The following is a 169,505-nucleotide window of genomic DNA, read 5'->3' on the forward strand; positions in this document are numbered from 1 at the left end:
GTTCGGGGTGGGGGCAAGGTGCCCACTCGACCCTGAAACGCGGTCGAGTGGGCACTTTCCCCCGGACTTACTGGGCGGGGATGACGTCGACGTCGGCGGCGCGCACGTAGGCGAACCGGTGGCCGAGCGAGATCTGGTAGTAGCGGTCCTGCCCGACCACGTCGACGTGGTCGTTCGGGGTGTCGGGTGAGAAGGTCGTCGCGCGGTAGTAGTCCGTCGGGATGGTGAGGTCGCCCACGGCATACCGCTGGCCCGCGGCGAAGGTGTACTGCAGCGGCACGACCGCCTGAGCCGGGATGCCCGCCGGGTAGGCGGACGCCTCCGGGTACGCGCGGCCGTAGACCGGGGCCTTCGCCAGGCCTGCCTTGGGCACGACGTAGGAGCCGCGGACCGGGACGGCCGTCGGGTCGGAGGCCGGGTTGAGGAACCACGCCTCGACGCCGTTGAACCAGATCGCCGTCCAGTCACCCTGGCGCTCGGCCACGGCGAAGGTCAGGCCTGCCTGGGCGCGGGCACCGATGTCGGACACGTTCGTCGTGGACGGCGCACCGTTGGCCTTGCGGCCGATGTCGTTGACCAGCGGAGCCGACTCGGCCGGGGCGGTGTGCAGGTAGACGAAGTTCGTGCCCTGCGGCTCACACGCCACGCCGGCCGTCGTGCACGAGGTCACCGGCTGCATGTTGTCCTCGAAGCCCGGCAGGATCCGCACGAGGTCCTTCGCGTCACCGGCCTGGTGCGAGTTGAGCGGGGCGCCGAGCAGCTGGAAGTAGTGCTCCCAGTTCCAGTAGGGGCCCGGGTCCCAGTGCATGCCGGCGACGTTGGCAGGCGCCACGCCCGGCACCTGGTCGTGACCGAAGACGTGCTGCATGTCGAGCGGGATGTCGTACGTCTTCGCGAGGTAGCGCACGAGCCGCGCCGACGAGCGGTACATCGGCTCACTGAACCACTCCGCGCCGGTGGCCGCGAAGCCCTCGTGCTCGAGGCCGATCGAGTGACCGTTGACGTACCAGTTGCCGGCGTGCCAGCCGACGTCCTTGGGGTCGAGGTGCTGGGCGATGTGACCGTCCGAGGAGCGCAGCGTGTAGTTCCACGCGAGGTACGTCGGGTCGCTCGCCAGCTTGAGGGTCGTGGCGTAGGTCGCCTCGGTGTTGTGGATGACGATGTTGGTGATCCGTGGCGCGATCGGGCGGTTGGCAAGGTCGTGGTTGCCGTAGTCGCCGGCACCCGGACCGGTCTTGGCGTACGGCGCGGGCACCCACTCGCAGTCGAGGCCGGGCGGGCAGTCCACCGGGCTGTTGCTCTGTTTCTTGAGCAGACCGAGGCGGCCGACCTGGCCCTGCTGCGGCGTCACGCGCGAGGGCAGCAGAGAGACCTGCTTGCCGTCGACCGTGCGGCGGGAGGCGCCGGACTCGATGACGGAGTAGGCGTCGTCGGCGAACGCGGCGGCGACGTCCTCCTGCGCCGATCCGGACGCGTCGGCCACGGAGGCGTACCACTGCCCGGCGTCGGAGCGCTCGCCCGTCGGCAGCCCCAGCTGCTTCTGGGTGGCGGCGAGCAGTGCGGCGCCGCCACGGATGTTGGCCAGCTCGTCGGTGCGCAGCGCGTCCTCGCTGAGGCCGGTCAGCGTCGCGGCCCGGCCGAGGGTGTCGGCGGCGGGCTCCGGCGCGGCGGCGGGTGCCTCACCGAGGCCCCTGCCCTGCTGCGCCGAGCCGAGGTCGGCGTCGACGAGGTGCATGGGACCGTAGCCGCCGGAGGTGCTGTGGCCGGGGTTGAAGTCCCACCGGGTCTGCGCGTACGACACGGCCTCGATCACCGTGCGGGGCACGCCGTACTCGGTGGCGGCGGCGGCGAAGGCTCGCTCGCGGCTCGCCGGGTCACTGCCTCCGCTCGCGGCCGACGGGTCGGCCGCCTGGGCCGGGGGGCCGCTCACGGCGATCCCGGCGGCGACGGCTGCGACGGCACCGAGCGCTGCCAGGGACTGCCGCATCCGGCGAGCTCCTGGCGTTCGATGTGGTGAGGCGTTGGGTATCACTCGATCGTCCCTTTCGTATCCCTGGACCGCAGCACGCCCTTGTCGCCGATACGGGTCCATCGGCTCGGCGTCGCTGCGGGTTCGGGTGCGTCCAGCCGAGAGCCGGGGACGCACCTCTGCCCCAGAGCATTCCCGCGCACCTCGAGGCCCGCCACTTGAAACCGTCCAGCAAGCGCTGCCGTCCGTCTTCCGCGTCATCCGTACATCGCCCGCCCACAGAGAGCACCATGGTTTCCATGGGGCGCATGGGCCTGGGGTTGGGGTTGGCCATCGCAGCATTCCTCGTCGGGGGGTGCGGTGCCGCCGATCCCGACGGCCCACCGAACGCCGGCTCGTTCGCCTCCGCGACCGCGCCGAAAGCCCCGAAAGCGCCGACGCCGACCCCGCTGCAGCGCTCGGGCTCGGGCACCGACGGCCAGACGGGGGCCGACGCCGCCTACGGGCCGCAGTTCCCGTTGACGCTGCGCCGCACGGGTGGCATCGCCGGCTTCGACGACCGCATCGTGCTCGAGGCGGACGGCCGGGTCCGGGTCGAGACGCGGTCGGTGCACGGCCGAGTCTGCACTCTCGGCGCGTCCCAGCAGCGCCTGATCGTCTCGCTGCTCGAGACCCTGCCGATGCAGCCGTTCGTGGCCGGCCCCCCGAGCGACCAGGCCACCACCGACCCGACCGTCGTCCCTGAGAGCGACCCGATCACGATCTCCGTCACCGATGACCGGGCTCGGCAGATCGACCTCAGCGACCCCTCGCTGGGCGAGATCTCCGGGCTCGTCAGCACCCTCGTCTCCGACGTGACGCTCTCGGTGCCCACCTCGGCGCGCTGCGCCAGCACGCCGACGCCGTCCGCCACCGCCCCTGCCACAGCCGACTCGGTGGCACCCACGCAGACGGCGGCCGCGGCGGCGTCGACCCCCTGAGAGGGGGCGACGCCCGCCCCGCACGCGAGGCCGGTATGCCGTGGGGCTGACCCCGCGGCATACCGACCTCTGTGCGTGTCCTGCGGGGCTGCTCACGCAGCCCGGAGGGCGGTCCTGCTCAGAAGTTCGTCGCGACGTCGTCCACGACGAAGCTCGTCTGCAGCGAGGAGTCCTCGGTGTCGGCGAACTTCAGGGTCACGTTCGTGCCCTTGTAGGCCGTGAGGTCGATCGTCTTCTGGACGTAGGAGGCCTTGGGCGTCGACAGGTTCGAGTAGCTCTGCTTGGTGACGCCGTTGATCTGCACCGTGGCGGTGTCGTAGGCGGAGCCCGTCGTGGTCTCCGCCGTGTCGATCCGGATCCAGTAGGTCAGGGTCGGCGAGGTGGCGGTGGACGGGACGGCGAAGGTCTGCGACTCGCTCTCGGAGCCCGAGACCCCATTGCCGCCGAGCCACAACTTGTAGGTACCGCTGTGGGCCGGGCGCCCCGTGTTGTTGGTGATCGGTCCCGCGGTGCCGGTCCAGCCGGTCTGGCCCGACTCGAACCCGCCGTTGACCAGTGACCCACCGGTGGGCGGCGGCGTCGTGCCACCGCACGTCTCGGTGCTGGCCGGTGCCGCGATGGCACCCATGGCCTTGTCGACCGCGGTGCACTCGGCGGAGCCGGCGCCGTAGAGGTCCTTGGCCGCCTTGATGACGCCCGTGCGCGCCGCCGCGTAGTTGCTCGAGGACGTGAGGTACGTCGACAGCGTGCGGTACCAGATCTTCTCGGCCTTGACGTGGCCGATGCCGGTCACCGTGGAGCCGTTGCAGGTGGGGCTGCTGTAGCTGACGCCGTTGACGGTCTTGGCGCCCGAGCCCTCCGAGGCCAGGTAGTACCAGTGGTTCAGCGGGCCGGAGGAGTAGTGCGGGTCGAGGCTGCCCAGGGTCGAGCTCCAGCAGTCCTTGGACGCGCCGTCCTTGCTCGGCTTGTCCATGTAGCGCAGCGGGGTGCCGTTGCCGTTGAGGTTGAGCTTCTCCCCGATGAGGTAGTCGGGCACGTCGTTGGCGTTGTTGGCGTACCACTCGACGGCCGTGCCGAAGATGTCGGAGGTCGACTCGTTCAGGCCGCCCGCGTCGCCGGTGTAGGCCAGACCAGCGGTGTTCTCGGTGACGCCGTGGCTCATCTCGTGGCCCGCGACGTCGATCTCGACGAGCGGGGAGGCGTTGTTGGCGCCGTCGCCGTACGTCATCTGCGTGCCGTCCCAGAAGGCGTTGGAGTAGCTCTGGCCGTAGTGCACGCGGCTGCGGGCGCCGGTGCCGTTGTTCCAGATGCCGGCGCGGCCGAGCTGGGTGTTGTAGTAGTCGTACGTCTTGCCCGCGCCGTAGTGGGCGTCGACCGCGGCCGACTGGCGGTTGCTCTGCGAGCCGGTGCCCCAGACGTCGTCGGCGTCGGTGAACGTGGTGCCGTTGCCGGACGTCGCCTGGTTGAGGTCGGTCGTGTAGTTCCCGTGCGTGTCCTTCATCGTGTAGGCGCCGGAGCTGCCGGACGTCGCGAGTGACACGCTGCCGACGAAGATGCCGTTGCCCGTGCCCTCCTTGATCTCGTCCCAGCTCGTCAGCGTCTTGCCGTTGGTGGCGTCGACGATGGTGTGCAGGCGGGTCGGGGTCTGGTCGGCCTTGATGCCCTCCGTGATGACCTCGTAGGCGAGCTTGGGCCCGGAGGCGGACTGGAAGACGACGAGCTCGCCGGCGGAGGCCTTCTCGTGGTTCGCCTTGGAGGCGGCGAGCCCGGCCTGCTGGGCCGTGCTCTTGGCGATGGTCGGCGTCATGGTCGACGGGGTCACGCCCTTGCGGACGTTCCACGTGACGCTCTTGACCGCGCCCGAGGAGTCCTTGTGGCTGATGAAGTCGCCGCCGATGACCCGGAGGCCGTCGAGCGTGCGCTCGTAGCGGACGTGCGTCGCGCCGTCAGGGTCGGCGATGACGGACTTGACGGTGAGCTTCTCGCCCGCGGCCAGTCCGAGGGCGCTCGCGGCAGAGGCCGCACGGGACTGCTCGGTGGCCTTGAGGCTCTGCGACTCGGGGGCAGGCGCCTTGTCGCGTCCCGCACCAGCCGCTGCGCCCGCCGGGATCGCCGGCGAGATGGCGAGGGCGAGGGCGAGCAGCCCTCCGGTCGCCAGCCCAGACTTCAGTCGATTCACTCGATACTCCTTGTCAGGATGCGGCGCGTGGGCCGCCTGGAGGGTGTCCGCGATCTCACCAACACCGAGATCTGGTCGGAACGAGCGCGACGCTCGCAGCAGCGGAGAACACCGGTCAACGGGGCTTACCAAGTCTTTGCCGAAAGCGCCCCAAGTCCTGAGTAACGGCTGCCCGCAGTGGGATTCGCCGCATGGCGCTGGGTGGGCGATCTCCCAGACTTCCCGTCGCCGGCCCTCAGCCGGCGGTCGGGTCGTCGTCCGTGGAGGGCCGTGAGGCGCCTTGGCGCGGGCCTGCCGCACGAGCGCGCGCCCGCTCGAGGTCGGCCGGGGTGTCGACGTCGAGCGTGACGCCTGCTGCGTCGTCGACCTCCGCCGTCACGACCCCGGCGCAGAGCTGGCGCATGCTGAGGCCGTATGCGTCGTCGACCTCACCGAGACGAGCGCGCAGGGCGGTCAGCCGCCAGGCGGCACACAACCAGTTCGCTCGGCCGTCCCGGCCGACCGTGACGGCCAGGTCCGCGGAGTCGAGGGCGTCGAGGAGCCGCTCGAGATGGGCGGAGGTGACGAAGGGCAGGTCCGCAGCGAGCACCGCGACGGCATACGGAAGCGGTCCGGGGTCGCTGGTCAGCACCTCGACGGCCGTGGCCAGGCCGGACACGGGACCGCCACCCGGGACGGGTTCCAGCACGACGCGCACCCCGTGCTGGACCCCCTGGCCCGGGCCGACGACGAGCACGCGCCGGTCACCGGCCGCGTCGATGACGCGAGAGACCAGCGATCGGCCGCCGACGTCGAGCAGGGGCTTGTGCGAGCCCATCCGCCGCGACGCGCCGCCGGTCAGGACGACGACGACAGGGTCCGCAGGGGACGAGCTCGGTGGCACCCTCGGAGTCTGGCACGGAGTCTGGCAGGCTGATCCCATGGGACGGGTCACCGTGCGGCGCAAGGTCACGACGATCGATCTGTCGGGACCTGCCACCACCACGCGCCCCGACACCCTCACCGTCGAGGAGCCGCTCGAGCTGAGGGTCAACGGCACCCCGCTCACCGTCACGATGCGGACGCCTGGGCACGACATCGAGCTCGTACACGGCTTCCTGATGTCCGAGGGGCTGATCCGCTCGGCCGAGGACATCGCGCTCGCGCGCTACTGCGAGGGCGCGGTCGTCTCTGGGGAGAGCGGCTTCGACGAGAACACCTACAACGTCATCGACGTGACGCTGGCCGCGGGGGTGGCTGCGCCGTCCGCTTCGGCGACGCGCGCGTTCTTCACGAACTCCTCCTGCGGCGTCTGCGGCAAGGCGAGCATCGAGCAGTTGCGTGCACAGTCTGCGTTCGACGTGCGGTCGGACGCGACTCGCTTCGACGCCGAGGTCGTGGCCGGGCTGCCCGACGCGTTGCGCGCCGAGCAGCGGTCGTTCGACAAGACGGGCGGCCTGCACGCCGCCGGGCTCTTCACCGCCGACGGACAGCTGCTCGTGGTGCGCGAGGACGTCGGCCGGCACAACGCCGTCGACAAGGTCGTCGGGTGGGCGCTGCAGAACGGGCGCGTGCCGGGCGTCGGGTGCGTCCTCGTGGTGTCGGGGCGCGCGTCGTTCGAGCTGACCCAGAAAGCCATCATGGCCGGGATCCCCTGTCTGGCAGCGGTTTCGGCACCATCTTCGCTAGCGGTCGAGTGTGCCGACGACGCGGGGATGAGCCTGCTCGGCTTCGTCCGCGGCACCCGGCTGAACGTGTATGCCGGAGCGCACCGGATCACGAGCAGCTGACCTTCGGCGGCCGCAGCGGCGCCGTACCGACCCGACACCGACGTCCACCCGAGCGACTGGAGGCCACCCGTGCCGATCTACGCGATCCACTACACCTATTCCGACGACACCACCGAGATGATGACGATCCGTCCCGAGCACCGTGAGTGGCTGAGCGGGCTGTCCGGCCTGCTCGTCGCCGGGATGTACCAGGACGGCATCGACGAGCTGAGTGAGGGCGAACCCACCGACCCGGAGCCGGTCAACGCCGCGCTCATCGTCTGTTCCGGCGACTCGGTGGACTCGGTGACGGCGACGTTCGACCAGGACCCGTACTGGCTCGGCGGCCACATCCTGCGCCGGGTCGTGCGCCGGTGGGACCCGCCGCTGGGGCCGTGGGTCGCGGACCCGACGAACTCTCCCGGCTGAGGTCGCGATTCCACCAGTTCGGCCGGGCAGCAATGGAACTCGGTGTGGACAACCTCTGGTGGGTTTGGCGCCTTTCGCGTAGAACGGAACACACGTTCGATGACGCGGCAGGGGCGACGACCGAGGGCCTGGAGGCTCTCGTGTCGGCGCCCTCGCGGGTCGGGACAGCCCTCTGGCTCTGACGCGGAGCGGGTCGACCAGCTCGCGCTGCTGGAGCGGGTCAAGACCGCTGCGGCGGCGGCGCAGGCCCGGGTGACGGCGGCGTTCGTGGCCTCCCAGCAGCAGGTCGCGCGGGCGCGGGAGTGCTCGGTCGCCGGGGACTTCGCGGGCTGGCGCGCCGGCGCGACCCGCGGGGCGGGACACGTGGCCTTGGCGGTGGCGTCGACCCGGGACCTGCCGCACACCCTGGCCGCGCCCGAGGCCCGCCCGACCCTGGAAGACTGAGCGCGCCGGCACCCCTGAAGAGAGCGGAGACGACCGTGACCGACTACCCGACCCTTCTCCACACCGTTCTCGACACCACCGATGTCCGCGGCCTGGCGGAGTTCTATCGGGAACTGTTGGGGCTCAGATACCGCCAGGGCGATGAGCCGCCTGCCGAAGGCGACCCGGACGATGCCGACTGGCTCGTCCTCGTCGACGCCGACGACAACCGCAAGCTGGCCTTCCAGCAGGTGGAGCGCCTGGAGCGGACCACCTGGCCCGAGCACGACGTCCCCATGCAGCTGCACCTCGACCTCACCGTGCCGAGCAGCACCGACCTGGAGCGACAGCGTGAGCGCGCCGAGGCGCTCGGGGCCACCCTGCTGCTGGACCGCACCGACGTACCCGACGAGCCGCTCTACGTGCTCGCCGACCCCTCGGGGCATCCCTTCTGCATCTTCGTGGGGTGAGGCCGCCGACGCGGGGTGCGGACCGCAGCGTCACCCACGTGGAGGTGGCGTCTCGAATCGGCCTGTGACGTCGACGATCACGTCGGTCGCGCCACGGTTGTTGTACACGTTGAACTGCTTCCGATCGCTCAACGGCACGTACGCCATCCCCGCAACCGTCTGACCGGCCGCCGGGTTGAGGTTGCTGCCGACCGGCCTCGACCTCCCCGTCGCCCACAGCGAGAGATAGGTGGCCATGGTCGGCCGCACCGCGGTGGTGTTGGTGACGAGGGCCTTCGTGCTGGTCGTCGCGATGGTGCTGGGGACGGTCACGGCGTTGGTATCCGCCTCACCCAGGGTCGTCATGCCGCGACCCGTGCGGGAGTCGACGATGCGCTTCGGGGTGCCGACGCTCCGGTAGACCAGACCGGGGTCGGCGCAGTCGTAGGTGCCGTTGACGTCGATGACCACGTCGGCGCTGCCGGTGCCGGTGAGGTCCGCGGTGATGACCGGGGCTCCGAGGTCGACTCGTACCCCCGGGCTCGGAATGACGGCAGCATTCGTCGTCGTCTGGCCGGCCCTGAAGTTGATGTTGGACGTCGTGGGCCGGTTGATGTCCTCCCAGAGCGTGAGGTAGCCGCTGCCGGTCGGCCGGACGACTGTGACCGTCACCGCGATGGCGCTCGCGCCGAGAAGGCGTTCGGGAAGCCGGATCGGGAAGAGCCGAGTGTTGCCGTACGTCTGCGGCGAGTCGCCAGCCTCGAGCGGCGTCGAGGTGCGTGTGTCGGCGACCCGCATCGAGCCGAGCGGGTTGAAGTCGCACCCGTTGATCCGCTCCGCACCGGTCGAGAAGCCGTTGAGGTAGTAGCCCTGCACGTCGACGATCGCGTGGACGCTCCCCGAGTTGTTGTTGTGAAGGCTCACCCATCCGTCCCCGCTCGCCGGAACCGTCGCGAGGTTCGCACGGGTGTCACCGCGGACGAAGTTGAGGCTGGACAGCCCGGCGGTTGCGGCTCCCTTCGGCACGGCCACGATGTTGCCGGCTGCGGTCGCTCCCGTCACGGTGAGGTTGGCGACCACGGCAGCCACTCCGCTCGGGGGCATCCCCAGACGACCAGTCACCTTCACGTTGACCGTCTCGCCGGGCCGCAGGGGACGCCCGAGCGAGCTGTAGCGGCTGTCGAAGAAGCGCGTCGACTCCACGAGGGGTGCGTACGTGCCAACCGTCCACGGATCGGGGTCGGCACTGGTCACCGACGGGGTCGCGGCTGCGGTGGGCGCCGCGATCGCGCCCGCTCCGGTCAGCGCAGCGGTCGTGGCGACAAGCGCCGCCGTGAAGAGCGTGGTCAGACTCCGTCGCACCGGCGAAGCACCCCTGTCATCCGTGGCCGACGTCGTCGCCGGCCAGCGGAAAGTACCACCCCGTGGCATCGGTCGTGTGGCGAAGTCGGCCATTCCCCGGGCAGCCGCGGCCCCGACCCCAGGCCCCGGCCCGAGTCCCCGACCGCCGGACTCTAGAGCTGGGTGACCTGCCCGTCCTCGACGTGCCAGCGCTCGTCGAGGCGGACGTTCTCGAGCAGGCGCCGGTCGTGCGAGACGAGCAGCAGCGCCCCGTCGTAGGACTCGAGCGCCTGCTCGAGCTGCTCGATGGCGGGCAGGTCGAGGTGGTTGGTCGGCTCGTCGAGGACCAGCAGGTTGACGCCACGGGCCTGCAGCAGCGCCATGGCCGCTCGGGTCCGCTCGCCCGGTGAGAGGCGTCCGACGGCGCTGCCCACCTGGTCGGCCTTGAGCCCGAACTTCGCGAGCAGGGTGCGGCGGTCGGCAGGGTTGAGGTCGGGCACGGCCTCACCGAAGGCGTCCCCGAGCGGGAGGTCGTCGCGCAGCCCGGTGCGCGCCTGGTCGATCTCGCCGACGGCGACGCTCGCGCCAAGGGAGGCACTCCCCGCGTCGGGCGACACCCGTCCGAGCAGCAGCGAGAGCAGCGTGCTCTTGCCGGCACCGTTGGGCCCGGTGACGCCGACGCGACGGCGGGCCTCGACGTGCAGCGACGCCGGCCCGAACGTCCAGTCACCCCGTCGAACCACGGCCTGGTTCAGCGTCGCGACGACCGAGCTCGACCGCGGCGCCGCGGCGATGCTGAACTGCAGCACCCACTCCTTGCGCGGCTCGGCGACCTCGTCGAGGCGTGCGATCCGCGACTCCATCTGCCGCACCTTGCGCGCCTGCTTCTCGGCCGAGTCCTGCTGGGCCGCACGGCGGATCTTGTCGTTGTCCGGGTTCTTCTTCATCGCGTTGCGCACGCCCTTGGCGGACCACTCCCGCTGCGTGCGCGCCCGCGCCTCGAGGTCGGCCTTCGTGCCGGCATACGCCTCGTACGCCTCGCGGACGTGCCGCCGGGCCACCTCGCGCTCCTCGAGGTAGGACTCGTAGCCGCCGTCGTGGACGGCGACGGAGCTCTGCGCGAGGTCGAGCTCGACGATGCGGGTCACGCAGCGGGCGAGGAACTCGCGGTCGTGCGAGACGAGCACGACGCCGCCGCGATGGCCGTGGACGAACGCCTCGAGACGTTCGAGCCCCGCGAGGTCGAGGTCGTTGGTCGGCTCGTCGAGCAGCACGAGGTCGAAGCGGCTCAGCAGCAGCGCCGCGAGGGCGGCCCGCGCCGCCTGCCCACCGGAGAGGGAGGTCATGAGCGCGTCGGCGCCGACGTCGAGCCCGAGCTCGGCGAGCATCGGCGGTATGCGGTCGTCGAGGTCGGCGGCCCCGCTCGCGAGCCAGTGGTCGAGCGCGACGGCATACGCCTCGTCGGCCTCGGGGTCGTCGCCACCCAGGGCGGCCGCGGCCTCCTCCATCGCGACCGTCGCGGCGCTGGCGCCGGTGCGTCGGCCGATGTGGCCCGCGACCGTCTCGCCGGGCAGCCGCTCGTGCTCCTGCGGCAGCCAGCCGATGAAGGCGTCGGAGGGAGCCGTCGTCACGGTGCCGGCGAGCGGCGCGTCTTCCCCAGCGAGGAGCCGCAGCAGCGTCGACTTGCCCGCGCCGTTGGCGCCGACGACCCCGACGACGTCGCCGGGCGCGACCGTGAGGTCGAGGTGCTCGAAGAGGGTCCGGTGGGCGTGGCCCCCGGCGAGGTCCTTGGCCACCAGGGTCGCGCTCACGCACCAAGCCTAGGGGCGCTGGAGCGGTGCCCCGTTCACACCGGGTGGACGAGGACGACGTCGCCGTCGATGAGCTGGTCCACGGCCTCGGGCACCTCGAGGAGGCAGTTCGCGGCAGCGAGCGCCGTGAGGTGCCGGGCGTCCGGAGCCGTCACGGTCCCGTCGTCGTGGAGCACGCTGGTGACGAACTGGACCCGCCCCGCGCGCGTGTGCCGCGTCTTGCCGCGGTATGCCGCGTGCCCGGGTCGCGTGGACGGTGCCCCGTGGCGTCGGTCGAGGGCCGGGCGCACCAGCACGTGAAAGGCGACGAAGGCCCCGACCGGCGTTCCCGGCAGGCACACGACCGGGGTGGAGCCGTAGCGGCCGAGGCCCTGCGGGCCGCCGGGCTGCATGGCGAGGTGGACGAAGTCGAAGGTGGCCAGCGGCGAGCACACCTGCCGGACCACCTCGTAGGCGCCGGCGCTGACGCCGCCGGTCGTGATGACGAGGTCGACGCCCGGGTCGGCGTCGAGCCCGTCGAGCAGGGCGCGCAGGTCGTCCGGCTCGTCGGAGCACACCTCGACGCAGCGCACGTCGCACCCCGCGGCGGCGGCGAGCGCGGCCACCATGTCGGAGTTGGACTCGTGGATGCCACCCGCACCGGGGTCCGCCTCGGGTGGGGCCAGCTCGGCGCCCGTCGCGACGACGGCCACCCGGGTCGGGAGGTGCACCTCGATCTCGGTGCAGCCGGCCGAGCGCCCGAGGGCGATGAGGGCCGGCGTCACGGCAGACCCGGCGGTCGCGAGGACTGTCCCCGCCGTCACGTCCTCGCCGCGGGGCCGAACGTGCTGTCCCGGCACCGGGTCCAGGTCGACGGTGACATGCGCGGGCGCCGGCCCGGTCGGGGCGGCGTCGGTGCGCTCGACCGGAACCACCGCGACCGTTCCCTCCGGCACCCGGGCCCCTGTCATGATCCGAGCCGCCTGACCCGGGGCAAGGACGAAACCGGGCGCAGTCCCCGCCGGCACGTCCCCGAGCACCGGATAGGTGCGCTGCTCGGGCGAACCCGGGCACACGGCATACCCGTCCATGGCGGACGCGTCGAAGCGCGGGAGGTCGTCGGCGGCGACCAGATCGGCACCCAGCCGTCGCCCCGCCGCGTGGCGGTCGAGCGTGACCCGCTCGAGCGACCCCTCGCCGAGGAGCCGCGCGACCGCGGCGCGGTGATCGTCGACGGAGAGGTGACCCACGCCCGCCAGTCTGTCGTATGCCGTGTGGCCCGGCCCGGCGGCATGCGGCCTCGCGGGCCTGGCGACGGCAGTAGCGTCGATGAGCGGGACCTTTTCGAGGAGGCTGTCATGGGTCTCGACCATCTCTGCGACGTGAGCTGGTCGAACCTGTGGCTCAACGACGTCATCGCGGTCGGCGAGGGCAGCATCGACGTCGAGCACGGACGCCTGGACCTGCGCTACTACGAGTACACGGTCGAGCTTCCGCTGCCTGACCTCGCGGAGCCTCTGGAGCGCCTCAGCACTCGATGACGTTGACGGCGAGCCCGCCGCGCGCAGTCTCCTTGTACTTCACCTTCATGTCGCGACCGGTCTCGCGCATCGTCTTGATGACCTTGTCGAGGCTGACGACGTGCGAGCCGTCGCCGCGCAATGCGGTGCGGGCGGCGGTGATGGCCTTGACCGACGCGATCGCGTTGCGCTCGATGCACGGGATCTGCACGAGCCCGCCGACCGGGTCGCAGGTGAGGCCGAGATTGTGCTCCATGCCGATCTCGGCGGCGTTCTCGACCTGCTCGGGCGTGCCACCCATGACGGCCGCCATGGCGCCGGCGGCCATCGAGCAGGCCGAGCCGACCTCGCCCTGGCAGCCGACCTCGGCGCCGGAGATCGAGGCGGTCTCCTTGTAGATCACGCCGATCGCACCGGCAGTGAGCAGGAAGCGGACGATGCCGTCGCGGTCGGCGCCGTTGACGAAGTTGGCGTAGTAGTGCAGGACCGCCGGGATGATGCCGGCCGCGCCGTTGGTCGGGGCGGTGACGACGCGCCCGCCGGACGCGTTCTCCTCGTTGACGGCCAGCGCGTAGAGGGTGATCCAGTCCATCCCGCGCAGCGGGTCGTCGGTCGTGCCCTCGAGGCGCAGGCGCCGAGCCAGCTCGGGCGCGCGACGGCGTACGCGCAGGCCTCCCGGAAGCACGCCCTCCGTGTCGATCCCGTTGCGGACGCACTCCTTCATGACGCGCCAGATGTCGAGCAGCCCGTCGCGGACCTCCTGCTCGGTGCGCCAGGACAGCTCGTTCTCGAGCATGATCCGGGCGATCGACTTGCCGGTCTCCCTGCAGTGCGCGAGCAGCTCGTCACCGGTGCGGAAGGGGTGTGCGACCGGCGTCGAGTCCTCGACGATCCGGGTCTCGCCGTCGGCGTCGCCACCGACGACGAAGCCGCCACCCACGGAGTAGTAGGTGCGCTCGAGCACCGTGGCGCCGCCGGCGTCCAGGGCGGTGAACGTCATGCCGTTCGGGTGTACGGGCAGCGTCTTGCGCCGGTGCAGGGTGAGGTCCTCGTCCTCGACGAAGTCGATCTCGTGCTCGCCCAGCAGCGCGAGCCGCTTCGTCGCCCGGATCTCGGCCAGGCGTCCCTCGACCGCTCGGGGGTCGCACAGCTCCGGCCGCTCACCGGTCAGGCCCAGCAGCACGGCCTTGTCGCTGCCGTGCCCATGACCCGTGGCGCCGAGTGAGCCGAAGAGCTGCGAGCGCACGCGGGCCACCTGGTCCATGACGCCCTCGTCCCGCAGCCGCTCCGCGAAGAGGGCCGCGGCACGCATGGGGCCCACGGTGTGCGAGCTCGACGGCCCGATGCCGATCGAGAAGAGATCGAAAACGCTGAGCGCCATGGTGTCCTGACTTCGTGTCGTCGTTGACGGCTGTCGCCCGGGGGTGTGGACGACCGCATGAGCGTACGTCCAGCCGTGTCCCCGGCGCACATGCTCGGCGCCCAGGAGGGCGTATGCCGTCCGCCGGGCCCTTTCGACGCAGGCGCGCTCGGGCGCCCTTGACCGATGCAAAGGCCGGGCCCAATCGGGACATTCGCGACCTATCGGATGAAATCGCTTGTGTGTCAGTTGAATTCGGATCAGACGCCGTCCCGCGAAGTGGTCTAACGCGGGGTTGGTCCGGGTATGTGCGCGCCACTCGGGGATCAAGGCGCCGGGGGAATCACGCGCCACCACGACAACAAGGGGAGCACCATGACGAAGAAGACCGTACGACTGCCACGCACCGCCGTGAGCCTGATCGCGGCCAGCGGGCTGGCTGTCACGGGAGCCGCAGCGCTCGCCACCGGATGGGTCGCCACGGCCACGCCCGGGGACCCGCACCAGGTGTGGGTGTGCAAGTACGTGCAGAAGCCGCACCAGAACGAGGTGCTGAAGGCCGGCAAGAACCCGATCCTGGTCGACTGGGCCTCACTGACCGGCAAGGAGCAGGCGCCGAAGATCGGTGCCACCTTCTCCGACGGACAGGACAAGTCGGTCGTCGTCCAGATCGGCGGCAGCAATCCCGGCGTGGGCGCGTGCGGCGTCTTCACACCGCCGACCAGCACGACCACCAGCGTCCCGGGCACCAGCACGGGCACGAGCACCAGCACCACCAGCGTCCCGGGCACGACCACCAGCACCACCAGTCTCCCGAGCTCGACCACCAGCACAACCAGCACGTCGACCGGCACAAGCACCGTGCCAAGCGGAGGCGGTGGAGGCACCGGCGGTGGAGGCACCGGAGGCGGTGTCGGCGGTGGTGTCGGAGGTGCCGGAGGTGTCGGCGGTGTCGGCGGTGTCGGCGGAGGCTCTGCTGGCGGTGGCACCTCTGGCACGGGCAACACCGGTTCGGTGCCGGGCGTCGGCGCGCCCCACACCGGTGGATCGGGCGACACCAACACCGTCAGCCCCTTGGTGGGGTCAAGCCTCGTTGCGGGCGGCCTCGCGTTGGCAACGAGCGAAGCGGTGCGCCGGCGACGCCAGGCCGCCGGACGCTGACAACGGAGGTGACCCGGTCACCGCGGCGACGCGGTGGCCGGGGCACCGGAAGGGAGTGCCTGAGCGATGGTCCGCTCTTGGCTCGTCAGACTCGCAGCCGCGATGCTGGTCGCCTCGGGTCTCTCGTTCCTGCCGCAGCAGACTCAGCCGCGGCTGTCAGGTGCTCCCACGCGCGTGAGCATGTTGCCCGCCACCCCGTCACCATCCGGCCAGTCGGCCACGTCGACGAGGCAGTCTCGAGATTCGTGCCGGGCCGGGGAGCCGAGACGGCTCGTGATCCCCTCCCTGGGGGTCGATGCGCCGTTCGAACGCATCGGACTGGACCATGCCGCCGAGCCGGACGCCACCGGACGGCTACCGCTCGGCAATCCGACCGACCGGACGAAGGCGGGGTGGTACGCCGCCGGTCCGCGGCCCGGTGCCGGGACGGGAACGGTGCTGACCAACGGACACACGTTCCGCAACGGCTCGGCGATCTTCCACGAGGACTTCGCTCGGCGCATCGCCCACGACCAGCTGATCGAGCTGCGGCAGGACAACGGGTCGGTGTGCTCATACCGCGTCACGCGGGCGTGGCGCGAGATCAGCGCCGACCGTGACTACCCACGGCTCGTCGCCTCGCAAAACCTCTACGACTTCTCCGGGCCGGAGCGGCTCCTGCTCGCCACCTGCGGCGGCAGCTGGAACGCCGTCACCGGCAACTTCGACGACATCAGCGTGGTTCTGGCCCTCCCTGTCAGCAGATCCTGACCGGACCAGGCGCCGGCCGAACGCCAGAGTGCGTCTCGTCGGTCGACTCCTGGGGCGGCCTTCGGTCACCGCCTGCGCAAATCAGACATTAGGCCCAAACATACCTAAAATTTACGGACACTTGGTAATTCTTTTAACTTTCTTCGCGGATAGGCTATTTCGCTTTACCAAAACCAGATACAAATGCGCTGTTCAGGTTTCAGGCGCGGGGGGACAACGATGCGCCGCCATGACTTCAAGGGGACAGCTACATCATGAACCAGAGGACTGTGCGACTTCCGCGTCGCGTCATCACCTTCGTCGCCGCCGGGGGGCTCGCAACGGCCGGAGCAGCAGCGCTCGCGACGGGGTGGACCGCTTCGGCCACCCCGGGCGACGCACACCAGGTCTGGGTGTGCGCCTACGTCGGCGCGGAGGCCGACAAGGTGCTCAAGCCGGGCAAGAACCCGCTTCTCGTGGATGAAGCCGTGCTCGAGAACGGCAAGTTCCGCGGCTCGCAGGACGACGCCGTCATCGTCGACAGCGGCGACGCGCTGTGCCCCGGTGGGACGCCGGAGCCGACGACCACGGCGGTGGCCACCACCACGGAGCCCACCACGACGGTCCCGACCACCACCGAGCCCACCACCACGGTGCCCACCACCACCGAGCCCACCACCACCGAGCCCACCACCACGGGCCCGACCACCACGGTCCCGACCACCACGGTCCCGACCACCACGGTCCCGACCACCACGGTCCCGACCACGACGGAGCCCACCACGACGGAGCCCACCACGACGGAGCCCACCACGACGGTGCCCGGGGGCGACGGTGGCGGCGATGGCGACGGTGACGGCACCCCGACGGTTCCGGTGACGACGACGCCGACCACCACGGTCCCGACCACCACGGTCCCGACCACCACGGTCCCGACCACCACGCCCACCACGACGGTGCCCACCACGACGGTGCCCACCACGACGGTGCCCACCACGACGGTGCCCACCACAACGGTCCCGACCACCACGGCGCCCGCGGTGCCGCCGACCACGACCACGTCTGACGGCGGCGGCAAGAGCAGCGATGCGGGTGGCGCGACCGGCGTGGTGCCCGGCGTCGGCGCCCCGCACACGGGCGGCGAAGGCGACCTGCCGTCCACGAACCGTCTCCTCGGATCTGGCCTGCTCGCCGGCGGACTCGTCCTGGCAGCCGCCGAAGCAGCGCGCCGTCGCCGCGAGAACACCAGTCGTTGAGAGCTGACGGAGCCCGGCCACCGCTCACGAGCGGAGGCCGGGTCCGGGCTCCCGGCAACCGGGAGGAAGGGCAGACCGATGTGGCGACGCTGGGTCGTGGCGACCATCGCTGGGGTGCTCGTCGGTGCCGGCCTCTGGTACCTCCTGCCGCATCCGGGCGCCCTCCCCTCATCAGGCGCGGCCGCCGTGCCGGCCTGGCCTGACCCGGCGCTCACGATTGCGGAGCCCAGGGGCGAGCCGAGCCCCTCGGCACCGAGCACACCGCAGTCCACCAAGCGCGAGCACGGCAGCTCCTGTCGGGTCGGCCAGCCCGAACGCCTGCTCATCCCGGCGCTGGGAGTCGACGCACCCTTCGAACGGATCGGGCTCGACCCTGCCGGACGCCGTGACGCCAGCGGCCAGCTGCCCCTCGGCACGCCGACCGACCGCACCCGCGCCGGGTGGTACGCCGCCGGTCCACGCCCGGGCTCCGGCACCGGAACGGTGCTGATCGACGGGCACACCTACCGCAACGGCTCGGCGATCTTCCACGAGGACTTCGCTCGGCGCATCGCGCCCAAGCAGCTGGTCCAGCTGCGGCAGGACAACGGCTCTGTCTGCAGCTACCGGATCACCACCGTCTGGCGGGAGATCAACTCGGCGCACGCATACCCCGAGCTCGTCGCCTCGCAGCACCTCTACGACTTCTCGGGCCCGGAGCGGCTGCTGCTGGCGACCTGCGGAGGCAGCTGGAACGCGAGCGCCGGCAACTACGACGACATCAGCGTGGTCCTCGCGGTTCCCGTCAGCTGAGGACCTCGTCGATGGCCTGGGCACCATCGTTGAACGGCAGGATGCGGCGGGCGGTCGACTCCGGGTGCGCGACCACGGCACGGATGACGTGGGCAACGTTGTCGCGCGACACCTGCCCACGCGGGATCTCGTCACCGGTCTCGATGTGGCCCGTCGCGGCGTCCAGAGTCAGTGCGCTCGGGCGCAGGATCGTCCAGGCCAGGCCGGTGCCCTGCAGGTGTGCGTCCGCCGCGGTCTTCGCCTCGGCGTACGGGTAGAAGGAGTGGTCCTCGGGCACGCCGTGGTCGGGCCCGGCGCCGAAGTAGGACACCATGACGTAGCGCCCGACGCCCGACTGCACGGCGGCGTCCATCGATCGGATCGCGGCGTCGCGGTCGACGGCATACGTCCGCTGGGGACTTCCGCCGCCGGCGCCGGCGGACCACACGACGACGTCGCTGCCGCGCACGAGCCCGGCGATCTCGTCGGTCGAGGCGTGCTCGACGTCCAAAACGGCTGCCGTTGCGCCGGTTGCCTCGACGTCGGCCACGTGGTCGGGGTTCCGCACGACGGAGGTGACGTCGTGGCCGTCGGCGACGAGCAGGGGGGCGGCGAGAAGCGCGACCTTGCCGTGGCCGCCGATGATCGTGACTCGGGACATGCCTCCACCCTCTCAGCCCGCGTCGAGAAGCGCACCTGGCGCAAGCCAATCGAAAGAGCAGTTCGTCGCCTCGGCGGACGAACTGCTCTTTCGATCTGGGTGGAATCAGTCGCCGCGGCCGCGGCCGAGGAGCCAGCCGATGACGACGCCGACGACGGCTGCTGCGGCGTAGCCGGCATACCGCTGCATCAGCACCGGCATGACGGCCGAGCCGAGGTCGAGGGCGGCGTCCTCCTCGATGTCGGCGGTGACGCGGCGCGGCGGTGGCACGGACTCCGGCATGTCGGCCGGGGTCGCGCCGACCGTCCCGGCCGCCACGGCAGCCGGACTCGGTACGCCGTCGACCGTCGCGGGGGCCTCGGCGGCCCCCCCCGCTTCCGTCTCCGCCCCCGTCTCCGTTTCCGGCTCGGCCGGCGGGCCGCCCAGCTGCTTCTCGATGCAGGCCACGAAGGCCTGGAGCAGCTTGTCGGAGACGTCCTGCATGACGCCCCGGCCGAACTGCGCCGGCTTGCCCGTGACGGCGAGGTCCGTGACGACGTCGGCCTTGGTGCCGCCGCCCTCGGCGCCGGTGAGCTGGATCGTCACCGTGGCGCCGGCCGTGCCGTTGCCCCGCTTGTCCTTGCCCTTGGCCTCGATGACGGCGTGGTGGGCGAGATCGTCCCGCTGCACGAAGGAGCCGGACCCGGAGTAGACGAGTGCGATCGGGCCGAGCTTGACCTTGACGGTGCCGGAGAAGCCGTCGTCGGTCACCTCGGTCACGGTCGCGCCCGGGAAGCAGCTGCCGACCCGGTCGAGGTCCATGAAGAGGTTCCACGCGTCGTCGACCGAGGTGGGCACGGTGAAGGAGTGCGTCAGCTCCATCCGGCGATCACGCCCCCGCCGCGGCGAGCACCGCGCGCCGGGTCAGCACCGTGGCGAGGTGCTTGCGGTAGTCGGAGTCACCGTTGAGGTCGGACGGCGGGTTGGTGCCGTCGGCCACGGAGGCGACGGCCGCACGGACCGCCTCGTCGGTGGCAGGCTTCCCGACGAGGGCCTCCTCCACCGAGCGTGCCCGCAGCGGGGTCGAGCCCATGTTGGTCAGGCCGACCCGGGCCTCCGCGATCGAGCCGCCCTCGCTGCGCACCGCGGCCGCGACCCCGACGATCGACCACTGGTGGCTGACTCGCACGAACTTCTCGTAGTGCGAGCCCCAGCCGGTGTGCTTCGGCACGCGGATCTGGGTCAGCAGCTCGCCCTCGCCGACGGCGGTGGTGAAGAGGTCCTCGAAGAAGTCCTCGGCCGCCACGGTGCGCGTCGAGCCACCCGGCCCGGCGATGACGAGCTCCGCCTCCAGTGCGAGCGCCGGTGCGCCGACGTCACCAGCGGGGTCGGCGTGCACGAGCGCTCCGCCGATGGTGCCGCGGTGGCGGATCTGCGGGTCGGCCACGGTCTGGATCGCCTTGGTCAGCAGGGCCGCATGGGCCCCGACGGCCTCGGAGGCCAGCACGGCGGCATACGTCGTCATGGCGCCGATGACGATGTGGTCGCCGTCCTCGGAGATGCCCTGGAGCTCCGGGATGCGTCCGAGGTCGATGACGACGCCGGGGGCGTTGAGCCGCATCCGCAGGATCGGCAGCAGCGACTGGCCGCCGGCGAGCACCTTGGCGTCGTCGCCGTGCTCGGCGAGCGCCGCGACGGCCTCGTCGACGGATGACGGCGCGAGGTAGTCGAACTGGGCGGGGATCACGACTGGCTCCCTTCGCTCGCGGCGCCGGGACTGGCAGCGCCAGGGTCCTGGTTGGGTGTGCCCTCGTCGAAGTGCGGCTGTGCGTCGCGCTCGCCCTCGTAGGACACGGGCCGGCCGGCCTGGATGGCGCGCCACACCCGCTCGGGGGTGCACGGCATGACGATGTCGTCGACGCCGAGCGGGCGCACCGCGTCGACGATGGCGTTGACGACGGCCGGCGTGGAGGCGATGGCTCCCGCCTCGCCGACGCCCTTGGTTCCCAACTTCGTGTAGGTCGACGGCGAGACCGTGTGGTCGGTGACGAAGCTGATCGTGTCGGCCGACGTCGGCAGCGTGTAGTCGACGAAGGAGCCGGTCACGAGGGTGCCCTGGTCGTCGTACTCCGCGCCCTCCCACAGTGCCTGGGCGATGCCCTGGACGAGCCCGCCGTGAACCTGGCCCTCGACGATGAGCGGGTTGATGATGGTCCCGATGTCGTCGACGCAGACGTACTTGCGCATCGTCGACGCGCCCGTCTCGGTGTCGACCTCCATCGCGCAGAGGTGCGTGCCGTGCGGGAAGGAGAAGTTCTCCGGGTCGAAGGTCGCCTCCCCGTCGATGTTCGGCTCGATCCCGTCGGGCAGGTTGTGGCCGGTCCACGCCGCGAGCGCGACCTCGGACATGCCAAGGCCCTTGTCCGTGCCCTTGACGGCGAAGCGCCCGGCCGTGAACTCGATGTCGTCGACGCTGGCCTCGAGCAGGTGGGCCGCGATCGGCTTCGCCTTCTCGATCACCTTGTCGGCGGCGCGCACGACGGCCTCGGCCCCGACGACGAGCGAGCGCGAGCCGTAGGTGTCCATGCCCTTGGACGAGATCTGCGTGTCGCCGTGCAGCACCTCGACGTCCTCGAACGGGACGCCCAGGCGGTCGGCGACGATCTGGCTCCACGACGTCACGTGGCCCTGGCCGTGCGGGGACGTGCCGGTGATGACCTCGACCTTGCCCGTGGCGAGCATCCGGATGGTCGCGCTGTCCCAGCCACCGGCGCCGTAGTTGAGCGCGCCGAGGATGCGTGACGGCGCGAGCCCGCACATCTCGGTGAACGTCGAGACGCCGATGCCGAGCTGGACGGGGTCGTTGCTCTCGCGACGGCGGCGCTGCTCGGCGCGCAGCTCGTCGTAGCCGAAGAGCTCCTTGGCCTTGACGGTCGCGGCCTCGTAGTTCCCGGAGTCGTAGGTCATGCCGGCGACGGACGTGAAGGGGAACTCGTCGTGGGTGATCCAGTTCTGTTCACGCACCTCGAGCGGGTCGCGGCCCAGCTCGGCGGCGAGCTCGTCCATCATGCGCTCGATGGCGAAGGTCGCCTCCGGCCGACCGGCCCCGCGGTAGGCGTCGACCCACGTCTTGTTGGTCAGCACCGTGCGGATCGTGAGGTGGTAGGCGGCGAACTTGTAGATGGAGTTGAACATCCACGCGCCGAGCACCGGGGTGCCGCCGCCGACGAGCCCGACGTAGGCGCCGAGGTCGGCGAGCAGCTCCACCTTGAGCCCGGTGACGGTGCCGTCCTTGCGGGCGGCGAGCGTCAGCTTCTGCCACTGGTCACGCCCGTGGTGGCCGGAGAGCAGCGACTCGGACCGGGTCTCTGTGTACTTGCACGGTTTCCCGAGCCGGCGGGCCACCGCGATCGTCGCGAACTCCTCGGGCGTCGTCTGGAGCTTGCCGCCGAAGCCACCGCCCACGTCGGGCGCGATGATGCGCACCTTGGACTCGGGTATGCCGGTGGTGGCCGCGACGAAGAAGCGCAGGATGTGCGGCACCTGGGTCGAGGTCCACACGGTCATCTGCTCGCCCGTCGGGTCGCAGACGGTCGAGCGCGGCTCCATGAAGGAGGGGATGAGCCGCTGCTGGCGGATCTCGCGCTCGAGGACGATGCCGTCCTCGCGGGCCTTGGCGATCTCGTCCTCGACGTCGGTGCCCGAGCCCTGGGCGGCGGAGTCGAGGGTCCACACCGCGGAGGTGTTGGTGCCGAGGTCGGGGTGTGCGAGCACCTCGTCCTTGACGGCTTCCCTCAGGTCGAGGACGGCCGGCAGGTCGTCGTAGTCGACGTCGACGAGCTCGGCGGCGTCCCGGGCCTGGGCGGCCGTACGGGCCGCGACGACGGCGACGATCTCGCCGGCGCAGGCGACGTGGTCGACGACGACGGGCAGGTGGTCCGGTGACTTCTGCTCGTTGTTGAGCGGCCAGGCCGTCATGACCAGGCCCTGGCCGTCCTTGATGTCCTGACCGGTCACGACGCCGACGACGCCCGGGGCCTGCCGCGCCTCGTCGGTGTTGATGGCAGTGATCCGCGCGTGGGCGAAGGGGCTGCGCACCATCGCGAGGTGCAGCATGCCGGGCAGCTGGATGTTGTCGGTCCAGCGGGTGCGGCCGGTGATGAGGCGCTGGTCCTCCTTGCGGGTGCGGGCCTTGCCGATCTCGAGCTCGGGAGCGCTGGTGTCGGCGCGGTCGTCGGTGACCGTCATGACGACACCGCCTGCGAGCTCATCCCGCTCATGGACCCGGCCGCCTGCTGCACGGCCTTGACGATGTTGTGGTAGCCGGTGCACCGGCACAGGTTGCCCTCGAGGCCCTCGCGGATCTCCTGCTCAGTGGGGTCGGGGTTGTCCTTCAGCACGTCGCAGGCCTGCATGATCATGCCGGGCGTGCAGTAGCCGCACTGCAGGGCATGGCACTCGTGGAAGGCCTTCTGAACCGGATGGAGCTCTCCGTCCGTGGCGAGCCCCTCGATCGTCGTCACGTCGTGACCGTCGGCCTGGACGGCCAGGACGTTGCACGACTTCACGCTCGTGCCGTCGAGGTGCACGGTGCAGGCACCGCAGTTGCTCGTGTCGCAGCCGATGACGGTTCCCGTCTTGCCGAGGCTCTCGCGAAGGTACTGGACCAGAAGGGTCCGAGGCTCGACCTCGTCGGAGTAGCTCACCCCGTCGACGGTCACACTGATACGGGTCATGCTGTCGTCCTCCTGCCACGCTGCAGTTGACATCGTTGACTTCCCCAGGGCTGAGTGTGTCTCGCCTTCAACTACTTCACAAGGGCAGCGGAGAACCGTCCACCCCCCGGTTCCACACGGCATACGGAAGAGACAAGACTGTCGGCATGACTCTTCACGCCGACGACTACCAGGCCGCACGCAGCCGTTACGACTCGATGACCTACCGCCGCACCGGCCGCTCAGGCCTCGACCTGCCGGCGGTCTCGCTCGGGCTGTGGCACAACTTCGGCGACGACGTGCCCCTCGACCGCCAGCGCGCGACCCTGCGCCGCGCGTTCGACCTCGGCGTCACGCACTTCGACCTGGCCAACAACTACGGCCCGCCCTACGGCTCGGCCGAGCGCAACTTCGGCACGATCTACGCTCAGGACTTCAAGCGCTACCGCGACGAGCTGATCCTCTCGACCAAGGCCGGCTACGACATGTGGCCGGGCCCCTACGGCCAGGGCGGCGGCAGCCGCAAGTACGTCCTGTCCTCGCTCGACCAGTCGCTGGCCCGGATGGGCGTCGACTACGTCGACATCTTCTACTCCCACCGTTTCGACGAGACGACGCCGCTCGAGGAGACCATGGGCGCGCTCGACACGGCCGTCCGTCAGGGCAAGGCGTTGTATGCCGGCATCTCGAGCTACTCGGGTCCGCGCAGCCAGGAGGCCGTCGAGATCCTGCGCTCCATGGGGACGCCGCTGCTCATCCACCAGCCCAGCTACTCGATGCTGAACCGCTGGGTCGAGGAGGACCTGCTCGACGTGCTCGGCAACGAGGGCGTCGGCTGCATCGCCTTCTCGCCGCTCGCCCAGGGCATGCTCACGGACAAGTACCTGAACGGCGTCCCGGAGGGCTCGCGCGCCTCGCAGGGCAAGTCGCTGTCGACCGACCTGCTGAGCGAGCAGAACCTCACGCACATCCGCGCCCTCAACGAGATGGCGAAGGAGCGCTGCCAGTCGCTCGCGCAGATGGCGCTCGCGTGGGTGCTGCGCGACGAGCGCGTCACGTCGGTGCTCATCGGTGCCTCGTCGACCGGCCAGCTCGAGGACAGCCTCGGCGCGCTCGACAACCTCGACTTCTCCGCAGACGAGCTGAAGACCATCGACCAGCACGCCGTCGAGGGCGGCATCAACCTCTGGAAGACCTCCAGCGCCCACTGACCGATGGCGTATGCCGTGTGCCCGGGACCGCGCGACGCCGCGGTCCCGGCGCACGGGGCCGCTTGTAGCGTGGGACGCATGCCGGACATCGCGCCCCACACCGCTGTCGCGGTCAGCATCCAGGAGCGGCTCTACCCCGACCTCCCGTGCTTCGGCTGCGGTCCGGGCAACGCGAAGGGCCTGCAGCTGCGGAGCTACCCGCTCGGTGACCGCACCGACGACGGCGTCACCGCCCGCTTCACGCCGTGGCCCGAGCACGACAACGGGCTCGGCTACCTCAACGGCGGCATCATCGGCACGGTCCTCGACTGCCACAGCGCGGCCGCCGTCATGCTCGAGGCCGAGCGGCAGGGATGGCCACCGCTGCCGGGCGCTGACCTCTCGTACGTGACGGCGGGGCTCGACGTCCGCTACCTGCGGCCCGCGCCGCTGCACGACGAGGTCGAGCTGCACGCCCTCGTCACCGAAGCCGACGAGCCGCAGATGACGGTCGCGGTGGAGCTGCGCTTCGACGGCAAGGTGCGGGCGCACGCCACCGCCGTGTGGAAGCGCTGGCGTCCGCGCACCTGACCCCCGCCGATGGAAAGAACGATTCGGTCGCGCACCCGCGGGGACGGCGGGCGAGTTGCTCTCTCGATCAGCTGGGCTGGCTGTCGTGCGCGGGGTGGTGGTGATGGATCGGCCCGTCGGTGGCGGCGAGCCGCTCGCCGGCGCCGCCCCACCGGAGGGCGATGATCTCGGCGGCGATGGACACTGCGGTCTCCTCGGGCGTGCGCGCACCGAGGTCGAGGCCGATCGGTGAGCTCATCCGGGCCAGCTCGTCGTCGGTGAGGCCGGCCTCGCGCAGCCGCTCGAGGCGGTCCTCGTGGGTGCGGCGCGATCCCATGGCGCCGATGTAGGCCACGTGCGGCAGCCGCAGGGCGACCTCGAGCAGCGGCACGTCGAACTTCGGGTCGTGGGTGAGCACGGCGATGACGGTGCGGCTGTCGACGCGGCCGGCGTCGACCTCGGCCTCGAGGTAGTCGTGCGGCCACTTGACGACGACCTCGTCGGCGCCCGGGAAGCGAGTCTTCGTCGCGAAGACGGGCCGGGCGTCGCACACGGTGACGTAGTAGCCGAGGAAGCTGCCCACGCGCGCCACCGCGGCGGCGAAGTCGATCGCGCCGAAGACGAGCATCCGCGGCTTGGGGGCGTGCGCTGCGACGAAGACCCGCATGCCCTCACCGCGGCGCTCGCCATCGGGACCGTAGGTGAGGATGGCCGAGCGTCCTTGCGCCAGAAGCCCTCTCGCGTCATCGCGTACGGCATCGTCAGCACGCCCGCTGCCGAGCGAGCCCAGCACGGAGGTGTCCTCGTCGTTCCCGTCGTCCTCCGGGTGCACGACGACACGCCGCCCCACCCAGTCCGGCTCGGCGTGCTCGATGACGGTGACGACCGCGACCGGCCGGCCGGCCGCGATGTCGGCGGCGACCTCGCCCAGCTCGGGGAAGGTGTCGCGCGAGACCTTCTCGACGAAGACGTCGAGGATGCCCCCGCAGGTGAGCCCGACGGCATACGCGTCGTCGTCGCTCACGCCGTAGCGCTGGAGCACGGGCGTGCCGGACCCCACGACCTCCTGGGCCAGCTCGTACACGGCGCCCTCGACGCAGCCGCCCGAGACGGAGCCGACGGCCTCGCCGTCGGGGCCGACGAGCATCGAGGCGCCGGGCTGGCGCGGCGCCGAGCGCCACGTGCCGACGACGGTGCCGACGCCGACGGTCTCGCCGGCCGACCACCACTGCATCAGCTCGTCCATCACCTCACGCACTGGCGACCACCTCGATCAGCTCCTCGAACGTCGCGAGCGAGTGCCCGGCGACGAAGTCGTCGATGTGCGGCAGGGCCGCGACGATGCCCTGCTGCACGGGCTCGTAGCCGACCTTCCCGCGGTGCGGGTTGGCCCACACGACGCGGTGCGAGAGGGCGGCGAGCCGGCGCATCTGCTCGCCGAGCAGCTCCGGGCCCTCGCGCTCCCAGCCGTCGGAGAAGACGACGACAACGGAGCCGCGGGCCATGCCGCGGCGGCCCCAGCGGTCGAGGAAGGCGCCGATCGCCTCACCGAGGCGGGTGCCGCCGGACCAGTCGGGGACGACGCGTCCGGCGGCGGCGAGCGCGCGGTCGGGGTCGCGCTCGGTGAGCGCGCGGGTCACGTGGGTCAGGCGGGTGCCCATGGTGAAGACCTCGACGTGGGGCACCGTGCGCACGAAGACGTGGGCGAGGCGAAGGAGGCTGTCGGCATACGGGCTCATGGAGCCGGAGACGTCGATGAGCAGGACGATCCGGCGCGGGCGGGTGTCGCGCCGGCGATGGTGGATGCGGCCCGGCTCGCCCATGCGGCGCAGCTGCTCGCGCAGGGTGGCGGGACCGTCGATCGAGCCGCTCCTCGAGCGGACGTGCCGGCGGGCACGGCGCAGCGGCGAACGCGGGTGGAGGGTCGCGAACATCCTTGCGGCAGCGGCACGGTCGGCTGTGCTGAGGGTGGCGACGTCGCGGTGGCGCAGCACCTCTTGCGCGCTTGCGCGGGCCTGGACGGTGTCGGCATCGCCATCGCCACCCTCGCCTTCGCCGCTGTCGAGGGGGGCCTGGCGCACGGGCGGGTGCACGGCTTCGGCGCGGCGGCCTTTCCGGATCGTCTCGCCGCCGAACCAGCGGTCGAAGATCTCGTCGTAGATGGGGAAGTCGGCGGGAACGCTTGTCAGCGTGGCTCGCCCGGCCCAGTAGACGCCGGCGCGCTCACCCATGCCGACGGTCGCAGCGGCGAGCAGGAAGGTGCGCTCGCGGTCGGCGGTGACACCGAGCCCGGCGGCGCGCAGGGCGCGGGCGAAGCCGAGGAGCAGCTCGTCGACGTCGGGCTCGGGGGGTGTCTCGGTCTGGAGGGTCATGCGGTGAGCAGCTTGTCGAGGGAGGCGCGGATCCTCTCGGAGTCCTCGCGGTACTTCAGGGCGGCGCCGAGGGTCGCGGCGGCGACCTCGGCGTCGAGGCGCGTGGCGCCGACGGTCTCGAGGGCGCGCGCCCAGTCGAGGGTCTCGGCGACGCCAGGGGGCTTGATGAGCTCGCCCGAGGCGCGGAGGCGCTGGACGAGCGTGACGACCTGCTCGGCGAGCGCGGCGCTGACCTCCGGGAGGCGGGTGCGCACGATCTCGAGCTCGCGCGCCAGGCCGGGGTGGTCGATCCAGTGGTAGAGGCAGCGGCGCTTGAGCGCGTCGTGCAGCTCGCGGGTGCGGTTGGAGGTCAGCACGACGATGGGCGGGGTCGCGGCGCTGACGGTGCCGAGCTCGGGGATCGTCACCTGCCACGTCGAGAGCACCTCGAGCAGGAAGGCCTCGAACTCGTCGTCGGCGCGGTCGATCTCGTCGATGAGCAGGACGCAGGGCGCTGCTCTGAGGGCTTCGAGCACGGGGCGGGCGAGCAGGAAGCGCTCGTCGAAGAGCTCGGCCTCGAGGGCCGTTGGGTCGTGGTGCTCGTCGCGGCTGATGGCCTCGACGGTGCGCAGGTGCAGGATCTGGCGCGGGAAGTCCCAGTCGTAGAGGGCCTGGGTCGCGTCGATGCCCTCGTAGCACTGGAGCCGGATGAGGCGGAGGTCCAAGGCCTGGGCGAGCCCCTCGGCGAGCGCGGTCTTGCCGGTGCCGGGCTCGCCCTCGAGCAGGATCGGCCGGTGCAGGCGCGTCGCGAGGAAGGTCACGGTCGCCAGTGCCTCGTCGGCGAGGTAGCCCGTGCCGCCGAGGGCGGTCGCGACGTCGGCGGGGCTGTCGAACACGTGGTCCATCCCCTGAGCATTGCTGATGATCGGGCCGTGCGGAAGCGAAGGCGCTCAGCGCGAGCTGGTCAGCTCGTCCGGGGTGTCGGCGTCACGGCCCGTCGCCAGGTCGCCGCACTCGACGAGCTCGTGCGGGGTCGCGCGGAAGTACTCGCGGGCGCCGTGGTCGCCCGTCGCTGAGGCGACGACTCGCTCCCAGTGGTCGCGCCCGATGAGGGCCGGGTGCCCGGGGACGTGGTTGTATGCGGCCCGTCGCAGGACCGGACGCAGGCTGGCTGCGTCGTTGTGGTGGGGGACGTCGAGGACGCGGCCGACGACCTCGGGCGTGAGGTCGGGCAGGTCGACGAGGGTCACGAGCACAGCGTCGACGCAGGCCTCCCCCTCGTGAGTCGATCGGGCAAGGGCGGTGAGGCCGGCGCGGAGGCTGGCACCCATGCCCTCGTGCCAGTCGGGGCAGGGGACGACGTCGACGTCCCGGCCGAGAACGGTGACGATCGCCGTGACCTCATCGGCGGCAGCGCCGACGACGATGGTGATGCCGGAGCAGCCGCCGGCGTGCAGCAGCGTCACGGCGCGTTCGACGAGCGTCGGCTCGTCCGGGTGACGACGGACGAGCGCCTTGGGCCCACCCATCCGTCGGCCGGCGCCGGCTGCGAGCACCAGGCCGCGGACGTGGGCCGTGCGGCCCTGGGTCGCCGCCGGGCTGGGTGCGCTCTGGCTGTCACTCACGCTCGGAACCTACCCGTCTCGATGCCCCGACGACGTGCGCAGGGTGGCGGTAGCCCGCTCCGGGGGACCTCGACCGTGCTGCCGGAGACGGCAGAAGCTCGACTCCGATCAGAGATCGAAGTCGAGCCCCCGTCGTGCCGACTGCGTCAGGGCTCCGTCAGCTCGCCGGTGTGGCCGTTACAGGCGTCCCCCGGCAGGAGTCCGATGGTGCGTAGGAAGTCCCGATCCGCCTTGGGGATCTGTCCCCACGACTGCGTGTGCCCCGGCTCGAAGTTGGGGTCGCTCGGGTCGAGGAAGCGCTCAGGGTTCTGCCCCGAGAAGGAGCAGATCGAGTTCGCACGGAACTCGGAGATCGGTGTCGTCTTCCCGCTTCCGGTCGACTCGCCGGCGAAAGCCGTGCTGGCGCCACCGATCGACAGACCCAGAGCTGTGAGAAGGGCAACGGCACATGACTTCTTGATCATTCTTTCCCTCCGTTCTGGGCCGCTCACTCGGCGACCCCGGACACAACGTATGACGTTCCTCGAACGACTCACGCACGTTTCGAATTGAGCGCGAAGTAAGGCTGCAATTAAGAGATAGACAACGAAAGTCGGTTAAGTCCGCTACCTCACAGTCGGCTCGCAGCCTTCAGCTCATCACGTGTCGGATGGGCATGCCATGGCTTGGGATCGGAGGACCGGCGCAGAACGTCCCTCCTGGCCGCTGCTTCATGGCGCCGAGTCGTCGCACCCAACCAGCACGATCTCGCTCCAGAGCGCCACCTCACGCTAGAGCGCAACACGACAGCACGAACCTTGCGGCCGATGTGCGCCGTCTACCCCGACGCTAGACCGGACATTCCCGCCGTGACGGTTTTGTCGAAACCTCACGAGGGGCGTGCTGAGGCGCGTCTACCCGCCGCCTATCGCCGCGCTGGAGCGGCCCACAGCCGTGAGACGGGTCGCGTCGGCACGAGTCGCCTTCATGCAGGTCAGTGGCACCTGGTGATACCTCCACGACCAGGTATGCCGCGAGCCGCTCGGCGCGGTCCGGGCGCCGACGCGGCATGCTTGGGTCGTGAGCAGTGGCGGTGCGTGGACGTGGGTCAGCTGCTGACATGCGTCGGTCAGCAGCCGCGGTCGTCAGTGTCGCGTGGTTCGGGATCACGGCCGGTGCCGGCGCGGTCTGGCTGCCGTGGAGGATCACGGGCTGGAAGGTCGGGTACCAGTCGGGGACCGGCCGCGCAGCCCAGGTCCTCGGTGTCGCGCTCATCGTCGCCGGCCTGGTTCCGGTGGTGTGGACGTTCGCCCAGTTCGTTCGTGCAAGAGGCACCCCGGTCCCCGGGGCCCTGACCGAACGCCTGGTGGTGGCCGGGTTCAACCGGTACGTCCGCAACCCGATCTACCTCGGGGTCCTCGTCATCATCCTCGGTGAGGCGCTGCTGCTGTGGCGGCTCAGCCTGATCGCCTACGCCGCGCTTGTGTGGTGGCTCACCGCGGTGTTCGTGCGGCGCTACGAGGAGCCAGCGCTGGCCAGGCGTTTCGGTGCCAGCTACGAGGCGTACCGCCATGCGGTGCCGGCGTGGCGGCCGCGCTGGCACGGCTGGAGCCCGGACGACCCCGACGGCCCCGTCACTGATGCGCCGAGGCGCGGGCGCCCTTCCCGATGAGTGAGCCGTCGATCCCGGCGATCGCGACGGCAACGGCCGCGTGCAGGACGCCGTACCACGGGTTGGTGTCAGCGCCGAGCCCCGCGAACAGCGGCTGCAGGACCCCGAGGACCACGAGCACGACCGCGCGGACCACGATGTCGCGTCCCTGTCGGGTGACGAGCGAGACGACGAGGACGGCGATGAGAGACAGGATCGTGAGGTAGCCGACCGCCTGGTGCGGCTCAAACCACCCGTCGTCCGCCTTGTGGTACTGCCGTTCGAAGATGCCGTAACCAGCGAGCACGAACTGTAGGGCGATCAAGACCATCGCGACACCCGCAACGATCGCGAGCGGACGCCCAGGTGCGGCCCTCGACGTGCGTAGCGGACCTGCTTCCTTTGACATCACACCTCCTCCTCGTCAGGGCAGGCATCCGGGCCACCCGTCCCGCGGTGAACGACTTCTGGCCCCCCGATCACATCGCAGCCCGTCCTGTGCGGCCGACGGCTGTGATCCGCGGCGCAAACCGATCCTAGGCGCGTCCCGTGCAATCCCACTAGCACGCGGCGCGCGCATGCGGACGTACCCGGACCAGACGGCACCCGGCAATCTCGCGGAAGGCAACCGTAGGCGCGGCCGCCATGACGGCGCGCGAGGAACGCCCGGGCCGTCAATGGCCCGCACGCCGACCAAACACCGCCAAATACCGAGCGAGCACTCGGCAAGCAAGGCGATCGCGTCAGCGCTATCCGCAGGTGTAATGCGTCCCATGAAGGCGGCGGGGACGTCGACGGCCGGGGGGTCATGTCGCCGTCAGCACCACGGCCTGTCCGGCCTGAACGTGGGCGCTACGGCTCCGGGCAGCGTCCGCAGCTCCGCGATCTGCTTGATCAAGCGAGGGTCGCGCGACGTGCGTCCAACCGCCGCGAGCCGGGCGACTCAGTCAACTGGTTCGAGAGACTTGCCGAGCCCCGCGATGTTCCCGGCGAATCACCGCGCCACAACCCACGCGACGCAAGATAGGTGAACAGCCGTGTCCCAGGAGGCCCAGCCTGACTCAGCTCACGCCTACACCGCTGGCCCGCGCTGCCCTGCGCTGGTTCCCGTGACGCTCAGCCCCTGACGCTGCACCGAAGTTCGACGAGGACTTCGAGCACGGCGCGATGCCGGTCGTGATCGAGACGGGCAAGCCGATCGCGCACGTGCCCCGGGCTCTGGGCGAACGCGGCCGCCGGGCCGCGGCGTCTCGGTACGCTTCACCGAGGAGGACTTGGCGCCTCGGAGGGGCGGCCGCAGCGTTCTTCGTGATTGCAACGGACTGGGAGTTGCCATGCGCCGGTTACTGTGTCTGATCACGGCTTTGGCCGCAGCACTCACCTTGACGGCGCTGCTTCCGCCCGGCGCAGCGAACGCGGCAGCCACGCCCGCCAACGTCGACGTTAGCCAGCGCCATCTCAACGAGTCAGAGGAAGCCGTCGCGGTCAATCCGACCAACCCCAACAACATTGTCATCGTGACCAATGTCGGTCATGGCGAGGCCGGGTTGACCGCTGGCATGTTCGAAGCGGTGAGCTTCGACGGGGGTCGGACGTGGACCACGAAGCTGATCGGGCTCGGCGCCGGCGATCCGCTGGGTGACAGCTGCTGCGACCCGAGCCTGTCCTTCGACCAGTACGGCAACCTGTTCATGACCTACCTCTACCAGGTGGAAGACACAGTCCCGATCGCGCTGAGCACGGACGGCGGCCGGTCGTTCACCGTGGTCGCCAATATCTCGAAGTCGGACCTGCCGCCCAAGAAGGGCGCCGGTGACAGCCGCGGACTGTTCCGGTTCGTCGACCAACCCACGATCACGTCGGGTGCCGGCCAGGTCTGGGTGGTGTTCAACGCCGGAGGTCCGATGGTCGCCACCGGTGCCCGGGTCAGCGGCCTTGGGCGGGTAGGGACGTTCGTTCCGGTCGAGGTCGTGCCAGGGACCAACAACTGCACCTACGGCGATGTCGCGATCGGTCCCAACGGGCAGGTGATGCAGGCATGCAGCTTGACCGAGAGCGGACAAGGCGGCGGAAAGGTCTTCGTGAACGTCGATCCGGACGGGGTCGGGCCTGCCGGATTCGGGGACCGGATCTACGCCACCGAGACTCACGTGGGCGGCTTCGACTTCATCCCGCCGCAGCCGGACCGCTCGGTCGACACCGAGGTCGGTCTGGCGTGGGACCGGAGCGGCGGCCCGCACGTCGGCCGCGTATCGATGGTCTACACCCGAGAGACCAAGAACGAAAGCGATGACACCGACGTCTACGTGCGGCACTCCGATGACGGCGGGGCGACCTGGAGTGCCCAGACGCGCGTCAACGACGACGCCACCCCGAACAGCCAGTTCCTACCCAAGATCGCGCTTGATCAGTGGACCGGAAGCCTCGCCGTGGTCTGGTACGACGCCCGCAACGACGGGGGAAGCGGCGGGCCCGGCGATACCGACGGACTGAGCAACGACGATGCGCAGTTCTGGGGAGCAGTCAGCACCGACGGCGGCAACAGCTTCGGGCCCAACCGTCAGATCAGCGCCGGCACCTCGAACTCGCGCGACTCGGGCAACGGGATCGATTACGGCGACTACTCCGGGCTCGCCTTCGACCACGGAATCGCCCACCCCGTCTGGTCGGACAACTCCAACAGCACGGGGAACAACCCGGACGGGACGCTGCACCAGCTGGACATCTACACAGCCATGTTGCCCGTGGCCCGGTAGCTCACCCGGCGCCGAAGACGTCGCTCACCCGTTGGCCACGGGCCCCGTCGAGCCCGCACGCGCGGCTGACGTTCTGCCGACTCGATGAGCTCAGCCTTGAGGTGACCGGCCAACGTCTGGAGCCGGATCGCGGGTGCTGGCCTGTCGTGTCGTCGAGCCCGACCCACAAAGTCATGCAGGACCGGCGCGTCCGTCCCCACCGACCCGGGGCCGCGGCCCCTCGAGGCGAACGCGGCGGTGACGAGCACCGCGCTGAGCTCACTCGCCTTAACGCCCGGGCGTGACGGTCTCCTGGGTCTGAACGGCCATCCGCTGACAGTCGTCGTGCTGGTCGGCCTCTTGTCGTGTCCTTTTTCGACTGCGCGCAGCGCTTCCGGTACATGCTCTTCGCGGTCTCAAGCTCGAGGCTCACCAGCGCGCGTCATCGACACCAGCGGGTACGCCCTGACCCGGTTCGTCCCAGCGGCGGCGACCGTCCTGCTGCGACAGGCGGTCTCGGCCGGAGAGCCCTTGGGCTTTCGCTTCGGCTACCCAGAGGTAACACTGGGGTATAGGAGGCGAGGCAATGAGCCGTGACGTCAGGGAGAACCCGTCCACCGAGCAGGCCGACCGCGCCCGTCGTGTCGACGCCACCGAGCGGGAGTCTCGCGCGATCGTCGAGGCGGCGCGCGAGAAGGGGTGGGAGCGACCGAGCTTCGCCAGGGGCCTCTATCTCGGCCGCTTCGACCTCGACCTTGTCCATCCCCATCCCCGGGCCGACCCTGCCGACGACGCCCGCGGTGACGAGTTCCTGACCCGGATGCGCGAGGTCTGCAACCACATCGACGGCGCCCGCATCGAGCGCGAGGCACAGATTCCCGACGAGGACGTCAAGGCACTGGCCGACGTGGGCGCCTTCGGCATGAAGATCCCCCGCGAGTACGGCGGGCTCGGTCTGACCACGTCGTCCTATGGCAAGGCGCTGATGCTTGCCAGCTCCGCCCACCCGAGCATCGGCGCGCTGCTGTCTGCTCACCAGTCGATCGGTGTCCCAGAGCCGGTCAAGCTCGTCGGCACCACGGAGCAGAAGGAGGCGTTCCTGCCCCGCTGCGCCGCGGGCGCCATCTCCGCCTTCCTGCTAACCGAGCCCGACGTGGGGTCCGACCCGGCCCGGCTGGCAACCACCGCCATCCCCACGGGGGACGGCACGGCATACCTCCTCGACGGGGTGAAGCTGTGGACCACCAACGGCGTCGTTGCCGACCTGCTCGTGGTCATCGCGCGGGTGCCAGCGCATGACGGTCGGAAGGGAGGCATCACCGCGTTCGTCGTCGAGGGCAGCTCCAAGGGGATCACCGTCGAGCGGCGCAACTCCTTCATGGGGCTCAAGGGGATCGAGAACGGTCTGACCAGGTTGCACCAGGTGCGGGTCCCCGTCGAGAACCGGCTGGGGAACGAGGGCGACGGCCTCAAGATCGCTCTCACCACCCTCAACGCCGGACGGCTGGCCATCCCCGCGATGTGCGCGGCGGCGGCCAAGTGGGCGCTGAAGATCGCGCGCGAGTGGTCCTCGGAGCGGGTGCAGTGGGGTCGGCCGATCGGCGAGCACGATGCCGTCGCCGAGAAGATCGCCTTCATGGCCGCCACGACGTACGGCCTGGAGTCGGTGCTGGAGCTGTCGGCACAGCTCGCCGACGCGGGTAGCAAGGACATCCGGATCGAGGCCGCAATCGCCAAGCTGTGGGCCAGCGAGATGGCGTGGAAGATCGCCGACGAGCTCGTACAGATCCGGGGAGGCCGAGGGTACGAGACCGCCGAGTCCCTGCGCGCCCGCGGCGAGCGAGCCGTGCCCGCCGAGCAGATCCTGCGCGACTCGCGGATCAACCGCATCTTCGAGGGCTCGAGCGAGATCATGCGTCTGCTCATCGCCCGGGAGGCCGTCGACGCGCACCTCAAGGCGGCCGGCGCGCTGGCGGACAAGCAGGCGACGTTCCAGGACAAGGCACGGGCCGCGGTGGGAGCCAGTGGGTTCTACGCGAAGTGGCTGCCGCATCTCGTGGCCGGCCGGGGCTCCGCCCCGATGTCGTATGCCGAGTTCGGACCTCTCGCCGAGCACCTGCGGTTCGTCGAGCGGTCCAGCCGCAAGCTGGCACGGCACACGTTCTACGGCATGTCCCGCTGGCAGGCGAAGCTGGAGTACCGGCAGGTGTTCCTCGGCCGGGTCGTGGACATCGGCGCCGAGCTGTTCGCCATGACGGCCGCATGCAGCCGGGCCGAGATGCTGCGGGTCAAGGACGACGTGCGTGGTCGGCACGCCTACCAGCTCGCTGACGCGTTCTGTGACCAGAGCCGGCTGCGCGTGGAGACGCTGTTCACCGCCCTGTGGACCAACACCGATGCCACCGACTCGCGGCTCGCGCGCAGTGTGCTGGCCGGCGACTACACCTGGCTCGAGGAGGGCGTGCTCGACCCGAGCGAGGGCACCGGACCGTGGATCGCCGCGTGGTCGCCGGGGCCCAGCGAAGCGGAGTCCGTCTGGCGCCCCCTCCGGTGACTCCGTGGAGCGAGTCGTCCTCGCTGCGCCTGCGCGAGGGCCGCCGCCGCTCAGGTGCGCTCCGGCTCCTCCCAGACCCACCTGTTCGATACGCGATGACGAAGGGCCTACCAACATGCGCATAGGGCCCATTCGGAGCCGCATGGCCGACCTGCTGGTGGGGTGACGAGAACATGAATCAGGGCCGCGAAGTTCGACACAACGGGGATCCGAGTGCCCCTGAGTGCGGGTGGCGAACAGAGTGGCGATGCGGTGCGGTACCGGGCGCGCGCGTCAATTCGCGGCGATCCGGGCTGGCACTTACAGCTTTCCGACGTGACTTCGCGCTTGCTCCACGACCGCATCCAAATCAAGGCCGTAGGCCCAGCGACCGGTCCCCGCAAATGCGCTCAACCGCTCCGCAGCACGGTCGAAAAGCCGATCAGCCCCAACCTGATTTCCGCGGGCCGCATGTGTCATGGCAACACAGACCTGCGCAAGCCCCTGCCACAGGTCCCGTTCCTCGATCGGCCCCGCCTTCCAACGCGCCTCCAGCACCTCATGAGCGGAGAACGGACGTCCCGCCCCCACAAGTTCTCGAGCTACGTCGAGAGTCTCTTTGGCAGGCAGGGGCTCCTCCGACACCGGCTCAACACCCTCAGCGCCATAGGGCAGCGGTCGGCCCAAAGCGTCGCGAGGCCTCGCCTGTCGAGCGCGGCCCTCGGTGTCCCGGTCACGATCAGCTCCCGTCATGGGACCAGTCTCCCAAGAGGCGGCACCAGACGGCGCGGCCACCTGGCGTCTTACCGCCGCGAGTTGGCCTCCCCTCACGCCGGCGTATCCAGAGTTGGCCCGGACAGGCAGAGTCGCTGCAGGGAGCCCTATCCGGAAAAGTCGGCTTCGGTCATGCCCTCGGCGTGACCTGCGGGCCATTGCACCATCTCTATGCGATGGCCATCGGGGTCCATGATCCAGGACGTCAAGAAGTCCTCCGAGCCATCCGGCGAACTGGGCGGTTCAGCAGTGACTCCCTGCGCGGCCAGATCAGCGATGGTTGCGGTCATGGACTCGACCTTGATGACGAGGTGGTTGAGGCCCTGAGGATCGATCCGGCCGATGTCGGGACTGTCGATGAGCTCGAGGGCCACGAAGTCGTCACCGGGAAGCTTGAGCATCGTCAAACTGCCGAACTCCGTCTCCGGGACGCTCCCAACCACTACGTAGCCCAGGGCGGTGTAGAACGCAAGCGAACGCTCCCGATCCACGACCCGGAGGCCGACATGCAGGGTTCTCATTGGCAGTCCTCTCCATCGGGCAACGCCACGCGGGATCGCGCGGGTGCTTCCTTTTGAAGCCGATGCGACAACCGTATGAGAAGGACAACGACTGCAGCTGCGTCGCTTCGCCGCTATCCAGCCAGCCGGCCAGTCGCCAGCCGGCCAGCCGGCCAGCTGACCAGGGCGAGTCTCACCCTCATCCTGCTGATGAGCGTGCGAGACGTTGGACACCCGCAGTGCCCGAGCGGCATGAACACTTCGTCAAACGTCGAGTCGCGGTAGGCACGGGCATCGCGCTCTACATCGCCTGGGTCGCACACCAACCCCGGTGGTGGTGGCCAGGCATAGCAGCTCGATCCCTGATCGCCAGGAGCAGCGGGACGTCCGCGTCGTTCGGTCCTACGGTGATCTTCATGACCGATGTGACCGTTCGCGCGCAGCAGCATACGCATCCCGCCTTCAACGAGATCCTCCAGCAGCGCGCCGAAGACTTCCAGTTGCGAACCGCCGACAAGATCACGGCCTTCGCAGGCTCAATGGGGTTCGTGTACTTACACGCCGCGCTGTTCGCGGTGTGGATGCTCGTCTTCGAGAGGAGCCCTTGGCCCACTCTGACGCTGGTCGTCTCGCTCGAGGCGATCTTCCTGTCGACCTTCGTCATGATCGGACAGAACCGTCAGGCCGCATTTGCGTCCGCCAAAGCGGCGCACGATTTCAACGAGTCCGAGCTTGAGCTCAAGACGAACACCGACCTGACGCGCCAAATACACGTGCTCACCACGGAACTCCATCGCCGCCTGCTAACGGCCGCAAGCGACGGAGACACCAGCCCGTGACCCCGAGCGCGGATTTAAGCCACTCAGGGCCCCAGAGCCCCAGATGTTTGGGCCACCCGACGTCGGAACACACCGCCTCAAGGGGACGCAATTCCGAAGGCGGGTTCACCAGCCAGCAGGGCAGACTGTCAGCGTGGTCATAGCGGTCAGGGCTGACTCGGGGCGCCAGACCTCCGAACGAACGACGGCGCTGCCGTGCACTTCTTCCATTCAAACCAGGCAGCGGCTCGCTGTAGTGCCTCCTACGGCCAGACAGAGGGACGACTTCAAAGTGGGCTTTGAACCGGACCTCATTCAGGGGCTCACGCCGGAGACGCGGAACCACCCTCACCTACGTCTATCCACCGCCTACGTCGCCGGTGTGTGACCGCCTCACTGGCCCTATCCGGGCACCTCTTCGGCGGCCTGCATGCGTATCGCCTCGTGTTGAGCCGCCGAGGCTAGCGGGCTGGATCGGATGACGGCACAGTGGTCCTTCCGGGGGCGCCCACGTTCGTGCCCGTCGTCAGGCGCAGGTATCCGTGGTTCGTGCCGCCCGGGCTCTATCGTTGACGGGAAGCTGCTTCCGGGCGGACCCGGGGGCTGGAGCGCTGAATGATGAAGCGAGAGACGCAATACGCGAAGAGCGACGGGGTCAGCGTCGCCTACCAGGTTGTGGGCGATGGACCCCACGACTTGATCCTGGTGCCGGGCTTCGTCTCTCATGTGGAGGTGGCCTGGGAGCAACCGCGCCTGGCCCATTTCCTAAGCCGGCTGGCCTCGTTCTCGCGGCTGATCGTGTTCGACAAGCGTGGCTCGGGCATGTCCGACCCCGTTGACAGCCCGCCGTCGATGGACCAGCGGATGGACGACATCCGGGCCGTCATGGATGCCGCCGGATCCAGCCGTGCCACCCTGTTGGGGGTGTCCGAAGGCGGCACACTCAGCCTGCTGTTCGCCTACGAGCACCCGGAGCGGACCCGGGCGCTGGTCCTGTACGGGTCGTGGGCACGTCGTCTTGCCGGACCGGACTACCCCTATGGCCCCTCGGCTGAGCAGCTTGAGGACACCATCGTCGGAATGGACCGGGCGTGGGCATCCGGCACGTGGTGGGATGGCGGCCGCCCGAGCCCGGCTGACGATGCGCAGCATCGCGCGTGGTGGGCTCGGTACCTGCGAATGGCGGCGAGCCCTGCCATGGCGCAGAACGCCATCCGCATGAACATGCGGATGGACGTCCGCGACCTGCTCCCGAAGGTCGAGCAGCCGACCCTGATCTTGCACCGGGCAGGTGACACGTGGATCGAGGTGGGACACGCGCGGTACCTCGCGGAGCACCTTCCGGGAGCCCGCTACGTCGAACTGCCGGGAACTGAGCACCGGCCTTGGCTGGGCGACGTCGACGCGATCGCTGACGAGGTCGAGATCTTCGTGACCGGTCGAAAGAGCCGTCCGAGGCGGCGGACCAGCCTCGGGGTGGATGCGCTGAGCCGACGCGAACGCGAGGTGGCCCTGCTCGCGTCACGAGGCGAGACGGCCAGCGTGATCGCCGGCCAGCTCGGTGTGAGCAAGCGCACCGTGGAGAGCCACCTCGTCAACGTCTACGAGAAGCTCGAGGTCGGCTCGAAGACGGAACTCGTGCGCCGGGCAGCCGAGCTCGGAATTTAGCGAAGTCCCGTATCTATACGGAGGTACCTCTCGCTGTCCGTGTCTAGTTTGATCGACAACCCGTAATCGAGGGAGGTCGAGATGAACGAGTCAGGGTCAACGTGGTCCACGCCGCGTGAACTGCTGTCGGTGGCCTTTTCGCCGCGGCAGCTCAAGCGGACGGTATCCGTCATGTTGGTTGTCGGGACCGCGTTTTTCGCGATGAACCAGCTCGGCGTCATCCTGGCCGGGCGCGCGACCGCCCTGGTCTGGGCGAAGGCTGTTCTGACGTATCTGACACCGTTTTGCGTCTCGAACTTTGGGCTGCTGTCGGCCACGCGCAGAAATGCAGACCGCTCGAGTCCGAGCACAACGGGTTGAGTGCGATGGGAATTTCACCCTGGGCAGCGTGCCGCGAACGGAAAGGAACAAAGACATGAACGAAACGGAAATGACCGAATTCGTCGAGAGAGCCATCGGCGATGTTGGAGCCCTACTCGGCGGTTCGATGGTTGTCATCGGCGACAAACTCTGCTTGTACAGGGCGATGGCCGGCGCCGGTTGGCTCAGCCCCGCAGACCTGGCCAGCCGCACCGGAACCGCCGAACGGTACGTGCGCGAGTGGTCGAGTGCGCAAGCGGCACGGGGCTACCTGCTGTACGACGGTGACGGCCGCTTCCTGCTCCCCGACGAACACGCCATCCCCCTCACCGATGAGACCAGCCCAGCCTGCGTCATCGGAGCCTTCGAGATCGCCGTCGGATCGGTTTACGCCACGGACACGATCGCAGCGCGATTCCGGACCGGGAAGGGCTTCGCCTGGGGCGACCAAGACGCTCACGTCCTCGGCGGCTGCGAACGGTTCTTCCGGCCCGGCTATCTCAACAACCTTGCCGGTGCCTGGATCCCGGCGCTCGACGGGGTGGAAGCCAAGCTCACCGCCGGCGCACACGTCGCCGACGTGGGCTGCGGACACGGTGCGTCCACGCTGCTCCTCGCACAGGAGTACCCGGCATCGAGCATCGTCGGTGTCGACGCGCACGAAGGGTCGATCGAGGAAGCGCGGAAGCGCGCCGCAGACGCGGGGCTGGCCGATCGGGTCCGCTTCGAGGTCGCCTCGGCCGCGACGTTCGAAGGGGCCTTCGATCTCGTCTGCTTCTTCGACTGCCTGCACGACATGGGCGACCCGGCCGGTGCATGTGCCCACGTACGCGATCGTCTGGCGCCGGGCGGGACCCTCATGCTCATCGAGCCGTTCGCCAATGATGACCTCAGCGACAACCTCAACCCGGTCGGTGCGGCCTACTACGGGTTCTCCACACTGCTCTGCACCCCGAGCTCGTTGTCCCAAGACGTGGGTGCCGCGCTGGGCGCTCAGGCGGGGGAGTCCAGACTGCGTGAAATCGTTGTCGGCGCGGGGTTCTCGACGTTCCGTCGGGTGGCCGAGACGCCGTTCAACGTCGTGCTGGAGGCGAGAGTGTCGTGAAGTTCGCGCAGATGATCGACTTCAGGTCGAGTCGGATCGCCGAGTTCGACCATTACCTCGATGCCTGGATGGCCAGGACCGAAGGTGATCGGATCCCGCATCGCGTCGTGTTGACAAAGGACCGGGACGACGACGACCAGTACACGCTGATGGTGGTGTTCGCATCGCACGAGCAGGCTATGGAGAACTCCAACCGCCCCCCGACCGCGGAGTTTGCCGCGTTCCTGGCAGGGATTTGCGAAGGTGCGCCAACCTTTCGCAACCTGGACGTGCTGAGCGAAGTACAGCTGTAGACCTGCTGACACCGGGCGCTGGCCCGCCCTCTGCGTGGCACCCGAAGTTCAGTCCTTGGCGAGCGGTCCGGTCCCCGGGGTAGATGCCCGCGACAAGGGATCGCGCTCGACTCGGAATGGTGCATCACACCGCCGCCAGTCGACCACTGTGACCGCGACGCATGAACAGCGTCTGTTGCTTCTACTCGCTGAAGTGATCCACCACGAGTTGCTCGCGTGAAATCGCGTCTAGGGGGTGCGCTACCTGTGCCTTTTGCCCGCAAGGCGCCATTGCCGTCGTGGGAGTTACGGCCTGAGTTGAAGGACAAGTACCAAAGTTCCCGTCCCGTCGCCGTTCTCGTCGAGCGTCCCATCGCCTCGGGCCGTCGCGAACTGGCCCGAGCCACCAGTGATGGCCAGCACCTTGTGCGGGGGCGGCGCGTTGACGAAGGAGAAGGTGATCGTCCCGCGGTTGGTCAGCTGCACCACGCCGCTGCAGTTGGACAAGCCCGTTTCGTCTAGCATGACGCAGCTTCCGACTTCATCGCCGACGGTTCGGGAGCCCTGCTGCAGCTGGTCGTGAAAGACGATCACGTCCGCGGCGGAGAACCCAGGCGGTCCCAGGTCGGTGTAGTTCGGAAGGCTGAAGAGCACGTGAAACGTCTGAGTGCTCTTGGCCCCGCTGCCGTGCGCGTCGGCGGATGCGCTTGGGGCTGACCCCTGCAGGAGCAAAGCAGCCATCGTTGCCGACCCGGCCAACGCCCCTGCTCGTATGAGCGATCCCATGAGATTCTCCTTGGTCGTCACTGGCGAACGTCGGCGTCGTGTCGACGTCCCGCGCCCGTTGCATGCGGCCGCAGTGCCAGATTCCTCCCCATGGCACCCCGAGACAACCCAGCCTGAAGGCAGAGTTCGCGACGTGCAGCCTTCGCGGCACTATGTCCCGTTCCGGTTCTGATGGAGGCTCTCATTCCACGGAAGCCGAGTCATGGCAGCACCGAGGAAGTACCCAGAGGAGCTTCGGGAGCGGGCGATCAGGATGGCCGTCGATCTGCGGCGTGACTCGACACCAAGACGGGTGCATTGACGGGGTGGGTGGCCAGCTCGAGATCAACCCGGAGACGTTGCGCAACTGGGTCAAGGCCGAGGTCGACGAGGGCCATTGACGTGACGTGACGAGACGAAAGAAGGCGAAGCGGATCGCCGAGCTCGAGCTTGAGGCCAAGGAGCTCCGGCGGGCCAACGAGATCCTGCTGCGGGACACCAGGCGCGACACGACGGGCGACGCGGACATGCGCGTCCGCGCCCGCGAGCCGCGTCCTTCCGCCGCGTGCTGGACGCGGGTCTGAGGCCTTGCCTACCGGACCGGCCGAGGATCGGACAGTAGGCGCTGGAGCCGCGTGGAACTGCGCGCTTGAAGGCTGAATCGAACGGCGCAACATTCCTAGAGGGGTACCTAGCGGGCGGTATCGGTTTCTGACTGAACTGGCATCAGTCGGGTCAAGTGCCCGTAGGTCCACCTGCTGACAGGGCCGCGGTCTCGCAACGTGTCGTGACAGGACTAGCACTTCGGCCACACATCCCTGCGTGCCGGGTGAGCAGTTGCGCTTCTGCAGCACTAGGGCCGATTCACCAGCTGAGGCATAGTGGTCAGAAGCGCCGTCGCGCGCGTGAGGAGCAGGGAACCATGGCCAACCACGTGTACTCGATCAGCGAAATTGTCGGAACGTCACCTGACGGAGTCGAGGCAGCCGTAGACAACGCCATCGCCAAGGCAAGCACCACCCTCCGCAACCTCGACTGGTTCGAGGTTCAGAACATCCGAGGCCAGCTGGATGGAGAGGGGGTCGCTCATTGGCAAGTGACCGTGAAGATCGGTTTCCGCCTCGAGGACTGAGGTGAGCTCGAGCACCCGAGGACTGGAGCCGGCGCCCTGGTCGGCCGCGCGGAGAATGGCCACGCTCGCCGGGTCTGCCCCTGGCGGCGCGTTCGGCGACGCCGCCCCGAGCCGCGTCACACCGCCGCTTGTCGACGATCGCGTGACGCAGGGCGTGGGCGGGGCCGTCGGGTCCCGCAGACCGCGACGGAACCGCGAGCGCACGGCCGGGAGCCGGGAGCCCACAGGCCTGGTCACGCCGGAACGGACGTCAAGACGCGGTTGACCCCGGGACGGCGGAGAGGGCGACTGCGACGAAAGCGAGCCGGATCGTGGCGGGGCTGAGGTCAGGAGTCGCCGCCCTCGTCTGCCGGCCCATCTGACCAACCCGGCAGCTCGTCGTGACTGATGCGGAAACGCCTCAGGTCGTCTTCGTGTTGCTCCGTGTCGACCGGGTCAGGGAGCTCAGCCTGAGCCTTCTGCGCTTGCTCTGGGTCGCCCCGGTTCTCGAGAATCTCAATTATCTGCTGCCTCTCGATCTCCATGCTTCCTCCTGGCCGTCGTGTCGGCGCCGTCGTGGCTTCGAGTCCCCTAGTCGGTACCCAGTCGGACGCACTCCAGTTGGTCTCAGCGGCGATTGCCGAGCACGTGGGAACTGGATCGAGCCAATCTCAGCCGCTCGCAGTCCCTTCAGTGCGTGGCACACCGTGAAGGCGAGTACTTGACCAGGTCCAGATGATGATCTCCAAGCCCCAGGCAATCGCGAGACGGGCCCAGGCGGCGACATAGCGCCGGGATAGCCATCCTGCCAACGCTGCCGTGGCGGTTGGACTTGTAGCTTCTGCGGTGAAGCGATGAATCACCGCTCACGTGCGTCACACCGCCGCTGGTCGACGATCCACTGGGCAGGACATCCGCGCTCAGAACATGAACACCGCGGACTAAGGGCTCGCGCTGCGGTTACACCACATGGAACTCGATCCTGTAGACCAATGTGCCGTCGTTGATCGGCCCTGAGTGAGCCGCCCGGTCACGCAGGGCCTCCCTGTCGATTTCCCCCGAGGCGCGTACATCGTCGTCAGTCACGGCGGAGAAAGGCAGGACTTCGAGGGAGTCGATCTCGATGACCACGCCGGCGGTCGGGTGGCGGCCGCCGACCTTGACTTGCGGCCGGCTCCACAGCCGGATCGAAACGGTGACCTCGCCGCGCGCCACTGCGTCGCGAAGGTCTTGACTGAACATCACTCTGACACGTTACGTCCGCGCCGCTGAGCCCCACACCCGGGTCGGGGGCGATTCGCACGTGCCCCCCGACGACGACAATCTGTCCGTAGATCGCCTCTGAGGTTGCGATCCGCCCATTCAGGGAATCCTCGCGAATGCGCATCACTTCGCCACGTGGCGTCCTGGTGCGCCACGCGCATGTCACGGCGTCGCGCCGGGCGCGATTGCGCGCGGCTTCTTGAGCCCTCGGGCCTCAGGCGTCCTACGCGTCGACGCGGTTCAATCCACCGAAGATGCGGCAGCGGTGGAGTGCCCAAGACGGCGGCGCGCAGCCATCGCGACTCTGGTCTTGGCGTTGAACCCGAACTTGAGCGCCTTGTCAGCTACCGACCCGTCCGGCGGCAACAGGCCCACTTGGCGTGCGAACCTCATCTGGTCGAAGACGACTGTGTTGGTCGCAACCTTGCCGTCACGCAGGACGAAGTGGTCGATTCCGTCGAGCTCGATCTCCTTGCCGGTACCGGTAATCCCGAGCTGCACGCCAATATGGCGTCCCGTCATCCGCCAGTGAACCAACGCGTCGTCACCCGACCCGGCGATAGCCAGCACTTCGAGATGGAAGTCTTCGATCGCGGTGAACTTGTCAGCGAAGTAGGCGGCCACTTCATCAGCGCCGCGGCATGTGGCGTCCGGGAAGTACTCGACGGTGGAGACGGTCCAGAACTGGCGCATGCTCGAGATGTCGTGCTCATTGAGGCGGTCGAACATCCAGCGGAGAAGGTCGGTGGTCGCGAGGTCTCCGGGAGGCGCAAGAGGGGGCATACGACGACCATGGCACCAGCGGGGTGATGCCGCAGGCGTTCGGGGTGGCAAGACGACTCACGTCCCGCGTAGCCGCCAGGGGCCCGACCAGCACCTCGTGCCCCTCCCAGGACCAGCCAGGTGGAAAGCCGCCCGCTTGGGCGCGTGCCACCCTCAGAGGAGGCGCGGCCACCGCCTGTCCACGCTTCCTATCGCCGCCTGACGGGCGGTCCACCGAATCAGGCCGACGACGTGGCGTCGGTAAGGGTCGTGAGTGCCTGCCGGCGTGGCTAGAGCCGCGTCCATGGCCCTGTATTCGACGACGCTGAGCGGTTCCCTGCAGAACCAGGTCTGCCTGCGGCCCACCAGCGCTCGTCACAGATCTCCCCAAGCGCAAATCTGGACGCGGTAGTAGCGGCGCCTCTCGGGACCGCGCGGTCACGATGACATGCGTCGCCAGCCGGACCGGGTGAATACTGTCCTGACGCTCGACCCCGCTCGGGAGGGCCCTCGGACAGGAGGAGATGTCATGGCATCGGTTCGAACGCACCTGTGGTTCGGGAACAACAAAGCCGTCGAGGCGGCAAACTTCTATGCCGAACACATTCCGGACTCGGCCATCACGCGAGTCTTCACAGCCCGCACCGAACCGGACAACCCCGTCGCTGAGGTCGTGGAGTTCACTGTTTCCGGACATGAGGTGATCGGGCTCAACGCGGGACCAGACTTCCACCTCGACGAAGCGTTCTCGTTCTATCTCCGCGTCGATGGGCAGGAGGAGGTCGACCGGTACTGGCAGATCCTCACCGCAGACGGCGGCGAGCCTGGCCCGTGTGGCTGGTGCAAGGACAAGTTCGGCGTCTCTTGGCAGGTCATCCCCCGCGAGCTCGAGGAACTGTCAGGCGACTACACCTCCGCGGCTAATCTGCGGGTCTGCCAGGCGATGCTCAAGATGGGCAAGATCGACATCGCCGCCCTTCAAGCCGCCTACAAAGGCGCCTGACCGTCCTCAACCCCCGCCTAAAGGTGAGCCGGGCGGTCGCGACATCCGCGCGGCGGGAGCACCATGACCGGGAGGCAGGCAGCCATAGCCCGTGGTGTCCTTGCCGAGGCAAGTAGAGCAGGCCTTCCACGGTCCCGGAACCACCGACCTGGGCGCGACCGCAGGGTCATGTTCGCGTAGGAACAGGGGTGCACGGCGATGGCCGGGATGGTCCGCGGCGCCAGGACCGTTGCCGCGTCGGGTCAGCCGCTCGAGGAGGTCGCACAAGGCATCCCTCTCCGAAGCGCCGAACCAGGGTGGGCCCGCGCCTGGGCTGACCGTTCGCCCCAGGGTGTCGGCCCAGCGGTTCGCCAGCTGATACCGCGTTGACCCCCATGCTGGGGACTAACGCGAGCCGCAGACGTGTTGTACGCCTAGACGGCCCCTCGAGGTATCGGACGTCGGCGACCACGGGGAAGGTGCTAGTCGAGAGGATCGTGCCATGGGTTCTGAGAGTCCTTTGAGTGACGCCACCCGAGCCGCCCTCAGCCGCAGTCAGGTCATCGACTTGACGACCACGGGCAGGCGGACCGGCCAGCTGCGGCGCATCGAGATCTTCCTGCACAACGATGACGGTCAGCTCTTCATCACCGGGATGCCGCGGGCGGACCGGACGCGAGACTGGATTCACAACATCGAAGCCGATCCGCACGTCGTCGTTCACCTGAAGCAGTCGCTGGCCGCGGATGTGCCCGCAACGGCGCGAGTCGTCACCGACCCCGACGAACGCCGGCCCCTGATCGAGGCCGCCGCCAGGCGTTGGGGTCGCACGGATGTGCCGGACATGCTGCGACACAGCCCGCTCATCGTGCTGACGATCGACGACGGCTCTTCTCACGAACAGCCTGCTCGCAGCGGCTGACGGCCAGCGAACCAAGAGGGAACTCCCGGGGCGAGGTGCGTGACGTGAGCGGCCGCCACCCAGGCCTCGACAGTTCTGGGTTCGGCAGGCGGCGCGACGGCCGGCATTCCGCAGACAGGGTCCCGGCCCGGGGATAACGTTGGTTGGTTCACTCAACGGTCGGGGCAGTCGGGCACGGAAGGGATCGGAAATGGGCACGACAGAAGATGTAGAGGTCATCCGGCGTGGGTACGCGGCCTTCAGCGCCGGTGACATGGGGACGCTCACCGAACTCTTCGCTGACGATGCTGTCTGGTACGTGCCGGGCAGGGGATCGCTCGCGGGGACGAAGCAGGGTCGGGACGAGATCCTGTCCCTCTTCGGCGAGTTGATGACGCGTTCGGGTGGGAGCTTGGTCGTCACCCTCGACGAGGTCGTCGGCGGGGACAACCACACCGTGGCGTTGAACACGAACCGAGCCACCCGTAACTCGAACACCCTGCAGCAGAACGCCGTCATCGTCTTCCAGGTGCGCGACGGGCGCGTCATCGAGGCCCGCCAGTTCTTCGACGACACAGCGAGCAACGACGAGTTCTGGGACTAGCCGAAGGACCGGCTATCGGCAGGGACATGCCGGGCGCGCGTTTGGCTCAATCCCACTCGCATCAGAAGACTCGCCGATGACGAACGGGCATACCGCATGATGTCGGGGAGGCAGCACAGCGCCCTGAACCTGTCACACGCCTAGTCGGCCAGGAGAGCCTTTTGGAGACTGGTGACGCGAACCACGAGCGAGCTGCTTCCCTGTCCGCGTCGTGATCGCAGCCGCCGATCCCGACCATGGTTCGAGCCGCGCCGCGGCGGTCTCCCACAGCGACACCGCGCGCTGCACCGTCTCCCGCGATAGTCGGGGGCGCACCGACACTCCCGGCTGCTTCTGTGCTCTTGTCGCCGACTTGTCATAGGGCCGGCTCTGTCCGCCTAGTCCAGGCCGTGGCTGCGAAGGCCAACCCCCATGCGATGACGACGATGCTCGGGAACGCTCCGACGCTTCCGACCAGGTGGGGGTAGAGGGCGCATACGGATCCGAACCAGATGGCCGAGAAGGAGGGCGCCAGCGCACTGACTCGAGAGCCTCTGGCCCCGACCATTCTGGCGACCACAGCCACGAACGCCGCTGCGGCGACAGCGAACCCGAACGCGGCCTGCATCGGGAGGTGCATCAGCTCCCACGTGTTGTCGTCTACGGCGTTCGACCGGATCGCGGTCACCACCGTGACCGCGTTGCCGACGCTCCCGATCGCGGCGATCGTCGCCAGGATGAGCGGTATCGCGGGAAAGGCCTGAAGCTTGGGCCGCGCGGCGGGCCACAGTGTGCGCATGGACGTGACGAGGGGTGCGGCGGCCGAGAGGACGATCAGGGCTCCCACAAGGGCCTGTCCCGGGATACGTCCGACCAGTCCGACGATGAGGATGGCGCAGCCAGACGCGCCAGCGATGTGGAGGAAGGTCCACCATTGGGGGCGCACCGCGAACATGATGAGAGGCCATGCCACGAGGGCGGTGTACAGGAGCCCCCACGACGTTTCCAGCACGTAGTACGCACTGAAGCGCTCATCGTGGAGGGGGACGACCAGGAGGTCGACGAGCCCGAAGAACGGGACGAGCCACAAGACCGCAGCGACCCCGGCGACTGTGCGGGCCGGCCACTGCGAAGCCGCTGCCTCAGGCGCGGCTTCCCTCGCGTGCGATGTCATCTCCGAACGCCTCCCCCCTCTGATCGAGTGTCCGCGTCCGAGCGCTGCACGTCTGCTATTGCTCAACATGAGGGTCGCCTTCTAGTCCGGCGCCTGTCTGCTGGATAGGCGTCGTTCCACGCGCGGGCGACCGCAGCAGCTGGACGCTGCCTGCGGCGACGAAGGCGAGAACAAAGCTTCGCCGGGCAGCAGGGCGATCAAGAGCGGGCCTTGAGGGTTCGCTGCAGAAAGGCCGGTGAGAACACTGGCAGCCCGGTCACCAGCGCGAACGCGGCGATCCAGCGCGGCGGTGTCATGAGTCGTCCAGCGGCTCGTCGACCATCGAGTCCGGTAGGGCGCCTCTCCCCCGCAGGCCCTCGCGCCCCGCGAGCGGGAGGTGCTGCGCGAGATGCCGGGGAACGGACCCACGCCGCCATCGGGGCCCGCCTGCACGTGTCCACGCTCGATCTCGGGACCGAGCAGGGGGTGAGCCGTCGGGTGGCAGCGGTGGTCGCATACGCAGGCCCGACTGAGCGCAGGTGCGGCTGACCCCACGGGCGGGGCGCCGTTCAGGCGCGGGTCGGGGTGGCGGCGGCCAGGCCGCTGGTGAGGGCGAAGAGACTGAGCCCGACGCGGTTCGACGTGCCGGTCTTTGCGAAGACGTGGTCGATGTGGTTGCGGACGGTCTTCTCCGTGATGCCCAGCCGGGTGGCGATCTCACGGGTCGGCGTGGCTGCCGCGACAAGCCTCAGCACGTCGACCTCCCGGTCGGTCAGGCCTGCCGGCCAGGCGCCTCGCGCCGACGTGCGACCGGCCGCGACGAGCACCGCGTCCACTGCGCCCGAGTGCAGGCGGCCGCCCCTCGCATCCTGCCGCAGCAGGTCAGTCGCCTGCCCCGGCGACAGTGCCGCCCGGTGCGGACGTGGCTCCACGAGCCCCTGAAAACGGTCCGCGGCAGCCAGGAGCTGGTCGGACAGGCTGAGGTCCGCACCGGACAGCCGGTTGGGGTAGCCCGAGCCGTCCAGTCGCTCGTGGTGGTGGACGACGAGTCTGGCCTCGGCTGCAAGTGCTGGCACCCGGGCGACGATGCGGCCGGAGAGGAACGGGTGCAGCTGCATCCGCTCGCGCTCGGTCGCGGTGAGGCGACCAGGCTTGTCCCACACGAGGTTGGAGACGCCGATCCGCCCGATGTCGTGCAGGTGCCCGGCCCGGCGGAGGGTCGCCTGCTCGTCCGGCGTCAGCCCCGCATGTCGGGCAGCCGCCCCGACGAGGGCGGCGACTGCACGTGAGTGCCCCAGCGTGTAGGGACTCTTGAGGTCCACGAAGTCTCCGAGGGCCATGACCAGGTCGTCCAGCTGCGCCTCGGTGACCGCCTCCTGCGCCCCCGGGGCCTCCGCCACGGCGAGCTGCCACACGTCATCCGGCAGGTCGAGCAGTGCCCCGGCGTTGTCGGCGAACGCCTCGGCTACCGCGGGGTCGAACCAGCCGCCCCGGCGCTCACGGACCGTCGCGACGCACGCGTCGAGCCCGTGGCGATGGTGGAGCACCTCGGCGATGTCGGCGACCTGCGTGATCCGAATGGCCAGTGGGAGCTGCTCGCCCGAGGCTCCTGCTGGGAGGCCCTTGCCGTCCCACCGCTCGAACCCAAAAGGAAGGGCACCGCACACGTCGTCCCCGAACCCGAGCCGGCTCGCGAAGAGGGCCGCGGAGGAGCAGTGGGAGGTGATCATCGCGGTGAGGTTGCCGCGCGGGTTGCCCAGCAGCTTGCCAGCCATCTTGATCCGCTGTGGCAGGGGACGCCCGTAGCCGAGGCTGCGCAGGAGGAACACGGCATACGGCATCCCCGTCCAGTCGACCTCGTAGGAGGCCGAGCGGACCGCGATGTCGTCACCGAACCACCGCGAGTACTCATGGGAGTCGGCCACGCAGCCGACCCACAGGAACATCGTCGTGTAGAACGCCGTCGCCTGGTCGGCCTCGTTCCCGCCGAGCTGCTCGGCGAGCGCCTTCGAGACGAGCGATGCTCGCAGGACGTGCTCCACCGGCAGCCCCAAGCCGAGGTCTATGGCGAGGGACAGCGCAGCGAGCAGCTCGGCGCGCGCCGGCGCAGTTGGGTTCGAGCCATCCGGGAGGCGATCCCGCATGGCCCGATCCTCCCACGCGCCCCGGTCAGTAGCTGAACGTCGTGGCTCCTTCGTCGCCGATCCACTCCCACATCGGGATCGTGCCGCCGAGCCTCGCGCCCTCGATGAGCCGCGCATCGTCCAGTCCCCTGGACGAGACACAGATCGGGCAGGTGAGGATCTCCCCACCGGCTGCCTGAAAGCGCTTGACGAGGCTCGGCAGGTCCGGGCACCCGGAGCAGGCGGTCCCGACGGCCACCCCTTCGACGGCCAGGCGCACAGCCTCCTTCGTGAGGAACATCAGGGTGCGGCGGCCCGTCTCGGCAGCCCCGACCGACACGAGGAAGGCGACGGTGACGCGCTCGGGGTCCTCCAGCCCGGTGGTGAGGGAGATGACAGCCTTGCTGGTCATGGGACCAGCTCCTTTCGTACGGGGATGTATCCGGTGCAGAGCAGGTCGATTCGGGCGATGCGGCCCGACTCGGCGCCGGTGACGTAGGTCTGCTGCTCGACGACACGCCAGCCGTCGCCGAGCCGGGGCGCCTGCAGCCGGACGCGCCAGCTGAGGTGCAGTCGTCCGGCGACCTCACCGATGGAGGCCTCCAGCAGCTCGAAGGCGTCGGTGTCGCCGAACCAGAACCTGAACTTGTCCGCCACATCGGCAGAGCCCTCCAGCTCGACCATGCCCCCGCTAACGAGGGCGCGTAGGTGGACGTCGTCCTCGAGAGCGTCGGCGAGCATGACGAAGTCCTGGTGTGCCAAGGCTTCGAGCAGACGACCGGCGTGGCCGTAGCCCGTGTGTTCCGCGGTAGTCAGTGATGTGGTCATGTCCGAAGCGTGGCCCGGTGCCGAGCCCGGCGCCTGAGGCACCTGCCCCAGGAACGGCACCCGAAAGGGTCGCCCACGACGTCACTCCGCAGGCGACGCTGCCCTCGGGACGAGGACCCTCAACACGCCATGATCGTGGCGAGGGCGCTTGACTGGGCGTCTGTCCGACGCGATCAACGCATGGTTCCGACTCACTCCCGTTACACGCCCTACTCGCTCTTGGGCCAGATGGGGCCCTGGTCGTTCCAGGTGACATCCTTGTTGCGGCAGAGGCAGAAGGGGTGGCCGACGGGGTCGGTGTAGACGCGCCAGCCGTGGCCGTCGGGGCCGATGGAGTTCAGCTGCAGGGCCGCGCCGAGGGTCAGGACACGGCTCTGTTCGGCCTCGATGTCATCAACTTCGAAGTCGAGATGGAACTGCTTGGGGTGCTCGCCGTCGGGCCACCGTGGAGGGCGGTAGTTCTCCACCCGGATGAAGGCCAGCTCGATCTCACCAAACTGGATACCGGCCCAGTGGCCGGAGCTGCCGCCCTTGACCGGGCGACCAGTCACCTCTGCGTAGAACGCTGCCAGCTCCATCGTGTCGGGGCAGTCGATGATGAAATCGGTGAGTCGCAGCATCCGGCGATATTGCCACCAGATCAGATGATCCCGGGTTGAGACAGTCCGCAGCGTCGCATCGGGACAGCGGATGAATGGCCAACCCGACTCTCCAGGCAGCGACGGACGTGGGTGCCGTCAAGCCTCTTCAGTCGCCAACGTCAGGGTGCGTCACACCGCCCGCGGCCGGGCGCACGACGTGATGAGGCGCTTGATGAGGGAGAATCTCTCGCGTGACCACGACCCGATCCCAGGCAGGTCTGCTCGTCGCAGAACGGGCGCTCCAAGCCGCTCAGCGTGCCGGCGACGTCGCAGCGTTGGACGTGTTGCTCGACGACCGCCTCGTTGCCATCGGACCTGATGGGGCGCGGCACACCAAGAGCGACGACCTGGCCGGCTACTGCTCGGGCTTCTCGGTCATCACTGAGCTCGTCGAAGAGGACGTGGAGGTCCTCTTGGCGGGCACTACCGGCGTCACGTTCGTCACGGCGACCGTCGCCGGCACGTTCGGCGGGGAACCCCTGTCGGCCCGGCTCCGCTACACGCGGACGTGGACGCACGACGGCGAGGCAGGGTGGCGAATCCTTGCAGCCCACATTGCCGTGCTGCCGCCGTCCGGCACTTAGCCACAGCCTGTCGCTTCGCCGCTTGACGCGCGTGTGCCCGGTACCGGACAGCCGAGATCAGTACGTCGGCCCCTGTCCGCTCGACGCATCGGATGGTGCGGTCTTCGCGGGCTCGTCGAGGCGCAGGATCGTTTCCTCGATCTCAGCATTGCGCCCATTGGCGAACGAGATCTCCGTGCCGACGATGACGAATCCCGCCCTCTGCAGCACCTTGAGCGATCCCACATTGTCACTCGCGGCGCGGGCGAACACGGGCCGCACGCGAACCGATTCCAGAAGCAGCGCGAGCGCTCGGCCGGCGATGCCCTGCCGCCAGAAGGACCTGTCGATCCAGTATGTGACCTCTGTATCGCCCGCAACGACGAAGCTGGCGATGCTGCCAACGAGCCGTCCATCGACCGTGACCGCACGGTTGGTCGACTCAGGTGCCGCCAGGACCTTTGCCATATGTGCATCGAATGCGGCGCGGTCGTCGGGATTCTCGACCGTGAAAGCGGCCACCCGGACCGACTCGGGATCCCGCATCTGTTCGAACAATGCATCGAGGTCGAAGTCCTCAACCGGCCGCAGCTCCACCTCAGCCACAATCACCCTCCAACCTGGTCCAGCGATGATCAGCGCGGCGAACGTAGCAGCATGGAGCCGCCCGGTGGACGGTATCGGCCGGCCGGCAGCGCGCCGGGGCTAGGGTCGAGCACATGCACGAACACAAGGGTTTCGATGACGCAGCAGCGTCGTGGGACGACGACGCCGGTCATGAGGAGCGGCAGGTGGCGGTGGCCCAGGCCATCGAGGAGGCCGTTACCCTCACCCCTCGGATGCGTGCACTCGACGTGGGTGCTGGCACTGGCCGGCTCAGCATCTTGCTCGCCGACCGGGTCGGCTCCGTTGTCGTCACCGATCCCTCCGCAGGAATGGTGCAGGTGGCCCGGGAGCGGATCGAGGCGGCCGGGCTCAGTGACCGACTGCGCGCTCTCCAGTTGGACCTCACCACCGACCCGCACGATGGCGCCTACGACGTGATGTGGAGCTCCATGGCGTTGCATCACGTTCAGGACCTGGATGGGCTGCTGCGGTCCGTGGCGGAGCTCCTGGTCAACGGTGGTCGACTGGCCATTGCGGACCTCGACGAGGACCGCGACGGCGCCTTCCATGCCGACAAGGTCGACTTCGACGGGCATCACGGATTCAACAGGCAACGTCTCGCCGAGCAGCTGGCAGACGCCGGATTCGCCGAGGTCAGATTCATCGACGCCACGACCATCCTCAAGGGGAACCGCGAGTTCGGCGTGTTTCTGTGCACGGCCACCAAGGGTCCATGAGCCCAGCGGAGGTCGCTGAGTGGGATACGAGGTTCCGTGCTCGAGCAGCCTCTCGACGCCCCCAGTCCTGACTCGACCTGGTACGCGCACCGCTACCCGCTGACTGAGGCAGTCACGGCGTTCAAACCCTTGCTGACCATGGGCGGTGAGCGTCTACTGGCAGGAAGAGCGTCCGCGCTCCGCGGCCCTCGCGAGCAAGAGGAGGCGAAATGTCGGAGGAAGAGTCGAGGGCGGCTGTACGCCGCTTCTTCGACGAGGTCTGGAACAAGGGGAACGTCAGCGAGACCGAGGCGTTCCTGGCGCCAGAGTTCGTCAGCCACAACACCCTCGGCGTGCGGATCGTCGGGCCCCGCGAGTACGGCGGGGCGGTCACCGACTACCGGGCGGCCTTCCCAGACCTACGCACGACACTCGAGGACGTGCTGGTCGACGGTGACCGCGTCGTGGTCCGCGGCACGGACCGGGGCACCCATCGCGGCGACTTCATGGGGTTGCCCCCCTCAGGACGCGTGGTCACGACCACCTGGATCGAGATCTTCCGCATGGAGAACGGCAAGGCCGCCGAGGGCTGGCTCGAATCGGACTCCGCGACCCTGCGCAACCAGCTCGTCCCCCAGACGGGCTGACAGCATGCCCGGCCCTCACGCCGGAGGTTCAGAACCGCTCTCGCACAATGAGATCCGAGCCTTCACGCCGAGTGAGGGTCCGGCAGCACGTCGCGCCACGAGTGCTGCGGTGAGTAGCCGAGCAGGTCGCGGGCCTTGTCGATGGAGTAGAAGGTCTCGTTGCGGCCCATCGGGCGCCGTAGCTCCACCCCGTCGTAGAAGCGCTCGCGCACCTCGTCGGTCGTCGCCGCGACCGACATGTCGGCGTTGGCGACGTTGAAGACCTCGTAGCCCAGCCCGTCGACCTCGAGGCAGCGCTGCACCATCTGGCCCAGGTCGCGAGTGTCGATGTAGGCGAAGACGTTGCGCCGCCGCAGCGCCGGGTCCTGCAGGAAGGGCGGGAACATCTCGTCGTACTCGTGCGGCTCGATCACGTTGTTGATCCGCAGGCCGTAGATGTCGGCGCCGGTGCGGGCCTGGAACGACCGGGCGGTCACCTCGTTGGCCACCTTGGACATCGCGTAGGAGTCCTCCGGGACCGTCGGGTGCTCCTCGTCCACCGGCAGGTACAGCGGTCGCCGCTCGCCCTGCGCGAAGCAGACGCCGTAGGTCGTCTCCGACGACGCGAAGATGATCTTGCGAACGCCGAGCCGCGTCGCGGCCTCGAGCACGTTGTACGTGCTGAGCACGTTCGTCGCGTACGTCTTGGCGTCCGACATGAGCAGGATCGCCGGCACTGCGGCGAAGTGCACGACGGCGTCGTATGCCGGCTTGGCCGCGAGCTCCAGCTCCTCGAACCGCGCCAGCCCCGCCAGGGCGGAGTACGTCTCGCCTGCGTCCGTGAGGTCGACCTTGAGGTCGGCGACGGCCGGGTCCCGCAGCGGGAGGAGGTCGGCGTTGGTGACCTGGTGACCCTGCTCGGCAAGGAACGTCGCGACGTGCTTGCCCGCCTTGCCGCTGCCGCCCGTGAAGAAGATGCGCATACGTCGATCCAATCACCCGTGCTGTCCGCCCCTGCACTGTCCGCCTTGGCAGGCATGCTGGGCCAGACGACGCGACGATGCGTCGGCCCGGCTGAGGAGGGACCGTTGACGGACTACGAGGTCAGGGCGCTGGCGCCGGACACCTGGGACGCGTACGCGGCGATGATGCAGCGGCACAACGGCGTCTTCGGTGGCTGCTGGTGCACCTACTTCCACACCATGAGCGCCGAGAAGGAGCGCACCTACGACGCCAACTGCGCGCTCAAGAAGCGCCTCGTCCACGAGGACCGGGCGCACGCGGCGCTCGTCTTCGACGGCGACGAGGCGGTGGCGTGGGCCCAGTTCGGGTCACCCGCTGAGTTGCCCAACATCTACCACCGCAAGCAGTACGAGGGGGAGCTCGACCTGCTCCCTGACTACCGGGTCACGTGCATCTTCGTCGACAAGCGCTACCGCCGGAAGCACCTGTCAGAGCTCGCCCTACAGGGCGTTCTCGCCCTCGTGGCGGCGGCCGGCGGCGGCATCGTCGAGGGCTACCCGCACGACAACGCGGGCAAGAAGAAGTCCGTCCTCTACGACGGGACCCGGGCTCTCTTCGAGCGGGCCGGCTTCGACTACGTCCGTAGCAAGGGTCAGGGCAACTGCGTCATGCGCCGCACGGTGCCCTGAGCCGCGGTCACCCAGGCACCTCGCCCCGAATCGGCAGCAACGGCAGCAGCATCTCGAGGAGCGCCTGCTCCGTCTGATCCGGCGAGAGATTGCCGTCGAACCGGAGAATCCGCCACGTCGTGGCGTCGCACACGGCGACGACCTGGGCCAGCCGTCGCTCCCGGGTCACCGGGTCCTCGATGGATCCCAGACGGTCGGCGAACGCCTCACGGCACCAGGTCACGTGATAGCTGCGTGCGCGGGCAGCGAGCTCCGGCACACCGGGCGCCTGACCTGCCTCGGCGTAGAGCTTGAGGATGAGCGGGCCGTGGGCCTCGTAGTAGCGCACGAGCGAGTGCAGCGTCGCCTCCGGGGTCCCCCCCGGGGCGGCCGCGCGTTCGGCGGCGAGCCGGACGAGCTCGCGCTCGACGGTGGCGGCGAGCAGGCCGTGCTTGGTGCCGAACCGCCGAATCACGGTCTGCACGGCGACGTCGGCGGCCGCAGCGACGTCGTCGAGCCGGATGCGGTCGTACGGGACGTCGGCAAATCGCCTCAGCATCGCGTCGATGATCCGCTCACCGGTTCGCTCGGCGGCCTCCGCCCGAGCGGTCATCCGATAGGACCGCATCGCCTCCTCTTTCATGCTAGTCATGCTAACGTCAATTATTCGTGTGAGTCGTACTCACATCAATTTCATGACAAGAGGAGCATTCATGGACCACCGACAACTCCCCAGAGAGAGCAGCGACGGGCCGCCGGCCGAGAGCGCCGTCCTCGTCCCGACGCGTCTGGGCCGGCTTCACGTGCGCGTCATCGGGGACGGCACGACGACCGTCCTGTGGCCGTCGATGTTCGTCGACAGCCACACGTTCGACCCGATGGTGGCGTTGCTCCCATCGGGCCGCCGGTACGTGCTCGTCGACCCTCCCGGGTTGGGGCTCAGCCAGGCACTGCGCGAGGTCAGCGACATCAATGGCGCCGCTGAGGCAGCCACCGACCTGCTCGCCGGTCTCGCCGAGGTCGACGGGATCGACGCCCACGGCCCGGTCGACTGGGTCGGCAACGCGTTCGGAGGGCACGTCGGGTTCAAGCTCGCTGCGCGGCCAGGGCTGCTCCGCAGCCTGGTGGCGGTCAGCTCGCCGACCCAACCGCTTCCGGCGTCGCTCCGCAGGCAGATCAACCTCCTCCTGCCGATCCTTCGGGCGGCCGGCCCAGTGGGGCCTGTGCGTTCAGCCGTCGTCAGCGCGATGCTCACCGACGCCGCCGCGGATCGTGAGCCCGTGCGCCGGGTCGTCGTGGACTCGCTGGCCCGTCCCACCGGCCGCAGCATGGCCCTGGCGGTCCGGTCGTTCATCCTCAACCGCGTCGACGTCACCGCGGAGCTCGCCGACCTCACCGTCCCGAGCCTCTTCGTCGCCTCCGACGACGGCGGCGACCTCAGCCCTCAGGATGCAGTGGAGGCAGCCTCGCTCGCGCCCGAGGCCGAGGCGGTGACGATCGAGGGCGCACGCACCTTGATTCCGTTGGAGCAGCCGGAGGCCCTCGCCCTGCAGATCCGCCGGTTCTGGGACCAGCTGCCCTAGGGATCGAGGCCGCACGACGCGGCACACCGGCATACTCGCTCGAGTCGTGAACGCGCCACCCTGTCCTCTCGACAGGACGGGGGGTTGTTCATTGCCCCGCCGGTGGGCAACACCGTGGCGCCGTGGCCGACACACTCGCCGACCGCTCGGACCAGCCGAGCGGCCACCCCCGGGCCATACTCGGGGACGTGCCGACACGCCCCGGTGACTTCGTGCTGACGATGGACGAGCTCCGCTCCATCACTGCGTATGCCGTGTCGTGCGCCGAGCCTGCCCTCCTCCTTTTCGAGAGGGCGCAGCCCAACGACCCGCGCCCGGCGGCGGCGCTCGAGGCCGCGCGAACCTTCGTCGAGGGCGCGCCCCGCTCGCGCCTCCAACGGACAGCCGCCACCGACGCCCACCGCGCCGCGAAGGAGGCGTCGACCGAGCCGGCCCGGCACGCAGCGACCGCTGCGGGCGATGCGGCCGCCGCGGCATACCTCCATCCGTTGGCCAAGGCGACGCAGGTCCGTCACATCCTCGGGTCGGCCGCCCACGCCGCCCGGGCCGCCGAGCTCGCCCGGGGCGATGACCCGGTGGTCGCGGAGTATGTCGTCACCGCCGCCGCCAAACGGGCGACGCCCGTCGTCCTCGACGTGCTGTCGCGCTATCCGCGGGCACCGCAGGGGCGCACCCGGGTCGCGGCCCTCATGACGCGGCTCGACAGCCTGCTCCGGGACCCGCCGCCCACGCCCCGCATCGTCGACGACCCCGGCCCGTTCTTCCACGGGACCCGGGCCGACGTGGGCGTCGGTGATCTCCTGACCCCGGGGTGGCGCTCCAACTACGGCTCGGGCCGTCAGTCGAACCACATCTACATCACGGCCAGCCGCGAAGGCGCACCGCTGGCCGCCGAGCTCGCCCGCGGCGACGGGCCGCCGCGGGTCTACCGAGTCGAGCCGGTCGGCACCATCGAGGACGACCCGAACGTCACCGACAAGCGCTTCCCCGGCAACCCGACCCGGTCCTACCGCACGAGGGAGCCGCTGCGTGTCGTCGAGGAGGTCGTGGGCTGGGAGCCCCCGCCGCAGGATTTGGTGGCGCACATCCGCGAGCGAATGGGGGAGCTCGCCGAGCTCGGGATCGAGGCCATGGACGACTAGCCGCGTCGCGACGATGATGCGCATCGCGGCGACGACGGGACCGATCAGGGAGACAGATGACGGACTACGAGGTCAGGGCGCTGGGGCCGGACACCTGGGACGCGTACGCGGCGATGATGGAACGGCACGGTGGCGTCTTCGGCGGGTGCTGGTGCACGTGGTTCCACACGATGAGCGCTGACAAGGAGCGCACCTACGACGCCAACTGCGCGCTCAAGAAACGCCTCATCCACGAGGACCGGGCGCACGCGGCGCTCGTCTTCGACGGCGAAGAAGCGGTGGCCTGGGCGCAGTTCGGGTCACCCGCTGAGCTGCCCAACATCCGTCACCGCAAGCAGTACGAGGAGGAGGCCGACGTCCTGCCCGACTACCGGGTGACGTGCATCTTCGTCGACAAGCGCCACCGGCGGCAGCACCTGTCGGACCTCGCCCTGCAGGGCGCCCTCCATCTCATCGCGACGGCAGGCGGCGGCATCGTCGAGGGCTACCCGCACGACAAGGGCGGCAAGCGGGAGGCCGTCCTCTACAGCGGCACCCGGACCCTCTTCGAGCGGGCCGGCTTCGAGCACATCCGGAGCAAGGGACAGTTCAACTGCGTCATGCGCCGCACCGTGCCGTGACGGTGGTCCGACCTGGTCCGACGTGGTCTCGGCTACTGCGACGCCACCCAGGCGTCGATGGCCTCAAGCACGGTGTCGGCGACGCCGTGCTTCGGCACGAAGCCCAGCAGGGTGCGGGCCTTGTCCATGGAGAACATCGGGGAGCGACCGATGTGGTCCAGCGTCACCTCCACCTGCTCCGGATCGAGCGTCTTCGCGAACTCCGCCCACGGCATGAAGTCCAGCTTCGGCTCGTGGCCGAAGTGGCGGGCGATGAGCTCGGCGTAGCCGCGGAGCGTCAGCGCCTGCGTGCAGACACTGTTGAAGCTCTCTCCCGCCGCGGCCTCCGGCTGCTCGAGGCAGGCCTGGTGGAGACCGGCCACGTCCTCGGCATGGACATGGTGGACGGTCTCCAGTCCGCGGTCGGGCAGCGTGCACGAGCCGTCGGTGCGCAGGGACTCGATGACGACGGGGTCGACGTTGCCGGCCGGGCCGATGGGCATCCATCCGGGGCCGCTGATGTGGCCGGGATGCACGACGCTGGCGCGCACCCGGTCCTGGGACATGAGGTACTCCTCGATGGCGAGCTTGGCGACGCCGTACTCGCCGTACGGGTGCTTCGGCGCGTCCTCCGTGGTGGGGACGAGAGTGCTGGGGCCGTAGGACCAGACGCTTCCGGTGTGGACCAGGTGCTGACCGTCGAGTGCCTCGACGAGCTGCTCGGCCTGCGCGGTGGTGAAGCACGTGAGATCGACGACGGCATCGGGTCGCAGACCGGCGACGAGCGTGCCGAACTCGCCGTCGCTCTCGGCGGCCTCCCGGTCGCACGTCACCATCTCGACATCGCCCCAGAGCGGGTCACCGCGATACGGCTGTCGCGCACCACGGCTGATGACGAGCGTCTCGTGCCCGGCCCTGACCAGGCTCGGAACCAGGTAGGTGCCGATGTGCCCTGTACCGCCGATGACCACTATGCGCATGTCGGCAACGTACCCAGCGCCGGCTCGGCCGCGGGCGCTGGGACCACGGTGGCAAGGTGAGCGGATGGAGATACAGCTCAGCATGCTGATCCTCGAGGTCCGCGACCTGGCGAGGTCGATCGCCTTCTATCGAGACCTCGGTCTCGACGTCCCGGATCCAGTGTCGGATCGCCCTGTCGTCATCCACCGGATGGGCAGCGGCGTCAGTCTGCTGCTGACGACGTCGTTCGCCGCCACCTACGACCGCGCCTGGACGCGTCCAGCCGGGGGCTATCAGCAGCTGCTCGAGTTCTACGTCGGCGAGAACGCCGTCGTCGACCAGCGTTGGGCTGACCTCGTCGCCGCCGGCCACCCGAGCCGCATGCCACCGACGCAGACCACGGGCCCGTACGCCGCCATGGTCGATGATCCCGATGGCAACGTCGTCCTCCTCACGTCCGACGAAGGGGCTCGGGTCGACAAGGACGACGCGCAGCCTTCGCCATGAGCCGGCTGCCTACTTCCACCGGAAGTGGACGAAGACGCGTCCGAAGTTGTCGGAGTCCTTCTCGACCCGGTGGTAGAGGGCCTTGATGTCCTTGCGGTCGAGGAAGCGCAGCACGCGCTTCTTGAGCTGCCCGGATCCCTTCCCCGGGATGATCTCCACGAGGGGCGCCTTCTTCTCGACCGCCTCGTCGATGATCGCCCGGAGCGCTCGCTCGATCTCGTCCCCGCGGTTGTAGATGTCGTGCAGGTCGAGCTTGAGCTTCACCACCGGATCCTCGCACGCGGGCGAGGTGGCGCGGGTCCTGGAACTCGCCTACCGCATACGTCCGTAAGGGACGGACGAGCAGGTCCCCGAGAACTAGCATCAACCGACTGCACAGCGGCAGTCACCGACCGAGGAGCGCGGATGTCACTCGCACGGATCCACAACCTGGCCATCTCGCTCGACGGCTTCGCCACCGGCGAGCCGCAGTCTCTGGAGGCACCCTTCGGCCATGCGGGCCAGCGACTGCACCAGTGGATGTTCGCCACCCGGTACTGGGACGCGAAGGGAACCACCGGAGTCGACAACGCCTTCGCGGAGCAGAACACGCCCGGCATCGGCGCTGAGATCATGGGGGCCAACAAGTTCGGGCCGCCCGGATGGCAGGACGACCCGGACTGGACGGGCTGGTGGGGCCCGAACCCGCCGTTCCACTCACCGACCTTCGTGCTCACCCACCACCCGAGGACCTCGATGGTCATGGAGGGTGGCACCACCTTCTACTTCCTCGCGGCCACCCCGGGAGAAGCCCTCGCGGCCGCCAGCGAGGCAGCCGATGGCCGGGATGTCCGCATCGGCGGCGGCCCCACCGTCGTACGCGACTTCCTGGCCGCTGGGCTCGTCGACCACATGCATGTCGTCCAGGTCCCGATCCTGCTCGGTCGCGGCGTCCGACTGTGGGACGGACTCGAGGCTCTCGAGGATGCCTACGACGTCGAGACGGTCTCGTCTCCCACCGGCGTCACCCACCTCACCTTCACACGCAAGGCCTCCTGAACGCCGACCAACAGCAAGCTCGCTGGGCAGGAGAGCGACCTCGTTCGTTGTAGGGATGATGGGCCGATCGAGCCGGGCGCTTCGCCTGCGTGAAGGAGTGCAGACATGAGCAGACCGTTTCGCTTCGGGGTCGTTGCCCCGGTGCTTACTGACCTGCCGACCTGGCGGGACACGGTGCGCCGCATCGCCGACGGCGGATATTCGACCCTGCTGATGCCCGACGTGCCGCAGTGGCAGCCTGCGCCCGCCCCGACGCTCGCGATGGCCGCGGCCCTGACGGACCTGCGCGTCGGCACCTGGGTCTACGCCTCCCCACTACGCCCCGCCTGGAGCACCGCATGGGAGGCGCACTCGATGTCGCTGCTCACTGAAGGTCGCTTCGAGATGGGCATCGGCACCGGACGGCCAGGCATCGAGGACGAGCTTCGGGAGCTGGGGATGCCTGTGGAGCCACCGAGGGAGAGACTGGCCCAGGTCCGCGAGACCGTGGCGACGCTGCGACACCTGGACGGCCCGGACGTCCATACGCCGGTCGTCATGGCCGTGCGCGGGCCGAACGCCCAGGCGCTGGCCGTCGACGTCGCCGACACAGTCACCTTTGCAGCACTTCCGGGCGACACTCGCGCCGACATCACCCGTCTCGCACGGAACTTCCGCGCCGTGCGGGACGTCGAGCTCGCGCTCCACGTCCCCGTCATCGGCGACGACATCGCCCCGTTCATGGCGTCCGTGCGAGACACCGACCCAGCTGCGCTCCGGGAGGCGGACTCGCTGGCCGTACTTCCGGGTGACCCGGCGGCCGCCGCCGAGGAGATCCAACGGCGGCGCGAGGAGATCGGCTGCTCCTACTTCGTCTTCGGCGCCGGCTCCACGGAGGTGCTGGCCCCGATGGTGGCGCTACTGGCCGGCCAGTAGCGCGCACCCTGCCGTGGTTCGCCTGCCGGATCAGCGGGTGAGCTCTGCTTCCTCGTCCAGCCGTGCCAGCTTGGAGGGGTTGCGCATCGCGTAGATGTGGGTGATCCGGCCGTGCTCGACGGCCACGCTCACGACTGTGGTGCCGAATCTGGGCATCTCGATCCGGGCTGCCGGCGCACCGTTGAGCCAGATGGTGCCGATCAGCGCCTCGGCGCCGACCCGGGGGAAGACCGACAGGAAGGCTGTCACCCGGTCAGCGCCCTCGACCGGACGCCGCACGGCCTGCGCGAGCCCACCGCCGTCAGCCACGAGGACGACGTCAGGGGCGAGCACCGCCATCAGGCCCTGTACGTCGCCGGTCGTCACCGCGGCCATGAACCGCTCGAGCACCTGCTCCTGCTCCGTCCGGTCGACCTGCATCCGAGGCCGCCGAGCCGCCACGTGCTCACGCGCGCGATGGGCCACCTGACGCACGGTTGCCGTTCCCTTGCCGACAGCCTCCGCGATCTCGTCGTACGGCACGTCGAAGACCTCGCGCAGCACGAACACCGCCCGCTCGGTCGGAGTCAGCGTCTCCAGCACCGTCAGCATCGCGATCGAGACACTCTCCGCGAGCTCGACGTCGTCGGCGACATCCGGGCTCGTCAGCAGCGGCTCCGGCAGCCACTCACCGACGTACTCCTCCCGCCGGCGGGCGAGGGTGCGCAGCCGGTTGAGCGCCTGCCGCGTGACGATCCGCAGCAGGTAGGCCCGCGGGCTCCGCACGCCGGCCTGCCCGTCGTCACCGAGGTCCGCCCACCGCAGCCACGTCTCCTGGACAACGTCCTCGGCATCGGCGGCCGAGCCGAGCATCTCGTAGGCGACGGTGAAGAGCAGGCTGCGGTGGACGAGGAACGGGTCCTGGCTCATGCCGTGGAGCGTACGGTGGCACGCTCCGCCATCGGCTTGAGGCCACAGGCGTTGGCGAAGCCCTCCGACTCGATGCCCAGGGCCACGTTCGAGCGCGTGGTCAGGTTGGCGAAGCCGATCACGCTCGTCAGCTCGATGAGCCCGGCCGCGCCGAGCTGCTCCGCCAGGCTGGCGACCATCTCGTCGCTCACGACAGGCGGCGTCTGGCTCATCGCCTCGGCATACTCCAGCACCTCTCGCTCGAGCGGAGTGAACACCTCCGACACGCGCCACCGCGGGATCTCGCGGGCCCGGTCCACGTCGAGTCCATGGTTGTTGGCCATGAAGTAGTTGAAGTCCAGACACCACGAGCAGCCGACGAGCGACGCCACGGCCATGTGGGCGAACGACTTCAGGCCCTCGTCGCACTGGTCCCACTTCTGCAGCTTCTGGCCGAAGCCCATGCTGGCCTTGAGCGCTGGGACGTGGTGCCACATCACGCCCAGCGACTCGGGCACCTGACCGAACATCTTGGCGCTGAACCTCTTCACCATCGCGCCGTACAGACCCGTGATCTCCTTCGGCGGGATCCTGGTGGTCATCATTCCTCCTGGTGGGAGCGTCGGACTTGTGACGACATGTAGACACCAGCCGCGCCCCGGATGTGACACACCACCGGGCTCAGGATCGGAACGACCTCCGGGCCCCAGGGCCACTACTCGCGCATCAGCATTCCCTGGGCCTCACGCTCGAGGTCCCTGTAGGGCTCACCGCTGACGTCCACAGCCACCCGCCGGATCGTGCCGCCGGTGAAGCGGTACGGATGCTCGCCCGGGTAGTCGGACGTGACGGGGTCGCCGACATCGCGGCCGACGGCCAGCCCCTCGCCGGCGATCATGTAGCCGCCGGGCTGGAGCTTGATCTGGCCCTCCCCGACCTTGGCGTCGCCGTGGAAGAGGGAGAGGCGGCCGGCGGCGACCGGGTTGTGGTCGTCGTCGTCCTTCTCGAACGACGCCGACAGGATGAGGTTCTTGCCCGTCGGCACGTCCACGGTCGAGACGACGTCCTGCTGGAACATGCCCACGAAGCTGTTGGTGTAGTGCAACCGGTTGTCCTTGACGTAGAGGGTGTGGCCACCGAATCGCGAACCCTGCGCGAAGAGCACGCCCTCCGCACCGAGCTCCGGGATGTCGACCAGTGCCCCGATGATGAACGACCGGCCGCGCACCATCACCGCCTGCGCCTCGGGCACCTCGGCGTGGTTCGGGAAGTAGACGTAGCGGTCGCGCGGTGCCGACAGCTGCGGTCGCTTGGCGATGAAGATCTCCAGGGCCGACCGGTCGTCGAGCGGGAAGCCCTCGTTGGCGCCGGCCTCGGCATACCAGAGGTTGACCATCTCCCGGAGCTTCTCCGGCTCCTCGGCCGCGAGGTTGTGCAGCTCGGCGCGGTCCACCTCGACGTGGTAGAGCTCCCACTCGTCGTCGTTGAAGTGCGACCAACCACTGATCGTGGGGTGGTTCGTGACGGCCTTCCAGCCCTCGTGCCAGATCCCGCGTGACCCGAGCATGGAGTAGAACTGGGTATGCCGCTCGCCCGCCGCTGTCGGGTCGTCGAAGCTGTAGCGCATGCTCACACCGTCGAAGTGGCTCTGGGTGTGGCCCTTGATGGTCTCCGGCGCCTCGATGCCGAGAACGTCGAGCACGGTGGGCACCAGGTCGACGGCGTGGTGGTACTGATGCCGGATCTCGCCCCTCGCCGCCATCCCGGCCGGCCAGGAGATCATGCAGGGGTCCGACGTGCCGCCGTTGAACTCGTAGCGCTTCCACATCTTGAAGGGCGTGTTGAAGGCCATCGCCCACCCGTTGGGGTAGTGGTTGTACGTCTTCGGCCCGCCGAGCTCGTCGAGCATCGCGAGGTTGGCCTTGATGTCGTCCGGTATGCCGTTCATGAAGAGCATCTCGTTGACCGAACCGTTCGGTCCGCCCTCACCGCTGGCCCCGTTGTCGGAGACGACGATGACCATCGTGTTCTCGCGCTGGCCCATCTCCTCGAGGTAGGCGAGCAGCCGGCCGATCTGCGCGTCGGCGTGGGAGAGGAACCCGGCATACACCTCGGCCATCCGTGCGAAGAGTCGCTTCTCGTCGGCCGACAGCGTGTCCCACGGTCGGGTGACGTCCAGGGGCGGGAACGGCTGCCCGGCAGGGCCGGTGCGGGTCTCCGAGGTGCCGATCGGGTTCATCGGGGGCAGCTCGGTGTCGGCCGGCACGATGCCCATCTCGATCTGGCGGGCCAAGGTGGTCTCACGCATGGCCTCGTAGCCGCCGTCGAAGCGGCCGGCATACCTCTCGATCCACTCCTTCGGGGCGTGGTGCGGCGCGTGGGCGGCGCCCGGCGCGTAGTAGAGGAAGAAGGGCTTGTCTGGCGCCACCGCCTTGGCATCCATGATGAACTCGATGGCCTTGTCGGTGATGTCCTCGCCGAAGTGGTAGCCGTCCTCGGGCGACTTCGGCTGGTGCACCGGGTGGTTGTCGTAGACGAGCTCCGGATACCACTGGCTGGTCTCGGCGCCGAGGAAGCCGTACCAGCGCTCGAAGCCGCGACCGGTGGGCCAGTTCCGCCGCGTCGAGGCGAGGTTCATCTCGACCGTGGGACACAGGTGCCACTTGCCGACCATGTAGGTGTTCCAGCCCCGCTCGCCGAGGATCTCGGGCAGCATGCCGTTCTCCGGCGGGATCGTGCCGCTGGCGTTCCGGAAACCGCTGGCCGCCTCGGTGATGCACGCCATGCTGTTGCGGGTGTGGTTCCGCCCGGTCAGCAGGCACGAGCGGGTCGGCGAGCACAGAGCCGTCGTGTGCCACTGGGTGTAGCGCACGCCGTCAGCTGCGATGGCGTCGATGTTCGGGGTGTCGATCGGCCCGCCGTAACAGCTCAGGGCGGAGTAGCCGACGTCGTCGAGCACGACGTAGACGACGTTGGGCGCTCCCTCAGGTGCCTGCGGAGGCGCGAACGGATCCCAGTCCTCGACCGAGTCCCGGATGTCGACACTGACCTTGCCCTTGAACGGAATGCCCACGACTCCTCGTTTCTGAACGTCGTCCGTCGTCACCACTCGGCCGCGGGTCCGGGCTCAGGTGGTCGGTCCTTCAGCGAAGCACGCGGCGATCGGGCCCGTCCTCACCCCCACCGGGTGAGGACGGACCCGCCTCCCACCCGGAGCTAGCTGGTTGCGGGCGCGGTCGACGCGCGTCGCTGCGCAGCTCCAGCGGCCCAATGGCTCACATCGAGCAGCGCAGCGATCCCGACCCAGAACCAGTCCCAGCCACTCAGGCCACCGGCGCGCCACAGGATGACGTACATCAGAGTCGCGAACGGCAGGAAGAGCAGACCGAGCAACGGCCAGAGCCACGTCGTGAAGGCGGCGTTGACCATGGCGGGTCGGGCGATCCAGACGATCAACAGGGCCAGACGCGGGAACACGCCGGCCAGCAACACGAACAGACACCCCATCGCGCGCTCCTCTGCCTGACGGTTCCCCCCAAGACGGTCATCCCAACTTCCCGAACAGGCCGGGGGGCGGCGTCACTCGAAGGGGCTGATGTTCAGGGTCGGCTCGGGTCCGGTTTCGGGGTCATCCCGGATGTGGCGCGGTGACGGTTGAGCGCATGCTGCCGAGCATGCACGAGTTGGAGCGCACGTCACCGCACCGAGCCGCCTTGGCGGACAGCAGCCTTCGTACAGCGCCGGGGCCAGAGCCGCCCCAGTACAGCCTGCGCCAGGTGCTGACGGTGTGGGCCCTGGCGGCGCTACCGATGGCAGCGCTGGCGTGGTTGGTCGCCCCGGCGCTGGCGTCGTGGCTGACGGGTCCCGCCGCGTGGCCGAAGGCGCTGATCGCGTGCATGGCCGTCGGAATGGTGTGGCAGGGCGGCGTGGTTCTGGTGCTGCTCCGACGCGAGATCGGGCAGCTTCGCTGGTATGCCGTGAAGGATGCGTTGTGGCTGCGGCCGCCACGCAGTCCGCGCACCGGCCGCACCGGCGGTCGGGTGTGGTGGGTGCTGGTGCCGGCGGTCCTCGTGGTCGGCGTCGAGCAGCTGCTCCCCTCACTGCCGGTACCGGCCGGCCGGGACCTGGGCCTGCTGCTCCGGTCCGCGGAGGGGCACGCCTTCCTGTCGGGCAACTGGCCGTGGCTCGCCGTGATCGTCGTGATGGCCGTCTTCAACACCGTCCTCGGGGAGGAGCTGCTCTTCCGCGGGCTCCTGCTCCCGAGGATGCGCGGCGTCTTCGGCCGCGGTGACTGGCTGGCCAACGGGGTGCTGTTCGCGGTCTACCACCTGCACATGCCGTGGGCCATCCCGAAGATCCTGCTGGACAGCCTGGCGCTGGCCTATCCCGCGCGGCGATACACCAGCACCTGGCTGTCGATTCTCGTGCACAGCCTGCAGTCGGTGCTCATCGTGGGCGCGTCGCTGGCCCTGGTCCTGCGGTGACGGCAGGTGCTGTTCCGCCTGGGATCAGTGGCCTGGGGTCACCGTGATGGCGACCTTGCCGCGGACCAGGCCGGACTCGAGGCGCCTCATCGCGGCGGCCGTCTCGCTCATCGGGACGGCATGGTCCAGGGCCGGGACGACCTGCCCCGATGCGAGAAGCTCGGCGAGTCGGGCGTAGTCGGAGCCGCGTTCCTTGGCGATGACACTCGTCAGCCGCTGACGGCTGAGCGCCGACACCAGCCGCGCCCACAGCTGCCGGCCCATCGTGCCGCCCGTCCAGTCGCCGCCGCCCTCGCCGCCGACGAGCACCAGGGTGCCGGTGGGCGTGAGGGCGCGCCGCAGACGGCCGAGGGCGGACAGGCCTGCGATGTCGATGATGAGGTCGTACTGCACTGACCCATCGGCGAAGTCGTCCCTGGCGTAGTCCAAGACGCGGTTCGCCCCGAGGGCACGGACCAGGTCCGCCTTGGCGGCGCTGGCCACCCCGGTGACCTCGGCGCCGACCGACGCCGCGAGCTGGACGGCATACGACCCCACGCCGCCGGAGGCCCCGATGACGAGCACCTTCTGTCCGGCAGACACCTTGCCGGCGTCCACGACGGCCTGCAGGGCCGTGCCCCCGGAGACGGGGACGGCGGCGGCCTGCTCCCACGTCACGTTGGCCGGGCGGCGGGCGAGCTTGTCGTCGCGGGCGACGGCATACTCCGCGACCGAGCCGGGCGCGACGCCGAACACCTCGTCACCGACGGCGAAGGCGGTCACCTCGGAGCCGACCTCGATCACGGTTCCTGCGACGTCACGGCCGATGACGGGCTGCTTCGGAGTCTTCAGGCCGAAGACGAGGCGCAGCAGCCGGGGCTTGCCCTGCATGAGGTGCCACGTGCCCCGGTCGAGCCCGGCGGCGTGGACGTGGACGAGCACCTCGTGGGGGCCGATTGCGGGGCGGGCGACCTCGGCGAGGCGGAGGACCTCACAGGTGCCGTAGCCGTCCTGGACGACGGCCTGCATCGTGCTCGGGGACGGGACTTCGCGACCGGACGCGCTGCCACCTAGGACGGCTGATTGGTCTGTCATGGCTGCTTCTCCATCGTCGTCGGCGCGTCGATCGCGTCGTACTTAGTACGATCACGGTAGCGTACTAAGTACGGCACTGGCTAGGGTCAGCGCCGACGGACGACGGAGGGCAGGACGTGACGACGAGCAACACGGGTGCACGGGCGGCGTCGACGCGCGCACCACTGAGCCGCGATCGCGTCCTCGACGCGGCCATGCGCGTCGCCGACGACGGCGGCCTGGCGGCGCTGACCATCCGCTCCATCGCCCAGGAGCTCGACGTGAAGCCGATGTCGATCTACCACTACGTCGATGGCAAGGAGCAGATCATCGACGGGATCGTGGACCGAGTCTTCGGCGAGATGGATCTGCCTGCGGCAGAGCGAGATTGGCGCTCGGAGATGCACAGCCGATGCGCATCGGCACGCGAGGTGCTGCGCCGCCACACCTGGGCGATCCCGCTGCTGCAGTCGCGTACGAGTCCGGGGCCGCACACCCTGCGCCACCTCGATGCCGTCATCGGCTGCCTCCGCGGCGCCGGCTTCTCCCTCGAGCTGACGGCACACGCCTACGCCCTGATCGACTCCTACGTCTACGGCTTCGCACTGTCCGAGGCCTCGCTGCCGATCAACGGCCCGGAGACCGTTGGCGAGGTGGCCGAGTCGATGATGCTGCAGTACATCGCGGCCGACTACCCGAACCTCCTGGAGTTCTCGACCGGGCACATCCTGCAGCCGGGCTACGACTTCGGCCTCGAGTTCGACTACGGCCTCGACCTGGTCCTCGACGCTCTCGAGGCCCGGGTGAAACGCCCCCGCCCCGCCCACCGAGCCACCCGAGCCGAGCCCCGCACGGCCGGCTGAGCCGCGGAACCCCACACCGACCCGTGCTCTACTGGCCTGACGATCGCCCTGCGGCGAGGAGGGAACGGCGATGCCGAGCCCGTTGGTACGAACCAAGCTCCACATCCCCCGGGTACGCCGGGGGCTGGTCCCGCGTCCCCGCCTGGTCGACGGGCCTGACCGGACGTCACCCCCGCGACTGACGCTCGTCTCGGCGCCGCCCGGCTTCGGCAAGACCACGCTCCTGACGTCCTGGGCCGACGCTGCGCTGGCCGCTGGGCGCGCCGTCGCGTGGGTGTCCCTGGAGGAGACCGAGCGGCAGCCCGAGTCGTTCTGGCGCTATGTCCTGACCGCGCTCGACGAGGCCGTATCCGGCGTCGGAGCGGGTGCGCTGGCCCTGCTCCAGAGCTCCAACCCGCCCATTCAAGCGGCAATCACCTTGGTGCTCAACGAGATCAGCGCCCGGCCCGAGGGGCTCGACCTCGTGCTCGACGACTACCACCTCGCGGACGGCCCGGCGATCGCCGACGACATGGCCTTCCTGCTGCGGCACCTGCCACCCCAGGTGCACCTGGTCATCAGCACCCGGGCGGACCCGGCCCTCCCGCTCGCCCGGTTGCGAGCGCGCGGGGAGCTGGTCGAGGTGCGCGCAGCGGGCCTGCGCTTCACAATCGAGGAGGTGGCGGCATACCTCAACGACGTCGTCGGCCTGAGCCTGACGGCCAGCGACATCGCCGCCCTCGAGGGTCGCACGGAGGGCTGGATCGCAGCCTTGCAGCTGGCGGCCCTGTCCCTCAAGGACCGCGAGGACGTGGCCGGCTTCATCGCCGGCTTCGCCGGTGACGACCGCTACGTCGTCGACTACCTCGTCGAGGAGGTCGTTTCCCGACAGCCGGCCGAGGTCCGGCGCTTCCTCCTGGAGACCTCGATCCTCGACCGGCTCAACGCCTCCCTCTGCGACGCCGTGACCCAGCAGGGCAGCGGCCGCGCGATGCTGGAGCGGCTCGACCGGTCGAACCTCTTCCTCGTGCCGCTCGACGACACCCGCCACTGGTACCGCTACCACCACCTCTTCGCCGAGGTGCTGCGCACCCACCTCGTGAACGAGTCGCCGGGCCACATCCAGGAGCTGCACCGGCGAGCCGCGCAGTGGTATGCCGTGAACGCTGAGCCGGACGCGGCGGTGCGGCACGCCCTCGCGGGCGGCGACGTCGAGCTCGCGGCTGACGTGGTGGAGCGGTGCGCGATCGGCATGCTGCGCGACCGGCAGGAAGCCACGGTGAGGCGGTGGGTCGACGACCTCCCCCACGACGTCGTGCACCGTCGCCCGGTGCTCGCCGTCGCCCTCGTCGGGGCGCTGATGTCGAGCAACCGGTTCGACGGTGTGGAGCAGCGGCTGGACGACCTGGAACAGGTGCTCGCAGACCCGCCTGCCGACACGGTGGTCCTCGAGCCCGCGGAGCTGCCTCGCGTTCCCGGGGCGATGGAGACCTACCGTGCGGCGCTGGCACTGGTGGCGGGTGACCTGGCCGTCACCGCCCGTCACGCCGAGCTGGCCGTCCAGCGGGCCGCTCCGGGCGACGACCTCACGGTGGCCGCGGGGTCTGCCCTGGCCGGCCTGGCGTTCTGGGCGCAGGGGGATCTCGTGGCTGCCCACCGTGGGTACTCCGCCGCCGTCGAGGGCCTGACGCGAGCCGGCAACTACTCGGACGTTCTCGGCTGCTCCATCACGCTGGCAGACCTCCGTATCGCCCAGGGTCGGCTCGCGGACGCCGTGCGCACCTACGAGGACGCCCTTCGCCTCGCGGCGGCCCACCAGGCCGGCGGGCCGTTGCGGGGGACGGCAGACATGGTGGTCGGGCTGAGCCAGATCGCCCTGGAGCGAGGAGACGTCGAAGGCGCCGCGGAGCACCTGAGGCGCGCCGAGCAGCTGGGCGAGGGCAACGGCCTGCCCCAGAATCCGTACCGGTGGCGCGTCGCTCGCGCGAACCTGCTGGAGGCGCAGGGGGATCCGGCCGCCGCCGTCGACCTGCTCGAGGAGGCCGAGCGGGTCTACGTCGGCGACTTCTCCCCCAACGTGCGACCGGTCCCGGCCCAGCGGACGCGGCTGCTGCTGAGACAGGGACGTCTGGGCGACGCCCTGCTCTGGGCGCAGGAGCACCAGGTGACCGCGGACGACGACCTGCACTATCTCCGGGAGTACGAGCACGTCACACTTGCGCGAGTCCTCTTGGGCCAGAATGCCGTCGAGGCGTGCGTGCCCCCGCTGCGGACGGCATACGACCTGCTCGAGCGCCTCCGAGCTGCGGCCGAGGAGGGTGGCCGCACCGGCACGCTCATCGAGGTCCTGGCGCTCCTGGCGCTCGCGAACCACGCCCGCCACGGCCGGCACGACGTGCCCGGCTCGCTCGCCCTGCTGGAACCGGCCCTGCGGCTGGCAGAGGGAGAGGGCTACGTGCGCCTCTTCGTCGCCGAGGGGGCGCCCATGGAGACGCTGCTCGAGGCGCTCGTCCGAAAGCACCCCGCCTGGCGCTACCCCGGCCGGCTGCTCGACGCCTTCGCGGCCCCGGCGGCCAGCGCGCCCGAGCACCCCGACGACCAAGGTCTGGTCGACCCGCTCAGCGCCCGAGAGCTCGAGGTGCTGCGCCTGCTCGCCACCGACCTCGACGGGCCGGCGATCGCTCGCGAGCTCGTCGTCTCGATCAACACGGTCCGCACCCACACCAAGAGCATCTACACCAAGCTCGGCGTCAACAGCCGACGCGGCGCCATCACCAGAGCCGGCGAGCTCGGGCTCCTCTCGCGCAGCCGTTGACGCCGCCGCTGATACCCCCGCTGGCACCGCCGCTGACACCGACCCAGACCACCATCGAGATCACCACATGATGTGAGGTGCGGTCACCACGCTCCCTCCTACCTTCGGGGCATGAACACCGCACCGACCAGCCGCCCGGACCACTCCGGCTGGTACACGATCCGCCTCCAGGGACGCCTCGAGCCCCGCTGGGCCGCCCTCTTCGAGGGCATGACCCTGACCACCGACGACGGCTTCACCGTGCTCGCCGGCCCCGTCGTCGACCAGAGCGCCCTGCACGGCCTGCTCCAGCAGCTGCGCGACCTCGGCCTCCCCCTCGACTCGGTCGTCAGGGCAGGGCCGGACGCCACGACACCACCACCCCGCACTCCCGACACCTCACCCACAGGAGCCTGACATGACCACCACCGCACCCACCGAGTCCATCCGCACCCCCAACGCCAGCCCGGACCCCACGCGGAAGTACGCCCGCGCAGCCGGCATCTTCTACCTGCTGACCTTCCTCTCCTCCATCCCGGCGCTCATCCTCATCGGGCCCGTGCTGAACGACGCCACCTACGTCACCGGTGCGGGCCACGACACCAGCGTGCTGTGGGGCTGCCTGCTCGACACCGTGAACGCCCTGACGGCGGTCGGCTCCGCCGTGGCGGTCTACTCCGTGGTCAAGCGCCAGAACGGGTCGATGGCCCTCGGCTTCGTGACTTCCCGCCTCGTCGAGGCGGCCGTGGTCATGATCGGCGTCGTGAGCCTGCTCGCCGTCGTCACGATGCGCCAGGACTTCGCCGCCTCGGCTGCCGACGCCACCTCGCTGACGGTGACGGCCAACGCGCTGGTCGACGTCCGGAACTGGACCTTCCTCTTCGGCCCCGGCCTGATGCCCGTCTTCAACGCCATCCTCTTCGGCACCCTGCTCTACCGCTCCCGCCTGGTGCCCCGGATCATCCCGACCATCGGCCTCGTCGGCGCGCCCCTGCTGTTCGCCGCGTTCATCGCGAACCTCTTCGGCGTCTTCTCCCAGGTCTCGACGGCCTCGTTCCTGCTCACCCTGCCGATCGCCGGCTGGGAGCTCGCCATCGGCCTCTGGATGACCTTCAAGGGTTTCAACCGCTCGGCGGTCGACGCCCTGCCCGCCCCGAGCGCCGCCTGAGCACCAGCCCCTGGCTGGGCCGGGCAAAACGCTCCACACCGAAGGCGACCCTGCGGCAGCAGGGTCGCCTTCGGCGGTCAGCCCCTCAGGACCTTCTCCATCGCCTTGCCCTTGGCGAGCTCGTCGACGAGCTTGTCGAGATAGCGGATCCTCTGCATCAGCGGGTCCTCGACGTCCTCGACCCGCACCCCACAGACCACGCCCTTGATCTCCGACACGTTCGGGTTGAGGTGAGCCTGGGCAAAGAAGTCCTCGAAGGTCGTGCCGGCGGCAAGCTGCGCATCGAGCGCCTTCTCGTCGAAGCCGGTCAGCCACTCGATCACCTCGTCGAGCTCGGCCTTCGTCCGCCCTTTGCGCTCGACTTTGGTGACGTAGAGCGGGTAGACCGACGCGAAAGAGGTGGTGAAGATGCGGTGCATCCCTCGAGGGTATCGATCGCCGACGATCGAACGGGGTCATCGCGGCATACGGCCGTCGGTTGTCGCTGGCTGCCTCTAGCGTCGGAGCATGGCCATCGCTCGCTATCCCAGCTTCGTCCTCGACTGCCCCGACGCCACCGAGCTCGCGACCTTCTACGGCACCCTGCTCGACTGGCCGGTCACGACGTCCGATGGGTGGGGCGAGATCCGCGACACCACCGGGCAGTGCATCTGCTTCCAGCAGGTCGAGGACTACACGCCGCCGCAGTGGCCCGGCCAGCAGGTGCCGCAGCAGATCCACCTCGACGTCATGGTCGAGGACCTCGACGCAGCCGAGCCGCAGGTGCTCGCGCTCGGCGCGACCAAGCACGAGCACCAGCCCGGCACGTCGTTCCGCGTCTTCCTCGACCCTGCTGGCCACCCGTTCTGCCTCTGCGTCGACTGACGCGTCGCGCCACTGCGACGGGCCTGCCGCCCGAGCGCCTCAGCCGATGAGGTGCTCCAGCGCGAGCTGGTTGAGGCGGACGAAGCCGTAGTCGCGCTCGGCTGCCTTCCCCGGGTCGAAGCCGTCGTCGGTCGCGAGGAAGTCCTCCAAGGACTCGCCGGCACCCAGGGTCGGCTCGGCGAGGTCCAGCACGCCGGCATACGCCCACGCCTCCGCGGTGCGCGGGTCCGCGCGGAAGGCCGCGGCCTTCTCGGCCAGCATCAGGTACGTCGCCATGTTGGCCTTCGCCGACTCCCACACGCCGTCCATGTACTCGGTACGCGACGGCTTGTAGTCGAAGTGCCGCGGGCCGGTGTAGCGCGGCCCGTCCGGCGAGCCGGGGAACCCGTTCTCGAGCAGGTCGACGGTGAAGAACGCCGAGGTGAGGTCGCCGTGGCCGAAGACGAGGTCCTGGTCGTACTTCATGCCGCGCTGGCCGTTGAGGTCGATGTGGAAGAGCTTGCCGCTCCACAGCGCCTGCCCGAGCGCGTGCGTGTAGTTGAGCCCCGCCATCTGCTCGTGGCCCGTCTCCGGGTTGAGGCCGACGATGTCGCCGTGCTCGAGCTCGGCGATGAGGGCGAGCGCGTGCCCGACGGTCGGCAGGAAGATGTCGCCGCGGGGCTCGTTGGGCTTGGGCTCCAGTCCGATCCGCAGGTCGTAGCCCTTCGACTTGATGTAGCCCGCGACCGTGTCGAGGCCCTCCTTGTAGCGCTCGAACGCTGCGTGCACGTCCTTCGACCCGTCGTACTCGCTGCCCTCGCGGCCACCCCACATGACGAAGGTCGACGCGCCCATCTCGGCGGCGAGGTCGACCGCCCGCAGCACCTTGCGCAGCCCGAAGCGGCGCACCCCGCGGTCGTTCGCGGTCAGGCCGCCGTCCTTGAACACCGGGTGGCTGAACGTGTTGGTCGTGACCATCTCGATGGTCAGCCCCGCGCGGTCGGTCGCATCCTTGAGCTGCCCGCAGATCCGCGCCCGGGTCGCGTCGTCGGCGTCGAAGGGGAAGACGTCGTTGTCGTGGAAGGTGATGCCCCACGCGCCGAGCTCGGCGAGCTTGTCGGAGTACTCCCACGGGTCCAGTGCCGGGCGGGTCGGGCCACCGAAGGGGTCCGTGCCGAGCCAGCCGACCGTCCACAGGCCGAAGGAGAACTTGTCGTCGAGGGTGGGCTGGCGCGTCATTGCGACTCCTTGTCGAACCATTAGTTTTGTCATGCAACTTAACGCTGTCACCGGCTAGGGTCAAGGCATGGCCAACCTGCGCCAGGCGAGCCTTCGCCACGCGAACCTCGCTCTCGTCGCACGCACCGTCCTCGCCGCCGAGACCCCGCCGTCGCGCGCCGACGTCGCCACCACGACCTCCCTGACGCGCTCGACCGTGTCGCGGCTCGTCGACGAGCTCGTCGCCGGCGACCTGCTCGCCGAGGTCGACTCGGTCGTCGGTGGGCCGGGACGACCCGGCCGCCCGGCGACACCGCTGACGGCCTCCCGCGGACGTTTCGCCGCCCTCGGCCTCCAGGTCGGCGTCGGCCACCTCGCCGCTCGCCTGCTGGACCTCTCCGGCGCGGTGGTCGCCGAGCGCTTCGTCACCGCCGACCTCGCCGGGTCGCGCCCCGGCCCGGCACTCCGCCGCCTGCGCACCGTCGCCGCCGACGTGCTGGAGGCGGCGCCCGACGGATGCCGCGTCGTCGGCGCCGGCCTCGCCCTCCCCGGCATCGTCGACGTCGGAGCCGGCCGCCTGCTCAGCGCCCCCAACCTCGGCTGGGAGGACGTCGCCCCCCAGGCACCCCTCGCCGACGCCCTCGGCGACCTGCAGCTCCGCGTCGGCAACGAGGCCGACCTCGCCGCCCACGCCTCCGCCCACCCGGCCCCCGGGCGACGCCGGGAGCCGCAGGACTTCGTCTACCTCAGCGGGGAGGTCGGCATCGGCGGCGCCGTCGTCGTCGACGGCGAGGTCATGACCGGCCGCCACGGCTGGGCCGGCGAGATCGGCCACGTGTGCGTCGACCCCGACGGGCCGGCGTGCCGCTGCGGCTCCACCGGCTGCGTCGAGCGGTATGCCGGCCGGCTCGCCATGCTCTCCGCCGCCGAGCTCGACGCCGCCACCCCGCCGGCCGAGCTGGCACGGAGAGCTCACGGGGGTGACGAGAAAGCCTGCACCGCCATCCGATCCGCGGCCCGGGCGCTCGGCATCGCCCTCGCCGGGGTCGTCAACGTGCTCGACATCCCGACCGTGGTCCTCGGCGGTCACCTCGCACAGGTCGGCGACCTCCTCGCCCCCGACATCGAGGCGATCCTCGGCCGGCGCGTGCTGTCGGCCCACTGGGTGACCCCTCGGGTGGTCGTCGCACCGGACGATCCCGCACCCGGGGCCACCGGCGCGGCCCTGCTCGCGCTCGAGCAGCTGGTCACCGACCCGGTGCGCTTCCTGGACTAGCCGCCGTCAGCGGATGCGGGCGAGGTCCAGCGTCCAGACCGGGTTGCCCGGTACCACCTTGACGCGGTCACCGCTCACGAAGCGGGTCGCCGGCTGGAGGAGGGGGACGAACGGGCTGCGCCGGTTCATCATGAGCTGCCACGCGGCATACGCCGCCGCCCGGCCCTCACCCACCGAGTCGCGCGCGGTCTGCGTCAGGTCGTCCATGACCGCGTCGGCGCCCCGCGGCCAGCCGGCCCTCGACCCCACCGGCTCGCCCGGCGCGAAGCCGAGGTAGTTCTCCGGATCCGGGTAGTCGGGGCTCCAGCTCCACAGGCCGAAGGCGGTGCGGCCCTCGCGGTAGGCGTCGAGCGCCGCCCGCGCCGGCGTCGGGTTGAGCTGCACCTTGATGCCGACCTCGGCGAGCTGAGAGCGCACGGCCGCGGCGAGCGCGCTCGGCGGCACCCCCTGGATCGGCAGGTCGGCGGCATAGGACAGCGGGATCGGCTGGCCGGCGTAGCCCGAGCGGCGCAGGGCGGCCCGTGCCGCCGCCAGGTCGCGGGCCGGAAGGACCGGACCCGTCACGACAGGCGTGGGTATGCCGTCCGCCCCCGTCGTCAGGATGCCGTCCGGGGCCGCCACGACGCCCGACGGCGTCGCCGTGGAGGAGGGCGCCGTCGGCGAGCCGGTCGCGCTCGGGGTGCCGGTCGTCGTGGGCGCGCCGGTGACGGGCGGGGTCGGCGTCGGCAGGGTCGGCAGGTCCTCCAGCGCCCCGGTGATCCCCGCGGGGATGAGCCCGGCAGCCGGTCCGGAGCCGGCTGCCACGAGCGCGAGCGCGTCACGGTCGAGCCCGCGGCGCACCGCCTCGGCGAAGTCCGGGTTGGCGGTCCACGCGTTGAGCGCCGGATCGAGGCTGAGCGCGAGGTAGACGAGGGTGCTCGACCGCATCGTCGTCACCGTCACCGCCGCCGTCTGCCGAGTGGGGCTCACGCCACCGGCCTGGGTCGGCGACAGGTCGAGCACCACGTCGGCCGCGCCGGACCGGATGTCGGCGAACTGCCGGCGGGGGTCCACGTTGCGCACCACGATCGACGGGAAAGCCGGCTGCCCGCCCCGCCAGTTCGGGTTCGCGACGAGACGGACCTCGGACGTCCCGAGCACGCTCTTGATGACGTAGGGGCCCGAGCCGGCCGAGTGCTCCGAGAGGTAGGCGCTCGCGTCGTCGCCGGGACCGATCGTGCCACCCTGCGCCTTGACGGCAGCGGCATTGAGGATCCCGAACGCCGGGTTGGCGAGGATGGCGGGCAGGGCGAAGTTCGACCCCGGCGAGCTCAGCGTGAAGGTGCGGTCGTCGACCTTGACCGCGGTCACCGCGCCGAGGACCGACGCCGCCGGCCCCGGCAGCCCCTTGGCGCGCTCGAGGCTGAAGATCACGTCGTCAGTCGTCATGGGAGTGCCGTCGGAGAACACCAGGCCCTTGCGCAGCCGCAGGGTGAGCCATCGGCCCTCGGGGGAGAGGGTGTACTCGGCAAGGCCCGGCACGACCTTCGTCGGGTCGTCGGGGTCGAGCGTGGTCAGCGTCTCGTAGAGGGCGTGCGTCAGCATCGCGCCGCTGCGGTCGAACTGCCGCGTCGGGTCGAGGGTCGTGTGGTCGAAGACGGTGTCCACCACGAGCGGTGGCGGCTCGCGGGTCGCGGTCGGCGTGGCCGTCGCCGCGGGCGTCGCGCCCCCGCTCGGCACGGGCGCCGCCGATCCCGTCGTGCACGCGGCCGCCGACACCAGGGCGAGCACGCCGAGAGTCGCCACCACGGCGGGGCGGACCAGACGTCGAGCCAAGGGACTTCCTTCGGGCGTGCCCGGCCGCGAGCCGGACCTGGACTGCAGCGGGCACAGGCAGCGTGCGGGCGAAGGACACCGAATCCAGCTCGGTGCGACGACCCGCGGCACCCCTGCCCGTGCTCGGAAGTCTAGCCGCCGCGGCGCGCGGCGGCGCCGGCCTGTGACGCCCCCGGCGCGAGCACGAGGTAGGCCTGCGCGGCCAGCACGACGGCGATCGCCACCCACTTGCCGGTGGGCAGCTCCACCCCGTAGCGCCAGCGGTCGACGAGGACGAGCCCCACCTGGAGCATGACGACCCAGCCCATCGTGACGAGGGCGAGCTCGGCGTACCTCAGCGACGACGCGTACACCCAGAAGAGGACGAGGAAGGCGCCGGCGCCGAGCACGAGCGCACGGACGCTGCCGTTCTGCGCCCACTCCTTCGCGAAGAGAGCGCCGGCGAGGTCGAGCCCTGCGAGGCACACCATCGCGATCGTCGCGACGACGGGCACCGGCCACGCCTCGGGCGCCTTGATGAGGGGGAAGACGTCGGTGACGCTCATGGTGGCTCGTCCTTCGGGGAACGGCCCGCCCCGAGCGGGCCTGACTCCTCAGAGGGGCCGGCGGACGCTCCTGATACGGCTCAGGCCTGACCGTTCTCGAACCACGCGACGGGCGCGCGGTCGAGCGCCATGACGCCGACGGGTCCTCCCCGCCCTGACCGGGAGCGTGGGCGGGCGGGGGCCGTCGGGGAGGTCGCGAAGGACATCGGTCATCGGGCCGGCACCCCGACGTAGCCGGCGAGGTGCTCGCCCGTGAGGGTGGAGCGGCTCGCGACGAGGTCGGACGGCGTGCCCTCGAAGACCACCGTGCCGCCGTCGTGCCCGGCGCCCGGGCCGAGGTCGATGATCCAGTCGGCGTGCGCCATGACGGCCTGGTGGTGCTCGATGACGAGCACCGACTTGCCCGAGTCGACGAGCCGGTCGAGCAGGCCGAGGAGGTTCTCGACGTCGGCGAGGTGCAGGCCCGTCGTCGGCTCGTCGAGGACGTAGACCTCGCCCTTCTCGGCCATCTGCGCGGCCAGCTTGAGCCGCTGGCGCTCGCCGCCGGACAGCGTCGTCAGCGGCTGGCCCAGCGTGAGGTAGCCGAGGCCGACGTCGGCGAGCCGCTCGAGGATCGTCTGGGCTGCCGGGGTGCGCGCGTCGCCCTCGGCGAAGAAGCCCAGCGCCTCGGTCACCGGCATCGCGAGCACCTCGGCGATGTTGCGCCCGCCGAGCTCGTACTCCAGCACGGCCGCCTGGAAGCGCCGGCCCTCGCACTCCTCGCACGCCGACTCGACGGTCGCCATGACGCCGAGCTCGGTGTAGATGATGCCGGCGCCGTTGCAGGCGGGGCAGGCGCCCTCGGAGTTGGAGCTGAAGAGGGCGGGCTTGACGCCGTTGGCCTTGGCGAACGCCTTGCGGATCGGCTCGAGCAGGCCGGTGTACGTCGCGGGGTTGCTGCGCCGGGAGCCGCGGATCGCGCCCTGGTCGACGACGACGACGCCCTCCCGGTCGGCGACCGACCCGTGGATCAGTGAGCTCTTGCCCGACCCCGCGACCCCCGTGATGACGCACAGGACGCCGAGCGGGATGTCGACGTCGACGTCCCGCAGGTTGTGGGTGGAGGCGCCGCGGACCTCCAGCGCTCCCGACGGCTGGCGCAGCGCCTCCTTGAGGCTCACCCGGTCGTCGAGGTGGTGGCCGGTGATCGTGTCGCTGCCGCGCAGGCCCTCGACCGTGCCCTCGAAGCACACGGTGCCGCCCGACGTGCCGGCGCCGGGACCGAGGTCGACGACGTGGTCGGCGATGGCGATGGTCTCGGGCTTGTGCTCGACGACGAGGACGGTGTTGCCCTTGTCGCGGAGCTGGAGCAGCAACGAGTTCATCCGCGCGATGTCGTGCGGGTGCAGCCCGATCGTCGGCTCGTCGAAGACGTACGTCACGTCGGTGAGCGACGAGCCGAGGTGGCGGATCATCTTGGTGCGCTGGGCTTCCCCACCGGAGAGCGTCCCCGCCGGCCGGTCGAGCGAGAGGTAGCCGAGCCCGATCTCGGCGAAGGAGTCGAGCAGGTGCTGAAGCCCGCGCAGCAGCGGCGCGACCGACGGCTCGTCGAGGCCACGCAGCCACTGCGCCAGGTCGCTGATCTGCATCGAGCAGAGCTGGGCGATGTTCTTGCCCCGAATCTTCGAGGAGAGCGCCTCCTGCGACAGGCGGGTGCCGTTGCAGTCGGGGCAGGTGGTGAACGTGACGGCTCGCTCGACGAAGCGGCGCACGTGCGGCTGCATCGCCTCGAGGTCCTTGGAGAGCATCGACTTCTGGATCTTGGTGAGCACGCCCTCGTAGGTGAGGTTGACGCCCTCGACCTTGATCTTCTCCGGCTGCCCGTAGAGCAGCTTCTGCAGCTGCTTCGGGGTGAACGAGCCGATCGGCTTGTCCATCGGCAGCCCGGCGCCGCTGAAGACGCGACCGTACCACCCGTCCATGCTGTAGCCCGGGACGAGCAGCGCCCCCGCGGACAGCGACTTCGACGCGTCGTAGATCGCCGTGAGGTCGAAGTCGTTGACCGCTCCCATCCCCTCGCACCGGGCGCACATGCCGCCCTGGTAGACCGCCTCTCGGACGATCGACGTCTCCTGCCGGTTGCCCTTGTCGGTCTTCATGACGCCGCTCGCGACCCGGGTGGGCACGTTGAAGGCGAACGCGGTCGGGGGGCCGATGTGGGGCGTGCCGATGCGGCTGAAGAGGATGCGGAGCATGGCGTTGGCATCGGTCGCCGTGCCGACGGTCGAGCGCGGGTTGGCGCCCATCCGCTCCTGGTCGACGATGATCGCGGTCGTCAGCCCCTCGAGGCGGTCGACGTCGGGCCGCGCCAGCGAGGGCATGAAGCCCTGGAGGAAGGCGCTGTAGGTCTCGTTGATCATCCGCTGCGACTCGGCCGCGATCGTCGCGAAGACGAGCGAGCTCTTGCCCGAGCCGGAGACGCCGGTGAAGACGGTGAGGCGGCGCTTCGGCAGTTCCAGGGTGACGTCCTTGAGGTTGTTCTCGCGGGCACCCTGCACGCGGATCGTGTCGTGGACGTCGGCGGGGTGGGAGCCGCGCGGCTGGGCCGACGCCGCTGCTGGTGCGGTGCTCATCGTGTCCATGCGGCGAAGATTACGTCTCCCGGCACAGGGCTCGCTCCACATTCCCGGCGACCCTCCCGCTCCCCCGATCCCCGACCGCTCATCCGAACTCGGCGACGAACCGGCGCAGCACGTCGTGCGCCGCCGAGGCGTCGGCCGCCCGCACGGCGTCGATGATGGCGTCCTGCTCGTCGGGGCGGAAGTAGCCGAGGTGCGCGTAGGCCCGGATGCGCTCGACGAAGGTCTCGACCTCCAGCTCGGGGTGGAACTGGGTCACCCACCCGCAGGTCCCGACGCGGTAGGCCTGGACCGGGCACGGGTCGCTGGTCGCGACGACGACGGCGCCGGGCGGCGGCTCGGTGGCCGCCTCCTTGTGGCCGACGAAGGCGGTGAAGGTGTCGGGCAGCGCGCCGAAGAGTCGGTCGTCCCGACCCGCGTCGGTGACGCGTACGGTCGTGGTGCCGACGGGCTCGCCGTACGTCCGGTCGACGACGCCGCCGAGCGCGAGGCTCGTCGCCCCGACGCCGTAGCAGAGCCCGAGGTAGGGCACCTCCCGCTCGAGCACCTCGCGCAGCAGCACGGTCAGCTCCTGCTCGACCCGCCGTTCGGTGTCGGACTTCGCCGAGTCCGGCTCGCTCACCGTGAAGGGGCTGCCGCCCAGCACGACCCCCGCGTATGCCGTCACGTCCACGGGCAGGAAGGTCCCCTGCTCCATGCGCACCTGCACGACGTCGTGCTCGGTGAGCCCGGTCAGGCGCAGGAAGGCCGCCCGCTCCTGGTCGGCCAGCAGGTCGTCGACGCGGGAGGTCAGCACCAGGAAGGGCCGGCCACTCACGGCAGCAGGTCGTCGAGGTAGAGCGGCAGCATCGCCCACCAGGTGGGCCAGTCGTGGTCGTAGGCGGTACCCCAGTCGTCGACGCGGTTCGGGATGCCCTTGGCGCCGAGCAGGTCAGCGACGGCGCGCGACTCGCCGACGTCCTCCCACCGGCCGCTGCCCGAGGCGAGCACGATCATCCGCGTCCGGAGCAGGTCGAGCGTCGGCCCCTCGAGCCCGGGCAGGAAGCGTAGCGGCGAGCTGAAGTAGAGGTCGTCGTTGACGTGTCCGCCGAGGAACTGCTCGATGGCATACGTCCCGCTCATGCACACCGCGGACTGGACGAGCTCTGGGTAGCGGCAGGTGATGGCCAGGGCGTTGAAGGCGCCGATCGAGGCCCCCGCGACGGTGACCGGCTGCTGCTGGCCGCCGAGGTCGGAGTGGATCGCCGGGATGACCTCGCGGGCGATCGCCTCGTGGAAGCCGTTGAAGAGGGCGAGACGGTGCTCCGGGGTGCCGCGGCCCTCCGCGAGGGCACGCCCGGCGATGCTGTCGACGGAGTAGACCTTCGCGCGGCCGGCCGAGATCAGCGGCTCGAGGTGGGCGATCATCCGGTGTCGCTCGACCTCCTCCGCGTCACCGCCCGCGGTGGGGAAGAGCAGCACCGGCGCGCCGAAGGTGCCCCACCTGGCGACGGTGAGGTCCTGTCCCAGACGGTCGGAGTACCACCGGTCGGTCACCTTCATACGGTCCTGCCCTTCACTCGTAGACGAACTTCTGGGGCCCGGGGAAGAGCCAGGAGAGGCCGTCGCCGAGGCGGTCGCGCCAGTTCTCCCAGTTGTGGCCGTCGCGTGCCTCCGTGTAGCGCACCTTCATGCCGGAGTGTCGGAAGACGGGGACCATCGACCGGTTCGGACTGATCAGCGGCTCGTAGACGCCGCACGACATGTAGATCCGGTCGACCACCGCGGACGGCTTCTCCCGGAAGCGGTTGACGAACTTCACGACCGGGTCGAACGCCGGGCCGCCGCCGTGGTCGAAGCCGATGTCGGTGAAGACGAGCGAGGCCGACTGCAGCAGCAGGGAGCCGAAGAAGCGGGGGTAGCGCACGGCCGTCGAGAGCGCGGCGATGCCGCCGAAGGAGCTGCCCATGAGGCAGCGGGCCTCCGGGGTGTCGATGAGGGGCAGCCGCCCGGTGAGCAGCGGCACGAGCTCGCGGGTGATGAACCGGGCGTGCGGCGCGTGGTTCGGATACTCCTTGAGCCGGTCGCGGGGCGGCACGAAGACGGCGACGAGCGGGTCGACGTCGAGGCGGTGGATGAGGTTGTCGAGCACGGTCTTCATCGCCGCGAACTCGAGGAAGTCGGTGCCGTCGTGCACGACGAGGAGCGGGTAGCGCTGAGCGCGGTTGAAGCGGGCCGGCAGGTAGATCTGAACCGGCTGGTCACGGCGCAGCGCCTTGCTGCGGATCTGCTCCTCCACGAGGGTGCCCTGGCGGGCCTCCGGGTCGAGGGCCACCCAGTCGGGCACGCGGTAGCCGACGGCCGCGCACACCGACGACGACCCCATCGGGCTGTGCGCGAGCCGCGGGTTGAGCGGGTCGTTGAAGCGCTCGTAGCTCTCGCCCTTGCGGATCTCGATCTGGTACTCGACGCGCGACCCCTCCGGCAGCACCGTCGTGACCGCCCACAGGTCGGAGTCGCCGATCCGCCTGAGTGGCAAGGGATCGGGGAGGCCGACGACGCGGTGGCGCACCCACACCTCGTCGACGTCACCACGGTAGAGGAAGGTCGCCCGCTCGCCCTCGATGATCGGGCAGCCGAAGCGCTCGAGGAAGCGGTCGATCGCCGGCCCGTCGAGGGGCAGCCGGTCGCGCAGGGTGTTGACGGCGAGCCGTTCCATGGCGCTCATGCGGCTCCCACCACGGTGACCTGGCCGGATCGGTCGAGGAAGCGGGCGCCCGCCGGCGGCTCGGTCCTGCCCTGGTGGAAGCGGACGACGGCACCGTCGTCGAGCAGGAGCAGCCGGTGGTCGCCGAACCGGCGGGCGAGCACTGCCATCCGGTCGCGGTCGTCGAGCCGCAGCCGGCGCTTGGCGTGCGGCAGCGCAATGACGCCCGGCAGCCGCCCGATCCCCGTGTCGTGCACCTCGGCCGCGTTGACCCCGTGCGGGGTGAAGTCGTGGAAGAGCACGATCTCGTCGGTCAGCGCCATCGCACCGGCCGACCAGGCGACCACCGACTGCTCGGGCCGCAGCGCCACGTCGAAGAGACGCAGCGTCCACATCAGCGTGCGCACGTTGCCCCCGGCGATTACGACCGCCCGGCACTCGTCGAGGACCGCTCCGATCTCGCCCTTGTGCCACCCGATGATGCCGCTCTCGTCCGGCGCCGCGCCGTCGCGGAGCGAGCGGTAGAGCTCGGCCAGCTGGGCGGCATACCACCGGTCGACGTCGCGCACGCCCTCGACGGCAGCCTCCTCCGCGACCGGTCCGAGGTCGTGCAGCGACGTGCGGTGGGCGACCGCCTGCACCGCGTCGATCGCGGCCTGCAGGCGGATGCCGTAGAAGGCGCGCAGCTCGTCGACCCGGTCGCGGAAGGCGAGCGCCGCGGCCGCGAGCGCCCGGTCCTTGGCGAGCACGTCGAGCATCCGGTGGTGCAGGCGCAGGTTGACGCCGCGCCCGTCGAGCAGGCCCGACAGCTCCGCGTCGTCGGACTCGCGCTCCTCCCAGCCGGAGTTGACCATGGCGACGCGGCCCTCGACCCCGAGGGAGCGCACGACGGAGCCGACCGTCGTCGTGAAGCGTTGGGGACCGAGCAGGATCGTCGTCGACATCGAGCGAGAACCCAGCCGCCGTCAGCCGGCGTGCACGTGGATCGTGCGCCCCGCGTCGTCGAGCATGGCCCGGGCCGTGTCGAAGTCGGGGTGACGCACCCGCAGCCACGCGTTGGCCATGTAGCCGGCCTCGACCGCCTGCGTGGCGTGGCCCACCGGCGGGAAGTGCCCGTCCATGACCCACTCGCCGTAGCGGGCCTGGATCTCGTCGATGCCGGAGTAGCCGGTGATCGACCCGTCACGGTCGGGGCGGAGCGCGACGATGCCCGCGGCATACGTGCGCCTCATCGCCTGCTCGGGCGCACGGTTGGTGATGACGTGCGCCCACTCCCGGTAGACGTCGACCTCGTTGGCGGCGGAGTACAGGTCCCAGGCGCCGACGCCGGGAGGTCGCGCGCCGATCTCGCTGAAGCGCAGCCCCTTCGGGCCGTAGAACCACTCCATGTGCGTCGCCGACGTGTCGATGCCGAGGACCTCGATGACCCGGCGGCCGAGGTCGCGCACCTCGGCGTAGAAGGCGTTGCCCGGCTCGTCGATGCGGTTCGTGGTGATGAACTGCGGGGAGATCCAGCGCTGGCGCATCGCCTCGAGGACGTTGGGGTAGTAGTGCGTGGCCCAGTCGTGCACGACCCGGCCCTGGAGGGTGATGGTGTCGTAGAAGCCCTCGTGCCCCTCGACGAACTCCTCGATGGCGATCGACGTCGCGCCCTCCCCGGCGTAGCCCTGCAGCGCCTGCTCGAGCTCGTGGTCGCTGTCGACCCGGACCGTGCCCTGGGCGCCGGCGCCTGCGCGCGGCTTGAGGATCAGCGGGTAGCCCTCGCGCTCGGCGAACGCGCGGGCCTCGGCCGCGGACTCGATCGCGGCGCTGGCCGCGGTGGGCACGCCGGCCTCCCGCAGCGCCTCCTTCATCGACGGCTTGTCGCGGCAGAGCCACGTGGTGCGCACGCTCGTGCCGGGGATGCCGCACGCCTCGCGGACCTGCGCGGCCGGCATCGTGTGCGCCTCGACCGTGGCCTCGAGGGCGTCGACCCACACCTTGTCCTGGAAGTAGCGGACCGCTTCGACCATCTGCTCCACGTTGGTCACCGACCCGACGCGGTAGTAGCCGCGCAGCGATCCCAGCACGTCGTCGCCCAGGTGCGACTCGTCGCTCTCCCCGATGCCGTAGACGTTCGCCCCCACCGAGGCGAGGGCGTGCACGAAGCGACGCTGGTTCGCCGGGAACGACGGCTCAACGAAGATGATGTTCACGCGCCCGACGCTATACGCCCCCCGGGGGGCTCGCCACGGCTGGCGCCCGTGCCGGCTTTGCCGGCGTATGCCGTCAGCCGGTTCGTGCGGGAAAACCGGACGCCGCGGGCGGTTGAGGACGAGACTGGTGCTGTCGCACCTCGGGCACCAGCTCACCCCTCAGGAGGAAGCAATGTCGAGTCCCGTCCCGAACGCAGCGTCACCCGACCCGACCGATCCCGCATCCCAGACGCCGAAGACGCGCCGGGAGGCCGTGAGCTCGTGGTCGTCCGCCACACCCCCGGCCGGATGGTCGGGCGCCCTCATCGCCGTGGGCATCATCTCGGTGGTCCTCGGGGTCATCGTCCTGGTCTGGCCCAAGGCGACGCTGCTGGTCGTGGCGATCATGTTCGGGCTGCAGCTCATCGTCGCCGGGGCGGTGCGCATCTCCGTGAGCCGCGCGCTGCCGAGCGAGCCGGGCTGGCTGAGGCCGGTCTCGATCGGGCTCGGCGCGCTCTCGATCGTCGCGGGCGTCATCTGCCTCTTCCGGCCGGGCACCTCGCTCCTCGTCCTCGCCATCTTCATCGCGATCGGCTGGATCGCCGAGGGCATCGCAGCGATCGCCCACGGCTTCGGCTCGGACCGCAGCACCGGCGCCCGCGTCTTCCTCATCGTCACGGGGGCCATCTCGATCCTCGGCGGGCTCGTCGTCGCGTTCTATCCGGGGCCCACGCTCCTGGTGCTGACGCGGCTCGCCGGCATCGTGCTGGTGATCATCGGCATCGCCGAGCTCGTGACGGCGCTCATGGCTCGCCGCGCCGCCGGCAGCGGAAGCACCGGCAGCACGGCGGCGCCGGCCACCGCCTGACGGGCCTGGATCAGCCAGCGGCGCCCGGGTCGGGAAGGTCCTCGAACTCGAAGACGCGGCGCACCTCGACCGAGACCTCGTCGAAGAGCGAGACGAACCGCTGCGCCAGCTCGAGGGCCTCCTCCTTGCTCTCGACGTTCACCAGGGCGAAGCCGCCGATGACCTCGCGGGCCTCGCTGAACGGCCCGTCGGTCACGGTGACGCCGGCCTTCTCGGTCTTGCGCACGATGGCGCCGTCCTTGGTCTGCGTGACGCCCTCGGCGGCGAGCAGCACGCCCGACTCGGCGTACTCGCTCATGAGCGAGCCCATCGCGTCCTGGAACTCCTGGCTCGGGTTCCAGGCCTCCGGTCGGGACTCGTCGATCTTGTGGATCATGAGGTAGCGCATGGATCTCTCCTTGGGTCGCGGGCCGGTCGGTCACAGCCTCCACCACCACGTCGGTCGGCGGCGGCCATCCTCGACACTTCGATTCCCGAAAGAGGAGACATGGAGACTGCCCCCTACCGACAGACTGGGCCCATGGCCCACTTCGAGGTTCGGCTCGACTCCCCCCTTCCCGCGCCCGAGGCGTGGCGGCGCGTCCTCGACCTGCGCGCCCACACGGCGGTCATCCCGCTCACGACCGTCACCGGTGAGGTGATGTCGGCGGGCGGGCTCGTCCCGGGCTCGCGCTTCGTCGCTCGCACCGGCATCGGCCCGCTCGGCTTCGACGACGTCATGGTCGTCGACTCGATCACTGCGCCGACCGAGGACACGGCAGGACAGGTACGGATCCACAAGGAGGGGAAGGTCGTCCGTGGCTCCATCGAGCTGGACGTGACACCCTCGCCGTCGGGGTCCAGCGTCGTGTGGACCCAGCAGATCGGCGTCACGGGGGTGCCCCGCGCCCTGGACCGGGTGGTCGCCCGGGTGGCCCGGACGGCATACGCCACCGCCCTGCGGCGGCTGCTGGAGCGCCGAGGTTAGGCTGGCGCCAGACCCGCGGAGCGGCGACGAGTGGAGGCCTTGGCGGTGGATCGCTACCAGTACCTGCTCCTCATGGCGGGCTGCCTGGCGGTCACCCTGCCGCTCGAGCTCGTCCTCGGCGCCCGCGTCTACCGGCGGCCGTCCCTGCTCGTGACCGCCCTGGTGCCGATCGTCGTCGTCTTCTCCGTGTGGGACCTCGTCGGCATCTGGCGGAATCACTGGAGCTACAACGCCGCCTACGTCACCGGCCTGCAGCTGCCCGGCGGCATGCCGATCGAGGAGCTCGTCTTCTTCATCGTGGTGCCCATCTGCGGGTTGCTCACCTACGAGGCGGTCGGGCGGGTGCTCGCCCGGCTGCGGGGACGTGACTCGCGCGGAGGGCCCGCAGATGCCTGAGTACACCGCGCTGGCGGTCCTGGCCGTCCTCGCCACGATCGTTCTCGAGCGGTGGTCCGGCACGCGCGTCTTCGCCAAGGCGCAGTTCTGGTGCGCCATGGCGATCGTCTTCGCCTTCCAGGTGCTCGTCGACGGCTGGCTCACCAAGCTCAGCGCACCCATCGTGCTGTATGCCCCCGAGCAGCACCTCGGCGTCCGCTGGCCGTGGGACGTGCCGGTCGAGGACTACCTCTTCGGCTTCGCCATGGTGGCCGGGGTCATCATCCTGTGGGAGCGTGCCAAGCAGCGGCGAGCGGTGCGCGCCCAGGACCAGACGGGGAGCACGACCGAGGCCCGGCGCCGGAGGGGCGAGGAGGACGCATGGCAGACCGAGGGATAGCCCGCGAGGACGTCCCCGGCGCCTTCGACGGCGTCGCCCGCCGCTACGACCTCCTGGTCGGCCTCAGCCCGGGCTACCACCGTCAGCTGCAGTCGTCCGCCAGCGTGCTCGTCGACGCGGTGCGGTCCTCCATGCCGGAAGACGCAGGGGCGTATGCCGTCCGGCCGCGTCACTACCTCGACCTCGGGTGCGGGTCGGGCGCGTCCACCGCCGCCTTGGTGCGGGCGACCGAGCCCGCGGACGACCCGGCCACTGCCCAGGGCTACGCGGCGCGGGCGCACGTCATCGGCATCGACGGCTCGACCGGCATGCTGGCTGCGGCTCGTCGCAAGGTGTGGCCGTCCCGAGTCTCCTTCGCGCACGGGCGCGCCGAGCACCTCGCGACCCAGCCGGAGCTCGACTCAGCCCGCTCCGCCGGCGGCCTCGACGGGGCGCTCGCCGCCTACCTCGTGCGCAACGTGCCGGACCGTGACGCCCTCCTGCGTGCCGTCCGGGCCGAGCTGCGCCCCGGCGGGGTCCTCGTCGTGCACGAGTACTCCGTGCGTGGGCGGCGGGTCGCGGCCGTCCTGTGGAGCCTCGTCTGCTGGGGCGCGATCATCCCCCTGGGCCGGCTCACCTCCGGCCGCACGGGCCTCTACCGCTACCTGTGGCGCAGCGTCCTGCAGATGGACTCCACGAGCGAGCTCGAGCAGCGGCTGCGCGCAGCCGGGTTCGAGCGGGTGAGGACCGTGCCGGTGCCGGGCTGGCAGCGCGGCACCGTGCACAGTGTCGTCGGCCATGCCGGAGACGTCGACAGACCGAGCAGCACCACCGCCGCCGGCACGACCTCCCGCACCGCGTCGAGCACGACGGCCGGTGCCCTGTGAGGGGTCTGCGGCGAGCCGGCTCCTGGCGGCCGGGGCTCGACCCTCGCGCCGAGCGGCATCCCCCGCCGAGCGCCCCTGCAGCGCAAAGGAGTCCGAGCGACGTGGCGCCCGGCCCCGTGCTCGTGGTCGGCGGTGGCATCGCCGGTCTGGCGGCGGCGACCGGCCTCGCCGAGCGCGGTGTCCACGTCATCCTCGTCGAGCGCGAGTCCACCCTCGGGGGTCGGGTGCGCTCCTGGCCCGTCACGACCGGGGAGCACGGGCCGGCCACGATGAGCCGGGGCTTCCACGCCTTCTTCCGGCAGTACTACAACCTGCGGTCGCTGCTCCGCCGCGCCGACCCGGGACTCGAGCGGCTGACGCCGGTCCCGGACTACCCGCTCACCCTGGCCGACGGCCCGACCGACTCCTTCGCCGGGATCCCGCGCACGCCGCCGCTGTCGATCGCGGCGTTCGTCGCCCGCAGCCCCAGCTTCCCGGTGTCGGCCCTGCGCAAGGTCGACGTCGGCGCCGCCCTCGGGCTGCTCGACGTCCGCTTTCCCGACACCTACTCGGAGCTCGACGGGGTCAGCGCCGCCGAGGTGCTCGACCGGCTGCGCTTCCCCGACCAGGCGCGGCACCTGGCCCTGGAGGTCTTCGCCCGCAGCTTCTTCGCCCACCCGTCGGACTTCTCCGGCGGCGAGCTCGTCGCGATGTTCCACACCTACTTCACCGGCTCGGCCGAGGGCCTGCTCTTCGACGTGCCCGACGACGACTACGACACTGCCCTGTGGCAGCCCCTCGCTCAGCACCTCATCGGGCTGGGCGCCGACCTCCGCACCGGCACGTCGGTCACGGGCCTCGAGAGGTCGGCGGACGGCATACGCGCCGGGCTCGACGACGGCAGCTCGCTGACGGTCACAGACGTCGTGCTCGCGACCGACCGCGCCGCGCTCCAGCGGCTCGTCGACGGCGCGACGTGGCTCGGCTGCCCCACCTGGCGGGACCGCCTCGCCGGCCAGCGCACCGCTCCACCGTTCGCGGTGTGGCGGCTCTGGCTCGACCGCAAGCCGGACGACGGCACGCCGCTCTTCCTCGGGACGAGCGGCTACGGCCCGCTCGACAACGTCACCTTCGTCGACCAGATGGAGGCGGGCGCCGCTGCGTGGGCGAAGGATTCGGGTGGCTGCATCGTCGAGCTGCACGCGTATGCCGTGTCGCCGGGCAGCGACGATGCGTCCCTGCGGGAGGAGCTGCGTCGCCAGCTGGACCGGATCCACCCCGAGCTGGGGGGCGCTGCGGTGCTGCACGAGGAGTGGCTGCTGTCGCAGGACTGCCCGCTCGCGGGCATCGACCCGTGGGCTGACCGTCCCGGGGTCGTGACGCCCGACCCGCACGTGGTGCTCGCCGGCGACGGGGTGCGGTGCGAGCTGCCGGTCGCCCTGATGGAGCGTGCCGCCACGACCGGCTGGCTTGCCGCGAACGCCCTTCTGGCCCAACGGGGTCTGCCCGGCCACGACCTGTGGACCGTCCCGATGCGCGGGCGCGGGCAGCCGGTCGCGCACGCGCTGCGACAGGCCCTCGGCACCGTCGGCCGAGCGCTCGGTGACCCCAGATAGTCAGTAGCCGAACGTCTCGCCGCGGTCGCGGAGAAGCCACCGTCGCTCGGCGTACGCCAGGTCGTCGACCCAGAGCCGCCGCGCCGTCGAGGCCACCGCGGGCCGCAGCAGCGGCGACAGGGCGCGGGCGACCCCGAAGCCCTTGCGCTCGGAGTGGGCGATCGTCGCCTCGGTGACGACGGTCGTCGGTCGGCCGGACCGGTCGTGGCCCAGCAGCGTCGCGTGGGTCTCGACGATGCTGCCCTCACCCTCGCCCTCGACGATGGTCATGACGATGGTGCGCGCGTCGGGGCAGGTGAACTCGGCCCGCACCGGCACGGCATACCTCCGCGTCACGCGGAAGGCCACGTCGACGACGAGCCGATCGTCCGACGAGGCGGCGTCGTCGACGCGCAGGTGGCTGAAGGCGTACGGGTGGTACCACGTGCCGTGCCACGGGTCGAGCCGGTTGGCGATGACGTCGGACGGCTCGCACGTCCCGCGAAGCGAGACCACGGTCGCGAACGACGCATCGCTCGGCGGCCGGGCGGTCAAGGTGGGGGCGTCGGTCGGCGGCTCGCTGTCGGTGGGCAGCCGCACCCAGAGGAGCACGCCATCATCGTGCGCGGGGTAGGTGAGCCAGTCGCGACGCACACCCGGCCCCAGGGCGAGGCCGTGCCAGCGGCAGTACACCTCGTCGTGCATGACCTCGCAGTCGTCGAGCAGCGCCCCGAGGTGCGGACAGGTGCCGGGACCGGCGAGCGGGCTCCCGTCGGTCGCCCTCCAGAGCACCACCTCGCGGTCACCGACCGTGCGGGCCACCGACCGGGTCGAGCCGAGCTCGGAGGAGGCGCCGACGACGTGCCAGCCACCCGGGTTGCGCCCCTGGGCGTCGAGGAACGACCGCTTGATCCGGCCCGGTCGCGCGTCGCGCCACGTGCCGGCGAGCCGGTCGCGCGGCTCCTCCGGCATCAGCCGCAAGGGGTTCGGGCTGCGTCGCTCGGTCCGGGCCGGCGCCTGCACGTCGCCGCCGACGCGGGCGGGTGTCTGGCGCAGGAAGCGCATGGTCATGGGGTGGCCTCCCGTGACTGGGCCGGACCGAGGACGAGGATGCGCGCCGACACCGCGGCCTTGTGCCAGGTGGGGACCCGGGCGCGGCTGCTGAAGACGTCGTAGTCACGGGCCTCGATGCGCTCGAGGATGCGCGCGTAGAGGGTGCGGGCCGTGGACACGCACCGGGCCGACGGTCCGGGCAGCAGGGGTATGCCGGCGTCGGACTCCCGGTAGAGCTCGCGGTTGCGCTCCAGCTCGAAACGCATCAGCTCCCGCCACCCCGGGGTCACGCGGCGGTCGGCGGGGTCGACGCCGAAGCGGCGCAGGTCCTCCTGGGGCACGTAGACCCGGCCGCGGTCGAGGTCCTCGCCGACGTCGCGCAGGAAGTTGGTCAGCTGGAACGCGAGACCGAGGGCGCGGGCCGGGGCGAGCGCCTCGGGCGAGCGCGGCTGCAGCACGGGCAGCATCATCTCGCCGATGACGGCCGCCGAGCCGTCCATGTAGCCGAGCAGGTCGTCCCACGTCTCGTAGGTCGTCTGGGTCAGGTCGAGCTCCATGGCGCCGAAGAAGCGGTCGAAGCACTCGTCGGGGATGCCGCAGGTGCGCACGCTGTGACCGATCGCGGCGACAACGGGGTCGTCGCTCGGCTCGCCCGCGGCCACCTTCCGGAAGGCGGCGGCGAAGTCCTGCAGGGCGGCCGACGTCGCGTCGACGCGCAATGGTCCGGTGGCGCCGAGGTCGTCGACGATGTCGTCCGCGAGACGGCACAGGGTGTACACGGCATACACGTGTCGGCGGCGCTCCGGCGGCAGCAGCAGCGCGGCCCAGTAGTACGTGGTGCCGAACTCGCGAGTGATGCGGGCGCAGCGCCGGTAGCCCTCGACGAGGAGCGGATCCAGCTGCCTCGCAGTGGTTTTCATCGCGGCCCCCGATCAGGCCGGGTCCCGGGGAGGTAGGCGTCGACGCGCTCGGCCGCGAGCTTCCCGCTGACGAGCACCATGGGGACCCCGACGCCCGGCACCGTGCCCGAGCCGGCGAAGACGAGGCCGGGCACGCGACGGTCGAGGTTGCCCGGCCGGAAGGGACCGGTCTGCATGAACGTGTGGGCGAGCGAGAACGGCGTGCCCTGGTGCATCCCGAGCTGCTGCCACTCGAGCGGCGTGACGAGCTCCTCGGTCAGCACCTCGTCGGGATAGCCGTTGGCGGTGAGGAAGCCGTGCAGCCGCTCGCGCATCGGGCCGCGCTCGCGCTCCCAGTCGATGCCCGCCGAGAGATTGGGCACCGGCTCGAGGACGTAGAGCACCGAGTCACCGGCGGGCGCCAGCCCCGGCTCGGTCAGGGTGGGCACCGTGACGAGGCGCGACGGGTCGGGCATCAGCCGGCGGTCGTCGATGAGCGCCCGGAAGGCGCCGTCCCAGTCGGCTCCGAAGTGGATGTTGTGGTGCGCGGTGCCCTCGGCAGGCAGCCCGCGGGCCCCGACGTGCCAGACGACCGCGGACGGGGAGTAGGAGCCGGAGCGCACAACGCGCGGCGCCGAGAGCTGGGGCAGCAGGTGCTCGTAGGCGGTCGGCAGGTCGAGCGTGCACACGACGGCGTCGGCGCGTATGCGTTCGCCGGACTCGAGCTCCACCCCGGCCACCGCGCCCCGCCGGTCGAGGACGAGCCGCGACACGGTGGCGCCGAAGCGCAGGTCGGCGCCGGCCTTGCTCGCCGCGGTAGCGAGTGCTGCTGGTACGGCGTCCATCCCGCCCTCGGGCCACCAGACGCCCTCGATGCTGTCCATGTAGGTGATGACCGCGTAGAGAGCCAGCGCGTTCTCCGGGGACAGGCCGGCATACAGGGCCTGGAAGGAGAAGAGCCGGTGCAGGCGCTCGTCACGGAACCAGTCGCGGATCACCGGGCCGAGGCGGCGGAAGCCACCGAGCCGGACGAGGCGGGCCGCGGCTCGCGGGTGGGCCATCAGGTCGAGCGGGCTGTCGAAGTTGGCGTCGATGAAGTTCGGCATCTCGACGCGGTAGAGCTTGCGCAGCCAGTCGACGAAGTCGACGAAGGACGCCGCGTCGACGCTGCCGCACGTGTCGGCGATCTCCTGGCGCATGGCCTCGACGCCGTGGCGCACCATGATCTGGCTGCCGTCGTCGAAGCGGGCTCGATAGGCGGGGTCGAGCAGGCGCATCGGCAGCGCATCGTGCAGGGACGAGCCTGCCGCGGCGAGCGCGTCGCCGACGAGGTCGGGCATCGTCATGACGGTGGGACCGGTGTCGAAGGTGAAGCCGTCCTGTCGGAGGCGCAGGCCCCGGCCGCCGGCGGCGTCGTGGCGCTCGACGAGGGTCACCTCGTGACCGCGCCCGATGAGGTGGCACGCGGCGGACAGGCCGGACAGGCCCGCCCCGATGACGACGACGCTCATGCGTCGCGCCAGGCGATCGTGTGGGCCAGACGGCGCAGCTCGACGACCGCGTCGGGGTCGAGGTCGGCGCCGTCGAGCGCCTCCGAGGCGAGCTCGACCTCGTGGGCGATGCGGCGCTCCGTGCGGTCGAGGACCCCGGCCTCGAGCATCAGCTGCTGCAGCAGGGGGACGGTCTCCGCGGTGACGGACCCGTGCTCGCCGAGGTGGCGCTCGGCCAGCTCCGGGGGCAGCACCTCCCGGGCTTCCGCCAGCAGGACGGTCGGCTTGCCCGAGAGCAGGTCGTCGCCGACGGGCTTGCCGGTGCGGTCGGGGTCGCCCCAGACGCCGAGGACGTCGTCGCGCAGGGCGAAGGCCTCGCCGAGGTGCCGGCCGTAGACGTCGAGCGCCTCGAGCAGGTCGGGGCCGGCGCCGGCGGCGAGCGCACCGAAGTGGAGCGGGCGCTGGACCGTGTAGGCCCCGGACTTCAGCCGGGCCACCCGGCGGGCTCGCTCGAGGTCACGCCTGCGGGCCGCCGCGCCGGTGATGTCGAGCAGCTGGCCCTGCACGAGCTCGCGCAGCATGTCGGACCAGGCGCGACGCAGCGACGGCGCGCAGCCGGCGGCGAGGTCCCACGCCTCGTTGAGGGCGAGGTCGCCGTAGAGGATCGCGACGCTGTCACCGAAGAGGGTGGGGTCGCCCAGACCGTCCGCCTCCACGTGGGCCCGGGCCGCCTCGACGTGGGTCGTCGTGCGGCCGCGCCGGGAGTCGGACCGGTCCATGACGTCGTCGTGGACGAGGGCGAAGAGGTGCACCAGCTCGAGCGCGGCACACATGGCGATGACGTCGTCGTGCTGGCGGCGGGCTGCGCCGCGGGCCGCCGCCCAGCCCCAGTGGCACATGACCGGACGCAGTCGCTTGCCCGTCGAGGGCAGCAGCCAGCCGTGGAGCAGCTGCGGGAAGTCGGCGGGAAGCAGGTCGGCGGCCTCCGGTGAGCGCGAGCGCCATTGGTCGGCAAGGCTTTCGCACACCTGCTCGAGGAGCTCGTCCGTGCGCGCGAGGGACTCGGCGAGGCTGTGCGCGCCGACCTGCGACTCGAGACCGTCGCTGGAGATCACCCGGAGCCTCGCCCGGGAGTGCGTGGACAACTGTGAGGTCATGCGGCCGGCCGTGGTGGCGCGGCTCTCTGGGTCTGCGTCACAGGACCCACCATGAGGCACGAACGAAGGTAGGGCAAGGGCGCTGTCCACACTTGCGTTGCGGTGTCCGCAGATGGGTTCTTTCGTCGCCCTCATCTCCCCCAGATCCGACCCCAGGCCATACCCGTTGTGTCCGGGGGACCCTCCCGGCACGGCCCGCCGGGCTCCCTGGGCTCAGTCGAGTCCGAGGCCTCGCCGGCCCGTCGCGTTGAGCCGGTCCGGACCGAAGCGGTCGGCCCAGGTGCGCTCGTAGTGCTCCTCCGGGAAGTCGCTCGGGCTGGAACCACTGAGGAACGCCTCGCGGACGTCGGCGGCATACCGCTCGTTGCGCTCGCACCACGGCGCCGCAGGGATGTACATGACGTTGCCCCAGCCCTGCTGGTCCGTGACGGGGGCCACGCTGTGGATCATGTCGCAGTGCCACCAGACGGAGTCGCCGGCCCGGACGTCGGGTATGCCGCTGAGTCCCTCGAGCAGGAGCGGGTGCCACTTCTCGGTGGCCGGGAAGACCTGGTTGGTCGTCACGCCGCACATGTCGTCATCGGCGACGTCGTCGAGGAGCGGGCGGAGCAGGAGGTAAGCCATCGCCTCGGGGATCGGGACCGTGTGCAGGACGCCCTGGTCGTGAGACATGTCGGACAGGGCGGTCCAGCCTTGGAAGGTGCGGAAGGCAGAGCACATCGTCGTACCGGGATACTGCGGGCCCGCTGTCCGGAAGGCGGCGTCCCACGGGTCGTAGGCCTCCACACTGCCGTCGAAGAGGTGCCGGAAGGCGCGCTGATAACCCTCGGTCATCCAGAGGTCGAGGGTGCCGGGGTCGCAGTGGGCGCCGAGGCCGTTCGAGTCGGCGCCCGGCGGGCGGCGCCGGATGCGGTCGGGGTAGAGCGAGTCGCGATCGGGGTCGAACCACGTGACGCCGTCGGACTCGTGCTTCCACTGCGCGTTGAGCAGCGACTGGACCGTCGCCATCCGCTCGCTCTGGCGCGCCTCCATCTGCGCCTCGGACCAGTAGATCGGGTAGATCTCGGGCTTGGAGCCGACGCTGCCGAAGAAGTCGTCGCCGGGGCCGCGGTAGTGCTCGAAGAAGGCGTTGCCCTCGACGTAGTCGACGATTCCGGCGTCCCAGGCGAGGGCCTGCTCGCGGGGGAAGTGGCCGCGGACGACGAGGCAGCCGCGTCGCCGCAGCTTGGCCAGCTGCTCGGGCGCCACGGTGCCGTTCTCGATGTCGGCGTAGTCGATGACGGGCCAGACACCTTCACCGCTCTCGCGGTCGGCGCGGATCTCGTCGACGCGCTCGGCGACGCGCTGCTCGACGACGGTGAAGACCTCGTCGACCGTGCGGCCCGAGGTCTCGATCCGGGCCCGGATCGCGCGCTTGACCTCGCGGATGGCGGCCGGCAGGTCGTCGGGTGTCGTCTCCCAGTGCGGCAAGGTGACGGTAGTCGAGCTGACGTGTGGAGTGGTCATGGGGGTCCTTTGGTGAGGAGTCCTTACGAAGGACGACCGTAGCGCGGCTCGCGGTCTTTGGGCAAGAGTCTTAACTAAGATGCGGGCATGCCGTCCACGAAGCCGAGCCTCGACCTGCTGCGGTCACTGACCGAGGAGCACGTGCTGAGGGCGCTGATGGAGCACCGACAGCTGACCCGGGCCGAGATCTCCGGCCGCACCGGCATCTCGAAGCCGACGATCTCCGAGGCGGTGCGCCGACTCGTCGCGGCCGGCCTCGTCGTCGACACCGGCGAGCGGAGCGTTGGGCGGGGCCGGTCCGGCTCGTACCACGCCCTGTCGCCCGACTGCGGCACCGCCCTCGTCGTCAGCATCACCTCGCGCGGCGTCGCCGCCCAGTCGGTCGACGCCTTCGGCGAGGTCGCGTGCTCGACCGACGTCCCCCTCGATCAGGATGCGGGGGCGGGCGCCGCCGCGCTCGCCCTCGCCCGGGCGCTCGCGGCGGTCGGCTCCGGCGGGTCGCAGCGACCGCGGGTGGCGGTGGTGAGTGTCGCCGACCCTGTCGACCGCGACACCGGTCGCCCCGTGCACCTCCCCGACGCGCCCTTCCTCGTCGGTGACCTCGATCCACGCGCCCTGCTCGGCCCGACCGTCGACGGTCCGGTGCTCGTCGACAACGACGTGAACTGGGCCGCACGGGCCGAGCAGGCGGCGGGCGCGACCGGAGGGGTGGGTGGTTCGGCCGACTTCGTCTACCTCTACCTCGACGAGGGGCTCGGGTGCGCCGTCGTCTCCGACGGCGAGGTGCGTCGTGGTCACTCCGGGCTCGCGGGCGAGATTGCCCACCTCGTGACCGAGGGCAGGGACGGTCGGGCCACGCGTCTCACCGAGGTCTTCGCACAGCTCGGCCTGCGCCGACCCGGCTCGACCGCCATCGACGTCGACCTGCTGCGCGCGAGGGTCGCCGACTCGCCGCAGGGCGACCCGACGCTCGGCGCGTTGGGGGCCGCGGTCGCCGGAGTACTGGACGCCGCCGTCGCGCTCGCCGACCCCGAGGCGGTCGTCGTCGGCGGCGCCTGGGGTCGCGACGGGCTCTTCGTCGACGAGCTGCGTCGCCGATCCGCGGACCTCCCGAGGCAGGTGCCGGTCGTTGCCGCGGTCGTCGGTGAACAGCCGCAGCTCTCCGGCGCCCGGGCCGCAGCCCTGGAGCAGCTCCGTGAGGTCATCGTCGCGGCGGTGCACACCAAGGTCGGGCCTCGGGGTTGATCCTTGCGCTACGTCAGGGCGCTGCGGCCGCGGCCGCGGGACAGCGCAAGCCTGGTGGGCGACCCTGCGGATCCACCGACTGAGTCGCTGAGTCGTCGCTGAGTCGTCGCTGAGTCGTCGCTGAGTCGTCGCTGAGTCGTCGCTGACTCATCGCTGGGTCACCGCAGAGCCATGGCCGACAATCCGTCACGCGGTGTCGCGACGAACCACCGCCCATGACACGCCTACGACTCGCCCTCAGCGGCATCCTCGCCGCGGTCGCCGGCATCGCGGCCGGCCACCTGGTGGCGGGCTTCCTCGCTCCAGCGTCGTCACCCGTGCTCGCCATCGGATCGACGGTGATCGACCTGACCCCGACGCCCGTCAAGGAGTGGGCGATCGCGACGTTCGGCACCGCTGACAAGGCGGTCCTGCAGGGGTCGGTGCTCGTCGTGACGCTGGTGCTGGCCGCGGGCGCCGGCCTGCTGGCCCGTAAGCACCTGCCTGTCGCGATCGGCGTCATCGTCGTGCTGACCGGACTCGCCGGCGCCGCAGCCCTGCTGCGGCCCGCCGCCCGTCCGCTCGACGCCCTCCCCTCCGTGGTGGCCATGGCAGCCGGCGTCGCAACCCTCGTGTGGCTCACCTCCCCGGCCCGCTCAACCGAAGGCGCCCCCGACGACGACCGGCCCACCGCACGCCTGCGCGACGACGTCGGCACGGGCCGTCGCGGCTTCGTCGCCGGCGCACTCGGGGTGACCGTCCTGTCCGTGCTCGCCGCCGTCGGCGGCCAGCTGCGCAGCGGGGCTCAGGCGGTCAAGAAGGTCGCGCTCCCGCGAGCCACCGACCCAGCCCGGGCACTGCCGCAGGGGCTCGAGGCGACGGTGCGTGGCATCTCGCCGCTGCGGACGCCGACGGACGCGTTCTACCGCGTGGACACCAACCTCGTCGTGCCGAAGGTGGACGTCGACTCGTGGGCCCTCGAGGTCGACGGGATGGTGGACAAGCCCTTCACTCTCACCTTCGCGGAGCTCACCGCGATGCCGCTCATCGAGCGCGACATCACCATGACGTGCGTGTCCAACGAGGTCGGTGGCGGCTACATCGGCTCCGCGCGCTGGCTGGGCGTCCGGCTCACCGACGTGCTCGAGCGGGCAGGCGCCACAGGCAAGCCCGACCAGCTGCTCAGCACCGCCATCGACGGCTTCACCATCAGCACGCCCCTCGCCGTCGTCCGGGACGGGCGCGACGCGATGATCGCCATCGGCATGAACGGGGCGCAGCTCAGCGACACGCACGGCTTCCCTGCCCGCCTCATCACACCCGGCCTCTACGGCTTCGTGGGCGCCACCAAGTGGCTGACGAAGCTCACCCTGACGACGTATGCCGCCGACCAGGCCTACTGGACGAAGCAGCAGTGGGCGACGGACGCCCCCATCAAGACGAGCGCCCGCATCGACACTCCCGCGCCGCTGTCCACCATCCCGGCCGGCACGACCGCCATCGGGGGCGTCGCCTGGGCCCAGCACCGCGGTGTCGGCACGGTGGAGGTCAGGATCGACGACGGCCCCTGGCAGGAGACCCGGCTCGGACCAGACGTCGGCAACGACTACTGGCGGCAGTGGTACCTCCCATGGAAGGCGACACCGGGCCTGCACCGGCTCTCGGTCCGGGCCACCGACCGCGCAGGCCGGACCCAGACCAGCGAGCGGGCCACGCCGTTCCCCAGCGGGTCGAGCGGCATCCAGGAGGTCGTCGTGACCGTCACGTGAACGCATACGACCCGAACTGACGGAAAAACTTGTGCCAGAAGCAATCCGGAGCCAGAGCAGCACCGAATCCCCGATGACCGTGCACACAACAGCCACAAGGAGTGACTGACATGAAGAGCATGAAGACCCGCACCGGACTCGTGGCCCTCGCCATCGCCCTGCCCCTTGGCCTCGCGGCCTGCAGCAGTGCCAGCGAGGCGGCGACGCCGGCGGCCGGCGCCAACACGCCCGCTGCCACGTCGTCCGACGCGATGACCAGCACGCCGTCCGAGACGATGACCTCGTCCGAGTCGATGGACGCCGCCTCGGCCGTCTTCGGTGAGGGCTGCCAGGCCGTGCCGAAGGACGGCAAGGGCTCGTTCAACGGCATGGCCACCGACCCGGTTGCGACGGCCGCGAGCAACAACCCGCTGCTCTCGACGCTCGTCACCGCCGTCAAGACGGCCGGCCTCGTCGACACCCTGAACTCGGCTCCGGAGATCACCGTCTTCGCGCCCGTCAACGACGCGTTCGCCAAGATCCCGGCCGCCGACCTCAAGAAGGTCCTCGCCGACAAGCCGACCCTCACCAAGATCCTCACGAACCACGTCGTGGCCGGCAAGCTCTCGCCGGACCAGCTCGCGGGCGACCACAAGACGCTCGCCGGCACCACGATCACGGTCAAGGGCTCGGGGGAGGACTTCACCGTGGGCAAGGCCGACGCGAAGGTCATCTGCGGCAACGTCCCGACCGCCAACGCCACGGTGTACATCATCGACGGCGTCCTGATGCCCTGATCGTCCGCCGACCAGGCCGACGCAGACCACGACGACGGGCGACACAATGGACCCCATGTCTCGGTTCTCGGTGGTCCCCCCCGGCGATGAGTCGCCGGAGGGGACCGCCCGCCCCGCCCAGCTGGAGGCGCTGCTCCGCAGAGCGGCGACCGGGGACGAGACGGCATTCGCCGAGCTCTACGACGCAGTCTCCTCCCGGCTCTTCGGCCTGGTCCGACGGGTCGTGCGCGACCCCGCCCAGTCCGAGGAGGTGACCCAGGAGGTCTTCCTCGAGATCTGGCGGCACAGCGCGCGCTTCGACCCGGGCAAGGGCGGAGCGCTCTCGTGGATGCTCACGATCGCCCACCGCAAGGCCGTCGACCGGGTCCGGTCGGCGGAGGCGTCCCGCCACCGCGACGAGGGCTACGGCGCGAGCAACCACGACGTCACGCACGACTCCACGGCGGAGGCCGTCGTCGAGCGGCTGGACGCGGAGCGCGTGCACCGCGCGCTCGAGACCCTGACACCGGTCCAACGGCAGGCCCTCGAGCTGGCCTACCTCTCGGGATACACCCACACGGAGGTGGCGACGATGCTCGACCTGCCGCTCGGGACTGCCAAGACACGCATACGCGATGGTTTGATCAGACTACGAGACACGCTGGGGGTGACACTGTGAGCGACGACATCCACGCGCTCTCGGGTGCCTATGCCGTGGACGCGCTCGACGACGTGGAGCGGGCCCGCTTCGAACGCCACCTCGCCGACTGCACCGCCTGCCAGGCGGAGGTCGACAGCCTCGTCGCCGCAGCCTCCGAGCTGTCGGTCCTGACCGAGGTCCCACCCCCGCCCTCGCTGCGGGCCAAGGTGCTCGCCGACATCTCCACCGTCCGTCCGCTCCCGCCGCACACAGCCCCGCGGCCTGAGGAGTCCGGTGACGGGCGCGCCTCGTCCAGGCCCGAGCCGGGCGTCTCGCAGGGCGAGCGGGCCGATGACCTCGCCGACCGGCGACGCTCGCGATCCGCCCGAGGGCTCACCCGCGGCTGGAGGGTCGTCGTCGCGGCCGCCACGGTGGCGGTGCTCGCCATCGGCGGCTTCACCGTGTGGCGCCAGGTCGACAGGGACCCGCAGCGGGCCATCGCCGACCAGGTGCTCGCGGCCCCCGACGCCACCCGTCACGGACAGCGACTCGCCGGGGGTGCGACCGCCACGGTGGTGCGCTCCAACTCCCTGCACAAGGCCGTCATCGTCACCTCGGGCATGTCGCAGCCGCCCTCGGGCAAGGTCTTCCAGCTCTGGCTGCAGGACGCCACGGGACACATGACGTCGGCGGGGCTGATGCCGGGCGGCGGCGACCAGATCGTCGTGCTGAGCGGCGACGCGAGCCACTCCAAGGGAGCCGGCATCACCGTCGAGCCAGCAGGCGGCTCCGACCAGCCCACCTCCGACCCGGTGGCGCTCATCGCCTTCGCCTGACGCCGGTGGCCGGCCCACGGACGGGCGGTCACGAGTCTCGTCCCGGCTTCCCCGCCTGGGACTCGTGACCGCCGCGGATCGCGGCAACCACCCGCGTCGTGTCGGGCAGACTCAGCGACATGAGCGTGCGATCGATGGCGGCCGCAGTGGAGGTGGCCGTGGACGCGGCTGTCGCCGGCACCCCCTGGGAACGTGATCCGACCGTGCGCGCACGGGGCGCGAACGGAGCTGATTCACTGCCTGCCGAGGCCGTCGGGCTCGTGTGGTGCGGTTCCTACGATGCTGTCCGCCGTCGCTATCCCTACCTGCCGCAGTCCCACGGGAACCAGCCCGGCGGGTGTGTCGACCTGTGGGTCCACCTCGACGTAGACGGCCTGCTCAGTGAGGTGGACTTCGAAGGGCAGTCCCTCTCCGACACCTTCCGACGGATGCAGGGGTCGACCGAAGCCGAGGAGGTCGACGGCCTGCTCGGGCTCCCCGCCGACGTCGTCGCGCCTCGGTTGGCGCGACATCTGGTCGATCTCCTGCAGGACGGCGCAACCGCGGGCGGCTGAAGCGCGGACGATCCGCGTGATCCTCACCTGGCCACGCGTACTCGAACCACCCGGCCGGCGGTCTACGGTGGGAAGCCCGACCAGAGGAGTCCCCGTGCCCAAGCCACCCGTGCCGGCAGCCGTCGCAGAGGAGCTCGCCAAGCCCTGGCACGCGACGATCAGCACGGTCCGTCCGGACGGGCAGCCGGTCTCGGTGCCGACCTGGTACCTCGACGACTCCGACCTGCACGACATCGACCGGATCGCCCGGCACTACACGGGCAAGGCACATGCCGTCCGCGACCGCCCACGTGTCAGCGCCTGGGTGGAGATCGACCGGTGGCACGCCTGGGGCCGGCTGAAGGGCATGCGGTGAAGGTCTACCTGTCGTTCGACTTCGAAGGCGTTGCAGGGATCGTCGACTGGGCGCAGTGTCGGGAGGGGAGCGCGGCATACGACACCGGGTGCGCCCTCACGCTGGGCGAGGTGAACGCGGCGATCGAGGGCGCCGTGCGCGGTGGCGCCACGGAGGTGGTCGTCAACGACTCGCACGGGCAGATGCGCAACCTCGACCCGGAGGAGCTGGCCCACGACGCGAGCTACATCTCGGGCAGGCACAAGCCGCTCTACATGATGGAGGGGCTCGACGACTCCTTCGACGTCGTCTTCCTGGTCGGCTACCACGGTTCGATCTCCGGGGAGTCGTCGACGCTGTCGCACACCTACAACCCCGAGGTGTTCTCCGCGGCCCGGATCGGCGACACCGCTGTCGGCGAGAGCGGCATCAACGCCCTCGTGGCCGCGCACTTCGGGGTGCCGATCGGCCTGGTCACCGGCGACGAGGTGACGATCAGGGAGACGGCGCCCTTCGCCCCGGAGGCCGCGACGGTCGCCACCAAGCATTCGATCACCCGCTTCGCCGCGAAGAGCCTGCACCCGCGCGTGGCTCGGCAGCGGATCGAGGAGGCGGCCGCCGAGGCCGTCGGGCGGGCGCTCGACGGCCGGCTCCCGCCACCGCAGCTCGGCAGACCGGTGCGGCTCGAGCTCGACGTGCAGACCGCCGACATGGCGGAGGTCGGCAGCTGGGTCAAGGGCGCCGAGCGCGTCGGCACCCGGACCATCCGCATCGAGTCGGACGACGCGCTCGCGGCCTTCCGGTCCTTCGTCGCGGTCAACTACATCACCCGCCAGGCCGGAGGCCGCTGACCGCCGCCGAGCCGCGCGGCATACCGCGAAGGTCGATCAGATCGCGTCGACGACAGCGGTGAGGTCTCCGCCTGCGTCTCCGGTGTTGACGACGCCGGCAGGCTCCAGGAGCAGGGCCTTCACCTCGTGGTTCGCGCGCGGGCAGTGCTCGACCCCGCGTGGCACCACGAACAGCTGGCCCGGTCCGAGGACGACGTCGCGATCACGCAGCTGGATGGTCAGCTGCCCCTCGACCACCAGGAACAGCTCGTCGGTGTCCTCGTGGGTGTGCCAGACGAACTCGCCCTCGAGCCTGACGAGCTTGATCTCGTAGTCGTTGACGCGCGCCACGCGCTTGGGCGACCACCGCTCCGAGAAGAGGGCGAACTTGCTGTCGAGGTCCACGACGTCATCGCTCATCGAACCAGTCTGCCAAGCCTGGGCCGCGCCGAAGGCGTCGCGGGGTTCAGGACCGCTGCGGGCCGACGGTGTCGGCCCAGATGTCCAGCGGCACCGCGCGAATGCTGCGACCGGACAGGTCGAGCTCACGACCCATCCTCTTGATCGACCTCAGGACCATGGACCGGTCCTGGATCGTCATCCGCGGCACCTCGGCGGCCAGCCGGGCCTCGACGAGCGACAGCTCGTGCAACGAGTGCGTCGTGAGCGCGAGCATGAGGTTGGACCGGCCGCCCGAGATGCGCCAGCACACCCGGATCCCGGGCAGGCGCCGCAGCGTCATGGCGACGTCGTCGATGTCGCCGGCGTCCGCGTGCGCCCAGAGCCAGCTGATGACGGGCCACCCCGAGTCGGGCAATGCGATGTCGCACCGCAGGGTGACCCGCCCCTTGCCGACGAGGTCGGCGAGGCGCCGGCGGACCGTGCTCTCGCTCAGATGAGCCCGGGCCGCGATCCTCGCCACGGGCATACGTCCGTCCTCGCCGAGCAGCAGGATCACCCTCCGGTCGACCTCGTCGTAGCCGCGGCCGAGGTCCGTCTGCTCGGACGTGAGCCCGTCCAGGCGCTGGCGCGGCGCCCGCAGCATCACGGCCTGCTGTGCGGGGTCGAGGACGTGCAGCTGCCAGTGGTCGCCCATCGAGTAGACCTTCGTCACCGCGTGGCTGCTGGTCGCGACGACACCCGGGATCGACCCGACCGACTCGAGCAGGAAGCGCGACAGGAAGGCGAGGTCGCGCACCTCCACGAGGATGGTCAGCGAACGGGGCCCGCTCGTGTGCTCGACGCTGAGGACGTGCGGTAGCTCGGTGACGCGCTGGGCGATGGCGAGGGTCTGGGCGGCGCTGCAGCTCAGCTCGACCACGGCGAGACACGACTCGGGGCGGCCCTGGCCTGTCGCCCGTCCCGACACCCAGGCGATGCCGGCCGAGGCGAGTCGCTGCCACCTGCGGGCGACCGTCACCGGGTCGACACCCAGCGCCTCGCCCACCAGCGTCCACGAGGCGCGCGGGTGCAACTGCAGGCAGTTGACGATCGCCAGGTCGAGCTCGTCCGCGACCGTGGCGGATCCCTGCGGAATCTCACGACTCGTCGCGTGATCCTGCGTCAAACCGGCTCCCGATGGCATGACTGCCATCCTCGACCACTGCGATGGGTAATTCAAAGCCACCCACGACGACCTCGACCCAGGGAGCGATGCATGCCACCCGAAGGCGCCACCCGTGAGACGACGCGGCCCAGCCGCACCGAGCCCGGCCCTGCGGCCCAGCCGGCTGGTCTCGACTGGACACTGAGGCTGCTGGAGCTCGACACGACGAGCCGTGAGAGCAACCTGCCGCTCATCGACCTCGTCGCCACAGAGCTGCAGACCCACGGCGTGGAGCCGGTCCTCGTCCACGACGACACCGGCACCAAGGCCAACCTGCTCGCCACCTTCCCGGCCGCGGACGGCACGACCACCGGTGGCATCGTCCTCTCCGGGCACACCGACGTCGTGCCGGTCGACGGGCAGGAGTGGTCGAGCGAACCGTTCGTCCCCGAGACCCGCGACGGGCGCCTCTACGGCCGGGGGACGTGCGACATGAAGGCGTTCATCGGGTCCGTCATGACCAAGGTGCCGCAGCTCGCCAGCACACCGCTGCGCGAGCCGGTGCACCTGGCCTTCTCCTACGACGAGGAGGTCGGCTGCGTCGGCGCCATCTCGCTCGTGGACGAGATGGTCCGGCGTGACCTGCGGCCCCGAGCGTGCATCGTCGGCGAGCCCACCAGCATGCGCGTCATCCGCGGGCACAAGGCGCTGACGCTGATCCGAGTCGCGTTCCACGGCGTCGCAGCCCACTCCTCGCGAACTCCCTTTGGTGTCAACGCGATCGAGTATGCGGCCCAACTCGTCCAGTTCGTCCGTGGCGTCGCCGACGGGTTCCGCACCGACGGCCCGTTCGACGAGCACTACGACGTGCCGTTCACCACGGCCACCGTGAACCAGATCGAGGGCGGCATCGCGGTCAACACGGTCCCCGCCGAGTGCGTCGTCACCTTCGAGTTCCGCGCGGTCGCAGCGGTCGACGTCGATGCCACGATCGAGACGTTCCGCGCCGAGGCGCGCCGGATCGAGCAGGCGATGCGCGAGGAGAACCCCGACGCCCGGGTCGAGGTGTCCATCGGGGCCCAGGCGCCCGGCCTCGAGACCGCGGAGGACGACGACGTCATCGAGCTCGTGACCGGGCTGGGCGCCGTCGCCAGCACTGAGAAGGTCGCCTACGGCACCGAGGCCGGACTGTTCCAGCGGGCCGGCATCCCCACCGTGGTGTGCGGTCCCGGCGACATCGCGCAGGCCCACGCGCCGGACGAGTTCGTCGAGCTCGACCAGATCGACCGCTGCGACGCCCTGCTCGACACTCTCATCGCCCACCTCCACGGCTGACCGCCGCCTGACCGAAGGAGCACCATGACCCTCACCGCCACCCAGACCGAGGTGACGCCCGAACGCCTGGCCGAGGCCCGCAAGGCCGTCCTCAGCAGCTCCATCGGCGCCGCGCTCGAGTGGTTCGACATCATCGTCTACGCGTCGTTCGCCGTCGTCATCGCCGCGAACTTCTTCCCCGAGGGCGACCAGACCCTCGGCCTGATCCTCACCTTCGCGACGTTCGCCATCTCGTACCTCGTCCGCCCGCTCGGCGGCATGCTGATCGGCGGTTACGGCGACCGGCACGGACGCAAGAAGGCGCTGACCCTCACCCTTCTGCTCATGATGGTGGGCACCATCCTGATGGCCGCTGCGCCGACGCACGCCATGGTGGGCGCCTGGGCAGGCATCATCATCCTCATCTCGCGACTCGTCCAAGGCTTCTCCGCCGGCGGCGAGTTCGGTTCCGCCACGACGTTCCTCGTCGAGACGGCCCCGAACCGCAAGGCGTATTACGCCTCGTGGCAGGTGGCGGCCCAGGGCATCTCCATGTTCCTCGCCTCGGCCTTCGGCTACGTGCTGTTCAACCAGCTGTCCAAGCAGGACCTCTACTCCTGGGGCTGGCGGATCCCGTTCATCATCGGCTGCCTCATCGGCCCGGTCGGTCTCTACATCCGGGCGCGCCTGTCCGAGACGAAGGAGTTCACCGAGAGCACCCCGCACGAGGCGCCGATCCGCGCCACGCTCACCGAGCACCTCGGGCGCGTGCTCACCGGCTCGGCCTGCGTCGGCGTCGCCACCATCTCGGTCTACCTCATCCTCTTCATGCCCACGTATGCCGTGAAGAACCTCGGCGTCCCGGCGAGCGCCGCCTACCTCGGCGGCGTGGTGGCGGGCCTTGTCACCATGGTCGGCGTCCCGCTCGTCGGCCGGCTGGCCGATCGTGTGGGACCGGTGCGGGTCATGCTGTGGGCTGCCGTCGGCGCGCTCGTGCTCGCCTGGCCGCTGTTCGCGGTGGTCATCGCCTCACCGACCGTCCCGGTCCTGGTCATCGCCATCGGGATCCTGGGCGTCATCATGGCCTTCTACTTCGGCCCGCTGCCCGCCCTGCTGACGACCCTCTTCCCGAGTGACGTGCGAGCCACCGGCGTCTCGGTCGCGTACAACGTGGGCGTCACGGTCATGGGCGGCATCGCGCCTCTCGTGCTCACCTGGCTCATCAGCCTCACCGGGTCGCTCAACGCACCCAGCATCTACTACATGGTCGTGGCGGTCATCTCGCTCGTCGGTCTCACGGTGGCCCGTCGGCGGTTCGACGCCCGCTGACCTCCGGGTGCGACCGGGATCCACCAGGACGACTGAGCCGGCCCTCGGCCCGCCACAGCCAGCCGTCAGAGCCGTCTCCGCTCGTGGGTGCGCGGACGCCGGAACCCCATCCGTGCAGCGGAGCGGTCACGGCCGATGACCGAGCGGCGCCGAGCCGTCAGCTCGGGCCGGACGTCGTCGAAGCCACCGTTCCCACGCTCGCAGGTGCGGCTCGGGCGCCCCGCACTCGCTCGACGAGGGCCACGCCGACAGCCCCGACGACGAGCGCGACGAGGACGGCTGTGAGCGGTGACGCCGGGACGAGCGCGGTCGTAGTGGAGGCCGTCGAGCGCCAGAAGATCTCGAGACCGTCCACGACGAGCTCGGCAACCGCGTCCGCGTGCATCGGCGTCCCGCGCAGCCCCTCGAGGACGTAGCGGGACGCCGTCAACGCCGCGGCGGTCAGGACGACCAGCAGGGACGCACCCAGCCAGGCGAGCAACCGCCAGCGCGGGCGGACGCCCAGCACGGCAAGCAGCACACCGACCGCCGCGCCGGCGAGCAGGCTGAGCATCGGCGGCAGCCACGACAGCGCCGGGCCACGCGTTGCGGCGACGATGACCTGGCCGAGCCAGTCGGCGCCGACCACGATGAGCACCGACGCGGTCACCGTGCGCAGGACCGGTCCGCCGAGTGACACGGCGAGTCCGAGGACCAGCCCGAGCAGCGAGGTTGCGACGGCGAAAGCGATGAAGGCGAGCTGCACGACGTTGACGTCGCGCTCCCACCCGCCGAGGTCGGGCTGTGGCCCGAGCGTCTGCCGCACCGCCCAGATGGTGGCCGCGGCGGCACCAACCGTCGTCAGCAGGGCGAGAGTCCACCGACGACGGAGCCGGCCACGGAACCACCACGGCGCCGAGCCGGCGAGCGCACCGGCCATGACGGTGACCACCAGCAGCAGAGGCAGACGCTGGTAGTGGAAGGGCAACAGCGCCTCCCGGAGGTCGTTGCGCGGGTTGAACGGTGTGCCGAACGTTCCGGTGGTGGACCGGGTCACGACCCACGGCACCAGACCGACGAACCAGGCCACGAAGGCCAGCACCGGGATCGGCCACAAGCGGGTCCGGAGCCGGACCATCGCATCAGCTCCATCCGGACCACCAGTCCACCTCGGGCCTGCAGCTGTCGACGACACCGACGGACCTTCCCTGTCACGAACCGCGACCGGTCGGCCGTCGGCGTGTGGCATCGAGACCATCACTTGATGGCGCCCAAGGTCAACACACGCCACGATGAGCTGGTGGAGCCACCCTCCGAAGTCATCCGCGTGCTCATCGTCGATGACCACGCGCTCTTCCGGCGGGGCCTGCAGACGGTCCTCGCCCTGGAGGATGGCATCGGCGTCGTCGGAGAGGCGGCCGACGGGCTGCAGGCAGTCGACCGCGCGGAAGCGATGATCCCTGATGTCGTCGTCATGGACATCGGCATGCCCAAGCGTGGCGGGATAGACGCCTGCCGGATGATCAAGCAGCGGGTCCCCTCGGCGCGGATCCTCGTGCTCACGAGCTCGGACGACGAGGCGGACCTCTTCGAGGCAGTGCGCGCCGGGGCGAACGGTTACCTGCTCAAGGGCGCGACCGAGGAGATCGCGGCGGGGATTCGTGGCGTCTTCCACGGCGAGTCCCTGCTGTCGCCGACGATGGCGACCAAGCTTCTCCGCGAGTTCAACCAGCTCAGTCAGGCGACTTCGGCGCGTCCGGCCCCGTCCGGCCTCGAGCTGCCGCATCTGACCGAACGGGAGCTCGAGGTCCTCCGGCTCGTGGCGCGTGGTCGCCTCAACCGCGAGATCGCCGAGGAGCTGGTCATCTCCGAGAACACCGTGCGCAACCACGTCCGCAACATCCTCGAGAAGCTGCAGATGCACTCACGCATGGAAGCAGCGATGTATGCCGTGCGTCAGAAGCTCATCGATCCAGACGGTTGAGTGGCACCTGAAAGACGACGACCGATGCCGCGTGGCTGCCGCCGGGGGCGACGCCGAGGTGGGTCGGCGACATCGCCATCGGATCAGGAGGCGCGCGTATGCGTTGCGTCGGCTACGCGCGCAACGTCGTCTGCAGCGTTCGGCGCGCCGGACGGTACGTTTGTGGACATGAGCGACGCTCCCGCGTCAGGCGGGACCACCGGGTCCACGGAGCCTGACAAGCAGTTCACGGTGCCGGTTCCCGCAGCGCCGACCCAGGCCATCCCGGTCTTCGATCCGACCCGCGAGCTGCCCGTTGCCGACCCCGCGTGGCCAGCACCACCGGCGACCGGAGCCTCCTCACCGCCGCCTCCGGGACCGCCGAATCCGTATGCCGCACAGCCGATGTGGCAGTCCGCCCCGACTGCTGCCGTTGACGAGGGAGTCGACCCGCTCCTCGGACAGATCGGGGTCGCCCTCTTCTGGATCACCGTCGGCTGGTGGCTCTTCTTCCTCATCCGGATCCTCGGCTTCCTGACGCGCAACGGCGCCACGAACACGATGCTCATCCGGACCATCGACCGCGGCGCGGAGGAGACGGTCGTCGCGGCCGTGCTGTCGGTGCTCGCGGCGCTGCTGCTCCTGCTCGGTCGGGGCCGGGCAGGGCGCTCCCCCCTTGGCTGGGCCTCCCTGGTCCTCGCCGTTCTCACCGTCGGTGTGACCATCTGGCGTCTCGTGCCGTGAGCCGGACCGAGGCGATCAGGCGCGGACGATCCGGAGCGTGCGCACCTCGAAGGCGCTGAGCGTGAGCAGCACGGCTCCGTCGACGAGCGTGACCTCCCCGTCGTCGAGGGGCTCCTCGAGCAACGACGCCGACGTCACCGAAGCGACCGGAAGGTCGACGTGCAGCGCTCCCCGCGCGCGACCGCCGAGGGACTCGTAGACCCGGACGACGAGGTCGCCCGAGCGGTCGGCCGCCTCCTTGACGCTCGAGACGACGATGCCCTCACCCGCCACGGTGACGAGCGGCTCGATGCCGCGTGCCCCGGTGACGACCCGCGCCGGTGTGCCCATGAGCACACCCTCACGCGTGGCGACCTCGGCGTCCGCCCCGACGACGAGGCCGTAGCGGTGCCTCTGGATCCCCTGGTCGGTCTCGGGATCGGGGAAGCGCGGCGCGCGCAGCAGCGACAGGCGCAGGGTCGTGACGACGTCGTCACCCGACACGTCGCGGGTCACGTCGTGGCCGTAGACCGAGTCGTTGACGAGTGCGACGCCGAAGCCGCGCTCCTCGGCAAGCACGAAGCGGTGCATCGAGGTCTCGAACTTCGCCGCCTCCCAGCTGGTGTTGGTGTGCGTGACCCTCCGGTGGAAGCCGAACTGCGTCTCGGCGGCCACGTGCTCGGCGCGCACGTCGAGCGGGAAGGCGACCTTGAGGAACTTCTCGGTCTCGTGCCAGTCGGTCTGTTGCTCGATCTCGAGCAGGCGAGCGCCCGGCCCGAGCGACACCTCTTGGCGCACAGTGGAATCCGCGGAGATGCGCCGCTCGACGACCACCCGGGCGACACCGCCGTCGTCGACGCACGCCGACAGGCGGCTCACGTCGCGCACATCGCTGACCCGGTTGCGGTAGTAACGATCGACGTCCCAGGCGTCCCACATGTTCGGGAGGTCCTGGTGCAGCTGGAGCAGGTTGCCCGCGTGCCCGGGCGCGATCGCGTCACGTCCCGTGGCGAGGTCGACGGCGGACGTGACGAGCCCCTCCGCCGACACCGTGACGGTGACGACGCCGTTCTCGAGCACCCACCCGCCGTCGCGCTCGCTCAGCGACACGGCATACGCCCTCGGCGCCGTGGCGTCGGGCTCGCGCACGACCGCACCGCCCGCGGGCACCCCGGCACGCTCGAAGGGCGCGGCGTTGGCCTCGACAGTGACGTCGCCTTCGCCGACGAGCGCGGCGAGCGAGCCCGCGACGATGGCCTCCGCGGCCTCGGTGACGCGGGCGTACTGCTCGACCGCCTCGCGGTGCACCCACGCGATCGACGTGCCGGGGAGGATGTCGTGGAACTGCTGGAGCAGGACCTGCTTCCACAGCGCGTCGAGCTCGTCGTGGGGGTATGCCGTCCCCGTCCTGACCGCGGCCGTGGCCGCCCACAGCTCCGCCTCGACGAGCAGGTGCTCGGTGCGCCGGTTGCCCTGCTTGGTCTGGTGCTGGGACGTCAGGGTGGCGCGGTGCAGCTCGAGGTAGAGCTCGCCGACCCACACGGGAGGGTGCGGCAGCTGCTCCATGGCGCGGTCGAAGAACGCGTCGGGGTGCTCCCAGCGCACGGTCGCGCTGCCCTCGAGGTCGGCGAGCCGGCTTGCCTTGCCGGTCATCTCGCGGGTCGTGCCGCCGCCGCCGTCACCCCACCCGACCGGGGCGATGGAGCCGGTGGCGACGCGGTTCTCGCGGAACTGGCGCGACGCCCTGGCGACCTCCATGCCGGAGAGCTGCGAGTTGTAGGTGTCCATCGGCGGGAAGTGGCTGAAAACGCGGGAGCCGTCGATGCCCTCCCAGAGGAAGGTGTGGTGCGGGAACGTGTTGATCTGGTTCCACGAGATCTTCTGGGTGAAGAACCAGTCGAAGCCGGCCCGGCGCATCAGCTGCGGCAGCGCCGGGGAGTAGCCGAAGCTGTCGGGCAGCCAGACGCCGCGACACCGGATGCCGAGCTCGGTCTCGAAGAAGCGCTGGCCGTAGAGGAACTGGCGCACGAGCGACTCACCGGACGGCATGACGGTGTCGCTCTCGACCCACATTCCGCCGAGCGGGAGGAAGCGTCCGGGCTCGACGGCGGCCTTGACCCGTTCCCACACCTCGGGCCGGTGCTCCTGGATCCAGGCGTACTGCTGCGCGCTCGACATGCCGTAGACGAAGTCGTCGGTCTCGTCGATGAGGGTCGTCATCGACGACGTCGTGCGGGCGACCTTGCGGATCGTCTCGCGCACCGGCCAGAGCCAGGCCGAGTCGATGTGGGCGTGCCCGACAGCCGAGATCTCGTGCGCACTCGCCTCGGCAGGACGGGTGAGCACGTCGACGAGCGCGGCCCGCGCGTCGGCTGCCGTCTCGGCGATGTGCTGGAGGTCGAGGCGGTCCATGGCCTCGTCGAGCGCCTGGAGCACCTGCATTCGGCGCGGCCCGTCGGGCAGCTCGGCCTGCAGCTCGAGGAGCACCTCGACGTCGAGGGCCAGCTCGAAGACGTCCTGCTCGAAGACCGCGAGCTCGAGGCGGCGGGTCGCGTAGAGGCGCTGGGACGAGCTGGTGACGATGTCGCCCTGCTGCGTCGGCCGGAAGGGGTGGCGATCCATCAGCACCGGGTTGGAGGCGGCCTCGACGTAGAGCTCGACGGCCTGGCCTGCCTCGGCCTCGTCGGCGACGAGCACCCACTGGTTGCGTGGGTTGAGCGACTTCACCGGCGTGCCATCGGCCCGGTAGACGAGGCCCTCGCACTGGAAGCCGGTCATGCCGGGGTCGAAGCCGAGGTCGGCCACCACCTCGACGCGGCGGCCGGCCCACTCCGCGGGGACACGGCCGGCGAGGCGGAACCACGTCGTCCCCCAGGCCGCGCCCCACGGCGTACCCACCTCGTAGGGCGCGTAGTCGAGCGCGAGACCCTCGGCCGGCTCGATCGGCTCGCCGGGCAGCTCGTGCCACTCGACCGTGAGCGGCACCGACTCGGCGTGCACCGCCGGGAGGATGCGCTCACTGAGGACGCGGGTCACACGCCCCACGGTCAAGGGGGTGTCGTCGTGCATGACTTGCCTCTCGGGAGTGCGGCCGTCGTCGGCATATCGTGACTGCGTGACGAGTATCGGACGCCTCATGCTGGCGCAGGTCAAGTCGTTCGGCTCGCGCAACGCCTGCCTGTCCGCCGGTGACCTGCCCGGCGGACCGTGGACGGCGCGTGGCGGCCGGACCTACCGCACCGGGGCGAGCGGCAGCACGACCGGGGCGATCACCCGGGCCCGGGCGATGCGCTCGGTCACGAGCGTGCGTGGCTACCAGGAGCTCGGCCGCGCCGACCTGTTCATCCAGGTCATCCCGTTCGCGTCTGCTGACGACGCGCGCGCCGCGTTGGCGGAGCTGCGGGCCCTGCCGCGGACCATGCCGCAGAGCAGGGGACTCTCCGACGTCGGCGAGCTGCGGGCCGTCACACCACCTGAGGTGGCCGGCACAGCCCACGTCGAGGCGGCGGAGCAGCCGTTCGTCCTCGACGGCGAGCACTCACGCACCCTGACGTTGTGGTGCGTGGTCGGCAGCACGGTCATCGTGGCTGCGCTGGGGGGTCGTTCGGAGGCGGTGCGGTGGCCGCAGCTGGTCCAGGTCGTCGAGGCCCAGGCCGCCGCCCTCAGCTGACCGACGAGGCGCGTCAGGCGCGGCCCAGGAAGCGGCCGAGGAAGCCCGAGCCCTGAGCCTTCGCCTGCTGCTCGTGGCCCGGACAGCGCTGGCCCGCGGGCACGTTGCGCATGACCTGGTCGACGTGCCGGCCGCAACCGGCCCACGTCGTCCTGCCGCAGGTCCTGCAGGTGACCGCTCGGCACATGGACGCTCTCCTTCATCGTCTTTTACCCCAGGGGGTATGCGTTGGCGACCACGATAGTCGGTGGTCACGGGACGCGCCAACCGTCAATCGGCACAAGTGCTGATCGCATGAGCAGTTCGTCCGCCGGACGAACGCTGCTCATTCGACTGGGGTGGGGCCGTGATCGCGCTGGAGGCGGTCGGTCAGCGTTCGCGCCAGTCGGGGCCCAGGCGCACGACATCGCCCACGACGACGACGGCCGGCGCCTGCACACCACGGGCGCGGGCGAGCTCGGCGATGGTGTCGACGGTTCCGACAGTCGTGCGCTGCTCGGGCGCGAAGCCGCGCTCGACGACCGCGACGGGGCAGTCCGCCGACCGGCCGTGCTCGACGAGCAGCTCTGTCGTGCGAGCCAGCTGGGTGACGCCCATCAGTAGCACCAGGGTGTGGTCGCCGCCGGTCGGCAGCACCGGGATGTCCTCGTGCCCGGTGACGACCGTGAAGCCGCGCGCCACCCCGCGATGGGTCACCGGTATGCCGGCTGCCGCGGGCACGCTCACCGCGCTGGTCACGCCGGGCACCACCTCCACGGGTATGCCGTGTGCCTCGCACGCGTCGCGCTCCTCGCCGCCGCGCCCGAGCACGTACGGGTCGCCTCCCTTGAGACGTACGACGCCGAGTCCACGCTGCGCCTCCTCCACGAGGAGGTCGTTGATCCGCGACTGCGGCACCGGGTGGTTGCCCGGCGTCTTGCCGACGTCGATGACGCGCACCGATGCGGGTAGCCGGTCGACGACGGCCCGAGGGGCGAGCCGGTCGACGACGACGACGTCCGCCGAGGCGAGCAGTTCGTGGCCCCGGGCCGTCAGCAGGCCGTCGGTGCCCGGGCCGCCGCCGACAAGGGCGACCCAGCCGCGCCGGCCGTGAGTGCGCGTTCGGCGCAGATCCAGCGCGCCCGAGACGAGCGCCCGCTCCACCCCGTCGCGGACCGTCACGGCCAGACCGGGGTCGCCCGCGGCATACGCGGCGACGGTGACGCGGCCGTCCGGGGTGGTCACGTCGGCACGGGCGGCGACGCTGGCGGTGGTCCCGGCCGCGCCGGTCGCGTCGACGCACCAGACGCGCAGGGCCTCGGCGTCGGCGGCGACCTCGCGGTCGACGGACGGCTCGCCCGTCGCGGTGTGGGCGAACCACGCGCCGTCGAGGTCGGCGGGGCCGGCGTAGTCGCGCCCGACCCAGTCGACGCGTCCGGCCACAGCGAGGTCGCGGAGGTCCTCGCAGAGCCACGGCGAGACGACCCGCACCACCGCGCCTTCGTCGAGGAAGGCCCGGACCCGGCGCGCGGACACCGGCCCGCCACCGACCGCGACGACGAGACGGCTGGTCAGGTCGAGCACGACCGGCAGCGCGGGCTTCAGATGTCCCATGCCTCGTCGCCTTCGGGCTCGGTCGGGGCCGGGGCCGCCGAGGGGAGGGTCGCACCGACCATGCCGGCAGCAACCGTGCGCCCGTCGTGGGCGTCGATGAGCAGGAACGAGCCGCCGCGTCGCGAGGTCGAGTAGTTCTCGACCGGGACGGGACCTGCCAGTCGCAGAGTCACGAGGCCGATGTCGTTGAGGGACAGGGCTTCCGACGCAGCCGTGCGGAGGTCGTCGAGGTCGAGGGCGCCGTCGAGTGAGCGAACCGCCGTCTGAACCGTTCGCGACCCGTGCTTGAGCAGGAGGCGCTGGCCGGGCCGCAGCGGCGCGTCGCCCAGCCAGCAGACGACGGCCTTGATGTCCTGCGTCGGTTCGGGGGCGTCGGCAGCGGCGGCGATGACGTCACCGCGCGAGATGTCGATCTCGTCGGCCAGGCGCAGGGTCACCGACTGGGGCGCGAAGGCCTCCTGAAGCTGACGCTCGCCGAGGTCGATGCCCGCGACGGTCGTGCGGCGACCCGAGGGGAGGGCCACCACCTCGTCACCGACGCGCACGACACCCGAGGCCACCTGGCCGGCATACCCCCGGTAGTCGCGGTGGGCCTCGTCGCGCGCTGCGCCCTGCGGGCGGATGACGAGCTGCACCGGCATCCGGAAGGACTCGTGAGCCGGGTCGTCGGACGGCGGAAGCGCCTCGAGCAGCTCGAGCAGGCTGGGGCCGGAGTACCACGGGGTGCGCGCCGAACGCTCCGCGATGTTGTCGCCGTCGAGGGCGCTGACCGGGACCGCGATGGCGTCGACGACGCCGAGCTCGCGGGCGACGGCCTGCACCTCGGCCTCGACACGGGCGTAGACCTCCTGCGAGAAGTCGACGAGGTCGATCTTGTTGACGGCGACGACGACGTGCGGCACGCGCAGGAGCGCCGTGACTGCGAGGTGGCGCCGGGTCTGCTCGAGGACTCCCTTGCGGGCGTCGACGAGCAGCACGACGACGTCCGCGGTGGACGACCCGGTGACGGTGTTGCGGGTGTACTGCACGTGGCCGGGGCAGTCGGCGAGGACGAACGAGCGGTTGGCGGTCGCGAAGTAGCGGTAGGCGACGTCGATGGTGATGCCCTGCTCGCGCTCGGCGCGCAGACCGTCGGTGAGCAGGGCCAGGTCGGCGGCGGTCAGGCCGCGGTCACGACTGACGCGCTCGACGGCGGCGAGCTGGTCGGAGAGGACCGACTTCGTGTCGTGGAGCAGGCGGCCGACGAGGGTCGACTTGCCGTCGTCGACGGAGCCTGCGGTCGCGAGCCGCAACAGGGTGCTCATCTCAGGGTGTCCTTGTCTTGGGGCCCCCGCGAAGTATCGGAGCGAGGGACGAGCGGAGAGCTTCGTGGGGAGCTCAGAAGTAGCCCTCCTTCTTGCGGTCCTCCATGGCGGCCTCGGAGATCCGGTCGTCGGCGCGCGTGGCGCCGCGCTCGGTCAGGGTCGAGGCAGCGACCTCGAGGACGATGTCGGCGTTGGTGCGGGCCGCGGACTCGACGGCGCCGGTGCACGACATGTCACCGACGGTCCGGTAGCGCACCAGGCGCCGCTCGACGGACTCGTCGTCGCGCGGCCGGCTCACCGGCCCGACCGCGAGCCACATGCCGTCGCGGCGGAAGACCTCGCGCTCATGGGCGTAGTAGAGCGGTGCGAGCGGGATGTCCTCGCGCTCGATGTAGCGCCAGATGTCGACCTCGGTCCAGTTGCTGATCGGGAACACGCGAACGTGCTCGCCGGGGCGGTGCCTGGGGTTGAAGAGGTTCCACAGCTCGGGGCGCTGGTTCTTGGGGTCCCACTGGCCGAACTCGTCACGGAGCGAGACAATCCGCTCCTTGGCGCGCGCCTTCTCCTCGTCGCGCCGGCCGCCGCCGAAGACCCCGTCGAAGCGGTGCTCGTTGATGGCGTCGAGCAGCGGCACGGTCTGCAGCGGGTTGCGGGTGCCGTCGGCCCGCTCGCGCAGCCGGCCGTCGTCGATGTAGTCCTGCACGCTTGCGACGACGAGCCGCAGGCTGAGCCGCTCGACGGTCTCGTCGCGGTAGGCGAGGACCTCCGGGAAGTTGTGACCCGTGTCGACGTGCAGCACCGGGAAGGGGATCGGCGCCGGCCAGAAGGCCTTTGCCGCGAGGTGCAGCATGACGACGGAGTCCTTGCCGCCGCTGAAGAGCAGGGCGGGCCGCTCGAGCTCGCCGGCCATCTCACGGATGACGAGGATCGACTCTGCCTCGAGCGCGTCGAGGTGCGTCAGGCGCCGCTCGTCCGCTGCGTCCGTCGCTGTGGTCTGGGGCTGCAGGGTCGTCGTCATGTGTGGAGTCCGCACTCGGTCTTGGCGAAGCCGGCCCAGCGGCCGGCGCGAGGGTCCTCGCCGGGCTCGACCCGGCGCGTGCACGGCTCGCACCCGATGGACGGGTAGCCGTCGGAGAGAAGGGAGTTGACCTCGACCCGGTGCTCGGCGGCATACGCAAGCAGCTCGTCGAAGGTCCACGCCGCCAGAGGGTTGATCTTGACGAGGCCGTTCTTGGCGTCCCACGTCACGAGCGGCGTGTCGGCGCGGCTAGGGCCCTCCTCGCGGCGCACGCCGGTCACCCACGCCTCGTAGAGCGGGAGGGTGCGGGCAAGCGGCTCGACCTTGCGCATCTGGCAGCACAGGGCCGGGTCACGCTCGTAGAGGCGGGCGCCGTACTTCTCGTCCTGCTCGGCGACGGTGAGCTCCGGGAGGACGTCGACGACGGTGATCGGCAGCTCCTCGGCGACGATGTCGCGGGTCACCATCGTGTCGGAGAAGTGGTAGCCGGTGTCGAGGAAGAGGACGTCGACCCCAGGCGCGAAGCGCGAGACGACATGCGGTAGAACGGCATCCGCCATCGAGCAGGCCACCGCGAGGCTGCCGTCGAAGTGGAAGGCCGCCCAGGCCGCGACCTCGTCGGCGGTCGGCTCGCGCTCCGGGTCGGCGGCGAGCGTCGCGTTGAAGTCGTCGACGATGGCCTTGAGCTCGGCCTCGGATCGCCGCTTGCGCGGCACCTGGGGGGTGGCGAGGGACACGGTCGTCATACCAGCGCTCCTTCCTCTGCTCGGGCAGTCCACTGGGAGAAGGTCTCGCCGTCTTCGCGCTCGGCGACGAAACGGCGCACGACGCGCTCGACGTAGTCGGGTAGGCCGTCGACCGCCACCTTGAGGCCGCGGACGGTGCGCCCGAGGCCGGCCTCGTCACGGTCGGCGGACGCCAGGCCGCCACCGAGGTGCACCTGGAAGCCCGGCACCTGCTCGCCGTCGATGGTGACGAGCTGGCCCTTGAGCCCGATGTCCGCGGTCTGGATGCGGGCGCACGAGTTCGGGCAGCCGTTGATGTTGAGCAGGATCGGGGCATCGAGCGAGCCGTCCTCGACGAGGTCGGCCAGCCGCTGCTCCAGCTCGGCGATGGCGTCGGTGGCCGTCTGCTTCGTCTCGACGATGGCGAGCTTGCAGTACTCGATGCCGGTGCAGGCCATCGTCGTGCGGCGGAAGGGGCTGGGCTTCGCCGTGAGCCCCAGCCCCTCGAGCCCCGCGACGAAGTCGTCGACGCGGGCGGCGGGCACCCCGAGGATCACGAGCTTCTGGTGGGCGGTGAGCCGCACCGCGGTCGCTCCATGGGACTCGACGAGGTCGGCGAGGCGGGTCAGCAGGGTGCCGCTGATGCGGCCCACCGTCGGAGCGGCTCCGACGTAGTAGTCGCCGTCCTTCTGCCGGTGCACGCCGACGTGGTCACCGGGGCCGGTGGCCGGTGCGGGCGGCGGACCGTCGGGCAGCGGGCGTCCGAGGTACTCCGTCTCGAGCACCTCGCGGAACTTTGCCGGACCCCACTCCGCGAGCAGGAACTTCAGGCGCGCCTTGTTGCGCAGCCGGCGGTAGCCGTAGTCGCGGAAGATCGAGATGACCCCGTGCCACACGTCGACGGCGTCGTCCTCGGAGACGAAGACGCCGAGGCGCTCTGCCAGGCGCGGGGAGGTCGACAGGCCGCCGCCGACCCAGAGGTCGTAGCCGGGGCCGAGCTCGGGGTGGATGACCCCGACGAGCGAGATGTCGTTGATCTCGTGGACGACATCGAGGCTCGGGTGCCCGGTGATGGCGGTCTTGAACTTGCGGGGCAGGTTGGACAGGTCGAGGTCGCCGAGGTACTTCTCGGTGATCCGGGCGATGACGGGCGTCGGGTCGATGATCTCGTCCGCCGCGACGCCGGCCACGGGGCTGCCGAGGAAGCCGCGCGGGGTGTCACCGCACGCCTCCGTCGTCTGCAGGCCGACCGACTCCAGACGCCGCCAGATCTCAGGCACGTCCTCGATGCGCACCCAGTGGTACTGGAGGTTCTGCCGGTCCGTGATGTCGGCGCTGTCGCGGGCGAAGTCGGTGGAGATGCCGCCGAGGACGCGCAGGCGCCCGGGCGTCAGGGCCTGGCCGTCGCTGCGGACCCGGAGCATGAAGTAGCGGTCGCTCAGCTCGTCGTCGCTCAGCTGGGCCGTGCGCCCGCCGTCGATCCCCGGACGGCGCTGGGTGTAGAGGCCCCACCAGCGGAAACGGCCCGAGAGGTCGTGCGTCGGGATGGAGTCGAAGCCGTCGCGGGAGTAGATCTGCTCGATGCGCTCGCGCACGTTGAGCCCGTTGTCCTCGAGCTTCCAGGTCTCGTTGCCGTTCAGCGGCTCGGGGCCGTCGACCTTCCACTGCCCGTTGGAACGGCCGGCGCGGGGCGGTCGCGTGCTCGGGCGGGTGGTCCCGGTCGAGGAGTCGGTGACGGTCATGTAATCGAATGTATAACTGCCGATTATCCGGACCCACCCAGGTCCAGAGTGCGGCCCTTTCCCACCGGACGAGTGGGAAAGGCCACCTCGACCCGATCGACCGCTTGCGTATGCCGTGCGCAGCGGGCCGCTCGTCAGGGCCCGGCCAGCTGGCCGGAGTCGACGGCCTCGACGATACCGAGCACCGTCGCGAGGTACCGCTGCGAGTGGTTGTAGGACAGGATCGACGCACGCAAGTCCGCCGGTCGCGACAGGTCCCCGACACCGGCGCAGAGGTAGTTCGCCGCCGCGAGCGCGGCATCCTCGATGTTCTGCGGGTCGTTGACGCCGTCGCCGTTGCCGTCAGCACCCCAGAGGCGCCACGTGGCAGGGATGAACTGCATCGGGCCCACGGCGTGGTCCCAGACAGAGTCGCCGTCCCAGCGGCCCCGGTCGGTGTCCCGTATCGCCGCGAACGAGCCACCCGTGAGCGCGGGCCCGATGACCGGAGGGACGGCGTCGTGCGCCGTGTCCAGCCGTCGCCCACGTAGCGAGGACGACTCCACCTCCCCGATGGCGGCCAGCAGCATGACCGGCAGCTTGCAGCGGCCCTCGCGCTCGGCTGCGGAGGCGTAGGCAGCCCAGATGATCTCGTCCTTGCTCTGCGCGGCCCTCGTGCCGGTGGTCTTCGACGGCACCCGGACGGCAGTGGGGACCTGGATGGGCGCCTTGGGCTGCCACGGCGTGGGGTCGCTGCTCGACCCGCCTCCCGGCTCGAGCGAAGCCGCCGAGGGCGGGCTCGCCCCCTCGACGGACAGGACCGCCGCGACGCGTATCTCGTCGAAGAACGGGAGCACGAGGTCGCCGGTCACCGACCCGAATCCGGGGCTGGCGGGTGCCGGCGACATGGTCGACGGACCCGGCGCTCCCGGAACCAACGGCGGCAGCAGCGGCGCGGGCGTCGGCGTCGGCACCGGAGGCGCACTGTCGGCAAAGGCTGACGGCGCCGCTGCGCCGACCACGGCGGCAGCGGCGAGCGACAGTGCCGCGGCCACCGCGGCGGTCAGCCGTCGCTCCCTCCGGCGTGCCATGTCCGCCCCTCCCCCGGCGGCACCAGGCCGCTCCTGCTCACCAGTACAGCGTGGAAACCCCCGCCCCGGCGACGAACACCGACAACCGCTGGGAGGGTGACCATTCTGCCCTGATGTCGCGGGCGTCGGTCAGTGGGCCTTCACGGCCAGGACGGCGCACGGCGCGTCGAGCAGGACCTGCTGCGACGTGCTGCCGGCGACCAGCTTGCCGACGGGGGAGCGCCGGCGGACCCCGATGACGACCAGGTCCGCGTCGACCTCGTCTGCCGTGGCGAGGATCTCGTCCGCCGCTGAGCGGCCGGTCGTGGGCTGGCGCACCTGGTGGGCGATGTCCGCGTCCGCCAGCTGCAGGTCGATCGTGTCGATGTCCTCGGCGGTGGCGAAGGTGGCATCGGCGTAGTTGCCGTCGCGGCCGGTGTTGACGACGGTGAGATGCGACCGGCCCTCCTGGGCAAGCCCGATGGCGGCATCGAGGGCAGCAACGCCCTCGGGGGTCGGGATGTAGCCGACGACGATCCTGGCGAACATGCTTCTCCTACGGGCTGGCTCCCGAGCGGGGCCACCGGGGAGGCGGCCCCGCTCGGCGAGGATGACTGACTACTGCTCGAGCTTCATCGCGCCCGTCATGATCGCGACGCCGTCGGTCATGGAGTGGGAGGACGGGGTGATGACGCCGGCTCGCCCGCCCAGCCGTTGGACGTGGATCCGGTCGGCGACCTCCCACACGTGGGGCATGTTGTGCGAGATGAGGATGATCCCGAGGCCCTTGTCACGCAGCTGACGGATCATCTCCAGCACCTGGTTGCCCTCCCTGACCCCGAGGGCCGCGGTGGGCTCGTCGAGGATGACGACCTTGCCGCCGAAGGCGGCGGCGCGGCTCACGGCCACGGCCTGTCGCTGACCACCCGAGAGCGTCTCGACGGCCTGCGCCATGTTCTGGATCGTCTGGATCCCCAGTCCCCGCACCGACTCTCCGGCGCGCACCCGCATCCCCTTCTTGTCGAGCATCCGGAGGACCGAGCCGAGGGGTCCCGGCCGTCGCTCCTCGCGCGCGAGGTAGAGATTGCTGGCGATGTCGAGGGCCGGGATGACCGCCAGCTGCTGGTAGACCGTCTCGATGCCGGCATCACGGGCGTCCTGAGGACGTTTGAAGTGGACGACCTTGCCGTCGAGGCGGATCTCTCCCGAGTCCGGCTCGAGGGCGCCGCTCAGGCACTTGATGAGGGTCGACTTGCCGGCGCCGTTGTCGCCGATGACCGCGAAGACCTCGCCGGGGTAGAGATCGAGGTCCACGCCGTCGAGCCCGACGACCCGGCCGAAGGTCTTCACCAGGCCGCGTGCCGAGAGCACCGGATCACCTCTGTCGCCGTTCGGTTCGGACGTCGCCAGCACCCCGCGATGCTCGACGGCTGTGTCCGTGGTGGTGGGTACGGCGTCTGTGCTCATGCCTTGACCTTCCTGATCCACTGGTCGACCGAGACGGCGACGATCACGAGCACACCCGTCGCGAGGACCCGGTACTGCTGGTCGATGCCGGCGAGTGACAGGCCGAACGCCAGCGACTGGACGATCAGCGCACCGATGAGGGTGCCGACGAGCCGACCGCGCCCACCGAAGAGGCTCGTGCCACCGATGACCACAGCGGTGATGCTGCTGAGGTTCGCATCCACGATGGCGTTGGGCGTGGCTGCACCCGAACGTCCGATGAGCACCCACGCGGCGAACCCGTAGATGAGCCCCGCGACGGTGTAGACGGCGAGCAGCACGCGCCCGGTCGCCACGCCGGAGAGGCGCGCAGACTCGCGGTCGTCGCCGACGGCATACACGTGGCGCCCCCAGGCGGTCTGCGACAGCGCGAAGCCCACGATGGCGTACATCACCCCGACGGCCACCACGCCCCACGTCAGCCGGAAGCCGCCTCGTGGGCCGAAGCCCTCCCCGAGGACGTTGAGCAGCCCCGGCAGGTGATCCGCCTGGATGCTAGAGCCGCCCGAGTAGAGCAACGCGAGGGCCGTGAAGATGCTGAGGGTGCCGAGGGTGACGATGAAGGGCGGCAGGTTGAGCCGCGTCACGAGCAGGCCGTTGAGCAAGCCGGCCGCCACGGCCAGGGCCAGGCCGACGAGCAGGGCCAGAACCGCGTTGAGGCCGCCGTCCTTGGCCAGGGTGGCCATCACCATCATCGACAGGATGGCGATCGCCCCGACGGACAGGTCGATGCCCGCGGTCAGGATGATGAGGGTCTGGCCGATGGCGAGGGCGGCGATGACGGCGGTCTGCTGGAGCAGCAGGCCGAGCGACGACGCCGACGCGAAACGCGAGTTCAGCAGCGTGAAGGCGATGAACGCGACGACGAGGATGAAGAGCGGGCTCAGCCACGGGTAGCCGTGCAGCACGTGCTGGATGCGCTGGAGCGGGCTCTGCTGCCGCCGAGCGAACTCGGCGGCAGCCGACTGGGACGCCATGGCTCAGTTGCCCCAGCAGATCTTCAAGGCCTGGTCGGAGGTGATGGAGTCGACCCCTTCGACCTTCTTGTCGGTCACGAGCGCGACCCCGGTGTTGTAGAAGTCGAGGCCCGGAGACACGGACGGCTTGGCACCACCGGTGGCGACCTTGGCGATGGCCTCCATGCCGAGGGTGGCCATCTTCAGCGGGTACTGCTGGGCCGTCGCGCCGATGACGCCGTCCTTGACCGACTTCACGCCGGCGCAGCCTCCGTCGACGGAGACGATGAGGGCCGTCTTGCCCTGGGCCTTCAGTGCCCCGTTGGCGCCGACGGCCGTGGGCTCGTTGATCGTGTAGACGAGGTTGATGTCGGGGTTCTTCGAGAGGCACTTCTCCATGGCGGTGCGCCCGCCGTCCTCGGCGCCCTGTCCGGCCTCGTTGCAGACGATGGTGTAGTCGCCGCCCTTGCCGCCGGTGTACTTGCCGGTCTTGTCCTCGTCACCGTTCTTCTTCGGGTCCTTGACGTCGATGCCCATGCCCTCGAGGAAGCCCTGGTCACGGTTGTAGTCGACCGAGACGATCTTGTCGTTGAAGAGGTCGAGCAGCGCGATGGTGGCCGGCTTGCCGGCGAGCTGGGCTGCCGCCCACTGGCCGTCGAGCTTGCCGGCCTGGCGGTTGTCCGTGGCGAAGGTGATGTCGACCGTGTTGGCAGGGTCCGGGGGCGTGTCGAGGGCGATGACGTAGAGCCCCGCGTCGCGGGCCTTCTTCATCGCCGCGTTGACGCCCGTGCTCATCGGCGTGATGAGGATGCCCTTGTCACCTCGGGCGACGGAGTCCTCGATCGCGGTGATCTGACCCGCGTCGTCGCCCTCCGCCTTGCCGGAGGCCACGGTGAGGCTCACGTTGTTCTTGTCCGCGTCTGCCTTCGCGCCCTTCTGCATGGCCACGAAGAAGGGGTTCGTCGAGTCCTTCGTGATGAGGGCGACGCCAACCTTGTCGCCGGATCCAGCGGTGCCTCCGCCGCCAGACCCGGAGCCCGAGTCGGACCCGCAGGCAGCCGCCCCGAGCAGGACGGAGCAGCTGGCGACTGCGACGAGAGCGCGCCGGCCGAGGCGGCGCGTGGACGGGGGAGGGGATGTGCGCTGCATGGACGTGACCTCTCTGTCATACGTCATCGTTCGACAACGTTGTCATGTCGATTTATAGGGTGCACTTGCCCTCACGTCAAGGGATCCGGTACTAATCGCAACGTGGATGAGACAACGATGTCCGATTTCGGCCCCGGTGCCCGGCGCCGCGCCCTGTCCAGCGCGACCCGGCCGGTCACGCGCGCGACGATGAAGGATGTCGCGGCCCTCTCCGGGGTCAGCCTCAAGACGGTCTCGCGGGTCGTCAACCGAGAGCCGGGCGTCTCCGACGCCGTCCGGGAACGGGTCGAGAAGGCGGTCGCCCGGCTCGACTACACCCACAACGTCCACGCCAGCAACCTGCGCCGGTCGGGCGGTCGCACGGGGACGATCGGCGCGCTCTTCCAGGACATCAGCAACAGCTTCTCGGCGAGCCTGCTGCGCTCGCTGGAGGACGTCGCGAGGACCCAGCACACTGCCGTGCTGGCAGCGAGCCTCGACGAGGAGCCGGACCGTGAGATCGCCCTCGTACGAGGCCTGGTCGCGCGTCGCGTCGACGGCCTCGTGCTCATGCCGGCCACGTCTCGGCAGGAGTACCTCGCCCCCGAGCTGCGGGCGGGACTGCCCATGGTCTTCGTCGACCGCCTGCCCCACGGCGTCGACGCGGACTCGGTGACCGTCGACAACGTGCTCGGTGCGCGCCACGCGGTCGAGCACCTCGTCCGGCACGGACACCGGAGGATCGCCATGCTGAGCGACCTGTCCAACATCCAGACGGCGACGGACCGCCTGCGCGGCTACCGCGAAGTGCTCCAGGTTGCCGGCATCCCGGCGGACGGCGCCCTCGAGGTGGTCGACCTGCGCACCCCCGAGGCGGCCAGTGAGGCCGTGCGCCGCCTCTACCGCAGCAACTCTCCCCCGACCGCGGTGTTCGCCGGGCGCAACGACCTGGCCATCGGGGCCGTCAGGGCGCTTCGGTCGCTCGGGCTGGTGCACAAGGTCGCGGTCGTCGGCTTCGACGACTTCCCGCTCGCCGACCTGGTCGACCCGGCCCTGACCGTGGTCCGCCAGAACGTCGCCCAGATCGGTGCAGAGGTCGGTCGGCTGCTCTTCTCGCGGATCGCGGGTGACACCTCGCCCCCGCGGCGCGTCATCATCGAGCCGACGCTCGTCATGCGCGGGTCAGGAGAGATCCCCCCGGCCTGACCGGCGCCGCTGCGCCCAACGGAGTCGGACCGGCTGCCCCGGGCGCAGCTGCGCGGCCCGGGACACCGACGCCCTGGTCAGCACCGCGACGACGGGATAGCCACCCGTCACCGGGTGGTCGGCGAGGAAGACGACGGGCTCACCACCCGGAGGGACCTGCACCGCCCCGGCGACGAGGCCCTCACTCGGGAGCTCGCGCTCGGCATACGCCTCACTCCTGCGGATCTGCTTGCCCTCCAGTCGTATCCCCACACGATTGCTCCTCGGGGAGACGGTCCACGCCGAGTCCTCGACGCCCGTGAGATCGCACCAGTCGGCCCGAGGGCCAGGATCCACGAGAAGCACGACCTCGCCGCCCGCCGGCGCTTGCTGCGGCGCCACCTCGACGAGAGGGAACGCTGCGGGCGGCCGTCCCACGGGCAGCACGTCCCCGACGGCTGGCGCCGGTGGGCCGATCTGTGCCAGCGTGTCGGTCGACCGCGACCCGAGCACGGGGGCGACCGCGACGCCGCCGCGCACGGCGAGCCACGTCCGCAGGCCCGCGGCAGGAGCGCCGAGAGTGAGCACCTGCCCGTCGGTCAGGGCGACCGGTGCGGCTTGGGGAACGGGCCGGCCGTCGACGTCGGCCCGGCACTCGGCGCCGGTGAGGGCCACGAGCAGGTCACCCCGGGCGCGCACCCTCAGGCCGCCGAGCGTGACCTCGAGCGAGGCCGGGGCGGCCGCCGCGGGAGGTGGGTGGGTGGCGTCCAGCAGATGCCCCACCAGGCGCAGTCCGAGCAGGTATGCCGTGGGGTCGGCGGCGCCGGAGGGCCCGACTCCCATGCCGGCCAGACCCGGCCGGCCCAGGTCCTGGACGAGGGTGAGCGGGCCGGTGGCGAGCACCTCGAGTGCGGGCGACGAGCCAGGCGCGAGACTTCGGGCTGCGGTCTGCTGGGTGGTCAGCGGGGCTGTCGGCGGCGAGGTCGAGGCCTGCGCCGCCTCTGCGACGAAGCGGACCCGGCGGCCGGGAGCGAGCAGGGCAGGCGGGTTGCGGTCGACGTCCCAGAGCACGGCGTTGGTGGTGCCGATGAGCTGCCAGCCGCCGGGCGAGTCCCGAGGGTAGATGCCGCTGAACTCGCCTGCGAGCGCGACGGATCCGGCCGGCACGCGGATGCGCGGCTCGGTGCGACGGGGGACCTGAAGACGCGGGTCCCCGTCGACCAGGTAGGCGAATCCCGGTGCGAAGCCGCCGAATCCGACCCGCCAGGTGCGTCCCGTGTGCGCCTCCACCACCTCCTCGCGAGTGAGGCCGGTGAGGCGTGCCACCTCGTCGAGGTCGGGCCCGTCGTAGCGCACCGCGACCTCGACGACCTCACCCGCAGCGGCCTCGACGGCGTCCGCGGCCGCGGCGGCGGCGGGCTCCACCGCCGCAGCTTCCTCGACGCACTCGCGCGCCACCTGTGCCCACCTGTCGGCGTCGGCGAGCGTGACGAGCACGGTGCGGGCTCCGACGACGAGGTCGTCAACCGCGGCCCAGACGCCGTGACCGCGGCCCACGAGCGCTGCCAAGTGCGCCCGCAAAGCCAGGGCGGCAACGGTGTCCGAGACCTCGACGAGCAGGGCTGCGCCGCCGATCGGCAGCGCCCGCGCCTCCACGCTCAGCCCACGAAGGGGCGAATCTCGACGCCCGACTCCTCGAGTGCCGCACGCACGGCTCTCGCCATGACGACGGCACCGGGGGTGTCGCCGTGGATGCACACGGACTCGGCCCGAACCTCGACGTCCGTGCCGTCTACCGCGGTCACGACGCCTTCTAGCGCGAGCCGGACCACCCGCGCCGCCACCTCTGCGGGTTCGAGGAGCACGGCGCCAGGCTCGGTTCGCGGGACGAGCCGACCCTCGGGCGTGTAGGCGCGGTCGGCGAAGGCCTCCGTGACGGGGCGGAGCCCGGCGTCGGCGGCGAGCTCCAGCATGAGGCTCTGGGGCAGGCCGAGGACCGGTAGTGAGCTGTCGACTGCCACCACGGCCTCGATGATGGCCCGCGCCTGGCCCTCGTGGTGGACGACTGCGTTGTAGAGGGCGCCGTGGGGCTTGACGTAGGCCACCCGGGTGCCCTCCACCTGAGCCGCCGCCGACAGGGCACCGAGCTGGTAGATGATGTCGGCGGACAGCTCGTCCGGCGGGACGTCCATGAAGCGCCGGCCGAAGCCCACGAGGTCGTGGTAGCCCACTTGGGCGCCGACGACGACGCCCCGCTCGGCCGCATACCGGCACGTCGTGCGCAGGGTGAGCGGGTCCCCGGCGTGGAAGCCGCAGGCGACGTTGGCGCTGGTCACGACGTTGAGCACGGCGGCGTCGTTGCCGAGCGTCCAGGCGCCGTAGGACTCACCGACGTCGGCGTTGAGGTCGAGGCGCATCAGCGGGACCCAAGTCACTTCAGGCCGGAGTAGAAGTCGGGCAGGCGCTTCTCGTATGCCGTCAGCAGCTCGCGCGCGACCGTCACCGAGTCGACGAGCGGGTGGAGCGCAAAAGCCTGCACCGCAAGGGATCTCGACTGCTCGACGGCCGCACGGATGACGAGCTCGTCGACCGCCTTGACCTGCTGCACCAGCCCGAGCGCATGGCCGGCGAGCGGGCTCACCGCCACCGGCACCGGTCCGGCTGCGTCCACACGGCACGGCACCTCGACGACGGCATCGTCGGGGAGGCCGGCGACCGCGCCGCCGCCGCGGACGTTGAGGATGAGCCGGGCGGGCTCGTCGCGCGCGATGGCCGCCATCAGCGCCAGCGCCACGCCCTCGTAGCCGCCACCCTCCACGTCGGCCGCGGAGCGCTCGTGGGCCTGCCCGTCGTCGTCCTCCCGCGTCTCCTGCATGTAGGTGGCGTTGCGTTCCCGGCGCACCGCGTCCCAGCGCTCCCAGGCCTCACCGGGCGCGGCCGCCACGTCCGTGTAGAAGCCGGCCTGCTGCCCGACGAGGAACTCACCCCGCGTCTGGTCCGCGCCGGCGATCTGCGCGATCGCGTCACGCGTGAAGTAGTAGTAGAAGAGGTACTCGTTGGGCAGCGAGCCGAGCGAGCGCAGCCAGTCGGTGCCGAAGAGCTGCCCCTCCTCGATCCCGCCGAGCGCCACCTCGTCGGCAAGCAGGTCGGGCAGCAGGTCACGCCCGTCGAGTCGCAGGCCGGTGAGCCACCCGAGGTGGTTGAGGCCGGCATAGTCGATCTCGAGGTCGTCGAGGTCGCGGCCGAGGGCGCCGGCGGCCCGCTTCGCGAGACCGAGCGGTGAGTCACAGATCCCGACGACGCGATCGCCGAGCACCGACTGCATGGCCTGCGTCACGAGCCCGGCCGGGTTGGTGAAGTTGATGACCCACGCGTCGGGCGCCAGACGGCGTACGCGTTCGGCCACGTCGAGCGCGACCGGCACCGTCCGCAGGCCGTAGCCGACGCCACCGGGACCGGTCGTCTCCTGGCCGAGCAGCCCCAGGTCGAGGGCGATCCGCTCGTCGGCGGTGCGCCCCTCGAGGCCACCGACCCGCATCGCCGAGAAGACGAAGTCCGCGCCCGCGAGCGCCGCGTCCAGGTCGGTGGTCGCGCTCACGGAGGGCGGTGCCACCGCGACGCCGCCCTGCGTGGCCGCCTGGGCCGAGAGGACGCCGCGCATGACGTCGAGCCGGGTGGCGTCGACGTCGTGCAGGACCACCTCGGTGACCCGGCGGTCGGCCGTGTCACTCAGCAGCGCACCGTGGACGAGCGGCACGCGGAAGCCGCCCCCGCCGAGGATGACCAGCTTCATAGCGACACCACCATCGGACCGTACCAAGACCTGCGGGCCGAGCCACGCGAGCGCGACGGACCGCCCAGCGTCAGGGCGCCTGGTGGCCGCTCGAGGGGGACAGCGGGTACGCGTGCACGACCGCCTCGGTCAGCTTCGGCACGACAGCGATCAGCGTGCGTTCGGCGCGGTGCGCCAGATCGTGCGCCTCACGCAGCGACAGGTCGGCGGCGACGTCGAGGACCGCGTCAGCGATGACCTCGTGCCCGACCCAGCGCATCCGCAGCCGGCGGACCCCGAGCACGCCGGCCGAGTCGCGAAGGGCCACCTCCGCCCGCTCGACGACCTCGGGGTCGACCCCGTCCAGCAACCGGCGAAAGACGTCACGGGCCGTCGTGCGCAGGACCAGAACGATGGCGAGCGTGATGGCGAGGCCGACGACGGGGTCGGCCCAGCTCCACCCGATCGCGACGCCCCCGGCGCCGATGAGGACCGCGAGCGACGTCAGACCGTCGGTGCGCGCGTGGTACCCGTCCGCCACGAGCGCCGCCGAGCCGATGGCCTTCCCCTCCCGGATCCGGAAGAGCGCCACGACCTCGTTGCCCACGAAGCCGACCAGCCCGGCGACGGCGACCCAGCCGAGGTGGTCGACGGGCGCGGGGTCGAGCAGCCGGCGCACCGCCTCCCAGCCGGCGATCACGGCGGACAGCGCGATCATCGCGACGACGAAGAGGCCCGCGAGGTCCTCGGCGCGCCCGTAGCCGTAGGTGTAGCGACGGGTCGCAGCCCGCCGGCCCAGCAGGAACGCGATCCACAGCGGCACCGCCGTCAGGGCGTCGGAGAAGTTGTGGATGGTGTCGGCCAGCAGGGCGACCGAGCCGGAGAGGAGGACCACGACGAGCTGGAGCACCGCCGTCACCGCCAGGCCCACGAGACTGATCCGCACGGCGCGTATGCCTCGGGCGCTGGACTCCAGGGCCGAGTCGATGGAGTCCGCGGGGTCGTGCGAGTGCGGGGTCAGGGCATGCCGGACGCGGGCGATCCACCCCGACCCGTGGTCGTGGTCGTGGTCGTGGTGGTGGTGGTGGTCATGCTCGTGCCCGTGGTCATGCTCGTGCCCATGGTCGTGGTCGTGGTCGTACGCCTGGTCGGGCGGGGTGGTCGACGCCATGGACCGAGCCTATCTGCACATGTGCGAAGGTATGCAGGCAGTAGGGTCTCGTCATGCACGCCCACCTGCCGGACCTCTCGATGCCCACCGACGAGCAGGCCGCCCTGGCCGCCGAGACCTTCCGCATGCTGGCCGACCCGACGCGCATCAAGCTGCTGTGGGCCCTGCTCCAAGGGGAGTCCTCGGTCTCCTGCCTCGCGGACCTCGCCGCGGTGAGCCCGACCTCCGTGAGCCAGCACCTGGCGAAGCTGCGCCTGGCCGGTCTCGTGCACGGCCGTCGCGAGGGCACCTTCGTCTACTACGCCGCCGCCGACGCCCACGTGCACGCCCTGCTGGCGGAGGCCCTCTTCCACGCCGACCACGCCGATCAGGACCTCGGCACGGAGGCCGACCACCAGCACCGGATGTCAGGCGCGACCCACAGCCGCTGACCGGGCACGCCCCACGGCATACGCAAGTCGGGATATCGCGGCGAGTCGCGCGCGACGATGCGAGACCATGGACGCGTGCCGGCCCACCACACGTTCGACCCGCTCGCGTCCCGTCGCACCGCCGACGAGCCGCCACTGGACGTGTTCGTCTGGGGCACGGTCTTCCTCGACATGATCTTTGCCGGATTGCCGAACGCCCCCAAGCCGGGCACCGAGGTGTGGGCCGACGGGCTCGCCTCCTGCCCCGGCGGCATCGCCAACCTCGCCATCGCGACCCGCCGCCTCGGCCTGCGCACCGGCCTCGCCGCGGCCTTCAGCGACGACGACTACGGCGACTTCTGCTGGCGCACCCTCGAGGAGCAGGAGGAGATCGACCTCAGCCGCAGCCGCCGCTTCGCCGACTGGCACAGCCCCGTCACGGTCTCGATGTCGGTCGACCGGGACCGCAGCATGGTCTCGCACGGCCACCCCTCGCCGGTGCCGGCGAGCGAGCTCATCGGTACGCCCCCGCGGTCCCGCGCCGTCATGGTCGACCTCGGCGAGGACGAGCTCTGGGGGGCCGGCGGCCGCACGTGGATCGACCAGGCCCGCGACGACGGCGCCCTCGTCTTCGCCGACGTCGGCTGGGACCCGGCGGAGCAGTGGTCGCCGCACGTGCTCGACCGTCTAAACCGCTGTGACGTGTTCATGCCGAACGCCGTCGAGGCCATGGCCTACACCGGCACGCGGTCCCCGCTCGAGGCGGTGTGGGCATTGGCCGATCGGGTGCCCGTCGCGATCGTCACCGACGGGGCCGACGGCGCGCTGGGTGTCGACGCCCGCACCGGGGAGGAGGCCCGCGTCCCGTCGCTGCGCGTGCAGGAGGTCGACCCGACCGGCGCCGGCGACGTCTTCGGTGCCGCGGTGCTCGTCGGCACCCTCGCCGAGTGGCCCCTCGAGCAGCGGATGGCCTTCGCCAGCCTGTGCGCCGGCCTGGCCCTCCAGCAGTACGGCGGCTCCCTGGCCGCACCGGGCTGGGGTGACCTCGCCGACTGGTGGACCGCGCTGGTCTCGAGTCCGAGCCCTGACGCGTACCACCGCTCGCTGCGGCGCCGCTTCGCCTTCCTCGACGAGATCGTGCCCCGCGTCCCGGTCACTGCCTGCCGGCGCGCGACCGCGACGATCGCCCGGCGCGCTGACGTGCACCCGGCCGACTGACCGCCGGACGATCCGGTCCGTCCGGGCAAGATGGTGCGGTGACCGACCTCCCCGCGGACGTGCGCGACCTCAGCGACCTGGACCTGCACCGTGCGGAGGTGCAGGACTGGTCCGTCGCCTCGGACTCCTTCTCGTGGACGCTGCTGGCCGGCGACACCGAGCGGGGCCACGAGCTGGCCCACATCACCTACGTCGGTGCCGTCGTGCTCCACACCAACCGGCGCGACCTCGACCGCGCCGTCGCGGCCGCCGCCGAGGTGGAGCGGTCCGAGCTGGTGCAGACCGCCGACGGCGGCTTCGAGCACCGGGTCACGCTCGTGCCCGACTACGCGCTCGTCGTGCGCTTCTGGAGCGTCGAGGTACGCCGTATGCCGGCCCCCGACCACCTGCGCCGCCGCCGCTGAGCGGGCGGCTCAGGCAGCCCCGCGCCACACCGCATACGCCGTCAGTCGCCGGCGATGCCGGTGCGCTCGACGCCCTCGACGATCCAGCGCTGGAGGAAGAGGAACATCAGCAGCAGCGGCACGATCGCGACGAGCGCCGCCATGAAGAGCTGGCTGACCTCCACCGACTGCGCAGTGAGGAACGTGGACAGCGCGATCTGCACCGTCCACGACTCCTGGTCGCGGCCGATCACGAGCGGCCAGAGGAAGGCGTTCCAGGAGCCGATGAAGGTGATCGTGCCGATGGCTGCGACGAAACCCATCGAGTTCGGGACGACGATCTTCCAGAAGGTGCCCCAGTAGCCGAGGCCGTCGATGAAGGCGGCCTCCTCGATCTCCTTCGGGAAGCCGAGGAAGAACTGACGGAACAGGAACGTCGCCAGCGCCTGGAAGAGACCCGGGATGATGAGGCCGCGCAGCGTCGAGATCCAGCCGAGGGTCGAGACGAGGACGAAGCTCGGCACGAACGTCACGGCTGCCGGAATGAGCAGCGTCGCGGTGATCGAGTAGAAGACGGCGTTGGACCAGCGGTAGGGGATGCGGGCCAGGCCGTAGCCCGCCAGCCCGGAGACGACGAGCACGCCGACCGTCTGCGTCACCGCGATGAGGCCGGAGTTGAGCAGGCTGCGCGCCATCGGGATCGCCGGGTTGGCGAAGAGGCCGGTGAGGTTCGAGGTCTCCCACTGCGGCGGCAGCCAGTTGAAGTCGGGCGAGCCGAGGTCCTGCTCGCGCATGAAGGCGCTGCGCAGGAGGAGGTAGAAGGGGATCAGGAAGAGCACGGCTCCGAGCGCGAGGGCGCTGTAGCGGGCCCAGCCCGTGACGCGGGACTGCCGCTTGCTGCGGACGATCGCCATCAGTCGCCCCTGTCGCCGAGTCGGAGGATGCGGCCCTGCGCCACCGCGATGACGGCGATGATCAGGGTGAGGATGACGGCGCCCGCGGACCCGTGGCCGAAGTCCTGGCCCGAGCCGAGCGCCGTGTAGTAGAGGTAGACGAGCGGCGGCCGCGCGTAGGGCGGGTAGGTGCCGAACGTCGACAGGATGTTGTAGAACTCGTCGAACGCCTGGAACGCGTTGATGAGCAGGAGCAGCAGCACCGCGGTCGACGTGGCGCGCAGCTGCGGCAGGGTGATGTGGCGGAAGACCTTCCACCCCTCGGCGCCGTCGATCGCGGCCGCCTCGTAGAGCGTCGGGCTGATCCGCTGGATGCCGGCGAGGAAGAGGATCATGTAGAAGCCGACCTGCAGCCAGAGGCGCGCCGTCACGATGACGAGCCAGTACCACGGCGGGTTGGCCAGGCTCAGCCACGGCACGGAGTCGGCGCCGAACCAGCCGAGCACCGCGTTGGCCAGGCCCGAGCGGATGCCGCTGAAGATCGACATCTTCCAGATCAGCGCCGCCACGACGTAGGAGCACGCCGTCGGCAGGAAGAAGACCGACCGGAAGAACGACTGCATGACGCGGGTGCGCGCGACGAGCAGGGCTGCGCCGAGGGAGACCACGAAGGTCGTCGGCACGATGAAGACGGCGAACGCGAGGAAGGTCAGCAGGCTGCTGCGGAACGCCGGGTCGCGCACCATGTCGAGGTAGTTGCCGGCGCCGACGAACTTCGTCGGCGTGACGGTGTTGTACGACTCGAAGAACGACAGGTAGATCGACCAGGCGATCGGGACGTAGACGAAGACGACCAGCCCGAGGACGAACGGCCCGACGAAGACCCAGAACCACAGGTTGCGGTCCTGGCGTCCGCGCAGGCGGCGACCGAGCGACGGCCTCGGCGTCCGAGCTGCCGTCGCCCCGCCGGCTGACGACCCGGTTGTCCCGCGGTCGTATGCCGCCCGGTCGGCCTGCGCTGTCAGGCCAGGACCCGCTTCAGCTCGGGGTCGGCCACGGCCTTGACCTTGGCGATCTCGCCGGCCGGGTCGGCACCCTCCTTCACGATGCGGTTCATCGCGTCACCGAAGGCCGTCGCGCACTTCGGCGTCCAGAGGATCGGGCTCTGGGCGTGGCCGACGTCGGTGGCGAGCTTGGCCGCCTCGGCCGCCTGCCCGCTCTTGAGGGTGCTCGCCTGGCTGATCAGGCTGGTGCGGGACGGGATGTGGAAGCCGTAGGCCGTCGCGAAGTCAAGCTGGTAGGCCGTCTGGTCGACCCAGAGCCACTTGGCGAACTTCTTGGCGGCCTCGACGTCCTTGCTCTTCGCGCTGACGCAGGAGCCGTAGGCACCGACCGGCACGGAGGGCTTGCCGCTGCCGTCGAGGCCGGGCCAGGCCATGACGCCGAAGTCGTCGCCGAGTCCCTTCTTGATGTCGGGGAAGGTCCACAGGCCGGTGAACTGCATGGCGGTCAGGCCCGCGGTGAGGGCCGACGGGTCGAACCAGTCCTTGGGCGCGCCGAGGAGCAGCACCTTGGCGTCCCACATCTCGCGGAGCTTGCCGAGCGCGGTCGCGGCGCGGGGGTCGTCGAAGCCGAACTGGTTGTCCTTGGTGAGGTAGTCGAGGCCGGCCGACCACAGCATCGGGCCGCCCATGAGGCCGGCGCCGCCGTCGTTGCCGAGGAAGAGCCCCTTGACGTTGCCCTGCGTCAGCTTCTTCGCGGCGTCGATGAGCTCGTCGATGGTCTGCGGCGGCGTGACGCCGGCCTTGTCGAGCATCGACTTGCGGTAGACGAGCAGCTGCATGTCGATGACTTGCGGGATGGCATACGTCTTGCCGTCGAAGCTCATCCGCTCGAGCAGGCCCTGGTTGAAGTCGGACTTCGTGTCGCCGATGACGTCGGTGAGGTCGACGACCTGGTTGCCCTTGATCATGTCGATGGTCGGGCCGTTGCCGTACTCGAAGACGTCGGGACCGGCATTGGTGAGCAGCGAGGCGGCGGTGGACTGGTCGTAGTCGCCGGGCTTCCAGCTGACCTTGACGGTGGCGTCCTTGTAGGCGGCGGCATACCTCTCGACGGCCTGCTGGGTGCCGGCCTCGCCGTACTGGTGGTACCACTGGTTGAGCGTCGGGCCGCTGGCGCCGCCACTCGCACCACCGGTGGCTGCGGGCTCGCGTCCGGTGTTGCCGCCGCACGCGGCGAGGACTCCCGTTACCGCTGCGGCACCGCCGAGGGCGAAGAGCGACCGACGGCTCAGGTTGGCCCGGAGGGCCTCACCGATGTGCTTGTCAGACATGAGGTTTCCCCTGCGTCCTTCCTGCCCGGACGTGCGGGCACATCTCTTGCGGGCGCTATCCCAGGCTGCTCGACCTCAGCCACCCAGCGATCGTATGCCCGTCCCGTACCCGTATGCCGGATGGGCCACTCCACGTTGCGGGGTGTGGAGGGACGCGGTCGGCCCGGGCGCTCAGATGGCGGTGGTGGAGTCGAGCGGGTTGTCGTTCGCCTCTTCGGACGCCGTCTGGAGGAGCTGCCCGACGAGCAGCAGGGTCTGCTCGTCCTCGAGGGTCATCCGTCGACCGAACGGGCCGCGGGCCCGGGCGATCGACTCGCCGATCCTCAGGATGCTGGCGCGGACGTCGTCGCGGGTGTCGGCACCCATGCGTTCGAGGAGACGCGTCACGGACAGCAGCCCGGAGACGACGGGCCGGCCGTCGAGCTCGAACTCGTCGAAGACCCAGCGACGGTCGGCAGCGACCGTGCCCAGCAGCTCCCGGCCGGGGCCGGTGCTGCGCAGCGCGGCGTCGGTCACGGCTTCCCAGAAGGCGTCACGCTCGTCGGCGTCGAAGCGGACCCGCCCGGCTATGGCGCTCAGGACCCACACGGGCGCCAACCGGAGCGTGGCCCACTCCGCGTCGCTCCACTGCTCTCGCCACTGCGACAGGGACACCTCGCCACCTCCTGTGCATCACGGCCCGTCCAGCGTACGACCGTGGCGGGCACCAGGTCGTGGACAACCGTTGGCATCATGCGGCGGACCCTCTCCAGGAACCGACGAGGCGCAGGCGAGCGGTCCGAGTTCCATCGACCGCTCGAGCCGAGGAAACCACCATTCCCCCTGGACAGCCCCTGTCGCCGCCTGACAACAAGGCGGCGACAGGAACGGCCGGGGTTGCGAAACACCGCCTCCGGCGACTGTCGCCGTATCTGTCCCATGACACATGACACGTCGTCGTGTCCCATCCCGCCCACATAGACGCGGGCTCCAACGGCCAGACGAAGCCTGTCCCGATCAGCTATCACACGCCTAGGGCTTCTCGCCGATTGCTGCGTCAACATCACGCAGCGGGGCGAACTCCAAGAGACGCTCGTCCGCGGACAACCTGAGCGCTGCTTCAAGGCTTGCTCGACTAACGCCCTTAAGAGTAGACAACGCACGGCTCAGCCCTTTCGCCAGGACATCGAGAGCGTCTTTTCCTCGGTACATTCCGTGTGAAGACGATTCCCGAATGGCACCGCACACCTCGGCAAACTCGTCTACCTGCTCACGGGGGACTCTCGCGCGCACACTGGCGATAAGTCCGTCAGCGTCAAGTTCGAGGGATTGCGCATTGACCTTACGCACGAACTCGACTTTTTCGAAGTCGACACCCCAGCCATGCCGGGCATTAGCACGCCTAAGTATCCCCACGGCTCTCGCGGGGCCCGTCACCAGCTCCCTGGCCCGGTCGACTCCACCTAATGCTGTGACCTTGTCGTCACTGCCAAGTTCCGCCAAGAGATCCTCGAACCAAGGGCCGTCGACGAGATGGGCCTCCAAATCTGCGGCGTCGAATGTGAAGAGCTGACTGTCCGACAGGCACTCAGATTCATAATAGTCGTCAAAGTCTCTATCAATTAGGCCAGCGACGCGCTCCACTTCCAGCGCCCGGGCGCCATCGAGCACCTTCTTGACGTTGTTTCGAGTACCGCAGACAAAGATCACCCAGCGCTCGCGCGTGGCTCGAGCGAGGAGCCGTCTATCCGCGGGACCTTCAACAATGAGGATGCCGCGGCGGTCTGCCTGACGATGCGCCTTCAGTCGGTCTGCTGGGCTGTCATAGTCTCTTAGGGAGCGTGCCCCCTTCACTCGACACCAAGTTCCTGCACGAGCTCCCAGCGACCATTGATGACGGCGGTCGAGTGTGTCGCGAACACGATTTGCACATCGGCTAGCTCCGCGACGACTTCTAGATCATCCACAAACGCATGCTTCCAAGCAGCGTGCAGACTTATCTCGGGTTCATCAATGAACACGAACGACCCTTCGTTCGCCGCGAAAAGCAGCATTGTGAAGAGTGCGAGCAGGTGCTGCTCCCCCGAGGAGAGCACGCCGACGGGAACCTCCTTGCCCTCGTCGCTCGCGAACTTCAACACACCGCGAGAATCGAGCGTCAGGCTCTTGCCGACAAACTTGTCATTGACGATCCTCTTGAGGGCCGTGATCTTCCGGTGCACGGGAAGCAGGGGCTGCAGCTTCCTTTCCCAATCTTGGAGGAAGAGATCCAGGACCCTTCGCTCGGTGGGGTTGGTGTCGTTTGGGATGGTGACGCTGACCGCTTTGCCGGCGAGGCCGTTGCCACTGAGTTCTTCACTTAATTGCGACAACCGCTGGTAGGAGTTGACCAGATTCTGTTGCCTCACAGTGCGACGCGCACGCTTGAGCAAGTTGGAGGCGAACGACTCATCGGCATCTTGAGAGCGTTCGAGCGACTCGCGCCGAGCTTCCGCTATTTGCGCTCGAACCTGTTCCGTATATTGGGAGATTCGGCCCACAGCGCCCCGCGCATGAGGCCGGCCTCCAGTAGCGACCCAATCATCACGCACGCCTCGCTGTCCCATGGGAGTATCAAGGCGCTTGGTATCAATGAATGTTGGCGCGGCGGATGCAACGAGCTCGGCCAGCCAGGGGTTACCCTCAAGAACTCTCTGGAGCGGAATCTCAGATCCCACTGTAAGCCCATATCGTCGCTGCATCTCAGACGGTCCAAAGTAGCGATTCAACCTTTCATCGTACCATCTGTTGGCATCAATTCGATGAATCCAAGCCGGAAGCGCATCGGTCTCGTCTGCCACGAACTCGTTGGAGTTCACGACCAAAGTCTGAGTGCCTTTGGCGGAAGTTCTGCACAGGTGCACCTCCACCAAGTTGTCGGTTTCTACCCGTTCACAGGTCAGCACGCTGCCACCACGATATTCCGCGGTCAACCGGCGGTACGGAAGGGTCAAGAGCTCCGAGAGATCCATGGCTAGTACGGCTCGGGCCAATTTCAGCGTGTGCGTTTTACCGCATCCATTTGGCCCTGCGAGTATCGTCACGGACGAGGGGTCGTTGAGTCGAACCGTATGGGAGACTTTGTCGAAGAGGCCATCGACTCGGATACTCGTCAAGGAAGGAGCTACTGCGTGAGCTGGCAAGGCGACTCCAGTGTGGTGGTAGCGAAACTGCGGGCGAGTCAAGTGCAGTGGAACAGTGCGGACTTGGATTGATGGTGCGCCGCAAGCGGCGGCAAACTCGATGCGTCCCGCGGTCGACTCGTTCTATCGGAAGATCCTAGGGGAAATCGTCCCGATCTCCATTTACGCTCGACGGCAGTTTTGGCTGTTGGCCGGCAAGCCGTCCGGGTCTGCCGCGCCGCGCTTGCTCCCCGACCAGCGACCCAAAGCCGAGCACCCGGCATCCGGCCGCCTACCGTGCGCGGCCCCACCGTCCGTGTCCACCCGACGCGCCGGGCATTCCGAGTGGTCGAGCCGACGACAGAAATCACGACTGCTACCCACCGCGGAGGGGAGCCGTTTCGACTGCAGGAACGTCGGCGGTGCCGACCACGTAGTGAACGGGAACGTCGGCACACCTCTTCAGGCATTCCCGATGGCCGGGCGTCCATCTCTATGGCGCAGACCTGCCCGTCGACCCCGACTCCGCCGTCGCAGATCACCGCGGGCCCGCACCCGGAGCGTGACCACCTGCCCCGACAGGTTCCCAGGAACGGCGCGGCATGCGTTATCTGACTCTGCGGCAGGGGTAGCCCATTCCGCCGCCTGCGGACCGGGCCAAAGCTCCAGATCGAGGCCTACTTCTCCGGCGACTCAGACCTGGTCGGTCGGGGCTTCGGCGCAGGGCGGACGCCAAACAGCCGAAGGCAACAGCCGAAGAGGGAGTAGACGAGCAGGAGACCTATCGTCGAGCGGATGCCGGTGTAAACGGCCTCAGTCATGGAGTCCCGAAACCCGTACAGGAGCGCCCACGCACCCGCTGGCACCAACGCCCAAAGCCAGGGATGCGGCATCCCCCAAGCAGCCATGTACTCAAGCCGTCTAGGCCGGCTCTTCTGATTCGCGTTCATTACTACCGTCCCCCTGTCTCGCCCATCTCCGTGAGGGAGCTCACGACGGGCCACGGGGATGACGACCCCAAGCTTCCCCCGATAGCCGAGCATCGGCCGTGATCCGCCGCGGCTGAAGCTCGACTACCCAACCTCGAGCCGAAGTCTTTCAGACGCTCGATGAGTACGCTCGGACATCGGCAAAGCACCAAGCCCAGGAAGTCAGTGCCTTAGGCAGCGGTGCGTCATCCCGCCGCTACAGACCTAGGAAAGGACCAGCCCTGATGGTGTTCCGGACCACCTCATTAGGAGTTGACTCGGGGTGAAATAAGGGAGCCACCCGCGCTGTCGGTGCACACTGCGAGGATCCGACGGTCACCATGACTCTTCAAGGCCTGTGCCTGGAGGCGGCTGCGTGTGATCTTGGGGGCGTCGGTTTAGTCCTTCGGCAGTCTCGGCGTGCTCGCCGCAGTATGGCTTGTACACTCCGAAGCCGTTGCTGAGGAAGAACAACGGATGGCGGCCCACCTCCGGTTCCGCATCGGTCCTCTGGTCTCGCACTCCGGCATCACCGCTGCCACGGCGACCTTCGGGGGTCGAGACTCGCTTGGCCCCAGGCGCTCGTGAACGAGCATCAACCGTCGGGCTCCCCGCGGGCGGCATCGCGCTAGGCACGGTTGCCAACTTCCTCTCGGTCCTATGACCGCCGCGTTCGGTCTCGAGAAGGTGGGCATGGGACATAGGGTTGTCCGTGCCTGGGCTTATGCCGGCAACTGACTTAGGAAGAATTGGGAGACGGTATGGGGAACCTTGGCCAGTACCAAGACATTGTGACCGAGGCGAAGCGGTCGGGCGGTGTCGAGATATTTATTGCGGCCATTGAGAAAGCCGCCGTTGAGAAGGCGGTGCCCAAGGCGTTTGGCGCAGGGGTGGCGGTCACGGTGGTCGCCACAGTTGGAGTGGCTGCCATCACGAAGCGCCTATCAGCGCGTGCCAAGACGCGCGATGCACGTGCCGACGAAGCGAAGGCACAGTTGGGGATGGTGTTGGCGCAGGATGACTCCGCCGACGGTGAGGCGGATGACGTCGAGGGCGAGGACGAATCTCACCAGAACGGCCCGCTGGACGAGTCCGGCGAAGACGGCTCGGATTACGACTCCCTGCCTCTTTAGGGTTCGCCCGAAGCGTGCCCGCCGATGACGATGTCGGGTCGTCTCGCTCTGCCAGCTGGGGTGGGTCACTTCGCCGAGACTGACCATCGGACATGAGCGGACGGTCCGTGCGGCGTCAATCTATGTCGACGGTGGTGACGCTATGGGCAGTCAGTATCGCAACTTGTGCAATGCCAGTTGTCCACTTTCTGACACCACAGGTACGTGGTTGACCCGCAATCGACGCACTCGCCGTGCGGGACGTCTTCCAGACCCATTACCTTCTCCGGTTCGTTCAGGGCTCGCTCCAACTTCGGGAAGTGTACGTGTGGGCGCGCGCATCCCGATCTGCGTCTCTGAGCGGCCGTCGGCCACGGCCGAATCCTGGATGTCGTTCTGTCACGCATCTAGTTGTCCCACCGGGTGGCGCATCAAATTCAGTCCTCCCAGTCGCCTGGGCCTTCGTGCGCCGCGGGACAGTCACAGTCCCCATCGTGGCCCTCGGGTAGGCGACAGAAGAACCAGTACGCACTGGGATCGTGCTCGTCACCCTTTGGATGAAAGCGCCGGTTGCAACCCAGGTCTGCCATCGCCAGCTCCTCCTGATCGGTACTTGCGGTGTACGGATTCTCGTACAGCGGGTCCCTGATGGTCAGACAAGGCGCCCGCTGAGGTTCGATTTCTTGAGTCGGCCCGGACATCATGCGGAGACCGCCGTACAGAAGCCCAAAACGCTGAAATCCGGGGGAGGGCCATGACCTTAGGTCGTCTCCTCCATCCCAGCGCTTCGGGGTGCGCCAGCTTTGCCACGGCGCGCACTAGCGTCATACCGCCGCCTGACGGGCGTATCCGTCTCACCCACTTGCCGAGACGCGGACGCAGCGGAATGCCCTGCCGCCCACACAACGTTCCAGCAGCATGACAACGATCGGGCTCATCGGTAGCGGCAACATCGGCAGCACAGTGGCAAGGCTGGCGGTTGACGCCGGCTATGACGTCGTGCTCAGCAACAGCCGGAGTCCCGAAACCCTCTCTGGCCTGGTCGAGAGACTTGGCCCACGCGCCCGAGCGGCGACCCCTGCCGAAGCCGCCGAGGCAGCCGACATCGCAGTCGTCACGGTGCCGCTCAAGAACTACCAACAGGTCCCGGTCGAGCCGCTGCGTGGCAAGGTCGTGATCGACACCAACAACTACTATCCCGACCGGGACGGTCACCTCCCGGAACTCGACGCCGAGTCCACGACACCAGCGAACTGCTCCAGGCGCACCTCCCCGACTCCCACGTGGTCAAGGGCTTCAACAACATCTACGTCGACCACCTGGCAACCCTCGGCCGCCCCGCGGGAGATCCTGACCGTTCGGCGCTCACCATCGCTGGCGATGACGCAGCCGCCAAGCAGGCGGTTGTCCGGTTCTTCGATGCCATCGGATATGACACTCTCGACGTCGGGCCCCTAGCCGAGGGATGGCGCTTCCAGCGCGACACCAGTGCTTACGTGACCCCGTACGCGGTGCCAGGCACCAGCTACCCCGACTGGACGGCGCGACCCACGGCTGCCGACCTGCTGCGGGACGCTCTCAACGCAGCGCAGCGATACCGCGACATGTGATCGCGCTCGGCATTTCAGGCCGCCGCCAGCACGGGACGCGCCGCCTCGGGTGGCAGCGCGGGCGGATGTCCCGCGATCGATCGGGGCGCCCCCATACCTGAGTCTTTTCGCCGCCTTTCCACCTCTGCGGCGCATGGAGTGCGCCCATCAGGTAGTCGCTGGGCCAGAGGGGGTGCCCGCCTGAGTCTCTGAGGGAGCGTTGTCGTAGGCGGGATGGCGGCTCGACACCTTGCGCGCCTCGGTCAGATGCCCGCCCAAGTAAGCGCCGACTCCCGAGACGGTCGCTCCAGCAAGCGCAAGTCGCGCCCCGGCCCTGTGCCGGCCGTTCCGGCGGGCGGTCCATGACGCCGCGTAGACGCTGATCGCCACGGCATTGGTCACCGCGTGGACCAGGCCCACCCGCTTCTCGCGCGGTCCCGCGGCCGACCACTCGGCCCAGCCGGCCCACGCTGTCGGGGCGACCGCGAGGAGACCGGCGCCGACGAGCCGCTGCGCCGCTGCCGACGAGCGGCGCCCGCCGAAGAGGTCCAGCAGCGTGGCTGAGGTCCACGTGCCGAGGACGACGTCGGTGAGCAGCGGGTGGATCGCGTGGCCCAGCCACTCGCCGCGCAGCACCGAAGCCCGCCTCCCCGTGCCGAAGGCGGAGCGGATCGACGGCTCGAGCGCTCGCACGGGCCTGTCGAGCGCGGTGGCCTCCTCGAGACGCAGGGTCCAGCGCACGATGGCCGGGGGCCGTTCGATCGCGCTCATGTACTTCTCCTCGCTGAACGGTGCATCGGCGTCATCCGTGGCGCCGCGGTGACCACGTTGCCCCGCTCCACTCTCCTGGTCAACAAGAGGTCCGTGTCGGCCCCCGTTTCACTCGCACCTCTGCCGGTACGACCGCCCGTGAACATCACACTCATCCGCCCCACGAGCCACTTCACGACCCATGGAAGCGCGGCCGGAACGGAGTTCTTCAGCCGATGGCGTTTCATCGTCGCCCGGCGATGAGCTGAGTGATCAGGGTGTCGCCGAGCCAGTTCTCGCCTCCCTCCAGTTCGGACGCGCGCGAGTACTGAACACAGCCGCAGCGACCATTAACGAGGTCGCGAGAGCCTCGTCGACGCGGTGCACGCAGATCGCTGGATCTTCCGGTTACCCGTGGACGAACGTCTGCTCGGTGGCCCTTCAGACACCGGATCGCGCGAGGTGCGTCTTTTCGCCGCGTGCTGGGAGCCGAGAGGGCGCGAAGCGCCCTAACGGACGGACGGCATCCGCGCGACGACCCGCCGACCCTGTGGCACCGTAGGAGCGTGATGCGCCCACCGCCTCCGCTCCTAGCGATCGCTGCAGCCCTGACCCAGTCAGCGCTCACGAATGGTGCACACCGGCCGCACGCCGCCCGTGCCACAGTGGCATTTGCCATCGCTGCCGCTTCCGGGCTCGTTGCGGGTTCCGCTGCTGTCCAGTTTCGTCGCCGCGGAACGACCCTTGAGCCGTTCAACCCGGCGCTGGCCTCCGTCTTGGTGACCAATGGTGCGAACTCCGTGAGCCGGAATCCCATGTATGTCGGCCTGGCGGGGCTGCTCGTCGCCAACTCGGTGCGACTTGGCTCTTGGAGGGCTCTCCTCCCAGTAGCCGCCTTCACGGTCGCGATCGACCGACTTCAGATCGCAGCCGAGGAGTCAGCGTTGCTGTCGAAGTTTGGAGCCGACTACCAGACCTATTGTGCCGCTGTGCCGCGATGGGTAGGTCGCGGATCGGTGATCCCTCCGCACTGATGGCCCTTCCTTCCGCCGCCTAACGGCGTGCGTCACCCCTACATGCCATGCGTCGTACTGCCTAGGCGGCACCGGCGACATCTCCGCCGTCTACCGGGTACCGATCCGGTGAGGAAGCTCCTGCGAGCGGGTACGCAGCACCGCCGTGTGCACTACCTGCGGCAAGGTCGCCCGGCCCGACGCAACGGGCGCAGAGCCCTACCCTGAGTCGTATGATCCTGTGCACACTTCTCGGCCACCGCCGGGACGGCACGGCTTCTCCCGCCGTTCCGTGACCGGCGGTGCCACAGGTGCAGCACCTGAGCGATCGAACAACTGCCCGACCTGCCGGGGGACTGAACACCATCGTGGCCACCAGGGCCGCCGGGCGCGATCCCAGTTTGGCTGCGATGGCCCGAATGAGGACGCGGCCGCTCGCCGCCGGCGCTCACCCGATGACGCGGTGGCGCTGGGCGATACCGGCGGCGCCGTAGGGGTAGTCGTCCATGCGCGGGCTGCTCACCTCCGTGAGGTGGGAAAGCTGGTCTGCCGTCAGGTCGAGGTCGGCGGCGGCGAGGTTGTCGGTGAGCTGCTCGACGGTGCGGGCACCGAGGATCACCGACGTGACCGCCGGCTGCGCCGCGACCCAGGCGAGGGCCACCGCTGCGGAGGTGACGCCCCGCTCCTTTGCGACCTCGGCCACGGCGTCGATGACCGCCCAGGTGCGCTCGTCCGAGTTGCGGGGCCCGTAGGCCTCCATACCGCGCTCCGGGTCCTCGCCGAGGCGCGAGGCTCCGGTCGGGGTGGTGTTGCGCTGGTACTTGCCGGTGAGCCACCCGCCCGCGAGGGGCGACCAGGGCAGGAGGCCGAGTCCGCCATCGAGACAGGCCGGCACGACCTCGTGCTCGATGTCGCGAACGAGGAGGTTGTACTGCGGCTGCAACGTCACCGGCGGTGTCCAGCCGTGCTCACGCGCCGTGTGCACTGCCTTGGTGACCTGGTAGCCGAGGTAGTTGGAGAAGCCGTAGTAGCCGATCTTGCCCGCTGCAACGGCGTCGTCGAGGAAGCGCAGCGTCTCCTCGAGCGGCGTAACGGCGTCCCACGCGTGCATCTGGTACAGGTCGATGTGCTCGACCCCGAGCCGGGTCAGCGACGCGTCGAGCGCCTGACGGAGGTGGCGTCGTGAGAGACCGACGTCGTTGTGACCCTCGCCCATTGGGAAGCGGCCCTTCGTCGCCACGACCATCTGGGCCGCGTCCTCGGGGTGGGACCTCAGCCACCGGCCGGTGATCTCCTCGGAGACGCCCTTGCTGTAGACGTCCGCCGTGTCGAGGAAGGTGCCTCCAGCCTCCGCGAAGGCGTCGAGAATGGACCCGGAAGACTCCTCATCGGCCTCCGCACCGAAGGTCATCGTGCCGAGGCACTGCGTGGAGACGATGGTGCCGCTGGTGCCGAGGGTGGTGTATCGCATGAGTGCCACCGTATGCCGGATGAGCCGCACTACTCGTGTCGAGCCAACACCGAGTCAGACGGAAGGGCCGGGCATGAGGTCGCACCGCCCAGAGGTATAAGAGCCCGCCGGGGTCCCGCCGGAAGACGCGGGCGGTGCGTCACTTCGCCGCGTTCACGGTGCCCCCATGCCCTTCTCCCACGGTGGGCCCGCGCCTGGTCGGCGCTTCACGGCGGTCGGTGAGCACCCGCGGCACCCCGCGCTGATCATCGTCCTTCCGCGGAGTTGCGGTACGTACCGCGACGATCGCGGTCGAGTTGCTCGCTTCTGGAACGATGGGCGTGTTTGGATGGTCGACCACCCAGCCGGTTCGGTGTCAGGGAGTGAGGGCGTTCTATGGCTGAAGAGGACAAGATTCGCAAGAGGGTGGTCATTGAGTACCCGGCCGGGACGGAGCTATCCAAGTCGCGCAAGTCCGAGGATGGCTTCAGCCCGCTTGTGCGGAGTACCGACAAGTCCAAGAAGGGCGTGCAGACGCAGGTGGAGATCTTCATCCAAGATGAAGATGGGAAAGCCGGGCCGACCGGCATCCCCACCCATCGCGTCCGTTGCCCCACGGGAGGGGGCTGGGAGCCGACTCCGGCGCAGCGGGACATCATGTTAAGTGTCGTCGAGCGTGGCGTGGACCGGGTACTCGACCGCCTCGAACAGGCAATTCGGGAATGGGTGACGACTCGGCCAGCCCGCAAGGCGGAGAGGACGCGACGGCAGGAGGTAGCCGCTAAGCGAGCCGCTGTTGAGGCCGATTCCAGCGTCGTCACTGCAGGGGTCGAGCCTTCTGTGCCCCCCGAGGCGGAGATCGCCATGCCAAGCAGCGAGGCCGTGGTCGTCATTGACGTGCCGACCATCTCGATGACCCTGGCTGAATGGAAGGATGCCCTCAATGCGCTCCTACTCACTCGCACAATGAGTAATGAGTTGTGGCAGGTACTAGCTCACGCTCGGATCGTGGGTGCCGATGCCATAGATCGGGAGCAACAGCGAGAGATGGCGCAGCTGACTCCCGACGAGTTCGAAGGATGCGTAGCCGAGATGCTCACGGCGAACCCGGGCCTGCTAGACCAACCACTCTCGGAGTTGCTCGCCAAGCTCGTGAGACACCGTCATGCGACGATCGGTCCGTGGCAGGCGCCGAGGAAGCCAAAGCGCAGCTTCCGTAGACCCGCACGCGTGACGCTGCGCCGATGATCGCGGGGAGTACCTGGCATGCGGACCTGCTGACACCCATCCCGCCAGCAGCTCCGCAGCATTCTGCCGGTCGGCGGCGTAACCCTGCCCACAAGCAAGTCCGGCGTATGCGCTAGGTAGGTCATTCCGCCGCGAAGCGGGCCGATGGCTCATTGAAGCCCCCGGGCGGCAGCCTTGGCCGCCACATACGGCGGCGGCCCAGCCCACGCTATGAGGTTCGTCGGCGCACCCCCGACCGTGCTGGACGGAAGTGAAGCCGTTGCTTCGGCTTAGGCTCAGGTCATGCAGCCGATCTCGCTTGCCTCGCTTCTGCCCGCGGGGTTCGACCCGACGACCTGCAAACTGCACTGCGCGGTTTTCAATGGCAACAACTACCCCATTGACGTCCTAGCCAACGACCCGTTGGAGTGGCAGCGCTGGAACTCGTGGCGCGGCGACAAGAACGACTTCAACCGGCAATTCATTTTCGCTCTCGCCCAGGATCGCCATGATCCAACCCTGTGGCTCTTTGGCGGGACGTGGGAGGTTACCGGCCGGCGTTCTGAGCCGAGGTCCCACTCTTACGACGTCGTCCCGCGCGAAGATTTAATGGGCCCCTTCGTACGGCGCCTCTACATCAGGCTGCACCTGGCTGGGCGGCAACGACGGCGGACGATGGAGTCGTGTCTTGACGAGATGAGCGTGGCTTCGATCCTCGAGGAGGCGTTCGTGGGCGACCCTTTCCCGGGCCACGACCGCATCAACCACACGCTCGCCGACCTCCAGGTCATCGTCAGCCAACTGCGCGCCGACTGGCGAATTGCCCTCGAACACATGAAGGGCGTCTATGTCATCCACGACCAGACGACCGGCGCCAGGTACGTGGGATCGGCCTACGGCGATACCGGCATCTGGCAACGCTGGAGCACGTATGCCGCGACTCTTCACGGTAACAACGTGGGGCTCATGGAGCTCGTTGACAAGGAGGGCGAGGGCTACTTCCGCGAGAACATGAAGTTCGCTTTGCTGGAGTTCTGGTCGATGCGCACCGACGACGCCCACGTCCTGGAGCGGGAGTCATATTGGAAGGAAGTCCTACACGCGCGCTCACTTGGGCACAACAAGAACTAACTCCACTCGCATCCAGGGCGCGCCTGCTTCGCCCTGTGTCCCGTGTCAGCTGAGATTCGCCACGACAGCGACTTTCCCATTCCGCCGCGTGGCCGCGACCACCCAGCCACAACTCCAGCATGCCGCCGGCGTTTCAGCGATCCTTGAGCGCCCCCACACAGAACTGAGACGTGCCGTCTCGTTGGTCTGAACCAGCAGCGTGACTACGTCGTACTCGTTCCATCAACGTGGGGCGCGCTGTGCCGCGGCATCGGCTTCAGCGATGTCCGAAGGGAGGAACCCGGGTGCGAACGGGGACACATCGGATGCACCTGGGGGCCTCGGCCCCGAGATTGATGGTCGTCGCGACCCGAGCGGTTCGGCACTGCTGGTGCCGTCCGTGCTGGCCTGCGCGTCGCCTCGGTAGTGCGCGTACCTGGCGAACCTCGTCTGCAGGCTCTCCTCGCAAGTCCGGTCCGATGGCGGTCGATCGGCCGACGCCGCCTACCTTCTCAGAGCGACTCGTGCGCGACCGCGGTCACCAGCCTGCACTGGACGGGGTCCGTGGTCTAGCAATTCTTCTGGTCCTCGGCCAGCACGCCCCCACCAAACCGTTGATCAACGGGTTCGTCGGAGTGACCGTGTTCTTCTGCCTATCGGGCTACCTCATCACCAGCCTGTTGGTCCGCGAACTCCAAACAGGCACCATCGACGTCCGAACGTTCTACCGCCGACGCGCGGCGCGCCTCTACCCGGCACTGGTGACCGTCGGCGCGGCGACCATCGTGGTGCTTCTCGTAGGTCGACACGATCTAAGTGTCGGGCAGGTTCTCGCACCGGCTGGCGCAGCCGCCACCTATACGACAAGCCTCTTTGACTGGGCTGGCCACCCTTTCGCCACGCAGGACTACTTCAACTACACCTGGACGCTCTCCGTCGAGGAGCAGTTCTACTTGTTGTGGCCGTTCGCGCTGCTCTGGGGCTATCGTCGCAGTCCTCGGCTGTTCACCGGGCTCACCGTTTCGCTCATCTGGATCACACTGGCGCTTGACCTCCACCTCGGCCTGAGTCAAGAGATCATCTTCGACCAGCACGAGTATTTCGGGACCGACACAAACGCGCTCCCGATCTTGGTCGGCTCATTGCTGGCGATGGTCGTTCAAAACGGCTGGCTGTCAGAAGCGGTAGGCCGTCTTGCGCCCTTCGCGATATTGGCGGTTGCTCTCCTGCCGGTCCTGGCATATCGCAACGACACGTATCACACCTCGTTGGTGATCGTCGCCGGGACCGGGCTGACGCTGGCGATGCTGACCGGTGTCGTGCAGCGGCCAGGCTCGGCGGTTGGATTGCTGCTTGCGAGCGCCCCGATGAGGTGGCTTGGCGAGCGGTCGTACTCCATCTATCTCTGGAACGTCCTTGCGAGAATCGCGATACTCAACCTGTTCGGACACTCGGTAGTCGGTGACCTCGCCTGGGTCGGCGTATGCGTCGTTCTGGCCGAGGCGAGCTTCAGGTTCCTCGAACGCCCGCTTCGCGCCAGATTCACGCGGAGATCCGGTGCGTTCGACCGGCCGCTTTTCATTCCGCCCCGGGATTCGTGAAGACTGCCCTGCGCCTACCTCTCCGATGAGCGACCTGTTCGACACGCTGGCCGATACTGGCTGGCCCACCGGACCACGCGGCCTCGTCGCACGCCGATCCGGTGGCGGTGGGCCCATCGACGCTTGGCGCCCGCCCACGTCGGATTGGGTCCCGGAGCAGGTCCGACAGGCCACTGCGTCCACCCTTGGAGACGCGCCCGCAGCCGGCGGCCGCTCGTCGACCACGAAGGCGCCCTTCGCGATGCCCAGCGCCCCGATCTGGCGAGTTACCGGAACGTGCCCTCGTTGACGTATCCGGATGGGACACCGCTCGGTAGTCTCGCCGCTACCAACAACCCTGGAGGAACACAGATGTCGCAGGTCAGATCACGCATTCTCGGCTTCGCGGCGGTCGTCTCCGCCACCTCCCTCGCCCTCGCGGCCTGCGGCTCCAGCTCGGGCTCGGGCGGCAGTGCCGCCAGCAACCCCTCGGGCGGACCGCAGCTCGTCAGCCCCGGCACCCTCACCGTCTGCACCCACCTGTCCTACAAGCCGTTCGAGTTCAAGGACAGCTCCGGCAACGTCGTCGGCTTCGACATGGACCTCGCGCAGAACGCGGCGAAGCAGCTAGGCCAGCCCAACGTGACGATCGTCGACATCGACTTCGCCTCGCAGACCTCCGGTGCCGTCTTCGCCGCGAAGAAGTGCGACATGGCGATGGGCGCGGTCACCATCAACGACAAGCGGAAGCAGTCCGTGGCGTTCTCGACGCCTTACTTCAGCGCGACGCAGGCCCTCCTGGCGAAGAAGTCCTCCAACATCACCGACCTGTCGTCCCTCAAGGGCAAGAAGCTCGGCGTCCAGACCGACACGACGGGACAGGCCTACGCCGAGAAGAACAAGGACGCCAACGGCTACGAGGTCGTCGTCTTCGACGACCTGCCCACCGAGATCGCCGGCGTCCAGTCGGGCCGGGTCGACGCGGCCATCAACGACAACGGACCGCTGCTCGACTTCACCAAGTCCAACCCGGACTTCGCGGTGGTCAAGGAGTTCGACACGGGCGAGCAGTACGGCTTCCTCTTCCAGAAGGACAATGCCAATGGCACCAAGATCAAGGACGCCTTCAACGCGGCCCTGAAGAAGTCGATCGAGGACGGGTCCTACAAGGCCAGCTACAAGAAGTGGTTCGGCTCCGACCCGGCCGTGATGCCGACCGTGTCGTGAGGTCACTGCCATGACCTCCCCTGCAGCGGCGGGGCGAGTGCGTTCACTCTCGCCCCGCAAGCGGGCCCAGCGCATCCGATGGGTGCAGTACGCCGTTCTTGTCGCCGCCGTCATCCTCCTCATCGCGGTCGCAGACCTGCGCCAGATCCAGCAGGTCTTCTTCCGCGGCGACCTGATCTACGACACCCTGACCCAGGGGCTCGGCCGCGCCCTCTTCAACACTGTGGTGTACGCCCTCGGAGCCTTCGTCGTCGGCCTGGTGCTCGGGACGATCCTCGCCCTGATGCGCCTGTCCTCCGTCGGTCCCTACCGCTGGATCGCGACCGTCTACATCGAGTTCTTCCGAGGGTTGCCGACGATCATCGTGCTGCTGGCCTTCGGACTGCTCCCACTGGCCTTCCCCGGCTTGGAGATCCCCTTCGGCATCTACGGAACGGTGTGGAGCGCGCTCGGCATCGTCGCGGCGGCCTACATGGCCGAGACGATCCGCGCCGGCATCCAGGCCGTGCCGAAGGGGCAGGTCGAGGCCGCCCGCTCGCTCGGCATGCCGGCGGGCGCCGCCACCCGCAAGATCGTTCTGCCCCAAGCTTTCCGGATCGTCACGCCGCCGTTGACGAACGAGCTCATCCTCGTCGTCAAGGACAGCTCGCTCGCCTACATCATCGGGTTGTCCGCGACGTCCTTCGACCTGACCAAGTACGGCCGGGACCTCGCCAACACGAATGCGAACCTCACCCCGCTCGTCATCGCTGGTCTCTGCTACCTCCTCATCACCCTGCCGCTGACCTTCGTGGTCAGGCGCATGGAGGCGAAGTCGGCGAGGGCACGATGACGACGAACCCAGCCCCGACGCATACGACCTCGACGAACCGGGAGGCCGTCGTCGTCGAGATCGCGGACCTCCGCAAGTCCTTCGGGTCCGTCGAGGTGCTGACCAACATCACCGCCTCGATCAAGCTGGGCGAGGTGGTCTGCGTCATCGGGCCCTCGGGCTCGGGCAAGTCCACGCTGCTGCGGTGCATCAACCTGCTCGAACAGCCGAGCGGCGGCACGGTGCTCGTCGACGGGATCGATGTCACCGATCCTGACTGCGACATCGATCGTGTCCGCAGCAGGATGGGGATGGTCTTCCAGCAGTTCAACCTCTTCTCGCACCTGACGGTCCTCGAGAACTGCACCATGGCGCAGCAGGTCGTCCACAAGCGGAGCAAGGCCGAGGCGCAGCAGGTCGCCCGGGCCAACCTCGACAAGGTCGGGCTCGCAGACCGTGCCGACGCCTTCCCCGCGCAGCTCTCCGGTGGTCAGCAGCAGCGGGTTGCGATCGCCCGCGCGCTGTCCATGGACCCGGAGCTCATGCTCTTCGACGAGCCGACCTCTGCTCTTGATCCTGAGCTCGTCGGCGACGTGCTGGCCGTCATGCGACGGCTCGCGTCCGAGGGCATGACGATGATCGTGGTGACGCACGAGATGGCGTTCGCCCGTGAGGTCGCCGACCGCGTCATCTTCATGGACGGCGGCGTCATCGTCGAGGAGGGCCACCCCGACCGCGTGATCGGTGACCCGCAGCACCATCGGACCCGAACCTTCCTCAAGCGGGTCCTCGACCCCACGCACGTCGACCCGGAGGCCGACGTGGACCCCGACGACGAGCGGCGCTCGCAGATCAAGGAGGCCGAGCTCAGCGCGCGGGCCCAGCCGCACCTGCCCGGCGACATCACGGACCCGCGGTTCTGATGCCGGCGGGTGAGGTCGCCGTCGTCGGTGGCGGGCTGATCGGCCTGTTCAGCGCGCACCAGCTGCTCGAGCGGGGGTATGCCATCACGGTCCTCGAAGCGGGAAGCGGGCTCGGCGGCGGTGCGGCTCGCGTCAACGGGGGCTGGGTCTGCCCGGCACGCAGCGACCCGCTCCCGTCGTGGGGTGTCGTCCGCGACGGGATGCGCTCGCTCGCCTCGCCGGGGAGCGGCAGCTTCCTCCTGAGCGCGCGAGCGCTTCCGCGCGTGGCGGGCTACCTCGCACGGTTCCTCGCGAGCTCGGGCCAGGGCAGGTTCCGCCGGTCCTGGGACGAGCTCGACCTGCTCAACCGTCGGACGGCCGGTCTCGTGGACGAGCTCGTCGAGGCCGGGATCATCGAGGACCTGCAGGACGAGGGGTTCCTCATGCTGCACACGACCCGCGAGGAGGCGGAGGCGTCACGGGAGTCCCTGCTCGCGGTCTCGCGGCGCGGCCTCTGCCCGGCGCCCGAGCCGATCCTGGAACGGCAGGCCCTGCTCGAGCTCGAACCGGGGCTCGGCGACGCAGCGCAGGTGGGTTTCGTCCATCGGGGCGACCGGTGGCTGGACCCGTCGCGGCTGGTGGATCGCCTCGGCGAATCCCTGACGTCACGAGGCGTACGCATCCAGACGGACACGCCGGTCATGGCGGTGCGGCAGCGCGGTACCGAAGTCGAGCTCACCACCCGCTCGGGCGTCGTGGAAGCGGGCCACGCCGTCATCGCCGCCGGTGCCTGGGCCGAGCACCTGCTCCGGCCACTGGGAGTCCGGGGTCACGTGACCCCCGGCAAGGGCTACAGCTTCACGATCCATCCCGAGCACCCACCGACGCATGTGCTCCGGCTCGGCGAGACGCATGTCGGCGTGACCCCCATGACGGGCCGCACGAGGGTGGTCGGCATGGTGGAGCTGGACGGAACCCTCGAAGGACTGCACGCCGGGCGCATCGACGTCATGAAGCGCAAGGCGGCGCCTTACCTGTCCGGGATCGACTGGAGCTCCAGCACGGACGAGCAGGTCGGGCCTCGCCCCATGACGCCGGACGGCAAGCCGCTCATCGGCTGCGCACCGGGCGCTGAACGCATCGTCGTGGCGACCGGGCACAACATGCTCGGACTGACCCTCGCGGCTCCCACCGCGTCACTCGTGGCGGAGCTCGTCGCCCGCGGCCGAGCCGCATCGGTGCCGGCCTTCGACCCGATGCGATTCACCCACCGACGCCGTTAGGTTCACGTCGGGACCGGGACCCACGAGAGAGCGCCCCCGGGACAGCAGCCGACCAACGGCGCTGTCCCGGGGGCGTTCTGGTCACTTGGTGATGAGCACCGATCCACTGAGCGCGGGCACCGTCAGGGTGATCTTGCCCTGGTCCGGTCGGACCGAGCGGCCCGTCATGGCGTCGGTGTACGGCTTGTCGCCGTAGCCGGTGGGCAGGTCCACGGTGACCTCGCGAGGTGTCGCCGAGTTGTTGAACGCGGTGACGGCGCGGACGCCCTGGTACTTCCTCGTGAGGACGATGATGTTCTCGTCGAGCTGCACCGGTGCGTCGATGGAGCCGCGCTTGAGGACCTCGTTCTGGTTGCGCAGGCCGATCATCTTCTGGAAGTCGGCGAGCAGCGCGGTGTCCGGGTTCCCGCCCTTGTCAGCCCAGGGGTAGGTGGCGCGGTTCAACGGGTCCGCTCCACCAGTGACGCCGACCTCGTCGCCGTAGTACACGGCAGGTGCTCCCGGGAACGTCATCTGGAACAGCACCGCCAGCCGAAAACGCGCCTTGGCCTGGTCGACCTGAGCCGGAGTGCTCGTGGCGGTGTCACCGAGCTCGTTCAACGTGCGCGCCACATCGTGGGTGGACAGCAGGTTCATCAGGGCATAGAAGGCCTGCGGGGGGTAGGCCTCACGGATCAGCTCGATGCTCTGGTACGCCTGCTTGGCGTTGCGGCCGCTGGCGTAGTCGATGACCGCGTTGCGGAAGATGTAGTTCATCGTGGTGTCGAACTCGTCCCCGAGGAAGTACTTCGAGGAGTCGAACCACGTCTCCGCCACGGTCAGCGCGTCGGGCCGGTGCTGCTTGATGGAGGTCCGCCACTCCCGCCAGAACTGGTCGCTCACCCACGGGGCGACGTCCATGCGCCAGCCGGATGTCCCGTGGTCCAGCCACGTGTTCATCACCGAGTCCGGCTTGCGGAAGGCGAAGTCCTTGAAGCTGTCCGACTCCGTCAGCTCAGGCATCGAGGGGCCGCCCCAGCCGGAGTACTGGCTGTCCGGCTGGGTCTTGTCGGGGAAGAAGGTGTACCAGTCGGCATACGGGGAGTCGGGTCGGACCTTGGCGTTCTCGAACGCCCCGGTGCCCGGGAAGTTCGCGTAGCGGTCGAAGTAGACCGAGTCGCTACCCGTGTGGTTCAGCGAGGTGTCGAGGATGACGCGCATCCCGCGCGCCTTGGCCTCCTTGGTCAGCTTGGTGACGTCGTCGTTGGTGCCGAAGCTGTCGTCGACCTTCAGGTAGTCAGCGGTGTCGTACTTGTGGTTGCTGCCCGCCTCGAAGATCGGGTTGATGTAGAGCGTGTTGACGCCGAGCTTCTTCAGGTAGTCGAGCTTGTCGATGATGCCGGCGAGGTCGCCGCCGAAGAAGTCGTTGTTGTAGGTGTTGTCGTCGGTGGTGGACCCGTCGGCGTTCCCGGGGACATACGGCTTGTCCAGCCAGTTGTTGTGGAACTCGATCGGGCCGCCGAGGTAGGTGGCGCTCCCCGGGTGGGGGTCGTTCGAGGTGTCACCGTTCCGGAAGCGCTCCGGGAAGATGTAGTAGTACACGGCGTCCTGGGCCCAGTCCGGCACCGTGAAGTCAGGGTCGTAGACCGTCTGCCGGTAGCGCCGCACCTGCTTGGGATCGGACGGCGCGAACGCGATCTGGCCGACTCCGAAGGAGCCGCGCTCCGTCGTCCAGTAGATCGAGTCGTTGTTGTTCTCGTAGACGTACTGCTGGCCACCGATGGTGAGCTCGAAGTAGTAGCCGTACACGCTCTTGGCCGCGAAGCGGTACGAGCCGCTCCACTGCTCGAGGCCGCCGTCCTTCGTACGCGTCATGGGCACCTTGACCGGGTCGAGGTACTCGATGACGTCCTGGTTGCCCTCCAGGCGGCGGGTCTCCACGACCAGCGTGGCCGAGGTGACCCCGGGGGGAGCGGTGAGGGAGAAGCGAGCCTTCTGCCCCGTCGTCATCGCACCGTACGGAGCCTTGAAGTCGCCGTCGCGAGAGTCGTACTTGACCTGGCGGGCCACCGAGTCGGTGACCTGGGCGGGCAGGCCGGGGTTGACCCAGGTCTTGGGTGTGATCGTCAGGGTCGGGTGCCGGTCCGCGCCCTCGAAGCTCACCCGCAGCGTGTGCTCGCCGGTGAAGTCGAACCGCAGGTTGGTGGTGGCGCCGTCGGCCTCCGAGGCCAGGGGGAACGGCTGGTTCAGCGTGACGACGTCGTGGCTGGCGTCGGGCGCCCCCAGGCGCGTCTTCGGCGGCCCGATGGGGTCGAGGATCTTGAACTCGTGGGTGCCCTGGAGGTTGACGTTCAGGTAGTACCCGTCACAGCTGTACTGGAAGAAGTCGGCCGGGCGTGGGTTGAAGCCGTTGAAGTCGCCACTGAGGCCCAGGAGCGCCTCGTCGAGCGGGTTCTGCGCGCAGGAGCTGATCGTCAGGGTCGGTGTCGTCCGCGACTTGGAGACGTCCAGCACCACCTTCTGGACGCCGGTGAACGTGTAGGTCAGGTTGGAGCCTCGCAGCGCAAGCTGCGACGGGACCCCGGTCTGCATGCGCCCGCCGGCCGCGCCGCCACCGAAGTCGGCGTCGGAGGACCAGTTGGCATCGGCGACCTTGAAGTCACTGCTGCCGTTGAGGTTGACCGTCAGCTCGAACCGGTTGCAGTTGTAGGCGAGCTGGTAGTCCGCGCTGGCAGACCAGCCGTTGAAACCGCCCTTGAGGTAGAGCGGGCGGTTCCCGAACGGGTTGTCGACACACGGCGCTTCCGCGGCCGCAGCGGACGGGGTTGCCGCACTCGAGAACATCGCGGCGGAGCTGAACAGCATCGCGAAGACGGCGGTCACGACCGCCAGCAACGCTCGTTTGGACCTGCGCATACATAGCCTCCCTGCTAAGCGCGCCGACGGCGCGGATGTGCACTGCGTTTGCACCACCGCGTTGTGGACACATCCAGAGGCAGGTTTACGCAAGCGCTTACGCGGCAGAGCATGGCGACATATGTCCCGATATGTCAAGGGCTGCGCGTTCGCGCTTACCTCGTCGTGCGAGGGGGGCCGCTCGTGCCCCGGACGACCAGCTGGGTGGGGAGCGTGACGTGCTGCTGCTCCACGCGCTCCCCGCTGAGGAGCTGGAACACCAGGCTTCCCGCTGCCTGTCCCAGCTCGAGGACTGGCTGGCGCACGGTGGTCAGCTCAACGACATCGGCCATCTCATGGTCATCGATGCCCACCAGGGAGACGGTCTGCGGGACGGCGATACCGGAGCGACGCAGAGTCCGTAGCGCCCCGAAGGCCATCTCGTCGGAGAAGGCGACCACTGCGGTCGGTGGTCGCGGAAGACTGAGCAGGCGAGCCATCGCTTCGGCACCTCCAGCAGTACCCCACTCCGCGTGCACCACGAGCTCTCGCTCCACCGGAAGGTCGGCGTCCTGAAGGGCGTTCAGATACCCCTGCAGGCGGTCCTGTGGACCGGCATACGGCAGCCGCCACCGTCCCGAGGCATTGATCAGCGCCACTCGTTCGTGCCCAGCGAGAACCAGGTGGTGCGTGGCCTGCCGAGCCGCCTCCATGTCGTCGATCCGAACATGAGGCTGCTCTGCCAAGGTGCCGCCGGCCATCACGACCGTGACGCCCATCCGGTCGAGCTGAAGCCGCTCCTGCTCACTGACCGGGAACGCAAGGATGATGAGCGCGTCCACCTGGCGCCGGGCCGGAAGCTCCTCGAAGAACCTCCTTCGCTCCTCCTCGCGCTTGACCTCGTAGAGCAGCACGTCGAGGTCCGATCCACGAAGGGAGCTCATGATCCCTTCGAGCATGGAGGCGTAGAACCAGTGCGCGACGTCGGCCGTCACCACCGCGACACGACCCCGCGACCCCTTGGCCAGTCGGGCCGCATCAGGGGAGACGGCGTAGTTCAGCTCTGCGGCCAGGCCGCGGATCCGAATGCGCGTCGCCTCGGACACGCCCGGGGAGCCGCTCAGGGCCCGGGACACCGACGCGATGGAGACACCCGCACGATCGGCGAGGTCGGACATGTTGAGGTCTCCGTGCCGGGTCACCTGCCGAAACTAGCAAAGGCCCAACGAAAATTTTCGTCCGCGTCCCGAATGACAGGTCGCCCACTGCGGTTCGAAACGATCAGGCCGTGAAGCCGGTGGGGCGGATGACCCTCGCCGGGACTCCGGCGGCGATGGTGTCGGCGGGGACGTCCCTGGTCACGACCGCGCCGGCCCCGATGGCGGCCCCGTCGCCGATGGTCACTCCCGGCACCACCGTGACGCCGGCTCCCAGCCAGACGTTGCGGCCGATCGTCACCGGCGCCGGCTCCATGTCGGCGCGTCGAGCCGGGTCGAGCGAATGGTTCAGCGTCGTCAGCGTGCTGCCGTGGCCGATCAGCGATCCGTCGCCGATGGTGATGCCGCCGGTGTCCTGGAAGCGGCAGCCCAGGTTGACGAAGACGCCCTCGCCGAGGGTGAGGTTCTTGCCGAACTCGGAGTAGAACGGGGGGAAGACCGTGACCGACTCGGCCACGGCCCTTCCAGTCAGCCGGGACAGCAGCGCCCGTACCTCGTCCGGCGAGCGGTAGGCGCCGTTCAGCTCGGCGAGCGTTCGCAGCGCCTCCTGGGCCGCCCCGTGCATGAACTCGTGCGCCGCCGACCCACCCTCGACAACCCGCCGCGCGTTCACGTGGTCGAGGAACTCCTGCAGCTCCATCCGTGCCTCCGGTCTCCGCTCAGTCATGGTCACAGCGTCAGCAGCACCTTGGTCGCCCGGCGCTCGTCCATCGCCTTGTAACCCTCGGCGGCCTCGTCGAGCGGGAGGATGAGGTCGAAGACCTTCCCGGGGTCGATCCTGCGGTCCCAGATGTGCTGGATCAGCTGCGGCAGGTACTCGCGTACCGGCGCGGGCCCACCGTGGATGTGGACGCCTGCCATGAACAGCTCGTCGCCGGGGATCGCCACGTCGTGGGAGACGCCGACGAAGCCGACATGCCCACCGGCCCGCGTCGAGTGGATCGCCTGCATCATGGCCTCCTGCGTGCCGACCGCCTCGATGACCGAGTGCGCACCCAGCCCGTCGGTGAGCTCCTTGACCCTGGCCACACCGGCCTCACCGCGCTCCTCGACGATGTCGGTGGCACCGAACTCGCGAGCCAGCGCCTGCCGGTCGGCGTGGCGGCTGAAGGCGATGATCCGCTCGGCGCCGAGCTCGCGGGCAGCCAGGACACCCATCAGCCCCACCGCGCCGTCACCGACGACGGCCACGGTCTTGCCGGGGCCGGCCTCGGCTGCGACCGCCGCGAACCATCCCGTGCCCAGCACGTCGGAGGCGGCCATGAGCGACGGGATCAGGTCGGCGTCCGGCTGGCCCGGGGTGGCAACCAGCGTGCCGTCGGCCAGCGGGATGCGAGCCAGCTCGGACTGGGTGCCGAGCGTGCCCATGAGGACGCGGTGCACGCAGTACGCCTGGTAGCCGGCCTGACAGATCTCGCACGTGTTGTCCGATGCCCAGAAGGACCCGACGACGAAGTCGCCCACCTTGACGGTGTGCACCTCGGAGCCGACCTCCTCGACGACACCGACGTACTCGTGCCCCATCACCTGGTGATCGACCGGCTCGGCACCGCGGAAGGGCCACAGGTCGCTGCCGCAGATGCACGTCGCCGTCAGGCGGATGATCGCATCCGTCGGCTCGATGATCGTCGGGTTCTCACGCTCCTCCACCCGCACGTCGCCGGGTCCGTACATCACTACTCCACGCATTGCGTGTGCTCCTTCAATCGCATCAGTCGCTTCAGTCGCGGGCCCCAGGCCCGCCAGGCCCAACGGGCCACCACACGAGTGAAGCCGCCGACAAGAGGCCGAGGAAGTCCCTGTCGAGGGACGTACTGACAGGGCACCCCTCACGGCCCGGCACACCCCACGACGCGGCCTAGTCTCGAAGACGTGGACAACCGCCAGGAGGTGCGCGAGTTCCTCATGACCCGCCGCGCCCGCATCACTCCCGACCAGGTCGGCCTGCCCGTCGGCCGCGGCCGCCGCGTGCCCGGTCTGCGCCGCAGCGAGGTCGCGACGATCGCCGGGCTCAGCGTCGAGTACTACGCGCGGCTCGAACGTGGCCAGATCGCCGGCGCCTCTACCGGCGTGCTCGACGCCCTCGCTCGCGCCCTGCAGCTCGACGACACCGAGCGGGCCCACCTCCTCGACCTCGCGAGGGCAGCGGACGGCATACCCACCTCGGGTCGCCCGCGCCGGCGCGCCGCCGGCAAGCCCGCGTCACGGCCGAGCCTGCAGTGGGCGCTCGAGTCGATCCGCGACGGCGTCGCCTTCGTCCGCGACCCACACCAGAACCTGCTCGCCACCAACTCCCTCGGCCGCGCCTTCTACTCGCCCGTCATCGGCGAGGGCGGCCGCATGCCGAACCTCGCCCGGTTCCAGTTCCTCGACCCGGCCTCACGGGACTTCTACCCCGACTGGGAGCTCTTCGCCGAGATGTGCGTCGGCATCATGCGCGCCGAGGCCGGCCACGACCCGCACGACCGCGGCCTGCAGGACCTCGTCGGCGAGCTCTCCACCCAGAGCGAGGTGTTTCGCCGCCTCTGGAGCGCCCACGACGTGCGCACCCACGGCACGGGCACCAAGCGCTTCAACCACCCCGTCGTCGGCGAGCTGACCCTCGCCTACGAGGAGCTCGCCATCACCGCCGAGCCCGGCCTCGTCCTCATGGTCTACACCGCCGAACCCGGCTCACCCTCGCACGAACGGCTGCAGCTGCTCGCCTCCTGGGCCGCCTCCACGCCCAGCCCGACAGCCACCACGGACACCCCGACCCCCAACAGCCAGAAGGAAACCCATGCAGATCACCCGTAGCTCCGTCGACACCGCCAAGGGCCCGAGCGACTGGTTCACCGGCGACGTCTACATCGACGCCGTCGCCGCCGCGCCCGCCCCGTCACGTGTCTCGGCCAACCTCGTGCACTTCATGCCCGGCGCCCGCACCCACTGGCACCGCCACCCGCTCGGCCAGACCGTCTTCGTCACCGAGGGTGTGGGCCTGTGCCAGCGCCGCGGCGGCCCCGTCGAGGTCATCCGGCCCGGCGACCGCGTGCTCTTCGAGGCCGACGAGGAGCACTGGCACGGCGCCGCGCCGAGCCGGCTCATGGTGCACGTCGCCATCAACGAGGGCGACGCGGACCACGACGTCGTGCACTGGCTGACACCCGTCGCCGACGAGGAGTATGCCGCCGCGCCGCTCGGCGACTGACGTCCTTCCAGCGTCCGCTGGCCGGGCGGGGATGCAGTCTTCAGGCCGGGCGGGTATCAAGGGTCGGTAAGGTCACGCATCGGCCCTCTGGCCCCCGACCCTCGAGAGCGCCCCGATGACGACGCAGATTGAGCCTCACGTCACCACCCGGGAGCCGGTGCTGCCCGCCAGGAGGCAGCGCCGTTTCCTCGTCCCGGCGGTTCTCGCCGTCGCGGTCCTGCTGACCCAGGCCTTCGCCCAGGCTGTCACCCCGTTCATCCGGCAGGACGACTGGCCCTTCCTGCTGCCGGACGGCACCCGCGGAGTACTCCCGCCGTCCTACTACAACAGCAGCGAGGGCCGCTGGCTCAACACCCTCTGGTGGCAGCTCGTCGGCCAGCACGGCACTCCCACGACAGCGGCGCTGACGTATGCCGTCGCCTACGCCGTCTTCGTCGCCGGCATGTGGCGCGTGCTCCACGTCTCAGGGATCCGCCCGCGGCCCGCAGCCGACGCGCTCCTCGGCATCGCGCTCTTCGCCTCCAGCGTCTGGGTCCAGCTGCTCTACTGGCCGGGAGCCCTGACCCCGTCGGTCCTCGTCGCCGCGACTGCCGTCTGGCTGCTGCCGTGGGCCACGCGCACCCGCCGCCGGCTCTGGCTCTGGCTCCTCGTCGCCGAGGCGGCCGCCGTCATGACGTATCCGCCCGTCGGGGTCGTGCTGCTCGTCCTCACCGTCGTCTGCCTCCGAGCGGCGCCCTGGCGCCGGGTCCTCTCGGTCGTCGCGGCGTGGGTCGCCGCGTTCGCCGTCGGGGTCGGGATCAGCTACACCCTCAACTGGTGGCTCAACGGCCACTTCGGGCTCGACCTCCCGGCCTGGCGCCAGTCCAACCCGCTGAAGTCCGTCGACGCCCTCATCGTCAACTCCGGCCGGTGGCTCTCCGCGACCGGGTCGATGTGGGCCGCCCAGTGGTGGGTGGCGCTCATCGGTCTCATCGGCGTCGTCCTCGGCTGGCGGGAGCCGGCGGTGCGGCCACGCATGCAGCGCCTCCTCGTCCCCTTCGCCGTCGCCTGCGGGCTCGACGCCGCCCAGACGCTGGCGTCCGGCATCGTCACCGAGGCCCGCGGCCAGCTGTGGACGTGGCTGTTCGGCGTGCTGCCCGTCGCCCTTCTCCTCGTCCAGCGGCGCCGCGAGCGTGAGTCGCTCGACGACGCACACGGCATACGCCCTCAGCAGGTCCATCACGTCGCCACGGCGCTGCTCGCGCTGCTCGCCGTCGGTGGCGTGCTCTCCTGGCGCGCCGACATCGGCGCGCACCAGGCCACGCGGATGCAGTACGCCGCCATCGCGGAGAAGGCAACCGCGCACGAAGCCGGCACCGAAACGCCGAGGGTCGTCGTCTACCAGGACCCCGCCATCAAGGGCTCCCGGGATGGACTGCTCCTGGCCAGCACCATGTTCATGGCGGTGCGCCAGCAGACGGGCGGGGTGCTGCCGCGGTGGTGCCGCGGCGACGAGTGCGCGGTGCTGGCCCAGCGAGCGGGGTCCGGTCCGGTCACCCGGATCGTCAGCCCGGCCGGGTTCAGCAGCGTCATGGGCATCGTCATGCCGAGGCCGCCCGGCTGGCTCTGACCTCTCGGAACCTGGGAGCGCCGAACAGCGCAACCGCCCCGTGACGCACCGGTTGGTCGATTAGGTTCGACAGGGAGCCCTACGCCTCCTGTCAGCGAGCCCCGATGACGACGGCCCAGCCCACACCAGCGCCACCCACATCGCCCACCCGCACCCTCGGCGGCCGGGGTGGGTGGCACCCGCCGCGGTGGGTCGTCATGGCGGTCGTGCTCGGCGCAGCCCTCCTCGTCGGCGAAGGCGCCCTGCAGGCCGTGGCGCCCTTCATCCGCAACGACGACTGGCCCTACCTGCTGCCGGTCGACACCCCCGGCGCGATCGACAACTACGCCAAGAACCTGCGTGAAGGGCGCTGGCTCAACTACCTGTGGTGGCTCGGCATCGGCCAGCACACGACACCGTTCTGGGCCTCGCTGACGTTCGTGGCGGCATACGCCGTCTTCGTCGCGGGACTGTGGCGCCTGCTCTGGCGCGCCGACCACCACTCCCACTGGGCGGTGCAGGCGCTGCTCGGGCTCGCCCTCTTCAGCTCGGTGGTCTGGGTCCTGCTGCTCTACTGGCCCGCCACGCAGGTCTCGTCGGCTCTCGTGGCCGCCGCGGGAGTGTGGACGCTGCCGCTCGCCTCGCGCGGCAGGACGCGGTTCACCGTCTGGCTCCTCGCCGTCACGGTGCTGTCGATGCTCACCTATCCGCCAGTGGCCGCGCTGCTGTTCCTGACCGCAGTCGTCCACCTCGGCCGAATGCCGTGGCGCCGGCTGCTGCTGCTCTCACTCGGCTGGGTCGCGAGCTTCGCCGCCGGCGTGGCCGTCATCTACGCCGTGAACTGGTTCGCCTTCGGCTACTTCGGCCTGCACATCGCGAGCTGGCGCCACCCGAACCCGGCGAGCAGCCTGCACGCCCTGCGGGTCAACGCGAGCCGCTCCGTGCACGCCCTCATCGCCATCGCGAGGCTGCAACCGCTCGCCACGGCCACCGCCGTGGTGGCCGTCGTCGCCGGCGCCCTCAGCGCGGTGGTCCGCCCCCTCATGACCAGGCTGGCGGCCGGCCTCGCGGTCGTGCTCGCCCTCGGCGTGGCCCAGACGCTGCTCACCGGCGTCACCACCAGCGTGCGTGGGGAGCTGTGGCTGTGGCTCGCCGTCGTCCTGCCTGCCGCCCTGCTCCTGCGCCACCCGGGCGTCACGTCACGCGTGGGCGTCGCCTGCCTGGCGGTCCTGGCGGTCATCGGGACGCTGGCGTGGCGAGCCGACGTGGGCGCCCACCAGGACACCCGCCGGGAGTATGCCGCGATCGTGGCCGACGCCACGAGGGCGCGCCCGGACGGCTCGCGCCCGCAGGTCGTGATCTACCAGGACCCGCACTGGCGGACCACCGTCCGGGGCTCGACGATGGCCGGCACGATGCGCATGATGGTGCGCGAGGCGCAGGACGGGGTCGTGCCCCGCTGGTGCTCGGCGCAGGAGTGCCGCCAGATCGCCGCCCGCGCCGGGGAAGGGCCCGTGGTGCGCCTCGGCAGCGTGGTGGGCATCGTCGTGCCCCGGCCGCCCGCCTGGATCTGAGCCGTCGAGCCGTCGAGCCGTCGCAGATCAGCGACCGGCTACTTGACCGAGCCCGCCGTGAGCCCGCCGACGAGGTGCTTCTCGATGATCGCGAAGAGGATGACGACCGGCACGACCGCGATGACCGAGGCCGCGAAGAGCTGGTCCCAGTGCTGCTCGTAGCCGGTGATGTAGGCGCGCATGCCCACCGTCAACGGCTTCTTGTCGTCGTCGATCATCAGCGTCAGGGCCACGACGTACTCGTTCCAGGCTGCGATGAACGTGAAGATCGTCGCCGTCACGAGGCCCGGCAGGGTCAGCGGCAGCATCACGCGCCGCAGGATCTGCCAGCGGGTGGCGCCGTCGAGCGCGGCCGCCTCCTCCACCTCGAGGGGGATCGAGGAGAAGAAGCCGTGCAGGATCCAGATGGCGAAGGCCAGGTTGAACGCGGCGTTCGTGAGGATCAGCGCGCCGTAGGTGTTGATCAGGTTCAGCTCGAAGAACTGCCGGTACAGACCCACGACGAGCGAGGTCGGCGCGAACATCTGCGTGACGAGCACGAGCAGCAGGAAGAACCCCCGGCCCGGGAAGCGGTGCCGGGCCGTCATGAAGGCGGCCGGGATGGCCACGAGGATGACGATGACGGTCGACCCCGAAGCCACGATCAACGAGGTCTTGAGCCAGTTGATGAAGCGGTCGTCACCCAGCACCTGGGCGTAGGTGTCCAGCTGCCACACCTTCGGCAGGATCGAGGGCGGCGTGCTCTTGACGTCGGTGCTCGTGCGCAACGAGTCGAGCACCATGACGAGGTAGGGAGCGACGAAGACGAACGCGACGAGCGCTCCGCCGATCGCCATGAGGATCCGCCTGCGGCGCCTGGGGTCGTGGTTGTTCGTCAGCGCCTTCTCCCGCGCGGCAGGGGTGCCGGGGGCGACCGGCGCGGCAGCCGTCGTGGTGCTCATCGGCTCGTCTCCTCGCGCCAGTTGATGATCTTCAGGTAGATCGCGACGACCACCAGGATGAGCAGGACGTTGAAGATGCCCGCAGCCGCCGACATGCCGACGTCCTTCTCCTGGCTCTTGAAGGCCAGCTTGTACATGAACGTGATCGTCGTGTCGTGCAGGTAGCCGGGGTTGCGGTCGTTGAGGGTGTAGATGATCGGGAAGCTGTTGAAGACGTAGATGACGTTGAGCACCGTCGCGATCATCAGGGCCGGACGCATCAGCGGCAGCGTGATGTTCCAGTAGCGCTGCCACGGGCTCGCGCCGTCGACGGTCGCCGCCTCCATGACGTCGTCCGGGATCGCGCCGAGGCCGGCGATGAAGACGAAGATCGTGAACGGCAGCGACACGAAGATGCCCACGACCACCATCGAGAACATCGTCCAGCTGTCGTTGCCGAGGAAGTCGATCGGCGTGCTGATCACGTGCAGGCTCAGCAGGACGTGGTTGAAGATCCCGTAGTTGTAGTCGTAGAGCAGGACGAACAGCTGGCTCGTGATGACGAGCGAGGCGGCCCACGGGATGATGACGGCCCAGCGCACGAAGCGCCGCCCGGGGAAGCTCTTGCTGAGGAACTGGGCCAGGGCGAGGCTGATCACGATCGTGATCGCGACGACCGCGACCACCCACACGACGGTGTTGCGCAGGACCGTCCCGAGGTCGGGGTGCTGCAGCACATTGCTGTAGTTGTCCCACCCGGCGTCGCCCTTGCGCAGACCGGTGATGGAGTACTCACCGCGGGAGGCGTCGAACAGCTTGATCGCGGGGTAGAGCACCACCCCGAGGATCAGCGCGAGTGCGGGCGCGAGCCAGAGCAGCGCCACCAGCGGGTGGACGTGCCCGACGCGCCCGGCGCGGCTGCGGCGCGAGGGACGGGACGGCATACGCGAACGCGTGCCCCCCCCCCCCCCCCCCGGG

At 69.9% G+C, this 169,505-nt stretch carries 166 protein-coding genes and 1 pseudogene; 79 read left to right on the forward strand and 88 right to left on the reverse strand.

What is annotated here, in order from left to right; all coding sequences use genetic code 11:
* Positions 1-67: 67 nt before the first annotated feature.
* Entirely contained in the window at positions 68-1,987 is a 1,920-nt protein-coding gene (locus AC3WRT_RS07525) for an N-acetylmuramoyl-L-alanine amidase (RefSeq protein ID WP_492720849.1), read from the reverse strand.
* Between the two features lie 290 nt (positions 1,988-2,277).
* Here AC3WRT_RS07525 and AC3WRT_RS07530 point away from each other — a divergent pair, with 290 nt between their 5' ends.
* Complete coding sequence (locus AC3WRT_RS07530) at positions 2,278-2,949, forward strand: hypothetical protein (RefSeq protein ID WP_492720850.1); 672 nt, start codon at positions 2,278-2,280, stop codon at positions 2,947-2,949.
* 118 nt (positions 2,950-3,067) lie between these two features.
* Here AC3WRT_RS07530 and AC3WRT_RS07535 read toward each other — a convergent pair whose 3' ends face one another.
* A complete protein-coding gene (locus tag AC3WRT_RS07535; RefSeq protein ID WP_492720851.1) occupies positions 3,068-5,128 on the reverse strand; it encodes a M4 family metallopeptidase in 2,061 nt (686 codons plus the stop codon).
* A gap of 235 nt (positions 5,129-5,363) precedes the next feature.
* Entirely contained in the window at positions 5,364-6,011 is a 648-nt protein-coding gene (gene mobA, locus AC3WRT_RS07540) for a molybdenum cofactor guanylyltransferase (RefSeq protein WP_492720852.1), read from the reverse strand.
* Positions 6,012-6,048: 37 nt separating this feature from the next.
* Here mobA and fdhD point away from each other — a divergent pair, with 37 nt between their 5' ends.
* The 4 genes from fdhD to AC3WRT_RS07560 all read left to right on the forward strand — a co-directional run bounded on the left by fdhD (position 6,049) and on the right by AC3WRT_RS07560 (position 8,198).
* Positions 6,049-6,897, forward strand: coding sequence for a formate dehydrogenase accessory sulfurtransferase FdhD (gene fdhD / locus AC3WRT_RS07545; RefSeq protein ID WP_492720853.1), 849 nt, complete (start codon positions 6,049-6,051; stop codon positions 6,895-6,897).
* 69 nt (positions 6,898-6,966) lie between these two features.
* Positions 6,967-7,305: a YciI family protein gene (locus AC3WRT_RS07550; RefSeq protein WP_492720854.1), complete on the forward strand. Its 339-nt coding sequence runs from the start codon at positions 6,967-6,969 to the stop codon at positions 7,303-7,305.
* 99 nt (positions 7,306-7,404) lie between these two features.
* The gene (locus AC3WRT_RS07555; protein ID WP_492720855.1) at positions 7,405-7,749 is read left to right on the forward strand and encodes a hypothetical protein; all 345 of its coding nucleotides are present in this window, start codon (positions 7,405-7,407) and stop codon (positions 7,747-7,749) included.
* A 35-nt stretch (positions 7,750-7,784) separates the two neighbouring features.
* Positions 7,785-8,198: a VOC family protein gene (locus AC3WRT_RS07560; protein WP_492720856.1), complete on the forward strand. Its 414-nt coding sequence runs from the start codon at positions 7,785-7,787 to the stop codon at positions 8,196-8,198.
* A gap of 30 nt (positions 8,199-8,228) precedes the next feature.
* Here the strand turns inward: AC3WRT_RS07560 and AC3WRT_RS07565 are convergent, their stop codons facing one another.
* The 3 genes from AC3WRT_RS07565 to AC3WRT_RS07575 form a co-directional block, all read right to left on the reverse strand.
* A complete protein-coding gene (locus AC3WRT_RS07565; RefSeq protein ID WP_492720857.1) occupies positions 8,229-9,539 on the reverse strand; it encodes a hypothetical protein in 1,311 nt (436 codons plus the stop codon).
* 152 nt (positions 9,540-9,691) lie between these two features.
* A complete protein-coding gene (locus tag AC3WRT_RS07570) occupies positions 9,692-11,329 on the reverse strand; it encodes an ABC-F family ATP-binding cassette domain-containing protein (RefSeq protein ID WP_492720858.1) in 1,638 nt (545 codons plus the stop codon).
* 35 nt (positions 11,330-11,364) lie between these two features.
* Complete coding sequence (locus tag AC3WRT_RS07575) at positions 11,365-12,558, reverse strand: molybdopterin molybdotransferase MoeA (RefSeq protein WP_492720859.1); 1,194 nt, start codon at positions 12,556-12,558, stop codon at positions 11,365-11,367.
* Between the two features lie 108 nt (positions 12,559-12,666).
* On the opposite strand from AC3WRT_RS07575, the gene AC3WRT_RS07580 reads away from it, so the two are divergent.
* Positions 12,667-12,849, forward strand: coding sequence for a hypothetical protein (locus AC3WRT_RS07580; protein ID WP_492720860.1), 183 nt, complete (start codon positions 12,667-12,669; stop codon positions 12,847-12,849).
* Here the strand turns inward: AC3WRT_RS07580 and AC3WRT_RS07585 are convergent.
* Positions 12,836-14,209 (reverse strand): L-serine ammonia-lyase, encoded by a 1,374-nt coding sequence (locus AC3WRT_RS07585; protein ID WP_492720861.1) that lies wholly within the window; start codon positions 14,207-14,209, stop codon positions 12,836-12,838. The genes AC3WRT_RS07580 and AC3WRT_RS07585 overlap by 14 nt on opposite strands.
* Before the next feature lie 354 nt (positions 14,210-14,563).
* Here AC3WRT_RS07585 and AC3WRT_RS07590 point away from each other — a divergent pair, with 354 nt between their 5' ends.
* From AC3WRT_RS07590 to AC3WRT_RS07605, 4 genes are all read left to right on the forward strand, one after another.
* Entirely contained in the window at positions 14,564-15,349 is a 786-nt protein-coding gene (locus tag AC3WRT_RS07590; protein ID WP_492720862.1) for a hypothetical protein, read from the forward strand.
* Between the two features lie 273 nt (positions 15,350-15,622).
* Positions 15,623-16,099, forward strand: a complete 477-nt coding sequence (locus AC3WRT_RS07595; RefSeq protein WP_492720863.1) for a class F sortase — start codon at positions 15,623-15,625, stop codon at positions 16,097-16,099.
* 254 nt (positions 16,100-16,353) lie between these two features.
* Positions 16,354-17,334 carry a hypothetical protein gene (locus AC3WRT_RS07600; RefSeq protein ID WP_492720864.1) on the forward strand — a complete coding sequence of 327 codons (981 nt, stop codon included), beginning with the start codon at positions 16,354-16,356 and terminating at the stop codon, positions 17,332-17,334.
* 96 nt (positions 17,335-17,430) lie between these two features.
* A complete protein-coding gene (locus AC3WRT_RS07605) occupies positions 17,431-18,126 on the forward strand; it encodes a class F sortase (RefSeq protein WP_492720865.1) in 696 nt (231 codons plus the stop codon).
* Here AC3WRT_RS07605 and AC3WRT_RS07610 read toward each other — a convergent pair.
* From AC3WRT_RS07610 to AC3WRT_RS07630, 5 genes are all read right to left on the reverse strand, one after another.
* Positions 18,119-18,766 carry an SDR family oxidoreductase gene (locus AC3WRT_RS07610; RefSeq protein WP_492720866.1) on the reverse strand — a complete coding sequence of 216 codons (648 nt, stop codon included), beginning with the start codon at positions 18,764-18,766 and terminating at the stop codon, positions 18,119-18,121. The two genes, AC3WRT_RS07605 and AC3WRT_RS07610, sit on opposite strands and share 8 nt — an antisense overlap.
* 105 nt (positions 18,767-18,871) lie before the next feature.
* Complete coding sequence (locus AC3WRT_RS07615; RefSeq protein WP_492720867.1) at positions 18,872-19,627, reverse strand: SRPBCC family protein; 756 nt, start codon at positions 19,625-19,627, stop codon at positions 18,872-18,874.
* A 7-nt stretch (positions 19,628-19,634) separates the two neighbouring features.
* The gene (locus AC3WRT_RS07620; protein ID WP_492720868.1) at positions 19,635-20,492 is read right to left on the reverse strand and encodes an FAD binding domain-containing protein; all 858 of its coding nucleotides are present in this window, start codon (positions 20,490-20,492) and stop codon (positions 19,635-19,637) included.
* Positions 20,489-22,993 (reverse strand): xanthine dehydrogenase family protein molybdopterin-binding subunit, encoded by a 2,505-nt coding sequence (locus AC3WRT_RS07625; protein WP_492720869.1) that lies wholly within the window; start codon positions 22,991-22,993, stop codon positions 20,489-20,491. The genes AC3WRT_RS07620 and AC3WRT_RS07625 overlap by 4 nt, the downstream gene beginning before the upstream one ends.
* Positions 22,990-23,481, reverse strand: coding sequence for a (2Fe-2S)-binding protein (locus AC3WRT_RS07630; RefSeq protein ID WP_492720870.1), 492 nt, complete (start codon positions 23,479-23,481; stop codon positions 22,990-22,992). Before AC3WRT_RS07630 ends, AC3WRT_RS07625 begins: the two co-directional genes overlap by 4 nt.
* 146 nt (positions 23,482-23,627) lie before the next feature.
* On the opposite strand from AC3WRT_RS07630, the gene mgrA reads away from it, so the two are divergent.
* Positions 23,628-24,671: an L-glyceraldehyde 3-phosphate reductase gene (mgrA, locus tag AC3WRT_RS07635; RefSeq protein WP_492720871.1), complete on the forward strand. Its 1,044-nt coding sequence runs from the start codon at positions 23,628-23,630 to the stop codon at positions 24,669-24,671.
* A 78-nt stretch (positions 24,672-24,749) separates the two neighbouring features.
* Positions 24,750-25,241, forward strand: coding sequence for a PaaI family thioesterase (locus tag AC3WRT_RS07640; protein WP_492720872.1), 492 nt, complete (start codon positions 24,750-24,752; stop codon positions 25,239-25,241).
* Between the two features lie 67 nt (positions 25,242-25,308).
* Here AC3WRT_RS07640 and AC3WRT_RS07645 read toward each other — a convergent pair whose 3' ends face one another.
* The 5 genes from AC3WRT_RS07645 to AC3WRT_RS07665 form a co-directional block, all read right to left on the reverse strand.
* Positions 25,309-26,478: an XdhC family protein gene (locus AC3WRT_RS07645; protein ID WP_492720873.1), complete on the reverse strand. Its 1,170-nt coding sequence runs from the start codon at positions 26,476-26,478 to the stop codon at positions 25,309-25,311.
* A complete protein-coding gene (locus AC3WRT_RS07650) occupies positions 26,471-27,592 on the reverse strand; it encodes a vWA domain-containing protein (RefSeq protein WP_492720874.1) in 1,122 nt (373 codons plus the stop codon). The genes AC3WRT_RS07645 and AC3WRT_RS07650 overlap by 8 nt, the downstream gene beginning before the upstream one ends.
* Positions 27,589-28,476 (reverse strand): AAA family ATPase, encoded by an 888-nt coding sequence (locus tag AC3WRT_RS07655; protein WP_492720875.1) that lies wholly within the window; start codon positions 28,474-28,476, stop codon positions 27,589-27,591. The genes AC3WRT_RS07650 and AC3WRT_RS07655 overlap by 4 nt, the downstream gene beginning before the upstream one ends.
* Before the next feature lie 45 nt (positions 28,477-28,521).
* The gene (locus AC3WRT_RS07660; protein ID WP_492720876.1) at positions 28,522-29,196 is read right to left on the reverse strand and encodes a nucleotidyltransferase family protein; all 675 of its coding nucleotides are present in this window, start codon (positions 29,194-29,196) and stop codon (positions 28,522-28,524) included.
* Between the two features lie 146 nt (positions 29,197-29,342).
* Positions 29,343-29,660, reverse strand: a complete 318-nt coding sequence (locus AC3WRT_RS07665) for a hypothetical protein (RefSeq protein ID WP_492720877.1) — start codon at positions 29,658-29,660, stop codon at positions 29,343-29,345.
* Positions 29,661-30,295: 635 nt separating this feature from the next.
* On the opposite strand from AC3WRT_RS07665, the gene AC3WRT_RS07670 reads away from it, so the two are divergent.
* On the forward strand, positions 30,296-30,847 hold the full coding sequence (locus AC3WRT_RS07670) for a methyltransferase family protein (protein ID WP_492720878.1): 552 nt from the start codon (positions 30,296-30,298) through the stop codon (positions 30,845-30,847).
* On the opposite strand, the gene AC3WRT_RS07675 is transcribed toward AC3WRT_RS07670, so the two are convergent.
* Positions 30,810-31,235: a DUF6220 domain-containing protein gene (locus AC3WRT_RS07675; RefSeq protein WP_492720879.1), complete on the reverse strand. Its 426-nt coding sequence runs from the start codon at positions 31,233-31,235 to the stop codon at positions 30,810-30,812. The two genes, AC3WRT_RS07670 and AC3WRT_RS07675, sit on opposite strands and share 38 nt — an antisense overlap.
* Positions 31,236-32,190: 955 nt before the next feature.
* Here AC3WRT_RS07675 and AC3WRT_RS07680 point away from each other — a divergent pair.
* Together AC3WRT_RS07680 and AC3WRT_RS07685 are read left to right on the forward strand one after the other, a co-directional pair.
* Positions 32,191-33,582 carry a sialidase family protein gene (locus tag AC3WRT_RS07680; protein ID WP_492720880.1) on the forward strand — a complete coding sequence of 464 codons (1,392 nt, stop codon included), beginning with the start codon at positions 32,191-32,193 and terminating at the stop codon, positions 33,580-33,582.
* Positions 33,583-34,147: 565 nt separating this feature from the next.
* Complete coding sequence (locus tag AC3WRT_RS07685; RefSeq protein ID WP_492720881.1) at positions 34,148-36,115, forward strand: acyl-CoA dehydrogenase family protein; 1,968 nt, start codon at positions 34,148-34,150, stop codon at positions 36,113-36,115.
* Between the two features lie 300 nt (positions 36,116-36,415).
* Here the strand turns inward: AC3WRT_RS07685 and AC3WRT_RS07690 are convergent, their stop codons facing one another.
* Together AC3WRT_RS07690 and AC3WRT_RS07695 are read right to left on the reverse strand one after the other, a co-directional pair.
* Positions 36,416-37,027 (reverse strand): DUF309 domain-containing protein, encoded by a 612-nt coding sequence (locus AC3WRT_RS07690; RefSeq protein ID WP_492720882.1) that lies wholly within the window; start codon positions 37,025-37,027, stop codon positions 36,416-36,418.
* The gene (locus AC3WRT_RS07695) at positions 36,976-37,389 is read right to left on the reverse strand and encodes a VOC family protein (protein ID WP_492720883.1); all 414 of its coding nucleotides are present in this window, start codon (positions 37,387-37,389) and stop codon (positions 36,976-36,978) included. Before AC3WRT_RS07695 ends, AC3WRT_RS07690 begins: the two co-directional genes overlap by 52 nt.
* 395 nt (positions 37,390-37,784) lie before the next feature.
* Between AC3WRT_RS07695 and AC3WRT_RS07700 the strand changes: the two genes are divergently transcribed.
* The 5 genes from AC3WRT_RS07700 (at position 37,785) to AC3WRT_RS07720 (ending at position 41,612) form a co-directional block, all read left to right on the forward strand.
* On the forward strand, positions 37,785-38,207 hold the full coding sequence (locus AC3WRT_RS07700) for a DUF1003 domain-containing protein (protein ID WP_492720884.1): 423 nt from the start codon (positions 37,785-37,787) through the stop codon (positions 38,205-38,207).
* A gap of 594 nt (positions 38,208-38,801) precedes the next feature.
* On the forward strand, positions 38,802-39,854 hold the full coding sequence (locus tag AC3WRT_RS07705) for an alpha/beta fold hydrolase (RefSeq protein ID WP_492720885.1): 1,053 nt from the start codon (positions 38,802-38,804) through the stop codon (positions 39,852-39,854).
* An 81-nt stretch (positions 39,855-39,935) separates the two neighbouring features.
* Complete coding sequence (gene nrtS, locus AC3WRT_RS07710; protein ID WP_492720886.1) at positions 39,936-40,214, forward strand: nitrate/nitrite transporter NrtS; 279 nt, start codon at positions 39,936-39,938, stop codon at positions 40,212-40,214.
* A gap of 55 nt (positions 40,215-40,269) precedes the next feature.
* Positions 40,270-41,319: a class I SAM-dependent methyltransferase gene (locus tag AC3WRT_RS07715; protein ID WP_492720887.1), complete on the forward strand. Its 1,050-nt coding sequence runs from the start codon at positions 40,270-40,272 to the stop codon at positions 41,317-41,319.
* Positions 41,316-41,612 (forward strand): hypothetical protein, encoded by a 297-nt coding sequence (locus AC3WRT_RS07720; protein ID WP_492720888.1) that lies wholly within the window; start codon positions 41,316-41,318, stop codon positions 41,610-41,612. The genes AC3WRT_RS07715 and AC3WRT_RS07720 overlap by 4 nt, the downstream gene beginning before the upstream one ends.
* A gap of 285 nt (positions 41,613-41,897) precedes the next feature.
* Here AC3WRT_RS07720 and AC3WRT_RS07725 read toward each other — a convergent pair whose 3' ends face one another.
* Positions 41,898-42,398, reverse strand: coding sequence for a hypothetical protein (locus AC3WRT_RS07725; protein WP_492720889.1), 501 nt, complete (start codon positions 42,396-42,398; stop codon positions 41,898-41,900).
* A gap of 365 nt (positions 42,399-42,763) precedes the next feature.
* Between AC3WRT_RS07725 and AC3WRT_RS07730 the strand changes: the two genes are divergently transcribed.
* Together AC3WRT_RS07730 and AC3WRT_RS07735 are read left to right on the forward strand one after the other, a co-directional pair.
* The gene (locus tag AC3WRT_RS07730; RefSeq protein ID WP_492720890.1) at positions 42,764-42,940 is read left to right on the forward strand and encodes a hypothetical protein; all 177 of its coding nucleotides are present in this window, start codon (positions 42,764-42,766) and stop codon (positions 42,938-42,940) included.
* A 338-nt stretch (positions 42,941-43,278) separates the two neighbouring features.
* Positions 43,279-43,488, forward strand: coding sequence for a dodecin (locus AC3WRT_RS07735; RefSeq protein ID WP_492720891.1), 210 nt, complete (start codon positions 43,279-43,281; stop codon positions 43,486-43,488).
* A 326-nt stretch (positions 43,489-43,814) separates the two neighbouring features.
* Here AC3WRT_RS07735 and AC3WRT_RS07740 read toward each other — a convergent pair whose 3' ends face one another.
* The 3 genes from AC3WRT_RS07740 to AC3WRT_RS07750 all read right to left on the reverse strand — a co-directional run bounded on the left by AC3WRT_RS07740 (position 43,815) and on the right by AC3WRT_RS07750 (position 45,513).
* Entirely contained in the window at positions 43,815-44,012 is a 198-nt protein-coding gene (locus AC3WRT_RS07740) for a hypothetical protein (RefSeq protein ID WP_492720892.1), read from the reverse strand.
* A 415-nt stretch (positions 44,013-44,427) separates the two neighbouring features.
* Positions 44,428-44,709 (reverse strand): ASCH domain-containing protein, encoded by a 282-nt coding sequence (locus AC3WRT_RS07745; RefSeq protein ID WP_492720893.1) that lies wholly within the window; start codon positions 44,707-44,709, stop codon positions 44,428-44,430.
* Between the two features lie 261 nt (positions 44,710-44,970).
* Complete coding sequence (locus tag AC3WRT_RS07750) at positions 44,971-45,513, reverse strand: ester cyclase (RefSeq protein ID WP_492720894.1); 543 nt, start codon at positions 45,511-45,513, stop codon at positions 44,971-44,973.
* A gap of 508 nt (positions 45,514-46,021) precedes the next feature.
* On the opposite strand from AC3WRT_RS07750, the gene AC3WRT_RS07755 reads away from it, so the two are divergent.
* The 3 genes from AC3WRT_RS07755 to AC3WRT_RS07765 all read left to right on the forward strand — a co-directional run bounded on the left by AC3WRT_RS07755 (position 46,022) and on the right by AC3WRT_RS07765 (position 47,979).
* Positions 46,022-46,495: a VOC family protein gene (locus AC3WRT_RS07755; protein WP_492720895.1), complete on the forward strand. Its 474-nt coding sequence runs from the start codon at positions 46,022-46,024 to the stop codon at positions 46,493-46,495.
* A gap of 499 nt (positions 46,496-46,994) precedes the next feature.
* Positions 46,995-47,396 (forward strand): nitroreductase family deazaflavin-dependent oxidoreductase, encoded by a 402-nt coding sequence (locus AC3WRT_RS07760; RefSeq protein ID WP_492720896.1) that lies wholly within the window; start codon positions 46,995-46,997, stop codon positions 47,394-47,396.
* Positions 47,397-47,586: 190 nt separating this feature from the next.
* The gene (locus tag AC3WRT_RS07765; RefSeq protein ID WP_492720897.1) at positions 47,587-47,979 is read left to right on the forward strand and encodes a nuclear transport factor 2 family protein; all 393 of its coding nucleotides are present in this window, start codon (positions 47,587-47,589) and stop codon (positions 47,977-47,979) included.
* A gap of 355 nt (positions 47,980-48,334) precedes the next feature.
* On the opposite strand, the gene AC3WRT_RS07770 is transcribed toward AC3WRT_RS07765, so the two are convergent.
* The 5 genes from AC3WRT_RS07770 to AC3WRT_RS07790 all read right to left on the reverse strand — a co-directional run bounded on the left by AC3WRT_RS07770 (position 48,335) and on the right by AC3WRT_RS07790 (position 52,682).
* The gene (locus tag AC3WRT_RS07770) at positions 48,335-49,132 is read right to left on the reverse strand and encodes a hypothetical protein (RefSeq protein WP_492720898.1); all 798 of its coding nucleotides are present in this window, start codon (positions 49,130-49,132) and stop codon (positions 48,335-48,337) included.
* Positions 49,133-49,680: 548 nt separating this feature from the next.
* A complete protein-coding gene (locus AC3WRT_RS07775) occupies positions 49,681-51,255 on the reverse strand; it encodes an HD domain-containing phosphohydrolase (RefSeq protein WP_492720899.1) in 1,575 nt (524 codons plus the stop codon).
* A 25-nt stretch (positions 51,256-51,280) separates the two neighbouring features.
* A complete protein-coding gene (locus AC3WRT_RS07780; RefSeq protein ID WP_492720900.1) occupies positions 51,281-51,646 on the reverse strand; it encodes a DsrE family protein in 366 nt (121 codons plus the stop codon).
* A complete protein-coding gene (locus AC3WRT_RS07785) occupies positions 51,643-52,062 on the reverse strand; it encodes a hypothetical protein (protein ID WP_492720901.1) in 420 nt (139 codons plus the stop codon). Before AC3WRT_RS07785 ends, AC3WRT_RS07780 begins: the two co-directional genes overlap by 4 nt.
* A gap of 209 nt (positions 52,063-52,271) precedes the next feature.
* Positions 52,272-52,682 carry a VOC family protein gene (locus tag AC3WRT_RS07790; protein WP_492720902.1) on the reverse strand — a complete coding sequence of 137 codons (411 nt, stop codon included), beginning with the start codon at positions 52,680-52,682 and terminating at the stop codon, positions 52,272-52,274.
* A gap of 212 nt (positions 52,683-52,894) precedes the next feature.
* Between AC3WRT_RS07790 and AC3WRT_RS07795 the strand changes: the two genes are divergently transcribed.
* On the forward strand, positions 52,895-53,287 hold the full coding sequence (locus AC3WRT_RS07795) for a nuclear transport factor 2 family protein (protein ID WP_492720903.1): 393 nt from the start codon (positions 52,895-52,897) through the stop codon (positions 53,285-53,287).
* A gap of 57 nt (positions 53,288-53,344) precedes the next feature.
* Here the strand turns inward: AC3WRT_RS07795 and AC3WRT_RS07800 are convergent, their stop codons facing one another.
* Complete coding sequence (locus tag AC3WRT_RS07800; protein ID WP_492720904.1) at positions 53,345-53,872, reverse strand: GNAT family N-acetyltransferase; 528 nt, start codon at positions 53,870-53,872, stop codon at positions 53,345-53,347.
* A gap of 113 nt (positions 53,873-53,985) precedes the next feature.
* Between AC3WRT_RS07800 and AC3WRT_RS07805 the strand changes: the two genes are divergently transcribed.
* Positions 53,986-54,609 carry a class I SAM-dependent methyltransferase gene (locus tag AC3WRT_RS07805; protein WP_492720905.1) on the forward strand — a complete coding sequence of 208 codons (624 nt, stop codon included), beginning with the start codon at positions 53,986-53,988 and terminating at the stop codon, positions 54,607-54,609.
* A gap of 209 nt (positions 54,610-54,818) precedes the next feature.
* Positions 54,819-55,235: an ester cyclase gene (locus tag AC3WRT_RS07810; protein ID WP_492720906.1), complete on the forward strand. Its 417-nt coding sequence runs from the start codon at positions 54,819-54,821 to the stop codon at positions 55,233-55,235.
* 62 nt (positions 55,236-55,297) lie between these two features.
* On the opposite strand, the gene AC3WRT_RS07815 is transcribed toward AC3WRT_RS07810, so the two are convergent.
* Complete coding sequence (locus AC3WRT_RS07815) at positions 55,298-56,197, reverse strand: NAD-dependent epimerase/dehydratase family protein (RefSeq protein WP_492720907.1); 900 nt, start codon at positions 56,195-56,197, stop codon at positions 55,298-55,300.
* Between the two features lie 105 nt (positions 56,198-56,302).
* Between AC3WRT_RS07815 and AC3WRT_RS07820 the strand changes: the two genes are divergently transcribed.
* Entirely contained in the window at positions 56,303-56,866 is a 564-nt protein-coding gene (locus tag AC3WRT_RS07820; RefSeq protein ID WP_492720908.1) for a GNAT family N-acetyltransferase, read from the forward strand.
* A gap of 7 nt (positions 56,867-56,873) precedes the next feature.
* Here AC3WRT_RS07820 and AC3WRT_RS07825 read toward each other — a convergent pair whose 3' ends face one another.
* Entirely contained in the window at positions 56,874-57,488 is a 615-nt protein-coding gene (locus AC3WRT_RS07825) for a TetR/AcrR family transcriptional regulator (protein WP_492720909.1), read from the reverse strand.
* 70 nt (positions 57,489-57,558) lie between these two features.
* On the opposite strand from AC3WRT_RS07825, the gene AC3WRT_RS07830 reads away from it, so the two are divergent.
* The 3 genes from AC3WRT_RS07830 to AC3WRT_RS07840 all read left to right on the forward strand — a co-directional run bounded on the left by AC3WRT_RS07830 (position 57,559) and on the right by AC3WRT_RS07840 (position 60,190).
* Positions 57,559-58,428 carry an alpha/beta fold hydrolase gene (locus tag AC3WRT_RS07830; RefSeq protein WP_492720910.1) on the forward strand — a complete coding sequence of 290 codons (870 nt, stop codon included), beginning with the start codon at positions 57,559-57,561 and terminating at the stop codon, positions 58,426-58,428.
* Between the two features lie 122 nt (positions 58,429-58,550).
* Positions 58,551-59,570 carry an NAD(+)--rifampin ADP-ribosyltransferase gene (arr, locus tag AC3WRT_RS07835; RefSeq protein WP_492720911.1) on the forward strand — a complete coding sequence of 340 codons (1,020 nt, stop codon included), beginning with the start codon at positions 58,551-58,553 and terminating at the stop codon, positions 59,568-59,570.
* A gap of 56 nt (positions 59,571-59,626) precedes the next feature.
* A complete protein-coding gene (locus AC3WRT_RS07840) occupies positions 59,627-60,190 on the forward strand; it encodes a GNAT family N-acetyltransferase (RefSeq protein WP_492720912.1) in 564 nt (187 codons plus the stop codon).
* A 32-nt stretch (positions 60,191-60,222) separates the two neighbouring features.
* Here AC3WRT_RS07840 and AC3WRT_RS07845 read toward each other — a convergent pair whose 3' ends face one another.
* Positions 60,223-61,149, reverse strand: coding sequence for an NAD-dependent epimerase/dehydratase family protein (locus AC3WRT_RS07845; protein ID WP_492720913.1), 927 nt, complete (start codon positions 61,147-61,149; stop codon positions 60,223-60,225).
* Positions 61,150-61,213: 64 nt separating this feature from the next.
* Between AC3WRT_RS07845 and AC3WRT_RS07850 the strand changes: the two genes are divergently transcribed.
* Positions 61,214-61,636, forward strand: a complete 423-nt coding sequence (locus AC3WRT_RS07850) for a VOC family protein (protein WP_492720914.1) — start codon at positions 61,214-61,216, stop codon at positions 61,634-61,636.
* Positions 61,637-61,645: 9 nt separating this feature from the next.
* Here the strand turns inward: AC3WRT_RS07850 and AC3WRT_RS07855 are convergent, their stop codons facing one another.
* Positions 61,646-61,900, reverse strand: coding sequence for a Smr/MutS family protein (locus AC3WRT_RS07855; protein WP_492720915.1), 255 nt, complete (start codon positions 61,898-61,900; stop codon positions 61,646-61,648).
* A 141-nt stretch (positions 61,901-62,041) separates the two neighbouring features.
* Between AC3WRT_RS07855 and AC3WRT_RS07860 the strand changes: the two genes are divergently transcribed.
* Both AC3WRT_RS07860 and AC3WRT_RS07865 read left to right on the forward strand, forming a co-directional pair.
* Complete coding sequence (locus AC3WRT_RS07860) at positions 62,042-62,674, forward strand: dihydrofolate reductase family protein (RefSeq protein WP_492720916.1); 633 nt, start codon at positions 62,042-62,044, stop codon at positions 62,672-62,674.
* 105 nt (positions 62,675-62,779) lie between these two features.
* Positions 62,780-63,589 carry an LLM class flavin-dependent oxidoreductase gene (locus AC3WRT_RS07865; protein WP_492720917.1) on the forward strand — a complete coding sequence of 270 codons (810 nt, stop codon included), beginning with the start codon at positions 62,780-62,782 and terminating at the stop codon, positions 63,587-63,589.
* Between the two features lie 30 nt (positions 63,590-63,619).
* Here AC3WRT_RS07865 and AC3WRT_RS07870 read toward each other — a convergent pair whose 3' ends face one another.
* From AC3WRT_RS07870 to AC3WRT_RS07885, 4 genes are all read right to left on the reverse strand, one after another.
* Entirely contained in the window at positions 63,620-64,498 is an 879-nt protein-coding gene (locus tag AC3WRT_RS07870) for an RNA polymerase sigma-70 factor (protein WP_492720918.1), read from the reverse strand.
* Complete coding sequence (locus tag AC3WRT_RS07875) at positions 64,495-65,079, reverse strand: carboxymuconolactone decarboxylase family protein (protein ID WP_492720919.1); 585 nt, start codon at positions 65,077-65,079, stop codon at positions 64,495-64,497. Before AC3WRT_RS07875 ends, AC3WRT_RS07870 begins: the two co-directional genes overlap by 4 nt.
* A gap of 113 nt (positions 65,080-65,192) precedes the next feature.
* On the reverse strand, positions 65,193-67,550 hold the full coding sequence (locus AC3WRT_RS07880) for an arylsulfatase (protein ID WP_492720920.1): 2,358 nt from the start codon (positions 67,548-67,550) through the stop codon (positions 65,193-65,195).
* A gap of 143 nt (positions 67,551-67,693) precedes the next feature.
* Positions 67,694-67,984 carry a hypothetical protein gene (locus AC3WRT_RS07885; protein WP_492720921.1) on the reverse strand — a complete coding sequence of 97 codons (291 nt, stop codon included), beginning with the start codon at positions 67,982-67,984 and terminating at the stop codon, positions 67,694-67,696.
* A 167-nt stretch (positions 67,985-68,151) separates the two neighbouring features.
* Here AC3WRT_RS07885 and AC3WRT_RS07890 point away from each other — a divergent pair, with 167 nt between their 5' ends.
* Positions 68,152-68,961, forward strand: coding sequence for a CPBP family intramembrane glutamic endopeptidase (locus AC3WRT_RS07890; protein ID WP_492720922.1), 810 nt, complete (start codon positions 68,152-68,154; stop codon positions 68,959-68,961).
* 24 nt (positions 68,962-68,985) lie between these two features.
* Here AC3WRT_RS07890 and AC3WRT_RS07895 read toward each other — a convergent pair whose 3' ends face one another.
* Entirely contained in the window at positions 68,986-70,035 is a 1,050-nt protein-coding gene (locus tag AC3WRT_RS07895; RefSeq protein WP_492720923.1) for an NAD(P)-dependent alcohol dehydrogenase, read from the reverse strand.
* 116 nt (positions 70,036-70,151) lie between these two features.
* Between AC3WRT_RS07895 and AC3WRT_RS07900 the strand changes: the two genes are divergently transcribed.
* From AC3WRT_RS07900 to AC3WRT_RS07915, 4 genes are all read left to right on the forward strand, one after another.
* The gene (locus AC3WRT_RS07900; protein WP_492720924.1) at positions 70,152-70,877 is read left to right on the forward strand and encodes a TetR/AcrR family transcriptional regulator; all 726 of its coding nucleotides are present in this window, start codon (positions 70,152-70,154) and stop codon (positions 70,875-70,877) included.
* 70 nt (positions 70,878-70,947) lie between these two features.
* Positions 70,948-73,671: a winged helix-turn-helix domain-containing protein gene (locus AC3WRT_RS07905; RefSeq protein WP_492720925.1), complete on the forward strand. Its 2,724-nt coding sequence runs from the start codon at positions 70,948-70,950 to the stop codon at positions 73,669-73,671.
* 111 nt (positions 73,672-73,782) lie between these two features.
* Positions 73,783-74,067 (forward strand): DUF8691 family protein, encoded by a 285-nt coding sequence (locus AC3WRT_RS07910; RefSeq protein ID WP_492720926.1) that lies wholly within the window; start codon positions 73,783-73,785, stop codon positions 74,065-74,067.
* 1 nt (position 74,068) lies between these two features.
* A complete protein-coding gene (locus AC3WRT_RS07915; protein WP_492720927.1) occupies positions 74,069-74,818 on the forward strand; it encodes a DUF4386 domain-containing protein in 750 nt (249 codons plus the stop codon).
* 77 nt (positions 74,819-74,895) lie between these two features.
* On the opposite strand, the gene AC3WRT_RS07920 is transcribed toward AC3WRT_RS07915, so the two are convergent.
* Positions 74,896-75,237 carry a DUF2200 domain-containing protein gene (locus AC3WRT_RS07920; protein WP_492720928.1) on the reverse strand — a complete coding sequence of 114 codons (342 nt, stop codon included), beginning with the start codon at positions 75,235-75,237 and terminating at the stop codon, positions 74,896-74,898.
* An 88-nt stretch (positions 75,238-75,325) separates the two neighbouring features.
* On the opposite strand from AC3WRT_RS07920, the gene AC3WRT_RS07925 reads away from it, so the two are divergent.
* Positions 75,326-75,682, forward strand: coding sequence for a VOC family protein (locus AC3WRT_RS07925; protein WP_492720929.1), 357 nt, complete (start codon positions 75,326-75,328; stop codon positions 75,680-75,682).
* A gap of 39 nt (positions 75,683-75,721) precedes the next feature.
* Here the strand turns inward: AC3WRT_RS07925 and xylA are convergent, their stop codons facing one another.
* The gene (xylA, locus tag AC3WRT_RS07930; protein ID WP_492720930.1) at positions 75,722-76,900 is read right to left on the reverse strand and encodes a xylose isomerase; all 1,179 of its coding nucleotides are present in this window, start codon (positions 76,898-76,900) and stop codon (positions 75,722-75,724) included.
* 67 nt (positions 76,901-76,967) lie between these two features.
* Here xylA and AC3WRT_RS07935 point away from each other — a divergent pair, with 67 nt between their 5' ends.
* On the forward strand, positions 76,968-78,155 hold the full coding sequence (locus AC3WRT_RS07935; RefSeq protein WP_492720931.1) for an ROK family protein: 1,188 nt from the start codon (positions 76,968-76,970) through the stop codon (positions 78,153-78,155).
* Between the two features lie 6 nt (positions 78,156-78,161).
* Here AC3WRT_RS07935 and AC3WRT_RS07940 read toward each other — a convergent pair whose 3' ends face one another.
* The 8 genes from AC3WRT_RS07940 to AC3WRT_RS07975 all read right to left on the reverse strand — a co-directional run bounded on the left by AC3WRT_RS07940 (position 78,162) and on the right by AC3WRT_RS07975 (position 88,014).
* Positions 78,162-79,970: an ABC transporter substrate-binding protein gene (locus AC3WRT_RS07940; RefSeq protein ID WP_492720932.1), complete on the reverse strand. Its 1,809-nt coding sequence runs from the start codon at positions 79,968-79,970 to the stop codon at positions 78,162-78,164.
* Between the two features lie 131 nt (positions 79,971-80,101).
* Positions 80,102-80,515 (reverse strand): hypothetical protein, encoded by a 414-nt coding sequence (locus AC3WRT_RS07945; RefSeq protein ID WP_492720933.1) that lies wholly within the window; start codon positions 80,513-80,515, stop codon positions 80,102-80,104.
* Positions 80,516-80,724: 209 nt separating this feature from the next.
* Positions 80,725-83,136, reverse strand: coding sequence for an ATP-binding cassette domain-containing protein (locus tag AC3WRT_RS07950; RefSeq protein ID WP_492720934.1), 2,412 nt, complete (start codon positions 83,134-83,136; stop codon positions 80,725-80,727).
* A 79-nt stretch (positions 83,137-83,215) separates the two neighbouring features.
* Positions 83,216-83,950, reverse strand: a complete 735-nt coding sequence (locus tag AC3WRT_RS07955) for a glutamine amidotransferase (RefSeq protein ID WP_492720935.1) — start codon at positions 83,948-83,950, stop codon at positions 83,216-83,218.
* Entirely contained in the window at positions 83,947-84,675 is a 729-nt protein-coding gene (locus tag AC3WRT_RS07960) for an esterase family protein (protein WP_492720936.1), read from the reverse strand. Before AC3WRT_RS07960 ends, AC3WRT_RS07955 begins: the two co-directional genes overlap by 4 nt.
* Positions 84,676-84,688: 13 nt before the next feature.
* On the reverse strand, positions 84,689-85,840 hold the full coding sequence (locus AC3WRT_RS07965; RefSeq protein ID WP_492720937.1) for an alpha/beta hydrolase-fold protein: 1,152 nt from the start codon (positions 85,838-85,840) through the stop codon (positions 84,689-84,691).
* Positions 85,837-86,763 carry a type 1 glutamine amidotransferase family protein gene (locus AC3WRT_RS07970; RefSeq protein WP_492720938.1) on the reverse strand — a complete coding sequence of 309 codons (927 nt, stop codon included), beginning with the start codon at positions 86,761-86,763 and terminating at the stop codon, positions 85,837-85,839. The genes AC3WRT_RS07965 and AC3WRT_RS07970 overlap by 4 nt, the downstream gene beginning before the upstream one ends.
* A 21-nt stretch (positions 86,764-86,784) precedes the next feature.
* Complete coding sequence (locus AC3WRT_RS07975; protein WP_492720939.1) at positions 86,785-88,014, reverse strand: ATP-grasp domain-containing protein; 1,230 nt, start codon at positions 88,012-88,014, stop codon at positions 86,785-86,787.
* A 172-nt stretch (positions 88,015-88,186) separates the two neighbouring features.
* Between AC3WRT_RS07975 and AC3WRT_RS07980 the strand changes: the two genes are divergently transcribed.
* Positions 88,187-88,861 carry an HdeD family acid-resistance protein gene (locus tag AC3WRT_RS07980; protein ID WP_492720940.1) on the forward strand — a complete coding sequence of 225 codons (675 nt, stop codon included), beginning with the start codon at positions 88,187-88,189 and terminating at the stop codon, positions 88,859-88,861.
* Positions 88,862-88,871: 10 nt separating this feature from the next.
* On the opposite strand, the gene AC3WRT_RS07985 is transcribed toward AC3WRT_RS07980, so the two are convergent.
* Complete coding sequence (locus tag AC3WRT_RS07985) at positions 88,872-89,249, reverse strand: YciI family protein (RefSeq protein WP_492720941.1); 378 nt, start codon at positions 89,247-89,249, stop codon at positions 88,872-88,874.
* Positions 89,250-89,381: 132 nt separating this feature from the next.
* Here AC3WRT_RS07985 and AC3WRT_RS07990 point away from each other — a divergent pair, with 132 nt between their 5' ends.
* The 5 genes from AC3WRT_RS07990 to AC3WRT_RS08010 all read left to right on the forward strand — a co-directional run bounded on the left by AC3WRT_RS07990 (position 89,382) and on the right by AC3WRT_RS08010 (position 93,064).
* Positions 89,382-89,828, forward strand: coding sequence for an SRPBCC family protein (locus AC3WRT_RS07990; protein ID WP_492720942.1), 447 nt, complete (start codon positions 89,382-89,384; stop codon positions 89,826-89,828).
* Positions 89,829-89,873: 45 nt separating this feature from the next.
* The gene (locus tag AC3WRT_RS07995) at positions 89,874-90,224 is read left to right on the forward strand and encodes a lycopene cyclase domain-containing protein (RefSeq protein ID WP_492720943.1); all 351 of its coding nucleotides are present in this window, start codon (positions 89,874-89,876) and stop codon (positions 90,222-90,224) included.
* Positions 90,217-90,603 (forward strand): lycopene cyclase domain-containing protein, encoded by a 387-nt coding sequence (locus AC3WRT_RS08000; protein WP_492720944.1) that lies wholly within the window; start codon positions 90,217-90,219, stop codon positions 90,601-90,603. Before AC3WRT_RS07995 ends, AC3WRT_RS08000 begins: the two co-directional genes overlap by 8 nt.
* Entirely contained in the window at positions 90,585-91,469 is an 885-nt protein-coding gene (locus AC3WRT_RS08005; protein ID WP_492720945.1) for a class I SAM-dependent methyltransferase, read from the forward strand. The genes AC3WRT_RS08000 and AC3WRT_RS08005 overlap by 19 nt, the downstream gene beginning before the upstream one ends.
* Before the next feature lie 101 nt (positions 91,470-91,570).
* Complete coding sequence (locus AC3WRT_RS08010; protein ID WP_492720946.1) at positions 91,571-93,064, forward strand: FAD-dependent oxidoreductase; 1,494 nt, start codon at positions 91,571-91,573, stop codon at positions 93,062-93,064.
* Here the strand turns inward: AC3WRT_RS08010 and AC3WRT_RS08015 are convergent, their stop codons facing one another.
* The 5 genes from AC3WRT_RS08015 to AC3WRT_RS08035 all read right to left on the reverse strand — a co-directional run bounded on the left by AC3WRT_RS08015 (position 93,065) and on the right by AC3WRT_RS08035 (position 99,148).
* Entirely contained in the window at positions 93,065-94,114 is a 1,050-nt protein-coding gene (locus AC3WRT_RS08015) for a Rieske (2Fe-2S) protein (protein ID WP_492720947.1), read from the reverse strand. It lies immediately after the preceding gene.
* On the reverse strand, positions 94,111-95,016 hold the full coding sequence (locus tag AC3WRT_RS08020; RefSeq protein WP_492720948.1) for a phytoene/squalene synthase family protein: 906 nt from the start codon (positions 95,014-95,016) through the stop codon (positions 94,111-94,113). The genes AC3WRT_RS08015 and AC3WRT_RS08020 overlap by 4 nt, the downstream gene beginning before the upstream one ends.
* Positions 95,013-96,506 (reverse strand): phytoene desaturase family protein, encoded by a 1,494-nt coding sequence (gene crtI / locus AC3WRT_RS08025; protein WP_492720949.1) that lies wholly within the window; start codon positions 96,504-96,506, stop codon positions 95,013-95,015. The genes AC3WRT_RS08020 and crtI overlap by 4 nt, the downstream gene beginning before the upstream one ends.
* Positions 96,503-97,642, reverse strand: a complete 1,140-nt coding sequence (locus tag AC3WRT_RS08030) for a polyprenyl synthetase family protein (RefSeq protein ID WP_492720950.1) — start codon at positions 97,640-97,642, stop codon at positions 96,503-96,505. The genes crtI and AC3WRT_RS08030 overlap by 4 nt, the downstream gene beginning before the upstream one ends.
* 213 nt (positions 97,643-97,855) lie before the next feature.
* Positions 97,856-99,148: a DUF1479 domain-containing protein gene (locus AC3WRT_RS08035; RefSeq protein WP_492720951.1), complete on the reverse strand. Its 1,293-nt coding sequence runs from the start codon at positions 99,146-99,148 to the stop codon at positions 97,856-97,858.
* Positions 99,149-99,235: 87 nt separating this feature from the next.
* Here AC3WRT_RS08035 and AC3WRT_RS08040 point away from each other — a divergent pair, with 87 nt between their 5' ends.
* From AC3WRT_RS08040 to AC3WRT_RS08075, 8 genes are all read left to right on the forward strand, one after another.
* Entirely contained in the window at positions 99,236-100,393 is a 1,158-nt protein-coding gene (locus AC3WRT_RS08040; protein ID WP_492720952.1) for an ROK family transcriptional regulator, read from the forward strand.
* Positions 100,394-100,608: 215 nt separating this feature from the next.
* Positions 100,609-102,141: a molybdopterin-dependent oxidoreductase gene (locus AC3WRT_RS08045; RefSeq protein WP_492720953.1), complete on the forward strand. Its 1,533-nt coding sequence runs from the start codon at positions 100,609-100,611 to the stop codon at positions 102,139-102,141.
* 110 nt (positions 102,142-102,251) lie between these two features.
* The gene (locus tag AC3WRT_RS08050; RefSeq protein ID WP_492720954.1) at positions 102,252-102,917 is read left to right on the forward strand and encodes a fasciclin domain-containing protein; all 666 of its coding nucleotides are present in this window, start codon (positions 102,252-102,254) and stop codon (positions 102,915-102,917) included.
* Positions 102,918-102,963: 46 nt separating this feature from the next.
* Positions 102,964-103,575 carry an ECF RNA polymerase sigma factor SigK gene (sigK, locus tag AC3WRT_RS08055; protein ID WP_492720955.1) on the forward strand — a complete coding sequence of 204 codons (612 nt, stop codon included), beginning with the start codon at positions 102,964-102,966 and terminating at the stop codon, positions 103,573-103,575.
* Positions 103,572-104,372 (forward strand): anti-sigma factor, encoded by an 801-nt coding sequence (locus AC3WRT_RS08060; RefSeq protein ID WP_492720956.1) that lies wholly within the window; start codon positions 103,572-103,574, stop codon positions 104,370-104,372. Before sigK ends, AC3WRT_RS08060 begins: the two co-directional genes overlap by 4 nt.
* A 119-nt stretch (positions 104,373-104,491) precedes the next feature.
* Positions 104,492-104,926, forward strand: coding sequence for a hypothetical protein (locus AC3WRT_RS08065; RefSeq protein WP_492720957.1), 435 nt, complete (start codon positions 104,492-104,494; stop codon positions 104,924-104,926).
* 94 nt (positions 104,927-105,020) lie between these two features.
* Positions 105,021-105,281: a pyridoxamine 5'-phosphate oxidase family protein gene (locus AC3WRT_RS08070; RefSeq protein ID WP_492720958.1), complete on the forward strand. Its 261-nt coding sequence runs from the start codon at positions 105,021-105,023 to the stop codon at positions 105,279-105,281.
* Positions 105,278-106,111 (forward strand): M55 family metallopeptidase, encoded by an 834-nt coding sequence (locus tag AC3WRT_RS08075; RefSeq protein ID WP_492720959.1) that lies wholly within the window; start codon positions 105,278-105,280, stop codon positions 106,109-106,111. Before AC3WRT_RS08070 ends, AC3WRT_RS08075 begins: the two co-directional genes overlap by 4 nt.
* Positions 106,112-106,147: 36 nt before the next feature.
* Here AC3WRT_RS08075 and AC3WRT_RS08080 read toward each other — a convergent pair whose 3' ends face one another.
* Complete coding sequence (locus AC3WRT_RS08080) at positions 106,148-106,510, reverse strand: cupin domain-containing protein (protein ID WP_492720960.1); 363 nt, start codon at positions 106,508-106,510, stop codon at positions 106,148-106,150.
* Positions 106,511-106,556: 46 nt separating this feature from the next.
* Positions 106,557-107,675: an Lrp/AsnC family transcriptional regulator gene (locus AC3WRT_RS08085; RefSeq protein ID WP_492720961.1), complete on the reverse strand. Its 1,119-nt coding sequence runs from the start codon at positions 107,673-107,675 to the stop codon at positions 106,557-106,559.
* A 72-nt stretch (positions 107,676-107,747) separates the two neighbouring features.
* Between AC3WRT_RS08085 and argE the strand changes: the two genes are divergently transcribed.
* Both argE and AC3WRT_RS08095 read left to right on the forward strand, forming a co-directional pair.
* Positions 107,748-108,971 carry an acetylornithine deacetylase gene (gene argE, locus AC3WRT_RS08090; protein ID WP_492720962.1) on the forward strand — a complete coding sequence of 408 codons (1,224 nt, stop codon included), beginning with the start codon at positions 107,748-107,750 and terminating at the stop codon, positions 108,969-108,971.
* A 24-nt stretch (positions 108,972-108,995) separates the two neighbouring features.
* Complete coding sequence (locus AC3WRT_RS08095; RefSeq protein ID WP_492720963.1) at positions 108,996-110,279, forward strand: MFS transporter; 1,284 nt, start codon at positions 108,996-108,998, stop codon at positions 110,277-110,279.
* 157 nt (positions 110,280-110,436) lie between these two features.
* Here AC3WRT_RS08095 and AC3WRT_RS08100 read toward each other — a convergent pair whose 3' ends face one another.
* Positions 110,437-111,396, reverse strand: a complete 960-nt coding sequence (locus AC3WRT_RS08100; protein WP_492720964.1) for a hypothetical protein — start codon at positions 111,394-111,396, stop codon at positions 110,437-110,439.
* A 162-nt stretch (positions 111,397-111,558) separates the two neighbouring features.
* On the opposite strand from AC3WRT_RS08100, the gene AC3WRT_RS08105 reads away from it, so the two are divergent.
* A complete protein-coding gene (locus AC3WRT_RS08105; protein ID WP_492720965.1) occupies positions 111,559-112,242 on the forward strand; it encodes a response regulator in 684 nt (227 codons plus the stop codon).
* 168 nt (positions 112,243-112,410) lie between these two features.
* Positions 112,411-112,965, forward strand: a complete 555-nt coding sequence (locus AC3WRT_RS08110) for a hypothetical protein (protein WP_492720966.1) — start codon at positions 112,411-112,413, stop codon at positions 112,963-112,965.
* A gap of 15 nt (positions 112,966-112,980) precedes the next feature.
* Here the strand turns inward: AC3WRT_RS08110 and AC3WRT_RS08115 are convergent, their stop codons facing one another.
* Positions 112,981-116,013 carry an alpha-mannosidase gene (locus tag AC3WRT_RS08115; protein WP_492720967.1) on the reverse strand — a complete coding sequence of 1,011 codons (3,033 nt, stop codon included), beginning with the start codon at positions 116,011-116,013 and terminating at the stop codon, positions 112,981-112,983.
* A 46-nt stretch (positions 116,014-116,059) separates the two neighbouring features.
* Here AC3WRT_RS08115 and AC3WRT_RS08120 point away from each other — a divergent pair, with 46 nt between their 5' ends.
* The gene (locus tag AC3WRT_RS08120; protein ID WP_492720968.1) at positions 116,060-116,614 is read left to right on the forward strand and encodes a hypothetical protein; all 555 of its coding nucleotides are present in this window, start codon (positions 116,060-116,062) and stop codon (positions 116,612-116,614) included.
* A 13-nt stretch (positions 116,615-116,627) separates the two neighbouring features.
* Here the strand turns inward: AC3WRT_RS08120 and AC3WRT_RS08125 are convergent, their stop codons facing one another.
* The 11 genes from AC3WRT_RS08125 to AC3WRT_RS08175 all read right to left on the reverse strand — a co-directional run bounded on the left by AC3WRT_RS08125 (position 116,628) and on the right by AC3WRT_RS08175 (position 127,656).
* On the reverse strand, positions 116,628-116,801 hold the full coding sequence (locus AC3WRT_RS08125; protein WP_492720969.1) for a DUF8730 family Cys-rich protein: 174 nt from the start codon (positions 116,799-116,801) through the stop codon (positions 116,628-116,630).
* A 182-nt stretch (positions 116,802-116,983) separates the two neighbouring features.
* Positions 116,984-118,207 carry a uroporphyrinogen-III C-methyltransferase gene (cobA, locus tag AC3WRT_RS08130; RefSeq protein WP_492720970.1) on the reverse strand — a complete coding sequence of 408 codons (1,224 nt, stop codon included), beginning with the start codon at positions 118,205-118,207 and terminating at the stop codon, positions 116,984-116,986.
* Positions 118,195-119,511: a sulfate adenylyltransferase subunit 1 gene (locus tag AC3WRT_RS08135; protein ID WP_492720971.1), complete on the reverse strand. Its 1,317-nt coding sequence runs from the start codon at positions 119,509-119,511 to the stop codon at positions 118,195-118,197. The genes cobA and AC3WRT_RS08135 overlap by 13 nt, the downstream gene beginning before the upstream one ends.
* A 73-nt stretch (positions 119,512-119,584) precedes the next feature.
* The gene (gene cysD, locus AC3WRT_RS08140) at positions 119,585-120,529 is read right to left on the reverse strand and encodes a sulfate adenylyltransferase subunit CysD (RefSeq protein ID WP_492720972.1); all 945 of its coding nucleotides are present in this window, start codon (positions 120,527-120,529) and stop codon (positions 119,585-119,587) included.
* On the reverse strand, positions 120,526-121,275 hold the full coding sequence (locus tag AC3WRT_RS08145; protein ID WP_492720973.1) for a phosphoadenylyl-sulfate reductase: 750 nt from the start codon (positions 121,273-121,275) through the stop codon (positions 120,526-120,528). Before AC3WRT_RS08145 ends, cysD begins: the two co-directional genes overlap by 4 nt.
* Positions 121,272-122,996, reverse strand: coding sequence for a nitrite/sulfite reductase (locus tag AC3WRT_RS08150; RefSeq protein ID WP_492720974.1), 1,725 nt, complete (start codon positions 122,994-122,996; stop codon positions 121,272-121,274). Before AC3WRT_RS08150 ends, AC3WRT_RS08145 begins: the two co-directional genes overlap by 4 nt.
* 134 nt (positions 122,997-123,130) lie before the next feature.
* A complete protein-coding gene (locus tag AC3WRT_RS08155) occupies positions 123,131-124,066 on the reverse strand; it encodes a lytic transglycosylase domain-containing protein (RefSeq protein WP_492720975.1) in 936 nt (311 codons plus the stop codon).
* Positions 124,067-124,195: 129 nt separating this feature from the next.
* On the reverse strand, positions 124,196-124,594 hold the full coding sequence (locus AC3WRT_RS08160) for a universal stress protein (protein WP_492720976.1): 399 nt from the start codon (positions 124,592-124,594) through the stop codon (positions 124,196-124,198).
* 69 nt (positions 124,595-124,663) lie between these two features.
* The gene (locus tag AC3WRT_RS08165; RefSeq protein ID WP_492720977.1) at positions 124,664-125,512 is read right to left on the reverse strand and encodes an ATP-binding cassette domain-containing protein; all 849 of its coding nucleotides are present in this window, start codon (positions 125,510-125,512) and stop codon (positions 124,664-124,666) included.
* On the reverse strand, positions 125,509-126,528 hold the full coding sequence (locus AC3WRT_RS08170) for an ABC transporter permease (RefSeq protein WP_492720978.1): 1,020 nt from the start codon (positions 126,526-126,528) through the stop codon (positions 125,509-125,511). Before AC3WRT_RS08170 ends, AC3WRT_RS08165 begins: the two co-directional genes overlap by 4 nt.
* A 3-nt stretch (positions 126,529-126,531) precedes the next feature.
* On the reverse strand, positions 126,532-127,656 hold the full coding sequence (locus AC3WRT_RS08175; protein ID WP_492720979.1) for a substrate-binding domain-containing protein: 1,125 nt from the start codon (positions 127,654-127,656) through the stop codon (positions 126,532-126,534).
* A gap of 117 nt (positions 127,657-127,773) precedes the next feature.
* On the opposite strand from AC3WRT_RS08175, the gene AC3WRT_RS08180 reads away from it, so the two are divergent.
* Positions 127,774-128,841 carry a LacI family DNA-binding transcriptional regulator gene (locus AC3WRT_RS08180; RefSeq protein ID WP_492720980.1) on the forward strand — a complete coding sequence of 356 codons (1,068 nt, stop codon included), beginning with the start codon at positions 127,774-127,776 and terminating at the stop codon, positions 128,839-128,841.
* Here the strand turns inward: AC3WRT_RS08180 and AC3WRT_RS08185 are convergent.
* The 4 genes from AC3WRT_RS08185 to AC3WRT_RS08200 form a co-directional block, all read right to left on the reverse strand.
* Positions 128,818-130,476 (reverse strand): 5-oxoprolinase subunit B/C family protein, encoded by a 1,659-nt coding sequence (locus tag AC3WRT_RS08185; protein ID WP_492720981.1) that lies wholly within the window; start codon positions 130,474-130,476, stop codon positions 128,818-128,820. The genes AC3WRT_RS08180 and AC3WRT_RS08185 overlap by 24 nt on opposite strands.
* 2 nt (positions 130,477-130,478) lie before the next feature.
* On the reverse strand, positions 130,479-131,237 hold the full coding sequence (locus AC3WRT_RS08190; RefSeq protein WP_492720982.1) for a LamB/YcsF family protein: 759 nt from the start codon (positions 131,235-131,237) through the stop codon (positions 130,479-130,481).
* Positions 131,238-131,251: 14 nt separating this feature from the next.
* On the reverse strand, positions 131,252-132,613 hold the full coding sequence (locus AC3WRT_RS08195) for a 6-phospho-beta-glucosidase (protein ID WP_492720983.1): 1,362 nt from the start codon (positions 132,611-132,613) through the stop codon (positions 131,252-131,254).
* 70 nt (positions 132,614-132,683) lie between these two features.
* A complete protein-coding gene (locus tag AC3WRT_RS08200) occupies positions 132,684-133,763 on the reverse strand; it encodes a cation diffusion facilitator family transporter (protein WP_492720984.1) in 1,080 nt (359 codons plus the stop codon).
* Between the two features lie 53 nt (positions 133,764-133,816).
* On the opposite strand from AC3WRT_RS08200, the gene AC3WRT_RS08205 reads away from it, so the two are divergent.
* From AC3WRT_RS08205 to AC3WRT_RS08215, 3 genes are read left to right on the forward strand one after another with little or no spacing between them, the layout of a single operon-like run.
* Positions 133,817-134,194: an ArsR/SmtB family transcription factor gene (locus AC3WRT_RS08205; protein WP_492720985.1), complete on the forward strand. Its 378-nt coding sequence runs from the start codon at positions 133,817-133,819 to the stop codon at positions 134,192-134,194.
* 57 nt (positions 134,195-134,251) lie between these two features.
* Positions 134,252-135,391, forward strand: a complete 1,140-nt coding sequence (locus AC3WRT_RS08210; RefSeq protein ID WP_492720986.1) for a carbohydrate kinase family protein — start codon at positions 134,252-134,254, stop codon at positions 135,389-135,391.
* Between the two features lie 38 nt (positions 135,392-135,429).
* Entirely contained in the window at positions 135,430-135,795 is a 366-nt protein-coding gene (locus AC3WRT_RS08215) for a hypothetical protein (RefSeq protein ID WP_492720987.1), read from the forward strand.
* Between the two features lie 41 nt (positions 135,796-135,836).
* Here the strand turns inward: AC3WRT_RS08215 and AC3WRT_RS08220 are convergent, their stop codons facing one another.
* The 6 genes from AC3WRT_RS08220 to AC3WRT_RS08245 all read right to left on the reverse strand — a co-directional run bounded on the left by AC3WRT_RS08220 (position 135,837) and on the right by AC3WRT_RS08245 (position 141,839).
* The gene (locus tag AC3WRT_RS08220; protein ID WP_492720988.1) at positions 135,837-136,688 is read right to left on the reverse strand and encodes a carbohydrate ABC transporter permease; all 852 of its coding nucleotides are present in this window, start codon (positions 136,686-136,688) and stop codon (positions 135,837-135,839) included.
* On the reverse strand, positions 136,688-137,413 hold the full coding sequence (locus AC3WRT_RS08225; protein WP_492720989.1) for a carbohydrate ABC transporter permease: 726 nt from the start codon (positions 137,411-137,413) through the stop codon (positions 136,688-136,690). Before AC3WRT_RS08225 ends, AC3WRT_RS08220 begins: the two co-directional genes overlap by 1 nt.
* A 275-nt stretch (positions 137,414-137,688) precedes the next feature.
* Positions 137,689-139,002, reverse strand: coding sequence for an ABC transporter substrate-binding protein (locus AC3WRT_RS08230; protein ID WP_492720990.1), 1,314 nt, complete (start codon positions 139,000-139,002; stop codon positions 137,689-137,691).
* A gap of 171 nt (positions 139,003-139,173) precedes the next feature.
* Positions 139,174-139,656: a hypothetical protein gene (locus AC3WRT_RS08235; RefSeq protein ID WP_492720991.1), complete on the reverse strand. Its 483-nt coding sequence runs from the start codon at positions 139,654-139,656 to the stop codon at positions 139,174-139,176.
* Positions 139,657-140,013: 357 nt separating this feature from the next.
* Positions 140,014-140,691 carry a hypothetical protein gene (locus AC3WRT_RS08240; RefSeq protein ID WP_492720992.1) on the reverse strand — a complete coding sequence of 226 codons (678 nt, stop codon included), beginning with the start codon at positions 140,689-140,691 and terminating at the stop codon, positions 140,014-140,016.
* Between the two features lie 140 nt (positions 140,692-140,831).
* Entirely contained in the window at positions 140,832-141,839 is a 1,008-nt protein-coding gene (locus AC3WRT_RS08245) for an AAA family ATPase (protein WP_492720993.1), read from the reverse strand.
* A 2,062-nt stretch (positions 141,840-143,901) separates the two neighbouring features.
* On the opposite strand from AC3WRT_RS08245, the gene AC3WRT_RS08250 reads away from it, so the two are divergent.
* Together AC3WRT_RS08250 and AC3WRT_RS08255 are read left to right on the forward strand one after the other, a co-directional pair.
* Positions 143,902-144,243, forward strand: a complete 342-nt coding sequence (locus tag AC3WRT_RS08250; RefSeq protein WP_492720994.1) for a hypothetical protein — start codon at positions 143,902-143,904, stop codon at positions 144,241-144,243.
* A gap of 897 nt (positions 144,244-145,140) precedes the next feature.
* Positions 145,141-145,832: pseudogene (locus tag AC3WRT_RS08255) on the forward strand (NADPH-dependent F420 reductase).
* A gap of 147 nt (positions 145,833-145,979) precedes the next feature.
* Here AC3WRT_RS08255 and AC3WRT_RS08260 read toward each other — a convergent pair.
* Positions 145,980-146,582 (reverse strand): DUF2231 domain-containing protein, encoded by a 603-nt coding sequence (locus tag AC3WRT_RS08260; protein ID WP_492720995.1) that lies wholly within the window; start codon positions 146,580-146,582, stop codon positions 145,980-145,982.
* A gap of 548 nt (positions 146,583-147,130) precedes the next feature.
* On the opposite strand from AC3WRT_RS08260, the gene AC3WRT_RS08265 reads away from it, so the two are divergent.
* Entirely contained in the window at positions 147,131-147,595 is a 465-nt protein-coding gene (locus AC3WRT_RS08265; protein ID WP_492721013.1) for a methyltransferase family protein, read from the forward strand.
* Between the two features lie 427 nt (positions 147,596-148,022).
* On the opposite strand, the gene AC3WRT_RS08270 is transcribed toward AC3WRT_RS08265, so the two are convergent.
* Positions 148,023-149,045 (reverse strand): aldo/keto reductase, encoded by a 1,023-nt coding sequence (locus AC3WRT_RS08270; RefSeq protein ID WP_492720996.1) that lies wholly within the window; start codon positions 149,043-149,045, stop codon positions 148,023-148,025.
* Between the two features lie 375 nt (positions 149,046-149,420).
* Between AC3WRT_RS08270 and AC3WRT_RS08275 the strand changes: the two genes are divergently transcribed.
* From AC3WRT_RS08275 to AC3WRT_RS08305, 7 genes are all read left to right on the forward strand, one after another.
* On the forward strand, positions 149,421-150,272 hold the full coding sequence (locus AC3WRT_RS08275) for a hypothetical protein (protein WP_492720997.1): 852 nt from the start codon (positions 149,421-149,423) through the stop codon (positions 150,270-150,272).
* Positions 150,273-150,554: 282 nt separating this feature from the next.
* A complete protein-coding gene (locus tag AC3WRT_RS08280; RefSeq protein ID WP_492720998.1) occupies positions 150,555-151,382 on the forward strand; it encodes a GIY-YIG nuclease family protein in 828 nt (275 codons plus the stop codon).
* A gap of 503 nt (positions 151,383-151,885) precedes the next feature.
* A complete protein-coding gene (locus tag AC3WRT_RS08285; RefSeq protein ID WP_492720999.1) occupies positions 151,886-152,962 on the forward strand; it encodes an acyltransferase family protein in 1,077 nt (358 codons plus the stop codon).
* Positions 152,963-153,313: 351 nt separating this feature from the next.
* Positions 153,314-154,168, forward strand: a complete 855-nt coding sequence (locus AC3WRT_RS08290) for an ABC transporter substrate-binding protein (RefSeq protein ID WP_492721000.1) — start codon at positions 153,314-153,316, stop codon at positions 154,166-154,168.
* 10 nt (positions 154,169-154,178) lie between these two features.
* A complete protein-coding gene (locus AC3WRT_RS08295; protein ID WP_492721001.1) occupies positions 154,179-155,000 on the forward strand; it encodes an amino acid ABC transporter permease in 822 nt (273 codons plus the stop codon).
* Positions 154,997-155,902 carry an amino acid ABC transporter ATP-binding protein gene (locus tag AC3WRT_RS08300; RefSeq protein ID WP_492721002.1) on the forward strand — a complete coding sequence of 302 codons (906 nt, stop codon included), beginning with the start codon at positions 154,997-154,999 and terminating at the stop codon, positions 155,900-155,902. The genes AC3WRT_RS08295 and AC3WRT_RS08300 overlap by 4 nt, the downstream gene beginning before the upstream one ends.
* Positions 155,902-157,164, forward strand: a complete 1,263-nt coding sequence (locus tag AC3WRT_RS08305) for an NAD(P)/FAD-dependent oxidoreductase (protein ID WP_492721003.1) — start codon at positions 155,902-155,904, stop codon at positions 157,162-157,164. Before AC3WRT_RS08300 ends, AC3WRT_RS08305 begins: the two co-directional genes overlap by 1 nt.
* An 81-nt stretch (positions 157,165-157,245) precedes the next feature.
* On the opposite strand, the gene AC3WRT_RS08310 is transcribed toward AC3WRT_RS08305, so the two are convergent.
* The 4 genes from AC3WRT_RS08310 to AC3WRT_RS08325 all read right to left on the reverse strand — a co-directional run bounded on the left by AC3WRT_RS08310 (position 157,246) and on the right by AC3WRT_RS08325 (position 162,944).
* Entirely contained in the window at positions 157,246-160,026 is a 2,781-nt protein-coding gene (locus tag AC3WRT_RS08310; protein WP_492721004.1) for an alpha-amylase family glycosyl hydrolase, read from the reverse strand.
* Positions 160,027-160,214: 188 nt separating this feature from the next.
* Positions 160,215-161,240 carry a LacI family DNA-binding transcriptional regulator gene (locus tag AC3WRT_RS08315; protein ID WP_492721005.1) on the reverse strand — a complete coding sequence of 342 codons (1,026 nt, stop codon included), beginning with the start codon at positions 161,238-161,240 and terminating at the stop codon, positions 160,215-160,217.
* 79 nt (positions 161,241-161,319) lie between these two features.
* Entirely contained in the window at positions 161,320-161,895 is a 576-nt protein-coding gene (locus AC3WRT_RS08320) for a DapH/DapD/GlmU-related protein (protein WP_492721014.1), read from the reverse strand.
* A 29-nt stretch (positions 161,896-161,924) separates the two neighbouring features.
* Complete coding sequence (locus AC3WRT_RS08325; RefSeq protein ID WP_492721006.1) at positions 161,925-162,944, reverse strand: zinc-dependent alcohol dehydrogenase family protein; 1,020 nt, start codon at positions 162,942-162,944, stop codon at positions 161,925-161,927.
* A gap of 183 nt (positions 162,945-163,127) precedes the next feature.
* Between AC3WRT_RS08325 and AC3WRT_RS08330 the strand changes: the two genes are divergently transcribed.
* From AC3WRT_RS08330 to AC3WRT_RS08345, 4 genes are all read left to right on the forward strand, one after another.
* A complete protein-coding gene (locus tag AC3WRT_RS08330; protein WP_492721007.1) occupies positions 163,128-164,051 on the forward strand; it encodes a helix-turn-helix transcriptional regulator in 924 nt (307 codons plus the stop codon).
* Positions 164,035-164,445, forward strand: a complete 411-nt coding sequence (locus AC3WRT_RS08335) for a (R)-mandelonitrile lyase (protein WP_492721008.1) — start codon at positions 164,035-164,037, stop codon at positions 164,443-164,445. The genes AC3WRT_RS08330 and AC3WRT_RS08335 overlap by 17 nt, the downstream gene beginning before the upstream one ends.
* A 115-nt stretch (positions 164,446-164,560) precedes the next feature.
* Complete coding sequence (locus AC3WRT_RS08340) at positions 164,561-166,054, forward strand: hypothetical protein (protein ID WP_492721009.1); 1,494 nt, start codon at positions 164,561-164,563, stop codon at positions 166,052-166,054.
* Positions 166,055-166,158: 104 nt separating this feature from the next.
* Positions 166,159-167,607 carry a hypothetical protein gene (locus AC3WRT_RS08345; RefSeq protein ID WP_492721010.1) on the forward strand — a complete coding sequence of 483 codons (1,449 nt, stop codon included), beginning with the start codon at positions 166,159-166,161 and terminating at the stop codon, positions 167,605-167,607.
* A gap of 38 nt (positions 167,608-167,645) precedes the next feature.
* Here the strand turns inward: AC3WRT_RS08345 and AC3WRT_RS08350 are convergent, their stop codons facing one another.
* A complete protein-coding gene (locus AC3WRT_RS08350) occupies positions 167,646-168,548 on the reverse strand; it encodes a carbohydrate ABC transporter permease (protein WP_492721011.1) in 903 nt (300 codons plus the stop codon).
* Positions 168,545-169,505 (reverse strand): carbohydrate ABC transporter permease (locus AC3WRT_RS08355; RefSeq protein ID WP_492721012.1); only part of this gene is annotated, 961 nt, incomplete at its 5' end. The genes AC3WRT_RS08355 and AC3WRT_RS08350, both read right to left, overlap by 4 nt.

It is taken from the genome of Terrabacter sp. FW104-15G4B, assembly GCF_058790095.1.

Coding starts and splice junctions, on each gene's coding strand:
- AC3WRT_RS07780 (WP_492720900.1), bottom strand. CDS start 51,646: ATGACCAGCAAGGCTGTCATCTCCCTCACCACCGGGCTGGAGGACCCC.
- AC3WRT_RS07750 (WP_492720894.1), bottom strand. CDS start 45,513: ATGCCCCCTCTTGCGCCTCCCGGAGACCTCGCGACCACCGACCTTCTC.
- AC3WRT_RS08340 (WP_492721009.1), top strand. CDS start 164,561: ATGACGACGCAGATTGAGCCTCACGTCACCACCCGGGAGCCGGTGCTG.
- AC3WRT_RS08080 (WP_492720960.1), bottom strand. CDS start 106,510: ATGAGCGATGACGTCGTGGACCTCGACAGCAAGTTCGCCCTCTTCTCG.
- AC3WRT_RS08035 (WP_492720951.1), bottom strand. CDS start 99,148: ATGACCACTCCACACGTCAGCTCGACTACCGTCACCTTGCCGCACTGG.
- AC3WRT_RS08260 (WP_492720995.1), bottom strand. CDS start 146,582: ATGAGCGCGATCGAACGGCCCCCGGCCATCGTGCGCTGGACCCTGCGT.
- AC3WRT_RS07785 (WP_492720901.1), bottom strand. CDS start 52,062: ATGACCACATCACTGACTACCGCGGAACACACGGGCTACGGCCACGCC.
- AC3WRT_RS07905 (WP_492720925.1), top strand. CDS start 70,948: ATGCCGAGCCCGTTGGTACGAACCAAGCTCCACATCCCCCGGGTACGC.
- AC3WRT_RS07810 (WP_492720906.1), top strand. CDS start 54,819: ATGTCGGAGGAAGAGTCGAGGGCGGCTGTACGCCGCTTCTTCGACGAG.
- crtI (WP_492720949.1), bottom strand. CDS start 96,506: ATGAGCGTCGTCGTCATCGGGGCGGGCCTGTCCGGCCTGTCCGCCGCG.
- AC3WRT_RS07815 (WP_492720907.1), bottom strand. CDS start 56,197: ATGCGCATCTTCTTCACGGGCGGCAGCGGCAAGGCGGGCAAGCACGTC.
- sigK (WP_492720955.1), top strand. CDS start 102,964: ATGGACCCCATGTCTCGGTTCTCGGTGGTCCCCCCCGGCGATGAGTCG.
- AC3WRT_RS08125 (WP_492720969.1), bottom strand. CDS start 116,801: ATGTGCCGAGCGGTCACCTGCAGGACCTGCGGCAGGACGACGTGGGCC.
- AC3WRT_RS07775 (WP_492720899.1), bottom strand. CDS start 51,255: ATGCGGGATCGCCTCCCGGATGGCTCGAACCCAACTGCGCCGGCGCGC.
- AC3WRT_RS08275 (WP_492720997.1), top strand. CDS start 149,421: ATGGCTGAAGAGGACAAGATTCGCAAGAGGGTGGTCATTGAGTACCCG.
- xylA (WP_492720930.1), bottom strand. CDS start 76,900: ATGACGCGCCAGCCCACCCTCGACGACAAGTTCTCCTTCGGCCTGTGG.
- cobA (WP_492720970.1), bottom strand. CDS start 118,207: ATGGGACATCTGAAGCCCGCGCTGCCGGTCGTGCTCGACCTGACCAGC.
- AC3WRT_RS07735 (WP_492720891.1), top strand. CDS start 43,279: ATGGCCAACCACGTGTACTCGATCAGCGAAATTGTCGGAACGTCACCT.
- AC3WRT_RS07985 (WP_492720941.1), bottom strand. CDS start 89,249: ATGCGCTACCTCATGATCCACAAGATCGACGAGTCCCGACCGGAGGCC.
- AC3WRT_RS07895 (WP_492720923.1), bottom strand. CDS start 70,035: ATGACAGACCAATCAGCCGTCCTAGGTGGCAGCGCGTCCGGTCGCGAA.
- AC3WRT_RS08345 (WP_492721010.1), top strand. CDS start 166,159: ATGACGACGGCCCAGCCCACACCAGCGCCACCCACATCGCCCACCCGC.
- AC3WRT_RS08230 (WP_492720990.1), bottom strand. CDS start 139,002: ATGTCTGACAAGCACATCGGTGAGGCCCTCCGGGCCAACCTGAGCCGT.
- AC3WRT_RS08160 (WP_492720976.1), bottom strand. CDS start 124,594: ATGTTCGCCAGGATCGTCGTCGGCTACATCCCGACCCCCGAGGGCGTT.
- AC3WRT_RS08210 (WP_492720986.1), top strand. CDS start 134,252: ATGCGAGACCATGGACGCGTGCCGGCCCACCACACGTTCGACCCGCTC.
- AC3WRT_RS08325 (WP_492721006.1), bottom strand. CDS start 162,944: ATGCGTGGAGTAGTGATGTACGGACCCGGCGACGTGCGGGTGGAGGAG.
- AC3WRT_RS07875 (WP_492720919.1), bottom strand. CDS start 65,079: ATGACCACCAGGATCCCGCCGAAGGAGATCACGGGTCTGTACGGCGCG.
- AC3WRT_RS08155 (WP_492720975.1), bottom strand. CDS start 124,066: ATGGCACGCCGGAGGGAGCGACGGCTGACCGCCGCGGTGGCCGCGGCA.
- AC3WRT_RS08225 (WP_492720989.1), bottom strand. CDS start 137,413: ATGGTGCGCGACCCGGCGTTCCGCAGCAGCCTGCTGACCTTCCTCGCG.
- AC3WRT_RS07685 (WP_492720881.1), top strand. CDS start 34,148: ATGAGCCGTGACGTCAGGGAGAACCCGTCCACCGAGCAGGCCGACCGC.
- AC3WRT_RS08290 (WP_492721000.1), top strand. CDS start 153,314: ATGTCGCAGGTCAGATCACGCATTCTCGGCTTCGCGGCGGTCGTCTCC.
- AC3WRT_RS08065 (WP_492720957.1), top strand. CDS start 104,492: ATGAGCGTGCGATCGATGGCGGCCGCAGTGGAGGTGGCCGTGGACGCG.
- AC3WRT_RS07860 (WP_492720916.1), top strand. CDS start 62,042: ATGTCACTCGCACGGATCCACAACCTGGCCATCTCGCTCGACGGCTTC.
- argE (WP_492720962.1), top strand. CDS start 107,748: ATGCCACCCGAAGGCGCCACCCGTGAGACGACGCGGCCCAGCCGCACC.
- AC3WRT_RS07830 (WP_492720910.1), top strand. CDS start 57,559: ATGGACCACCGACAACTCCCCAGAGAGAGCAGCGACGGGCCGCCGGCC.
- AC3WRT_RS07770 (WP_492720898.1), bottom strand. CDS start 49,132: ATGACATCGCACGCGAGGGAAGCCGCGCCTGAGGCAGCGGCTTCGCAG.
- AC3WRT_RS07670 (WP_492720878.1), top strand. CDS start 30,296: ATGCGTCGGTCAGCAGCCGCGGTCGTCAGTGTCGCGTGGTTCGGGATC.
- AC3WRT_RS08280 (WP_492720998.1), top strand. CDS start 150,555: ATGCAGCCGATCTCGCTTGCCTCGCTTCTGCCCGCGGGGTTCGACCCG.
- fdhD (WP_492720853.1), top strand. CDS start 6,049: ATGGGACGGGTCACCGTGCGGCGCAAGGTCACGACGATCGATCTGTCG.
- AC3WRT_RS08110 (WP_492720966.1), top strand. CDS start 112,411: ATGAGCGACGCTCCCGCGTCAGGCGGGACCACCGGGTCCACGGAGCCT.
- AC3WRT_RS08175 (WP_492720979.1), bottom strand. CDS start 127,656: ATGCAGCGCACATCCCCTCCCCCGTCCACGCGCCGCCTCGGCCGGCGC.
- AC3WRT_RS07650 (WP_492720874.1), bottom strand. CDS start 27,592: ATGACCCTCCAGACCGAGACACCCCCCGAGCCCGACGTCGACGAGCTG.
- AC3WRT_RS07555 (WP_492720855.1), top strand. CDS start 7,405: ATGACGCGGCAGGGGCGACGACCGAGGGCCTGGAGGCTCTCGTGTCGG.
- AC3WRT_RS08135 (WP_492720971.1), bottom strand. CDS start 119,511: ATGAGCACCCTGTTGCGGCTCGCGACCGCAGGCTCCGTCGACGACGGC.
- AC3WRT_RS08085 (WP_492720961.1), bottom strand. CDS start 107,675: ATGCCATCGGGAGCCGGTTTGACGCAGGATCACGCGACGAGTCGTGAG.
- AC3WRT_RS07845 (WP_492720913.1), bottom strand. CDS start 61,149: ATGCGCATAGTGGTCATCGGCGGTACAGGGCACATCGGCACCTACCTG.
- AC3WRT_RS08030 (WP_492720950.1), bottom strand. CDS start 97,642: ATGACCTCACAGTTGTCCACGCACTCCCGGGCGAGGCTCCGGGTGATC.
- AC3WRT_RS08045 (WP_492720953.1), top strand. CDS start 100,609: ATGACACGCCTACGACTCGCCCTCAGCGGCATCCTCGCCGCGGTCGCC.
- AC3WRT_RS07700 (WP_492720884.1), top strand. CDS start 37,785: ATGACCGATGTGACCGTTCGCGCGCAGCAGCATACGCATCCCGCCTTC.
- AC3WRT_RS07590 (WP_492720862.1), top strand. CDS start 14,564: ATGACGAAGAAGACCGTACGACTGCCACGCACCGCCGTGAGCCTGATC.
- AC3WRT_RS07805 (WP_492720905.1), top strand. CDS start 53,986: ATGCACGAACACAAGGGTTTCGATGACGCAGCAGCGTCGTGGGACGAC.
- AC3WRT_RS07935 (WP_492720931.1), top strand. CDS start 76,968: ATGGCCAACCTGCGCCAGGCGAGCCTTCGCCACGCGAACCTCGCTCTC.
- AC3WRT_RS08165 (WP_492720977.1), bottom strand. CDS start 125,512: ATGAGCACAGACGCCGTACCCACCACCACGGACACAGCCGTCGAGCAT.
- AC3WRT_RS07600 (WP_492720864.1), top strand. CDS start 16,354: ATGAACCAGAGGACTGTGCGACTTCCGCGTCGCGTCATCACCTTCGTC.
- AC3WRT_RS08300 (WP_492721002.1), top strand. CDS start 154,997: ATGACGACGAACCCAGCCCCGACGCATACGACCTCGACGAACCGGGAG.
- AC3WRT_RS08295 (WP_492721001.1), top strand. CDS start 154,179: ATGACCTCCCCTGCAGCGGCGGGGCGAGTGCGTTCACTCTCGCCCCGC.
- AC3WRT_RS08170 (WP_492720978.1), bottom strand. CDS start 126,528: ATGGCGTCCCAGTCGGCTGCCGCCGAGTTCGCTCGGCGGCAGCAGAGC.
- AC3WRT_RS07950 (WP_492720934.1), bottom strand. CDS start 83,136: ATGGACACGATGAGCACCGCACCAGCAGCGGCGTCGGCCCAGCCGCGC.
- AC3WRT_RS07615 (WP_492720867.1), bottom strand. CDS start 19,627: ATGGAGCTGACGCACTCCTTCACCGTGCCCACCTCGGTCGACGACGCG.
- AC3WRT_RS08040 (WP_492720952.1), top strand. CDS start 99,236: ATGCCGTCCACGAAGCCGAGCCTCGACCTGCTGCGGTCACTGACCGAG.
- AC3WRT_RS07630 (WP_492720870.1), bottom strand. CDS start 23,481: ATGACCCGTATCAGTGTGACCGTCGACGGGGTGAGCTACTCCGACGAG.
- AC3WRT_RS07980 (WP_492720940.1), top strand. CDS start 88,187: ATGTCGAGTCCCGTCCCGAACGCAGCGTCACCCGACCCGACCGATCCC.
- AC3WRT_RS08050 (WP_492720954.1), top strand. CDS start 102,252: ATGAAGAGCATGAAGACCCGCACCGGACTCGTGGCCCTCGCCATCGCC.
- AC3WRT_RS08205 (WP_492720985.1), top strand. CDS start 133,817: ATGCACGCCCACCTGCCGGACCTCTCGATGCCCACCGACGAGCAGGCC.
- AC3WRT_RS08200 (WP_492720984.1), bottom strand. CDS start 133,763: ATGGCGTCGACCACCCCGCCCGACCAGGCGTACGACCACGACCACGAC.
- AC3WRT_RS08145 (WP_492720973.1), bottom strand. CDS start 121,275: ATGACGACCGTGTCCCTCGCCACCCCCCAGGTGCCGCGCAAGCGGCGA.
- AC3WRT_RS07925 (WP_492720929.1), top strand. CDS start 75,326: ATGGCCATCGCTCGCTATCCCAGCTTCGTCCTCGACTGCCCCGACGCC.
- AC3WRT_RS08180 (WP_492720980.1), top strand. CDS start 127,774: ATGTCCGATTTCGGCCCCGGTGCCCGGCGCCGCGCCCTGTCCAGCGCG.
- mgrA (WP_492720871.1), top strand. CDS start 23,628: ATGACTCTTCACGCCGACGACTACCAGGCCGCACGCAGCCGTTACGAC.
- AC3WRT_RS08015 (WP_492720947.1), bottom strand. CDS start 94,114: ATGACCATGCGCTTCCTGCGCCAGACACCCGCCCGCGTCGGCGGCGAC.
- AC3WRT_RS08350 (WP_492721011.1), bottom strand. CDS start 168,548: ATGAGCACCACGACGGCTGCCGCGCCGGTCGCCCCCGGCACCCCTGCC.
- AC3WRT_RS07790 (WP_492720902.1), bottom strand. CDS start 52,682: ATGCTGCGACTCACCGATTTCATCATCGACTGCCCCGACACGATGGAG.
- AC3WRT_RS07920 (WP_492720928.1), bottom strand. CDS start 75,237: ATGCACCGCATCTTCACCACCTCTTTCGCGTCGGTCTACCCGCTCTAC.
- AC3WRT_RS07765 (WP_492720897.1), top strand. CDS start 47,587: ATGGGCACGACAGAAGATGTAGAGGTCATCCGGCGTGGGTACGCGGCC.
- AC3WRT_RS08115 (WP_492720967.1), bottom strand. CDS start 116,013: ATGCACGACGACACCCCCTTGACCGTGGGGCGTGTGACCCGCGTCCTC.
- AC3WRT_RS07625 (WP_492720869.1), bottom strand. CDS start 22,993: ATGACGGTCACCGACGACCGCGCCGACACCAGCGCTCCCGAGCTCGAG.
- AC3WRT_RS07865 (WP_492720917.1), top strand. CDS start 62,780: ATGAGCAGACCGTTTCGCTTCGGGGTCGTTGCCCCGGTGCTTACTGAC.
- AC3WRT_RS07675 (WP_492720879.1), bottom strand. CDS start 31,235: ATGTCAAAGGAAGCAGGTCCGCTACGCACGTCGAGGGCCGCACCTGGG.
- AC3WRT_RS08190 (WP_492720982.1), bottom strand. CDS start 131,237: ATGCGCCTCGACCTCAACGCCGACGTCGGTGAGTCCTACGGCGCCTGG.
- AC3WRT_RS07745 (WP_492720893.1), bottom strand. CDS start 44,709: ATGTTCAGTCAAGACCTTCGCGACGCAGTGGCGCGCGGCGAGGTCACC.
- AC3WRT_RS07840 (WP_492720912.1), top strand. CDS start 59,627: ATGACGGACTACGAGGTCAGGGCGCTGGGGCCGGACACCTGGGACGCG.
- AC3WRT_RS07695 (WP_492720883.1), bottom strand. CDS start 37,389: ATGAGAACCCTGCATGTCGGCCTCCGGGTCGTGGATCGGGAGCGTTCG.
- AC3WRT_RS07740 (WP_492720892.1), bottom strand. CDS start 44,012: ATGGAGATCGAGAGGCAGCAGATAATTGAGATTCTCGAGAACCGGGGC.
- AC3WRT_RS08005 (WP_492720945.1), top strand. CDS start 90,585: ATGGCAGACCGAGGGATAGCCCGCGAGGACGTCCCCGGCGCCTTCGAC.
- AC3WRT_RS07970 (WP_492720938.1), bottom strand. CDS start 86,763: ATGTCGACGACGATCCTGCTCGGTCCCCAACGCTTCACGACGACGGTC.
- AC3WRT_RS07825 (WP_492720909.1), bottom strand. CDS start 57,488: ATGAAAGAGGAGGCGATGCGGTCCTATCGGATGACCGCTCGGGCGGAG.
- AC3WRT_RS07705 (WP_492720885.1), top strand. CDS start 38,802: ATGATGAAGCGAGAGACGCAATACGCGAAGAGCGACGGGGTCAGCGTC.
- AC3WRT_RS07610 (WP_492720866.1), bottom strand. CDS start 18,766: ATGTCCCGAGTCACGATCATCGGCGGCCACGGCAAGGTCGCGCTTCTC.
- AC3WRT_RS07530 (WP_492720850.1), top strand. CDS start 2,278: ATGGGCCTGGGGTTGGGGTTGGCCATCGCAGCATTCCTCGTCGGGGGG.
- AC3WRT_RS08335 (WP_492721008.1), top strand. CDS start 164,035: ATGCAGATCACCCGTAGCTCCGTCGACACCGCCAAGGGCCCGAGCGAC.
- AC3WRT_RS08095 (WP_492720963.1), top strand. CDS start 108,996: ATGACCCTCACCGCCACCCAGACCGAGGTGACGCCCGAACGCCTGGCC.
- AC3WRT_RS07640 (WP_492720872.1), top strand. CDS start 24,750: ATGCCGGACATCGCGCCCCACACCGCTGTCGCGGTCAGCATCCAGGAG.
- AC3WRT_RS08000 (WP_492720944.1), top strand. CDS start 90,217: ATGCCTGAGTACACCGCGCTGGCGGTCCTGGCCGTCCTCGCCACGATC.
- AC3WRT_RS07665 (WP_492720877.1), bottom strand. CDS start 29,660: ATGATCAAGAAGTCATGTGCCGTTGCCCTTCTCACAGCTCTGGGTCTG.
- AC3WRT_RS07715 (WP_492720887.1), top strand. CDS start 40,270: ATGAACGAAACGGAAATGACCGAATTCGTCGAGAGAGCCATCGGCGAT.
- AC3WRT_RS07965 (WP_492720937.1), bottom strand. CDS start 85,840: ATGAGCGCCATGGAACGGCTCGCCGTCAACACCCTGCGCGACCGGCTG.
- AC3WRT_RS07585 (WP_492720861.1), bottom strand. CDS start 14,209: ATGGCGCTCAGCGTTTTCGATCTCTTCTCGATCGGCATCGGGCCGTCG.
- AC3WRT_RS08195 (WP_492720983.1), bottom strand. CDS start 132,613: ATGAAGCTGGTCATCCTCGGCGGGGGCGGCTTCCGCGTGCCGCTCGTC.
- AC3WRT_RS07910 (WP_492720926.1), top strand. CDS start 73,783: ATGAACACCGCACCGACCAGCCGCCCGGACCACTCCGGCTGGTACACG.
- AC3WRT_RS07885 (WP_492720921.1), bottom strand. CDS start 67,984: ATGGGGTGTCTGTTCGTGTTGCTGGCCGGCGTGTTCCCGCGTCTGGCC.
- AC3WRT_RS08020 (WP_492720948.1), bottom strand. CDS start 95,016: ATGAAAACCACTGCGAGGCAGCTGGATCCGCTCCTCGTCGAGGGCTAC.
- AC3WRT_RS07690 (WP_492720882.1), bottom strand. CDS start 37,027: ATGGCCCGCAGGTCACGCCGAGGGCATGACCGAAGCCGACTTTTCCGG.
- cysD (WP_492720972.1), bottom strand. CDS start 120,529: ATGACGACGACCCTGCAGCCCCAGACCACAGCGACGGACGCAGCGGAC.
- AC3WRT_RS08320 (WP_492721014.1), bottom strand. CDS start 161,895: ATGGAGCTGCAGGAGTTCCTCGACCACGTGAACGCGCGGCGGGTTGTC.
- AC3WRT_RS07755 (WP_492720895.1), top strand. CDS start 46,022: ATGGCATCGGTTCGAACGCACCTGTGGTTCGGGAACAACAAAGCCGTC.
- AC3WRT_RS07890 (WP_492720922.1), top strand. CDS start 68,152: ATGCACGAGTTGGAGCGCACGTCACCGCACCGAGCCGCCTTGGCGGAC.
- AC3WRT_RS07990 (WP_492720942.1), top strand. CDS start 89,382: ATGGCCCACTTCGAGGTTCGGCTCGACTCCCCCCTTCCCGCGCCCGAG.
- AC3WRT_RS08220 (WP_492720988.1), bottom strand. CDS start 136,688: ATGGCGATCGTCCGCAGCAAGCGGCAGTCCCGCGTCACGGGCTGGGCC.
- AC3WRT_RS08100 (WP_492720964.1), bottom strand. CDS start 111,396: ATGGTCCGGCTCCGGACCCGCTTGTGGCCGATCCCGGTGCTGGCCTTC.
- AC3WRT_RS08265 (WP_492721013.1), top strand. CDS start 147,131: ATGCGCCCACCGCCTCCGCTCCTAGCGATCGCTGCAGCCCTGACCCAG.
- AC3WRT_RS08270 (WP_492720996.1), bottom strand. CDS start 149,045: ATGCGATACACCACCCTCGGCACCAGCGGCACCATCGTCTCCACGCAG.
- AC3WRT_RS07525 (WP_492720849.1), bottom strand. CDS start 1,987: ATGCGGCAGTCCCTGGCAGCGCTCGGTGCCGTCGCAGCCGTCGCCGCC.
- AC3WRT_RS07580 (WP_492720860.1), top strand. CDS start 12,667: ATGGGTCTCGACCATCTCTGCGACGTGAGCTGGTCGAACCTGTGGCTC.
- AC3WRT_RS07945 (WP_492720933.1), bottom strand. CDS start 80,515: ATGAGCGTCACCGACGTCTTCCCCCTCATCAAGGCGCCCGAGGCGTGG.
- AC3WRT_RS07655 (WP_492720875.1), bottom strand. CDS start 28,476: ATGGACCACGTGTTCGACAGCCCCGCCGACGTCGCGACCGCCCTCGGC.
- nrtS (WP_492720886.1), top strand. CDS start 39,936: ATGAACGAGTCAGGGTCAACGTGGTCCACGCCGCGTGAACTGCTGTCG.
- AC3WRT_RS07850 (WP_492720914.1), top strand. CDS start 61,214: ATGGAGATACAGCTCAGCATGCTGATCCTCGAGGTCCGCGACCTGGCG.
- AC3WRT_RS08150 (WP_492720974.1), bottom strand. CDS start 122,996: ATGACCGTCACCGACTCCTCGACCGGGACCACCCGCCCGAGCACGCGA.
- AC3WRT_RS08305 (WP_492721003.1), top strand. CDS start 155,902: ATGCCGGCGGGTGAGGTCGCCGTCGTCGGTGGCGGGCTGATCGGCCTG.
- AC3WRT_RS07870 (WP_492720918.1), bottom strand. CDS start 64,498: ATGAGCCAGGACCCGTTCCTCGTCCACCGCAGCCTGCTCTTCACCGTC.
- AC3WRT_RS07915 (WP_492720927.1), top strand. CDS start 74,069: ATGACCACCACCGCACCCACCGAGTCCATCCGCACCCCCAACGCCAGC.
- AC3WRT_RS07960 (WP_492720936.1), bottom strand. CDS start 84,675: ATGAAGGTGACCGACCGGTGGTACTCCGACCGTCTGGGACAGGACCTC.